At 54.4% G+C, this 230,686-nt stretch carries 193 protein-coding genes, 9 tRNA genes, 3 rRNA genes and 1 pseudogene (2 of these 206 running past the window's edge); 81 read left to right on the top strand and 125 right to left on the bottom strand.

The window, feature by feature from the left end:
* Positions 1-2, bottom strand: a 2-nt sliver of a protein-coding gene (gene fabB, locus P0H77_RS15115; RefSeq protein WP_276157656.1) for a beta-ketoacyl-ACP synthase I. 1,219 nt of this gene lie to the left of the window's left edge; only 2 of the gene's 1,221 nt are visible here; its start codon straddles the left edge of the window (only 2 of its three bases are visible, at positions 1-2); the stop codon falls past the left edge of the window.
* A 157-nt stretch (positions 3-159) separates the two neighbouring features.
* Here fabB and mnmC point away from each other — a divergent pair, with 157 nt between their 5' ends.
* Positions 160-2,172, top strand: a complete 2,013-nt coding sequence (gene mnmC, locus P0H77_RS15120; protein ID WP_276157657.1) for a bifunctional tRNA (5-methylaminomethyl-2-thiouridine)(34)-methyltransferase MnmD/FAD-dependent 5-carboxymethylaminomethyl-2-thiouridine(34) oxidoreductase MnmC — start codon at positions 160-162, stop codon at positions 2,170-2,172.
* Positions 2,173-2,311: 139 nt separating this feature from the next.
* On the opposite strand, the gene P0H77_RS15125 is transcribed toward mnmC, so the two are convergent.
* Genes P0H77_RS15125 through prmB form a run of 6 tightly spaced genes read right to left on the bottom strand, consistent with a single transcriptional unit; the run spans position 2,312 to position 6,855 of the window.
* Positions 2,312-2,590 carry a YfcL family protein gene (locus P0H77_RS15125; RefSeq protein ID WP_276157658.1) on the bottom strand — a complete coding sequence of 93 codons (279 nt, stop codon included), beginning with the start codon at positions 2,588-2,590 and terminating at the stop codon, positions 2,312-2,314.
* Positions 2,591-2,615: 25 nt separating this feature from the next.
* Positions 2,616-3,161 carry an elongation factor P hydroxylase gene (locus P0H77_RS15130; protein WP_276157659.1) on the bottom strand — a complete coding sequence of 182 codons (546 nt, stop codon included), beginning with the start codon at positions 3,159-3,161 and terminating at the stop codon, positions 2,616-2,618.
* On the bottom strand, positions 3,161-3,970 hold the full coding sequence (locus tag P0H77_RS15135) for a sulfite exporter TauE/SafE family protein (protein WP_176920298.1): 810 nt from the start codon (positions 3,968-3,970) through the stop codon (positions 3,161-3,163). Before P0H77_RS15135 ends, P0H77_RS15130 begins: the two co-directional genes overlap by 1 nt.
* Complete coding sequence (mepA, locus tag P0H77_RS15140; protein WP_276157660.1) at positions 3,971-4,795, bottom strand: penicillin-insensitive murein endopeptidase; 825 nt, start codon at positions 4,793-4,795, stop codon at positions 3,971-3,973. It abuts the gene before it with no gap.
* Between the two features lie 2 nt (positions 4,796-4,797).
* Positions 4,798-5,883 carry a chorismate synthase gene (aroC, locus tag P0H77_RS15145; RefSeq protein ID WP_276157661.1) on the bottom strand — a complete coding sequence of 362 codons (1,086 nt, stop codon included), beginning with the start codon at positions 5,881-5,883 and terminating at the stop codon, positions 4,798-4,800.
* A gap of 39 nt (positions 5,884-5,922) precedes the next feature.
* Positions 5,923-6,855, bottom strand: a complete 933-nt coding sequence (prmB, locus tag P0H77_RS15150; protein ID WP_276157662.1) for a 50S ribosomal protein L3 N(5)-glutamine methyltransferase — start codon at positions 6,853-6,855, stop codon at positions 5,923-5,925.
* A gap of 166 nt (positions 6,856-7,021) precedes the next feature.
* On the opposite strand from prmB, the gene smrB reads away from it, so the two are divergent.
* Positions 7,022-7,573 carry an endonuclease SmrB gene (smrB, locus tag P0H77_RS15155; protein WP_276157663.1) on the top strand — a complete coding sequence of 184 codons (552 nt, stop codon included), beginning with the start codon at positions 7,022-7,024 and terminating at the stop codon, positions 7,571-7,573.
* A 37-nt stretch (positions 7,574-7,610) separates the two neighbouring features.
* Here the strand turns inward: smrB and sixA are convergent, their stop codons facing one another.
* From sixA to P0H77_RS15175, 4 genes are all read right to left on the bottom strand, one after another.
* Entirely contained in the window at positions 7,611-8,096 is a 486-nt protein-coding gene (gene sixA / locus P0H77_RS15160) for a phosphohistidine phosphatase SixA (protein ID WP_276157664.1), read from the bottom strand.
* A gap of 189 nt (positions 8,097-8,285) precedes the next feature.
* On the bottom strand, positions 8,286-10,451 hold the full coding sequence (fadJ, locus tag P0H77_RS15165; RefSeq protein WP_276157665.1) for a fatty acid oxidation complex subunit alpha FadJ: 2,166 nt from the start codon (positions 10,449-10,451) through the stop codon (positions 8,286-8,288).
* Complete coding sequence (fadI, locus tag P0H77_RS15170) at positions 10,451-11,761, bottom strand: acetyl-CoA C-acyltransferase FadI (protein WP_276157666.1); 1,311 nt, start codon at positions 11,759-11,761, stop codon at positions 10,451-10,453. The genes fadJ and fadI overlap by 1 nt, the downstream gene beginning before the upstream one ends.
* 160 nt (positions 11,762-11,921) lie before the next feature.
* A complete protein-coding gene (locus P0H77_RS15175) occupies positions 11,922-12,206 on the bottom strand; it encodes a YfcZ/YiiS family protein (RefSeq protein WP_276157667.1) in 285 nt (94 codons plus the stop codon).
* A gap of 361 nt (positions 12,207-12,567) precedes the next feature.
* Between P0H77_RS15175 and fadL the strand changes: the two genes are divergently transcribed.
* Positions 12,568-13,929: a long-chain fatty acid transporter FadL gene (gene fadL / locus P0H77_RS15180; RefSeq protein WP_276157668.1), complete on the top strand. Its 1,362-nt coding sequence runs from the start codon at positions 12,568-12,570 to the stop codon at positions 13,927-13,929.
* Between the two features lie 31 nt (positions 13,930-13,960).
* Here fadL and P0H77_RS15185 read toward each other — a convergent pair whose 3' ends face one another.
* Positions 13,961-14,365: a MarR family transcriptional regulator gene (locus P0H77_RS15185; RefSeq protein WP_276157669.1), complete on the bottom strand. Its 405-nt coding sequence runs from the start codon at positions 14,363-14,365 to the stop codon at positions 13,961-13,963.
* A gap of 206 nt (positions 14,366-14,571) precedes the next feature.
* Between P0H77_RS15185 and P0H77_RS15190 the strand changes: the two genes are divergently transcribed.
* Both P0H77_RS15190 and P0H77_RS15195 read left to right on the top strand, forming a co-directional pair.
* Positions 14,572-15,999, top strand: coding sequence for a non-oxidative hydroxyarylic acid decarboxylases subunit C (locus tag P0H77_RS15190; RefSeq protein WP_276157670.1), 1,428 nt, complete (start codon positions 14,572-14,574; stop codon positions 15,997-15,999).
* 10 nt (positions 16,000-16,009) lie between these two features.
* Positions 16,010-16,246: a non-oxidative hydroxyarylic acid decarboxylases subunit D gene (locus P0H77_RS15195; protein WP_276165149.1), complete on the top strand. Its 237-nt coding sequence runs from the start codon at positions 16,010-16,012 to the stop codon at positions 16,244-16,246.
* A 38-nt stretch (positions 16,247-16,284) separates the two neighbouring features.
* On the opposite strand, the gene mlaA is transcribed toward P0H77_RS15195, so the two are convergent.
* On the bottom strand, positions 16,285-17,037 hold the full coding sequence (gene mlaA / locus P0H77_RS15200) for a phospholipid-binding lipoprotein MlaA (RefSeq protein ID WP_276157671.1): 753 nt from the start codon (positions 17,035-17,037) through the stop codon (positions 16,285-16,287).
* 311 nt (positions 17,038-17,348) lie between these two features.
* On the opposite strand from mlaA, the gene P0H77_RS15205 reads away from it, so the two are divergent.
* The 6 genes from P0H77_RS15205 to ypdK all read left to right on the top strand — a co-directional run bounded on the left by P0H77_RS15205 (position 17,349) and on the right by ypdK (position 21,366).
* Positions 17,349-18,278 (top strand): formate/nitrite transporter family protein, encoded by a 930-nt coding sequence (locus tag P0H77_RS15205; RefSeq protein ID WP_276157672.1) that lies wholly within the window; start codon positions 17,349-17,351, stop codon positions 18,276-18,278.
* A 75-nt stretch (positions 18,279-18,353) separates the two neighbouring features.
* A tRNA-Arg gene (locus P0H77_RS15210) sits at positions 18,354-18,428 on the top strand.
* 186 nt (positions 18,429-18,614) lie between these two features.
* Entirely contained in the window at positions 18,615-19,271 is a 657-nt protein-coding gene (locus tag P0H77_RS15215) for a nucleoside recognition domain-containing protein (protein ID WP_276157673.1), read from the top strand.
* Position 19,272: 1 nt separating this feature from the next.
* Positions 19,273-19,734, top strand: coding sequence for a YjiG family protein (locus P0H77_RS15220; protein ID WP_276157674.1), 462 nt, complete (start codon positions 19,273-19,275; stop codon positions 19,732-19,734).
* 12 nt (positions 19,735-19,746) lie between these two features.
* Positions 19,747-20,910 (top strand): beta-aspartyl-peptidase, encoded by a 1,164-nt coding sequence (iadA, locus tag P0H77_RS15225; RefSeq protein WP_276157675.1) that lies wholly within the window; start codon positions 19,747-19,749, stop codon positions 20,908-20,910.
* Between the two features lie 384 nt (positions 20,911-21,294).
* Complete coding sequence (ypdK, locus tag P0H77_RS15230) at positions 21,295-21,366, top strand: membrane protein YpdK (RefSeq protein ID WP_268109413.1); 72 nt, start codon at positions 21,295-21,297, stop codon at positions 21,364-21,366.
* Between the two features lie 41 nt (positions 21,367-21,407).
* Here ypdK and alaC read toward each other — a convergent pair whose 3' ends face one another.
* Complete coding sequence (alaC, locus tag P0H77_RS15235) at positions 21,408-22,652, bottom strand: alanine transaminase (protein WP_176920280.1); 1,245 nt, start codon at positions 22,650-22,652, stop codon at positions 21,408-21,410.
* 387 nt (positions 22,653-23,039) lie between these two features.
* On the opposite strand from alaC, the gene P0H77_RS15240 reads away from it, so the two are divergent.
* Together P0H77_RS15240 and P0H77_RS15245 are read left to right on the top strand one after the other, a co-directional pair.
* The gene (locus tag P0H77_RS15240; protein ID WP_276157676.1) at positions 23,040-24,737 is read left to right on the top strand and encodes a sensor histidine kinase; all 1,698 of its coding nucleotides are present in this window, start codon (positions 23,040-23,042) and stop codon (positions 24,735-24,737) included.
* A gap of 12 nt (positions 24,738-24,749) precedes the next feature.
* Complete coding sequence (locus P0H77_RS15245) at positions 24,750-25,481, top strand: LytTR family DNA-binding domain-containing protein (RefSeq protein WP_276157677.1); 732 nt, start codon at positions 24,750-24,752, stop codon at positions 25,479-25,481.
* A 42-nt stretch (positions 25,482-25,523) separates the two neighbouring features.
* On the opposite strand, the gene glk is transcribed toward P0H77_RS15245, so the two are convergent.
* The gene (gene glk / locus P0H77_RS15250; protein WP_276157678.1) at positions 25,524-26,489 is read right to left on the bottom strand and encodes a glucokinase; all 966 of its coding nucleotides are present in this window, start codon (positions 26,487-26,489) and stop codon (positions 25,524-25,526) included.
* A 205-nt stretch (positions 26,490-26,694) separates the two neighbouring features.
* Between glk and P0H77_RS15255 the strand changes: the two genes are divergently transcribed.
* From P0H77_RS15255 to P0H77_RS15265, 3 genes are all read left to right on the top strand, one after another.
* The gene (locus P0H77_RS15255) at positions 26,695-27,930 is read left to right on the top strand and encodes an ion channel protein (RefSeq protein ID WP_276157679.1); all 1,236 of its coding nucleotides are present in this window, start codon (positions 26,695-26,697) and stop codon (positions 27,928-27,930) included.
* Between the two features lie 140 nt (positions 27,931-28,070).
* The gene (mgrA, locus tag P0H77_RS15260) at positions 28,071-29,069 is read left to right on the top strand and encodes an L-glyceraldehyde 3-phosphate reductase (protein ID WP_276157680.1); all 999 of its coding nucleotides are present in this window, start codon (positions 28,071-28,073) and stop codon (positions 29,067-29,069) included.
* Between the two features lie 124 nt (positions 29,070-29,193).
* Positions 29,194-29,529, top strand: a complete 336-nt coding sequence (locus P0H77_RS15265; protein WP_276157681.1) for a DUF2502 domain-containing protein — start codon at positions 29,194-29,196, stop codon at positions 29,527-29,529.
* A 349-nt stretch (positions 29,530-29,878) separates the two neighbouring features.
* On the opposite strand, the gene P0H77_RS15270 is transcribed toward P0H77_RS15265, so the two are convergent.
* Positions 29,879-31,120, bottom strand: a complete 1,242-nt coding sequence (locus tag P0H77_RS15270) for an Nramp family divalent metal transporter (protein ID WP_276157682.1) — start codon at positions 31,118-31,120, stop codon at positions 29,879-29,881.
* A gap of 349 nt (positions 31,121-31,469) precedes the next feature.
* On the opposite strand from P0H77_RS15270, the gene nupC reads away from it, so the two are divergent.
* Positions 31,470-32,672, top strand: a complete 1,203-nt coding sequence (gene nupC, locus P0H77_RS15275; RefSeq protein WP_176920273.1) for a nucleoside permease NupC — start codon at positions 31,470-31,472, stop codon at positions 32,670-32,672.
* 184 nt (positions 32,673-32,856) lie between these two features.
* Here the strand turns inward: nupC and P0H77_RS15280 are convergent.
* Both P0H77_RS15280 and P0H77_RS15285 read right to left on the bottom strand, forming a co-directional pair.
* Positions 32,857-32,932, bottom strand: a tRNA-Ala gene (locus P0H77_RS15280).
* Between the two features lie 39 nt (positions 32,933-32,971).
* A tRNA-Ala gene (locus tag P0H77_RS15285) sits at positions 32,972-33,047 on the bottom strand.
* Between the two features lie 220 nt (positions 33,048-33,267).
* Here P0H77_RS15285 and P0H77_RS15290 point away from each other — a divergent pair.
* Both P0H77_RS15290 and P0H77_RS15295 read left to right on the top strand, forming a co-directional pair.
* The gene (locus P0H77_RS15290) at positions 33,268-33,633 is read left to right on the top strand and encodes a YfeC-like transcriptional regulator (RefSeq protein ID WP_276157683.1); all 366 of its coding nucleotides are present in this window, start codon (positions 33,268-33,270) and stop codon (positions 33,631-33,633) included.
* Entirely contained in the window at positions 33,630-34,022 is a 393-nt protein-coding gene (locus P0H77_RS15295) for a YfeC-like transcriptional regulator (RefSeq protein WP_276157684.1), read from the top strand. Before P0H77_RS15290 ends, P0H77_RS15295 begins: the two co-directional genes overlap by 4 nt.
* 49 nt (positions 34,023-34,071) lie before the next feature.
* Here P0H77_RS15295 and gltX read toward each other — a convergent pair whose 3' ends face one another.
* The gene (gene gltX, locus P0H77_RS15300) at positions 34,072-35,487 is read right to left on the bottom strand and encodes a glutamate--tRNA ligase (RefSeq protein ID WP_276157685.1); all 1,416 of its coding nucleotides are present in this window, start codon (positions 35,485-35,487) and stop codon (positions 34,072-34,074) included.
* Between the two features lie 256 nt (positions 35,488-35,743).
* On the opposite strand from gltX, the gene P0H77_RS15305 reads away from it, so the two are divergent.
* The 5 genes from P0H77_RS15305 to P0H77_RS15325 all read left to right on the top strand — a co-directional run bounded on the left by P0H77_RS15305 (position 35,744) and on the right by P0H77_RS15325 (position 36,662).
* Positions 35,744-35,819, top strand: a tRNA-Val gene (locus P0H77_RS15305).
* A gap of 44 nt (positions 35,820-35,863) precedes the next feature.
* Positions 35,864-35,939 (top strand) — tRNA-Val (locus P0H77_RS15310).
* A 46-nt stretch (positions 35,940-35,985) separates the two neighbouring features.
* Positions 35,986-36,061, top strand: a tRNA-Val gene (locus tag P0H77_RS15315).
* A 4-nt stretch (positions 36,062-36,065) separates the two neighbouring features.
* Positions 36,066-36,141: transfer RNA gene (locus P0H77_RS15320), tRNA-Lys, on the top strand.
* A 218-nt stretch (positions 36,142-36,359) separates the two neighbouring features.
* The gene (locus tag P0H77_RS15325) at positions 36,360-36,662 is read left to right on the top strand and encodes a FlxA-like family protein (protein WP_276157686.1); all 303 of its coding nucleotides are present in this window, start codon (positions 36,360-36,362) and stop codon (positions 36,660-36,662) included.
* Here the strand turns inward: P0H77_RS15325 and P0H77_RS15330 are convergent.
* Entirely contained in the window at positions 36,653-37,579 is a 927-nt protein-coding gene (locus P0H77_RS15330) for a LysR family transcriptional regulator (protein ID WP_276157687.1), read from the bottom strand. The genes P0H77_RS15325 and P0H77_RS15330 overlap by 10 nt on opposite strands.
* 89 nt (positions 37,580-37,668) lie before the next feature.
* On the opposite strand from P0H77_RS15330, the gene P0H77_RS15335 reads away from it, so the two are divergent.
* Entirely contained in the window at positions 37,669-38,667 is a 999-nt protein-coding gene (locus tag P0H77_RS15335) for a bile acid:sodium symporter family protein (protein WP_276157688.1), read from the top strand.
* Here the strand turns inward: P0H77_RS15335 and P0H77_RS15340 are convergent.
* From P0H77_RS15340 to zipA, 3 genes are all read right to left on the bottom strand, one after another.
* Positions 38,664-38,882, bottom strand: coding sequence for a DUF3820 family protein (locus P0H77_RS15340; protein WP_176920264.1), 219 nt, complete (start codon positions 38,880-38,882; stop codon positions 38,664-38,666). The genes P0H77_RS15335 and P0H77_RS15340 overlap by 4 nt on opposite strands.
* Positions 38,883-40,901 (bottom strand): NAD-dependent DNA ligase LigA, encoded by a 2,019-nt coding sequence (gene ligA / locus P0H77_RS15345; RefSeq protein ID WP_276157689.1) that lies wholly within the window; start codon positions 40,899-40,901, stop codon positions 38,883-38,885.
* Positions 40,902-40,969: 68 nt separating this feature from the next.
* The gene (gene zipA, locus P0H77_RS15350) at positions 40,970-41,977 is read right to left on the bottom strand and encodes a cell division protein ZipA (protein ID WP_276157690.1); all 1,008 of its coding nucleotides are present in this window, start codon (positions 41,975-41,977) and stop codon (positions 40,970-40,972) included.
* Positions 41,978-42,207: 230 nt separating this feature from the next.
* Here zipA and cysZ point away from each other — a divergent pair, with 230 nt between their 5' ends.
* From cysZ to crr, 5 genes are all read left to right on the top strand, one after another.
* On the top strand, positions 42,208-42,969 hold the full coding sequence (gene cysZ, locus P0H77_RS15355) for a sulfate transporter CysZ (RefSeq protein WP_276157691.1): 762 nt from the start codon (positions 42,208-42,210) through the stop codon (positions 42,967-42,969).
* 152 nt (positions 42,970-43,121) lie between these two features.
* Positions 43,122-44,093 (top strand): cysteine synthase A, encoded by a 972-nt coding sequence (gene cysK, locus P0H77_RS15360; protein WP_276157692.1) that lies wholly within the window; start codon positions 43,122-43,124, stop codon positions 44,091-44,093.
* Between the two features lie 384 nt (positions 44,094-44,477).
* On the top strand, positions 44,478-44,735 hold the full coding sequence (gene ptsH / locus P0H77_RS15365) for a phosphocarrier protein Hpr (protein ID WP_002913505.1): 258 nt from the start codon (positions 44,478-44,480) through the stop codon (positions 44,733-44,735).
* A gap of 44 nt (positions 44,736-44,779) precedes the next feature.
* A complete protein-coding gene (gene ptsI, locus P0H77_RS15370; RefSeq protein ID WP_276157877.1) occupies positions 44,780-46,507 on the top strand; it encodes a phosphoenolpyruvate-protein phosphotransferase PtsI in 1,728 nt (575 codons plus the stop codon).
* Between the two features lie 40 nt (positions 46,508-46,547).
* Positions 46,548-47,057: a PTS glucose transporter subunit IIA gene (gene crr, locus P0H77_RS15375; RefSeq protein WP_049841435.1), complete on the top strand. Its 510-nt coding sequence runs from the start codon at positions 46,548-46,550 to the stop codon at positions 47,055-47,057.
* 41 nt (positions 47,058-47,098) lie between these two features.
* Here the strand turns inward: crr and pdxK are convergent, their stop codons facing one another.
* The 12 genes from pdxK to P0H77_RS15435 form a co-directional block, all read right to left on the bottom strand.
* Positions 47,099-47,965, bottom strand: a complete 867-nt coding sequence (pdxK, locus tag P0H77_RS15380) for a pyridoxine/pyridoxal/pyridoxamine kinase (RefSeq protein ID WP_276157881.1) — start codon at positions 47,963-47,965, stop codon at positions 47,099-47,101.
* A 196-nt stretch (positions 47,966-48,161) separates the two neighbouring features.
* The gene (cysM, locus tag P0H77_RS15385) at positions 48,162-49,073 is read right to left on the bottom strand and encodes a cysteine synthase CysM (protein WP_276157883.1); all 912 of its coding nucleotides are present in this window, start codon (positions 49,071-49,073) and stop codon (positions 48,162-48,164) included.
* Between the two features lie 120 nt (positions 49,074-49,193).
* Positions 49,194-50,288, bottom strand: coding sequence for a sulfate/thiosulfate ABC transporter ATP-binding protein CysA (gene cysA / locus P0H77_RS15390; RefSeq protein ID WP_276157884.1), 1,095 nt, complete (start codon positions 50,286-50,288; stop codon positions 49,194-49,196).
* The gene (cysW, locus tag P0H77_RS15395) at positions 50,278-51,153 is read right to left on the bottom strand and encodes a sulfate/thiosulfate ABC transporter permease CysW (RefSeq protein ID WP_276157886.1); all 876 of its coding nucleotides are present in this window, start codon (positions 51,151-51,153) and stop codon (positions 50,278-50,280) included. Before cysW ends, cysA begins: the two co-directional genes overlap by 11 nt.
* Positions 51,153-51,986: a sulfate/thiosulfate ABC transporter permease CysT gene (cysT, locus tag P0H77_RS15400; RefSeq protein ID WP_276157888.1), complete on the bottom strand. Its 834-nt coding sequence runs from the start codon at positions 51,984-51,986 to the stop codon at positions 51,153-51,155. The genes cysW and cysT overlap by 1 nt, the downstream gene beginning before the upstream one ends.
* Entirely contained in the window at positions 51,986-53,002 is a 1,017-nt protein-coding gene (locus tag P0H77_RS15405) for a sulfate ABC transporter substrate-binding protein (RefSeq protein WP_276157890.1), read from the bottom strand. The genes cysT and P0H77_RS15405 overlap by 1 nt, the downstream gene beginning before the upstream one ends.
* 151 nt (positions 53,003-53,153) lie before the next feature.
* Positions 53,154-54,455 carry a penicillin binding protein PBP4B gene (gene pbp4b, locus P0H77_RS15410; protein ID WP_276157892.1) on the bottom strand — a complete coding sequence of 434 codons (1,302 nt, stop codon included), beginning with the start codon at positions 54,453-54,455 and terminating at the stop codon, positions 53,154-53,156.
* Positions 54,456-54,465: 10 nt separating this feature from the next.
* Positions 54,466-55,887: a PTS N-acetylmuramic acid transporter subunit IIBC gene (gene murP, locus P0H77_RS15415; protein ID WP_276157894.1), complete on the bottom strand. Its 1,422-nt coding sequence runs from the start codon at positions 55,885-55,887 to the stop codon at positions 54,466-54,468.
* Positions 55,888-56,146: 259 nt separating this feature from the next.
* Positions 56,147-57,046 carry a Dyp-type peroxidase gene (locus P0H77_RS15420; protein ID WP_276157896.1) on the bottom strand — a complete coding sequence of 300 codons (900 nt, stop codon included), beginning with the start codon at positions 57,044-57,046 and terminating at the stop codon, positions 56,147-56,149.
* Positions 57,047-57,134: 88 nt separating this feature from the next.
* Positions 57,135-57,710, bottom strand: coding sequence for an RpoE-regulated lipoprotein (locus tag P0H77_RS15425; RefSeq protein ID WP_276157898.1), 576 nt, complete (start codon positions 57,708-57,710; stop codon positions 57,135-57,137).
* Positions 57,711-57,772: 62 nt separating this feature from the next.
* Positions 57,773-58,228, bottom strand: a complete 456-nt coding sequence (locus P0H77_RS15430; RefSeq protein ID WP_276157900.1) for a DUF2919 domain-containing protein — start codon at positions 58,226-58,228, stop codon at positions 57,773-57,775.
* Positions 58,215-58,640, bottom strand: coding sequence for a GNAT family acetyltransferase (locus P0H77_RS15435; RefSeq protein WP_194206228.1), 426 nt, complete (start codon positions 58,638-58,640; stop codon positions 58,215-58,217). The genes P0H77_RS15430 and P0H77_RS15435 overlap by 14 nt, the downstream gene beginning before the upstream one ends.
* Positions 58,641-58,852: 212 nt before the next feature.
* On the opposite strand from P0H77_RS15435, the gene amiA reads away from it, so the two are divergent.
* Together amiA and hemF are read left to right on the top strand one after the other, a co-directional pair.
* Complete coding sequence (gene amiA, locus P0H77_RS15440; protein ID WP_276157902.1) at positions 58,853-59,722, top strand: N-acetylmuramoyl-L-alanine amidase AmiA; 870 nt, start codon at positions 58,853-58,855, stop codon at positions 59,720-59,722.
* Positions 59,722-60,621 carry an oxygen-dependent coproporphyrinogen oxidase gene (hemF, locus tag P0H77_RS15445; RefSeq protein WP_276157904.1) on the top strand — a complete coding sequence of 300 codons (900 nt, stop codon included), beginning with the start codon at positions 59,722-59,724 and terminating at the stop codon, positions 60,619-60,621. Before amiA ends, hemF begins: the two co-directional genes overlap by 1 nt.
* Positions 60,622-60,769: 148 nt before the next feature.
* Here the strand turns inward: hemF and maeB are convergent, their stop codons facing one another.
* Positions 60,770-63,049: an NADP-dependent oxaloacetate-decarboxylating malate dehydrogenase gene (gene maeB / locus P0H77_RS15450; protein WP_276157906.1), complete on the bottom strand. Its 2,280-nt coding sequence runs from the start codon at positions 63,047-63,049 to the stop codon at positions 60,770-60,772.
* A gap of 315 nt (positions 63,050-63,364) precedes the next feature.
* Here maeB and tal point away from each other — a divergent pair, with 315 nt between their 5' ends.
* Both tal and tkt read left to right on the top strand, forming a co-directional pair.
* The gene (gene tal / locus P0H77_RS15455; RefSeq protein WP_276157907.1) at positions 63,365-64,315 is read left to right on the top strand and encodes a transaldolase; all 951 of its coding nucleotides are present in this window, start codon (positions 63,365-63,367) and stop codon (positions 64,313-64,315) included.
* A 21-nt stretch (positions 64,316-64,336) separates the two neighbouring features.
* The gene (gene tkt / locus P0H77_RS15460; RefSeq protein ID WP_276157909.1) at positions 64,337-66,331 is read left to right on the top strand and encodes a transketolase; all 1,995 of its coding nucleotides are present in this window, start codon (positions 64,337-64,339) and stop codon (positions 66,329-66,331) included.
* On the opposite strand, the gene P0H77_RS15465 is transcribed toward tkt, so the two are convergent.
* The 3 genes from P0H77_RS15465 to aegA all read right to left on the bottom strand — a co-directional run bounded on the left by P0H77_RS15465 (position 66,321) and on the right by aegA (position 70,090).
* Entirely contained in the window at positions 66,321-67,364 is a 1,044-nt protein-coding gene (locus P0H77_RS15465; RefSeq protein ID WP_276157911.1) for a DUF1176 domain-containing protein, read from the bottom strand. The two genes, tkt and P0H77_RS15465, sit on opposite strands and share 11 nt — an antisense overlap.
* A 118-nt stretch (positions 67,365-67,482) precedes the next feature.
* A complete protein-coding gene (gene nudK / locus P0H77_RS15470; protein ID WP_276157913.1) occupies positions 67,483-68,061 on the bottom strand; it encodes a GDP-mannose pyrophosphatase NudK in 579 nt (192 codons plus the stop codon).
* 58 nt (positions 68,062-68,119) lie between these two features.
* The gene (gene aegA, locus P0H77_RS15475) at positions 68,120-70,090 is read right to left on the bottom strand and encodes a formate-dependent uric acid utilization protein AegA (RefSeq protein ID WP_276157915.1); all 1,971 of its coding nucleotides are present in this window, start codon (positions 70,088-70,090) and stop codon (positions 68,120-68,122) included.
* Between the two features lie 338 nt (positions 70,091-70,428).
* On the opposite strand from aegA, the gene acrD reads away from it, so the two are divergent.
* Entirely contained in the window at positions 70,429-73,542 is a 3,114-nt protein-coding gene (gene acrD, locus P0H77_RS15480; RefSeq protein ID WP_276157917.1) for a multidrug efflux RND transporter permease AcrD, read from the top strand.
* A gap of 85 nt (positions 73,543-73,627) precedes the next feature.
* Here acrD and ypfM read toward each other — a convergent pair whose 3' ends face one another.
* The gene (gene ypfM / locus P0H77_RS15485; protein ID WP_015572204.1) at positions 73,628-73,687 is read right to left on the bottom strand and encodes a protein YpfM; all 60 of its coding nucleotides are present in this window, start codon (positions 73,685-73,687) and stop codon (positions 73,628-73,630) included.
* A 627-nt stretch (positions 73,688-74,314) separates the two neighbouring features.
* Here ypfM and P0H77_RS15490 point away from each other — a divergent pair.
* Genes P0H77_RS15490 through P0H77_RS15500 form a run of 3 tightly spaced genes read left to right on the top strand, consistent with a single transcriptional unit; the run spans position 74,315 to position 76,019 of the window.
* Positions 74,315-74,671, top strand: coding sequence for an ArsC family reductase (locus P0H77_RS15490; RefSeq protein ID WP_276157919.1), 357 nt, complete (start codon positions 74,315-74,317; stop codon positions 74,669-74,671).
* Between the two features lie 3 nt (positions 74,672-74,674).
* On the top strand, positions 74,675-75,802 hold the full coding sequence (dapE, locus tag P0H77_RS15495) for a succinyl-diaminopimelate desuccinylase (RefSeq protein WP_176917093.1): 1,128 nt from the start codon (positions 74,675-74,677) through the stop codon (positions 75,800-75,802).
* A gap of 28 nt (positions 75,803-75,830) precedes the next feature.
* Positions 75,831-76,019, top strand: coding sequence for a YpfN family protein (locus tag P0H77_RS15500; protein ID WP_276157923.1), 189 nt, complete (start codon positions 75,831-75,833; stop codon positions 76,017-76,019).
* Positions 76,020-76,061: 42 nt separating this feature from the next.
* Here the strand turns inward: P0H77_RS15500 and ypfH are convergent, their stop codons facing one another.
* From ypfH to dapA, 6 genes are all read right to left on the bottom strand, one after another.
* A complete protein-coding gene (gene ypfH / locus P0H77_RS15505) occupies positions 76,062-76,760 on the bottom strand; it encodes an esterase (RefSeq protein WP_276157925.1) in 699 nt (232 codons plus the stop codon).
* A gap of 76 nt (positions 76,761-76,836) precedes the next feature.
* Positions 76,837-78,837 (bottom strand): GNAT family N-acetyltransferase, encoded by a 2,001-nt coding sequence (locus tag P0H77_RS15510; protein ID WP_276157927.1) that lies wholly within the window; start codon positions 78,835-78,837, stop codon positions 76,837-76,839.
* Positions 78,838-78,854: 17 nt separating this feature from the next.
* On the bottom strand, positions 78,855-79,721 hold the full coding sequence (locus P0H77_RS15515) for a neutral zinc metallopeptidase (protein ID WP_276157929.1): 867 nt from the start codon (positions 79,719-79,721) through the stop codon (positions 78,855-78,857).
* A gap of 130 nt (positions 79,722-79,851) precedes the next feature.
* Positions 79,852-80,565, bottom strand: coding sequence for a phosphoribosylaminoimidazolesuccinocarboxamide synthase (gene purC / locus P0H77_RS15520; protein WP_276157931.1), 714 nt, complete (start codon positions 80,563-80,565; stop codon positions 79,852-79,854).
* A 107-nt stretch (positions 80,566-80,672) separates the two neighbouring features.
* Positions 80,673-81,707, bottom strand: coding sequence for an outer membrane protein assembly factor BamC (bamC, locus tag P0H77_RS15525; protein ID WP_276157933.1), 1,035 nt, complete (start codon positions 81,705-81,707; stop codon positions 80,673-80,675).
* A gap of 16 nt (positions 81,708-81,723) precedes the next feature.
* On the bottom strand, positions 81,724-82,602 hold the full coding sequence (gene dapA, locus P0H77_RS15530; protein ID WP_276157935.1) for a 4-hydroxy-tetrahydrodipicolinate synthase: 879 nt from the start codon (positions 82,600-82,602) through the stop codon (positions 81,724-81,726).
* A 145-nt stretch (positions 82,603-82,747) separates the two neighbouring features.
* Here dapA and P0H77_RS15535 point away from each other — a divergent pair, with 145 nt between their 5' ends.
* Positions 82,748-83,317, top strand: a complete 570-nt coding sequence (locus P0H77_RS15535; RefSeq protein WP_276157937.1) for a glycine cleavage system transcriptional repressor — start codon at positions 82,748-82,750, stop codon at positions 83,315-83,317.
* Positions 83,318-83,319: 2 nt separating this feature from the next.
* Complete coding sequence (bcp, locus tag P0H77_RS15540; RefSeq protein ID WP_176917101.1) at positions 83,320-83,790, top strand: thioredoxin-dependent thiol peroxidase; 471 nt, start codon at positions 83,320-83,322, stop codon at positions 83,788-83,790.
* 40 nt (positions 83,791-83,830) lie between these two features.
* Here the strand turns inward: bcp and P0H77_RS15545 are convergent, their stop codons facing one another.
* Complete coding sequence (locus P0H77_RS15545) at positions 83,831-84,892, bottom strand: AI-2E family transporter (RefSeq protein ID WP_276157940.1); 1,062 nt, start codon at positions 84,890-84,892, stop codon at positions 83,831-83,833.
* A 221-nt stretch (positions 84,893-85,113) separates the two neighbouring features.
* Between P0H77_RS15545 and bepA the strand changes: the two genes are divergently transcribed.
* The 3 genes from bepA (at position 85,114) to P0H77_RS15560 (ending at position 87,972) form a co-directional block, all read left to right on the top strand.
* A complete protein-coding gene (gene bepA / locus P0H77_RS15550; RefSeq protein WP_276157942.1) occupies positions 85,114-86,577 on the top strand; it encodes a beta-barrel assembly-enhancing protease in 1,464 nt (487 codons plus the stop codon).
* Positions 86,578-86,586: 9 nt separating this feature from the next.
* The gene (gene arsC / locus P0H77_RS15555) at positions 86,587-86,946 is read left to right on the top strand and encodes an arsenate reductase (glutaredoxin) (protein WP_276157944.1); all 360 of its coding nucleotides are present in this window, start codon (positions 86,587-86,589) and stop codon (positions 86,944-86,946) included.
* A 99-nt stretch (positions 86,947-87,045) separates the two neighbouring features.
* Positions 87,046-87,972: an Rpn family recombination-promoting nuclease/putative transposase gene (locus tag P0H77_RS15560; protein ID WP_276157946.1), complete on the top strand. Its 927-nt coding sequence runs from the start codon at positions 87,046-87,048 to the stop codon at positions 87,970-87,972.
* A 15-nt stretch (positions 87,973-87,987) separates the two neighbouring features.
* Here the strand turns inward: P0H77_RS15560 and P0H77_RS15565 are convergent, their stop codons facing one another.
* The 5 genes from P0H77_RS15565 to bglK all read right to left on the bottom strand — a co-directional run bounded on the left by P0H77_RS15565 (position 87,988) and on the right by bglK (position 93,363).
* A complete protein-coding gene (locus P0H77_RS15565; RefSeq protein WP_276165150.1) occupies positions 87,988-88,689 on the bottom strand; it encodes a DnaA inactivator Hda in 702 nt (233 codons plus the stop codon).
* Between the two features lie 100 nt (positions 88,690-88,789).
* Positions 88,790-90,070, bottom strand: coding sequence for a uracil permease (gene uraA / locus P0H77_RS15570; protein ID WP_276157948.1), 1,281 nt, complete (start codon positions 90,068-90,070; stop codon positions 88,790-88,792).
* Positions 90,071-90,153: 83 nt separating this feature from the next.
* Entirely contained in the window at positions 90,154-90,780 is a 627-nt protein-coding gene (upp, locus tag P0H77_RS15575; RefSeq protein ID WP_176917111.1) for a uracil phosphoribosyltransferase, read from the bottom strand.
* A 248-nt stretch (positions 90,781-91,028) separates the two neighbouring features.
* Positions 91,029-92,459: a 6-phospho-beta-glucosidase gene (locus P0H77_RS15580; RefSeq protein WP_276157950.1), complete on the bottom strand. Its 1,431-nt coding sequence runs from the start codon at positions 92,457-92,459 to the stop codon at positions 91,029-91,031.
* Between the two features lie 10 nt (positions 92,460-92,469).
* Entirely contained in the window at positions 92,470-93,363 is an 894-nt protein-coding gene (gene bglK / locus P0H77_RS15585; RefSeq protein WP_276157952.1) for a beta-glucoside kinase BglK, read from the bottom strand.
* 264 nt (positions 93,364-93,627) lie between these two features.
* Between bglK and purM the strand changes: the two genes are divergently transcribed.
* The 5 genes from purM (at position 93,628) to ppx (ending at position 100,677) form a co-directional block, all read left to right on the top strand.
* The gene (gene purM, locus P0H77_RS15590; protein ID WP_276157953.1) at positions 93,628-94,665 is read left to right on the top strand and encodes a phosphoribosylformylglycinamidine cyclo-ligase; all 1,038 of its coding nucleotides are present in this window, start codon (positions 93,628-93,630) and stop codon (positions 94,663-94,665) included.
* Positions 94,665-95,303, top strand: coding sequence for a phosphoribosylglycinamide formyltransferase (gene purN / locus P0H77_RS15595; RefSeq protein WP_276157955.1), 639 nt, complete (start codon positions 94,665-94,667; stop codon positions 95,301-95,303). The genes purM and purN overlap by 1 nt, the downstream gene beginning before the upstream one ends.
* Positions 95,304-95,583: 280 nt before the next feature.
* On the top strand, positions 95,584-96,813 hold the full coding sequence (locus P0H77_RS15600) for a hypothetical protein (protein WP_276157957.1): 1,230 nt from the start codon (positions 95,584-95,586) through the stop codon (positions 96,811-96,813).
* Positions 96,814-97,064: 251 nt separating this feature from the next.
* Positions 97,065-99,131: a polyphosphate kinase 1 gene (ppk1, locus tag P0H77_RS15605; RefSeq protein ID WP_276157959.1), complete on the top strand. Its 2,067-nt coding sequence runs from the start codon at positions 97,065-97,067 to the stop codon at positions 99,129-99,131.
* A 4-nt stretch (positions 99,132-99,135) separates the two neighbouring features.
* Positions 99,136-100,677, top strand: a complete 1,542-nt coding sequence (ppx, locus tag P0H77_RS15610; protein ID WP_276157961.1) for an exopolyphosphatase — start codon at positions 99,136-99,138, stop codon at positions 100,675-100,677.
* A 52-nt stretch (positions 100,678-100,729) separates the two neighbouring features.
* On the opposite strand, the gene P0H77_RS15615 is transcribed toward ppx, so the two are convergent.
* Entirely contained in the window at positions 100,730-102,982 is a 2,253-nt protein-coding gene (locus P0H77_RS15615; protein ID WP_276157963.1) for a sensor domain-containing phosphodiesterase, read from the bottom strand.
* A 352-nt stretch (positions 102,983-103,334) separates the two neighbouring features.
* Between P0H77_RS15615 and P0H77_RS15620 the strand changes: the two genes are divergently transcribed.
* Positions 103,335-103,526 (top strand): YfgG family protein, encoded by a 192-nt coding sequence (locus P0H77_RS15620; protein ID WP_276157965.1) that lies wholly within the window; start codon positions 103,335-103,337, stop codon positions 103,524-103,526.
* Between the two features lie 161 nt (positions 103,527-103,687).
* Here P0H77_RS15620 and P0H77_RS15625 read toward each other — a convergent pair whose 3' ends face one another.
* Both P0H77_RS15625 and P0H77_RS15630 read right to left on the bottom strand, forming a co-directional pair.
* Positions 103,688-105,544 carry an ATP-dependent helicase gene (locus P0H77_RS15625; protein ID WP_276157967.1) on the bottom strand — a complete coding sequence of 619 codons (1,857 nt, stop codon included), beginning with the start codon at positions 105,542-105,544 and terminating at the stop codon, positions 103,688-103,690.
* A complete protein-coding gene (locus P0H77_RS15630; RefSeq protein WP_276157969.1) occupies positions 105,541-107,418 on the bottom strand; it encodes an AAA family ATPase in 1,878 nt (625 codons plus the stop codon). The genes P0H77_RS15625 and P0H77_RS15630 overlap by 4 nt, the downstream gene beginning before the upstream one ends.
* Before the next feature lie 606 nt (positions 107,419-108,024).
* Between P0H77_RS15630 and P0H77_RS15635 the strand changes: the two genes are divergently transcribed.
* The 7 genes from P0H77_RS15635 to P0H77_RS15665 all read left to right on the top strand — a co-directional run bounded on the left by P0H77_RS15635 (position 108,025) and on the right by P0H77_RS15665 (position 112,880).
* Positions 108,025-108,273, top strand: a complete 249-nt coding sequence (locus tag P0H77_RS15635; RefSeq protein ID WP_276157971.1) for a hypothetical protein — start codon at positions 108,025-108,027, stop codon at positions 108,271-108,273.
* A 683-nt stretch (positions 108,274-108,956) separates the two neighbouring features.
* The gene (locus tag P0H77_RS15640) at positions 108,957-109,199 is read left to right on the top strand and encodes a TraK family protein (protein WP_224394582.1); all 243 of its coding nucleotides are present in this window, start codon (positions 108,957-108,959) and stop codon (positions 109,197-109,199) included.
* 231 nt (positions 109,200-109,430) lie between these two features.
* Positions 109,431-109,496: a hypothetical protein gene (locus P0H77_RS15645; protein WP_276165151.1), complete on the top strand. Its 66-nt coding sequence runs from the start codon at positions 109,431-109,433 to the stop codon at positions 109,494-109,496.
* A 403-nt stretch (positions 109,497-109,899) separates the two neighbouring features.
* Positions 109,900-110,691 carry a P-type conjugative transfer protein TrbJ gene (gene trbJ, locus P0H77_RS15650; protein ID WP_276157974.1) on the top strand — a complete coding sequence of 264 codons (792 nt, stop codon included), beginning with the start codon at positions 109,900-109,902 and terminating at the stop codon, positions 110,689-110,691.
* Between the two features lie 2 nt (positions 110,692-110,693).
* Positions 110,694-110,882 carry a hypothetical protein gene (locus P0H77_RS15655; protein ID WP_276157976.1) on the top strand — a complete coding sequence of 63 codons (189 nt, stop codon included), beginning with the start codon at positions 110,694-110,696 and terminating at the stop codon, positions 110,880-110,882.
* A gap of 2 nt (positions 110,883-110,884) precedes the next feature.
* The gene (gene trbL / locus P0H77_RS15660; RefSeq protein WP_276157978.1) at positions 110,885-112,423 is read left to right on the top strand and encodes a P-type conjugative transfer protein TrbL; all 1,539 of its coding nucleotides are present in this window, start codon (positions 110,885-110,887) and stop codon (positions 112,421-112,423) included.
* A gap of 148 nt (positions 112,424-112,571) precedes the next feature.
* Positions 112,572-112,880, top strand: coding sequence for a hypothetical protein (locus P0H77_RS15665; protein ID WP_224394585.1), 309 nt, complete (start codon positions 112,572-112,574; stop codon positions 112,878-112,880).
* Positions 112,881-113,551: 671 nt separating this feature from the next.
* On the opposite strand, the gene repC is transcribed toward P0H77_RS15665, so the two are convergent.
* The 6 genes from repC to guaB form a co-directional block, all read right to left on the bottom strand.
* Entirely contained in the window at positions 113,552-114,445 is an 894-nt protein-coding gene (repC, locus tag P0H77_RS15670; RefSeq protein WP_276157980.1) for a replication protein C, IncQ-type, read from the bottom strand.
* Positions 114,432-115,316: a helicase RepA family protein gene (locus tag P0H77_RS15675; protein WP_276157982.1), complete on the bottom strand. Its 885-nt coding sequence runs from the start codon at positions 115,314-115,316 to the stop codon at positions 114,432-114,434. The genes repC and P0H77_RS15675 overlap by 14 nt, the downstream gene beginning before the upstream one ends.
* A gap of 3 nt (positions 115,317-115,319) precedes the next feature.
* Positions 115,320-115,550, bottom strand: coding sequence for an AlpA family phage regulatory protein (locus P0H77_RS15680; protein WP_224394588.1), 231 nt, complete (start codon positions 115,548-115,550; stop codon positions 115,320-115,322).
* A 306-nt stretch (positions 115,551-115,856) separates the two neighbouring features.
* The gene (locus tag P0H77_RS15685; RefSeq protein WP_276157984.1) at positions 115,857-117,065 is read right to left on the bottom strand and encodes a site-specific integrase; all 1,209 of its coding nucleotides are present in this window, start codon (positions 117,063-117,065) and stop codon (positions 115,857-115,859) included.
* Between the two features lie 307 nt (positions 117,066-117,372).
* Positions 117,373-118,950, bottom strand: coding sequence for a glutamine-hydrolyzing GMP synthase (gene guaA / locus P0H77_RS15690; protein WP_276157986.1), 1,578 nt, complete (start codon positions 118,948-118,950; stop codon positions 117,373-117,375).
* 67 nt (positions 118,951-119,017) lie between these two features.
* A complete protein-coding gene (gene guaB / locus P0H77_RS15695) occupies positions 119,018-120,484 on the bottom strand; it encodes an IMP dehydrogenase (RefSeq protein ID WP_276157988.1) in 1,467 nt (488 codons plus the stop codon).
* 158 nt (positions 120,485-120,642) lie between these two features.
* Between guaB and xseA the strand changes: the two genes are divergently transcribed.
* Positions 120,643-122,013 carry an exodeoxyribonuclease VII large subunit gene (xseA, locus tag P0H77_RS15700; protein WP_276157990.1) on the top strand — a complete coding sequence of 457 codons (1,371 nt, stop codon included), beginning with the start codon at positions 120,643-120,645 and terminating at the stop codon, positions 122,011-122,013.
* Positions 122,014-122,337: 324 nt separating this feature from the next.
* On the opposite strand, the gene P0H77_RS15705 is transcribed toward xseA, so the two are convergent.
* The 5 genes from P0H77_RS15705 to melR all read right to left on the bottom strand — a co-directional run bounded on the left by P0H77_RS15705 (position 122,338) and on the right by melR (position 133,598).
* A complete protein-coding gene (locus tag P0H77_RS15705) occupies positions 122,338-128,757 on the bottom strand; it encodes a DUF823 domain-containing adhesin (RefSeq protein WP_276157992.1) in 6,420 nt (2,139 codons plus the stop codon).
* Between the two features lie 213 nt (positions 128,758-128,970).
* Complete coding sequence (locus P0H77_RS15710; RefSeq protein WP_276157994.1) at positions 128,971-129,942, bottom strand: SinI family autotransporter-associated protein; 972 nt, start codon at positions 129,940-129,942, stop codon at positions 128,971-128,973.
* 57 nt (positions 129,943-129,999) lie between these two features.
* On the bottom strand, positions 130,000-132,189 hold the full coding sequence (gene sinH, locus P0H77_RS15715; protein ID WP_276157996.1) for an intimin-like inverse autotransporter SinH: 2,190 nt from the start codon (positions 132,187-132,189) through the stop codon (positions 130,000-130,002).
* 192 nt (positions 132,190-132,381) lie between these two features.
* Complete coding sequence (locus P0H77_RS15720) at positions 132,382-132,594, bottom strand: zinc ribbon domain-containing protein (RefSeq protein WP_276157998.1); 213 nt, start codon at positions 132,592-132,594, stop codon at positions 132,382-132,384.
* Positions 132,595-132,674: 80 nt separating this feature from the next.
* Positions 132,675-133,598, bottom strand: coding sequence for a transcriptional regulator MelR (gene melR, locus P0H77_RS15725; RefSeq protein ID WP_276158000.1), 924 nt, complete (start codon positions 133,596-133,598; stop codon positions 132,675-132,677).
* Between the two features lie 383 nt (positions 133,599-133,981).
* Here melR and P0H77_RS15730 point away from each other — a divergent pair, with 383 nt between their 5' ends.
* The gene (locus P0H77_RS15730) at positions 133,982-136,105 is read left to right on the top strand and encodes an alpha-galactosidase (protein WP_276158002.1); all 2,124 of its coding nucleotides are present in this window, start codon (positions 133,982-133,984) and stop codon (positions 136,103-136,105) included.
* 42 nt (positions 136,106-136,147) lie between these two features.
* A complete protein-coding gene (locus P0H77_RS15735) occupies positions 136,148-137,407 on the top strand; it encodes an MFS transporter (RefSeq protein ID WP_276158004.1) in 1,260 nt (419 codons plus the stop codon).
* 56 nt (positions 137,408-137,463) lie between these two features.
* Here the strand turns inward: P0H77_RS15735 and der are convergent, their stop codons facing one another.
* The 14 genes from der to P0H77_RS15805 all read right to left on the bottom strand — a co-directional run bounded on the left by der (position 137,464) and on the right by P0H77_RS15805 (position 158,855).
* Positions 137,464-138,942 (bottom strand): ribosome biogenesis GTPase Der, encoded by a 1,479-nt coding sequence (der, locus tag P0H77_RS15740; RefSeq protein ID WP_276158006.1) that lies wholly within the window; start codon positions 138,940-138,942, stop codon positions 137,464-137,466.
* A 118-nt stretch (positions 138,943-139,060) separates the two neighbouring features.
* A complete protein-coding gene (bamB, locus tag P0H77_RS15745; RefSeq protein ID WP_276158008.1) occupies positions 139,061-140,239 on the bottom strand; it encodes an outer membrane protein assembly factor BamB in 1,179 nt (392 codons plus the stop codon).
* Positions 140,240-140,249: 10 nt separating this feature from the next.
* Positions 140,250-140,870: a YfgM family protein gene (locus P0H77_RS15750; protein WP_276158010.1), complete on the bottom strand. Its 621-nt coding sequence runs from the start codon at positions 140,868-140,870 to the stop codon at positions 140,250-140,252.
* Positions 140,871-140,883: 13 nt separating this feature from the next.
* Positions 140,884-142,173, bottom strand: a complete 1,290-nt coding sequence (hisS, locus tag P0H77_RS15755) for a histidine--tRNA ligase (RefSeq protein WP_276158012.1) — start codon at positions 142,171-142,173, stop codon at positions 140,884-140,886.
* A 111-nt stretch (positions 142,174-142,284) separates the two neighbouring features.
* A complete protein-coding gene (ispG, locus tag P0H77_RS15760; protein ID WP_276158014.1) occupies positions 142,285-143,403 on the bottom strand; it encodes a flavodoxin-dependent (E)-4-hydroxy-3-methylbut-2-enyl-diphosphate synthase in 1,119 nt (372 codons plus the stop codon).
* 26 nt (positions 143,404-143,429) lie between these two features.
* Positions 143,430-144,419, bottom strand: coding sequence for a cytoskeleton protein RodZ (gene rodZ, locus P0H77_RS15765; protein ID WP_276158016.1), 990 nt, complete (start codon positions 144,417-144,419; stop codon positions 143,430-143,432).
* Positions 144,420-144,697: 278 nt separating this feature from the next.
* Positions 144,698-145,864 (bottom strand): bifunctional tRNA (adenosine(37)-C2)-methyltransferase TrmG/ribosomal RNA large subunit methyltransferase RlmN, encoded by a 1,167-nt coding sequence (locus P0H77_RS15770; RefSeq protein ID WP_276158018.1) that lies wholly within the window; start codon positions 145,862-145,864, stop codon positions 144,698-144,700.
* Positions 145,865-146,016: 152 nt separating this feature from the next.
* Positions 146,017-146,448 carry a nucleoside-diphosphate kinase gene (ndk, locus tag P0H77_RS15775; protein ID WP_276158020.1) on the bottom strand — a complete coding sequence of 144 codons (432 nt, stop codon included), beginning with the start codon at positions 146,446-146,448 and terminating at the stop codon, positions 146,017-146,019.
* Positions 146,449-146,570: 122 nt separating this feature from the next.
* Complete coding sequence (locus tag P0H77_RS15780) at positions 146,571-147,449, bottom strand: 4Fe-4S binding protein (RefSeq protein ID WP_276158021.1); 879 nt, start codon at positions 147,447-147,449, stop codon at positions 146,571-146,573.
* A 2-nt stretch (positions 147,450-147,451) separates the two neighbouring features.
* A complete protein-coding gene (locus P0H77_RS15785) occupies positions 147,452-148,252 on the bottom strand; it encodes a DmsC/YnfH family molybdoenzyme membrane anchor subunit (protein WP_276158023.1) in 801 nt (266 codons plus the stop codon).
* Complete coding sequence (locus P0H77_RS15790) at positions 148,245-148,874, bottom strand: DMSO/selenate family reductase complex B subunit (protein ID WP_276158025.1); 630 nt, start codon at positions 148,872-148,874, stop codon at positions 148,245-148,247. The genes P0H77_RS15785 and P0H77_RS15790 overlap by 8 nt, the downstream gene beginning before the upstream one ends.
* Positions 148,871-151,252: a DMSO/selenate family reductase complex A subunit gene (locus P0H77_RS15795; protein ID WP_276158027.1), complete on the bottom strand. Its 2,382-nt coding sequence runs from the start codon at positions 151,250-151,252 to the stop codon at positions 148,871-148,873. The genes P0H77_RS15790 and P0H77_RS15795 overlap by 4 nt, the downstream gene beginning before the upstream one ends.
* A 315-nt stretch (positions 151,253-151,567) precedes the next feature.
* The gene (pbpC, locus tag P0H77_RS15800) at positions 151,568-153,892 is read right to left on the bottom strand and encodes a peptidoglycan glycosyltransferase PbpC (protein ID WP_276158029.1); all 2,325 of its coding nucleotides are present in this window, start codon (positions 153,890-153,892) and stop codon (positions 151,568-151,570) included.
* A 1-nt stretch (position 153,893) separates the two neighbouring features.
* Positions 153,894-158,855 (bottom strand): alpha-2-macroglobulin, encoded by a 4,962-nt coding sequence (locus P0H77_RS15805; protein ID WP_276158031.1) that lies wholly within the window; start codon positions 158,853-158,855, stop codon positions 153,894-153,896.
* A gap of 265 nt (positions 158,856-159,120) precedes the next feature.
* On the opposite strand from P0H77_RS15805, the gene P0H77_RS15810 reads away from it, so the two are divergent.
* From P0H77_RS15810 to P0H77_RS15825, 4 genes are all read left to right on the top strand, one after another.
* Positions 159,121-160,665 carry a PTS transporter subunit EIIC gene (locus P0H77_RS15810; protein WP_276158033.1) on the top strand — a complete coding sequence of 515 codons (1,545 nt, stop codon included), beginning with the start codon at positions 159,121-159,123 and terminating at the stop codon, positions 160,663-160,665.
* An 11-nt stretch (positions 160,666-160,676) separates the two neighbouring features.
* Positions 160,677-162,041, top strand: a complete 1,365-nt coding sequence (locus P0H77_RS15815; protein WP_276158034.1) for a 6-phospho-alpha-glucosidase — start codon at positions 160,677-160,679, stop codon at positions 162,039-162,041.
* A 76-nt stretch (positions 162,042-162,117) separates the two neighbouring features.
* Positions 162,118-162,963, top strand: a complete 846-nt coding sequence (sseA, locus tag P0H77_RS15820) for a 3-mercaptopyruvate sulfurtransferase (protein ID WP_276158036.1) — start codon at positions 162,118-162,120, stop codon at positions 162,961-162,963.
* Positions 162,963-163,736 carry a MurR/RpiR family transcriptional regulator gene (locus P0H77_RS15825; RefSeq protein WP_276158038.1) on the top strand — a complete coding sequence of 258 codons (774 nt, stop codon included), beginning with the start codon at positions 162,963-162,965 and terminating at the stop codon, positions 163,734-163,736. Before sseA ends, P0H77_RS15825 begins: the two co-directional genes overlap by 1 nt.
* 494 nt (positions 163,737-164,230) lie before the next feature.
* Here the strand turns inward: P0H77_RS15825 and sseB are convergent, their stop codons facing one another.
* From sseB to trmJ, 11 genes are all read right to left on the bottom strand, one after another.
* Positions 164,231-165,007 (bottom strand): enhanced serine sensitivity protein SseB, encoded by a 777-nt coding sequence (gene sseB / locus P0H77_RS15830; protein ID WP_276158039.1) that lies wholly within the window; start codon positions 165,005-165,007, stop codon positions 164,231-164,233.
* Between the two features lie 92 nt (positions 165,008-165,099).
* Positions 165,100-166,389, bottom strand: coding sequence for an aminopeptidase PepB (gene pepB / locus P0H77_RS15835; protein WP_276158041.1), 1,290 nt, complete (start codon positions 166,387-166,389; stop codon positions 165,100-165,102).
* A 62-nt stretch (positions 166,390-166,451) separates the two neighbouring features.
* On the bottom strand, positions 166,452-166,652 hold the full coding sequence (gene iscX, locus P0H77_RS15840; RefSeq protein WP_194206169.1) for a Fe-S cluster assembly protein IscX: 201 nt from the start codon (positions 166,650-166,652) through the stop codon (positions 166,452-166,454).
* Position 166,653: 1 nt separating this feature from the next.
* On the bottom strand, positions 166,654-166,989 hold the full coding sequence (gene fdx / locus P0H77_RS15845) for an ISC system 2Fe-2S type ferredoxin (RefSeq protein ID WP_276158045.1): 336 nt from the start codon (positions 166,987-166,989) through the stop codon (positions 166,654-166,656).
* Between the two features lies 1 nt (position 166,990).
* Positions 166,991-168,841, bottom strand: coding sequence for a Fe-S protein assembly chaperone HscA (hscA, locus tag P0H77_RS15850; RefSeq protein WP_276158047.1), 1,851 nt, complete (start codon positions 168,839-168,841; stop codon positions 166,991-166,993).
* A 14-nt stretch (positions 168,842-168,855) separates the two neighbouring features.
* Entirely contained in the window at positions 168,856-169,371 is a 516-nt protein-coding gene (gene hscB, locus P0H77_RS15855) for a co-chaperone HscB (protein WP_276158049.1), read from the bottom strand.
* A 77-nt stretch (positions 169,372-169,448) separates the two neighbouring features.
* The gene (gene iscA / locus P0H77_RS15860; protein ID WP_064181936.1) at positions 169,449-169,772 is read right to left on the bottom strand and encodes an iron-sulfur cluster assembly protein IscA; all 324 of its coding nucleotides are present in this window, start codon (positions 169,770-169,772) and stop codon (positions 169,449-169,451) included.
* 11 nt (positions 169,773-169,783) lie between these two features.
* Entirely contained in the window at positions 169,784-170,170 is a 387-nt protein-coding gene (gene iscU, locus P0H77_RS15865) for a Fe-S cluster assembly scaffold IscU (RefSeq protein ID WP_103677685.1), read from the bottom strand.
* 24 nt (positions 170,171-170,194) lie between these two features.
* Positions 170,195-171,409, bottom strand: coding sequence for a cysteine desulfurase (iscS, locus tag P0H77_RS15870; RefSeq protein ID WP_276158053.1), 1,215 nt, complete (start codon positions 171,407-171,409; stop codon positions 170,195-170,197).
* A 152-nt stretch (positions 171,410-171,561) separates the two neighbouring features.
* Entirely contained in the window at positions 171,562-172,053 is a 492-nt protein-coding gene (iscR, locus tag P0H77_RS15875; RefSeq protein WP_276158055.1) for a Fe-S cluster assembly transcriptional regulator IscR, read from the bottom strand.
* Positions 172,054-172,320: 267 nt separating this feature from the next.
* Entirely contained in the window at positions 172,321-173,058 is a 738-nt protein-coding gene (gene trmJ, locus P0H77_RS15880) for a tRNA (cytosine(32)/uridine(32)-2'-O)-methyltransferase TrmJ (RefSeq protein WP_276158057.1), read from the bottom strand.
* Positions 173,059-173,178: 120 nt separating this feature from the next.
* On the opposite strand from trmJ, the gene suhB reads away from it, so the two are divergent.
* Entirely contained in the window at positions 173,179-173,982 is an 804-nt protein-coding gene (suhB, locus tag P0H77_RS15885; protein ID WP_276158059.1) for an inositol-1-monophosphatase, read from the top strand.
* Positions 173,983-174,083: 101 nt separating this feature from the next.
* On the opposite strand, the gene P0H77_RS15890 is transcribed toward suhB, so the two are convergent.
* Complete coding sequence (locus P0H77_RS15890; protein WP_276158061.1) at positions 174,084-175,064, bottom strand: nickel/cobalt transporter; 981 nt, start codon at positions 175,062-175,064, stop codon at positions 174,084-174,086.
* Positions 175,049-175,693 (bottom strand): DUF1007 family protein, encoded by a 645-nt coding sequence (locus P0H77_RS15895; RefSeq protein ID WP_276165152.1) that lies wholly within the window; start codon positions 175,691-175,693, stop codon positions 175,049-175,051. Before P0H77_RS15895 ends, P0H77_RS15890 begins: the two co-directional genes overlap by 16 nt.
* Positions 175,694-175,929: 236 nt before the next feature.
* On the opposite strand from P0H77_RS15895, the gene csiE reads away from it, so the two are divergent.
* Positions 175,930-177,207, top strand: coding sequence for a stationary phase inducible protein CsiE (gene csiE, locus P0H77_RS15900; RefSeq protein ID WP_276158062.1), 1,278 nt, complete (start codon positions 175,930-175,932; stop codon positions 177,205-177,207).
* Here csiE and P0H77_RS15905 read toward each other — a convergent pair.
* Both P0H77_RS15905 and glyA read right to left on the bottom strand, forming a co-directional pair.
* Positions 177,204-178,343, bottom strand: a complete 1,140-nt coding sequence (locus P0H77_RS15905; protein ID WP_276158064.1) for a 3-phenylpropionate MFS transporter — start codon at positions 178,341-178,343, stop codon at positions 177,204-177,206. The two genes, csiE and P0H77_RS15905, sit on opposite strands and share 4 nt — an antisense overlap.
* A 135-nt stretch (positions 178,344-178,478) precedes the next feature.
* Positions 178,479-179,732: a serine hydroxymethyltransferase gene (gene glyA, locus P0H77_RS15910; protein ID WP_276158066.1), complete on the bottom strand. Its 1,254-nt coding sequence runs from the start codon at positions 179,730-179,732 to the stop codon at positions 178,479-178,481.
* A gap of 272 nt (positions 179,733-180,004) precedes the next feature.
* On the opposite strand from glyA, the gene hmpA reads away from it, so the two are divergent.
* From hmpA to P0H77_RS15935, 5 genes are all read left to right on the top strand, one after another.
* Complete coding sequence (gene hmpA, locus P0H77_RS15915) at positions 180,005-181,195, top strand: NO-inducible flavohemoprotein (RefSeq protein WP_276158067.1); 1,191 nt, start codon at positions 180,005-180,007, stop codon at positions 181,193-181,195.
* A gap of 164 nt (positions 181,196-181,359) precedes the next feature.
* Positions 181,360-182,868 carry a lysine decarboxylation/transport transcriptional activator CadC gene (gene cadC, locus P0H77_RS15920; protein WP_276158069.1) on the top strand — a complete coding sequence of 503 codons (1,509 nt, stop codon included), beginning with the start codon at positions 181,360-181,362 and terminating at the stop codon, positions 182,866-182,868.
* A gap of 351 nt (positions 182,869-183,219) precedes the next feature.
* Positions 183,220-184,545, top strand: a complete 1,326-nt coding sequence (gene cadB, locus P0H77_RS15925) for a cadaverine/lysine antiporter (protein WP_276158071.1) — start codon at positions 183,220-183,222, stop codon at positions 184,543-184,545.
* A gap of 87 nt (positions 184,546-184,632) precedes the next feature.
* Positions 184,633-186,777, top strand: a complete 2,145-nt coding sequence (gene cadA, locus P0H77_RS15930) for a lysine decarboxylase CadA (RefSeq protein ID WP_276165153.1) — start codon at positions 184,633-184,635, stop codon at positions 186,775-186,777.
* 176 nt (positions 186,778-186,953) lie between these two features.
* A complete protein-coding gene (locus P0H77_RS15935) occupies positions 186,954-188,399 on the top strand; it encodes an oligopeptide:H+ symporter (RefSeq protein WP_276158073.1) in 1,446 nt (481 codons plus the stop codon).
* 163 nt (positions 188,400-188,562) lie between these two features.
* Here P0H77_RS15935 and glnB read toward each other — a convergent pair whose 3' ends face one another.
* From glnB to purL, 5 genes are all read right to left on the bottom strand, one after another.
* Positions 188,563-188,901: a nitrogen regulatory protein P-II gene (glnB, locus tag P0H77_RS15940; RefSeq protein ID WP_024549981.1), complete on the bottom strand. Its 339-nt coding sequence runs from the start codon at positions 188,899-188,901 to the stop codon at positions 188,563-188,565.
* Positions 188,902-188,985: 84 nt separating this feature from the next.
* On the bottom strand, positions 188,986-190,320 hold the full coding sequence (gene glrR / locus P0H77_RS15945) for a two-component system response regulator GlrR (protein WP_346429452.1): 1,335 nt from the start codon (positions 190,318-190,320) through the stop codon (positions 188,986-188,988).
* Positions 190,310-191,068 (bottom strand): two-component system QseEF-associated lipoprotein QseG, encoded by a 759-nt coding sequence (gene qseG, locus P0H77_RS15950; RefSeq protein WP_276158086.1) that lies wholly within the window; start codon positions 191,066-191,068, stop codon positions 190,310-190,312. Before qseG ends, glrR begins: the two co-directional genes overlap by 11 nt.
* Positions 191,065-192,498, bottom strand: coding sequence for a two component system sensor histidine kinase QseE/GlrK (gene qseE, locus P0H77_RS15955; protein ID WP_276158087.1), 1,434 nt, complete (start codon positions 192,496-192,498; stop codon positions 191,065-191,067). Before qseE ends, qseG begins: the two co-directional genes overlap by 4 nt.
* Before the next feature lie 684 nt (positions 192,499-193,182).
* On the bottom strand, positions 193,183-197,070 hold the full coding sequence (gene purL / locus P0H77_RS15960) for a phosphoribosylformylglycinamidine synthase (protein ID WP_276158089.1): 3,888 nt from the start codon (positions 197,068-197,070) through the stop codon (positions 193,183-193,185).
* A 256-nt stretch (positions 197,071-197,326) separates the two neighbouring features.
* Here purL and mltF point away from each other — a divergent pair, with 256 nt between their 5' ends.
* On the top strand, positions 197,327-198,868 hold the full coding sequence (gene mltF / locus P0H77_RS15965) for a membrane-bound lytic murein transglycosylase MltF (protein ID WP_276158091.1): 1,542 nt from the start codon (positions 197,327-197,329) through the stop codon (positions 198,866-198,868).
* Here mltF and tadA read toward each other — a convergent pair.
* The 3 genes from tadA to murQ all read right to left on the bottom strand — a co-directional run bounded on the left by tadA (position 198,865) and on the right by murQ (position 201,097).
* Complete coding sequence (tadA, locus tag P0H77_RS15970; RefSeq protein WP_276158093.1) at positions 198,865-199,401, bottom strand: tRNA adenosine(34) deaminase TadA; 537 nt, start codon at positions 199,399-199,401, stop codon at positions 198,865-198,867. The genes mltF and tadA overlap by 4 nt on opposite strands.
* 32 nt (positions 199,402-199,433) lie before the next feature.
* A complete protein-coding gene (yfhb, locus tag P0H77_RS15975; RefSeq protein ID WP_276158095.1) occupies positions 199,434-200,069 on the bottom strand; it encodes a phosphatidylglycerophosphatase C in 636 nt (211 codons plus the stop codon).
* 131 nt (positions 200,070-200,200) lie between these two features.
* Positions 200,201-201,097, bottom strand: coding sequence for an N-acetylmuramic acid 6-phosphate etherase (gene murQ, locus P0H77_RS15980; protein ID WP_276158097.1), 897 nt, complete (start codon positions 201,095-201,097; stop codon positions 200,201-200,203).
* A gap of 108 nt (positions 201,098-201,205) precedes the next feature.
* Here murQ and P0H77_RS15985 point away from each other — a divergent pair, with 108 nt between their 5' ends.
* Together P0H77_RS15985 and P0H77_RS15990 are read left to right on the top strand one after the other, a co-directional pair.
* On the top strand, positions 201,206-202,054 hold the full coding sequence (locus tag P0H77_RS15985; protein WP_276158099.1) for a MurR/RpiR family transcriptional regulator: 849 nt from the start codon (positions 201,206-201,208) through the stop codon (positions 202,052-202,054).
* 56 nt (positions 202,055-202,110) lie between these two features.
* Positions 202,111-202,371, top strand: a complete 261-nt coding sequence (locus tag P0H77_RS15990; RefSeq protein WP_276158101.1) for a YfhL family 4Fe-4S dicluster ferredoxin — start codon at positions 202,111-202,113, stop codon at positions 202,369-202,371.
* Here the strand turns inward: P0H77_RS15990 and acpS are convergent.
* The 12 genes and pseudogenes from acpS to P0H77_RS16050 all read right to left on the bottom strand — a co-directional run.
* Complete coding sequence (acpS, locus tag P0H77_RS15995; RefSeq protein WP_276158103.1) at positions 202,368-202,748, bottom strand: holo-ACP synthase; 381 nt, start codon at positions 202,746-202,748, stop codon at positions 202,368-202,370. The genes P0H77_RS15990 and acpS overlap by 4 nt on opposite strands.
* Entirely contained in the window at positions 202,748-203,479 is a 732-nt protein-coding gene (pdxJ, locus tag P0H77_RS16000) for a pyridoxine 5'-phosphate synthase (RefSeq protein ID WP_276158105.1), read from the bottom strand. Before pdxJ ends, acpS begins: the two co-directional genes overlap by 1 nt.
* Positions 203,480-203,520: 41 nt before the next feature.
* Positions 203,521-204,228, bottom strand: a complete 708-nt coding sequence (gene recO / locus P0H77_RS16005) for a DNA repair protein RecO (RefSeq protein WP_276158106.1) — start codon at positions 204,226-204,228, stop codon at positions 203,521-203,523.
* 12 nt (positions 204,229-204,240) lie between these two features.
* Complete coding sequence (gene era / locus P0H77_RS16010) at positions 204,241-205,146, bottom strand: GTPase Era (protein ID WP_103677656.1); 906 nt, start codon at positions 205,144-205,146, stop codon at positions 204,241-204,243.
* Entirely contained in the window at positions 205,143-205,823 is a 681-nt protein-coding gene (gene rnc / locus P0H77_RS16015) for a ribonuclease III (RefSeq protein WP_103677655.1), read from the bottom strand. Before rnc ends, era begins: the two co-directional genes overlap by 4 nt.
* Positions 205,824-206,048: 225 nt before the next feature.
* Positions 206,049-207,023 (bottom strand): signal peptidase I, encoded by a 975-nt coding sequence (gene lepB, locus P0H77_RS16020; RefSeq protein WP_276158109.1) that lies wholly within the window; start codon positions 207,021-207,023, stop codon positions 206,049-206,051.
* Between the two features lie 16 nt (positions 207,024-207,039).
* Positions 207,040-208,839 (bottom strand): translation elongation factor 4, encoded by a 1,800-nt coding sequence (gene lepA / locus P0H77_RS16025; protein ID WP_276158111.1) that lies wholly within the window; start codon positions 208,837-208,839, stop codon positions 207,040-207,042.
* A gap of 139 nt (positions 208,840-208,978) precedes the next feature.
* Entirely contained in the window at positions 208,979-209,437 is a 459-nt protein-coding gene (rseC, locus tag P0H77_RS16030) for a SoxR-reducing system protein RseC (protein WP_276158113.1), read from the bottom strand.
* Positions 209,434-210,387 (bottom strand): sigma-E factor regulatory protein RseB, encoded by a 954-nt coding sequence (gene rseB, locus P0H77_RS16035; RefSeq protein WP_276158115.1) that lies wholly within the window; start codon positions 210,385-210,387, stop codon positions 209,434-209,436. The genes rseC and rseB overlap by 4 nt, the downstream gene beginning before the upstream one ends.
* A complete protein-coding gene (gene rseA, locus P0H77_RS16040; protein WP_276158116.1) occupies positions 210,387-211,031 on the bottom strand; it encodes an anti-sigma-E factor RseA in 645 nt (214 codons plus the stop codon). The genes rseB and rseA overlap by 1 nt, the downstream gene beginning before the upstream one ends.
* 30 nt (positions 211,032-211,061) lie before the next feature.
* Positions 211,062-211,637, bottom strand: a complete 576-nt coding sequence (rpoE, locus tag P0H77_RS16045) for an RNA polymerase sigma factor RpoE (RefSeq protein WP_276158118.1) — start codon at positions 211,635-211,637, stop codon at positions 211,062-211,064.
* A 23-nt stretch (positions 211,638-211,660) separates the two neighbouring features.
* A pseudogene (locus P0H77_RS16050) lies at positions 211,661-211,717 on the bottom strand (hypothetical protein); the annotation flags it as partial.
* Between the two features lie 340 nt (positions 211,718-212,057).
* On the opposite strand from P0H77_RS16050, the gene nadB reads away from it, so the two are divergent.
* Complete coding sequence (nadB, locus tag P0H77_RS16055; protein WP_276158120.1) at positions 212,058-213,677, top strand: L-aspartate oxidase; 1,620 nt, start codon at positions 212,058-212,060, stop codon at positions 213,675-213,677.
* Here the strand turns inward: nadB and P0H77_RS16060 are convergent.
* A complete protein-coding gene (locus tag P0H77_RS16060; RefSeq protein ID WP_276158122.1) occupies positions 213,662-214,399 on the bottom strand; it encodes a tRNA1(Val) (adenine(37)-N6)-methyltransferase in 738 nt (245 codons plus the stop codon). The two genes, nadB and P0H77_RS16060, sit on opposite strands and share 16 nt — an antisense overlap.
* 131 nt (positions 214,400-214,530) lie before the next feature.
* Here P0H77_RS16060 and srmB point away from each other — a divergent pair, with 131 nt between their 5' ends.
* On the top strand, positions 214,531-215,868 hold the full coding sequence (gene srmB / locus P0H77_RS16065) for an ATP-dependent RNA helicase SrmB (RefSeq protein WP_276158124.1): 1,338 nt from the start codon (positions 214,531-214,533) through the stop codon (positions 215,866-215,868).
* Between the two features lie 46 nt (positions 215,869-215,914).
* Here the strand turns inward: srmB and grcA are convergent, their stop codons facing one another.
* Positions 215,915-216,298: an autonomous glycyl radical cofactor GrcA gene (gene grcA, locus P0H77_RS16070; protein WP_276158126.1), complete on the bottom strand. Its 384-nt coding sequence runs from the start codon at positions 216,296-216,298 to the stop codon at positions 215,915-215,917.
* Between the two features lie 314 nt (positions 216,299-216,612).
* On the opposite strand from grcA, the gene ung reads away from it, so the two are divergent.
* Entirely contained in the window at positions 216,613-217,302 is a 690-nt protein-coding gene (ung, locus tag P0H77_RS16075) for a uracil-DNA glycosylase (RefSeq protein ID WP_276158127.1), read from the top strand.
* A gap of 52 nt (positions 217,303-217,354) precedes the next feature.
* On the opposite strand, the gene P0H77_RS16080 is transcribed toward ung, so the two are convergent.
* Positions 217,355-218,407: a tRNA/rRNA methyltransferase gene (locus P0H77_RS16080; RefSeq protein WP_176917703.1), complete on the bottom strand. Its 1,053-nt coding sequence runs from the start codon at positions 218,405-218,407 to the stop codon at positions 217,355-217,357.
* Positions 218,408-218,612: 205 nt separating this feature from the next.
* On the opposite strand from P0H77_RS16080, the gene trxC reads away from it, so the two are divergent.
* From trxC to P0H77_RS16105, 5 genes are all read left to right on the top strand, one after another.
* Entirely contained in the window at positions 218,613-219,032 is a 420-nt protein-coding gene (gene trxC / locus P0H77_RS16085; protein WP_276158130.1) for a thioredoxin TrxC, read from the top strand.
* A 69-nt stretch (positions 219,033-219,101) separates the two neighbouring features.
* Positions 219,102-219,800, top strand: a complete 699-nt coding sequence (locus P0H77_RS16090) for a tRNA-uridine aminocarboxypropyltransferase (RefSeq protein ID WP_276158132.1) — start codon at positions 219,102-219,104, stop codon at positions 219,798-219,800.
* A gap of 35 nt (positions 219,801-219,835) precedes the next feature.
* Positions 219,836-222,496, top strand: a complete 2,661-nt coding sequence (gene pat, locus P0H77_RS16095; RefSeq protein ID WP_276158134.1) for a protein lysine acetyltransferase — start codon at positions 219,836-219,838, stop codon at positions 222,494-222,496.
* Positions 222,497-222,610: 114 nt separating this feature from the next.
* Complete coding sequence (gene pssA, locus P0H77_RS16100) at positions 222,611-223,966, top strand: CDP-diacylglycerol--serine O-phosphatidyltransferase (RefSeq protein WP_276165154.1); 1,356 nt, start codon at positions 222,611-222,613, stop codon at positions 223,964-223,966.
* Positions 223,967-224,008: 42 nt separating this feature from the next.
* A complete protein-coding gene (locus tag P0H77_RS16105; protein WP_276158135.1) occupies positions 224,009-224,332 on the top strand; it encodes a YfiM family lipoprotein in 324 nt (107 codons plus the stop codon).
* On the opposite strand, the gene P0H77_RS16110 is transcribed toward P0H77_RS16105, so the two are convergent.
* The 7 genes from P0H77_RS16110 to P0H77_RS16140 form a co-directional block, all read right to left on the bottom strand.
* Positions 224,329-225,630: an MFS transporter gene (locus P0H77_RS16110; protein ID WP_276158137.1), complete on the bottom strand. Its 1,302-nt coding sequence runs from the start codon at positions 225,628-225,630 to the stop codon at positions 224,329-224,331. The genes P0H77_RS16105 and P0H77_RS16110 overlap by 4 nt on opposite strands.
* Positions 225,631-225,734: 104 nt before the next feature.
* A complete protein-coding gene (locus tag P0H77_RS16115) occupies positions 225,735-226,190 on the bottom strand; it encodes a DUF4385 domain-containing protein (protein ID WP_276158139.1) in 456 nt (151 codons plus the stop codon).
* Positions 226,191-226,354: 164 nt separating this feature from the next.
* Positions 226,355-226,470 (bottom strand): 5S ribosomal RNA (gene rrf / locus P0H77_RS16120).
* Positions 226,471-226,564: 94 nt separating this feature from the next.
* Positions 226,565-229,470, bottom strand: a 23S ribosomal RNA gene (locus P0H77_RS16125).
* Positions 229,471-229,645: 175 nt separating this feature from the next.
* Positions 229,646-229,721 (bottom strand) — tRNA-Ala (locus P0H77_RS16130).
* 103 nt (positions 229,722-229,824) lie between these two features.
* Positions 229,825-229,901: transfer RNA gene (locus P0H77_RS16135), tRNA-Ile, on the bottom strand.
* Between the two features lie 70 nt (positions 229,902-229,971).
* A 16S ribosomal RNA gene (locus tag P0H77_RS16140) occupies positions 229,972-230,686 on the bottom strand (it continues 827 nt past the right edge of the window).
* The 16S, 23S and 5S rRNA genes sit together here with 2 tRNA genes alongside, the layout of an rRNA operon.

Raw genomic sequence — 230,686 nt, forward strand, 5'->3', positions numbered from 1 at the left:
ATTCAATACCTCTGTAAGTCCACTATTTAAAGATTCGAGTCGCACAATAGCGTACACTTGTACGCCGAACAAGTCCGATCAGCCAAATTATGTTGAAATTTGCTCCGGCCCGCACACATCGCTAAGATCGTGCTACTACCTGTCAGACGAGTAACTTACGTGAAACATAACGCCATACAACCCGCCAACCTTGAATTCAACAGTGAGGGTACACCTGTTTCTCGAGATTTTGATGATGTCTATTTCTCAAACGATAACGGGCTGGAGGAGACGCGTTACGTTTTTCTTGAGGGCAATCAGTTACAGGAACGTTTTATCACCCATCCCCGGCCCTGTTTTGTGGTCGCAGAAAGTGGATTTGGAACCGGGCTGAATTTTTTAACGTTGTGGCAGGCGTTTACCGCCTTTCGCAACGCACACCCTGAGGCATCCCTGCAACGGCTGCATTTTATTAGTTTCGAGAAATTCCCTTTGCGGGCAGAAGATCTGCGGCTTGCGCACCAGCACTGGCCGGAACTGGCTGACTGGGCGCAGCAGCTTCAGGCGCAGTGGCCGTTGCCGTTTGCCGGATGCCACCGTTTGCTTCTGGCGGAAGGTCAGGTCACGCTTGATCTGTGGTTTGGCGATATTAATGCACTCACCGATCGGCTGGATGACTCCCTTCAGCAGAGCGTTGATGCCTGGTTTCTCGATGGCTTTGCCCCGGCGAAGAACCCGGATATGTGGACGCCACAACTGTTTGCCGCTATGGCGCGGCTTGCCCGTCCGGGGGGGACGCTGGCCACCTTCACCTCTGCGGGTTTTGTCCGTCGGGGATTGCAGGAAGCCGGTTTTACCATGCGCAAACGTAAAGGGTTTGGTCGCAAGCGTGAGATGCTGACGGGCGTGATGGAGCAGATGCCTGCGCCTCTCGCTCACGCGCCGTGGTTCGCCCGCACGGCAGCGACCGCGCGTGAGGCGGCCATCATCGGCGGAGGCATCGCCAGTGCGTTACTGGCGCTGGCGCTTTTGCGTCGCGGCTGGCAGGTGACGCTTTATTGTGAGGATGCTCTGCCCGCACAGGGCGCCTCCGGAAACCGTCAGGGAGCGCTTTATCCGTTGCTCAGCGCTCACGATCCGGCGCTGGCACGTTTCTTTCCGGCTGCCTTCACTTTCGCCCGTCGTCTTTACGATGCCCTGCCCGTCGAGTTCGCTCATGACTGGTGCGGCGTGACCCAGACAGGCTGGGACGCCAGAAGCCAGCAGAAGATAGAACGGCTGCTGGAAATGGCCCTGCCACCCGAAATTGCCGTCGCCGTTGACGCCCGGCAAATAGCACAGACAACGGGCGTTGCCACTGGCTGCGACGGTGTGCAGTACCCGCTCGGCGGCTGGCTGTGCCCGGCACAGCTTACGACGGCCGCGCTGGCGCTGGCAACCCGTCAGGGTTTACGTACCGTCTGGCAAAAGCAGCTGGTTACTCTGGAAAAGGCGGACAGCTGCTGGCAGTTAACCTTTGCCGATGGCGAGGTGCTGCAGCATAAGGTCGTAGTGCTGGCAAACGGGCATAAAATCACCCGTTTCCCCCAGACGACGATGCTTCCGCTGTATGCCGTCGGGGGACAGGTGAGCCATATTCCGACCACGCCCTTGCTCTCCCGGCTGCGTCAGGTGCTGTGCTACGACGGCTATCTGACGCCGCAGGATCCTGATAATCAACAGCACTGTATCGGGGCCAGCTACCATCGCGGGCAGGATGCTATTCAGTATACGCACGCCGATCAGCAGCATAACCGTCAGCGGCTGATTGACTGCTTCCCTGATGCACCTTGGGCGCAGGACGTGGATGTGAGCGCAGGCCAGGCCCGTTGCGGCGTGCGTAGCGCCACCCGCGATCATCTGCCGATGCTCGGTAACGTGCCGGACTACGAGGCCACGCTTAGCGCCTATGCCGGGCTGGCGGAGAGCAAAGAAAACGCGGCCAGCGCGCCGGTTTACGCGGATCTGTTTATGCTGGGCGCGCTCGGCTCACGCGGTCTGTGCAGCGCCCCGCTGGCGGCGGAGGTGCTGGCATCACAGATGAGCGATGAACCCTTGCCGCTGGATGCGGAAACGCTGGCAGCGCTGAACCCTAACCGGTTGTGGGTGAGGAAACTGTTAAAGGGGAAAAAGGTGAAAACGGCGGTGGATTGACGGCCGCTCCCTCCGTGGATGCCCGGCGGCGCTGCGCTTGCACGGGCCAACAAGTAATGCTATAGCGTTGATATTGTAGGGTTTCGTAGGCCGGGCAAGGCGAAGCCGCCACCCGGCATCATGTGCACAGCGCCAGCCGTTATTTAAACTTCGCCTGCTGGTATAACGTATCCCACATCCCCAGCACCAGCGACTGATCGCGCGGAGAAAGCTCACCGGCATGAATCGCGGTTTGCAAACTATTGGTCACCTGCGCGTAGACGGCTTCCGGTGAATGGTCATCGCCATTTTCCAGATCCGCCACCGCCAGCGTCAGGTGCCCTCGCAGATAACCGCTGGCAAATAACTCGTCATCACTGGCGTGCTCAACCATATCATCAATTAATGCCAGGATACGTGATTCAAACTCCGCGATCATCTTCTTTCCTCTTGTCTTAACGTGGCTACAGGTCTTCCGGCCACGGGAACTGTTCTGCCGTCAGCGACGGCGTATGATAATACTGTTGTAATGCCTGAATAAAACGGGCCGGACGTTCCGGGATCCCCTGTTCAAGGTAAGCCATTACCTGTGCATGTACGCGACGCTGGAAAACAATGCGGTCTGGTTCGAATTCGCCTTCCAGGTTGTCGCAACTGACATTAAAGGGATAGCCTGCCGCCACGCAGAACAGCCAGTCAAAGGCCTGCGGTTTGACTTCCACATCCTCAAACTTACTCTGCGTGGCCGCATCGCGACCGTCCGGGCAGTACCAGTAACCGAAATCGACCCACTCACGGCGCGCTTTGCCGGCGATGCACCAGTGAGAAATCTCATGCAGCGCGCTGGCGTAGTAGCCGTGAGCGAAGACGATGCGGTGATACGGCACGCTGTCGTCAGCAGGAAGATAGATCGGTTCGTCGTCGCCTTTAATCAGACGGGTATTAAAATCATCGGCAAAGCAGCCGTTAAATATCTCAATCAACTGTTCGTAGTTATGCGTACTGTTCATTAGTTCATCCCCAACCAGTGGAGGATCTCCTGTCCGTGGCTGTCATACAGTAATTTGGCGCTCATCACCGCAGAAACAATGACAATCATCGGGCGAATCAATGTCTGTCCTTTACTGAGCACCAGTCTTGAGCCCATGCGGGCACCGATAAATTGTCCAATCAGCATCACAAAGCCCGTTGCCCAGATGACTTTGCCGCCGAGAATAAACAGGAGCAGGCCACCCACATTGGACGTGGCATTAAGCACTTTGGCGTGAGCGGTGGATTTGGCGAGGTTATATCCGCACAGCGTGACAAACGCCAGCGCATAGAACGATCCTGCTCCGGGGCCAAAAAAACCATCGTAGAAGCCCACGCAGCCGCCCGCGACCAGTGCAAACGGTAAACCGTACAGTCGACGCTGGCGATCGTCTTCTCCTAATTTCGGCATCAGTAAAAAATAAAGACCGATGCAGATCACCAGAATCGGCAGGATTTGACGCAGTAAATCGGCTTTAACAAATTGCACCAGCAGCGCGCCGCTGGTCGACCCGATAAAGGTCATCAGAATATTTAATTTCTGCTCGCCCAGATTTACCACCTTACGGCGAATAAAGTAGAGCGAAGCAGAGAGCGAACCGCCGCAGGCCTGGAGCTTATTGGTCGCCAGCGCCTGTGCAGGGGACATACCTGCCGCCAGCAGCGCGGGCACCGTCAGTAGCCCCCCGCCACCGGCCAGCGAGTCGATAAATCCGGCCAGCAGGGCGACAAAAAACATAACCGCCAGCATCAGCGGCGACATCATAAACAGTTGGCTAAACGTATCCATTTACAGTACATGCTCATCCAGTAGCGCCTGACAGGAAGGATGCAGCGGAGGCGGCGTCTTCTTCGCAGGTGGGGTTGTTCCAGGTTTTGCTGGCTCAAACCAGCTTTGCAGTTCGGCTCCGCAGCCATCGCCCGGCGGCGGCGGTGCCTGATCCTGACATTCCAGACTGTCGGCCGGGCAGCGCAGCCGCACGTGCATATGCGCGCGATGCTGGAACCACGGACGAACCTTATTCAGCCAGTCGCGGTCGGTGCCGGCATCCAGGCAAAGCTGCTGTTTGATGGCCGGATTGACAAAAATGCGTGTCACTTCGGTATCCTGCGCCGCCAGCTTGATCAGGTTGCTGATGTCCGGCTGCCACAGCGATGAGACCACATGTTTACCGTCGCGGGAAACCAGATCCAGCGCCTGCGGCTTGAGAAGCTGCGCCGAAGTCCAGCGCGTTTTCGGCAGCTGCAGAAAGATATCAACATCCAGACCCGACTGATGGCTGGCGTGGCCGCCGTTAAAGCGCCCGCCTGCCGGCATCCCCATATCGCCAATCAGCACCGTTCCCATGCCCAGATTATGCACCCGGCTGGTCAGACGCTGAATAAACAGCAGCAGGTCCGGATGGCCGAAGTAGCGACGCTGATCGGTGCGCATTACTTGATAATCGTCAGATTCAAGCGGTAGCGCCCGGGCACCGACGATGCAGCCGTTAGCAAACGCGCCAATCGACTGCGGACTACCGGGGATCGGTTGGGTAATTTTCTGCCACGGTGTTGCCGCCGGGGCTGCGGCGCTGGCGACCAGCGCCAGCAGTGCAAGAAGCGCTTTTTTCATGGTTACCAGCGTGGAAGCGTTGTCGTGACGTCAGCGTTTTGCGCGCGCTGGCGCATCAGATGATCCATCAGCACAATCGCCAGCATCGCTTCGGCAATCGGCACGGCACGAATGCCGACGCACGGATCGTGACGGCCTTTGGTGATCATTTCCACTTCTTCGCCGCTGCGGTTAAGGGTGCGTCCCGGCACGGTAATACTGGAGGTAGGCTTGAGCGCGATGTTGGCAATAATCTGCTGACCGCTGCTAATGCCGCCGAGAATACCGCCTGCATGATTGCTCTCAAAGCCCGCTTTGCCGATCTCGTCGCGATTCTGGCTACCACGCAGGGCCACCACCGCAAAACCATCGCCGATTTCGACCCCTTTGACCGCATTGATACTCATCAGCGCATGAGCAATGTCAGCATCCAGGCGATCGAATACCGGCTCGCCCAGGCCCGGCGGCACGCCATCCGCGATAACAGTGACTTTTGCACCGATGGAGTCGCCCTCTTTCTTCAGGCCGCGCATCAGTTCGTCCAGCGCCTCGATTTTATCCGCATCTGCACAGAAGAACGGATTCTGCTCAACCTGATCCCAGTCTTTGATCGCCAGCGGAATATCGCCCATCTGGGTCAGACAGCCGCGAATAACGATGCCAAACTTCTGCGCCAGGTATTTTTTGGCGATCGCGCCTGCCGCCACGCGCATGGCGGTTTCACGGGCGGAAGAGCGTCCACCGCCGCGATAGTCGCGCAGGCCGTACTTTTGCTCATAGGTATAGTCGGCATGACCCGGACGGAACAAATCTTTGATGGCACCGTAATCCTGCGAGCGCTGATCGGTATTTTCGATCAGCAGACCGATACTGGTCCCTGTCGTGACCCCCTCAAAAACGCCGGACAGAATTTTGACCTGATCCGGTTCGCGGCGCTGGGTGGTGTAGCGCGAGGTACCCGGACGTCGGCGGTCGAGGTCATGTTGCAGATCGGCTTCGGTCAGCGGAATGCCCGGGGGCACGCCGTCCACGATGCAGCCAAGCGCCAGACCGTGAGATTCACCGAAAGTGGTTACGCGAAAAAGTTGTCCAATACTGTTTCCTGCCATCACGGCTCCGTTATCGTTGTTGTGTTGTTGAGCGCCAGATTAGTCTTTGTAGATGCTGAAATATTCGCGTGCCGCCACCAGCTGCGCTTTGGTCAACATAAAGACGCCGTCACCGCCGTTATCAAACTCCAGCCAGGTGAACGGCACATCCGGGTATTGTTCCATCAGATGTACCATGCTGTTACCCACTTCACAAATCAGAATGCCGTCATCCGTGAGATAGTCCGGCGCGCAGGCGAGGATGCGGCGCGTCAACTTCAGACCATCGCTGCCGGAGGCAAGGCCCAGTTCCGGTTCGTGGCGATACTCATTCGGCAGGTCGGACATATCTTCCGCATCTACGTACGGCGGATTGGTGACGATCAGATCGTACTGCAACGTCGGCAGGTCGCGGAACAGATCGGAACGGATCGGCGTGACCTGATTGATCAGACCATGTTCTTCAATATTGTGCTCGGCCACCGCCAGCGCTTCCGGCGAAATATCAACCGCATCCACTTCGGCCTCCGGGAAGGCGTAAGCACAAGCGACAGCGATGCAGCTGCTGCCGGTACACATATCCAGAATGTGCTGTGGCGCATGGCCGAGCAGCCCGGCAAAGCGGTTGTTAATCAGTTCACCGATGGGCGAACGCGGCACCAGCACGCGCTCGTCGACGTAGAATTCGTGGCCGCAGAACCACGCTTTATTGGTGAGATAGGCGACCGGAATGCGCTCGTTGACGCGGCGGATCACCCGCTCCACGATGCGGTGTTTTTCGCTGGAGGTCAGGCGCGCGCTGCGCATATCTTCCGGAATATCCAGCGGTAGCCAGAGCGTCGGCAGGACCAGCTGCACCGCTTCGTCCCACGGATTATCGGTGCCGTGACCGTACCAGATATTTGCCGCGCTGAAGCGGCTAACCGACCAGCGCAGCATGTCCTGAATGGTTTGCAGCTCGTTTACCGCTTCATCAACAAAAATTTTATCCATCGTGCTCTCCAGGGCATGCTCGCATTAAATTCGGCGGCTAGTTTGCCACGAAGACGGTGATAAATCAGCATTCACGCGTTGTCGAAACGGGGAAAAAATGCGTTTTCGCTGAACAGGCCGCCCCGGAGTCGGGTAAACTACCCGAAAGTATTGACGAGACTGTGAAATGAAAAAGAAAGAACCATTGACCGGGGAGGATAAGGCGCTGTTCCGTCAGCTGATGACCGGCACGCGTCAGATTAAGCAGGACACCATTGTTCATCGCCCCATCCGTAAAAAAATCACCGAAGTGCCGGTAAAGCGGCTGATTCAGGAGCAGGCCGACGCCAGCCATTTCTTTTCCGATGAGTTTCAGCCGCTGCTGAATACCAACGGGCCGGTGAAATACGTGCGCGAGGATGTCAGCCATTTTGAGCTGAAAAAACTGCGGCGCGGAGATTATTCGCCGGAACTGTTTTTGGATCTGCACGGATTAACTCAGCTTCAGGCCAAGCAGGAGCTGGGCGCGCTGATTGCCGCCTGCCGCCGCGAGCATGTTTTTTGCGCCTGCGTTATGCACGGCCACGGCAAACATATTCTTAAACAGCAAACACCGCTGTGGCTGGCCCAGCATCCACATGTAATGGCCTTTCATCAGGCGTCAAAAGAGTACGGCGGAGATGCCGCATTGCTGGTTCTGATTGAAGTGGAAGAGTGGCAGCCACCGGAGCTGCCATAGAGATCTGGCGGGTTGCATCAATGCTCCCCGCCGCGAATCAAATCGCTTTTTGCATCTTCAGATTGCAGGGATTCATCTGCCAGTTGAAGGTGCCTTTCCCGCCTGCATCCAAAGTGACGCTGGCTATTGCCGAGGTGGAGAACATCGGCGGCGTTTCACCAGGGCAGAGTTCAGCCACCAGATAGCCGACCAGCGGCAGGTGAGAGACCACCAGTACCGACGTTACGCCTTCATCGGCCAGCATCTGAAGATATGCATGTACCTGAGCGACATCGCCGCCGGGCGTAAGCTCGGGCAGCACGTCAACTTTTGCAGGCAGGTGCATACACTCCCCTACCACATCCAGCGTTTGTTCAGCGCGTAAATACGGGCTGACCAGAACGCGTTCAATATCCACTTTTTGACCTTTCAGCCAGGTTGCCATCAGACGGGATTCATCACAACCACAGTGGGTTAATGGACGAGCCGAGTCGCTGGCAGCCTCGAGAGCTGCGTCGCCGTGACGCATGATAAAAACTTGCATATTGCACCGCTTTTGTTAACCAGAAGCACCCTGGTTTCCCGCAGAGGACATCATATTCATACAGAAAACCGGATGGCCGGGCATTGTGCCTTATCCGTTTGCTCAATGAAACGCTGTGTTTTACCTTAATGGTGTAAGTATAGTCAATCAGTGTTTACAAAATAACCCGATGACCTCTTTACAGCGCTATCACTCTCTTATTTGACCCTCAAATTGCGGGTCAGTTTCTTTTCGCGACCAAAAGGCCTGTCGTTGCTCCGCCATGCGTAATAAGGCATCGCAAGGGGTAAACCGTGGACCATACTGGGCAGCAAGACGTTGCAGAACCGCAACAACTTCATTTGCGCCCAGCGTATCCATATAGCGCAACGGCCCTCCCAAAAATGGGGGGAAACCAATGCCAAAAACGGCACCGATATCACCATCGCGCGCACTGCGGATAATACCCTCCGCATAGCACCGTGCCGCCTCATTTAGCATCATCATGACGCATCTTTCACTCATTTGTTGGGGTGAGAGTGCGCTGCTCTGCCCGGTGGCCCCAATCAGCGGGTAAATCGCCGGATCGGGCTGCTTTTTGCTTTTACGCCCTTTTAGCGAGTAAAGATAGAAACCACGACCATTTTTTCTGCCTTTGCGATCGTCGTTCAAAATTGCGCTAATAATGTTTGCCGGCGGGCTAAAACGTTCTCCGTATGCTGCCTCCAGCACCGGAATAATCTTCGTTCCGGTATCAATACCGACCTCATCAAGTAGCTGGACAGGGCCGACCGGGAAGCCAAATTTGACCAGCGCGCGATCAACCTGGTCGATTTTCGCGCCTTCCGTCAGCATGCGCATCGCTTCGTTGATATAGGGCGCGAGAATGCGGTTAACATAAAATCCGGCTTTATCGGCCACTACGATCGGCGTTTTACCCTGTTTTTTCGCCAGCTTCACGGTGGTGGCAATAGTTTGTGGCGAGGTGGTCGCATGGGGGATCACCTCCACCAGCGGCATTTTTTCTACCGGGCTGAAAAAGTGCAGGCCGATGACCTGCTCCGGACGCGCAGCCTGTGCGGCAATATCGCTGATAGGCAACGAGGACGTATTAGAAGCAAAAATGGTCGTCGGCGCGCAGTGGGCTTCAACCTCCGCCACCATCTGCTGTTTCAGCGCCAGATCTTCAAATACCGCTTCAATCACCACATCGCGATGGCGAAAGCCGTGATACGTCGTCGAGCCAGAAATTAACGCCATCTGGCTATTACGCTCAGCGGGTTTGAGATGGCGACGACGGACTTTAGTATCCAGCAATTCCCAGCTGTATTTCAGCGCATGGTTAATACCCTGCGGCTTGATGTCTTTGATCCGCACCGGCAGTTTGCCTTTGCTGGCGGTGACATAAGCAATACCCCCGCCCATTAACCCTCCTCCAAGCACGCCAACTGAGCGCAGCGGCCCTGCTGACGCCTGCGCGCCCGGATCTTTTTTGACCTCGGTGCTGGCAAAGAAAATCGCCCGCAGCGCGCTTGATTGCGGCGTCATCGCCAGTTCACCAAAGGCGCGCGCTTCGGCGTCATAGCCGCTGCTGCTGCCCTGACTTAATCCGGTTTCAATGACCTGTAAAATACGGTCAGTTGCCGGATAGTTGCCCTGCGTTTTATGCGCGGTTTTTTTGCCCACCACACGGAACAGCACGTTACGGCCTAAAGGCCCGGCCAGAATACGCTCGCGCACCGGCAGGCGGCGGGACGGACGCCCTTTTTTGGCCAATTCTATGGCGGCATCCAGCAATATGGAGGCAGGCACCACTTCATCGACAAGGCCCACTTTTAACGCCTGCCGCGCTCTGAGTTGTTTCCCCGTCAGGATCATCTCCAGCGCGGTACTGACGCCAATCAGCCTCGGCAGACGCTGAGTTCCGCCGGAGCCGGGCAGCAGCCCAAGCTGCATTTCCGGCAGGCCAAGCACGGTTTTAGGATCGTCAGTGCAAACCCGCGCATGGCAGGCCAGCGCCAGTTCCAGACCGCCGCCCAGGCAGGCTCCGTTAATGGCGGCCACGACCGGGATGGGCAACGCGTGGATGTCCGCCATGATTTGCTGCCCCTGACGCGCCAGCGTTTCCGCCTCCTGCGCCGTCTTGCAGTTGCCGATCATATTGATATCGGCACCGGCAATGAAGTTATCCTCTTTCGCGGAGATGAAGACCACGCCGTTCAGGGCTTTGTTCTCGCGGATTTGCCTGAGAATAGCGCGCACCTGATGACCAAATTCCGCCTTCAGGGTATTCATTTTTTCACCGGGCACGTCGATGGTAATCACCGCAATATTGTCCGCGCGCACGCTGAGAGTAAACGCTGATGTCGTCTCCATTATTCGGCCTCCAGAACCATTGCCGCGCCAAGACCACCTGCCGCGCAGGCGGTCACTAAACCAAAACCGCCACCGCGACGACGAAGTTCGTGCAGCGTCTGGGTGATCATCCGCGCCCCGGTAGCCGCGAAAGGATGACCGTAGGCGATCGATCCCCCAAGCACGTTAAACTTACTGTCATCGACTTCCCCCGCGGCCTGAGTTCGTCCCAGCACCTCGCGGGCAAAGCGGTCGCTGGCAAGCATCTTCAGGTTGGTTAAGGTCTGTGAAGCAAACGCTTCATGCATATCGAACAGGGTTAAATCGGCGAGCGTTAAGCCTGCGCGATCCAGCGCCAGCGGCGTGGCCCATGCCGGGCCGAGCAGCATATCCTGCCAGACATCGATGGCGGTAAAGGCGTAACTGCGCAGGTAGCCAAGCGGCACCAGCCCCAGCTCCCTGGCGCGTGATTCGGTCATCAGGATCACTGCTGCGGCACCGTCGGTCAGCGGCGTACTGTTCGCCGCCGTTACCGTCCCTTGCTTACGGTCGAACGCCGGGCGCAGTTTGGCATAGTCAGCCAGCGAGGAGTTGGTGCGCACGTTATTATCGCGCTCAACCGGGTCGCGGTAAGGCGGTGCATAAGCCGTCATCACTTCCTCTGCCAGCTTCCCCTCCTCCCACGCGCGGGCGGCAAGCTGGTGGGAACGATGGGCCAGCGCATCCTGTTCTTCACGCGTGATCCCCCAGCTTTTCGCCATTTGTTCCGCTGTATCGCCCATCCGCAAACCGGTCGAATACTCGGCGACCGCAGGCGGCACCGGCAATAAATCACGTAAGCGCAGGCGGGAAAAGAGTTGCAGGCGCTGGCTCAGGGTGCGGGCTTTGTTCGCATCCACCAGCGTACGGGCCAGTTTTTTACTGACGCCAATGGGTAAAACAGAAGAAGAGTCCGCGCCACCGGCGATCCCGGCGCGAATAGTCCCGGCCATCAGGCTTTCCGCCACGTTTGCCACCGCCTGAAAGCTGGTGGCACAGGCGCGGCTGACGCTGTACGCGTCAGTATGCACGCTCATGCCGGTGCCGAGCACGATTTCACGGGCGATATTGGGTGCTTCCGGCATCTGCACTACCTGACCAAAGACCAGTTGTTCGATGATTTCCGCTGGGATCTCGCTGCGGGCCAGCATCTCACCGACCACCATTTTTCCCAGATCGATAGCCGGAACGCCATGAAAGGCGGTTGCCTGGCGGACAAAAGGCGTCCGTAACCCGGAAACAATGGCAATGCGATCGCCCTGACGGGTGACAAGCGGTAATGCCTGACTCATAACGCTCCCCTGTTAACAAAAATAAATTAAGTGGTCTGACCTGAACATAGTCTTAACCATTTTTTTACATTTCGCCAAGAGGAGGTACTGAAAAGTGCGAGCTAAAACACACGGATAGAAAAAGAAAACGCCTCCACAGAGGGAGGCGCTGGAAGGTGGCTTAACGCAGGCCGAGCTGGAAAATGAGCGTTTCGGCTTCACAGGCAAACTGGAAGTCGATATCCAGTTTTACGCCTTCAGTTACATCGGTAAAGTTGGAGGTAATCTGGCATGGCTCAGATTCAACGCCGCGTGCTTTTTCAGTCAGCGCCGCCAGCGTCTCTTCCGCGTCAGCGCGGTTAGCGAATACACGGCTGTAAGATGCGGTACAGTCGGTGTTGTCCATAATGGTACCAACATCCATACAGCAGCAAACCGGGGTTTCATCAGCACTACATTTACTCATTGTAGATTTCCTCTTTCTAAACACCTGAACACTATTGCGTCTATTTTACGCTCTACGACCGGGGGGCTCCAGTCGTTAATTTCCTGTGAGCCGATTAGTGATGAAAATCACATTTAAAAATGATCTAAAACAAAATTCTCCCTTATTAGTGGCGCGCAAAAGGGGCAAATTTGCCAGCGGGATCGCGTTTCTTAGATCATATTCGAAAAAAATTAGAAACATACTTGCAACATACTATCTGGTCAGACCTATACTCTCGTCACTGGTCTGCTTTCTCTGCCGTACAACAGACCCTACACTTCGCAATTCGTTACGCCATGTAACTTTTTTAAATAAAAAATAACTCAATGAGGTTATGGTCATGAGCCAGAAAACCCGGTTCACCAAGTCTGCTCTCGCAGTGGCAGTGGCAATCGTTTCAACCCAGGCCTGGTCAGCAGGCTTCCAGCTAAATGAATTTTCTTCCTCTGGTCTTGGCCGGGCTTATTCAGGCGAAGGTGCTATTGCCGATGACGCCGGTAACGTCAGCCGTAACCCAGCTCTTATTACCATGTTTGATCGCCCCACCTTTTCAGGCGGTGCGGTTTTTGTTGACCCGGATGTGAACGTATCGGGCCGCTCTGTTATTGGCAATGATGCCAGTCAGGATAATATTGCGCCGACTGCATGGGTGCCTAACCTGCACTTTGTAGCCCCGATTAACGATCAATTTGGCTGGGGCGCTTCCGTCACTTCCAACTATGGTCTGGCAACCGAATTTAATGACAGTTTCGCTGCAGGATCGATGGGCGGGACAACCGATCTTGAAACCCTGAACCTTAATTTAAGCGGCGCTTATCGCCTGAGTAATAGCTGGAGCTTCGGCCTCGGTTTTGATGCCGTCTACGCGCGAGCGAAAGTTGAGCGCTACGCGGGCGATCTGCCGCAAATCATCGGTGCAAATATTCCTGCGCTGGTGCGCTCTGGCCAGCTTACGCCGCAGCAGGCAGCCGCTGTTGGCGCACAGGCGGGCGGGATTAGCCGCGATACGCAAATTGCGCATCTGAAAGGCGACGAGTGGGGTTTCGGCTGGAACGCCGGTATTCTGTATGAAGTTGATAAGAATAACCGCTATGCCCTGACCTACCGCTCGGAAATTAAAGTCGACTTTGACGGCGACTATAAAAGCAGCCTCCCGGCAACGCTGAATCCGATTAATGCCGCGCTGGGCCTCGGCCTGCCATACGGTACCGGCGGTTCAACCATTGACGGTTCACTCAGCCTGCATCTGCCTGAAATGTGGGAAGTCTCCGGCTATAACCGCGTTGCACCGAAATGGGCGGTTCACTACAGCCTGGCCTATACCAGCTGGAGCCAGTTCCAGGAGCTGAAAGCGAAAGGTGACGGCGGTAATACCCTGTTCTACAAAGATGAAGGCTTTAAAGACGCCTACCGTATTGCGCTGGGAACGACCTATTATATGGATGATAACTGGACCTTCCGCAGCGGTATCGCCTTTGATGACAGCCCGGTTCCGGCGGATCAGCGCTCGATCTCGATTCCTGACCAGGACCGCCTGTGGCTGAGCGCCGGTACAACTTATGCCTTTAATAAAGATGCGTCGGTGGATGCGGGTGTTTCTTACATGCACGGCCAGCACGTCAAATTTGAAGAAGGTCCATACCAGTTCAAATCTGAAGGTAAGGCCTGGCTGTACGGCGTTAACTTTAACTACGCGTTCTAATTCCCTGCCCGGCGGCATCCGCCGCCGGGTTTTACTCCATCATTTTGCCAATCAAGGCGCTAAATTGCTCGCGCTCCCCGGCACTCAGTTTCGTCAGAAACGCCTCATCGACACCGTCGCCAACGGGCCTGCTTTTCTCCAGCACGCTTTTCCCCTCTTCGGTCAGAAACACAAACCGGCGACGTTTATCTGCAGGATCGGGCTCCCGCCGCACCAGACCACGGCTTTCCATGCGGCTCAGCATTTCCGCCAGCGTGGCTTTGGTACTTACCGCCGCTTCCGTCAGCGCAACCTGTTCAATGCCCTGATGTTCTTCAATAGCACGCATCACGGCATATTGTGGTTTGGTCAGTTCAGGCAAGTCGTGCTGCCAGCGGGCGGTATGTTGCTGAAAGAGCTGGCGTAACAGATGAAATGCTTCATCCCGTAATTTCATGGTTGCTCCCTCGCAAGCGCTTTCTTTTATCATAGCGTTTTAGGTCATCAATAATCACCTTTCTCGGGTTGATTAAACGTGCGCGTCGGGGATCTACATGTTGTCAGCCAGCGAATTCAGGAGTAATTTCCATCAATAAAGTTCGCATACGAACAATATGGATACTCACAGACAGCTCTGCTGAATCTTTCACAGGAGAATAAACAATGGCTTTCGATGACTTACGCAGCTTTTTGCAGGCGCTGGATGACCAGGGGCAACTGCTGAAAATCAGTGAAGAGGTCAATGCCGAGCCGGATCTGGCCGCCGCCGCGAATGCGACGGGCCGTATCGGCGACGGCGCACCTGCACTGTGGTTTGATAATATTCGCGGTTTCACCAGCGCCCGTGTGGCCATGAATACTATCGGCTCCTGGCAGAACCATGCGATTTCGCTGGGATTAGCGATGAACACGCCGGTGAGAAAACAAATCGACGAGTTTATCCGCCGCTGGGACAATTTCCCCGTTGCGCCGGAACGCCGCACAAATCCGCCGTGGGCGGAAAACACCGTTGACGGTGACGCTATCAACCTGTTCGACATTCTGCCGCTGTTCCGCCTCAATGACGGCGACGGCGGTTTCTATCTCGACAAAGCCTGCGTCGTTTCCCGCGATCCGCTCGATCCGGATAATTTTGGCAAGCAGAACGTCGGCATCTACCGTATGGAAGTCAAAGGCAAACGCAAACTTGGCCTGCAACCGATCCCGATGCACGACATTGCGCTGCATCTCCATAAAGCGGAGGAGCGCGGCGAAGATTTGCCGATTGCCATCACCCTTGGTAACGATCCGATCATCACGCTGATGGGCGCGACGCCGCTGAAATACGATCAGTCTGAGTATGAAATGGCCGGAGCGTTACGCGAAAGCCCCTACCCGATTGCGACCGCGCCGCTGACCGGCTTTGACGTGCCGTGGGGTTCGGAGGTGATCCTCGAAGGGGTGATTGAAAGCCGCAAGCGTGAAATTGAAGGGCCGTTCGGCGAATTTACCGGTCACTATTCGGGTGGTCGTAACATGACCGTCGTACGTATTGATAAAGTCTCTTATCGCAACAGGCCGATTTTTGAATCGCTGTATCTGGGGATGCCGTGGACGGAAATCGACTACCTGATGGGGCCAGCTACCTGCGTGCCGTTGTATCAGCAACTGAAAGCCGAGTTCCCGGAAGTGCAGGCGGTTAACGCCATGTACACCCACGGTCTGCTGGCCATTATCTCTACCAAAAAACGCTACGGCGGCTTTGCTCGCGCGGTTGGCCTGCGCGCCATGACCACGCCGCACGGTCTGGGTTACGTGAAAATGGTCATTATGGTCGATGAAGACGTTGACCCGTTCAACTTGCCGCAGGTGATGTGGGCGCTCTCCTCGAAGGTCAACCCGGCGGGGGATTTGGTGCAGCTACCGAACATGTCGGTGCTGGAACTTGACCCCGGTTCCAGTCCGGCGGGGATCACCGACAAATTGATTATCGACGCCACTACTCCGGTTGCGCCGGACAACCGTGGTCACTACAGCCAGCCGGTGCAGGATCTACCTGAAACTAAAGCCTGGGCTGAAAAACTGACCGCTATGCTGGCCAACCGTAAGTAAGGAGGAAATGATGATTTGTCCACGTTGCGCCGATGAACATATTGAAGTAATGGCGATATCGCCGGTAAAAGATATCTGGACGGTATACCAGTGCCAGCACTGCCTGTACACCTGGCGCGATACCGAACCGCTGCGCCGTACCAGCCGCGAGCATTATCCAGAAGCGTTTCGCATGACGCAGAAAGATATTGATGAATCACCGATGGTACCGGGCATTCCGCCCTTGCTGACGGCGGATAAACGCTAACAAAAAGGCCGCAACCAGTCAGGATTGCGGCCTTTCGTTTATTCTGAGTCGATATCCTTCAAATCGCCCTCAATCGCCTTAGCGTTCGGGTTTTCCTGCGGCTTCAGCTCGCCGCCGTTAGCGATAAAGTCATGTCGCTGGAAGTAGGCTTCACGGACCATAATATACGGGTCGGAAGACTGACGCAGCAGACCGTCGGAATCCAGCAGTTGCGCACGGGTTTCGACACCTTCCACCGCCCATTTACCCAATGACAACGGCCATGTCAGCCAGGAGAGTACCGGATAGGTCGTATCCGCCATGTCGCCGACATCTTCACGCAGGGTAAAGCTACCGTAGAAAGGAAGCTGCAAATAAGGGCCATAACCTACGTCATAATGACCGAGCGTACTGCCAAAACGGTGCGGCTCAACACGCTGCAGTTTCGGATTCGCCATACCGGCCACGTCGATAAAGCCCCCCATTCCTAATATCGTGTTCAGGAAGAAGCGGGTGAAATGCACCATCCCCTGATACGGATCGCCTTGCAGGAAATAGTTAACCATCGTCGCCGGCTCCTCAAGGTTGCCGGTGAAATTGCCCAGGCCGGTACGTGCAGGCTGCGGCACATAATCGCGCCACGCCACCGCAACAGGACGCAGAACATACGGGTCCACCACGTTAAAGTTGAAATCGTACATGGTGCGGTTAAATCCTTCGAAAGGATCTGAACGCCCCTGTTGGTCCCCGGAGCTTGCGCAGCCCACCAGTAAAGTAGCGCCCACTGCAAGCGCCGACAGCCGAAAATTCATAGATGTCTCCCTGTAAAATATGGCTATCGCTGTTTGCCATCTGACGGAACGGGTGAAAATCCGCCTCATCGCGTGCAAGTGATTGTATCAGCACGTTTCACGATGTCTACGCACACGGGCAATATGGCTGCGACCTGCATTCAGCATAGCCTGTATTTCGCGGTCTGGTTTCATCAAAGAGTGTAAACATCCGCAGAAACATTCTTAACACTATTTATGCTTTCAGCTCAAAAAAAATCGTCTTATTTCACACCTTCGTTTCTGCGTAAAGCCGCTACGCTTAGAAGATATTTTCGAAGCAGGTGAAACGTATGGACAAATTAGAAGAAGAAAAAGTGGGTAAAGAGGAAGACGAGCACGCGGTAGAGAGCGACGAAAACTCGCAGGGTAAAGACATCGAAGTTGATGAGGACCGCCTTCCCTCCCGTGCGATGGCAATCCACGAACATATTCGCCAGGATGGGGAAAAAGAGCTGGAGCGCGATGCGATGGCCCTGCTGTGGTCAGCCATTGCCGCCGGCCTGTCGATGGGAGCATCTCTGCTTGCCAAAGGCATTTTTCACGTTCAGCTCGAAGGCGTGCCGGGCGGTTTTCTGCTGGAAAACCTGGGCTACACCTTTGGCTTTGTGATTGTCATCATGGCGCGCCAGCAGCTTTTTACGGAAAATACCGTCACGGCGGTGCTGCCGATTATGCAAAGCCCGACGTTGCGTAATATTGGCCTGCTGCTCAGGCTGTGGGGCGTGGTGCTGCTGGGTAACCTGATCGGCACCGGCGTCGCCGCCTGGGCATTTGAATATATGCCGGTGTTTGATGAGCCAACCCGCGATGCGTTTGTAAAAATCGGTATGGACATCATGAAGAACACGCCGTTTGAGATGTTTGCCAACGCCATTATTTCCGGCTGGATTATTGCCACTATGGTATGGATGTTCCCTTCCGCAGGCTCGGCAAAAATCGTGGTGATCATTCTGATGACCTGGCTTATCGCCCTGGCAGATACCACGCACATCGTGGTGGGCACGGTCGAGGTGCTGTATCTGGTGTTTAACGGCACCCTGCACTGGCAGGAGTTTTTCTGGCCTTTCGCCCTGCCGACCCTTGCCGGTAATATCTGCGGCGGCACCTTTATTTTCGCCCTGCTCAGTCACGCGCAAATCCGCAATGACATGAGTAACGCACGTAAAGCGGAAGCAAAGGCACAGGCTAAAGATCGGAAAAAAGAGGCTAAACAAGGCTGACTGGCGACTCTTTGAGCAGTCAGGCGGCAAGATGCTTAACGCAGTAACGAATTACCGTTATACTCTTGCCGCCTTGTCCCCTTAGTTAAATGGATATAACGAGCCCCTCCTAAGGGCTAGTTGCAGGTTCGATTCCTGCAGGGGACACCATCATGTCTTCCTGTTTTTACTTTTTTGAAACAACCACCTGCAAACCCTTACCACCGCTGCCATTACATGTCATCCTTTGCTCAGACCGATCTAAATTTATTCCTATAATGCTCTGTGGCCTCTCGTCTTCCTCGTAAATTTCGTTTTATGTTCATCTGACTATTCACTTTTTGTCAGGAGGACACCATGAAAAATACCTCTCCGGGACAGGAGAAGGTCAGTTGGGTAGGCTATCTGGCTTTTTTTATCACCGTTATCTTCTTTTCAGGTATGTTCGCGAAGAGCACCGAATGGTGGCGAGTATTTGATTTTACGGTCTTAAACGGTTCATTCGGGCAGATTAATGCGGCAGGTGAAAAAGCCCTCTCCTTTCGGGGTACCGGCGGCACCGGCGCAAAAGATGGTTTTCTTTTTGCACTGGAGCTGGCTCCCTCAGTCATTCTCTCGCTTGGCATTATTTCCGTTACTGAAGGGCTGGGCGGATTGCGTGCCGCCCAGCAGCTGATGACCCCCATCCTGCGTCCGCTGCTCGGCATTCCTGGCATCTGTTCTCTGGCGCTGATCGCCAACCTGCAAAATACCGATGCGGCAGCAGGGATGACCAAAGAGATGGCGGAAGAAGGCGTCATCAGCGAGGAGGAAAGAGCCATTTTTGCCATGTATCAGACCAGCGGCAGTGCCATTATTACCAACTATTTTTCTTCCGCCGCTGCGCTGTTTACCACCATTACCGTTCCGGTTATAACGCCACTGGCCGTGATCCTCGTGTTCAAATTTATCGGCGCAAACCTGCTCAGGCTGTGGATTGCCCAGATAGAAAGCCGTCAGGCAAGGAGAGCGTAACGTGACCGTACAAACACGTAAAAATATCATGGATCTCTTTACTGACGGGGCGCGACGCGGTTTTACCATCGCCACGACCAGTCTACTGCCCAACGTGGTGATGGCGTTCGTTATCATTCAGGCGCTGACCGTCACCGGACTGCTTGAGATCGTCGGTAAAATTTGCGAGCCCGTCATGGCGCTGTGGGGTCTGCCGGGAGAAGCGGCAACGGTACTGCTGGCCGCGGTCATGAGCATGGGTGGCGGCGTGGGGGTATGCGCCAGTCTGGTGATATCCGGTGTACTAAACGGTCACGATGCCACGGTGCTGCTGCCCGCCATTTATTTGATGGGGAATCCGGTACAAAACGTGGGTCGCTGCCTGGGTACAGCAGGCGTGAAGCCAAAATATTACCCGCACATTATTACTATTTGTGTCATCAACGCCCTGCTCTCCTTGTGGGTGATGCAGGCACTGGTTTAAAAGGAGTCTTACATGAATTTGTCAGTGCTGGGGCTGAAACTTTTCCGTCAGGCGGCTGTGTATTCACCCAATCATCTGGGCCTGCGGGATGTGCTGGTGGCCGGCGGCAAGATTGTCGCTATTGAGTTGACTATCGACCCACAGGCATTACCCGACTGCGAAGTGATCGAGCTGAACGGCGCGATTCTGTGCCCGGGATTTATCGATCAGCATGTTCATTTGATCGGCGGCGGCGGCGAGGCGGGTCCGCATACCCGTACACCTGAAGTGCGCTTATCAGATCTGATTAAAGCGGGCATCACCTCGGTTGTTGGACTGCTGGGCACGGATGGTATTACGCGTCATCCGGAATCATTACTCGCCAAAACGCGCGCGCTGGAATACGAAGGTATCAGCGCGTGGATGCTGACCGGCTCCTACTCTCTTCCTTCCACCACGCTTACTGGCAGTATCGACCGTGATGTGGCGCTGTTCGATAAAGTGATCGGCGTAAAATGCGCTATCTCCGATCATCGTTCTTCCGCGCCGCAAACCAGCGAGCTGGCGACGATGGCCGCGCAGGCAAGAACCGGTGGGCTTCTGGGCGGCAAAGCAGGCATTAGCGTTTTTCATATGGGAGACAGCCCACGATTGCTTGAACCGATCTATGAGGTGTTGCAGAATTCCGATGTTCCCATCACTAAGCTCCTGCCAACGCACGTTAATCGTTCAGAAGCGCTTTTTTTAGCGGCGCAGCATTTTGCCCGTGAAGGCGGCTATATCGATATCACCAGCAGCATTGATGCACCCGTCGATCCGGCGACAGCGATTGCCACCGCGCTGACGGACAAAGTCCATCTGTCACGCCTGACGTTAAGTTCAGACGGTAACGGTAGCCAGCCGGAATTTGATGAAGAAGGCAACTTAATCGGCTTCGGCGTGGCGGGTTTTGACTCAATGCCGGAAACGGTCCGCCAGTTGGTACAGCAGCATAACCTCCCGCTGGACGTGGCGCTGCATCCGTTGACCCGCAATGTCGCCGAGTTCCTGGGCCTGGCGCATAAAGGCCAAATCGCAGTGGGCTGCGATGCGGACCTGGTGGTGTTAAATGACGATCTGCGCGTGCAGGACGTCTGGGCAAAAGGAAAGGCCATGATGCGTGATGGCAGTGTCTGCGTTAAGGGCACGTTTGAATAAAAATCATCGCGGCGAAGGTTATCCGGCCTTCGCCCCCTCCCCCGCCAGTATCGTCTGAATGGATTACCATTACGCCTTATTTATCTTCGCCTGAGTGAAATAATCAGGTTCGCTGGATGTTGATTTATTACCTGATGAAATCAAAGTGTCGCCGATATGAGACACTCATAAGTAACTAAATTTAAATAGAAAAACGACGCTTGTCACCACACTTTTTTAGGCGTACATTAGCCCCCGTATTGCGTTACCAGACGCATAATTCCAGGGTGGTGCTGGTGTCAGAAAAGAGATAAATCTCAATTCGGGACGGGTACAGCGTCAGCTCTCTATACTCAGTGAGCCTTGTTCTTTTGGCGTATCAATGGATACGCGGAGCGATGAAACGTGAAATATTTTTTTATGGGCCTTTCGGTGATGGTAATTGTCTGGGCCGGAACATTTGCCTTAATGATCTGAGCAAAAAATGAGTGTAAAAAAAGCGCCTGACGGCGCTTTTTTCATTCCTGCCCGGCGCTTTCCGCCACAACCTTCGGCGCAGCAGGAAGCAGGCCATCCGCCCGGAACATGGCTTTAATGCCACGAATAGCCTGACGGATGCGATCGCGGTTCTCGATCAGCGCAAAGCGAACGTGAGTATCGCCATAATCGCCAAAGCCGATGCCCGGCGAAACGCAGACTTTTGCATCCTGCAGCAGCTTTTTAGCGAATTCCAGCGAGCCCATGGCCGCATATTGATCCGGAATTTTGGCCCATACGTACATAGACGCTTTAGGCATCTCAACCATCCATCCGGCTTCATGCAGCCCTTTTACCAGCACATCGCGGCGGCGCTTATACTGTTCGGCAATGTCCTTCACGCATTGCTGATCGCCTTCCAGAGCGGCAATGGCCGCCACCTGAAGCGGCGTGAACGTACCGTAGTCGTGATAGCTCTTAATCCGTGCCAGCGCGTTGACCAGCGTTTTATTCCCCACCATAAAACCGATACGCCAGCCCGCCATATTGTAACTTTTCGACAGGGTGAAAAATTCAACCGCCACATCACGCGCGCCGGGAACCTGCATAATGGACGGGGCTTTCCAGCCGTCGTAGACAATATCCGCATAGGCCAGATCGTGCACCACCAGCACATCGTAACGCTTTGCCAGCGCGACGACTTTTTCAAAAAATTCCAGCTCCACGCATTGCGCGGTAGGATTCGACGGGAAACCGAGGATCATCATCTTCGGCTTGGGGTAGCTTTCCCGGATAGCCCGCTCAAGCTCATTAAAGAAATCGACGCCTTCCACCAGCGGGACGGAGCGCACTTGCGCGCCCGCTATTACCGCACCATAAATATGGATCGGATAACTGGGATTCGGCACCAGCACCGTATCGCCATGATCGAGCGTCGCCAGCATCAAATGCGCCAGCCCTTCTTTCGATCCGATGGTGACAATGGCTTCGCTTTCCGGATCGATATCGACCGCATAGCGATCCTGATACCAGCGCGAGATAGCACGCCGCAGGCGCGGAATGCCGCGTGAGGTAGAGTAGCCGTGCGTATCGGGACGCTGCGCCACGGTACACAGTTTTTCAACAATGTGCGGCGGCGTCGCCCCATCGGGGTTGCCCATACTGAAATCGATAATATCTTCGCCGCGCCGACGCGCAGCCATTTTCAGCTCAGCCGTAATATTAAACACATAAGGGGGAAGACGATCGATACGCGTGAAACGGCGTTCAGGAGTGAACTCAGCCATAAATACCTCAGATTACGTTAGCGCCCGGACCGTCCGAGCGACGCGGCCACTGATGTGGCACATTTAGAAAATAACCTGAAAAAATTCCTGCTGTCGAGAGGGGAAGATAAAAATAATGGCGGCCTGTTAAAACAGGAAGTTTAAAAACGACAACCGTTTAAATCAGGATGTATTTAGCGATAAATGAAATATTTATTTAACACAATGATATAAAATAATTCACCTCAAAGCGCCCGTCTGCTCGCACGCTCCCAGCGTGTATGCACACATTATCCAATCCCCTTTTAATTTTGTGGTATTTCCCCATTCATCAGCAAGACGTGCTGCTGGTCATCTGTCCCCAGGTTTTTTATCATAGCGTTTTCACACGCTTTACATGGGCACCCCATGCACGAAATATTTACTATGCTGCTGGCGGTTTTCGATCGCGCGGCATTAATGCTTATCTGCCTGTTTTTCCTGATTAGGATCCGCCTGTTTCGCGAACTTTTACACAAATCAGCGCATACTCCCCAGGAACTGCTGGCGGTGACCGCGCTCTTTTCGCTCTTTGCCCTGTTCAGCACCTGGTCAGGCGTGCCGGTGGAAGGTTCGCTGGTCAATGTGCGGGTCATTGCGGTGATGTCCGGCGGCATTCTGTTCGGGCCATGGGTGGGGATCATTACCGGTATTATTGCCGGGATCCATCGCTATCTGATCGATATTGGCGGGGTAACGGCGGTTCCCTGTTTTATTACCAGCATTATTGCCGGGATCCTCTCTGGCATCATTCACCAGAAGGTTCCTAAGGCGCAGCACTGGCGCATCGGCATCCTCGGCGGAATGCTCTGTGAAACTCTGACGATGATCCTTGTCGTCGTCTGGGCGCCTACTCTGGCCCTGGGCCTGGATATTGTCTCTAAAATTGGCGTGCCCATGATCCTCGGCAGCGTCTGTATCGGCTTTATCGTTCTGCTGGTGCGCAGCGTGGAGGGTGAAAAAGAGGCCAGCGCTGCCCGCCAGGCTAAGCTGGCGCTGGATATTGCCAATAAAACACTGCCGCTATTTCGCAATGTCAATGTCGAATCACTGCGCCAGGTTTGCAATATCATCCGCCGCGATATCAATGCGGATGCGGTCGCGATCACCAATAACGATCGCGTGCTGGCCTATGTCGGCGTCGGCGAAGATAACTATCATAATAACGATGATTCCATTAGCCCCACCACCCGGCAGGCGATCGACTCAGGCAAGATCATCATTAAAAACAATGATGAAGCCCACCGTACGCCGGAAATTCACTCCATGCTGGTGATCCCGCTCTGGGAAAAAGGCATCGTCACCGGCACGCTCAAGATCTACTATTGCCACGCCCACCAGATCACCTCTTCCTTACAGGAAATGGCGATCGGTCTGTCGCAGATAATCTCAACGCAGCTGGAGGTTTCCCGCGCCGAGCAGCTGCGGGAGATGGCAAATAAGGCCGAGCTGCGCGCGTTGCAGAGTAAAATTAATCCGCATTTCCTGTTTAACGCCCTGAATGCGATTTCCTCCTCCATTCGCCTCAATCCGGATACCGCGCGCCAGCTGATTTACAATCTTTCCCGCTATCTGCGCTATAACATTGAGTTAAACGATGACGAGCAGATCGACATCAAAAAAGAGCTGTATCAGATTAAAGACTATATTGCGATTGAGCAGGCGCGATTCGGCGACAAACTGACGGTCATTTATGACATTGATGATGAAGTGAGCTGTGTCATTCCCAGCCTGTTAATTCAGCCGCTGGTAGAAAATGCCATTATCCATGGCATTCAACCCTGTAAAGGCAAAGGCGTGGTGACCATCAGTATTGCCGAATGCGGTAATCGGGTGCGGATTAGCGTCCGGGATACTGGCAACGGAATCGATCCTCAGGTCATCGAACGGGTTGAAGCCAATGAAATACCGGGCAATAAAATCGGCCTGCTTAACGTTCATCATCGGGTTAAATTGCTGTATGGCGAGGGTCTGCATATCCGCCGTCTGGAACCGGGTACCGAAATTGCGTTTTATGTACCGAACCAGCGCGCGCCGCGTGCCGCGCCGGCAACGCTGCTGACCTGACCGGAGAAAACGATGAAAGTCATTATTGTCGAAGACGAAGTTCTGGCACAGCAGGAGCTAAGCTGGCTTATTAAAGAACACAGCCAGATGGAGATTGTCGGTACGTTTGATGATGGTCTCGACGTCCTGAAATTTCTCCAGCACAACAAAGTCGATGCGCTGTTTCTTGATATCAACATTCCTTCGCTGGACGGCGTACTGCTGGCGCAAAATATCAGCCAGTTCGCGCAGAAACCGTTTATTGTATTTATTACCGCCTGGAAAGAGCACGCGGTAGAAGCATTTGAACTGGAAGCGTTTGACTATATTCTCAAGCCTTACCAGGAGTCGCGGATTATTACCATGCTGCAAAAGCTGGAAACCGCGTGGCAACAGCAAACGGGCACCGGCGTCGTTCCTGCCGTCATCCGTGAAAATGACACCATCAATTTGATTAAAGACGAGCGTATTTACGTCACCAGCATCAACGATATTTATTACGCTGAAGCCCATGAGAAAATGACCTTCGTCTATACCAAACGCGAATCCTGGGTAATGCCCATGAATATCACCGAATTTTGCAGCAAATTACCCGCGTCGCATTTTTTCCGCTGTCATCGCTCGTACTGCGTGAATCTGAATAAAATTCGCGAGATTGAGCCGTGGTTTAATAACACCTATATCCTGCGCCTGCGCGATCTGGAATTTGAGGTACCGGTCAGCCGCAGCAAAGTGAAAGAGTTTCGCCAGTTAATGCATCTGTAGACAGTCGCCGGGCGGGAAGACCCGGCACATTGTTAGCTCAGGTTACAGCGTTTGTCCCAGGGTCTGACGCAAATGCGCGCCGGAGCCGAGCAGGCCAGGGTTATCGTGAACAATCAGATACACCGGGATATCCTGAACGTAGGCTTTGAAACGACCTTTATCTTCAAAGCCGCCACGAAAACCTGACGCTTTGAAAAACTCGAGGAAACGCGGCACGATGCCACCGGCAATATACACCCCGCCGAAGGTGCCGAGCGTAAGCGCCAGATTACCGCCAAAACGGCCCATAATGACGCAGAACAGGGACAACGCACGACGGCAGTCGGTGCAGCTATCTTCCAGCGCGCGGGTGGTAATATCTTTTGGTTGCAGGTTTTCCGGCAGCCGTCCGTCGGATTTCACAATCGCCCGGTACAGATTCACCAGCCCCGGTCCGGAAAGCACGCGCTCGGCGGAAACGTGTCCCAGTTCGGCACGCAGTTCTTCAAGAATGATCGCTTCTTCTTCACTGTTTGGCGCAAAGTCAACGTGACCGCCCTCGCCCGGCAGACTAACCCAGCGCTTATCAACATGAACCAGATGCGCTACCCCCAGGCCAGTCCCGGCACCATAAACGGCAATCGGTTTGCCCGAAACGGGCTGCGCGCCACCAAACTGGATCAGATGCTCGTCTTTCAGCATCGGAATGGCCATGGATACGGCGGTGAAATCGTTGATGATTTCCAGGTGCGCAAAGCCGAGATTTTTCTTCATTTCGGCAATCGAGAACGCCCAGGTATGGTTGGTCATCGCCACCCAGTCATCGGTAATCGGGCAGGCAATAGCGATACAGCCGTCTGTGACCTCAACGTTATGTTCCTGCAGATAAACGCGCACTACCGCTTCCAGGCTGGGATAATCCAGTCCTGAATAGGTTTTGGCCTGGGAAATCTCACCGCTGGTGACATCGCACAACGCCAGGCGCGCGTTCGTCCCCCCCACGTCCCCCACTAAAGCATACTTTGTCATTCTTTTACTGCTCCGCTAAAGTCAGAATAAATCTTTTGGCACACTGTAAGTTCATGGCGAGCTAACAACAATGTCCATATCATAAGTGCCCCCGGATTATAGATCTATGTCACATAATAACTTTACCGTTTCAGCACCATTTGCACTAACGCTCCGTAAAAGTATGGGCACAGTGATGCCCGAGTTCAGTTAAAAGGAAATCATCATGCTCCATCCGCGAGCCAGAACCATGTTGATATTGTCTGTCCCCGCCCTGTGCATCGGAATTGCATCCAGTCTGATTCTGATAGTGGTGATGAAAATTGCTGCCGTGCTGCAGTTTGCCCTGTGGACGAGCGTACCTGCACGGCTGGGGATCGCGCTGGACTCCACAGTATGGATGGTGCTGATACTGACCCTGACCGGGGTAGCGGTAGGTTTAGTGATCCAGTATAGCGCAGGCCACGGCGGGCCCGATCCGGCAATCGAACCGCTGATTGGTGCACCGGTCAATCCCGCGGCGCTTCCGGGGCTGGTGATAGCGTTGATTCTCGGGCTGGCAGGCGGCGTTAGCCTCGGGCCGGAACATCCGGTGATGGCGGTGAATATCGCGCTGGCCGTGACGCTGGGCGCGCGGTTTTTCCCACGGGTTAACGCTCTGGACTGGACGATCCTGGCCTCTGCCGGCACGATTGGTGCTCTGTTTGGCACCCCCGTCGCGGCGGCGCTGATTTTCTCCCAAACCTTAGGCGGCAACAGCGATGTCCCGATGTGGGACCGACTGTTTGCCCCGCTACTGGCTGCTGCTGCGGGTGCGCTGACGACCGGGCTCTTTTTTCATCCACAGTTTTCGCTGGCGATCCCACATTACACCCAGCTCAGGCTAGTCGATATCGTCAGCGGCACGGTAGTGGTTGCCATCGCTATCGCCGTGGGGATGGTCGGAGTCTGGTGCCTGCCCCGTCTGCATATGCTGATGCATCGGCTAAAAAATCCGGTGCTGATCCTGGGCATCGGTGGATTTGTCCTCGGCCTGCTGGGGATCATTGGTGGTCACATTACGCTGTTTAAAGGGCTGGATGAAATGCAGCAGCTGGGCTTCAGCCAGACGCTGAGCGCCTCTGACTTTTTACTGATCGCGGTGGTGAAACTGGCGGCGCTGATCGTTGCCGCCGCCTGCGGATTTCGCGGTGGACGGATCTTCCCGGCGGTCTTTGTCGCGGTAGCGCTGGGACTGGGTCTGCACGCGCACGTTGAGGCGGTGCCCGCCGCCATTACCGTTTCCTGTGCCATTCTCGGGCTGGTGCTGGTAGTGACGCGCGACGGCTGGCTAAGCCTGTTTATGGCGGCGGTGGTTGTTCCGGACACGACGCTACTGCCGCTACTGTGCATCGTGATGCTTCCGGCATGGCTTTTACTGGCGGGTAAGCCGATGCTCATGGCATATCGTAAGAAAGAGTAACAAGATTATCGGGTTACGCCTGAATCCAAAGGAAAAATAGTCTGAGAAACACGCTTTTTTGTGAACGCCGTCAGGTAATGAGTGCTGAAAGCGTGTACTGTGTAAACGCATACATTTGTCTTTGATAAGGATAAAAAAGCATGGTTTACCAGGCAAATCCCGCACGTTATGAGACCATGGAATATCGCCGCTGTGGGCAAAGCGGGCTTAAACTTCCGGCGGTATCGCTGGGGTTATGGCACAACTTCGGCGATGCAACGCTGGTAGAAAAAAGCCGTCAGCTTTTACAGCACGCATTCGATCTGGGCATTACGCATTTTGATTTAGCCAACAACTACGGCCCGCCCCCGGGATCGGCTGAAAGCAATTTTGGCCGCATCCTGCGTGAAGATTTCCTGCCCTATCGCGATGAGCTGATTATCTCCTCTAAAGCGGGCTACACCATGTGGGACGGCCCTTACGGCGACTGGGGCTCGCGCAAATACCTGATCTCAAGTCTCGATCAAAGCCTGAAGCGGATGGGGCTGGAATATGTGGACATCTTCTATCACCATCGCCCGGATCCGGATACGCCGCTAAGTGAAACCATGCGCGCGCTGGATCATCTTGTGCGTCAGGGAAAAGCGCTTTATGTGGGCATTTCCAATTACCCGGCGGAACTGGCGCGTCAGGCGATAGATATCCTGAACGATCTCGGCACGCCGTGCCTTATTCACCAGCCTAAATATTCGATGTTTGAGCGCTGGGTGGAAGATGGATTGCTGGACGTGCTACAGGAAAAAGGCGTGGGCAGCATCGCGTTTTCACCGCTGGCGGGCGGCCTGTTAACGGATCGCTATCTTAACGGTATTCCTGCGGACTCTCGTGCCGCCAGCGGCAGCCGTTTCTTAAATCCCGAGCAGATTACCGAAGGCAAAGTTGAAAAGATCCGCCAGCTTAACGCGCTGGCAGAAAAACGTGGGCAGAAGCTATCGCAGATGGCGCTTGCCTGGGCACTGCGCGGTGACCGCGTGACGTCAGTGCTGATTGGTGCCAGCAAAACTGCGCAGCTTGATGATGCCGCAGGGATGCTAAAAAACCGTCAGTTCAGCGAGCAGGAATGTGCCGCCATTGACGCGATTCTGAACCGCGCGGACTGACACGTTTTTTAACAAAAAATGCGCCTGAATGTAATTTAAGAGTTAAACCGATGCTTCAGGGCTTTACCGCCCCGTAATATTTGTTTAACAGACCGATATCGATCCGGTCGTGAAGGAGAAAATTATGTTCAGGTCGCTGATTCTGGCTGTGGTACTGGCCGCCTCAACCGCCCCGCTTATTGCCAGCGCGGAAGAAATTACCCTGTTGCCATCAATTAAGTTACAGATTGGCGATCGCGATCGTTCAGGTCACTATTGGGACGGCGATCACTGGCGCGATCGTGATTACTGGCACCGGAATTACGAATGGCGGCAAAATCGCTGGTGGCGTCATGAACCTCCACGTCACCGGGGATGGGACAACCGCCGCGCTTATGAACGCGGCTATCGCGAAGGCTGGCACGACCGCAATGACCGTCGTGGCCCTCCAGGACGCGGCCATCACGGACATCATCATTAAGAAAACGCCGTGACCTGAATCAGGTCGCGGCGTCAGACTGCTGACAAATGTTTTACCGTGGAATGATGCCTGGCGGCGCTGCGCTTGCTCAGGCCTACGAATGGCAACTAACTTATTGATAGTGAAGATTTGTAGGCTGGGTAAGGCGTAGGCGCCACCCAGCAAATGGCAACTAACTCATTGATAGTGAAGTTTTTGTAGGCCGGGTAAGGCGTAGCCACCACCCGGCAAATGGCAACTAACTCATTGATAGTGATGATTTTGTAGGCCGGGTAAGGCGTAGCCGCCACCCGGCAAAACGGTGTACAGAATAGCAAATCAGGTTGGTCATCAACTTCACGGCGTTTTATCAGGCTAAATCCAGTAATGTTCCCACCAGCAGCCAGCCGTTAAGCACCACCACCAGTACCACAATGGTCCAGCCGGTCCGCTTAACCAGCGTGCTGTTGACCAGTTCCCCCATCAATTGACGGTTACTGGTGAACACCAGCAGCGGCACCAGCGCCAGCGCAATACCAAAGCTGAGCAGCACCTGACTCATCACCAGAATACGGGTTGGATCTAACCCCATCAGAATGACGATAAACGACGGCAGCATCGTCACCGTGCGGCGCACCCACAGCGGAATGTGGAACCGAATAAAGCCCTGCATCACCACCTGCCCGGCCAGGGTTCCCACCACCGTTGACGACAGCCCGGCAGCCACCAGACTCAGCCCGAATACGGTTGCCGCCGCATGGCTGAGCAGCGGCTCCAGCGTCAGATAGGCCTCTTCCAGATCCGCAATTCCGGTGTGGCCGTTGAAGTGAAACGCTGCCGCCGCGGTTGCCATCATCGCCAGGTTAACGAATCCGGCAATGGTCATCGCAAACGCCACGTCCCAGCGGGTCGCGGAGTAGCGCTCTTTACGCGTACCGGCGTGTTGGTTCTGGGTCAGAGAAGAGTGCAGATAAATAACGTGAGGCATGATAGTCGCCCCCAATACACCTGCCGCCAGGAATACCGCATCTGTTCCCGGCAGCGAAGGAATAATCATGCCGCGCGTCAGGGCCGCCATTTCCGGGCGCGAAAATATCAGTTCAACAATATAGGCTGCCGCAACAAACAGCAGCAGTCCACCGATCACCACTTCCAGCGGTTTTTGCCCGCGGCGCTGGAGCATCAGGATCAAAAAAGTCGCGATCCCGGTCAGCACCGCACCCTGTAACAGCGAAACGCCTAACAGCATTTTGAAACCAATCGCGGCGCCAATAAATTCCGCCAGATCGGTCGCCATGGCGATGATTTCCGCCTGCACCCAGTAAAACCAGACCAGCGGACGCGGATAGTGATCGCGGATTTGTTCCGCCAGGTTTTTGCCGGTAGCGATACCCAGTTTGGCAGAAAGCACCTGGATCAGCATCGCCATCAGGTTCGCCCACACCACCACCCACAGCAGCTGATAGCCGAAACTCGCCCCTGCCTGAATGTTGGTAGCAAAGTTGCCCGGATCGATATAGCCAATAGCGGCAATGAATGCTGGCCCCATTAGCGCCAGTCTTAGCCTGCGCGCGGCCCTACCAGTAGTACTCTCAACGCGACTGTTGCTCATTCTTTGCCTCTAAATATAGCCTTTGCTATGTTTCATGCTATCAAAATGAGAATGATTATCAAGATCATTTATAAAGTTGAAATTGATTTCTCTGATAGGCGGAAACAATAGCCGGGCTGGATGTCTGGTGGAATGGTATTTGTTTTAGTTATCGGTGCTAATGTTAACAGAGTAGTACATCAGCGCAACATTTCACCCTTTCCGGTGACATAATTAAAATGTCTGGTAGATCACCTTTTTTGAGATTGCTCACAGGAACTTACTATATTGCGGGTTTGATCTCGTTTTCTTTGGTGTTGTTACATAGAATGTGCACGAAAACTAAACCTGCCTCATATTCGGAGCAAATATGTCCGCCGTTCTGCACTTTATCCTGGCGTTAGTCGTTGTTGCGCTGCTCGCTCTGCTGGTCAGCAGCGACCGTAAAAAAATTCGCATTCGCTATGTCGTTCAACTTCTGGTGATTGAAGTTTTACTGGCCTGGTTCTTCCTTAACTCGGATATTGGCCTGGGTTTTGTGAAAGGCTTCTCCGAAATGTTCGAAAAGCTTCTTGGCTTTGCGAACGAAGGGACTAACTTTGTCTTCGGCAAAATGAATGATGAAGGTCTGGCATTCTTCTTCCTGAAAGTGCTGTGCCCTATCGTCTTTATCTCCGCGCTGATCGGTATTTTGCAGCATATCCGTGTGCTGCCGGTGGTGATTCGTGCGATTGGTTTCCTGCTTTCCAAAGTCAACGGCATGGGCAAGCTGGAATCCTTTAACGCCGTCAGCTCATTGATTCTGGGACAGTCCGAGAACTTTATCGCCTATAAAGATATCCTCGGCAAGATGTCGCGTAACCGCATGTACACCATGGCGGCAACGGCAATGTCTACGGTATCCATGTCTATCGTCGGTGCGTATATGACCATGCTTGAACCTAAGTATGTCGTCGCCGCGCTGGTGCTCAACATGTTCAGTACCTTTATTGTTCTGTCGCTGATCAACCCTTACCGTGTTGACGCGCATGAAGAAAATATCCAGATGTCCAACCTGCACGAAGGCCAGAGCTTCTTCGAAATGCTGGGTGAATACATTCTGGCAGGGTTTAAAGTGGCCATTATCGTTGCGGCGATGCTGATTGGCTTTATCGCCCTCATTGCTGCGCTGAATGCCCTGTTCGCCACCGTCACCGGCTGGTTCGGCCATAGCGTTTCCTTCCAGGAAATCCTCGGCTATATCTTCTACCCGGTTGCCTGGGTGATGGGTGTTCCGGCACACGAAGCGTTGCAGGTCGGTAGCATCATGGCGACTAAACTGGTCTCGAACGAATTCGTGGCAATGCTGGATCTGCAGAAAGTGGCCGCTACGTTGTCGCCGCGTTCGCAGGGCATTATCTCCGTCTTCCTGGTATCCTTCGCTAACTTCTCGTCTATCGGTATTATCGCAGGTGCTATCAAAGGTCTGAACGAAGAACAGGGCAACGTGGTGTCCCGCTTCGGCCTGAAGCTGGTCTACGGTTCAACGCTGGTGAGCGTGCTGTCCGCATCTATCGCCGCGCTGGTACTGTAATCCCCTTCTGAATAAGCCGGGACGCGTTCCCGGCTTTTTTACGCCTGTCGTTTATCCCACGCTATACAAAGCGTATGCCTTGTCATTATGACAATCAGCGCGATAAAGAAATGATGCCGAAAGGCGTTAACTGTTTTTTCTGACGGAATAAAAAAACCCCCGCCAAAGGCGAGGGTCTGAATGGTGGTGGAGCTAAGCGGGATCGAACCGCTGACCTCTTGCATGCCATGCAAGCGCTCTCCCAGCTGAGCTATAGCCCCACATCATCTTTACGCACCAAACCTGATGGGAGCAGGATTTGGTGGAGCTAAGCGGGATCGAACCGCTGACCTCTTGCATGCCATGCAAGCGCTCTCCCAGCTGAGCTATAGCCCCGTTGCGTAAAGCTTGTCGAGTAGACGGGCGGCATAATATGAATTCCCTTCCCCAGTGTCAACGGCAAAATGGATTTCAGCCTTTCGTTTGCTGAAAAAGCAGGCAACCCCAAATCAGGTTGCGAGCCGCCTCGCAGCATGCCGTTATTCTTATCACGCTTTCCTGTAAAATAATGCTATAACATGAACTACTAATTCCATACACATGGTCAGGGAATAGTATGATCAAGGAACGAATGACGCCGGATGAAATCGCGCGTCTCACCGGTTACAGCCGGCAGACTATTAATAAATGGGTACGCAAAGAGGGATGGGAAACCTCACCAAAACCTGGTGTGCAGGGTGGTAAAGCACGGCTGGTTCACGTTAATGAACAGGTCCGCGAATTTATCCGCAGCGCCCGCCGGGTTTCAGACAATACGGCAAGCTACCATACAGCGGTCAATGACACCTCGTTTGACATGCTGCTCCTCACGCTAGCCAATGAAATGACCGATACCGAACAAAAACAACTTACCTCACTTTTACTACGTGAAGGCATCACCGGTTTGCTGGAACGTCTTGGAATTCGTAGCCAGCCATCATGATCACATTACAAAGTAAGATGACAACCGATGAGTTAGCGGAATGCCTCGGCATGACGAAACAAACCATCAACCGCTGGGTCCGCGAGCAAAAGTGGCGTACCGAGAAAATTCCAGGCGTAAAAGGTGGGCGTGCAAGGCTAATTCATATTAACCAGCAGGTATGCGAATATTTGACCAATGTTCCGGCGCTGCGCCATCACACGATGCCGCTTCTGGCTCACGACGTTGGTCAGGACTATGGCGTGGTCGACGTAAACACGCCGCTTTATCAGATTTACCAGATCCTGCAGAAATTAACGCCGACGGAGCAGCAACAGCTCAATGTCTTCTTGGCGCGGGAAGGTATTCGCGTTTTTCTGACTCGTCTGGGGATTGGCGACGACAGGTAAAAGAGATGCCTGAGGCAGGGTATCCTCACCTCAGGCATGTTTGACGTGGTTACTGCTGTTTTTCGCGCTCAGCAATAAAGGCGAGCGCTTTATTGATGCGCTCAATGCTACGAGTCTTACCAATAGCATGCACCGTCACGTCCAGCGCCGGAGACTGCCCTGCCCCGGTCACCGCTACGCGCAGTGGCATACCGACTTTACCCATCCCGACGTCCAGCTCGTCCGCCGTCGCCTGAATAGCGTGATGCACGTTTTCCGCTGTCCAGTCAGAGAGTGCGGACAGTTTGTCGCACACCACTTCCAGCGGCTGACGCGCGACCGGACGCAGGTGTTTTTTCGCAGCATCCGCATCAAACTCAGCAAAGTCTTCGTAGAAATAGCGGCAGCTCTGCGCCATCTCTTTCAGTGTCTTGCAGCGCTCGCCAAGCAGTTGCACCAGCTCACTCAGCTGCGGTCCGGTACGGGTATCAATATTTTCCTGCTCAATATGCCACTGTAAATGGGTAGCGACATATTCCGGTGCCAGCGTGTTGATATAGTGATGGTTCAGCCACTGCAGTTTTTCGGTATTAAACGCACTCGCCGATTTGCTCACCGCGTTCAGGGAGAACAGGTTAATCATCTCTTCACGGGTGAAGATCTCCTGATCGCCGCTCGACCAGCCCAGGCGCACCAGATAGTTCAGCAGCGCTTCCGGCAGGTAGCCATCATCACGATACTGCATTACGCTGACGGCACCGTGACGCTTGGAGAGTTTTTTGCCATCGTCGCCATTAATCATGGAAACGTGAGCGTAGACCGGCACCGGCGCGTTCAGCGCTTTCAGGATGTTGATCTGGCGAGGCGTGTTGTTGATATGGTCTTCACCACGGATCACGTGGGTGATCTCCATATCCCAGTCATCAACTACCACACAGAAGTTGTAGGTCGGCGAACCATCGGTGCGGCGGATAATCAGATCGTCCAGTTCAAGGTTGCTGAACTCAATCGGACCACGGATCTGATCGTCAAAAATCACCGAGCCGTCCTGCGGGTTAGCAAAACGCACCACGCACGGTTCGTCATCCGCATGATGTTCATGACCGTGGCGGCAACGGCCATCGTAGCGCGGCTTCTCACCTTTCGCCATTTGCTCTTCACGCAGCGCGTCGAGACGCTCTTTAGAGCAGTAGCACTTATAGGCGGTGCCCGCTTCCAGCATCTCGTCAATCACCGCGTTATAACGGTCGAAGCGTTTGGTTTGATAATACGGGCCTTCATCCCACTCCAGGCTCAGCCAGTTCATACCGTCCATAATGGCTTCAATAGCTTCCGGGGTGGAGCGCTCAAGGTCGGTATCCTCAATACGCAGCACAAACTCACCGCCGTGATTACGGGCAAAAAGCCAGGAATAAAGAGCTGTACGTGCACCGCCGACGTGCAGATAGCCGGTCGGGCTGGGCGCGAAGCGAGTTTTGATTTTCATGAAAAGGCCTTACGTTTATAAAGATGCCGACAACCGGCAAATCCTGAAAAATGCGAGGCGGATATTCTATCACTCCCGCCTGATTCCTCAATGTTGTTACCATGGGAACGTCATGCTTTCCTGTTTTTGTTTAGAAATCATGCCGAATTGCGCCTTCAATCATGGTTTTGTTTAATTTTACGACGAACGAACAAAAACTTAAGAAAAGGCGTTGACTCATTTTCAACTCTCCCTATAATGCGACTCCACACAGCGGGGGTGATTAGCTCAGCTGGGAGAGCATCTCCCTTACAAGGAGAGGGTCGGCGGTTCGATCCCGTCATCACCCACCACTACTTCGGTAGTCTCCGCCGTGTAAAGCAAGAAATTGAGAAGTGGGTGATTAGCTCAGCTGGGAGAGCACCTCCCTTACAAGGAGGGGGTCGGCGGTTCGATCCCGTCATCACCCACCACTTTCTCGCCAGCTGGATTTCTTGCAGTAAATTGAAGTACCGAAGTGGGTGATTAGCTCAGCTGGGAGAGCATCTCCCTTACAAGGAGAGGGTCGGCGGTTCGATCCCGTCATCACCCACCACTTCGGGTCGTTAGCTCAGTTGGTAGAGCAGTTGACTTTTAATCAATTGGTCGCAGGTTCGAATCCTGCACGACCCACCAAATTCAAACAAAAGCGCCTTCTGGCGCTTTTGTTGTTTTCATGCGCTGCGCATGAAATTTATCGGCGCTTTACATACCAATTCCAATCTTTACCTTGCCCGGCAACCCTCTCCTGCCGGACACTAATCACCTTTCCTCCACCAGCGAATGTCAATTAACAATGGTGTTTCATCGTTTTCTGCCGATAACCCTTGTTTACAGACAAAAGGGTAAAAATCATGACCACCATTTCCTCCGCTTTACCCGCGCAAAGCAGCGGCAGCGCCTCTTCTGAGATCGCCGGAATTTACCGGCAGATAACCAAACTCACCCAGCAGCTTAAAGAGTTAGCGGATTCCAGCCTCGGCGCGGATGAGAAGCAAAAGCAGCAGGAGCTGATCCAGTCGCAAATTGAAATGCTTCAGGCGCAGCTGGCGATGCTGCAAAGCAAGCAGCTGGAAAAGTCGCAGCAGGAACAGGCAGAAAAAGTCGAAGGCATTAATCGCCCTTCCGCCGACAATCAGATCGATATCTATATTTGATAGAGCGGATCCTGCGCCCGCCCTGCGGCCAGCTCGCCTGCCTGCGCACGAACGATTTCCCACAGTGCCTGCGCAGCGGTGGAGAGTGAGCGGTTTTTCCTGCGAGCCAGCATCAGTTGCCTCTCAACGCCTGGCGTCAGGCGCTTGACCATCAAATGACTGTCCTGCGGTAATGGCAGCGCCAGCGCGGGAAGCACGCTGATGCCGATGCCCGCCTCCACCATCGGAAACAGCGTGGCTGGATGGCCAATCTCCTGCACGATCCGGGCGCTCACAGAAAAGTGAGCCAGCGCGGCATCAATCAGCGGTCGGCTGCCGGAGGCGTAGTCCTGAAGAACCAGCCGCTCACACTGGAGATCGTGCCAATCGATGCTTTCGCGGCAGGCAAAGCGGTGATCCTGACGGCACAGCAATAAAAAAGGTTCGGAAAGGATCGTTTCACACTGCAAATCGTTGACCGCGCCGGGGTCGATAACAATACCGAAATCCACTTCGCCCTGACGAATGCTTTCCAGCACCCACTGCTGCGGACGATCGTGCAGCACAAAATCAATTTCCGGATAGCAACGGTTACTTTCAGCGATGCACCGGGGAATAAGATGCGCGGAGATAGTCTGGCTGGCGGCGATCCTGACCTTGCCGGTTAGCTGCGTGCCTACCCGCCCCGCTTCCCGCAGCGTGCTGTGGAGTTCATCCAGTACTCGCTCAAGCCGCGAGGCCAGCTGTTGCCCGGCTTCGGTTAGCGCGACTTCACGCGTGGTGCGGTCCAGCAGGCGCACGCCGGTTTGTTGTTCCAACTCCTTAACGCTGTGGCTGACAGCCGACTGACTTAATCCGACAATCTCCCCTGCCCGGCTAAAACTACGGGCCTGAGCGACGGTGACAAAAACGCGAAGCTGACGAAGTGAGTAATTCATCTTTTTTATTCATGAATAGATGCAATAAATCAATTTTATTTCTCAAACCGGAAGAAGCACAATAGGAATATCGATTTTCAGGAGCCTCTATGAAACTTTTTCGTATCCTCGATCCCTTTACGCTTACCCTGGTCTGTGTGGTGCTGCTGGCGTCCTTCTTCCCTGCACGCGGTAATTTTGTACAGTACTTTGAGTGGCTGACCACAGCGGCCATCGCGCTGCTGTTTTTTATGCACGGTGCCAAGCTATCGCGTGAAGCAATCATCGCGGGCGGCAGCCACTGGCGGCTACATTTGTGGGTCATGTGCAGCACGTTCATCCTGTTCCCGGTTCTGGGGGTACTATTTGCCTGGTGGGCACCGGTAAATGTCGATCCGCAGATCTACACAGGTTTCCTCTACCTGTGCATTCTGCCTGCAACGGTGCAGTCGGCGATTGCCTTTACGTCGCTGGCGGGCGGTAACGTTGCCGCGGCCGTTTGCTCTGCTTCGGCCTCAAGCCTGCTGGGGATCTTCCTTTCACCGCTGCTGGTGGGGCTGGTGATGAATATGCACGGCGCAGAAGGAAGCTTACAGCAGGTCGGCAAAATTATGCTGCAACTGCTGCTGCCGTTTATCCTCGGCCACCTTTCACGCCCGCTGATTGGTGACTGGGTGGCGCGGCATAAAAAATGGATTGGCAAAACCGATCAGACCTCGATCCTGCTGGTCGTTTACTCGGCCTTCAGCGAGGCGGTGGTTAACGGCATCTGGCATAAAGTCGGGCCGGGCTCACTCCTCTTTATCGTTATCGTGAGCCTGGTACTGCTGGCGATCGTCATTGCGGTGAACGTTTTTGTTGCCCGTAAAGGCGGCTTTAATAAAGCGGATGAAATCACGATTGTGTTCTGCGGATCGAAGAAAAGCCTGGCGAACGGTATTCCGATGGCCAATATCCTTTTTCCGGTGTCGGTGATTGGGATGATGGTTTTACCGCTGATGATTTTCCATCAAATTCAGCTGATGGTATGTGCGGTGCTGGCGCGTCGCTACAAGCGCCAGACCGAGAAATTGCAGGCGCAGGAAACCACCCACGCCGCAAAAGTTTAAAGCGGCCGTTTCAGGGGCTGCACCAGCTGTGTCAGCCCCTCAGTTTTGATCAGCAGCGTTATCGCCATCAGTTCGCCCAGCCGCCCGGCAGGGAACTCATCTTTGCGGGCGAACCACAGCAGATACTCCTCCGGCAGGTCGATCAGCCTGCGCCCCTGATATTTACCGAACGGCATCACCGTATTGGCAATCTCGATAAGCTGCTCTTTCTCCACTTAATCCCCCAGCAGGCGGATCATTTCCGCTTCATCGATAACCTCGATCCCCAGCTCCTGAGCTTTTACCAGTTTTGAGCCTGCCGCTTCTCCGGCAATCACCAGATCGGTTTTCTTCGACACGCTACCGGACACTTTGGCCCCCAGCGCCGCCAGACGATCTTTGGCCTCATCGCGCGACAGCAGCGTCAGGCTACCGGTCAGCACCACCGTTTTTCCGGCAAACGGGCTGTCGATCTCTTCTGCTTTGACCACCACCGGCGCGGGCCAGTGGATACCCACCTCGTCGACCAGCTGGCGGATAACATCCCGGTTGCTGTCTTCCTCAAAGAAGTTGAAGACATGTTTTGCGACAACCACGCCAACATCCGGCACTTTTTGCAGCTCCTCTACCGAGGCCGCCGCTAACGCTTCCAGGCTACCAAAGTAGCCTGCCAGCCCTGCTGCGGTAGATTCACCTACTTCACGAATGCCCAGCGCATACAGGAACCGGGCGAAGGTGGTTTCTTTGGCGGCATCCAGCGCGTTAACCACGTTCTGCGCGGATTTAGGCCCCATCCGATCCAGCCCGGTCAGTTTTCCTGCCGTCAGACGGAACAGGTCAGCCGGAGTATGGACATACTCTTTTTCCACCAGCTGATCGATAATTTTGTCCCCCATGCCGTCCACGTCCATAGCACGACGTGAGACGAAATGCTTGAGTGCCTCTTTACGCTGGGCACCGCAGATCAGCCCACCGGTACAGCGGGTTACCGCCTCGCCCTCAACGCGCTCAACGTCAGAGCCGCATATCGGGCAGTGGGACGGGAATTCAATTGGACGCGTTTCATCAGGGCGCTCGGAGATGACCACGTTAACCACCTGCGGGATCACATCTCCGGCGCGGCGAATAACCACTCTGTCACCAATGCGCAGCCCCAGGCGCTCAATTTCATCGGCATTGTGTAAGGTTGCGTTGCTGACCAGCACGCCTGCCACCTGTACCGGCTCCAGACGGGCGACCGGGGTAATGGCTCCGGTACGTCCCACCTGAAACTCGACGTCGCGCACCGTGGTCATCTGCTCCTGAGCGGGGAATTTAAACGCCACCGCCCAGCGCGGCGCGCGGGAGACGTAGCCAAGCTGTTCCTGAAGCGCCAGAGAATCCACCTTGATCACGACGCCGTCAATATCAAACCCCAGCGTGGGACGATCTTCACCCACCTGATGATAGAAAGCCAGCACCGCGTCCGGGGAATCACACAAACGTACGCGATCGCTTACCGGCAGTCCCCAGGCTTTAAACTGCTGCAAACGCCCCATATGGCTGGCGGGCAGTTCGCCGCCTTCGAGAATGCCGATCCCGTAGCAGAAGAAGGTTAGCGGCCGTTTTGCTGTAATGCGCGGATCGAGCTGGCGCAGCGATCCTGCCGCCGCGTTGCGCGGGTTGGCGAAGACTTTACCGCCCTTTTTGCGCGCCTCTTCGTTGATTTTTTCGAACCCGCTCTGCGGCAGAAAGACTTCCCCACGCACTTCCAGACGCGCCGGAATACCCTCGCCGTGCAGCTTCAGCGGGATCGCGCGGATCGTGCGTACGTTAGCGGTGATATCTTCACCGGTGGTCCCGTCACCACGCGTCGCTGCCCGCACAAGCACGCCATTTTCATACAGAATGCTGACCGCCAGACCATCGAGTTTCAACTCGCAACAGTATGTCAGGGCGTCAGTGTTCTTGAGTCGGTCCTGCACGCGCTTGTTAAAGGCCAGAAAGCTTTCTTCATCAAAAACGTTGTCCAGCGACAGCATGGGCACTTCATGGCGGACCTGACTAAATGAGGTCAGCGGCGCGGCACCAACGCGCTGAGTGGGTGAGTCCGGGGTGATCAAATCCGGATGCTGTTCCTCAAGCGCCCGCAATTCGCGCATCAGCCTGTCGTATTCGGCATCCGGCACTTCCGGCGTATCCATCACGTGATAAAGGTATTCATGATGGCGAAGCGTGGTTCGCAGCTCGGTCAGTTGTTGTTCAATAGATTCCATATCACACCATCAATATAAAAAACCCCCGACATGCGGGGGTTCAGAAGAAAGAGTGAAGCAGCCAGCCGCTATGCGTTGGCGTCTTTCACTTCGCGAATACGATCCTGATACTCACGCAGTTTTTGCGGGGTCATCATCCGACGCTGATCGTCAAGTACGACGCCGCCCACTTCATCGGCAATATATTGTGCAGATTGCAGCATCAGTTTGAAGTTCTGCAATTCGTCGCCGTAGGAAGGGACCTGCATAAACATAGTGATACCAGGCGTAACAAAGTCCGTCATTGATTCAGACTCGAAGAACCCCGGTTTAACCATGTTCGCCAGGCTGAAGAGCACCGGGCCACCGCCATCGGTACTCAGATGCCGATGGAAAATATTCATTTCGCCAAATTTAAAGCCCGCCTGCTGGATACTGTTGATCAACAGCTCACCGCTGATCTGCGCGCCCTGATGTGCAGAGACGTTCATCACAATGACCGTTTCAGCACGCTTCGGCTTTTCAGGCGCAGGAGCCACTTCAGCCGGTTGCGGCTGATGCTGCGGTTCAGGCGCAGGCTGAGGTTCGTGTACCGGCTGAGGCTGCGGCGCGTGTTGCGGTGCCGACGGCTGTGGCGGTTGACGCACGGACTGCTGCATCGGTTGCTGAGGCTGTGTCGGCTGCGCATGCTGAACGGGCTGCGGCTGCTGAACAGGCTGCTGCGGCTGCACCGATGGCTGTTGCTGGACGGGCGGCTGACGTACCGGCGCGTCCTGCGGAACCGCAGGCGGAGCCTGACGTGGCTGCGCCGACTCATAAGGCGGCTGATAACGGTGCTGCGGCTGTTGAGGCACGTCATGTTCCCCAGGCGCGGCGTTAACCCGGTGGACGCGCACTTCGCCCACGCTTTCGACATCATCGTCGAAATCGCGGTTATCAGACTCGTCATCATCACGCTGCGACTTCATGCGCTTAAGTGGGCGATCGCGAAACATAGAAGAGCGCTCTTTACGGCTGGTCCAGAAACCGTGAACCAGTAAAGCGATTATGGCGATCGCGCCAACAATGATTAATATCAGACGCAAATCCTGCATCATTATATTCTCTGTTGTTCTAACACCTTGCCACCACGGCAAACATTTACACCTTAAGAGTATTTGCCGATGACGTTGAGTGCAAGTGCGCTCGCGGATTTCACCGCATAAAGATGAACTAAATCGTGCCTTTTGCTGTTTTTTCGAACATTTCTCATCTGGTCATTGTCACTCAACCGGATAATATAGGCGCGTAACTCATCTGGCAGCAGTAAAAGGAGCTTTGCCCGAACATGACGTCATCCACTTCAGCCTCCTCTCGAAGCGGCATTTTTTATTTTTCACAGGGATGGAAACTGATCGCGCTTCCGGGTATCCGGCGTTTCGTTTTTATGCCGCTGCTCATTAACGTTCTGCTGATGGGCGGGGCGTTCTGGTGGTTATTTACCCGTCTCGATCGCTGGATCCCTGCCCTGCTGAGCTACGTACCCGACTGGCTGCAGTGGCTCAGCTATATTCTGTGGCCGCTGGCGGTGATTTCTATCCTGCTGGTCTTCGGGTATCTTTTTTCAACGATCGCTAACTGGATTGCCGCGCCGTTTAACGGCCTGCTGGCAGAACAGCTTGAAGCCCGCTTAACTGGCGCAACGCCGCCTGATAGCGGCATCCTCGGGATTATGAAAGATCTGCCGCGGGTCATGAAACGGGAGTGGCAGAAACTGGCCTGGTATCTGCCCAGGGCGGCAATCTTACTGATTCTCTATTTTATTCCCGGCATCGGGCAGACCGTGGCACCCGTGCTCTGGTTCTTGTTCAGCGCCTGGATGATGGCAATTCAGTATTGTGATTATCCTTTCGATAACCATAAAGTGTCGTTTCGCACCATGCGTGAGGCGCTGCAAAAGCGCAAAATGACCAATATGCAGTTTGGAATGGTGGTTAACCTCTTTACCATGATCCCGTTCGTCAATCTGATCATCATGCCCGTGGCGATATGCGGGGCAACATCAATGTGGGTAGACCAGTACCGTCAGGATCATGCGTTATGGCGTTAAGCACAGCGGCTGGATAATTCCGCGTCTTATTCCATACTGGTCATCATTATTTCCCGGTAGCATATAGATATGCGAAATCCTTACTTCCGCATATTGTCTGAGCAGGTATGCTGGTGCCGTCATCCCAAATTTCAAACAGTTAAGGACAGGCCATGAGTAAGATTTTTGAAGATAACTCGCTGACTATCGGTCATACGCCACTGGTTCGACTGAACCGTATCGGTAACGGACGCATTCTGGCGAAGGTGGAATCACGCAACCCGAGCTTTAGCGTAAAATGCCGCATCGGTGCCAATATGATTTGGGATGCCGAAAAACGTGGTGTATTAAAAGCGGGTATCGAACTGGTCGAGCCGACCAGCGGTAATACCGGCATCGCGCTGGCCTATGTCGCCGCTGCGAGAGGTTATAAACTGACGCTGACCATGCCGGAAACCATGAGCGTTGAGCGCCGCAAACTGCTTAAAGCACTGGGCGCGAATCTGGTGCTGACCGAAGGCGCGAAAGGCATGAAAGGTGCCATCCAGAAAGCGGAAGAGATTGTCGCCAGCGATCCGGCTAAATATCTGCTGCTTCAGCAGTTCAGCAATCCTGCTAACCCGGAAATTCACGAAAAAACCACCGGCCCTGAAATCTGGGAAGACACCGATGGTCAGGTTGATGTGTTTATCTCGGGCGTTGGTACCGGCGGTACGCTGACAGGCGTGAGCCGTTACATTAAAAAGACCAAAGGTAAAAGCGATTTGATCACCGTGGCGGTTGAGCCGACCGATTCCCCGGTCATCGCGCAGGCGCTGGCAGGAGAAGAACTGAAACCCGGTCCGCATAAAATTCAGGGGATAGGCGCAGGTTTTATCCCCGGCAACCTGGATCTTAAACTGGTCGATAAAGTGGTCGCCATCACTAACGAAGAAGCGATTTCCACGGCGCGTAAGCTGATGGAAGAAGAAGGTATTCTTGCCGGTATCTCTTCTGGTGCAGCCGTGGCCGCCGCGCTGAAATTGCAGGAAGATGAAACCTTTACCAATAAGAATATTGTGGTTATCCTACCCTCTTCGGGTGAGCGTTACCTGAGCACCGCATTGTTTGCCGATCTGTTCACAGAGAAAGAGTTGCAACAGTAGTGCCAGGTTGTAAAGATTGCGTAAAAAAGCACCCTGCCGGGTGCTTTTTTTGTGGCGCACTTCAAATTTTTGCCCTCACAAGCATTGCTTCACCCCGTCAGGTCTGGTATTTAACCAGCAGAATTATTTTGATCCGCGAAATTATTCAAAAGTGGCTTTTCCACTGGCTGAATCGATTTTATGATTTGGTTCAAATCTTGCTTTCGCGGCATAATGTTTAATGACGCGCTAAACGTCTACGGCCAGTAGTTCCTGTTCCGGATTACGTTTACAGACAACTGTGTCGTAACCGTTAACGCAGGCGCTTATTGATCCAGGCTAAAATTTGGCCGACAGGCTAAACTTTAGATCCACAACACTAAACCTATAAGTTGGGGAAATATAATGTTCCAGCAAGAAGTTACTATTACCGCTCCGAACGGTCTTCACACCCGCCCTGCTGCTCAGTTTGTGAAAGAAGCGAAAGGTTTTACTTCCGAAATTACTGTGACATCTAACGGCAAAAGCGCCAGCGCAAAAAGCCTGTTCAAACTGCAAACTCTGGGTCTGACTCAGGGTACCGTGGTCACCCTGTCTGCAGAAGGTGAAGACGAGCAAAAAGCAGTTGAGCATCTGGTTAAACTGATGGCTGAACTCGAGTAAGTCCACGGGTTCTTTTCAATATCAGTCACAAGTAAGGTAGGGTTATGATTTCAGGCATTTTAGCATCCCCGGGTATCGCTTTTGGCAACGCGCTGTTGCTCAAAGAAGATGAAATTGTCATCGACCGGAAAAAGGTTTCTGCCGACAAAGTCGATCAGGAAGTTGAACGTTTTCTGAGCGGTCGCGCCAAAGCGTCTGCCCAGCTGGAAGCCATTAAAACCAAAGCTGGCGAAACTTTCGGCGAAGAAAAAGAAGTCATCTTTGAAGGGCATATTATGCTGCTCGAAGATGAGGAGCTGGAGCAGGAAATCATAGCCCTGATTAAAGATAAACACATGACTGCGGACGCCGCAGCGCATGAAGTTATCGAAGGGCAGGCAACTGCTTTAGAAGAGCTGGATGATGAATACCTGAAAGAACGTGCGGCTGACGTACGTGATATCGGTAAGCGTTTAATGCGCAACATTCTGGGCATGCCAATTATCGACCTGGGTTCCATTCAGGACGAAGTCATTCTTGTTGCTGCCGACCTCACCCCGTCAGAAACTGCACAGCTGAACCTGCAAAAGGTGCTGGGCTTTATTACTGATGTTGGTGGCCGTACCTCCCACACGTCTATCATGGCGCGTTCCCTTGAACTGCCAGCTATCGTGGGCACCGGTAGCGTAACGGCTCAGGTGAAAAACGGCGATTATCTGATTCTGGATGCCGTAAACAATAAAGTTTACGTCAACCCAACTAACGAAGAAATTGAGCAACTGCGTGCCGTTCAGGAGCAGGTTGCCAGCGAAAAAGCTGAACTGGCTAAGCTGAAAGATCTGCCGGCTATCACCCTTGACGGCCATCAGGTTGAAGTGTGTGCCAACATCGGTACCGTGCGTGACGTAGACGGTGCTGAGCGTAACGGCGCTGAAGGCGTGGGCCTGTATCGTACCGAATTCCTGTTTATGGATCGCGACGCCCTGCCGACTGAAGAAGAGCAGTTCTCTGCCTATAAAGCCGTGGCTGAAGCCTGTGGTTCTCAGGCGGTAATCGTGCGTACCATGGATATCGGCGGCGATAAAGAACTGCCGTACATGAATTTCCCGAAAGAAGAGAACCCGTTCCTCGGCTGGCGTGCCGTGCGTATCGCGATGGATCGTAAAGAGATCCTGCGCGATCAGGTGCGTGCGATCCTGCGTGCCTCCGCGTTCGGTAAACTGCGCATTATGTTCCCGATGATCATCTCTGTAGAAGAAGTCCGCGCGCTGCGCAAAGAGATCGAAATCTACAAACAGGAACTGCGTGACGAAGGTAAAGCCTTTGACGAATCAATTGAGATTGGCGTGATGGTGGAAACACCGGCTGCGGCAACTATCGCTCGTCATCTGGCAAAAGAAGTCGATTTCTTCAGTATTGGTACCAATGATTTAACCCAGTACACCCTGGCGGTTGACCGTGGTAATGATATGATTTCACATCTTTACCAGCCAATGTCACCGTCCGTACTGACGCTTATTAAGCAGGTTATTGATGCTTCTCATGCAGAAGGTAAATGGACAGGCATGTGTGGTGAGCTTGCAGGCGACGAACGTGCTACACTTCTGTTGTTAGGGATGGGTCTGGATGAGTTCTCAATGAGCTCCATTTCTATCCCGCGCATTAAGAAAATTATTCGTAACACGAATTTCGAAGATGCGAAGGTATTAGCAGAGCAGGCTCTTGCTCAACCGACAACGGACGAGTTAATGACGCTGGTTAACAAGTTCATTGAAGAAAAAACAATCTGCTAATCCACGAGATGCGGCCCAATTTACTGCTTAGGAGAAGATCATGGGTTTGTTTGATAAATTGAAATCTCTGGTTTCTGATGATAAGAAAGACACCGGAACTATTGAGATTATTGCTCCGCTGTCTGGCGAAATCGTGAATATTGAAGACGTGCCGGACGTTGTTTTTGCTGAAAAAATCGTTGGTGATGGCATCGCTATCAAACCAACCGGTAACAAAATGGTTGCACCGGTTGATGGTACTATTGGCAAAATCTTTGAAACCAACCATGCGTTCTCTATCGAATCTGACAGCGGCATTGAGCTGTTCGTGCACTTCGGTATCGACACCGTTGAACTGAAAGGCGAAGGCTTTAAGCGTATCGCGGAAGAAGGTCAGCGCGTTAAAGTTGGCGATCCGGTTATTGAATTCGATCTGGCACTGCTGGAAGAGAAAGCCAAGTCTACCCTGACGCCGGTTGTTATCTCCAACATGGACGAAATCAAAGAGCTGATCAAACTGTCCGGCAGCGTGACCGTAGGTGAAACGCCGGTTATCCGCATTAAGAAGTAATTCTTGCCGCAGTGAAAAATGGCACCCTCGGGTGCCATTTTTTATGCCTTGCGCTCTGTCGGAGGGAGGATTAATTCGTCGCAGCCGCAGTGTTGCGTCCAGGTCATGACCTTGAGCACGCGCTCAGCGGCATGCCGTGTTGCAAGGGTTAAGGGAACACCCTTAACGATACCGCTGATCAGTTCGGCACAGAACAGATCGCCCGTCCCTTTAAGATCGGTTTTCACCCGGGGATGCTCAATCACATCCACTCCGGTCGCCGTCACCACCGCCACGTTAATGGTATCGCCGGTTTCACCAGGCGCACTGGTGATCACAATCCACTTCAGCGTGTCTGAAAGCAGCGATGTCGCCGCTGCGACCGCCTCAGTCAGCGTGCCGCACGGTTTTCCACTCAGCATTTCCAGTTCAAACACATTTGGCGTCAGTCCTTCTGCCAGCGGCAGCAGGTGGTGACGATAAGCTTCCGGGATTTCCGCTTTTACGTACATTCCGCTATCGGTATCGCCGATCACCGGATCGACCAGAATCGCGACATCAGGATGGCTTAACCGCACCGTTTTCAACCACTCCGCCAGCAGTGCGATTTGCCCTGCGCTGCCCATATAACCGGTGGTTACGGCTTTCAGCTCGCGTAGCGCATCGCGCTCGCTCAGCGCCTGCAGATAGCCACGGAACCAGTCGTCGGGAATAATCCCCCCATAATACGTTTCGTAATGCGGCGTGTTGCTGAACAGCACCGTTGGCACCGCCGTCACCCGTAAACCGTTCGCTTTGATAGCAGGCACTGCGATGCTGTTACCGACGCTGCCGTACACTACCTGTGACTGAACGGCGACAATATCGGTCTGTAACGCGCGATGTTTGTCGTCGAAAAGCACTGACTGTATATCACTATCCTGACCCACACACTTCTCCTGTCGCTGGCTCGCTCCTGACGGGTAAGAATTTTGCGCGTTTATGAAAAAGTTAGCAAATGTCTTGTCCGCCGCTGGACGCCAGATGTGAAACTTCTTGTGTCCTCAGCGGCCTGACAGAGGTTAACCGAAAGGATTATTCAATGAAGAAAATGACTTGTGCCGTTGTTGCCATGGCGCGGACCGATTAAATCCCCGCCCCCTGGCTGAAGTGCTCTTCGCCGAACACGCCGGTAGACAGATAGCGATCGCCTCGGTCACAGATAATCGCCACCACCACCGCGCCTGGCGTTGCCCGCGCCACGCGCAGCGCCCCTGCTACCGCGCCGCCGGAACTGACGCCGCAGAAAATGCCTTCGCGCACCGCCAGTTCACGCATGGTGTTTTCCGCGTCCTGCTGATGAATATCCAGCACCTCGTCCACCAGCGACGCATTGTAAATGCCCGGCATATACTCCGCAGGCCAGCGGCGAATGCCAGGAATGCTACTGCCCTCCTCCGGTTGCAGGCCAACAATGGTCACCGGTTTTGCCTGCTCGCGCAGAAAACGCGACACGCCGGTAATGGTGCCGGTAGTGCCCATGCTGGAGACAAAATGGGTGAGGCGGCCTGACGTTTGCCGCCAGATTTCCGGGCCGGTGGTGGTGTAATGCGCGTAGGGATTGTCCGGGTTGTTGAACTGATCCAACAGCTTGCCTTCGCCGTTTTCAGACATTGCCAGCGCTAAGTCCCGCGCGCCTTCCATGCCCTGCTTCTTACTGACAAGAACCAGCTCCGCGCCGTAGGCACGCATCGCGGCGCGGCGCTCCTGGCTCATGTTATCCGGCATCAGCAGCTTCATACGGTAGCCCTTCAGCGCGGCGATCATCGCCAGCGCGATGCCGGTATTGCCGCTGGTGGCCTCGATAAGCACGTCGCCCGGCCTGATATCGCCGCGTTTTTCCGCCTCGACGATCATCGACAGCGCCGCCCGGTCTTTCACCGATCCCGCCGGGTTATTGCCTTCCAGCTTGACCCAAATTTCACTGCCGTTGTCCGGCACCAGACGTTGTAATTTGACCAGCGGCGTATTGCCGATAGTTTGTTCTAATGTATTCACGTTTTCTGCCCATGAAAAAGCCGGGTGGCGCTACGCTTACCCGGCCTACAAAACCATGACATAGGCTCCAGGCCCGGTAAACGCAGCGCCACCGGGCGATGAAACCTGCAAATTAACCTATCAGGCGGATTCCGCCAGCGCAAGCGTCTGATGTGACGCTATACGTTCGTCACCGTTATAAAGACGCGCATGCTGTAGCCCGACAAACAGCCTGTCGCCACGCTGCGGGGCGTCATCGTCTCGCATGACCACCGTCAGCGGCTCGCTATACCAGCCCAGCGGCTGCACAACCAGTTGGGTGTAGTGGCCTTTTGGGCTGGCTTCCAGTACCTGAACCGGCAGCGGCGCATCGAGGCTGGTGCGACGGCTGATATCCACTTCCCACGGGCGCAGGAACAGTTCTACCGGCCCCTGAAAGGCAGGCGTATAGCCCAGCGGCCAGCGATGTGCGCCGACGTGGAACTGTCCGCCGCGGATCGTCCCCTTCAGCCGGTTGACCTCACCCATAAACTCCAGTACGAAGCGGGTAGCGGGTTCACGCCAGACCTGATCCGGGACGTCCACCTGCTCGATATTTCCCTGGCTCATGACCACCACGCGGTCGGCGACTTCCATCGCCTCTTCCTGATCGTGGGTCACAAACACGCTGGTAAATTTCAGCTCTTCATGCAACTGACGCAGCCAGCGTCGCAATTCTTTACGCACCTGCGCGTCCAGCGCGCCAAACGGTTCATCCAGCAGCAAGATTTGCGGCTCCACGGCCAGCGCACGCGCCAGCGCCACCCGCTGCTTCTGCCCACCGGATAGCTGCGCCGGATAGCGTTCGGCAAGATGCGCAAGCTGCACCATCTCCAGCAGACGGGTCACTTTCGCTTTGATGGTCGCGGCGTCAGGACGCTCACGACGCGGCAGCACGCTCAGGCCGAAAGCGATGTTGTCGAACACCGTCATATGGCGAAAAAGCGCGTAGTGCTGAAAGACAAAGCCTACTTTGCGATCGCGCGCGTGCAAACGGCTGACGTCGGTGCCGTGAAATCGAATATTGCCGCTGGTTTGATGCTCAAGCCCGGCAATAATGCGCAGTAGCGTCGTTTTACCCGAGCCAGACGGCCCCAACAGTGCCACCATTTGCCCGGAAGGGATATCCAGCGAGATATCATTCAGCACCTGGGTGCGACCAAAAGACTTCTTAATTCTGGCAATCTCAATGCTCATGATTTCCCTCCTGTTGCAGGCGGCGCTCCTGATTGCTCAACCGCCACTGCAACGCACTCTTTAAAAACAGGGTCAGAATCGCCATCAACGCCAGCAGCGCGGCGGCAGTAAACGAGCCGACGGTGTTATAGTCCTGCTCCAGCAGTTCAATCTGCAGCGGCAGCGATAAGGTCTCACCGCGAATAGAGCCGGATACCACCGATACCGCACCGAACTCGCCAATGGCGCGGGCGTTAGTCAGCACCACGCCGTACAATAACGCCCAACGAATATTCGGCAGCGTGACGCGGCGGAACATTTTCCAGCCGGACGCGCCAAGTAGGATCGCCGCCTCGTCTTCATGGCTGCCCTGGCTGAGCATCACCGGCACCAGCTCGCGCACCACAAATGGACAGGTCACGAAGATAGTCACCAGCACCATCCCCGGCCAGGCGAACATCACCTGCAGGTTATGCTCATCCAGCCAGCCGCCGAGCGGCCCGTTCGAACCATAAAACAGCAGATAAATCAGCCCCGCCACCACCGGCGAGACGGCAAACGGCACATCCAGCAATGTGAGTAACAACTGGCGGCCAGGAAAGTTAAAGCGCGTCACCAGCCAGGCCAGCAGCGTACCGAACAGCAGGTTGACCGGTACGGTAATAAGCGCGATCAGCACCGTCAGCCAGATGGCGTGCAGCATGTCCGGATCGCTTAAGTTTTGCAGTACCAGCGCCAGTCCTTTGCTGAAGGCCTGCACAAAGATATAGATCATCGGCACGACCAGAATGAACACCGACAGCAGTACGCCCGCGCCGATCAGGAACCATTTCCCCCAGTTCACCCGGGGAGCGTCATATCGTTTCAATTGAGTCAATTCCGCCATTAATGACCTACCACGCGCCGACCAAAGCGACTTTGCAGCGTATTGATTGAGAAGAGCAGCAGCAGCGAGACCGCGAGGATCACCGAGGCGATGGCGCTGGCCGCCGGATAATCAAATTCCTGCAGGCGCACAAAAATCATCAGCGAAGTCACTTCCGTTTTCCAGGCGATATTACCGGCGATGAAGATCACCGCGCCGAATTCGCCGAGGCTACGGGTAAAGGAGAGCGCTACGCCCGCCAGCAGCGCCGGGGAAAGCTCGGGCAGCACCACTTTGCGGAAGCTTTGCAGCCGGGTCGCGCCGAGTGTTTCCGCCGCCTCTTCATACTCCGGCCCAAGTTCTTCCAGCACCGGCTGGACGGTACGCACCACAAACGGGATGCTTGTAAAAGCCATCGCTACGGCAATCCCCAGCCAGGTATAGGTCACTTTGATACCTAACGTTGCCAGCCACTCGCCGTAAAAACCGTTTACCGAAAACAGCGACGCCAGCGTCAGACCGGCCACCGCGGTCGGCAGCGCAAACGGCAGATCGATAAGCGCGTCCAGCAGCGTGCGTCCGGGGAAGCGATAGCGGGTTAAGATCCACGCCATCAGCAGGCCAAACACGCCGTTGAATATCGAGGCCACAAACGCCGACAGCAATGTCACTTTATAGGCGGCCACCACCTGCGGGTTGGTGATCACCTCCCAGTATTGCGCCCAGCTCATCTGGGAAAGCTGCATGACCAGCGCGCTTAACGGCAGCAGCATGATCAGGCAGACAAACAGCAGGCTGGTGCCGAGACTTAAGGTAAAGCCCGGCAGTACGCGCCGGGAAGAGACAGCAAACATCACTTACGCCCCGCCGCCAGCAGCTTGTCCAGTTCGCCGCCGCTGGCAAAGTGCGTTTTCATCACCTCAGGCCAGGAGCCGAAACGGTCTTCCACGCGGAACAGCTCGGTCTGCGGGAATTTGTCTTTCAGTTTGTCCATCACCTGCGCGTCATTTACCCGATAGTAATAGTCGGTAATGATGGTCTGCGCCTGTGGGCTATAGAGCCAGTTCAGGTAGGCTTTCGCCGCTTTTTCGGTACCGTTAGCTTTGACGTTTTTATCCACCCACGCCACCGGGAACTCCGCCAGAATGTTGACCTTCGGCACCACAACCTCGAAGCCCTGCGCTTCGTACTGTTTGCGGATGTTATTCACTTCCGACTCAAAGGTGATTAGCACGTCGCCCAATCCGCGCTCCACGAAGGTGGTGGTGGCCCCGCGGCCGCCGGTATCAAACACTTCGACGTTCTTCAGGAACCGGGTCATAAACTGCCCGGTTTTCGCTTTATCGCCACCGTCGGCTTTATCCGCCGCACCCCACGCCGCCAGGTACGTATAGCGCGCGTTGCCGGAAGTTTTCGGGTTCGGGAAAATCAGTTTTACGTCAGAACGCACCAGGTCATTCCAGTCGTGAATATTTTTCGGGTTGCCTTTGCGCACCAGGAAGGCCATCGTCGAGTAGAACGGCGAGCTGTTATTTGGCAGGCGGCTCTGCCAGTCCGCCGGGATCAGCTTGCCTTTGTCATGCAGGATCTGCACGTCGGTGACCTGATTGTACGTCACCACGTCGGCCTTCAGCCCCTGAAGGATCGCCAGCGCCTGTTTTGATGACCCGGCATGCGATTGTTTAATGGTCAGCTTATCGCCGCCGTTGTCCTTCGCCCATTGCTGTTCAAAAGGAGGATTCAGGGCGGCAAATAACTCGCGGGAAACATCGTAGGAACTGTTCAGCAGTTCGGTCGCCTGCGCCTGCGCGGCCAGCAGCATTGACGCCGCCAGAACCAGATACCCTTTTTTCAGTGATTTAGCGGCCATTGCGCACCCTTATAAATTTGATGACTTTCTAATAGCCATAATATTTATAACGGACACTAAAGGAGTAACGGTTTTATATACCGTTTGGTGATTTGCCAGTCGAAAAGGGAATAAGAAATAGCGGGGCAGCATCGCGCGCTGCCCCGTTTTACTAGCGCTTCAGCGCGCCGTAAACGCCGTCGACAATCCAGCCGTAGGTGGCCGCCGGAAGCTGGCCGCTGACAAACACGTTGGGATTGGCCTGCGGGTCCGCCACCGGCGAGTGGGGCTTGTTGCCGAGGATCACGATTGCCATATGGTTGACCGGATCGATGGCCGTCAGCGTCCCCGTCCAGCCGGTATGACCATAGGTTTGCGGGGGAGCCAGCATGCCGAAAGTCGCGGTCATGGAGGCGTTAGCATTGACGCGCCAGCCCAGACCAAACGTGGGATCGTCTTTCGAACGTCGGATAAACGCCCCGACGGTATTCCGATCGAACAACGTAACGTTTTTATAGCTGCCGCCATTAAGCATCACCTGCATCAGGACGGCCATATCACCGGTGTTCGAAAACAGCCCGGCATGACCGGAGACGCCGCCCATCGCGTACCAGGCTTTTTCATCGTGCACTTCGCCCTGCAGGGTAGCGGTGCGAATGTGGGGAAAGTCGATGACGCCGTCGCGGGTATTGCCGTGCAGTTCCGTCGCGGCAATTTGCTGGCGCTGAAAGCCTTTTTGCAGCGGATTAAATACCGTATGCGTCAGCCCCAGCGGGCGATAAATCGTTTGTTCGACGTATTTATCCAGCGGCATGCCGGTGACCGATTCGATGATAAAGCCGAGGATCATATAATCGACATCGCTATAAACGTGCCGGGTACCGGGGGAATAATCCAGCGGCGTGCGCTTGATCATTTCAAGCGTGGTGGCTTTATCCTGCGAATATAACTCACCCGCCACCTTTTTATTCGGGTATTGCGGATCGGCGGGGAAACCGGCGGTGTGATGTAAAATATCGACGATACGCAGCTGATCCTTGCCCTTGATCTTATCCGTGGGCCGGTCGGCAAAACCGGGGAGGTATTTAGAGACGAGATCATCGACGCTGATTTTCCCCTCGTACACCAGCTTTTGCAGCGCGAAGTTGGTGGCATACATTTTCGTATTGGAGGCGAGATCGTACAGGGTCTCCGGCGTGGCCTTAACGGGCGCGGCCATTAACGTTGAGCCGTCGTATTTTTTCGCATATCCCCAGGCCTTCTGATAAACAATGTGATTATCTTTCAGAATAAGCAGGTTCATCCCCGGATAGCCTGCGTCAACCTGCTGCTGGATCCAGACATCCAGTTGATGCAGTTTCTGGCTGTCAAAACCTGCTGACTCCGGGCTGGCATGGGTTAACGGCGGAAAATCCGTCGCCTGGGCGGGAGCCCAGACGGCGAGCAGCGCCGCCAGTAAAAGCGTTGTTTTCATTGCTATTCCTTTAACTCAGATCGACATTTTTACAGCCAAACAGCGCGGTGATGATAAACCCCGCGACGTAAGCCACCAGGATCCCCCCGCCGTAAACCGCAATCGCGGCCAGGATCCCGTCATGGGAGGTCATCAGCGGCAAGGCCACCAGACCGGAAGGGCCAAAGGCGCTATTCAGCCCGACCGGCAGCCCCAGCCAGGCGATAGTCCCGATAAACAAGCCGCCGACCGCGCCGCCCAGACAGGCGGTAACGAAAGGTTTCATGCGCGGCAGCGTGACGCCGTAAATCAACGGTTCGCCGACCCCAAGCAGGCCGGGGATGATCGCGCCACGAATTTGCGAGCGAAGCAGCGAGGTGTTGTCAGAGCGCCAGTACAGCGCCAGCGCCGCGCCTACCTGCCCTGCGCCTGCCATGGAAAGGATGGGAAACAGGGAGTTAAACCCTTGAGAATCCATTAGCGCCAGATAGACAGGAATAAAGCCCTGATGAACGCCGAAAACTACCGCAATCAGGAACACCCCGGCCAGCACCGCGCATCCCAGCGGATTGCTGTTAAGATGCATAAACAGCCAGGACATTCCCTGGAACAGCCAGACCCCGACAGGCATGATGACGATAAACGTCAGCGCGGCGGTGATGATTAACGTCAGCATTGAGGTCAGGATCATATCCAGTTCGTCAGGCACGTAGCGCCGGATCACACGCTCAATTTTGGCTCCGGCCCACGCCGCCAGCAGTACGCCGATAATATTGCCGCGCGGATCGATAGCTATGCCGAAGAAATCCTGCAGTCCGGAATAGTAGCCAACCGTTGCCTCCGGGTTATAACCGAGGATAAAGAGCGAGGCGATGATCGCGCCGTTAACGCCAGTGCCGCCAAAGGCTTTCTGCGCGTTATAGCCAACCAGCAGCACCAGGAACGTAAACAGGCCCTTGCTGAACACCTTCAGGAAATTCAGCGCATCCGGTAGCGTCCCTTTAGCGTCCGGCGCGATATGCATTAGCGTACCGATCAAGGTCGCGATGCCCAGCATCAATCCTGCCGCAATAAAGCCGGGAATAAGCGGGGTAAAAATGGTGGCGAAATTCGCCAGAAACTGTTGAACGGAGGATTGCTGTTTACTTTTCAGCTGGCTTTTATTTTCTGCTGCGATGGATTTGAGATCCTGATTACCAAGAAGCGCGTTCATCGCTTCCGCCGCGCGCTGGGCTTTCCCGACGCCAAAGACCACCTGGACTTCATTACCGTTTATCACTACCCCACTCACCTGCCCGGCGAGTTTTTCGCTGATGTGGTTATCGACCAGCGTCGTGTCTGCGACGCGCAGCCGCAGACGGGTCATACAGTTACCGCAGGAGGTAATATTTTCTTGCCCGCCGACAAGGGCAATAATGTGCTCCAGTAAATCCTTACCGATTGTTTTAGCCATGTTTATCCTCATCTGTTCCCCAGAAGATTGAATAGAAACATTATGCGCTCAGGGAGCGTGGCGCCCAGCTCTGGACGAAAGATTTTCCAGAAAGGTCACAGTATGGGCGGGAAAACGGAATAACGCATTTTAAAACAATGACAAGGGAGAACGTTGCGGTTTGGGGGCTGTGGGGCACACAGGCTGAGGCATTGTGCGCGATAATGCCGGATGGCGGCTGCGCCTTATCCGGCCTGAGCGCTCCGGGGGATTACATTGGTTACAGCGCCAGCAGCCTGTTAAGAGAGGGCGCGAAGTAATAACCACCCGTGACCGGCCTGGTGAAGCGCAGCATGGCATCACGCTTGCCGTCGGTATCGCCAAACATGCTCAGCAGCTGTTGTTCGATGTTGTACAGGCGCGCGCAGTAGGCGCAGAAGTAGAGACCGTGGGTACTGCTGGCCGTGCCGTAGGGCAGGCTCTGGCGAACAATTTTCAGTCCTTTGCCCTCTTCTTTCAGATCCACGCGGCTGAGGTGCGAGGTCACGGGACGTTCGTCGCCGTCAATTTCTTCATTGGCGCTTTTGGTACGGCCAATCATCATTTCCTGATCGTGAACACTCATCCGGTTAAGCTGTTTGAGATTATGTTCCCAGCGCTGGACGAACACGTAGCTGCCACCTGCATCAATACCGTCTTTGATCACCGCCACGTCACGACGCGTTTCTTCACCCGCCGGGTTTTCGGTACCGTCGACAAAACCGCTTAAATCGCGATCTTCCACCCAGCGGAAGCCGTGGATCTCTTCCTGCACGTCCAGCGCGTCACCGAACGCTTCCAGCGCTGCCTGGGCAACAGAAAAATTGACATCGTGACGCAGGGAGAGAATATGGATCAGCACGTCATACTGGGTTGCCGGAGCCAGACCTTTGCCGTAAGGAATAAAGTCCTTCAGCTCTTCAGCCCCTTCTCCGCCGCTCAGTTCACGCCACGTGTTATGTCCGAAAGCCACCACCGCACCGATCTGCGCATCAGGAAACTGCGCCTGAAAGGTTGCCAGCTTATCGGCAAAAATTTTACTGCCCGCGCGCAGGGAGTCGATCTTCCCTTTAACATTGGCTTCGATCCAAATCGCTGCGCGACAGTGTTCTGGCAAAATGCCACTCTGAACCTGGGACATTGCTTCTCCTGAAAAAAAGCCACGCAACGGTGGCGTTAATGCGGCTATTGTACCGCGATTTCAGCAGGGCAATTTGTTCAGGCGCAAATTAACGACGCCAGATAATTTTGCTCACTTTCCAGTTTTTCAGCGCATCGTCGGACGGCATCAGATCTGCCGGCCCGCTCCATTCGCCAGTAAACAGGTAGCTGATATGCTGGCTACCTTCTGCCTTACACTCAACGTCGCCAGCGTGATCGCCCGAGGCTTTCTGACAGTTGCCGTACGCTTTTTTATACAAGTCGCTGAAGACGCTGCCGATTTCACCGCCGTCGGCGGTTTTGATCTCAGGATCCTGAATATCAATCTGGCTGACCGTGCCGCTGTCGCCGTTAATCACCAGGGCGACTTTGTTATCTTTTAACGCTTCAAAAAAACGTACGATATTGCCGTTATCGGTTTTCATACCGCTACGCAGATGGTAGTCATCGCCCAGCGCCTCGCTAATGGCCTCTTCTTTTAACGGTGTCGCAGCGGTGATCCCGGCGACGCCCTGTTCAGTTACTTTGCCGGATGAGCCAAACCAGTTCCACGGATTTGCTGCCGACCAGTTAACCGAGGAGAGTGTTGAACACCCTGCCAGTGCCAAAGGCATAACGCACATCAATAAGCGAAGCGATTTCATTCACACATCCTCTCTTTTAAATTCAACGCCTGTTGGAGTACAGCGACGGCAAAAAGTGCCGTTTAATCTGCCTGCAGAGTAAAACAAGCGCGTAAACGTCGGCTCGCCAGCAGCCACCACAGGGCATAAACGTCCAGCACCACCAGCGCCACTCCTGCCCCGCTGACCGTTTCGCCGAAGTACCACAACAAAGGTTGCCAGATCAGCAGACTCAGTTGGGCGAGAATTAACGCCCAGCGTAATGCAGACCACAAACGCGGAAAAACCTGGCGCCGGCCAGCCAGTAAGAAGGCCGTCACGGCGGGCATTCCCGGTAGCAACCCCAACCAGAAGTTATCGTGATCGGGGTAGAACAGGTTCAGCAATGTGTCGCCCTGTCCGCGCGACGCGCCCGCCATCACAAACAGTACCCAGGTGCGGGCCTGAAGCACCAGCACGCACCAGAACAGAAAGGGGAGTTTCAACAGTCCATGACGGTCATAATCAGAAGGAAACAGTAAAGGCTTAGTACTCTTCATCTTCAATCAATCGCTTGCCCAGAATCAGTACGTCGGCGGTTTCATAACCCAGCCGTTCATACATTCCCAGCACCACATCATTGTCTTCCCGCACCATAATTTGCACTTTCGGACAGCCGCGGGCGATGAGCTTTTTCTCCAGCCGGTTTAATAAGGCATTGGCAATACCGCGTCCGCGATACTCCGGATGTACACCCAGGTAATACGCTGACCCGCGATGCCCGTCATAGCCGCCCATTACCGTGCCCACCACTTCACCGTTGACTTCAGCGACCAGGAACAAACTGACGTCATGATTTACCTTACGCTCAATGTCCATTTCCGGATCGTTCCATGGACGCAGCAGATCGCAGCGCTCCCACAGAGTGATGACCTCTTCGAAATCTTGCTGGCGAAATACGCGTATCTCCATGGTATTGAGAGCCTTTTCGGGTTAAAAAAACTGATTATGGCGCGAACGTGTCGATTAGCCAATATCTTGCGAAACCAGAGTAAAAAAATGGCATAATGTTGTCCGTTCATCTATTGAAATGAAAAGTAAAACAATTCTCATCACGATTGTTCGTAACGACCATCGCGATACGATATAACATCTGTCACCTTTTTCTTTACAACCCAGGCCGAATGAGCACTTTTAAACCACTGAAGACACTCGCATCGCGCCGCCAGGTACTTAAAGCCGGGCTGGCTGTCCTGACGCTGTCAGGTATGTCCCACGCAAATGCCAAAGACGATGCCCTTAAAACCAGCAATAGCCACAGTAAACCCGTCGCGAAAAAAGCCGGTTCCAGACGCATGGTCGTCCTCGACCCCGGTCATGGCGGCATTGATACCGGTGCGATCGGCAGCAGCGGCTCGAAAGAAAAACACGTCGTGCTGGCGATTGCCAAAAACGTGCGCGCCATTTTGCAAAGTCACGGTATCGACGCTCACCTGACCCGCACTGGCGATACCTTTATCCCGCTTTACGATCGCGTGGAAATTGCGCATAAACACGGTGCCGATTTGTTTATGTCAATTCACGCGGACGGCTTTACCAACCCTTCCGCAGCGGGCGCATCGGTTTTTGCCCTCTCCAACCGCGGGGCGAGTAGCGCCATGGCAAAATACCTTTCCGATCGCGAAAACCGCGCGGATGAAGTCGCCGGTAAAAAAGCCACCGACAAAGATCATCTCCTGCAACAGGTGCTGTTTGATTTGGTGCAGACCGATACCATTAAAAACAGCCTGACGCTCGGCTCGCATATTCTTAAAAAGATTAAGCCGGTGCACCGCCTGCATAGCCGCAGTACGGAACAGGCGGCGTTTGTGGTGCTGAAATCGCCGTCCATTCCGTCCGTGCTGGTGGAAACGTCATTTATCACCAACCCGGCAGAGGAAAAGCTGCTTGGGACGACGGCGTTTCGCCAGAAGATCGCCAGCGCCATTGCCTCCGGCATCATCAGCTATTTTAACTGGTTCGATAACCAAAAAGCTCACGCGAAGAGACGTTAATGAAACCCGACGCCCAACAGGTAAAAGCCTTTTTACTCCAGTTGCAGGATGACATCTGTCAGCAGCTTGCTGCGGAAGGTTGTAATACCTTCACGGAAGATAACTGGCAACGCGAAGCGGGCGGCGGCGGACGCAGCCGGGTGCTACGCAACGGCGGCATTTTTGAGCAGGCGGGCGTCAATTTTTCCCACGTCTTTGGTGCCGGGATGCCCGCGTCCGCCACTGCACACCGTCCGGAACTGGCCGGGCGCAGCTTCGAAGCGATGGGCGTTTCGCTGGTGGTTCACCCGCGTAATCCGTATGTGCCTACCAGCCATGCCAACGTGCGCTTTTTTATCGCCGAAAAACCAGGCGCCGATCCGGTGTGGTGGTTTGGCGGCGGTTTTGATTTAACGCCTTATTATGGTTTTGAAGAAGACGCGGTGCACTGGCACCGCACGGCACGGGATATCTGTCAGCCGTTTGGCGATGATGTTTATCCACGCTATAAAAAGTGGTGTGACGACTACTTTTTTCTCAAACATCGCAACGAACAGCGCGGCATCGGCGGCCTGTTTTTTGACGATCTGAATACGCCGGATTTCGCTACCTGCTTCGCTTTTATGCAGGCGGTCGGGAAAGGCTATACCGAGGCGTATATGCCGATTGTCGCCCGTCGCCGGGAAATACAATTCACCGAACGCGAACGCCATTTCCAGCTTTACCGTCGCGGGCGCTATGTGGAATTCAACCTGGTATGGGATCGCGGCACCTTGTTTGGCTTACAAACCGGCGGGCGCACGGAGTCTATTCTGATGTCAATGCCGCCGCTGGTGCGCTGGGAGTATGATTATCAACCGGAGGAAGGTAGCCCGGAAGCGGCGCTGAGCGAGTTTATTCAGGTGCGGGACTGGATATAAAAAGCAGGTGATGAAAACTCAACTGACAATAGATCCTTTCTGCTTCAGGGATGACGGACTATCGTGACGATCTTCCTGCAAACCTAAGGATCGCATCGGGTAAAAAAAAGCGCGGGATGAACCCGCGCCTGCATTATCAGATAAATAATTACAGCGGCTGCGTCTGCGCCTCCACCACTGCCAGCGCCACCATATTCACAATCCGGCGTACCGAGGCAATCGGCGTTAATACATGCACCGGTTTCGCCACGCCCATCAGCACCGGCCCGACGGTCACGCCTTCTGAACTGGAAACGCGCAGCAGGTTGTAGCTAATACGCGCGGCTTCCATATTCGGCATCACAAGAATGTTGGCCGAACCTTTCAGCGGGCTGTCCGGCATCCGCTCGTTACGAATGCTTTCCACCAGCGCGGCGTCGCCGTGCATTTCGCCGTCAATCATCAGCTCAGGCGCGCGTTCGCGCACCAGCGCCAGGGTATCGCGCATTTTGGTCGCCGCCGCGCAGTTGGATGAACCAAAGTTGGAATGCGACAGCAGCGCCACGCGCGGTTCGATACCGAAGCGACGCACGGTTTCCGCCGCCATAACGGTGATCTCCGCCAGCTGTTCCGGCGTAGGATCGTCGTTGACGTAGGTATCGGCAATAAAGGTGTTGCCGCTCGGCAGCAGCAGCGCATTCATGGCTCCCGCGGCATGCACCCCATCGCGGTAGCCAAACAGCTGCTGGATAACGTTGAAATGCTCATGATAGTCACCAATTGTGCCGCAAATCATGCCGTCGGCTTCACCACGCTGCACCATGATCGCGCCGATCACCGTGGTGTTGCTGATCACCGCGCGCTGCGCCTGCTCCTGCGTCACGCCGCGGCGTTTCATGATGTTGTAGTACTCCATCCAGTACTCTTTGAAGCGCGGATCGGATTCATTGTTGACGATCTCAAAGTCAACGCCGGGTTTGATTTGCAGACCCAGTTTCTGAATACGCATTTCAATTACGCCCGGACGGCCTACCAGAATCGGTTTTGCCAGACCCAGCGTCACCAGTTCCTGCGTCGCGTGCAGCACGCGGTTATCTTCCCCTTCAGCCAGCACAATGCGCTTCGGCTCACTGCGCGCCTGAGAGAAGATCGGCTTCATAAACAGGTTGGTTTTATAGACAAACTCGCTGAGCTTATCGACGTACGCATCAAAGTCTTCGATAGGACGCGTCGCCACGCCGGAATCCATCGCCGCTTTCGCCACTGCCGGAGCGATTTTAACAATCAGACGCGGATCGAACGGTTTAGGGATGATGTATTCCGGGCCGAAGCTCAGATCCTGATCGCCATAGGCGGACGCCACCACTTCGCTCTGCTCAGCATGCGCCAGCTCGGCAATTGCATGTACGGCGGCCAGTTTCATCTCTTCATTAATGGCGGTTGCGCCAACGTCCAGCGCGCCGCGGAAGATGAACGGGAAGCACAGCACGTTGTTGACCTGATTCGGGTAGTCCGAGCGTCCGGTGCAGAGAATCGCATCGGGACGCACTTCCTTCGCCAGCGGCGGCAGGATTTCCGGCTCCGGGTTAGCCAGCGCCAGAATCATCGGCGCGCGGGCCATTTTTTTCACCATCTCCGGGGTCAGAACTTTCGGGCCCGAGCAGCCGAGGAAAATGTCTGCCCCTTCCACGACGTCAGCCAGCGTGCGTTTGCCGTCATCCTCTACCGCATACGCGGCTTTCGTCTCGGCCATGTTCGGTTCGCGGTCTTTATAGATAACGCCTTTCGAGTCGCATACCACGATATTGTGTTTTTGCATCCCCAGCGCCACCAGCAGGTTCATACAGGCAATCGCTGCCGCGCCTGCGCCGGAAACCACCATCCGCACATCGGAGAGATTTTTTTCCACCACCCGCAGGCCGTTGAGAATAGCGGCGGTGCTGATGATAGCCGTGCCGTGCTGGTCGTCATGAAACACCGGAATGTTCATGCGCTCGCGCAGTTTTTTCTCAATGTAGAAGCATTCAGGCGCTTTGATATCTTCGAGGTTGATGCCGCCAAACGTCGGTTCCAGCGCGGCAACCACGTCGATCAGTTTGTCCGGATCGTGTTCATCAATTTCAATGTCAAAGACATCAATCCCGGCGAATTTTTTAAACAGCACGCCTTTCCCTTCCATGACGGGCTTACCTGCCAGTGCGCCGATATTGCCCAGTCCCAGTACGGCAGTACCGTTTGAGACCACCGCCACCAGGTTGCCGCGCGCGGTGTATTTATACGCCGCCAGCGGATCCTTCTCGATTTCGAGGCACGGTGCCGCCACGCCCGGCGAGTAGGCCAGCGCCAGATCGCGCTGGGTCGCGAGCGGTTTGGTTGGTGATACCTGGATTTTCCCCGGAACAGGGTACTGGTGGAAATCAAGTGCGCTTTGTTTCAACTGGTCATCCATCTTCTTGTTCCTTTCATTTCGGACTAAAGGTGATTCTGATGCTCACCTGGAGGTCTACAGAGATCCCGATGTAAGAGAGGCTCACCGGTGGGATAGCCCCTAGTATCGCCCCAGTCAGCTTCGTAAACTTTGAAGGCCGCCAAACTCTTACCATCTAAAAATACAGTTTTTTAACAAAACACACACGAACTCGTTGCACCCATCGCCAGCAAGACCCTCTCCGTCTGCTATGCTTTTTGGTTATGTACGTTGTTTTTCATCCAGAAGTGCGAGCCTAAGCACTCGTATATCTTTTTGCTTTTTAAGGAGTCTTTAATGAACCAGCTAGACGGTATTAAACAATTCACCACCGTCGTGGCTGACAGCGGTGATATTGAATCCATTCGCCACTACCAGCCAGAAGACGCCACCACTAACCCTTCCCTGCTGCTGAAAGCGGCGGCGCTCGACCATTTCGCCCATCTTATTAAGGATGCGATTGAGTACGGTAAGCAGCGCGGTAAGACGCAGGAACAGCAGGTGGCGGAAGCCAGCGATAAACTGGCGGTCAATTTTGGTGTGGAAATTCTGAAAAGCGTGCCGGGCCGCGTCTCCACCGAAGTGGACGCCCGTCTCTCGTATGACAAACAAAAAAGCATCGATAAAGCGCGAAAATTTGTTCAGCTTTATCAGGATCAGGGGATTGATAAATCGCGCATCCTGATCAAGCTGGCGTCAACGTGGGAAGGTATTCGCGCCGCAGAGGAACTGGAAAAAGAAGGCATCAACTGTAACCTGACGCTGCTGTTCTCCTTCGCCCAGGCGCGCGCCTGCGCGGAAGCTGGCGTATTCCTGATTTCACCTTTCGTCGGACGTATTTACGACTGGTATAACACACGTAAACCGATGGACCCCTATCGCGTTGATGAAGATCCGGGTGTTAAATCGGTACGTAACATCTATGACTATTACAAACAGCATCGCTACCCTACCATCGTGATGGGCGCGAGCTTCCGCAAAACCGAACAGATCCTGGCGCTGGCAGGCTGTGACCGCCTGACTATTTCTCCGGATCTGCTGCAAAAATTGCAGGACAGTACCGATCCGGTTGAGCGCAAGCTGGTGCCGCCGTCCACGACGTTCCATCGTCCGGCTCCGATGACCGAAGCCGAGTTCCGTTGGGAGCATAACCAGGATCCTATGGCGGTAGAAAAGCTGTCGGACGGCATTCGCCAGTTCGCCGTCGATCAGCGCAAACTCGAAGATTTGCTGGCCGCTAAACTGTAACTTATTGTCACGGAGAACATTATGTCCCGAAGAGAGCTTGCCAACGCCATCCGCGCCCTGAGTATGGATGCGGTGCAGAAAGCCAATTCCGGCCACCCCGGCGCACCAATGGGGATGGCGGATATCGCTGAGGTGCTGTGGAACGACTTCCTTAAGCATAACCCCACCGATCCCACCTGGTATGACCGCGACCGTTTTATTCTCTCCAACGGCCACGCCTCGATGCTGCTGTACAGTCTGCTGCATCTTTCCGGTTACGATCTGCCGATAGAAGAACTGAAGAACTTCCGTCAGCTGCATTCTAAAACGCCGGGACACCCGGAGATTGGCTATACGCCGGGTATTGAGACGACCACCGGGCCGCTCGGTCAGGGTCTGGCTAATGCCGTCGGCCTGGCGATCGCCGAGCGCACGCTGGCCGCTCAGTTCAACCAGCCGGATCACGAGATTGTCGATCACTATACCTATGTGTTTATGGGTGACGGCTGTCTGATGGAAGGTATTTCGCACGAAGTCTCTTCCCTGGCGGGCACTCTGGGCCTTGGCAAACTGATTGGTTTCTACGATCACAACGGCATTTCCATCGACGGGGAAACCGAAGGCTGGTTTACCGATGATACGGCGAAACGCTTCGAGGCGTATCACTGGCACGTGGTGCATGAAATTGACGGCCACGATCCGGAGGCGATCAAAAAAGCCATTCTGGAAGCGCAAAGCGTCAAAGATAAACCGTCATTAATTATCTGCCGGACGGTGATTGGTTTTGGCTCGCCGAACAAAGCCGGGAAAGAGGAATCGCACGGTTCCGCGCTCGGTGAGGAAGAAGTGGCGCTGGCCCGCAAGCAGCTGGGCTGGAATCACCCGGCTTTTGAGATCCCCAAAGAGATCTACCGCGCCTGGGACGCCCGTGAACGGGGTGAAAAAGGCCAGCAGTCGTGGAAAGAGAAAATGGCTGCCTATGAGAAGGCGCATCCGGCGCTGGCCGCAGAATTTAAGCGCCGGATGAGCGGCGGGATGCCGGAAGACTGGCAGCAGACGGTACAGGATTACATCAACAAGCTGCAGGCGGAGCCGGCGAAAATCGCCAGCCGTAAAGCCTCGCAGAACGCGCTTAACGCCTACGGTCCGAGCCTGCCTGAACTGCTTGGCGGCTCGGCAGACCTGGCGCCCAGCAACCTGACGATCTGGAAAGAGTCGGTGTCGCTGAAAGAAGATCCGGCCGGTAACTATATTCACTACGGCGTACGTGAATTCGGCATGACGGCGATCGCCAATGGTATTGCCCATCACGGTGGATTCATCCCCTACACCGCCACCTTCCTGATGTTTGTCGAGTATGCGCGTAATGCGGCGCGTATGGCGGCACTGATGAAGGCGCGGCAGATCATGGTCTATACCCATGACTCCATCGGACTGGGGGAAGATGGTCCGACGCACCAGGCAGTCGAGCAGCTTGCCAGCCTTCGCCTGACGCCAAACTTCAGTACCTGGCGTCCGTGCGATCAGGTAGAGACTGCGGTAGCGTGGAAAGCGGCGATTGAACGTCATCACGGGCCGACGGCGCTGATCCTTTCTCGTCAGAATCTGGCGCAGATGGAGCGTACCCCGGAACAGGTGGCGGATATCGCGCGCGGCGGCTACGTGCTGAAAGATGCGGGCGGCAAGCCGGATCTGATCCTGATTGCCACCGGTTCGGAACTGGAAATCACCGTGCTGGCGGCAGAAAAACTGCGGGCGGAAGGCGTCGCAGTACGGGTCGTTTCCCTGCCGTCTACCGACACGTTTGACAGTCAGGATGAAGAATACCGTGAATCGGTACTGCCGTCTGACGTCGCGAAACGGGTCGCGGTAGAAGCCGGGATCGCCGACTACTGGTATAAGTACGTTGGCCTGAAAGGCGCGATAGTCGGGATGACCGGCTATGGTGAATCAGCCCCGGCTGAAAAGCTGTTCCCGTACTTCGGCTTTACCGTGGAAAATATCGTCGGGAAGGCGAAAAAAGTGCTTAACGGGTGATCCACAACGTGGGCCAGGCATCTGGCCCCTGCCAGTTATCGCAGTTAGGTTCCTCCGCATAACGCACCAGACTAAAGCGCTGGCCGTCAAAACGCCAGCGCGTCTGAATGCCGCAGTCCGCCAGTCCCCGCCCTTTTGCCAGCGTCGTCAGTTCGCGGGTTTTCTCGTCAAATCCGGCGTTCATCAACTCCATATCCGTTTCACCGCTGCCCGGCGTAAACGGCAGGCGTAAACGTACCTGATACGAGGTAAAAGGCTTACGTCGCGACACCAGCCAGGCGAGGTCGACCGTATTGTAAGCCCCCGCCTCACAGCTTATCGCCATTAGCGCTTTATGATCGGTCAGCGCCCAGATGCGCACTTCGCGGCGGCTGGGATCCAATGAACACTGAATATTACTCATCTTCCAGTTGCCGTAGTCCAGCAGCGCGCTGCGTTCTTCATGCGTTAACGGCGTGGGCGTCGGGTTCACTGCCACCACCGTTTTGAGCGCGGGCGCAGGCGGGACGCGCAGCGGCGGATTATTGCCTTTGCCTATCCAGGCCGTCTGGCTACCCACGCGTTTTTGCCGATCGTCGATAAACAACAGCGCGGCCTTCAGGCCTTTCAGGGAAATAGTCTGTTGTCCACCGGCCAGAGTAATGGCCTGCCCGTCCTGAATCTGGGCTAAAAACGCGGCGACCGTCGCACCGTCGCTGGTCATGATGCGTAACGGATCGATGCGCCAGCGCGGGGAGGTGAATTTCAGGGGTTGTCCATCAAAGAGAAGGCGTGGTGCAATGGCGGAAGGTTTCGGTAATGACGTTTCTATTCCGCCACGTTCAATACGCAGGCTGGCATCGTTATGCGCGCCTGCGCTGCGACCGATGGTCATCACCAGACCAAAATGCTGACCGGTATTCCGCGCCACGCAAAAATTTTGGTTATTACAGGTGACCTGCCAGTCGGTAAACGCCTGTTGCACAGGCGCAGCCCACGCAGCGGAGGCCCAGCACCCTCCGATAAACCAAAACAGAAAAACGCGAAAATACATGAACGGCACAGCCCCGGCAGAATAGAGTCATTTCACACAGGGCGTAACTCTACTGGCAAAAATGTACCGCTCAATCAGAATTATCGGATTGCGCTCATTAAAAGGGGTTGAGCCGATGTTAGCGTTGCATAAGCCCGGATGCCTGCAGATATTGCAGCAGGATCACCGTCTTACCGTCGCGGATTTCGCCTGTAGCGACCATTTCCAGTGCGCAGCTAAACGGAATTTCCAGCACCTCAATATCTTCGTCTTCCACACCGCCACCTGCGTTTGCGCGCAGCGCATCGTCGTATTCAGCAATAAAGAAGTGGACGATTTCGGTCACGCCGCCGGGAGACATATAGAGTTCAAAGACCTTACGCACCTCGCCGACACGATAACCCGTTTCTTCAATCGCTTCTTTGCGAATACAGGCTTCCGGCTCGTCGTCGTCCAGCAGGCCCGCACAGGTTTCGATAAGACGTCCATCTTCATTACCATTAACCCACGTCGCCACGCGGAACTGGCGGATCAGGACCACGGTATGTTTATCGCGGTTGTAAAGCAGGATCGTCGCACCATTTCCCCGATCGTACACTTCGCGCTTATGACGGATGATTTCGCCATTTTTTCGCGTTAAATCGTAGGTAATGTTGCGCAGAACGAAGTAGTTTTCGGAGAGGATTTTATCTTTTATAACGTCAATCTTGAACGACATACAGGCTCCGCGATGAAAGAAGGAAGGGGTATCTTACGCCGCGAAGCCGCATTTGTCGTTAATGCGCTTTAAGCTGGCTGACGCCCAGCCATTGCAAAATGCCCTGCGCCGCGTGGCGTCCTTCCGCCATCGCGGTCACTACCAGATCGGCTCCGCGCACCGCGTCTCCCCCCGCGAAGATTTTCGGGTTGCTGGTCTGATAGCGATAGCGGCTGTTCACGCTGGCGGCAATCCGTCCCCAGCTATCCATCTGGACACCCTGCGCTTCCAGCCACGGCATACGGTGGGGATGGAAACCAAAGGCCATGATCACCGCGTCCGCTGGCATCACAAACTCGCTGCCGGGCACCGGCTTCGGAGCCCGGCGGCCTTTCGCATCCGGCTCCCCCAGTTGCGTACGCAGGAAACGCACGCCGCTGACGCGCCCCTCGCCGTCCACTTCAATCGTCACCGGCTGAACGTTAAATTCGAATTCCGCGCCCTCCTCCCGGGCATTTTTCACCTCTTTCTTCGACCCTGGCATGTTGGCTTCGTCGCGTCGATAGGCGCAGGTGACGTTACTGGCCCCGTGACGCAGCGCGGTACGCACGCAGTCCATTGCCGTATCGCCGCCGCCCAGCACCACAACATTCTGCCCGCAGGTGTTAATCCAGGGCGACTGCGGCGACTCGCTTAATCCCATCACGTTTTTGGTGTTGGCAATCAAAAACGGTAGCGCATCATAGACGCCCGGCGCATCGTCATTCGGCAGATCGGCCTTCATGGAGCGGTAGGTGCCAACGCCGACAAATACCGCGTCATACTCTTCCAGCAGGGTGGCGAGCGGAATGTCTTTATCGATTTCGCAGTTAAGCTCAAAACGAACGCCCATAGCGGTGAAGATTTCCCGACGTCGCGCCAGCAGCGACTTATCCAGCTTGAAGGAGGGAATACCAAAGGTCAGCAGCCCGCCGATTTCCGGATGCCGATCGAACACCACCGGCTGCACGCCCTGGCGCACCAGCACATCGGCGCAGGCCAGACCCGCCGGGCCTGCGCCGATAATGGCGACGCGTCTGGTGGTGGCAGTGATGTGCCCCAAATCAGGCCGCCATCCCTGCGCCAGCGCCCGATCGGAAATATAGCGTTCAATATTGCCTATCGTCACTGCCCCGTGAGGATCGCGCACCGTACAGACCCCTTCGCACAGCCGATCCTGCGGGCATACGCGGCCCGTGATTTCCGGCAGACAGTTGGTCTGATGCGACAATTCAACCGCCGCCATGATGTCGCCCTGCTTCACATGGTCAATCCACTGCGGAATATGATTGTGCAACGGGCAGTTCCATTCACAAATGCTGTGCTCGCCGCAGGTCAGGCAGCGTACGGCTTCTTGCTGTGCCTGAGCATCGCTGAACGGCAGATAGATCTCCGCAAACCCGTTTTTACGGGCGGTGATATCCAGCTTATCCGGCTCGCCGCGCGGCGGCGTAGTGTTCATTTGATCGCGTTTGCTGAGTACCGGCACGCTTTGCGATTCAGGCCAGTGCTGTGTTTCACGCCGGGCAGCGTTCAGCCGACGCGCTTTTGCCAGCCCGCTCAGTCGCTCTGAGGTCATCATATGCAGCGCATCTGCCGGGCAGTTCTGCACGCAGGCTGGCCCGTTCTCCCGGCTCGCGCACAAATCACATTTATGCGCAGTGGCTTTCACTCGCCCCGAGGCAACCGGCGCAATGACCATCTGCAGGGTGCCAAATGGACAGGCCACCACGCAGGATTTACACCCGATGCACTTTTCGTTGTTGACCTGTACGGCGAGGTCTACCAACTGGATGGCGCCGTTGGGACAGCTACGCGCACACGGCGCGTCTTCACAGTGGTGACAGGTCACGGCATTGCGTTGCTCCCCATTTTTCACCACCGTAATGCGCGGCCTGAAATGCGATTTGGCGACGACGTGTTGCTCATCATTATGCGCCATCACGCAGGCCACTTCACACGAGTGGCAGGCAATACATTTTTCACTATCAGCCATAATAAAACGATTCATGGCAGGGTTCTCTTGTTGCGGAATAAGCCTCAATTTCTATAGGTGTATTTTCTTAACCGAACTCCGCAGACCCGGCAATGGACATTTGCCCGGAAAACCGCAATATGTTGTGGGAACCTGTAATAGATCAATTTATTTAGCGTCGTTTGAAATTACGTTTCATTCGCCGCTAATGGCAGGAGTTATCCTGCACGGTAAGCGAATGTAGAGAAAGGCAGGAAAGCGGTATGATAATTTACATTATCTCCTTAATTTCTCCACGATTACGCCCGGCCTTGCCGCTACAGTGTTGCGAGCAATGCAATAACAAAAAATGAGCAAACGAGGTTCTGATTCCGATGGCGAATTTCTTTATTGATCGCCCCATTTTTGCCTGGGTGCTGGCGATTCTGCTGTGCCTGATGGGGACCCTGGCAATTTTTTCACTCCCCGTTGAGCAATATCCCGATCTTGCGCCGCCCAACGTGCGTATTACGGCCAACTATCCCGGTGCTTCAGCACAAACGCTGGAGAATACGGTTACCCAGGTTATCGAACAGAATATGACCGGCCTCGACAACCTGATGTATATGTCGTCGCAAAGCAGTGCCACCGGACAGGCCACCGTTACCCTGAGTTTTATCGCCGGAACCAATCCTGACGAAGCGGTGCAGCAGGTGCAAAACCAGCTTCAATCGGCGATGCGCAAACTGCCCCAGGCGGTGCAGGATCAGGGGGTGACGGTGCGTAAAACCGGTGACACCAACATTCTGACCATTGCCTTTGTGTCCACCGATGGCAGTATGGATAAGCAGGATATCGCCGACTATGTTGCCAGTAATATCCAGGAGCCGCTGAGCCGCATCAACGGTGTGGGCGATATCGACGCCTACGGTTCGCAATATTCCATGCGCATCTGGCTGGACCCGGCCAAACTGAACAGCTTCCAAATGACGGCGAAAGACGTCACCGACGCTATCGAGTCGCAGAACGCGCAAATCGCCGTCGGCCAGCTCGGCGGTACGCCATCGGTCGACAGGCAGGCGCTGAACGCGACCATTAACTCACAGTCGCTGTTGCAAACGCCGCAGCAGTTCCGCGACATCACTCTGCGGGTGAATCAGGATGGCTCTGAGGTGACGCTGGGTGATGTGGCAAGCGTCGAAATGGGGGCGGAGAAATATGACTATCTCAGCCGCTACAACCGCCAGCCTGCGTCCGGTCTGGGCGTCAAACTGGCGTCCGGAGCCAATGAAATGGCGACGGCGGAACTGGTGCTGCACCGTCTGGATGAGCTTTCGGCGTATTTCCCCCACGGTCTGGAATACAAAGTGGCTTACGAGACCACCTCTTTCGTCAAAGCCTCCATTACCGATGTGGTCAAAACGTTGCTGGAAGCCATTGTGCTGGTGTTCCTGGTGATGTACCTGTTTTTGCAAAATTTCCGCGCCACGTTAATCCCCACTATCGCGGTCCCGGTGGTATTAATGGGCACCTTCGCCGTACTCTACGCTTTCGGTTACAGCATTAACACCCTCACCATGTTTGCGATGGTGCTGGCCATCGGTCTGCTGGTGGATGACGCCATCGTGGTGGTGGAAAACGTCGAACGTATCATGAGCGAGGAAGGGCTTTCGCCGCGCCAGGCGACGCGCAAGTCAATGGGCCAAATCCAGGGCGCACTGGTGGGGATTGCGATGGTGCTTTCCGCCGTGTTTGTACCCATGGCGTTCTTTGGCGGCACCACTGGCGCAATTTATCGCCAGTTCTCAATTACTATCGTCTCTGCCATGGTGTTGTCCGTGCTGGTGGCGATGATCCTGACGCCTGCTCTCTGCTGTACCCTGCTCAAACCGCTGCATAAAGGTGAACAGCACGGGCAGCGCGGATTTTTCGGCTGGTTCAACCGCACGTTCAATCGCAATGCCCGGCGTTATGAATCTGGCGTGGCGAAGATCCTTCATCGCAGCCTGCGCTGGATACTGATTTACGTGCTTCTGCTTGGCGGCGTGGTGTTTATCTTTCTGCGCCTGCCCTCTTCCTTTTTACCGCAGGAAGACCGCGGTATGTTTACCACCTCGGTTCAGCTTCCCAGCGGCTCTACCCAGCAGCAGACGCTGAAAGTCGTGCAAAAAGTTGAGGACTATTTCTTCAGCCACGAGAAAGACAATGTGACGTCTATCTTTGCCACCATTGGCTCCGGGCCGGGCGGCAACGGGCAGAACGTGGCGCGTATGTTTATACGCCTGAAGGACTGGGATGACCGCGATATGAGCACCGGCTCCTCTTCTGCCATTATTGAACGCGCGACGAAGGAGTTTGCTCATATCAATGAAGCGCGCGTTATTGCCAGCAGTCCGCCAGCGATCAGCGGTCTCGGCAGCTCTGCCGGGTTTGATATGGAATTGCAGGATCACGCCGGCAAAGGTCACGATGCGCTGATGGCCGCCCGTGACCAGCTGCTTGAACTGGCGGGGAAAGACACATCGCTCACCCGCGTACGCCACAACGGCCTCGACGACAGCGCACAATTGCAGATCGATATCGATCAGCGTAAAGCGCAGGCGCTGGGTGTGAACATCGACGATATTAACGATACGCTGCAAACCGCGTGGGGTTCCAGCTACGTTAACGACTTTATGGATCGCGGACGGGTGAAAAAAGTGTACGTCCAGGCGGCGGCCAAATACCGCATGCTGCCGGGCGACATTAATTTGTGGTACGTGCGTAATAAAGACGGCAACATGGTGCCGTTCTCCGCCTTTGCGACGTCGCGCTGGGAAACCGGTTCGCCGCGTCTGGAACGCTATAACGGTTATTCCGCAGTGGAGATAGTCGGTGAAGCGGCACCGGGCGTCAGCACCGGTAGCGCGATGGATACGATGGAAAAACTGGTGCGTCAGTTGCCCGGCGGTTTTGGTCTGGAATGGACCGCGATGTCTTATCAGGAAAGACTGTCTGGCGCGCAGGCTCCAGCGCTCTACGCCCTTACCGTGCTGGTCATTTTTCTCTGTCTCGCCGCGCTCTATGAGAGCTGGTCGGTGCCTTTCTCGGTGATTCTGGTGGTGCCGCTTGGTATTTTGGGGGCGCTGCTCGCCACCTGGATGCGCGGTCTGGAAAACGATGTTTATTTCCAGGTCGGACTGCTGACGGTCATTGGCCTGTCGGCGAAAAACGCCATTCTGATTGTGGAGTTCGCCAATGAGATGAACCAGAAAGGTGAGGATTTGGTGAAAGCGACGCTTGACGCCTGCCGTCAGCGTCTGAGGCCCATCCTGATGACCTCGCTGGCCTTTATTTTTGGCGTGCTGCCGATGGCGACCAGTACGGGCGCGGGTTCGGGCAGCCAGCACGCGGTAGGTACCGGGGTAATAGGTGGCATGGTCTCAGCAACCATTCTGGCGATTTTCTTCGTCCCGCTGTTCTTTGTGCTGGTACGCCGCCGCTTCCCGCTTAAGCCTCGACGCGAATAAGATGTTCAACCGTTATGAACAAAAAAGCGACCTTAACGGTCGCTTTTTTCTTGTACTGTATTGACTGCCAGTACGGCTGAAGATTTTATTTGCGCAACATGCCTTCAATAAAATCTTTCCAGTTCCCCAGTTCACGTTCAATCATATACAACCTCTCTTTCTTATTATTGCTATTCTACAAAACTCTTTTATATATGTGAAGAAAATGATGCCACTGCAATGATTATCGCCTCCTGGGGTATGCTTATCGGGTTAAACATAATATGAGCGCAATACGTTGCTTTTTATGTGACACATAGCAATATTTTGAAACAATGTTGCTAAGAGAAAAGAAATGATAATCCACATCAATTGCAGGGGCTGTTTTCGCTGCCATGAGCGCGACAGCCCCAGGAATGCTAAACACAGCGCTTATAGCGGGTAAGTTAATAGTGTTAACCCTCAACGCGAGGATTGTTAGCGTACGCAATTTATCTTGTTACAAATCAGATCCTGTATGACAATAATATGACGATCCGGAGGATAAAAATGCGGTGAGCGCAATAATAAGCGGAATTGCGGGAAAAAGGACTATTGATGCGTTTCTGTTATGACCCTTTTTTATATTCAGCCCAATCTGAAATTTAGCTGACAAGCAAATCAATACAGGCATTTTTTATGCACTTTATATAAAGTTCGTTGCCATGCGATTACTTATGCGACAATACTGAATAATTAAATTTCATTCAAACTATCTGAACAAAAATAACAATTCAATGCAAGAGGATTAAACATGATCGTTCTGTACGGGATTAAAAATTGTGACACCGTCAAAAAAGCGCGTCGCTGGCTGGATGAACATGACCAGACATATCGATTTCATGACTATCGTAGCGATGGCCTGGACGATAAACTATTGAGCACATTTATCAATGAGCTTGGCTGGGAAGCGTTACTGAATACCCGCGGCACCACGTGGCGTAAGCTGGATGACGCGCAAAAAGCGGCGGTAAAAGAGGCGAATTCGGCCGCCGCATTAATGCTCGAAATGCCAGCAATCATCAAACGCCCATTGCTCTGCGCGCACGGGAAGCCTATGCTGCTTGGTTTTAATGATTCAGGTTACCAGACCTATTTTGACGAGGTGTAGTGTATGTCTTGCCCGGTCATTGAGCTGGCACAGCAGCTTATCCGCCGCCCTTCCCTGAGTCCCGACGACGCGGGATGCCAGGCATTAATGATTGAACGTCTGCGCGCCATTGGCTTTACCATTGAGCATATGGATGTGGGCGATACCCGCAATTTCTGGGCCTGGCGTGGACAGGGTGAAACGCTGGCCTTTGCCGGACATACCGACGTGGTGCCCGCCGGCGATGCCGATCGCTGGATCAATCCGCCTTTTGAACCGACGATCCGCGACGGTATGCTGTTTGGTCGCGGCGCTGCGGACATGAAAGGTTCGCTGGCGGCGATGGTGGTCGCTGCAGAACGTTTCGTGGCGCAATATCCGCATCACCGGGGCCGGCTGGCGTTTCTTATCACCTCAGATGAAGAAGCCAGTGCAAAGAACGGCACGGTTAAGGTCGTTGAAGCGCTAATGGCGCGCCGTGAAAGACTGGACTATTGCCTGGTGGGTGAACCTTCCAGCACCGAAGTTGTGGGGGATGTCGTCAAGAATGGTCGACGCGGTTCGCTTACCTGCAACCTGACCATTCATGGCGTGCAGGGCCACGTAGCCTATCCGCATCTGGCCGATAACCCGGTTCACCGCGCAGCGCCGATGCTGAACGAACTGGTCGCTATTGAGTGGGATCGGGGCAACGATTACTTCCCACCGACCAGCATGCAAATCGCCAATATTCAGGCGGGTACCGGCAGCAATAACGTTATTCCGGGCGATCTGTTCGTCCAGTTTAATTTCCGTTTCAGCACCGAACTGACGGATGAGCAGATTAAAGCTCACGTGGTTGCCCTGCTGGAAAAACACCAGCTGCGCTATACGCTGGACTGGTGGCTTTCCGGGCAGCCGTTCCTGACTGGCCGTGGCAAACTGATTGAGGCGGTGGTCAATGCCATTGAGCACTATAATGAAATTAAACCGCAACTGTTAACCACAGGCGGCACGTCAGACGGACGTTTTATCGCCCGCATGGGGGCACAGGTGGTTGAACTCGGTCCGGTCAACGCGACCATTCATAAAATAAATGAATGCGTCAACGCTGCGGATTTGCAACTGCTGGCCCGGATGTATCAGCGTATTATGGAACAACTCGTCGCCTGACGCGCCGCACAACATAGAGGATTCGCACATGGAATGGCTGACAAAATACTGGTGGGTTCTGGTACTGATTTTTCTGGTAGGCGTACTGCTGAACGTAATAAAAGATTTGAAACGCGTCGATCACAAAAAATTTCTTGCCAACAAGCCGGAGCTGCCCCCGCATCGTGACTTTAATGATAAGTGGGACGATGAAGACGACTGGCCGAAGAAAAAGTAGTGCTGGCGGCGGAAAAGCGTACCTTTTCCGCCGTTTTTATTTTCAGAACAGTTCAACAATCCCGTCATCGTTCGGCTTGCCACCGCTTAACGCTTCATCAAAATAGCGTTTTGGTACGGTGTAACGAAGATGATCGAGCGCAAGCTGCATACTGCGATCGTCGATGGCATGGCCAAGTTCTTCCACGATGTCCAGCGTGACATCGCCCCCCGCACTCACCAGCGCGTCCTGGGCGGCAACCGCCCAGGCAAGGTCAATCACCGGATCGTCGCCACCGTGAATCAAATGAATGGTAGCGGCGGTTGAGGCCGTTTCTGGCAACGTGGCGTAGCGCCCGTTAAAGACAATCACCCGCGAGGCAAGATGCGGTTCTGCCTTAATGCTTTCCAGCGACATAATCGCCCCCTGAGAAAAGCCGATGAGCGCCGTTGCCAGCGGTCCAACGCCGCTTTGCTGTTGCCAGTAGCGCACCGTGGCAATAAAGGCCGGCATAATGGCGTCAATACGTGACTGGCGGTTGGACTCAGTGATGTCCTGAACCGAAAACCACTGACGACCCGGTGCCGGGCCGGAGGGCTCCGGTCCGCCGATGCTGACGATCAGCGCATCCGGGAAAAGCGGCGCGAACCAGCTACCTAACTGGCCCATTGAGACAGGGTTATCGCCCACGCCATGAAACAGCAGCAGCAATTGCTGCGCCGGTGTGGTCGGACTCTGGACGATAAAATGATCGTGTTTCATGGCTGTCTCCTTTGTTGTGACAGGCAGTTTACGCCGTCCGGGGGTAATGACCATGCCATTTAACTGAATGAGTTAGTTAAAAATATTGCAGTTGAACCACCTGGTCGCGCAGCGATTCCGTCCGCGTAGCGTCGAGTGTTTTCATCGCACTGGCGGCCTCCTGACGCATCTGATTAAGCAGCGCTTTCCGCCCGTTGAGCGCCAGTTCAACGCAGAGCGCAGCCTCACTCTGCTGCGCCATCCTGCCACGCAGGGCGGGAAGCGGCAAAGTGACCTGCTGTTGCAGACGATTGAGACTGCCGACACAGGAAAGCAGCGGCCGATGGGCAAAGGCAAACCCCGCCAGTTCCCACCAGTCATCTTCATTAAGCATAGCGTCATCGCAGGGAGTTAGCGGCAATGTCTCGTCAAGCCACAAGCTTAGCCAGGGCAGATCGCGCTTCAGTCGCTGATGCTCGTGCGCTGCCAGCGCCTGTCCGCTGGCGGTGAAGGGGCGGATCGCCATCGCAGTGTAGCATCCGCTACTCGCTTCGCGATGGCTGCCAATACGCACCAGCATAAAGCCGCAGCGCTGCCAGAAACGCCATAGTTCGGGCGTATAGCCGAAGCTGACCGACAGATAGTCGCAATCTTCTGCGGCGCGACAGGCCCGCTCCACCAGCCGCTGACCGATGCCTTCGCGCTGGCGCAGTGGATGCACCGCAATACGCGTGATCCGTCTTGCGCTGAGCGTAGCGGCAAACGGACTGCCGCCATGTGCTGCCAGCGACTGAGCAACCAGATTGCCGCGCGGGCGGCGAAACCCTGCCCACACAGCCTGACTTAACCCGGCGCTTAGACCTCCCTCTTCCACCAGCCACAGCGCGCCAGCAGGAACGGTGTCACTTTGAGCGGCGATAAAATGCTGCCCCGGCGCGTCCATCATCCGGCGTAAATCCAGCGGCGACGTGCGGTAATGCGCCCCCGACAGCAGTTGATACAGGGCGGCGGGCAGTGGCGGCTGCACCTGCCACGCCCGTTGTTCTACGCGGCTAAATCGCAGCTCCCCTTCGGGCCGGATAAAAAATGTACCATCGTTAAATAACAGCGCCGCGTTAATGACTGCCTCCAGCGGACAATTCGGCGCCCAGCGCAGCGGCTGTTCGAGCGTGAAGGTCTTAAGCTGCGGGAAACGGGCACAAAATTTGAGCAGAAATCCGCGTCCGGTGCCTTCGTAGCCCTGAACGGTGGTGGTTAGCAGTACGTGCGAAAAACGTGCCGCCAGCCGCTGCAATAGCGGACCGGGGATCGCCGCCGCTTCATCAACAATCAGCCAGTCAGCAACCGCCTGCGATGCCAGCAACGCATCGGGGGCCATAAAGTGATAGCCATCGCCCGCAAAGGCGGCCAGCACGTCGGTCGCCGCTTTCGCGGGGGCGGTAACGATCGCGGTTCCGCGTAATTGCCGAATAAACATGCCCGCCAGCGCCGATTTTCCACGGCCGCGTTCTGCGGTCAGCACCACGACACCTTCAGGTAATTGACTCAACTGGCTGAGCACCCGTCCCTGTTCAGCGTCCGGTTCGCCGGAGGCCGGACGCCACGAGGGTCTGGCGGGATAAGCCGGAACCCGCAGCGGCTCTCTCTGCTGCCAGACCAGAGTGTGAGGGTGTAAATGAAGAACACGGCAGAAGTGATGGACGAAATTTGGCGTCGGGATGGGCGCGGAGGTGTCACTCCAGCGGACAGCGTCGTCGTCGGGTTGCGCAGGCCAGTCCGCCAGCGGCGGCACCAGCAGCACCAGCCAGCTTCCGGCCCGCAGCGTTCCGCCCAGCGCGGCAAAGGCTGCCACGTCAAAGCCACTGCGCGCATCAAAAATGGCGTGATGAAACTCGCGGCCCAGCAGGGTAACCAGCGCGCGAGGCAGACAATGCGGCTCGGGCATAGCCTGCGGACTCACGGTCAGCCAGTCACCGGGCAGGCACTGGCGCAGAGAAATAGCCTGCGCCAGACTCCATGACGGATCGCCGCTCACCACCAGCAGGCGGCGAATGCCTTCCTGCGCCATCGCCGCCGTCAGCGCGCGTAGTTCGTCCATGACTGCCCTTTGTCGAATTAGAGTGATTTACCGAAAGTATTACACTGCGCCGGATCGCCGCTGTCAAAACCGCGTTTAAACCAGGTATAACGCTGCTCGGAGGTACCGTGGGTAAAACTGTCCGGCACCACGCGACCCTGACTCTGCTTTTGCAGGCGATCGTCGCCTATAGCTTCAGCGGCATTCAGCGCTTCCTGCACGTCCCCCGCTTCCAGCACATCCTGTTTCTGCATATCGTTGCCCCAGACGCCGGCAAAGCAGTCAGCCTGCAATTCCATACGCACGGAGAGACGGTTCACGTCGGTCTGCGAGGCATTTTGCTGCTGCTGGCGTACTTTTGCTTCGATACCCAACAGCTTCTGCACGTGATGCCCGACTTCGTGAGCGATGACGTAGCCCTGGGCAAAATCACCGTCCGCGCCAAGCTTGTTTTTCATGTCGTCATAAAACGAGAGGTCGATATAAACGGTGCTGTCCGCCGGACAGTAAAATGGTCCCATAACCGACTGCCCGGTACCACAGCCGGTGCGGGTCGCGCCACGATACATCACCAGCCGCGGCTGCTGATACTCACGCCCCATTGCGGAAAATTGTTTGGCCCAGGTATCCTCTGTGGTCGCAAGGATAACTTTGGTGAATTTTGCGGCTTCCTCATCCTGCGGACTGACTGAGCGCTGCGTCTGCTGCTGAGATACCGGCTCTCCCGTGAGCAGACCGGTCAGATCCACCCCGTAATATCCCGCCACCACGACGACCAGCAGGATCACGATCCCGCCTTTACCCGTGGGAATACGAAATCCCCGACCGCCGCCCATCATTGGCGATCCCGGGTCGTTCCGCCTGTCCTCTACGTTGTCACTTTCCCGACGCCCTTGCCAGCGCATAACGACCTCTGTCTTTTAGTTATTGATGTTGATTATGATCGTAGGCGGTATAACGCAGGATTACCACTGAAAAGCGGGGACAAAAGCCAGAGGATGGGGCCATCCTCTGGTGAAGGATAACGAAACCAGATTAATCCAGCTTCACGCCCAGGCGCTTCGCTACGGCTTCATAGGCTTCGATAACGCCGCCCAGGCTCTGACGAAAGCGATCTTTGTCCATTTTATCGAGCGTTTCTTTATCCCACAGACGGCTGCCGTCCGGAGAAAATTCATCGCCCAGCACGATGTCGCCTTTGTACAAACCAAACTCCAGTTTGAAATCGACCAGGATCAGCCCGGCATCGTCAAACAGCTTTTTCAGCACGTCGTTGGCTTTGTAAGTCAGCTCTTTCATCCGCGCGAGATTTTCTTTGCTCACCCAGCCGAAGGTTTCGCAATATGAGTCATTGATCATCGGATCGTGCATGGCATCGTTTTTCAGGAACAGGTCAAACAGCGGCGGGTTTAGCTCGATACCTTCTTCAACGCCCAGACGTTTCACCAGCGAACCGGCAGCGCGGTTACGGACCACGCATTCTACCGGCACCATATCCAGTTTTTTCACCAGACATTCGGTGTCTGAAAGCAGCGCTTCCATCTGCGTGGGGATACCCGCTTCTGCCAGTTTGCTCATAATGAAATAGTTGAACTTATTATTCACCATGCCTTTACGATCAAACTGCTCAATGCGCGCGCCGTCCCCTGCTGACGTATCATTGCGGAATTCGAGCACCAACAGATCCGGGTTTTCCGTGCTGTGTACGGTTTTCGCTTTACCACGATACAACTCAGCTTGCTTTTGCATCTTTATTACCCCAGCTATGATTTAACGTTAAAAATTGTACTTTTTTGCCGACGCACACGTTTGCGTGGCCGTCAGAAAAAAGGGCCGGATTGCTCCAGCCCCTGATATTACTTACTGAATGCGGCCTGGAATACGGCAACCAGCGCGTCATTCTGCGACTGCGTCAGCGTATGGCCTTTCGGGTCGATGAACTGCAGGCTGCTGCGGTTATCGAGATCGCCGACCTGCAATTTATAGTCGCCGGAGACCAGACCCGGATCGCGCGCGCCCAGCTCCTGCCAGTCGCTGTCAGACAGCGGCTTGTAGGTTACCGCCAGGTTACCCTGCGAACGGGTGCTGTCCGTTACTTTCATACCCACTTTTTCCAGCGCGGCTGGCAGACGCTGCCAGACAACGTTGAACGGACCGCGCACCACCAGCATCGGTAAACCGGTGTCATCGGCAGCACTTTGTACGTCAAGCGTGGCGCTGGTACGGCTCTGCGCCGCATTCTGGGCATCGGTGGCATTCTTGTCCAGACCAGCGGAAATGACGTTCATCATCTGTGCGCTGTAGCGCTGTAATGAAGAGACGTCGGCAACCGGCTTACCGGCCTGCTCAAGGTTAACCAGCTTGACGGTCACCGCCTGCTGATAGCCCTGGGTTTTCACGCTGATTTGATAACGGCCACGATACTGTTCGTCTTCGTCCAGACGGTTCCAGTTTACCCAATCTGTCGTCAGGGTCTGGCTGGCATCGTCGCGTTTATCAATGGTGTAGTTCTGCGCCTGAAGCACGCTGACCACCTGCGGCCACAGCGAACTGTTGCGATTACCTTCGACTAACAGCGTAGAGGTATCACCGTTAAACTGAGTACGCGCCCCGGAAACCAGCGCCAGCGGCTGTGCCGGCGGACGGATGTCCAGTGCTTTACCCACCGCCCCGCTGCCGTTGGCGACAGGAACGTTATAATCACCATTCTGAACCGGCAAAATCATGCCTGCTGGCGCATGTAATTCGGCAAGCGGTGCCGCATCCAGGTATGACTCGTCGCCGCTGACCTGACGCTTGTAGCGCGAGTCAGAATTACAGGCGGCGAGAAGCATCACAAGCGAAACACCCGCTACCTTTGCCAGGCGCGACTTCTGTACTGAGTAAGCCATCAAATCTCCCTAAACTTTACAGCAATCCGGCATGCTTCAGCGCTGCGTTGACGATTTCACGACCGTGGTCGGTAATCGGCGTCATCGGCAGGCGCATCGTATCGGTCGCTACAAGTCCCAATTCCTTACAGGCCCATTTCACCGGGATCGGATTGGGTTCGACAAATAATTTAGTGTGTAACGGCATCAGGCGCTGATTAATGACGCGAGCCTCAGCAAACTGCCCTTGTGCCGCCAGTTTACACATTTCAGCCATATCACGGGCTGCAACGTTAGTAGTAACCGAAATGACGCCGTGACCGCCAAGCTGCATAAAGTCCAGCGCGGTCGCGTCGTCGCCGCTCAGCAGAACAAAGTCATCTGAAACCAGCTCTTTGATCTGATGAACACGACTTAAGTTCCCAGTCGCTTCCTTAATACCGACAATATTTTTTATTTTTGACAGTCGGCCTACGGTTTCCGGCAGCATATCGCATCCGGTACGGGAAGGCACATTATACAGGATTTGCGGCAGGTCAGTATGCTCGGCAATCGCTTTGAAGTGCTGGAACAGACCTTCCTGAGTCGGACGGTTGTAGTACGGCGTAACGGTTAAGCAACCCACAATACCGCTATCGTTAAAACGTTGGGTCAGGCTGATCGCCTCTGCGGTTGCATTCGCTCCCGTTCCGGCAATAACAGGGATGCGGCCATCAGCAAGCTCAAGCGTCATCATGACCACATCGCCATGCTCATCGTGACTCAGCGTTGCAGACTCGCCCGTAGTGCCGACCGAAACGATAGCTGACGTTCCGTTATCCACATGATAATCAATCAGTTTTTTCAGGCTTGACCGACAGACTTTACCTTTTTCATCCATCGGCGTGACAAGCGCTACAATACTTCCCGTGAACATGGGTCATCCTCTGTGCTGACAAGAACCTTAATGGTACGTTTGGAACTGTAATAAAAGCAAGAGACTCAGACCTTTGAGCCTGTTGTATGACGGTTTTTTTTGTGCTTTCCTTATGATTACCCTCCCTCTGACAGGAAGAACAGGTTTGACAGCCTCATCACAACACTATCTGGTTATCACTGCGCTGGGGGCTGACCGTCCGGGAATCGTCAATGCGATCACCCGTCACGTCAGTAGTTGCGGTTGTAATATCGAGGACAGCCGCCTGGCGATGCTGGGCGATGAATTTACGTTTATTATGCTGCTTTCCGGGAGCTGGAACGCCATTACGCTTATCGAATCGACGCTACCGTTGAAAGGCGCAGAGCTGGATTTACTGATCGTTATGAAGCGCACCACCGCCCACCTGCGTCCGGCTATGCCGTCTATGGTCTGGGTTCAGGTAGAGGTGGATGATTCTCCGCATCTTATTGAGCGCTTTACCACCCTGTTTTATACTCATGAGATGAATATTGCCGAACTGGTATCGCGTACTCAGCCCGGTAGCGACAACGTCGTTCCACAGTTATTTATTCAGATCACCGCTCATAGCCCGGCCTCGCAGGATGCATCACTTTTTGAACAAGCGTTCAAAGCCCTATGTACAGAATTGAATGCACAAGGCAGTATAAACATCGTCAATTATTCACAGCATGATGAACTGAATGGAGTGTAGTAATGAATCCACTGAAAGCCGGTGATATCGCACCGAAATTTAGCTTGCCCGATCAAGACGGTGAACAAGTAAATTTGGCCGACTTCCAGGGGCAGCGAGTACTGGTTTACTTTTACCCGAAAGCCATGACGCCAGGCTGCACCGTACAAGCATGTGGTCTACGCGATAACATGGATGACCTGAAAAAAGCGGGCGTCGACGTGCTGGGCATCAGCACGGATAAACCAGAAAAGCTGTCACGTTTTGCCGAAAAGGAACTGCTGAATTTTACGCTGCTTTCCGATGAAGACCACCAGGTATGCGAGCAATTTGGCGTCTGGGGCGAGAAATCCTTTATGGGTAAAACCTATGACGGCATTCACCGCATCAGCTTCCTGATTGACGCTGACGGTAAAATTGAACACGTCTTTGATGATTTCAAAACCAGCAATCACCACGATATCGTGCTGAACTGGGTAAAAACCAACGCCTGATATACCTTTTGCGGCCTCGCTTTCGCGCAGGCCGCGTCGTCTACTCTTCTAGCGTTAATCCATCCGGCCAGGCGTGAACGACGGCTTTGATCAGCGTCGCCAGCGGAATAGCAAAGAACACACCCCAGAATCCCCACAGCCCGCCGAAAATCACCACCGACAGAATGATCACCAGCGGATGCAGGTTGACCGCTTCAGAAAACAGTACCGGCACCAGCAGATTGCCGTCGAGTCCCTGAATAATGAGATAGACCGCAAAACAGCTCCAGAACTCAGTGCCGAGTCCGAACTGGAAAAGCGCCACGCAGATCACCGGAATGGTAACGACAAATGCGCCGATGTAGGGGATCAATACCGAGAATCCGACCAGCACCGCCAGCAGCAGCGAATAATTGAGGCCAAATAAAATAAACCCAATCCAGGTTGCCACGCCAACGACGATCATCTCCAGCACTTTACCGCGAATATAATTGGTAATTTGCTGGTTCATCTCCTTCCAGACCTGCCCTGCCAGCCCACGATTGCGCGGCAAAATGCGCCGCACCGCGTTCAGCATCTGCTCTTTGTCTTTGACGAGGAAAAAGACCATCAGCGGCACCAGCACCAGATAGACAGCGATGGTCAGTAACCCGACCAGTGAGGCAAGCGAGTATTTCACCACCGAATCGCCGAGGGTCAGCATCCGTGAACGCATGTTTTCTGCCATCGCATCAATAATGCCCGCGTCCATTAACGCTGGATAGCGGCGCGGAAGGTTTGCAGCATAGTCAGACAACTTATTGAGCATTCCCGGCATATCGCGGATCAGGTAAATTCCCTGCTGCCAGGCGACGGGGAAAACCACCAGCGCCATCAGCAACAGGATGCCGACAAAGAGCACCAGCACGATGGACGCGGCCCAGCGCCGGGAACAGCCGATGCGCTGCAGCCTTGCCGTCGGCCACTCCAGCAGATAGGCCAGCACGATGGCGACCAGCAGCGGTGCCAGTAAGCCGCTGAAGAAAAACAGGATACAAAAACCCGCGACCAGGATGACCAGCAGCGCAATCGCCTCCGGATCGCTAAAGCGACGGCGATACCACTGCATTAACATTTCTAGCATAAAACCTTCCCTGCGGGCGTGACTGAAGCAATAGATGAGAATTGTATCGAACTGTCACAAAAAAACCTTCGCTTTTTACGTGGTATCGGGGAAACATTATCCGTTGCACAATTATTATTTTCTTTGTCCCGGCAGGCGGCTACACTCGCAGCTCACCAACGGTGGAACATTACGTGACATTGCCGGTCAAACTGGCAAATTCAGATAACAGGATTGAGGTTATGTTCAGGCAGTTGAAAAAAACGCTGATAGCCACTCTTATCGCCACGCTAACGCTGGGACAGACGCTGCCCGTCTTCGCCGATCCCGCAGATACGCTGCCGGATATGGGCACCTCCGCAGGAAGCACGCTCTCCATTGCTCAGGAACTGCAAATGGGAGATTATTACGTTCGCCAGCTTCGCGGCAGCGCACCGTTAATCAACGACCCTTTACTGGTTCAGTATATTAACTCGCTGGGTATGCGGCTGGTCGCGCACGCCAACTCCGTACGTACGCCGTTCCACTTCTATCTGATTAACAATGACGAAATTAACGCCTTTGCCTTTTTTGGCGGTAATGTGGTCCTGCACTCTGCCCTTTTTCGCTATGCCGACAACGAGAGCCAGCTGGCCTCGGTGATGGCGCACGAAATTTCCCACGTGACTCAGCGCCACCTGGCGCGTGCGATGGAAGATCAAAAAAACAGCGCGCCGCTGACCTGGGCGGGCACGCTGGGGTCGATCCTGCTGGCGATGGCCAGTCCACAGGCCGGGATGGCGGCGTTGACCGGAACGCTGGCCGGTTCTCGCCAGGGAGTAATCACCTTTACCCAGCAAAACGAACAGGAAGCGGATCGCATCGGCATTCAGGTGCTGCAACGTTCCGGATTCGATCCGCAGGCGATGCCTGGTTTTCTGGAGAAGCTGCTGGATCAGGCGCGCTACTCGTCCCGCCCGCCGGAAATTTTGCTCACTCACCCGCTGCCGGAAAGCCGTTTATCCGATGCCCGTAACCGCGCAAATCAGATGCCAACCGTGGTTGTTCAGTCGTCAGCCGATTTTTACCTGGCGAAAGTCCGCGCGCTGGGGATGTACAATTCCGGACGTAACCAGCTCACCAGTGATATGCTGGATAGCTGGATGAAAGGCAATATTCGCGAGCAGCATGCCGCGCAGTATGGCCGGGCGCTGCAGGCCATGGAAGCTGGCCGCTTTGACGAAGCCAGCCAGACGTTACAACCGCTGCTGAAAGCTGAACCGAATAATGCCTGGTACCTTGACCTGGCGACGGATATCGATCTGGGGCAGAAGAAAGCCGCTGACGCCATAAACCGGCTGAAGAATGCACGCGAGATCCGCACCAATCCGGTCCTGCAGCTTAACCTTGCCAACGCCTATGTGCAGGCCGGTCAGACCCGCGAAGCCGCAACCATCCTCAATCGTTATACCTTCACTTATAAAGACGATCCTAACGGCTGGGATCTGCTGGCAGAAGCCGAGGCGGCAAACGGTCATCGCGATCGTGAACTGGCTGCCCGTGCGGAAGGCCAGGCGCTACTGGGACGTCTTGACCAGGCCATTACGCTACTGAGCAGCGCCAGCGCGCAGGTTAAGCTCGGCAGTCAGGAACAGTCGCGCTACGATGCGCGTATCGATCAGTTACGCGCCCTGCAGCAGCGCTTCCGCCCGTATGAAAAAATGTGAGGAATGTTCATGTCCGACACGGTAACGATTTATCATAACCCTCGCTGCTCTAAAAGCCGCGACACCCTGAGCCTGCTGAAATCGAACGGCATCGACCCGCACGTAGTGCTCTATCTGGAAACCCCGCCGGATGCGGCCACCCTGCGCGAGCTGTTAACGATGCTCGGTATGACCGACGCGCGGGAACTGATGCGCCAGAAAGAAGACCTGTATCGCTCACTCAACCTGGCTGATGAACATCTGAGCCAGCAGGAACTGATTCAGGCGATGGTGGACAATCCAAAGCTGATCGAACGCCCTATTGTCGTTAGCAACGGCCAGGCACGGATCGGTCGTCCGCCTGAGCAGGTGCTGGAGATCGTTAACTGATATTTTCTCCGAGGCGTCTCGCAAAACGTTTTACTCAGTGCAGCAGGCGTTTTTTTCCATGGTAGAGTCGCCCTGAAATCATTCAGGGGTATGGATGCCATGAGCAAAAGAGCAACCTCATCACCGCATGACGCGGTTTTTAAAACCTTTTTGACACATCAACAAACGGCTCGCGATTTTCTTGAAATTCATCTTCCGCCCGTTTTACGCGCTATCTGCGATCTCAGTACGCTACAACTGGAGTCCGGTAGCTTTATTGAAGAAGATTTGCGAGCCTACTTTTCCGATGTCCTTTATTCACTCAAAACAGAAGACGGCGACAGCTATATCTACGCGCTGATTGAGCATCAAAGTTCACCGGATCGCCATATGACGTTTCGTCTTATGCGTTATGCCATTGCCGCTATGCAACGGCATCTGGACGCCGGACATGAAACCTTGCCTCTGGTCATCCCGGTACTGTTTTACCACGGCAACGAAAGCCCTTACCCCTATTCAATGCGCTGGCTTGATGAGTTTACCCGTCCCGATATCGCGCAAAAACTTTATAGTGGGGCTTTTCCGCTGGCCGATATTACCGTCATTCCTGATGATAAAATCATGCAACATAAACGAATGGCGATTCTTGAACTGCTGCAAAAACACATCCGCCTGCGCGATTTGGCGGAACTGACAGAGCAACTGGTCACGCTTCTGCCTCTGGGATACACTACCCACAATCAGTTAAAAACGCTGCTGAATTACATGGTACAAGCCGGGAGCACCCGCGATCCAGAAGCGTTTATTCGCCAACTGGCTCACCGCTCGGCAGAACATAAGGAGACGCTAATGACGATTGCAGACTATCTGGAACAGAAAGGACGCGAACACGGACGTCATGAAGGGAAGTTGCAGGGCATTCAGGAGGGAAAACAGGAAGAAGCACTTCGGATCGCACAATTAATGCTACAAAAAGGGCTCAGTCCCGCGCTGGTGATGGACATGACCGGCCTCTCTGAAGCACAGCTTCCAGAATACCAGCATTAATGCTCCGGGCCTGGCTTACAGGCCCAGAATATCTTTCACGAAGGGAATGGTCAGCTTACGCTGGGCGGTAATCGACGCCCGATCCAGCTGATCGAGGGTCATAAACAGCGTGCGCATTTCCCGATCCAGCCGTTTTAACAGAAAACGGCAGACATCTTCCGGCATCTCAAACCCACGCTGGCGCGCGCGTAATTGCAAAGCCTGGAGCTTATCTTCATCCGACAGCGGCTGGAGTTTATAAATCTGCCCCCAGTCGAGGCGTGAAGCCAGATCGGGAAGCCCCAGCTTAAGCTGACGCGGCGGTCTGTCGCCGGTGATCAGCAGGCGCGTTTTACCGGATTCCAGGATGCGATTATAAAGATTGAACATCGCCATTTCCCACGGTTCATCCCCGGCAATGCACTCGATATTATCAATACACACCAGCGAAAGTTGTTCCATGCCTTCCAGTACTTCGGGCACAAACCAGGTGCGTTTATCCAGCGGGACGTAACCCACCGCATCGCCGCGCTGGGAGAGTTCAGCGCAGGCCGCATGTAACAAATGGCTGCGCCCTGCTCCTTCGCGTGACCAGAAATAGATATAGCCGCTGTGATCCTGGCGCAGCACGTTTTGCAATGCGGCCAGCAAAGAGGGGTTATCGCCCGGCCAGAAACTCGCAAAGGTTTCGTCGTCGGGAAGATAGAGTGGCAGTGAAAGCTGCGCCGGTGTGTTCAGATGGACCTCAATCTGGGCTTCTAAAAATCGCGTTGAGTTTATCACAAAACGGTTGTCTGAGAACCGGGTGGATCGCCACCCGGTTCTACACTCGCCTTCACTATGCGTCGCTGTCGGTGGCGTCCAGTACGACTTCTTCCGGGCGCAACACGCTGATCAGCTTGAAGATCAGGCTCAGCGCCACGCCAACCACGGTCGCCAGCGCCATCCCTTTTAGCTCTGCCGCACCGATGTGTACTTTCGCGCCGCTAACGCCGATGATCAAAATGACCGAGGTCAGGATCAGGTTTTGCGCTTTGCTGTAGTCAACTTTTGACTCGATCAATACGCGGATACCGGATGCGCCAATCACGCCGTACAACAGTAGCGAGACGCCGCCCATTACCGGCAGCGGAATGATCTGAATGGCCGCGGCCAGTTTTCCCACGCAGGAGAGCAGGATGGCGATAATCGCTGCCCCGCCGATCACCCAGGTGCTGTAAACGCGGGTGATCGCCATCACGCCGATATTTTCACCGTAGGTGGTGTTTGGCGTGGAGCCAAAGAAACCAGAAACGATGGTCGACAGCCCGTTAGCAAACATTGAACGGTGGAGGCCCGGATCGCGAATCAGGTCCTTTTTGACAATATTGGCGGTAACCACCAGGTGCCCGACGTGTTCGGCAATCACCACCAGCGCGGCAGGCAGAATGGTGAAAATCGCAAACCACTCAAAGCGCGGGGTGTAGAACGTCGGCAGCGCAAACCAGTGCGCTTGTGCAATGGGCGTGGTATCCACAACACCCATCACGAAGGAGAGTGCATAGCCCACCAGGACGCCAATCAGGATCGGGATAATCGCCAGGAAGCCGCGGAACAGCACCGAACCAAAGACGGTCACGCCCAGCGTCACCAGCGAAATGATAATGGTTTTGGTATCCGCAGATTGCCCATCCGGCGGCAGCAGGCCCGCCATATTGGCCGCTACGCCTGCCAGCTCAAGCCCGATGACCGCAACAATGGCCCCCATCGCCGCAGGCGGGAACATCACATCCAGCCAGCCGGAACCTGCTTTTTTGACGATGAAGGAGACCAGGCAAAACAGCACGCCGCACATAATGAAGCCGCCGAGCGCCACTTCATAACCCAGCGGCAGAAGCAGCAACACCGGGGAAATAAAAGCAAAGCTCGACCCTAAATAGGCCGGAATTTTGCCTTTACAGATAAAGAGATAAAGCAGCGTACCGACGCCGTTGAATAACAGCACGGTTGCGGGGTTAATATGAAACAGAACAGGCACCAGCACGGTTGCGCCAAACATGGCGAACAGATGCTGCAAACTAAGCGGGATCGTCTGTAAAAGCGGCGGTCTTTCACTTACCCCGATAGCACGGCGCGTCATAGTATTACCTCTGAGTGTTGTATGTGGGTTGTTTTACTCAAAAAAAAGCCGACTCTCAAAGTCGGCTTTTTTTATTTATTCATTTACTTGGTACCAAAGAGCTTGTCACCGGCATCGCCGAGGCCCGGAATAATGTATCCGTGCTCGTTAAGCCCCTGATCAATGGATGCGGTATAGAGCTCGACGTCCGGATGCGCTTTCTCCAGCGCGGCAATACCTTCCGGTGCGGCGACCAGTACCAGCACCTTAATGCTGGAGCAGCCAGCGTTTTTCAGCAGGTCGATAGTGGCGATAACGGAACCGCCGGTCGCCAGCATAGGGTCAACGATCAGCGCCATACGCTCATCAATATTAGAAACCAGTTTCTGAAAGTACGGTACGGGTTCAAGCGTTTCTTCGTTACGGTACATACCTACTACGCTGATGCGCGCGCTCGGTACGTTCTCCAGTACACCTTCCATCATCCCCAGACCCGCACGCAGGATTGGCACCACGGTGATTTTTTTACCTTTGATCTGGTCAATCTCTACCGGGCCGTTCCAGCCTTCGATAGTCACTTTTTCCGTTTCCAGATCGGCAGTCGCTTCATAGGTCAGCAGACTACCCACTTCAGAGGCGAGTTCGCGAAAGCGTTTAGTGCTGACATCCTGCTCACGCATCAGACCCAGCTTGTGTTTGACGAGTGGGTGTTTCACTTCAACGATCTTCATTCTCTTTCTCCTTTGAGGGGCAGCCACAAAAAAATCGACGGATTATACCGCCTTTCTTTTAGTCAACAATGTTTTTTTGTTTGATGTCGATCAAGCATATGCGTGCAAAAGAAAATTTTGATTATTAATTAAAGAGTTACATGAAGGAAGATCAGCGAAACACATATGGGGCACGCTTTCGCAAGTTGAAAGACGGCGATAGCGTAAGAAAAAAGCGGTCAGCCAGCGACTGACCGCTAAACCGCGGATTACAGTTTTTCGCCGTTAGTGGCAATCACCTGCTGATACCAGTCGAAGGATTTTTTGCGGCTACGCGCCAGCGTGCCGTTGCCATCGTTGTCTTTGTCGACGTAGATAAAACCGTAGCGTTTTTTCATCTCGCCGGTGCCGGCGGAAACCAGATCGATACAGCCCCACGGCGTATAGCCCATCAGCTCCACGCCATCTTCCACGACCGCTTTTTTCATTTCGGCAATGTGCGCAGAGAGATAGTCGATACGATACTGGTCGTCGACCGAACCGTCTTTTTCCAGCACATCGATCGCGCCAAAACCATTTTCAACGATAAACAGCGGCAGTTGATAGTGATCCCAGAACCAGTTCAGGGAGTAGCGCAGGCCCACCGGGTCAATCTGCCAGCCCCAGTCGGATTTCTGCACGTGCGGGTTGGAGACCAGGCTCTTCGTTTCGTCGTAATCCAGCTGCGGGTTATCGGCGGTCGCTTTAGTGGCAAACGACATATAGTAGCTAAAACCAATGTAGTCGACGCAGCCCTGCTTCAGCGCGGCGAGATCGTCTTCGGTGATATCCAGTTTAAAACCGCGACGATCAAAGTATTTCAGCAGATGCTGCGGGTAGCTGCCGCGGACGTGAACATCGGTGAACCAGTAACGACGATGCATCGCATTCATCGCCATCATCATGTCGTTTGGCGCACAGCTCAGCGGGTAGATCGGGCACATGGCAATCATGCAGCCCACCAGCAGCGACGGATTGATCTCTTTTGCCGCTTTCACCGCCAGCGCGCTGGCGACCAGTTCATAGTGCGCCGCCTGATACATTACCGGCTCACGATCTTCGTCAGGCGCATATTTCAGCCCGGAGTTGGTGAACGGGGCAAAATCTTCGTGATAGTTAGCCTGGTTGTTGATCTCGTTAAAGGTCATCCAGTACTTCACTTTATGCTGATAGCGGGTAAAGACCACCTTTGCGAAACGCACGAAGAAGTCGATCAGCTTGCGGTTACGCCAGCCGCCGTATTCTTTGACCAGGTGATATGGCATCTCGAAGTGAGAAAGCGTAATCACCGGCTCGATACCGTGCTTCAGGCATTCGTCGAACAGATCGTCATAGAACTGCAGGCCCGCTTCATTCGGCTCCAGCTCATCACCCTTCGGGAAAATACGCGTCCAGGCGATTGAGGTACGGAAGCATTTGAAGCCCATTTCGGCAAACAGCGCGATATCGTCTTTATAGCGATGGTAAAAATCGATGGCTTCGTGGTTAGGGTAGTTTTTCCCCGGCAGCACGCCGTCGGTAATTTCACGCGCTACGCCATGCGCGCCGGCAGTCATGACATCAGCCACGCTCGCGCCTTTACCGCCCTCCTGCCAGCCGCCTTCCAGCTGATGCGCTGCGACCGCGCCGCCCCACAGAAAACCTTCTTTAAATCCAGTCATGTTCTCTCCCTCATGAACGATCGTCGTTTAACGATCGGTGTTGCTGATTGAAATAGTAAACTGCGCCGATCAATCCGGCGTCATTGCCGTGACTGACGGTATCGATGTATTCCGCAATGCCGAACCAGGCCAGATGTTGGCGCAGCAGCGCCAGGAAACCCGGGCGTTCGACGATGCCGCCGCCGATCAAAATCGTCTGCGGATCGAATAAATTAACGAGGTTATACAGGCCGGTGCCGAGGCCGTTAAAGAAATCCGTCACCAGCCGATGACAGACGACATCGCCCGCATCATAGCGGTCGAAAATCTCCTCGCCGGTAACCTCCTCCAGCGCTTTGCCGACATGTTCGGCGTAGCGATAGCGTAAAACGCGTAGCGTGCAGTTTTCATTCATGGAATAGCGACGCACGTCGCGGGAACCGGGGCGTTCGGTTTGCATATAGCCAAACTCGCCTGCGCGAAAACGCGCGCCGTGCACCAGCTGGTTATTACAGAAAATCGCCCCGCCGATGCCGGTACCGATGGTTAATACGAGGAAGTTGGCCATCTCCGCGCCTTTGCCCTGCCAGCGTTCGGCCAGCAGCACGCAATTAGCGTCATTCTCAATGGCAACGGGAAGTCGGACCTTTTCCTCCAGCCACTGTTTGATAGCGAAATTATCAAATTTGCGGATTGCACCGCCCATTGAAATAAAGCCAGTGTGCGGGTTGACGTAGCCTGGCGCGCTGATGGCTATCCCTTCACACTCGGGATGGGCGGTTATCCAGGCCAGCATGGCCTGTAAAATCTGGTCGCCATCGCTGTCGTTAATTATCTGCTTTCCCTTTTCCAGCAGCTCACCGTTGTCAGCGATCACGCCCATTTTTAACGCGGTGCCACCAATATCAAATGCGGCAATTTTCATCCTGTTACGTCCCCCTGCATCCCGTCAGCACCGGTTTTGCGCTTTTTGCCACGAAAAAAGAAACCGGTTTCATTGGCATCATGATGACTCATGAGCGCGGAGGCAAGCACAAGAATGTACCCGGTTTCATTTTCGTGAACGGTATCAAATTTGTCCCTGCCGGCACGGTAAACTGCCTGACGCAATGCAGGCTCGCAAACGTTTGCTTTCCCTGTTAGAATTGCGCCGATTTTATTTCTATCGCAAACGCGTGGGGACTCAGCAGTGACCGATAAAACCTCTCTCAGCTATAAAGATGCCGGTGTTGATATTGATGCAGGCAACGCTCTGGTCGACCGAATCAAAGGCGTGGTAAAGAAAACCCGTCGCCCGGAAGTGATGGGCGGTCTGGGCGGCTTTGGCGCGCTGTGTGCCCTGCCGCAGAAATATCGTGAGCCGATTCTGGTCTCCGGCACCGACGGCGTGGGAACGAAGCTGCGTCTGGCGATGGATCTTAAACGTCACGATACTATCGGTATCGATCTGGTGGCGATGTGCGTCAACGATCTGGTGGTTCAGGGCGCTGAGCCGCTGTTTTTCCTCGATTATTACGCGACCGGCAAGCTGGATGTCGAGACGGCGGCCAGCGTTATCAACGGCATCGCTGAGGGTTGCCTGCAATCCGGCTGCGCGCTGGTGGGCGGTGAAACCGCGGAAATGCCGGGGATGTATCACGGCGACGATTACGACGTGGCCGGGTTCTGCGTAGGCGTGGTGGAAAAATCGGAAATTATTGACGGCAGTAAAGTCGCTGATGGCGACGTGCTGATCGCGCTGGCCTCCAGCGGCCCACACTCCAACGGCTATTCGCTGGTGCGCAAGATTGTGGAAGTGAGCGGCTGCGATCCGCTGACCACCGATCTTGACGGTAAACCGCTGGCGGATCACCTGCTGGCCCCAACCCGCATCTATGTAAAATCCATTCTGTCGCTGATTGAAAACGTCGAGGTACACGCGATTGCCCACCTCACCGGCGGCGGCTTCTGGGAAAACATTCCGCGCGTGCTGCCGGACAATACCCAGGCAGTGATTGACGAATCCTCATGGCAGTGGCCCGCCATTTTTGACTGGATGCAGCGTGCAGGTAACGTCAGCCGTCATGAAATGTATCGCACCTTTAACTGCGGCGTCGGCATGATCGTCGCGCTGCCAGCGGCTAATGCAGATAAAGCCATTGCCTTGCTCAATGAGAAGGGTGAAAAGGCGTGGAAAATCGGTATCATTAAATCTTCTGATTCCGATGAGCGCGTGGTCATTGAGTAATGAAAAACATCGTGGTGCTGATCTCCGGCAACGGCAGTAATTTACAGGCGATTATTGACGCCTGCGAGCAGAAAAAGATCGGCGGCACGCTGCGTGCGGTATTCAGCAATAAGGCCGACGCGTTCGGCCTTGAGCGCGCGCGTCAGGCAGGCATTCCTGCGCATGCATTAACCGCCAGCCAGTTTGCCAGCCGCGACGCGTTCGATCGCGAGCTGATGCTGGAAATTGATGCTTATGCGCCGGATATGGTGGTGCTGGCGGGCTATATGCGTATTTTGAGCCAGGAATTTGTGGCGCATTATCAGGGACGGCTGTTAAACATCCATCCTTCTCTGCTGCCCAAATATCCTGGCCTGAATACCCATAAGCAGGTGCTGGAAAACGGCGATGAGGTCCACGGTACATCGGTGCATTTCGTGACTGACGAGCTGGACGGCGGTCCGGTTATTTTGCAGGCTAAGGTGCCGGTGTTTAGCGGCGACAACGAGGACGATATCACCGCGCGGGTGCAGGCGCAGGAGCACGACATCTATCCGCTGGTGGTGAGCTGGTTTGTTGATGGCCGGCTTGAAATGCGCGACAACGCGGCGTGGCTGGACGGCCTTCCCCTGCCGCCACAAGGGTATGCCACAGAATAAAATATCCGCCTCGTAATAACGCCTCGTCAGGAGGTGTTATTACGTTGTGAATTGAACTCTTAATAATCGCGTTTAATTTCGGCACGTTTAGATATATTTTCCCTATTCCCTGACAGACATTATCATTGAGTCTATTTACATTCACAAAATATATATTTCCAACTAATATAAGAAGCTGCAGAACCTATTTTTATCGAAAAGAAACTTGTCTCCTTGATTTTCGGCAATAATCGCAATAGCATGCTCATCGGCTTTTGTTACTCTTGTCCGGACAGTTAACATGTTTAAAAATAAAGTATTACTTTTTGGTATCTGGATTATTCCAATTATTCTTCTGTTTTATTCTTTTAACGCCTGGTTCCACATTAACCGTATTCATACTATCGCCAGCACAGCCACCGCGCAGTACCATGCCGCGCTGGAAGCCCACAAAAATGGCAATGATGACACTTTCCTCTGGAACGAAAAAAAACACTCAGTCTCTGATATTGTTAACCTCTATGAAGCAGTAAAAGAAACTCATCCCTATTATTTCTCCGTCGTAAATACAGAATATGCGCTGGCGATCTTCAGCTGCCTTTTTTCGGTTATTGCTTTTTTTTCTGGCGTACTGTCGCAAAGATTGTGCATACGTGTAAGAAAGCTTAACGAAGAAGATTTAACTCTGGAAGAAAACGCGTCTTTATTCCATTGGTTTCGTAACATCATTGCCCTTAGTGCAACCGCCCACTGTTTTTTTTCCCTTCTGACAGCTATCGCGCTACTGGTATTTAAGATGATATGGTTTGGCTGGCATGTTAAAGCCGTCAGCAATCATTATGCACTATTCCTGACAGGTGAAATCATCACCGCCCTGGTTATTGTTGGGCTGGGTGTTTTGCTGTGGCATGTGAAAGATTGCATTAAGCTGTTTACGATTTGCGAACCGCTACGTTATGGCATCAACCTGGCCAAAAATCACGAGCAGAAGTTCTGGAGTTGGCTGGAGAAAACGACGCAGGAACAGAACCTTCCCCTGCCCGACAATGTTGCCCTCAGTCTGCAAAAGACCTGCTATGCCACGCGTGAGCCCTTACAACTGGCGCAGGGCGATAAGCTTGAAGGGTTAACGCTTTGCGTTCCGGTTCGCCAGATCGCGTCACTGAATAAACACCGTATGCAAGCGCTGCTGGTAAAGGCGCTGGAAAACATCGACGCGCCTCAACCGGCGGAAGACCATGATTTACTCGAAATGCATGCCCGGATAGCGTATTGGCTGCGTAATCCGCCCTGCCATGGCATCAGAGAAAAGATCTATCGTGTCGTTACCTGCGTCGCGGCACCGCTCGCCGATCATTTTTTGCATAGCTATACTCCGCTCATCCACAAAGAGGCCAGCGGACAGATTTGGGCAGTCTCGCACCTGCTGATTAAAGCGGATAATAGTCACGCCGCAGCGCTAATCAACGGCCTGCATCTGCATATTTCTACTATTACCAGTCAGCTTCCACACGCTTCGCTTCCTGCCTGATCGCTGTTTTTTTAAGGCGTTATCGCTGTCTGACCATGCGATGACGCCTGCTCCGAACGAGACAAATTTCTTCAATAATATCGAATTACTGTCATACTGAGACGGCATTCTGAACCTCGCGATCGGCCCGGTAACCGGTTTGCTTATGGCGTATGCGGGACGTGCGGACATCGCGGTTCCAGGGCATATTCTTTATGTGGATCCTCCGGCAACAGGCAGTGTCTCGTGGATTAAATGGAGTACAGGTGGTAATGGGTCAGGAAAAGTTATACATCGAAAAAGAGTTGAGCTGGTTATCCTTTAACGAACGCGTGCTTCAGGAAGCGGCAGATAAAAGCAACCCGCTGATTGAACGTATGCGGTTTCTGGGGATCTATTCGAACAACCTTGATGAGTTCTACAAGGTGCGATTCGCCGAGTTAAAACGGCGCATCATCATCAGCGAAGAACAGGGAATACAGACCAGTTCGCGGCATCTGCTGGGAAAAATCCAGTCGCGGGTGCTGAAGGCCGATCAGGAGTTCGACAGCCTGTATAACGAGCTGCTGCTGGAGATGGCGCGCAACCAGATCTTTCTCATCAACGAACGTCAGCTTTCTGTTAATCAACAAAACTGGCTTCGTCTCTACTTCAAACAGCATTTGCGCCAGCACATTATCCCGACGCTTATCAACCGTGAAACGAACCTGGTTAACTTCCTGAAGGACGATTACACCTATCTGGCGGTGGAAATTATTCGTGGCGACGATACTCGCTATGCGCTGCTGGAGATCCCGTCAGACAAAGTGCCGCGCTTTGTGAACCTGCCGCCGGAAGCGCCACGTCGGCGCAAGCCGATGATCCTGCTGGATAACATTCTGCGCTACTGTCTGGATGACATTTTTCACGGTTTCTTCGATTACGACGCCCTTAACGCCTATTCGATGAAGATGACGCGCGACGCCGAATATGACCTGGTGCACGAGATGGAATCCAGCCTGATGGAGCTGATGTCCTCCAGCCTGAAGCAGCGCCTGACCGCCGAGCCGGTGCGCTTTGTCTACCAGCGCGATATGCCTAATGCGCTGGTGGAGGTGCTGCGGGAAAAACTCAGCATCTCCCGCTACGACTCCATCGTACCGGGCGGTCGCTACCATAACTTCAAAGATTTCATTAGCTTTCCCAACGTGGGCAAAGCGAATCTGGTTAACAAGCCGCTGCCGCGCCTGCGTCATATCTGGTTCGACAATCAGAAGTTCCGTAACGGTTTCGACGCGATTCGCGAGCGCGACGTGCTGCTTTATTACCCGTACCATACCTTTGAGCACGTGCTTGAGCTGCTGCGTCAGGCGTCCTTTGATCCGAGCGTGCTGGCAATCAAAATCAATATTTACCGCGTGGCAAAAGACTCGCGCATTATCGACGCTATGATCCACGCCGCGCATAACAGCAAAAAAGTCACCGTGGTTGTGGAACTGCAGGCGCGCTTCGACGAAGAGGCGAATATTCACTGGGCGAAACGTCTGACGGAAGCGGGCGTCCACGTAATCTTCTCCGCGCCGGGGCTGAAAATTCACGCCAAACTGTTTCTTATCTCGCGTAAAGAAGGCGATGAGGTGGTGCGTTACGCCCACATTGGCACCGGCAACTTCAATGAAAAAACCGCGCGCCTGTATACCGACTATTCGCTGTTAACCGCCGATGCGCGCATCACTAATGAAGTGCGCCGGGTCTTTAACTTTATTGAAAACCCGTATCGTCCGGTCAACTTCGATTATCTGCTGGTATCGCCGCAAAACTCGCGGCGTCTGCTGTATGAAATGATCGACCGGGAAATTGCCAATGCTCAGCAGGGGCAGCCGTCCGGTATCACCTTAAAATTAAACAACCTCGTCGATAAAGGCCTGGTTGACCGTCTGTATGCCGCTTCAGGCTCCGGCGTGCCGGTGAATCTGCTGATTCGCGGGATGTGCTCGCTTATTCCTAATCTGGAAGGCATCAGTGACAATATCCGCGTTATCAGTATTGTCGACCGCTACCTTGAGCATGACCGGGTTTATATCTTTGAGAACGGCGGCGATAAGCAGGTCTATCTCTCTTCCGCGGACTGGATGACGCGCAATATCGACTATCGCATTGAAGTGGCTACCCCGCTACTCGACCCGCGCCTCAAACAGCGGGTGCTGGATATTATTGACATCCTGTTCAGCGATACGGTAAAAGCCCGTTATATCGATAAAGAACTGAGCAATCGCTACGTACCGCGCGGCAATCGCCGCAAGGTACAATCGCAACTGGCGATTTACGACTACATCAAATCACTCGAGCAACCTGACTAACGCTATGCCAATACATGATTCGTCACCACGACCGCAGGAGTTCGCGGCGGTCGACCTCGGTTCAAACAGTTTTCATATGGTCATTGCCCGCGTGGTGGATGGCGCGATGCAAATCATCGGTCGTCTGAAACAGCGCGTCCATCTGGCGGACGGTCTCGGCGACGATAATATGCTGAGTGAAGAAGCGATGGAGCGCGGCCTGAGCTGCCTGTCATTATTTGCCGAGCGCCTGCAAGGTTTCGCGCCGTCAAGCGTCTGTATCGTCGGAACGCATACGCTTCGTCAGGCGCTGAACGCCACTGACTTTCTTAAGCGTGCGGAAAAGGTCATCCCCTACCCGATTGAAATTATTTCCGGCAACGAAGAAGCGCGCCTGATCTTTATGGGTGTCGAGCATACGCAGCCGGAAAAAGGACGCAAGCTGGTTATCGATATCGGCGGCGGTTCAACGGAGCTGGTCATCGGTGAGAATTTTGAGCCAAAGCTGGTGGAAAGCCGCCGCATGGGCTGCGTCAGTTTTGCTCAGCTGTATTTCCCGGGCGGCGTCATCAGTAAGGAAAACTTCCAGCGCGCCCGAATGGCGGCGGCGCAAAAGCTGGAATCCCTGACCTGGCAGTACCGGATCCAGGGCTGGAACGTGGCGCTGGGCGCTTCCGGCACCATTAAAGCCGCGCATGAGGTGCTGCTGGAAATGGGCGAAAAAGATGGCTTTATCACCCCGGAGCGGCTGGACAAACTGGTGGCGGAGCTGCTTCAGCACCGCAGCTTCGACGCGCTGAGCCTGCCAGGGTTGTCCGAGGAGCGCAAAGCCGTTTTTGTGCCGGGTCTGGCGATCCTGTGCGGCGTGTTTGACGCGCTGGCCATTCGCGAACTCCGGCTGTCCGACGGCGCGCTACGCGAAGGTGTACTCTATGAGATGGAAGGTCGCTTCCGTCATCAGGACGTGCGCAGCCGCACCGCGAAAAGCCTGGCGAATCAGTACAACATCGACAGCGATCAGGCGCGACGCGTGCTGGATACCACCATGCAGATGTACGAACAGTGGCAGATGCAGCAGCCGAAGCTGGCGCATCCACAGCTGGAAGCGCTGCTGAAATGGGCGGCGATGCTGCATGAAGTGGGCCTGAACATCAACCACAGCGGCCTGCATCGTCACTCCGCGTATATTCTGCAAAACAGCGACCTGCCCGGGTTTAATCAGGAACAGCAAACCCTGATGGCGACGCTGGTCCGTTATCATCGCAAAGCGGTGAAACTGGACGATCTGCCGCGGTTTACGCTGTTTAAGAAGAAGCAGTTCCTGCCATTAATCCAGCTTTTACGCCTGGGCGTACTGCTGAATAATCAGCGTCAGGCCACCACTACCCCACCTTCCCTGGTGCTGGAGACGGACGACAACCACTGGACGCTACGTTTCCCGCACGGCTGGTTTAGCCAGAACGCGCTGGTGCTGCTCGATCTGGAAAAAGAGCAGCAGTACTGGGAGGCGGTCACCGGCTGGCAGCTCAATATAGAAGAGGAAAACTCGCCCGACATCGCGGCGTGAAACGTCCAGAAATAAACGTTCGTGGCCTGTCATTATCGACAGGCCACCTGTTTTAACGCTCAACCGAAATGCGGGCAGAGGCTTCCGCTGACTTCAACGTCTCTTCCAGCAATCGCGGCTCACCGAGTAAATAGCCCTGTAAGTAATCGATCCCCAGTGAAATCACCGCCCTGCGAATTTCTTCGCTTTCAACATACTCCGCCACCACCTGCATTTTTTTCATCCGTGCCAGATGGCAAATAGAGGCCACGATTTGATAATCAAGACTGTTTGAGACGATGCTACGAATAAAGCTGCCGTCGATTTTAAGAATATCCGCGTTCACGCTTTTTAAGCGCGCATAGCTCGCATAGCCGGTACCAAAATCGTCTATGGCTATCTGACAGCCCATCTTCTGTAGCTTTGCCAGCGTCTTATTAGCCTGCTCTATATTTGCCAGACTATCGCTTTCCGTCACTTCAAAGATAAGCTGCCATGCCTCTACCCCAAATTCATTCAACAGCACCTGTACTTCACGGTGAAATTGCGCACGGCAAACGGAAGACGGCGTGAGATTGATTGAAAAACGGCAGGCTGGCATTGCTTCACGGTGCTGCGCCATAAATCGCAGCGTATTTCGGATCACCCACAAATCGATGCGTGACGACAAACCGAACTCATGCGCCACCGGCAAAAATTCAGTGGGGCTAATCATCTCGTTGTTAGCCCCGATCAGCCGAAGCAGGATTTCATGATAGGTATCGCCACGAACACCGACAATAGGCTGCGCCATCAAACAAAACTGATCCTGCTCCAGCGCCAGTTGTAGCCGGTTCATTAACGCAATTTTATCTTTGAGATCCCGCTGAAGATGCATCGCCATCCGCTTTTGCAGGTTTTCAGGATGGTTCGTCGCCAGCGACAGGTCGGCAATGGTGCTTAGCTCCCCCAGCAGGAGATAAATATGCGTAACCGGCGAGCGCACATAGCAATAGCTCATGCCGACCTGGGGCTGTAAAGGCATACCATCCCAGATAAAACGGAATTGCTTAATATGACGATCGATCTCTTCAATACGGCTTTGATATGCTTCGGTATTGAGACGAAACACCAGATCGTTGCCGGACATCTGATACACCCCTTCGTCAGGCGTCAGTTGCATGGTGATCCAGTTTGCCAGCTGCTGTTTATACTGAATACGCAGCATGACGCCATAATTTCGTCCCAGCAGTTCCAGCTCAGGAATACGGATAAAACAGAGCGCCGACCACGGGAAACGATGCAACGCCCGGTTAAGCGCGCGTAGATTCGGCAAATGCACCACCGGATCAAGAAAAGCCAGCATACGCGCCCGCCGATTGATGGTTCTCTGATGCATCGCGAGGATGGAGATAAAAACAATCACGAACGAATAGACCAGGTAGCTTGATGAGGTAATGGCCAGTTGCGTCTCGTACCCGATAAATAAAGGGATGTAACCGTGATAAAAATGGACGGAAATAATCAGCACTGGCGTCCAGATAAGCGACATAAAGCGATAGCCATAGCGGATGGCTCCCCATAGCATCACAGGCAGCAGCAGAGAAAAGGTGTAGTTCGTACTGAAAATTGAACTGTTCTGCTCAAGGGGCATACAAAGCATTACCATCAGCCCCATGAATATAAACATCCAGATGACAATTTCTCTTTTGGTCACTTTTGGATCGAATTGCAAACGCAATTGCGAAAAATAAGCGCGTATATACAGAGGATGACGAATGATTCGGATAATATAATAACAAAGCGGCACCCCGATTAAGTTTCCAACTAATAACGCCTGGTAATTAATCAGGATATTAATCATAAAGGGGGTGCCAATATTCGACTCCTGGTGCAGATTATAAATATCAAAAAGTCCGACAAGTTGATAAAGAGCAATGAATAACGTTGCGGGACAAAACGCCTGCCAGAAAATGCGCTGAAAAACCAGACTCACGTTGCCATGCGAGACATTGCGCCGGTTAGGCGTAAAAGCGCGATAGCCTGCCCAGCTGAGAATGACGGGGAGAAGAAAATGAACAATGATTAGGGCATTATTCGCCAGCCCCATATGCTGATAGTCATACAAAAAGAAGGCGAGCACGATACCGGGTATTGCCGCCCAGCTAAAAAAAAGCATCAGGCTGATCGTTAATGCCAGCGGCAGGAAAAAAAGCACTACGGTTCCTGTGCTGATATGGGCGAACGTATTCGCTTTACTGATTAGCGGAAGCACAAAGCAAGGCAGAAAAAGCGGCAAGCTCCACCATCTATCTCTGTACTTAACGTAGAGTTTACTTAGTTTCATAAATGCTCAGCAGAATACCCGGCGTCCTGCGGGGCATATTCAAACAGGTATCCCACCTGGCAGCAAAGCTGCAAAGACTATCTCGCGCAATATAACGCTTAGATTTTAATTATTACCGCTGGGTGACATTTGATGCAAGTCAAATATTAAAGCCTCATTAATCAATTATTACCTTTACTACAGTCTGGTAGTACTTATTAATTATTAGCGTAAATGTATTAATTATATTTCATAACAAGATGTGATGAATCGACTGACAGAATTTTACATCACATTCAATTGACCCTTGCGCTACACTGTGTCTTAATGTGCTCATCGCCCCGTTCTGTGGGTATACCTCAAAGGACCATTTGTGAGTCAGGTTACCAGTATGCGAAACCGACATCGATTTAACAGTCGTATGACCCGTATCGTATTGCTTATCAGTTTCTTCTTCTTTTTCGGACGCTTAGTCTACTCTTCCATCGGTGCCTGGCATCATCATCAAGACAAAAAACAGACGCAGCAGTCCAGCCTGACCATAGACGCTTCCTCACAACGCTGATTTTCTGTCGTTGTGTAAAAAAGGCGGCCCGTGGCCGCCCTGATGTATTACCTGATGAGTATTATTCCCACTCGATTATCAATAGGTCTACAAATCCCAGCAATGGCGCTTTAGTTAGACCATCTTAGCGATTGGTACCATGAATAATACCATACTCAATATTATTTCAGCCCAGCTTCGTTAATAAACCGTGAAGGAACTTGCCTTCTCCGATCTCCCCAAGGCATTAGCCTCGTCGATGGGTATGACAGATACAGCAACCTCTTTGATCGTGTGACGGCTACAAATGCATTTCGACGCTCTTCAAGTAATTTACTCCCAGTGGAAGAACGGTAATCGGGAAATGAGCCTTCAGCCATTCCAACAATAAAAACTACGTCAAACTCTAACCCCTTCGACGAATGCACTGTGAGTAAAGCCACTCCATCCTTGTCAACCTTCTGTGTAGCACCAAGCGCTTTACTACTCATGAAGTTGGCGATAGTATGAGTTGCTGAATTCGAGCGAAGATATTGATCCCATTCCTGTCTGAAAACCTCCACATCTTCATAGATAGATAACTTCTCATCTTCGTTCAGTGAATCGGCGTAGCTTGTCAGACTGTTAAAAGCTGGCATCAAGTCCAGACGCGCACTATTGCGCAAAACACTATTTATAGCCGTAATAACAGCTGCGGCTTGGCAGCTTAAGGTCGTTGCTTCGGATGCCATAGAAGAAAGAGCTTTTCCTACATCGTGTGTCACACTGGGTTCAGAAACTTTCCATTTTTTTGCTAACGCTGCGAAATGCAAGCGATCCTTTGGGTTTGCGACTAAACGCAACGCAAGCTGAAAATCATCCACCACCTCGGACTCATTCTCATGATTGACAGTTAGTCGCTTGTAGAAGGGAATTGAGTGCTCACGCATCTCTTTCTCAATGCTCAGTAAGGCAAAGCGTGTACGTCCAAGTATTGCACATTTCGAAGGCTTGATCCCACCTTCAACATCGGGGTGACCTTTGTTAAAGAGAACTTGCATCTGGTCAACAATACATCTCGCCTCACCATCCTCATCTTCGCCTACAATCAACTCGGCTAAGCCTTTAATGGGCAATTGGGCAGCAACAAGATAGTTGGGGTCTAAGGATCGAGCCACATCAACAACAGCTTTTGAAGATCGGAAATTTTCCGTCAAACTAACAAGCTGAGCTTCGAAATCTGTTTTAAAAAGATCCATATATTTCGGGCTGGAAGTATTAAACCCGTAAATAGATTGCTTTGGGTCGCCAACCATCATTACGTTTTTAAAAGAATCTCCGCACAATGCACAAATAACAGCATATTGAGCCTCGTTAAGATCCTGCGCTTCATCGATGCAGATAAATTTATAGAGGCGTTGGTAAAACTCGGCAAGCTTCGGGTTATTAGTTAGCAAACGGTAAGTCAGTAAGAGTAAATCATCGAAGTCGTAGGCATTACTTGCTCTCAGTCCGTTATCATAGGCTTCAAGTACACGGCGCTCAAGGTTGTCTTCGATCACAGCACAGGTGATGGGGTGAGCCTTGTTCCACCCAATACCTTGTAGCCATGCATCTACTCGCCTGCCTCGAGCCTTGGCATCACCTTCCTGCTCCAGCTCTGCTTCGAGGGCAGGGTCTTCCTTAATTGCGTTAAGCAGTATTTCCTTGCGATCCTTGTATTGTTCGAAAATATGAGGCATATCTTCAACCCCTACAAGCTTTCCTCGTTCTGAGAGCACCTCTAGACAAAAGCTATGGAGCGTACCTACAAAAGCGCGTTGACGAGCATCGCCCAAATCAGATAATCGCTCACGCATTTCATCAGCCGCCTTGTTAGTGTAAGTCAACGCTAGTACGCGAAAATGACCTTTCACATTAGAAAGAAGCGAGCGAATACGTTCTGTGAGAACTCTAGTTTTTCCTGAGCCGGGGCCAGCAACGACTAGTAATGGCCCATCAATATGATTGACCACGGCAGACTGTTGGCTTGATAGGCGGATTTCGCGTTGCGTTATCATAATTTCACATCCTCTGCTGTAGGCAAACCGTGAGCCGCTCCAATTATCTTGAATAAGTTGCCGATTGTAGAAGGAAACCTCCTCGATGGATCAGTAAGCCCCACAATTTGATGCGCTAACGGCTTAGCAAGCTTAGTCTTTTGAGTTTTCATAGCATCGGAAGCTGCACGTTCTCGACCACCTTCACTCTTGTAATCTCGCAACCCTTTATCAGTACCGTCTTTGAGTTTCCCATAGCTAAGCCCATGATTTTTCTCGATGAATCCATCTAAAAATGCATCGTTCCCCGATGCAGCATTGAGCGCAGCCTCAATTTCAGCTAAATAACCTTCTTCAATGAGCTGGGTTTCAAAATTGTTGCCGTTAGGAAGGACTATAATGTTAGGTGATGTGGTCGAGTCTGGAAGATTAGCTCTCCTCAACTCATCTTCAAGGTTCTTAAGCGGTTGAGCTTCGCCATCAGCAATAAGATACCAAGGAATATGTAAGCTGTTCGCAAGCCATATAAAAGGATAGTAATTAGTACCATTTACCCTAGCGAAGCTAAATCCTAATTCATGAATGGATGCCCCCCAATACGCTTGAGCCCATATCGGCAAAGCCTGCTCTTCAGTCTGTCCCTCAAAGAGCACTAAAGCTCGAGCAAATAAAATATCACCCCGCGACTCAATGACCGATTCCTGAACTTTACGTTTGTCATCTAATTTAAACAGCTTTGACACATCTAGCTTCGATACCTTCGTATCACCGCCATGCTTGATGAACAGCCGAAGATCCTCTAACTGTGCCTGCCCCGCAAAGTAGGGAGAATGCGTGCTAACGACTCGCTGCCCAGATATAGCTTTAATATGCCCGAACAAGGAACGTTGAGCTTGAGGGTGTAGGTGTGATTCTGGCTCTTCTAAGGCGAGGACTGAATGCACCTTATCACCACCACTGGTAGCGCGAGCGTGTCGCCAAGACACAAATGCGCGAAAGACCAGAAGCGAGGCAAGGCTGCGAGTTCCCATCCCGTGGCGAGCGAGTGGGAAAGACTGAGCTCCAGAAGTAGAGAATGAAACGTCAACGCCCCTAGATAGATCGCGCAGCTTCCGAGCGACTGGGGCGATATCAATTCCTGCACTGTCAGCTGATACAACTTTCTGAAGATCGACTAAGTTTATTTTCAAATGCTGAAGAATTTCACTTTTTTCAACTATTGTTTGATTAATGCCAGATAATGCCGTTTCAAGCTCCGCCACGTCGCTCTCCGATAAACCAAGATCATCCGTTAATCTCCGCCAGAATGACCCCTGCTTGCGAAAATCGTCGTCTAGATCACGCTTTGCGTCAATAAAATGCAGGGCAATCGGTTCAATCTGAGATGCGCGTACTTGTGTGGACTGTACCGGCGTGTCAATCCAGCTTTGAAAATCTCGCCATTCTTTAAGGAATTTACGTTCAATAACATACTCTCCTTTTGAGCCGCTCCAAGATAGCGTGGTTCTGATGGGAGTAAATTCATAGAACTCAATAGGATCAAGTGCTATTCCAGTCCCCCCCCATAAAGAAGTCCAAAAACTCCCCTCCGAAAACCTTTCCGTCACTGCTCCATCGGCACCTATTGGTCTAATGCAAATATCAATAGTGACCTTACGCTCTTTTGGCACAAATGCTTCGCCTTGGGCAAGACGAACGTCATCTTGACTTAGAAGCTTTCGCCCAGAGCCGATGGCAGCGAATATGGCATCTAGAAAGCTAGTTTTGCCAGCATTGTTGGCTCCAATAAGTACCGTAAGATCTCCGAGCTCAACCTCGATATTGGCTAGAGAACGAAAATTACTTACGCGAACATTAGTGATTGCAATCTCACTTTGGCTCGAATAGTTAGTCATATTCCCTCTTTTTATTCATAAATATACGTTATATTGATCTGACTATCACCTACTAGTCGAGCAAGAGGCTTACTATCAATTAAGACTTGCAGTTTCCACAAGCTGCTGATGCATTAATTTGGATAAGGGTATCTTCCAAAACCTCATTTACTTCGGTATTGAACAAGCATAATGAGCCTTCGGATCCACATTCAAACTCACGTTAAGGCAACCTTTCTTAACGACGCATCTAAGCAAACATTCACTGCATTCGAAAAGGACATCCCGAATAGTACCAGCTTTTCTGCTGCTTCAACTTCAACTTTTCAGGTATACAGATGTGCAGCATGTGTGTTTGGGAAGCCATTGTCATTTCTCCTACTGATTTCCTCAGATTTATAATGTATGGCAATCGAGAAATATTCAATAATGAGTTGTTAAGCCTATGCTCCCGTTGCCAATCATCACACATAGTTTAAAGTCCAGCCTTTAGGGACACTATGCCTACCCCTGAAACCAAAGACCGTTGCTTATTGGAAACCCTGTCACACGGATCAGGATATTAAAGTACCTTAACCTAGGCAAATGGTAACGTTAACGCGACTTAACCAAAGTGGGAGACACCAAATGAAGAACGAGAGCACCTTCTCCGATGTATCTGCACAAAACCTGCGTGCTCTTTTAGATCTAATGATTTGGGACATGAGCCACGGTGGTAGGCAGATGATTGAAAGTTGGAGGGAAGAACTGTTGTCCCGATCTGATGCAATGAGCGAAGACGTACAACGCGCTATCGCCGTTTGCGACGAATACCTCGCGCAAGAGGGATCACCTGAGGCTGTAGATGCTGCTGCACGTGCGTGGCCAGAAGAATAGTCGGTTGAATCGGCAAAAAACCAGAGTGCCCATGATTATACAAGCCACTGTTGACGATGGAAGAACAATATCATAGCGATAATTTATTTCCTGTGGGTCGACCTGTTAGGACCAGCCGAATACTTGTTGCCAGCTAGCGATAGTTCTTAGTTCGCCATTCCTCTCAATTATACAGGACAGCATTTGCCTCATTTTACTGCGCATAATATGCGCGTCAGCCAGTTGGTCTATAGAAGTCTCAATGTCTACTTGAATACCTCAGCGCTCTGTTGTCCTTCTCTGCTAGTCCCTAACCATACCCAAATTAGACAATGGTTTAAATTTCGCGGAGCGACTCTCAGCCTCGCAGAGCAAGATAACGTCGAGCCACAGGCGAGTAAGGTACGGTATTGGGCAGCGCCAGGCTCAGCCTGTACCGGTACAATACACATCTTGCCGTACTGTTCGGTGCGATTTTAGGCAATTTAATGCTGTTGGTCAGCTCTGCTGAATGTTAGTTGCGTTCATTTTCATTAAATTGCGCTAGTTCTCCTTAAGTCGCATATAGTCGCATACAGTTGCATATAGTCGCATATAGCCGCTTATAGTCGCATTATAATCAGCGTGGAATTGCGCAAACTCTGCTAATTTTCTGTGCTTTAATATGCTGAATTATCCTGAACAATGATTATGGAGAGAGGCACATGACTGACTCACTAAATGCAGCTACAAAAAGTCGCCCTCAACGTCGTGGCCGCGCATCGTTCGTAGCGGTTCTTGATGAGGTAAGGAAAGAGCATGAACGCGGTGTACCGCTGTTGTGGATATATGAGAAATTTGAGGACCGGCTCGACATGGGGTATACCCAGTTCACTAAATACGTCACACGATACATTAAGCGAGGGCAGCCAATTCTCGCTTCTTACAATCACGACGGGAACTTATAATCCTATGGTTTAAACTATTATTGGTCGCTAGAAAGAAAATAAATTTAACGAATTAAAACCAGAATGGTATTAAATAGGAGTGAAATAATTAGCTAGAAGGACACTTTATGAACAGCAAATTAATGCAGTTTCTGAAATTGAAATGGCTAAAGAAAAACTGGCGAAACTTAATAATTAGCAGCAGAGAGAGTCGGAAAAATTGCAATAAAATCTGGACTGGTTAATCTCGCTTTGACGGACGATCAAATCCGTCAGGAATTCGATAAAATAGTGGAAAGAATTAGCAAACAAAATTGATCACAAAAATTGCTCAGCGCATTCTGCTAAGCTGACTTCTTCATTTGAATGAGTAGTTGCTTGAAACGATGCACATCTTCGAAAAAGATAGTGGCATCTGTCGCGTACCGAAACCCCATAAAGTGCTCATCTGGTACCGTGTACTGCCTAATAATAAGCTCAGTTCGGTGAGTTTTTCTGTCCGGAAACAGACGTTTTATGGACACTTTTTTTCTCTAAAACCCCCTTAAAAAAATTCTCGAAAAAACAAGAACCTGAGCGATTACTTTTGTCCGGAAACAGACGTTTTACGGACACTTAAGTTATTGATTTAAATTGAAAATAAAGAATAAATTTCTGGAAATCACCGGTATTATGGGGCAATAATTAAATCTCAGATGTAGTCACAAAGAGGGGGTCCAGCATGAAAATGGAATCGCAAAAAACCTCAGCTTACGTCGCTCGAAAACTCAGACTGGGCGCGGCGCTAGCTCTGACAGTGGCAAACGCAAGTCTTGGCGTTAGTCTCTATATATCGCCGGCACCGGCCTATGCTATCTACTGCTCGAACTGCTCAACGTTCTCTCAGCAAATGTACGAGTACGCCGAAGCGGTCAACACACAACTGAACACCGCGCAACAGTTGCAGACGCAGATCCAACAATACGACAACATGCTTAAGCAGGGAATGTCACTACCCAGTCGAATGTTCAACACCATCACCGGCGACCTTCAGCGTGTTGCCAGCGTCTACAGCTCTGCACAATCGCTCGGCCGCAACATCACTAATCTGAATGAACAGTTCCACCAACAGTTTAAGGGCTATGACAGCTATCTAAACTCGATTGGCCAGGGACAACATAATATGCCGCAGCGTTATCGGAATTGGGCACAATCCGGTTTCGATAACGCCCGCACAGCCATGCAGGCCGCTGGCTTAAATACCAGCACTTTCGAGGAGGAAAACGCAATGCTTGATCAGTTGGTGAGCCGATCTCAGTCGGCCATCGGACGCCAGCAGGCCATTCAAGCCGGGAATGAGATTGCTGCGCAGAACGTGCAGCAGCTCCAGAAGCTGCGCGATCTCGTGGCTACGCAAATCACTTTGCAAGGCAACTACATGGCTAAGCAAACCGAACAGAAAGCCGTTAAGAACGCTGCTAGTGAAAAGTTCTGGGAGGGTACAGATGCACCCGGCCCATCCAAAGGGTTCTGACCATGATGATTTCTAAGATTCCTCTTGTGGTGCTGTGCCTCTGCTCTGCTCTTGGCGGAGCAGTAGTGACAGGATTCGTTCTCTTTTCAGGAGAAGGATGCGAGGCCAAGGCCCTACAGAATCATAAGGATATGGCTACTAAAAAATTCTGGGAAGGGAAAGACGAACCCGGCCCATCCAAGGGATTTTGATTATGCGAAATTTTCTCTTTTTAAGTTGCGCCGGGGTAGCTTTGTTGCTGATGGCTAAGGGTGCTATGGCCACTGGTTTACAAAGTAATGTCGAGATGAACGGCCTGCTAACGGACATTCAAATAGCATCTACTCATTGGGGGCCAAAATTACAGGGGTACGCACAAAATTTACTGTTCCTGCTCGGCGGGATTCAGCTCGTTTGGACATTTGGTAACTTGCTTTGGCAAAGTGCGGATTTGGGAGAAATGTTCCGCGAACTGATCAAGTTCGTCATGACGATAGGCTTTTTCCTCGCCTTGCTAACTTACTCAACGGAGTGGAGCACCGCAATCGTGAACAGTTTCCGTCAGGCAGGTGCAGAAGCTTCTGGTTTTGCTCAAGAGCTGATGCCTGGAGATGTGTTTACGCTGGCAGTTAAGTTGTCGCAGAACGTCCTATCGAACATATCCTTTTTTGACCTCGAAACCTCAATTGTGATTGCGCTGGCAGGCATCATTATTTTGCTGTGCTTTGCGTTCATCGCTGCGTTTATGTTTGTGACGCTCGTGGAGTCTTATGTACTGATCAATGCGGCCGTGCTGTTCATTGGTTTTGGTGGCTCATCATGGACGCGCGAATTTGCGACCGCCCCGCTTCGCTATGCCGTTGCGGTAGGTGCTAAGTTGTTCATCCTGACGCTGATCGTTGGCCTGATTATGTCAGTCTCGGATGGCTGGTTTACTAAATATGATGGCACCATCGGGCCAACTTTGACCCTGTTAGGACTGTCGCTGGTATGCGCATGGCTGTCCAGATCTATCCCGGAACTGATTGCAGGTATGATTACTGGTTCATCAATGGGCGGGGGGACAACAATCGGTGGGATGGCGATGGCTGCTACGACCGCGATCGGAAGTTTGGCAGCAAGTTCCATGATGTCAGGCGGCGCGAACGCTACCGATGGAGCTGCTGGAGCGTTGGGCAGCGGTTCAAATAATGGAGTTGGCAGTGGGCTGGCCGACAGCATTAATGCCAGTATGGCCGGTAGTCAGCAGGACGCCGCTCCATCCACCATACCGCCCGTGAACAGGACAGCAACCATAGGAAGGGCTACGGGAGGCAGCGCAGCAGCTCAGTCGGCTGGCTCCCGTACCGGTGGCTCGCAGGCGGGCAAATCGCTGTTAGGTAGCGGAATCAACAGCCGGAACGATACACCATGCAGCAAGGGTCACAGTGGGCCGCAGCAGGCGGCGCAAACACTTAAAGAAGCGGCATCCGATGCTAAAAACTTGACTAGCATAGCCGCCCGTAGCCTCGGAACGCTCGCGGCTATATCTGTGCCGGGCATGGAAGGCGCGGCAAGCATGGGCGGCGGCATCCCTCCACAAATACCTGAAGGCGATGAAAGTGACGAAAAACGTCTAGCTAACAGCGGCGTATCCGCAGAAGTTGTGGAAGAAACCAACGTTATTCGCCCAGCAGAAGAACCATCTAAAGCTCCGGCACAGCCGACCGTCGCGGAGAAATCAAATAACCCGAAACAGAGAGGTAAGGCATGATCTTTTATAGCCAACTAATCCCTAGAGCCCTTGATCGTATGGAGGTGTCCTGCATATCAGAAGGAGCGCTGGTAGCGGCTAGACACCGTCAAAGCGATAAAGCCCAATCAACTGCCGCAAAGGCAGTCAATACACCGGAGACTGAGCAATGATTGAATATCTGATTTTCTGCGTGGTGGCCTTTGCTGTCACCTTCGGCATGTACTTCCTGCGCGAAAACCTGCGCTCACAGGGCTATGGGCCACAACTCGATGCGTTTGCGCGGTGGCTAGAACCAAGAGAACAACGTATGAACCGATATCGCCTCAAGGCTGCTAATAGTCTTTTTGGAGCGGCGCAGTCCATCAATCGATTGCCGCTGTTCGGAAGCAAACATCAGGTGGTTATGATAGAGCAATTGCGCATGGCCATCATATCGGAACAAGCACTGAGGACGTGCCAGCAGCGCCGCAAATGATCGCATAGCCCTGTCAAATTCAGGGCTGTTTGTATAGCACCAAAAGAAAGGCACTAAGCGAACCGGCTCGAATTCTGACATACCGGCCTTATAATGGCGCACTAATCGCCTTTAAGGCCTGTCCTTCCATAAGTAAATCGTCTCAGGGACTCTTACGAAGCCTAACGCCCATTACATAGTTGAGGTGGTTACTTATAATATACCTAATAAGCGCGCATAAGCTCAGTGAGGGCAGCTCCGTCTATTACACACTGTAAAAACTGCCTGTATCGTCATGTGGGATGTTTCACTCATGACAATAAAATCACAGTAACATCCTGAAAAATGCCACCATAAGAGCAACTTGTACCATTTCCAAATAGTTAGTGACCATAAATCCTTTTCGGCTTGTTTTTCCATTTTTGGTGCCTGATCGTCTTTTTGTCGGTTTTACCAGGTTTGGCCAGCGCGAGGACGCGGTGGGTAATAGACGGCAAACCTGCCTCGCTTTTTTGGTGTCCAACAGCCATAGGCCGACCAAAAGCGGCAAGCGATGGGCTGCGTCATTAAGGCGCAGCCCATCGCGCATTATGGAGATTCTTAGAAAATCTTAGATGGAATTTCCAAAGAGCCTGCTAGGGCCCTCCACTATTAGGTTTACAGAAACGAGACGGATGCTATTAACGTGGGCTTTAGGTACCGAAAACGTGGGGGATAGGTGCTATTAACGTGGTGCAGGTACCGTTATAATGGGCGTACGGACGCCAGATTTCCCATCTACCTTTGGCATATTCGTCCAGCTTCCAACCCACAGAGGCCAGCTCGGCTAACGCTTTGCGTGCTGTCTGGCCGCGCTTTTTGATGGTATTTGGGTTCGTAGCTACCTCAGGCCAGACATAGCTGCATAGTGTGCCTAGCTCGACACGTCTCGATTTTCCAGGGTCAATCCAGCCGCAAAGCCGCTGATGGATCAGGCGGGCGGGATCGGTCTTTAGCTTCCTCACTTCGGTCATGTCTATTCGAATGTGCTGCACGTGTGGCCCGCCCATGATTGCCCGAGCAATCAGGGGATTCAACGCCACGTATAGCTTGCCGTTCTGTTCATCGCTGGCATACTCGGATAACAGACGAAAGCCCTGTCGCTTCTTCCCGTTTTGAGCAATGATGGAGACTTTCCAAAGCCTCTCGATGCATTCACGCACACGTTTGGTATCCTTTTTATTGGCATAGCCTACTTCTCTGGCTAATGCCCCATAGCTGCCCCTGACCACCATTGCATCCTGCTGGATAGCTTCCCACTTAGGCTCAAGAAAAAGACGTAGCTGACGACCAGCTTTTGTTTGCGGGTCGGATGAAAGGACTATTCCATAAGGCCCTGCCATTGCCACAAGTCCTTGCAAAATGCGGAGATCGTCGGCACCCAATGGTTCCGGTCCACTGAACTCAATACGCTTTCCATTGCCGTAGTCATATACCACGTCGAGCTTGCTGTAGTTGCGCGATCCTTTCTTGAGGCTACGGAACAGGCCGGGTGCAAGGCAATGCACCGGGTCGTGCCGAGCGTGAGTCAGCTCATGCTTGCTCACGTTGACGCCTCTTTCCGCCGTCCAGCTTAACGTCCAACAGCTTCACTGGTAGCAATACGCCGCCCTCATGACGCTGATACCAAAGATCATCGTCAATTTCGGCGTAGTTCTGTTTACTAACGCCGAAACGAACAAAGAATTTTCGGCGGTCTTCTCCAATAGGCTGTCGGTCATAGACCCGGTCAGTATGGTTCTGTGCTTCTTTGTCGGTCATTTTGACGACGAAACCGCACCATCGCGGATTATCGACAAGAGCCGAAGCACCACGTACTGCTTGTTGCCGATCAGACTGCCCGTCTCGGGTGCTGCCTTTGCTGACATGGTGCAGATAAAGCACTGATGCTTTGGTAATAGCCGCAATTTCCTCAAGCCTAGCGACAAGTCGAGCCATATCACCATTACTGTTCTCATCAAGGGTATGAATACGGCTCAATGTGTCCATAACGATCAGCCGAGCGCCTTCACATTGCTCGATTATCTCAGCCTTCTTACTATCATTCATCACATCCATAAGTTTTCCCATGATAGGCATGACCATGAGGTTTTCTATGATGGTTTCGCGAGCTCCTTGACCAAGGTGTTTGCCAATAGAGTGAATACGCCCAATCAGCGCTGGCTCTGGATCTTCTCCAGCATAATAGACGACACGACCAGCCTTTGCAGGTGCAAGTCCTACCAAGTCACCCTCGGCCATTCTGCTTTCAACGGTTGCGGCACAGGCAACGGACATTGCGGCTTCCAGCGCCCAGAAACTCTTACCCGTTGCTCCAGGAGCCACCAACGCTCCTACTGTCCCAGCGAGGAAGCCAGGCCAAATAAAGTCCAGTACGGGCGGTTCTTGCTCGAACGCTGCACGTAAGTCAATAGCCAATCTTCAGCCCCCCATTCCAGGACGAGGTGCTGAGCCCGAGTTCTTACACTTATCAATCCATGCCTCAACCTCAGCCAAATCCCATACAACTTTACGACTACTGAGCGCAATGCGACGGGGGAATTTCCCTTGTTTTTCGAAATTGTAGATTGTGCGCTCGCTCACCGGGATCATTGCCAGCAATTGTTTCTTGCTAATAAGAATTTTGCTCACTTTTCTCAATTCATGTTCCACAAAGAATTCCTCGCATTGTCACTTACCAAGGTTTAATTATTGCCCCATAATACCGGTGTCTTCCAGACGTTTATTAATTTTTTTTCAATTAAAATCAATGGCTTAAGTGTCCGTAAAACGTCTATTTACGGACAAAAGTAATCGCTCAGGTTCTTGTTTTTTCGAGAGTTTTTTCAAGGGGTTTTAGAGAAAAAAAAGTGTCCATAAAACGTCTGTTTCCGGACAAAAATAAAGCCCACAAATGTGGGCATTTCACTGCAAAAAAGGGTAGAGAGCCGCTAACTCTTCGCCCCACGAAGCATGAAATTAGTCTTTGGGACGAGGTTTTCTGAGCGTCCACTCGTCAATCATGTCCGCCCAATCCTGTAACATAGCCCTGCGCTGATCGCGATACTCGGCCTTGTTGTAAACGGCTCGCACGCCCTTCTGCTCGTGCGCAAGGCATTTCTCGATCCAATCGGTGTTATAGCCCGCCTCATGCAACAAAGTACTGGATGTACGCCGCAAGTCGTGTGGCCCGAACTTTCCAAGCGACTGCCCTTCTTTCTGGGCGAGCCGATAGGTCAACGTGAGCACCTGATTGAGCGTGGCGCTGCTCATCGGCAAGTCCGAGTCATAGCGCGATGGCAGCACGTAATCCGAACCGCCAGCGAAGGTTTTCAGAGCTATGAAAATGTCGAGCGCCTGCCTAGACAAGAACACCAAATGGGAGTTGCGGCGCTTCATTCGCTCCTTAGGGATTGTCCAGAGTGCTTCGGTGAAATTGATCTCGCTCCACGTCGTGTTAGTTAGTTCACTTTTGCGTACCATCGTCAGCAACAGCAGCTTAGCAGCCGCCCGAATGGAAGGTGTCGTGCCGATGCGCTCCATGTACTGGTACATCAAGCCGATTTCGTCGGGCGTCAATGCTCGATCTCGCGGCTCGAATTTGGCGATGGTCGTAGGGCGAACCAAATCGGCCGGATTCTCAACCCTCTGACCGCGTTCGATGGCCCAGCGGTAGACCTGCAAGACAATCTCTCTTGTATGTACTGCCGTTGCCGGTGCACCCCGCTCCACGATGGCATCGGTTAGCGCCCGCAGGTCTTCATGGGTAATTTCCGCCAGCTTTTGGCTTCCAAATTTCGACTTTAGCTCGCGTGCGTAGACTGATCGGCGCATATCCCGGGTGGACTCGGCCATTTGATAGCCGCGCAACCACTTTTCAGCCCACGCGCCGAATGTTTCCGCATCCTTTACGCGGGCCTTGTCCCGTGCCTTCTCCTTGGCCGGTGACTTCCCGGCAGCGATCATCTTCTTGGCTTCGCCCAGCCGTTCGCGGGCTTCCGCTAGCGTGATCCCTCCGACACCGTAACGGCCGAAGGTGATAGTCTCCTGCCTGCCGTGGATCGAGTAGTTGTAGCGGAATGAAATCGAACCCGCAGGCGTGATAGCCACATAGAGGCCGTCACGGTCATTCACTTTGTAGAGTTTGTCTTTTGGCTTGAGGTTGCGCAGTTTGGTATCAGTCAACATGATCGGGTTGGGTTTCCTCTCAAAAATACCATGTTCAAAAAGCTCCACATCAAATTTATAAAATAATTAAATAACAATGCGTTACCTATAATTAATACCATGAGACTCCCATCAGAGTCAGCATGGTATCGAGTACCGAACATGGCATCAGGTTCAAATCGTACCATCTACCATGCCATAGAAACAGGGTGCTTGGCGATGCGAAAATTTGCCAGACAGTGCCAAGTAAAGAATGAAAAAAGCCCGTAGTTATACGGGCTTAGGGGAGATTAATGCTCTTTACTGCCGGTCTATGCCAGACGCGGGATCATTCCCACTCAATCGTCGCTGGCGGTTTCCCGCTGATGTCATACACCACACGTGATATCCCGTTGACTTCATTAATAATGCGGTTGGACACGCGGCCCAGGAAGTCATACGGCAGGTGCGCCCAGTGGGCGGTCATAAAGTCGATGGTTTCAACTGCGCGCAGGGAAACAACCCAGTCATACTTACGGCCATCTCCCATCACGCCAACGGAACGGACCGGCAGAAAGACGGTAAACGCCTGGCTGACGTTGTTATAGAGATCCGCTTTACGCAACTCTTCAATGAAGATAGCGTCGGCGCGACGCAACAAATCGCAGTACTCTTTTTTCACTTCGCCCAGCACCCGCACACCGAGGCCAGGTCCAGGGAACGGATGGCGGTAGAGCATATCGTACGGCAGGCCCAGTTCCAGACCAATTTTACGCACTTCGTCCTTGAACAGCTCGCGCAGCGGTTCAACCAGCCCCATCTTCATCTCTTTTGGCAGACCGCCGACATTGTGGTGAGATTTAATGACGTGCGCTTTACCGGTTGCAGAAGCCGCAGACTCAATGACGTCCGGATAAATGGTCCCCTGCGCCAGCCATTTCACATTTTCCAGCTTCAGCGCTTCTTCATCGAAGACCTCAACAAACACGCGGCCGATGATCTTACGCTTGGCTTCCGGGTCATTTTCACCCGCCAGCGCATCGAGGAAGCGCTTTTCACCTTCTACGTGAACAATGTTCAGCCCGAAATGGTCACCGAACATGTCCATCACCTGTTCTGCTTCATTGAGACGCAGCAGACCGTTGTCGACAAACACGCAGGTCAGGTTTTTACCGATAGCACGGTGCAACAGCATAGCGGTAACGGAAGAGTCCACCCCGCCGGAGAGGCCGAGGATCACTTTGTCGTCGCCCACCTGCTCGCGAAGACGGGTAACGGCGTCGTCGATGATTTTAGCCGGGGTCCACAGTGCCTCACACTGGCAGATATCGCGCACGAAGCGCTCCAGCATACGCATCCCCTGGCGGGTATGAGTCACTTCCGGGTGGAACTGTACGCCGTAGAAGCGTTTTTCTTCATTCGCCATAATCGCGAACGGACAGGTTTCAGTGCTGGCAACGGTGACGAAGTCAGCCGGGATAGCCGTCACTTTATCGCCGTGGCTCATCCATACGTCAAGCAGCGGTTTGCCGTCCGCGGTGAGGGAATCTTCAATGCCGCGGATCAGGGCGCTGTCGGTTTTTACTTCAACCTGCGCGTAGCCGAATTCACGCTCGTTCGAGCCCTGAACATGGCCGCCGAGCTGCATCGCCATGGTTTGCATACCGTAGCAAACGCCAAACACCGGCACGCCAGCCTCAAAAACATACTGCGGCGCGCGCGGGCTGTTGTTTTCCGTGGTGCTTTCCGGACCACCGGAAAGAATGATACCGCTGGGATTGAAGTCGCGAATTTGTGCTTCCGTAACATCCCACGCCCACAGTTCACAGTAAACGCCAAGTTCACGCACGCGACGCGCCACCAGCTGAGTGTACTGAGAACCAAAATCCAGAATGAGAATGCGATGTTTATGAATATTTTCCGTCATTGACGCTAATTCCGAGGCAAGTGAAACAAAATCAAAGCGCCTGGCTTAAGCCAGGCGCGGAAAGTAATCAGGAGCCCATACGGTAGTTTGGGGATTCCTTGGTGATGGTCACGTCGTGAACGTGACTTTCCTGGATACCCGCACCGCTGATGCGAACGAATTCCGCTTTGGTTCGCAGCGCGTCGATGGTACCACAGCCGGTCAGCCCCATACAGGAACGAAGACCGCCCATCTGCTGATGAATAATCTCTTTCAGGCGGCCTTTATAAGCAACGCGACCTTCGATACCTTCCGGCACCAGTTTGTCGGCGGCGTTATCGCTCTGGAAATAACGGTCGGAGGAACCTTTAGACATCGCACCGAGCGAGCCCATACCACGGTAGGATTTGTATGAACGACCCTGGTAAAGTTCGATTTCACCCGGCGATTCTTCCGTACCCGCCAGCATCGAACCGACCATTACCGCACTTGCGCCGGCGGCGATGGCTTTGGCGATGTCGCCGGAAAAGCGGATGCCGCCATCGGCGATAACCGGAATGCCCAGGCCTTCAAGCGCTTCCACCGCGTCGGATACAGCAGTGATCTGCGGTACGCCAACGCCGGTCACAATACGCGTGGTACAGATAGAGCCAGGACCTATACCCACTTTCACCGCGCTGACGCCCGCTTCTGCCAGCGCACGTGCACCAGCGCCAGTCGCCACGTTGCCGCCAATGATTTGCAGGTCAGGGTATTTTTCACGGGTTTCACGAATACGTTGCAGCACGCCTTCGGAGTGGCCATGCGAAGAGTCAATCAGCAGCACGTCAACACCCGCCGCTACCAGCGCATCTACACGCTCTTCGTTGCCCGCGCCCGCGCCCACTGCGGCACCAACGCGCAGACGGCCCTGCTCGTCTTTACAGGCGTTCGGCTTACGTTCCGCTTTCTGGAAGTCTTTAACGGTGATCATGCCCAGCAGATGAAAATTCGCATCAACCACCAGCGCTTTTTCGACGCGTTTTTCATGCATTTTCGCGAAAACCACGTCACGCGATTCGCCCTCACGCACGGTCACCAGACGCTCTTTCGGCGTCATATAGACGCTCACCGGCTGGCTCAGATCGGTGACAAAACGCACGTCACGACCGGTAATGATACCCACCAGTTCGTTGTCTTCGGTCACAACCGGATAGCCCGCGAAGCCATTACGCTCGGTCAGCGCTTTAACTTCTTGCAGGGTGGTGGTTGGCAGCACGGTCTGCGGGTCGGAAACCACGCCAGATTCGTGTTTCTTCACGCGACGCACCTCTTCCGCCTGACGCTCAATGGACATGTTTTTATGGATGAAGCCGATACCGCCTTCCTGCGCCAGCGCGATCGCCAGCCGGGCCTCGGTAACGGTATCCATTGCCGCAGAGAGCATGGGAATGTTCAGGCGAATGGTTTTCGTCAGCTGCGTGCTGAGATCGGCAGTGTTCGGCAAAACGGTGGAATGAGCGGGAACGAGGAGGACGTCGTCAAACGTCAGGGCTTCTTTAGCGATACGTAACATGGGCAATATCTCTGACCTGGATGGTTAAATATTGCCGTGGCATTATACAGAGCGTAACCGATTGCTTCTACATTTTTTTGTCAAAAAGCTTGCGATCCTGTCCTGGCGGGTTACTATCGATCGAATAACCTGCTGATTTAAAATTTGATCTCGCTCACATGTCACTAACTCAATCCCCTGCAATTTATACCGTCAGCCGCCTCAATCAGACCGCACGTTTGTTGCTGGAGCGGGAAATGGGCCAGGTCTGGATTAGCGGTGAGATATCCAATTTCACGCAGCCCGCTTCTGGTCACTGGTATTTTACGCTTAAAGACGACACCGCTCAGGTGCGTTGCGCCATGTTTCGCAACAGCAACCGTCGGGTAACCTTTCGTCCGCAGCACGGGCAACAGGTGCTGGTGCGCGCGAATATCACGCTCTACGAGCCGCGCGGTGACTATCAGATTATCGTCGAGAGCATGCAGCCTGCAGGCGAAGGGTTGCTTCAGCAGAAGTATGAACAGTTAAAAGCGAAGCTTCAGGCGGAAGGGCTGTTCGGCCAGGAATTTAAACAGCCGCTGCCCTCACCTGCCCACTGCGTCGGGGTGATCACCTCAAAAACTGGCGCAGCGCTGCACGACATCCTCCATATATTGAAACGTCGCGATCCTTCGCTTCCCGTCATCATTTATCCGACCGCCGTTCAGGGCGACGATGCGCCGGGGCAGATCGTGCGCGCCATTGAACTCGCTAACGCGCGCCAGGAGTGCGACGTGTTAATCGTCGGGCGCGGCGGCGGTTCGCTGGAAGATTTGTGGAGCTTTAACGATGAGCGCGTGGCGCGGGCGATTTTTGCCAGCCGCATTCCGGTGGTCAGCGCCGTTGGTCATGAAACCGATGTGACGATTGCCGATTTTGTCGCCGATCTGCGCGCGCCAACGCCTTCGGCAGCAGCGGAGATGGTCAGCCGCAACCAGCAGGAGCTGTTGCGCCAGATGCAGACAGGGCAGCAGCGTCTCGAAATGGCGATGGATTATTATCTGGCGAATCGCCAGCGCCGTTTTACCCAGTGGCATCATCGCCTGCAACAGCAGCATCCGCAACTGCGGCTCGCTCGCCAGCAAACCACGCTGGAGCGGCTGCGCCAGCGCATGGGCGTCGCCCTTGAAGCGCAGTTAAAACGCGCCACGCAGCGCCAGCAACGTGCCGCCCAACGGCTGAATCAGCAGAACCCGCAGCCGCGTATTCACCGCGCGCAGTCGCGCGTCCAGCAGCTGGAATATCGTCTGGTGGAAAATATCCGCGCGCGGTTAAGCGAACAGCGCGAGCGTTTCGGCAATGCTGCTACCCATCTGGACGCGGTGAGCCCGCTGGCGACGCTGGCGCGCGGCTACAGCGTTTCGGCGGCAGCGGACGGCAAGGTTCTGAAGAAAGTGAAGCAGGTCCATACCGGCGACGTGATGACCACGCGGCTGGAAGACGGCTGGCTGGAGAGCCAGATCACCCGCATCACGCCGGTGAAAACGCCGCGCCAGCGTAAAAGCTGACGCGCAAGGTTAATATCAGGTTGTTTGCTATGGTCTGCGCCGTTTTGCCGGGCATCGGGTGGTACGGCGTTAACCTGTGTTCGCCGTTCTGCCGGGTGGCGGCTTCGCCTTACCCGGCCTACAATTCATTTTATATCAAAGCGTTACGAATAATGCGTTGCACATATCCGTAGGCCCGGTAAGCGCAGCGCCACCGGGCAGTGGTGGTACGGCGTTAACCTGTGCGCGCCGCTTTGCCGGGTGGCGGCTTCGCCTTACCCGGCCTACAACCGATGGAATATCAACTGGTTGCAATTCACGCGTAGGCCCGTGCAAGCGCATTCCCTATCTGATGAGACAGGAGCGGAACAAACCGCCTTCGTCAGTATCAAAATCGCAGTTCTCTTCGCCGGTCGCCTCGTTGAACGCACAATACGCGCCGTCCCCGTCCTCGTCCTGCGCCAGATAACCGTAGCCAGAACTCCCTGGCGCTGAAGCTGGCCAGTGCAGTTCACCTATTGTCGCGCGTAGCGCTTTCAAATCTGCCATCGTAGCGATATTGTCGTTGCCGCCGCAGGTCGTAACGATTGACGCCCCGGATTTGCCGTCCTGGTTCACAAACATGCCTGCCCACACTTCTTTATCGATAGTCCATGTATCTGACGGCGTGATCGAAATCTCCGCTTTCAGCGGCGGGCGCTGCAGCGTATGGCCGTTAACCTCAACGGTATCAGGCATATGTCCCCAATAAGCAGCCACGCTGCTGTCCGGGCTGGTCGGCACGGTAAAGATACCCGCTCTCTCATCTTTCGTCACCGGAATGGAACCGTATGCCAGGGTTGCGGTTATCCCGGTTCGTAATCCCAGCGCCGTCTGCTGGTCCAGAGTCAACCGCGCCGTACCGTCTGCAGCGGTAAGGCCGTACCAATCTTTACTTCCCGATCCCCAGCTAACCGAATCGGTGTCTGGCGACACAGACGTCAGCGTCATCGCTACGTTTTCCTGAAGCACCGCAGGTCCTGGCTTTTTACCGCCGGCGCCCGGATCGCCTGGCTTGTTTCGGGTATAAGAGTCAGCACGCGTAAGCTTAAACGTGACGCCAGGGATCGACCTTCCGGCATCGTCAGTGATCTTCACGGTGAGCGGAAGCGTCTCGCCCTGTTTCGCGACATAACCTGATTTTTCACTATCCCATGCTTTATCGGAAACCAGCGCTATCTGCACATTGCGCGGTTGTGCAAGGCAGAGCTGCGCCGCATAAGACGAACTGGCGACATCCGATGCCGTGGCCCCCGTATTGAGAACAATTGTCTGCCAGTAGCTCGGCGCCGCAGTATGACTTTTGAACGCTTTATCAATCCCTGCCCAGGCCCAGCCAGCAGAAACCGGCAGGCCGAACTCGGTGCTCAGTTGCCCCTGGGGATAATCGTTGTACAGCGTTTTTAAATCGTTCAGTAGCGGCATCCGTGCGGGCGGGCAATCGGAACTGTTGTTGATACTCGTCAATTTGATGGTATACCACTCTTCGTTACTGGCAGTCGTCGCACTGGTGTTGGCATTATTACTCAATTCTGCCCGCAACAGGGGGCGCTGGAAGACAAGGCCATTCGATGCGGTAATCGTGTCCGGCATATGGCCCCACATTTTGGCTTTCTCACTATCCGGGCTGGTAATCACGGTAAAGCGAACATTTTTACTGTCCTGAATCGTACTATTGGATCCCAGCTCCGCCGTCAGCAGCGTTTGTAGCCCTTCCGTATTTTCCTGAGCCACGTCGAACGTCACCAGCCCCTGCGCATTCGTCTGCACATACAGCATACCAGTGGTATCCGCCAGCTTCGTTGTTGACGACGTCCCGTCCGACCCCGTCACATTAAGGAAGGTGATATCATCGGAGTTGTTTCTCGACCAGTTCGAGCCAGAGCGGGTTTTCGCGTTTGAGCGGGTGATTTTCACTGCCTCATTCGCTACCGGCTGGCCTGACGCATCCGTCACGGCAACCACCATTGGAATGGTTTCCCCTTTTTTAGCAATGGCCGCCCCCTGCGCTTCATTCCAGTTCACCGAGGTCAGCGTCAACTGGCTGGCGACACGATGTTTCACCGGTGAGACCAGGCAATACTGCTGCATGTAGTAGCCGCTACTGTTGTCAGCCAGTACTCTGAAAACACGATTGTCGTAAAGGCTGACCGCAGCATAATCAAGCTCATTGTTAGTAACGGAATAATCGCTCGCCCACCCATCGCTATAAGGCCTCGGGCTGCTCTCGTTGCGCGCAGGCCAGCCCTGTACGTTATGAATATCACCGTTCGGGTATGTGGCATAGAGCGTATGCAAATCACTTACCGTAGGGAGATAATCTCGCCCGCAGCCGCCGTTCGTTCCGTTCCAGGCCTCTTCCACGGTAAACACAGGCCAGACCTCGCCTTTTGGATCTGCGCCAATGCTGCGTGTAATCGTATAGGTAGTACGATCTGGCGCTGAAGGTAGCTCTGCCGCCAGCTTCGGGCGGCGATACACTTTGCCGTCACTGGAGGTCAGTTGGTCTGGCATATGCCCCCAGTAATTCGCCTTTTCAACGTCCGGGCTGCTCGGGACGGTAAAGATGAACCGCAGGCTTTGTTTCGACGCGTCGTTATCGTCAATATTCAGGTCGACCAGGTTGAGATACCCCACGCCGTCATCCTGTTTTATCTGCAGCGTCAGGGTACCCTCCGCGTTGGTACTAAAAAAGGACGGATTGGATCCTGTGATTGGCCCTATGACGTAGCCGTTCAATGTCAGTTCAGAAGAGTCTCCTGACATGTACAGATCCGTATCCGCGCGGCCCGTCGCGCTAATAGAGCGAAAGACAAAGGGAGCGTTAGGCACCGGTTCGCCTGCCGCACTGAGCGTGGTGATCGTGAGGGTTATGGCTTCGCCTACCTTCGCTTTGCCGGCTTTATGCTGCTCATTATACGGATCGACGGCGAGCAGCAGTTTCGTCGCCACCGGTACGGCGTTTTTCTGGCAGACAAAATAGGACTGTTCGGTTTTGGAGTACTGAGTGGAGGCCAGCAACAGCACGCTGGCGTCTTTTAAGTTCATCGATTTCAGCCAGCGCCGCTCCAGACTCTGTTGTTTTATGGGGGTAATAAAGCCGGGGGTCCGCGTCTGATACGTTTTACCGTTCACCGGCCAGCCCTGCTGACTGTTGATCGCGCCGGAGGGCCAGGCATCGTACAACGACGTCAGGCTGGTGAAGGTCGGGACGTACTCCGCGCCGCACACCTGCGCCACCTGGAGATAGTCCGCTATGCTCCAGGTTTCGTTGTTTTCCACGTTGCCCTTAACGCTGACGTCGGTTATTTCACTGGCAAGGCGCGGGCGTTCAAACACGGTACCGTCCTTCGCCGTGACCTGTTCAGGCATGTGGCCCCACATAGTGGCCTTTACCGTATCCGGGCTGGTGACAACGGTAAAAATGGTGTCAACGCTGGCGCTGACGCCCGGGTTATTATACAGCGCGGCGGTAATGGCGACTTTCGTTCCGTGCGTGTCGGGGCGGGTAACGGTGATAATTCTGCTGCCGTCGCTGCCGGTCTGCAGCCCCATTTTGGTGGTGGCGTCGTTAAGGGATTCGCCGTCGATCACGACCGGCGAAACGATGCCATCGCCGCTGCCGGCGATATGTTTTTCATTCTGCCGGTTATAGCCGTCGCCGCGACTGAGCACGAACGGCGCGCCCGGCAGCGGGTTGCCGCTGGCGTCTTTAACGGTCACTTTTAATTTCAGCTCGTCGCCTTTTTTCACTTTGAGCGCGTGCTCGTCGTTGGCGTCGAACCACAGCGAGTCGTCGACCGGCTCAATGGTAATGGTCGCGGCCTGCGGGTTTTCGTCGCGCAGGCAACTGACATAGAAAGTGTCAGTGTTACCCACGCCGGACACGGCGCCAGTGGAAAGCGAGAGGGTGTTCCATGTGCTGGCGCTGGCGAAGGAGGAGGACCAGTAATCACGCAGTACCGGCCAGCCGTGAACGGTGTGGATGTCATTGCCGCTGTTGTCGTTATACAGCGCGTTTAACTGATCGATTCGCGGCAGATGGTTGGCCGCACAGCCGCCGCTTTCTACGTTACCATCGGCATCAGTATGATAGACGCGGGTCCAGGTTTCATTGTTCTCGACCTGGTTTCGCGTGGAGGAAGGCGCTTCCGCCTGTAATTTTGGCCGCTCAAACGTCATACCATTGACGGTGAGGGTGTCGTCCATATGGCCCCACATTTGCGCCGTCGGCGTATCCGGGCTGGTGGGTACGGTAAAGGTAACGCTGCGTGTCGCCGGGGTTCTGATTAATGAATCCATCGCCTCAAGCGACAGCATCGTCTTCAGGCCCACGCCCTTCGGCTGGGTTATGACAATCTCTGCGTTACCCTGCGCATCCGTCTGGCCGTGGTACACCATCGATCCTTGCGCCGGGCCGTAGACGTGGCTGCCGCTCCCATCGGTGAAGGTTAACGCGCCCTGGGTAGGATCGGTAAAGCCGGTCATCAGCCCAGCACGATTGCGCCCCGTCGCCATGGTAATGGAAAAATCAGCGAACGGTACGGCCATATTATTCAGCGCGTTTACGGAATGAACATGCAGAGTGATCGATTCGCTGATCTTTGCCGTTTCGTCCTGCCGCGTCTGGTCGTTGTTAAACCAGGCGTCAATGATCGTCACCATTTCGTTGCCGGAACAGGACAGATAATTCTCTTCGTTGCCGCTGAACATATCATCCGCACCGGTTTCCAGGTTGACGCGCGCGGTCTGCGAACCGTCAGTATCGGCGGCGATGTAATAATCGGCGGTTGGCCAGCCGTAAAGCGTTTCCATGGTATTGTCAGAGTGCGTGGCATAGAGGCTGTCCAGCGAGAGCTGCCCCGGCACCTGGCCTTTTCCGCACTGATTTTCGGCGGCGGTGACGGTGTTAAACGTGGCCCAGGTTTCGTTATTTTCATCTTTCGTGCCGGTCTTGTGGTCTGCCTCGACCGCCAGCATTGGGCGTTTATACAGGTTGCCGGCCTCGATCATCCCCTGCATATGGCCCCACATATTAGCGCCGTCAACGTCCGGGCTGGTAATCACCGTGAAAATGACGCTAAAAGGCTCCGTCACCTGCGCGCCTTCGTCGTCTGGCATGACGAGGCGAATGGGCGTTTCCACCCCGACGCCCCGATCGTGGGTCAGCGTCAGGTGTATCTGGCCGTTGGCATCGGTCGTGCCGACATAGTGATCCGGCGACGAAGCGTGTATCCCTTCGCTGGCCGCGGTGACGGGCAAATTATCCCATTCGGCTTTGCTAACGCCCTTGCGGTTGGTCGCCGAATCGATAAACAGCTCCACATAGCGGTACGGCAGCGGTTTTTGGGTAACGCTATCCACCACGCTTACGAGGATATCGATGGATTCGCCCACTTTCGCGATATACGGCCCCGGCCCTTCTGGAGAAAGCGTGATTTTCGGATGCGCCGGCGGCTGAGCTTTGTCCACGCAGCTCACCAGAAAGAGGGAGGCGTTATCCTCCAGTTTGACGATGCCGTTGTTTAAATCGACGCCATAGTGGTAGGTATTGAGCTGATCTCTGGTGGAGGACCAGTATTCCCCCAGCGGCCAGCCGGGGTAGGTCGCGGAAGTGCTGTGCGCGTTCCTTGCCGCCATGAGCTGTTCGGCGTCTGGCAGAATGTCGCAGTGGTTGTCCGCGCCGCTCCAGTTAAACTGCGCCCAGGTTTCGTTATCTTTGACGATCGTCCCGCCGGCGCCGCTGGTCTCTGCCGCCAGTTTAGGCCGGGTGAAGGTATAGGTAACGCCATTAAGCTCGGCGGTTTCGCTGTCCTGCATATGCCCGTACATCTTCGCCTCCGGGCTGTCCGGGCTGGTCAGGGTGGTGAAGATAACGTCGACGCTATCGCTAAGCGCCGCCCTGTTCCCCGCGCGGACGGTAAGCGGGGTTCTTACCCCAGGGCCGGTGGCCTGCGTAACCGTCACCGTTGCGGTGCCGTCCGCGCCCGTTCTGCCGCGATATTCCGTCGCGGTGGTGGTCAGTTCGGTATCGCCAATATGGACGGGACTGGTGTTATTCACCACGTCTTTACGGTCGATCGCATCCTTACGGGTGATAATAAACGTGGCGTTCGGGAAGACCTCGCCTGAACAGTTTTTAGTGGTAATGGTCAGCGTAATGCTTTCCCCCACTTTCACCTTCGCCGCTTTAAAGCTTTCATCGTAATGGCTGGCGCTGACGGCGACCGGGCTGCTTACCGACGGGGCGATATCAATGGCATATTTTTTCACGGCGATCGGGATCGGCGCGCTGTTGGGCAGGCCGGTGAGGGTAAACAGTTGCAGGGCAGGCGGCGTTTCCGACTCCGGCACCTGCGCCCAGGCCACGAGGTGCCGATCCGTCAGGTTCTGCTCGCAAAACGTGAGGTTGCTGACGGGCTGCGGGTCGAGCGGCGTATCCGGCGTGGCGGCATCAGCCCATACCACCGTCGCGGCGGGCGCCTCCTCATGGTTTTGCCAGTCCAGCGGCGACGTGGCGAACGTGTCGCCTTCGGTATCGCGCGGGTTCAGCACCTCCATCTGCGTGGGTAGCGTCGCCGCGCTGAATTCGCTCGGTTTGGCAGAATAGGGAACCGGGTTTGCGGCATCGCTTAAAAGATGCGTACTGCCCTGATAGACCGGTATCCAGGCGCTGTCGGCCACCGGCTCGGTGCCGTTGACCTGCCCGGTAGTGGCTCCCGGCAATTGCCAGGCCCCCCCCCTGCAAGGCAGCAGACGCCGATATGCTGATAAATATCAGCAGCAGTAAAAAGCCGAATACGGTTTTCAGTTTACCGACGATAGATAGCATCTTGCCCATGACTCCTGTTGTACAGCCTTAACACGCTTTGCTTAACCGCTCGTTAAGCAAAGAATGCGAAAGCGCCATTCCCCGCAGGGAATGGCGTAAGGTAAAAATTATTTGCGTTTGTATTTGACGGACAGACCGTAGCCCTGAACGCCATCCGCACCCGCGCCGGGGAGGACAGAGCTTGCCTCGGCGTTGGTTTCCGGTATCTGCAGATCCTGGTTTTGTACGCTGGAGTCGACCGGGCCGGCTGGCGCAGTGGTGTCGGTTGCGCTGTGGCCGGTGAAGACCCACTGGTAGTCGTAATTGTTGGTAACGTTGGTATCCACGCCGGTGTCGTAGGTGTCGTTATCGTTAGTATCTTTCCACAGCACCACTTTGTAGCTGTGACCGGTGTGCAGTTTGGCGTCCGGTTTTTTGAGCAGGTTAACCGACTGATCGGCCATATCGACGATGATCACATTAACGTTATCGTCAACAACCGGACCTTCCGGAATATCATCGCTGTCGGAGCCGCCGCCCGCATCGGTCGAGAGGTCTTTGAGGATAATTTCCTCGGCCACGCGCGGATCGCCGGTGGTCGTAGTCGCCGTGATTTTCAGACCGATATATTTGTCCGCATCGGCGGCCTTAATGGTGTAGGTCTCGCTGCCTTTAGTACCAATTTCGGTTTCGCCGTTGCCGTCCTGATCGGTATAGCTCATCCATTGAATGGTTTTTTTCGTCTCGTTAGTCGCATCGACGTCGCCCTGCTCATCGCCCACTCCCCAGGTTACGGTCAGCTTATCGCCGATATGCAACTGTTTGTCGCCATCGGTTGTCACGGTGGAACCGCCTGGACGCCCGGAACGGTCGATTGTCACCGTCACATGGTTTTTATCCGCTTCCGTTGTGGAGGCAGGCAGGCGGTTAATCCACGGTACAGTACCCTGAATGGTGCCGGTAGTACCGCTTACCTGCCACTGACCCTCTTTCAGGTTGCCGCGCGTTTCGTCGGCCATCGCCGCCGGTACGGTACAATACCCGGCGAGGACCAGCGCCAGCGCGACCTTCGTCAGCCGTCGTGTCAATGTTGATTGCATAAAAATTCTCCTTTTCTTCCCATTCAGCGGCTGGCTCAGGTCAGCCTTACGCCGACACTATTTTTTACGGTAATTCACACGTAACCCATAACCCTGCACGCCATCCTCTTCGCTGGCGGCAAACTTCTGCGCCGCATCGCGGTTGGTGGCAGGAAGAACTAAATTCTCATTGGTGGTATTGGCCTGCGCCCCGGTGTGGCCGTTGCTGCTCTGGCCGGTAAATTCCCACGCATATTCGTACTGCGCCATTTCGTCTTCGCTAAGCTGTTCCGACATCTGGAATACGCCGTCCTGGTTTTTGTCACGCCATAAAACGAAGCGATAGGTGTTATCAAGCGGCACGTGCTTATCTTCTTTATCAATCAGGTTCAGCGGATTGCTGGCGCTGGTTTGATAAATCAGCGCGTTGAGATTCTCGATGTTTTCGCCCAGGAAGGTGACATCGACGAAGTTACTGTCGCCATACGCATCTTCCTTCGCCTTCCAGCGGAAGGTCCCCGGCAGCGTACTGGAGAGCGTGACCGTACCCGCTTCTTTGTCGCGTTTGGCGATAAACACGCAGGGGGTTTCCGTTGAGCAGGGCTTATCGGTCAGGGTGACTTTTTTATCGTTGTTGTCGTACAGCTCCGGCGTCATGGCGTCGTCCACCAGTTCGTTGCCGTTGCGGTCGGTGCTGTCGCCAAAGGCGTCGGTGAGCAGGACATCCATCACCACGCCGTCTACGCCGTCAGCCTGCGCGCTGGCTTCATGGCTATGATCGGTGCGGTCGGGGTCGGCGATATTGTCGACAACCAGTTCAATTTTGCGCCCCTGGCGAACGGTAATCGCGACCACGCCGGAGGTCTCTTTATGGCCTTCTTCATCTTCCAGCGTGATGCGGACTTTCCAGCTATTCAGCGCCTCGCGCTCCGCTTCGGTGCTGGCGTTGACCCACGCGGGCAGCACCAGGTTCCAGCGGTTGTTGTTGCCTTCGGTTAACGTATTGGCCTTCACCACCGGCATCACCAGCGTGCGGTTGGCGTTATTTTTCGCCTGCCAGGAGGCGGTGACGATTTTGTAGTGGTGGTTGATAAGGGCGTTAATCGTCCACTGACACTTCTCAAGGCCGATGCCCTCTTCCGGCGTGTCCTTCACCACGCACTCTGGATGCACGTTGGCTTCCGAGGCTTTCAGCCACAGCGTGACGTCGAGCGGATCTTTTTCGCGGTATTCGAGGATGATGAAGTTATTGCGATCGACAAAATCGGTACGCGCGCCCATCAGCGAGCGCTGGATTTTGACGTTTTCCGGGTCGAGTTGCGCCGCCAGCGGGGTTCCCATCTGGTAATTAACGGTCGCGTTTACGCTGAAATCATTGCTGTCGCCGGTGCCGGCTTTGTAATCCGTGCCGACGGTCAGGAGCGGCACCGGCGTATAGTTCAGCCCCAGCGTCACCGCATGAGGGTCTTTTTGCAGGTTGTCCTTGCCGAACAGCGCCACCTCGTCGCCGTAATACTGCTCAAACACCAGCTTCGCGCCAAGCTGCGGATAAAACGGCAGCCACGTCTCGGCGCGCACGTCCCAGCCGCGCGCCGGACGTTCTTCATAGAAGTCGAAATCGTCGGAGTCTTTCCAGTCGGAAAGCGGATGATAGTAGTTGCCGGAGAAACGGAGAAAATCGATCCAGGCTTCGGCGCCAATACCCAGGCGGCGATGGCCGCGGGTGAAATCGTAATCGTAGAAGACGTTGCCGCCGAGCAGCCAGTCGCTGACGTTTTGCCGCACGCCAATGCCCACGTTACCAATGGTGCGATCTTCCTTGCGCTGAACGGAAAACTGGCTAAACAGCAGCGTGCTTTGGTTGTCATACCAGGGAACGAAATAGTCCAGCGAACTGCCTTCGAGATCGCCGCCCTCTCCTACCGATAAATTGCTGCGCACTTTCCCGTAGGGCGACATTAGCCCCTCAATATAGGACTGCGTGGAGGAGGTCACTTGATTTTGCAGATAGCTGCGCGCCTGGGATTCCAGCGCTTCCGGGGTCAGATTTTCAAATCCCTGCGTCGCGGAATTGGCGAGGTAGTCGCGGGTTTGTTCTTTAAAGGATTTACCTTTGTTTTCCTGCTCTTCTTTTTGCGCCGCAGCGCTGCCGAGATCGGGTAATGCGTTATTTTCAGGATTTTTTTCTTCGGCTACGGCAACACCGGAGGCAACCATAGCCCCTCCAGCAATTAATATTGTAATTAAGCGCCGCAACAACCGCATCAAAAATCCTTTTTAATATATTCTTAATAACAATAGTTATTAGTTTACAGCGCCAGTACGGAAAAAGACCTAAATAAACTCCTAAAAAGCTGCCTGAATAAATAATATGGCAACGATTATTAACGGACCTTTTAATAAGAATTTAAAAATATATAATTTACATACAATTTAATAATTCATTCATCAAATAAATTATTAAATAACAAATTCAACGCGTTTTTTTGATATTAATCCATGACCGTTCTGGCAGAAATAATCCACCGCGCCACAGGCTTTAAGCACTTCCAGCGGCTGACGGCATTCCGGGCATAGCGGCGTCAGCGTGAAATCCTGATGGCAGGACGCGCAGTGCGCCTGAGCGCCGTTTTGTTCAAGCGGGTGATGGCAGGCTGGGCAGTTGAGTGGCATAGTCTCTCCGGTTAACCGTTTCTTTACAGGAAAGCATAACACAATTTGCCGACCGCCCTGGCAACAAACGGCGTGTTAAGTCAGGCGCCGACGTTTTGCCGCCGCTGTTGGCTTAGCTTACGATATTGTTGCGGCGACATGCCGGTATACTTATTGAAAATGCTGTAAAAGCGGCTGCTGGAACAAAACCCCGCGGTAAATGCCACGTCCAGGATTGTTTTATCGGTATCGCACAACAGCGCCCGAACGTGATTAATGCGCATGATGGTAATGTACTGCTTTATGGTAAGCTGCATAACGCGCTGGAAGAGTCCCATTGCGTAGTGGGAATTCAGCTTAACGTGCTCGGCGACATCGTTAGTGGTGAGCGCCCGGTCATAATTATTGGCAATAAAAGCCAGCATCTGGCTTACATAAAATTGGGCGTGGCGAGAAATACTATTTTTGTGGGTCGGCGAGGTTTTGTTGATCAAAACCGGCTGCCAGCCTGAAAGACTAAAGCGTTTTAACATCAGGCCAATTTCATCGATGGCGACTTGCTGGATCTGTTCATCCTGACAATTAACTTCTTGCCGCCAGCGCTGGATCTCAAAAGTGCTAAGCTGCTGCGGGATCTTCGATGTGATCATCATCCCGTGCGTGACGTGGTTAATTAATTCCCTGTCAAGCGGCCAGGAAAGAAACAGGTGCATCGGCAGATTAAAAATCGCCATATTCCGGCAGTTGCCGGGACGAATGAGCTGATGCGGCGTACACGCCCAGAATAAGGTGATATGCCCTTGCTTTATTGAAACGACTTCATTGTTAATCAGGTATTCCACATCGTCATCAAAAGGAACATTGATCTCAATTTGTCCGTGCCAGTGGCTAACAGGCATCGCGGTCGGCGGGCGTAGCTCAATATCCATAAGTTGATGCTCAGCATAGAGCGCCAACGGGCTACGATTTTTTTTATCGTCTTTATCACACATATACGGGTCGAAGAGAACGGGCTGCATATCCATTGTGGTTCCTTATCCTGAAATATCAGAGCGCCTGGCAACCTTGCTGTAGATCGAAACGAACCTCTGTTGTGCAGCATAACGCCATTTTTAGGCTAATTACTGCGCTTTTATCGCTATTTATTCCCATAAATTCAGATCATTTGCGTCCTGCTGCGCAATCTGAGTTTTCGGGAAGGCTTGCCGGCGAAGCCGGAAGCTTTTCCCGCCCGCCGGTGACACCCTTGCCCTGCCGGTTCTGACACTCTGCACGCCGGACCATGCATCCTGCGTTCACGTTATTTCAGTACCGAAGACGAACCAGATCCCCTTTTTAAGCATTGCGTCGCAGCAAAACGGAGGATGCTCAGGGGAAATGTTCAGGCGTTATACACCGGAGGAGTCTTATGCCTGTTTCAATATTACGTTTAGAAAGCGCGACGACAGATGTCATTGTCAGAACGCATCCATTCGCTGAAATTATCTACTGGGGTCCGCACATTCACCATTTCTGCCCTGAGGATGCAGGAATGTTTGATCGTCCGCTACCGAATAGCGGTCTTGATGTGGATGCTCCCCTCACCTTAATGGCTGAAGTCAGCAATGGGCTTTTTGGCTCTCCGGGGATTGAAGGGCATCGTCAGGGGCTGGATGGTTCGCCCTTATTCACGACCACAGAGGTGATACAGCGCGAACAAAAATTAACCATTACCAGTGAGGACCGCCAGGCGGGGTTACGCCTGTACAGCGAAATGGAACTGGACGCCAGTGGCGTACTTAGTGTTCGTCACGGATTAATTAACCTGCGCCCGGAACCCTGGCAGGTGGATCGGCTGGCCGTAACCTTGCCGGTTGCCGAGCGCGCCAAAGAGGTGATGGCATTTCATGGCCGCTGGATCCATGAATTCCAGCCGCATCGACTCATGCTTGAACATGACAGTTTTGTCCTGGAAAACCGGCGCGGCCGCACCTCTCACGAACATTTCCCCGCCCTCATTACCGGCAGCCCGGCGTTTAGCGAAATGCACGGTGAAGTCTGGGGCGTCCATCTGGCCTGGAGCAGTAATCATCGCCTGCGCGCCGGCGTAAAAACCGACGGTCGGCGTTATTTACAGGCCGAAGCACTCTATTTGCCGGGTGAAATGGCACTTTCCGAAGGCGATATTCTGTGGACGCCCCAGCTTTTTGCCAGTTATTCAGCGCAGGGGCTGAATGGAATGAGTCAGCAATTTCACCGCTACCTGCGTGAAAAGATCGTTCCTTTCCCGGGGAATAAACCACGGCCTTTACACCTCAACACCTGGGAAGGGATCTATTTTGACCACAATCCGCACTACATTATGCGGATGGCAGAGGAAGCCGCCGCGCTCGGCGTGGAGCGCTTTGTGGTCGATGACGGCTGGTTTAAAGGACGTAACGACGACCGGGCGGCGCTGGGCGACTGGTATGTCGATAAGAAAAAATATCCTGACGGCCTGATGCCGCTTATCCGGCATGTTAAATCGTTAGGTATGGAGTTTGGTATTTGGGTGGAACCGGAAATGGTTAACCCGGATTCAGATTTATACCGCGCTCACCCTGACTGGGTTTTATCGCTACCGGGCTATACGACGCTCACCGGACGCCATCAGTATGCCCTGAATCTGAGTATTCCACAGGTCTTTGATTATTTACTGGAGCGAATGAGCTGGTTACTCGGCGAGCATCCTGTCGATTATGTGAAGTGGGATATGAATCGCGTGCTGGTGCAACCGGGGCATAAAGGTAAAGCGGCCGCGAATGCCCAAACCCACCTGTTCTACCGGCTGGTGGATACGCTTATCGAACGTTTCCCGCATGTCGAATTTGAAGCCTGCGCGTCGGGCGGCGGGCGCATAGATTATGAAGTGCTGAAACGCAGCCACCGCTTCTGGGCGTCAGATAACAACGATGCGCTTGAACGCAACACCATCCAGCGCGGGATGAGTTATTTTTTCCCGCCGGAAATCACGGGAGCGCACATCGGCAGCCATTGCTGTCATGCGACGGGCCGCCAGCATACGATCGCCTTCCGCGGGTTAACTGCACTATTCGGTCATATGGGACTGGAGTTAGATCCCGTCGCCGTCAGCGAGCAGGAGCGTGAAGGCTACCGCAAATATGCCCTTTTATATAAACAGTGGCGCGCGTTAATTCATCACGGTGTCTACTGGCGTGTGGATATGCCGGATGCCACCACGATGGTACAGGGTGTGGTAAGCGACGACAGGCAAAAGGGATTGTTCCTGGTGAGTCAACTGGCGATGCCGGACTACGCGCTCACGTCGCCGCTGCGTTTCTCCGGTCTGGATATCAATGCGCGTTATCAAATCACCATGCTGGACCCCTCCAGCCTGCCGTTGATCGGTAAAGGCGGCCATACCATGCACACGCTGCCGGAGTGGACGCACACGCCGCAGACGGCCAGCGGAGAATGGTTACAAAAAGCCGGGATCGTCCTCCCCATACTTGATCCCGAAAGCGCCATTTTGATTGGTTTACAGCGTTTGTAATTACTATTGGCCGCATTGCGCGGCCCTGCAGGGAGAATCACAATGAGCATTGCGAACAGTCATTATATGCGGAATCCCAATTTTTGGATTTTTGGTTTCTTCTTCTTTATTTACTTTTTTATTATGGCGACCTGTTTTCCGTTTCTTCCGATCTGGCTATCCGATGAGATTGGATTAAGTAAGACAGATACCGGCATCGTTTTTTCCAGCCTGTCGCTGGCCGGTATTTGCTTCCAGCCAGCATTGGGTTTTATTTCCGACAAACTGGGGCTGAAAAAAAATCTGATGTGGATCGTCGCCATCGCCCTGGTCTTTATTGCGCCTTTTTTTCTCTACGTCTTTGCCCCGTTATTAAAGGTCAATATCTGGTTAGGCGCATTAAGCGCTGGCCTCTATATTGGTTTTGTTTTTTCGGCGGGCGCCGGCGCGATGGAAGCTTATATTGAGCGAGTCAGTCGCCATACCGGGTTCGAATATGGCAGAGCACGGACTTTCGGCTGTCTGGGCTGGGGGTTATGCGCAACCACCGCAGGCTTTTTGTTCGGCATTAACCCTGATTATGTGTTCTGGATGGGATCAGCGGCGGCGGTCGTATTATTAGTACTGGTCTGGATAGCGAAGCCACAAGCACAGCAGATGGCGTCAGTGGATGTTACTATAACCCGTCCAGCCGTTGATTTGAAAACGGTAGGACGTCTGTTCTGCGACCGTAAGTTGTGGATGCTCATGCTGTATGTGATTGGCGTATCCTGCATCTATGATACCTACGACCAGCAGTTTGCCACCTTCTTTAAATCTTTTTTTGCCACGCCAGCACAAGGTAATCGGGCTTTTGGTTTTGTCACCACTGCCGGGGAAGTGTGCAACGCCATTGTGATGTTCTGTTCACCGTGGATTATTAACCGTATTGGGGCAAAAAATACATTGCTACTGGCCGGACTGGTCATGACAACGCGTATGATTGGTTCGTCTCTGGCAACCAACGAAATAGAAGTTATTATTTTAAAAATGCTTCACGCATTAGAAGTGCCGTTTATTCTTATTGGCATATTTAAGTATATTACCGGCGTATTCAATCCGTTATTGTCAGCGACCATTTATCTGGTCGGTAATCAGGTTGCCTCGAAAGTGGCGTCAATATTTATGTCCTCTTTTGCAGGCAGTATGTATGACAAGATTGGCTTCCAGCATACCTATATGATATTCGGCTGCATTGCGCTCACGTTTACGGTCATTTCAGCATTTACGCTCACAAAATGTAAAACTGAAAAGGCAGAAGCTAAGGCAGAAATACGCGTATAATCCAGGCTCTGCGGTTGCCGCAAGCGGGCTGGTTTCCCGGCCCGCTGCTGAAGTGATTACTTACCTTTCCTGATATGCTTAATCAGACGCTTACGCTTGCGTAGCTGATTCGGCGTCAGCGTATTCCGTTTGTTGGCAAACGGGTTCTCGCCTTCCTTAAACTGAATACGGATTGGCGTACCCATCACATCCAGCGATTTGCGGAAGTAATTCATCAAATAACGCTTGTAAGAATCCGGCAGATCTTTCACCTGGTTACCGTGGATCACCACTATCGGCGGGTTGTACCCCCCGGCGTGCGCATATTTTAGCTTCACGCGACGCCCGCGTACCAGCGGTGGCTGATGATCTTCAGACGCCATTGTCATAATGCGCGTTAACATTGCCGTACCAACACGACGCGTTGAGCTGTCATAGGCTTCACGAATGGACTCAAACAGGTTACCCACGCCGCTACCGTGTAGGGCAGAAATAAAATGCACCCGTGCGAAGTCGATAAAGCCCAGACGGTAGTCCAGCGTCTCTTTCACCTGCTCTCTGATTTCCTGGCTCAGGCCGTCCCACTTGTTGACCACAATGACCAGCGAGCGCCCGCTATTAAGAATAAAGCCTAACAGCGACAGATCCTGATCGGAGATGCCTTCGCGGGCATCAATCACCAGCAGACAAACGTTGGCATCTTCAATGGCCTGCAGGGTTTTAATCACCGAGAATTTTTCAACCGTATCGGTAATTTTCCCGCGCTTACGCACCCCCGCTGTGTCGATGAGCACATATTCACGTTCATCGCGCTCCATCGGGATATAAATACTGTCGCGGGTGGTACCCGGCATATCATAGACCACCACGCGCTCCTCACCGAGGATACGGTTAGTAAGCGTAGACTTACCCACGTTCGGACGGCCGACAATGGCAATTTTAATCGGCAGATCCTGCGGATTAAAGTCGTCCTCTTCTTCTTCAACCTCGGTACCGTTCTGTTCAGCTTCAAACTGCTTCCAGTATTCGGCTTCTTCATCCACCTCTTCTGGCGGATTTACATCGTCAACAAATGGCAGCAGGACGTGCTCAAGCAGGCTGACTACACCGCGACCGTGCGAGGCGGCGATAGGATGAATGTCGCCTAACCCCAGCGACCAGAAGTCTGCAACGGCCTGATCCGGGTCGATGCCATCGGTTTTGTTAGCGACGAGGAACGTCGGTTTTTGGCGCGAGCGCAAATGCTTCGCAATGCCTTCGTCCGCAGGCATCAGCCCGGCGCGGGCATCGACCATAAACAGCACGACATCTGCTTCTTCAATTGCCAGCAGCGACTGCTCGGCCATACGGGTTTCAACACCCTCTTCCGTGCCGTCAATACCGCCGGTATCGATGCAGATAAATTCCCGACCTTCCACCTCGGCACGACCGTACTTACGGTCGCGCGTCAGGCCGGGAAAATCCGCCACCAGCGCATCACGAGTGCGCGTCAGACGGTTAAATAGCGTGGATTTTCCGACGTTAGGGCGTCCGACAAGCGCGACCACAGGTATCATGTTTAAAGCCTCTTTTACTCAAATTCATTTAAAAATAGCGCTAAATTCGCTATTTCTATAAACAACAAACGGCTCCTGTACTTCAGGAGCCGTTAATTTCGTTAGATTACGCGCGGCGTTAACGCGTAATGGCGTACAGCGTACCGTCTTTCGCCTGGATCAGCAGTTTGCCATCTGCAACGACAGGCTCGGTCAGGAAGCCTGAACCGTCCAGCTTTTGCTGAGCAACAAAATGACCATCATCAGGATTAATCCAGTGCAGATAGCCTTCGCTATCGCCAACCACGATGGAGCCGTTATAAAGTGCCGGAGCGGTCAGGTTACGATGCAGCAGATCGCTCTGCGTCCACTGGGTCACTCCGCCATCCGTCGTCAGCGCCAGCAGTCGATCGTTCTGATCAACGATGTAGATATGGCCACCGTCAACGATGAAATCATTGACCGAGCCCAGCTCACGTTTCCACATAATCTGGCCGCTACGTAGATCCAGTGCGGTCAGGTTACCGTTATAAGCCAGCGCGTAAATGACGCCATCCACAACCACTGGCGTGGTATCAACGTCGCTCAGACGGTCGATTTCGGTCGGACCGGTTGCCTGGGAAATACGCTGCTGCCAAATCATCTGGCCTTGCTGCATCAGCACTGCGCTAACGCGACCGTTATCGCCACCCACAATTGCCGCACCAAAAGCGGTCACCGGCGCGGATTCACCACGCAGAGACAACGCTGGCATATCAAGGTTAACGGTCCATTTAATGGCACCGCTGGCCTGATCTAACGCCTGAAGCTGACCGTTGCTGGTATGGATTAATACCATGCCATCGCTAACCACCGGACGGGAGAGCGCTTCGCCTGCAACCTGCGTTTGCCATGCCACACCGCCATCGCTGGTATTCAGCGCATAAACCTGCGCTTTTTCACTACCAACGTAGACATGCCCACCGTCAACCGTTACACCACCAGAGAGTAATGCCGGAGATGAAGACATCCAGCCCTTTTTCTCTGCCAGATTAACGGTCCAGACTTCTTTACCGTCCTCAACATTAACCGCTTTAACGGTTCCGCGACGATCGGCTGCGTACACCACACCATCAGCAAATGCCGGATGAAGATTCGAATAAAACTCACCGATTCCGCTACCGACGGAGGTATCCCATGCCGTATTCGGCGTGAACTGGTTTTCAACCTGCGGCAGTGGAGACATTTTGACCACGTCTTCTTCGCCGTTAAACAGTGAACAACCACTTAATAACGCGACAGAAAGCACGCCAGGCAGAAGTAATTTACGCAATTGCATCGGGTCCCTCTCAGATGGACAAATTATTCATTTTCATGCGCATCATTTCACTCAGCGCAGGTGAAGAGTCGCTTTTAACACCCGCTTCCCATGCAGCGTGTGCGCCCTTTTTATCACCTTTGCTCAGCAATATTTCACCACGCAAATCAGCGACGATAGCCGTCCAGCCTTCACCTTTGATATTTTCCAGCGTTTTCAGCGCCGCATCAGCCTGCTTTTGCTGAAGCTGCACGCGGGCAAGGCGCATGTTAATTACGGACTTCAGGTTTTCATCCGATGCGTCAGCCAGCCCCTGCTGTAGCTGTTTACCGGCTTTATCCAGTTCGTTCTTGTCAACGTACTGCTGGGCCAGTTCAAGGGAGGCAAAGGCCCCGTAGACGTTCTTATTTTCCGCCGCGAATTTCTCAGCAGCAGCCAATGTTTCTGGTTTATCAGCCCGCAGCGCGGAAACGGTATTGTCATAGTTGAGTGACGAGGTTCTTGACGCCTCAACCTGATGACCCGTCCAGTAACGCCAGCCTACCAGCGCGCCGATACCTAAAATCACCCCAACGGCCAGCGCTTTGCCGTTTTCAGCGAAGAAGCGTTTAAGCGCCTCAACCTGATCGTTTTCGTTCTCGTACATTTCCACGCCGTCTTACTCCTTAGCCCAGTAAAGTGCGCAAATGCGCGGCAACACTATCCTGCACGACTGCCGTTTGCTCACCAGAGCGCAAATCCTTCACTACAACGGTATGGTTTGCAACTTCAGATTCACCCAATACCAGTGCAACGCGGGCACCCCATTTATCAGCACGGGCAAACTGTTTCTTAAAGTTGCCGCCACCGTGGTTTGTCATCAGCTTCACGCCAGCAAGCTCGTTACGCAGACGTTCAGCGAGGTTCAATGCTGCAGGCTGCGTTTCTGCGCCTGAAGCCACCAGGTATATATCGACAACAGGATCGGCAGTAAATTCCGGATTAACCGCCTGAACGAGTAAAACGAGGCGTTCCAGACCCATTGCAAAACCTACCGCCGGCGTTGCGCGACCACCTAACTGTTCAACCAGACCGTCGTAACGCCCGCCTGCACACACCGTGCCCTGTGCGCCAAGGCTGTTGGTGACCCATTCAAAAACGGTACGGTTGTAGTAGTCAAGACCACGCACCAAACGCTGATTGATAGTATAAGGAATGCCGACAACTTCAAGCAGTTTACACAAGCCTGAAAAATGCTCGCGAGACGCATCATCAAGGTAATCAGCCAGTTCAGGGGCATCGTTCAGCAACGCCTGCACCTGCTGATTTTTGGAATCCAGCACGCGCAGCGGATTGGTGTACATGCGACGTTTACAGTCTTCGTCAAGCTTATCTTTGTGCTGTTCAAGGAACGCGACCAATGCTTCACGATAATTTGCGCGGGCTTCAAGGGAGCCAATCGAATTCAGTTCAAGCGTTACGTGTTCAGCGATACCCAGTTCACGCCACCAGCGGGCGGTGAGCATGATCAGCTCAGCGTCAATATCCGGTCCCTGCAGGCCAAAGACCTCCAGCCCCATCTGATGAAACTGGCGGTAGCGACCTTTTTGCGGGCGCTCATGACGGAACATCGGACCGATATACCACAGACGCTGTTCCTGATTGTGCAGCAGTCCATGTTCAATACCGGCGCGAACGCAACCCGCTGTGCCTTCAGGTCGCATGGTTAACGAGGTGACTTCTTCTGCATCGCGCTCACGATCGTTGAAAGTGTACATCTCTTTTTCAACGACATCGGTGACTTCACCAATAGCGCGTTTAAACAGATGCGTTTGCTCAAGGACAGGCGTACGAATTTCACGATATCCATAGGATTCAACGACGCCCTTGATGATCTTTTCAACACGTTGCCATACTGCGGTATCTTCCGGCAAATAATCATTCATACCGCGTACAGACTGAATTTTCTTTGACACGTTTATTCTCTATTCTGAATATAAATATGAACCCAAAGCGCTTCTCCGAACGATGCGGGAGCAGCAATATGGGTCCAATCATACACGGGAAGCTACGCGCTTCCCATCACGTTATTTTTCAAGTTGCTGCACGTCAATCCTGCGGGCCTGGTCAAGGACGTTGGCCTTTGCCCGGATGCGCGCTTCAAGCTGGCCGATCATATCGTCGTTATCAAGACGGTCTTTACGCACACCATCTTCATACAGCCCGCTTTTTTTATTGCCGCCGGTGACGCCAAGCGTGGAAACCAGCGCTTCGCCAGGACCATTCACAACGCAGCCGATGATCGAAACATCCATCGGCGTAATGATATCTTCCAGCCGCTGCTCCAGCGCATTGACCGTGCCGATTACATCGAATTCCTGACGTGAACAGGTCGGGCAGGCAATGAAGTTGATCCCCCGAGCACGAATGCGCAGTGATTTCAGGATATCAAAGCCCACTTTGATCTCTTCCACCGGATCGGCTGCCAGCGAAACGCGCAGGGTGTCGCCAATTCCTTCAGAAAGCAGCAGGCCGAGCCCTATGGCCGATTTCACCGCCCCGCTACGTGCGCCGCCCGCTTCGGTGATCCCCAAATGCAGCGGCTGATCGATTTGCTTCGCCAGCAGGCGATAGGATTCCACGGCAAGGAAAACGTCGGAGGCTTTTACGCTGACTTTGAATTGATCGAAGTTGAGGCGATCAAGATGATCCACATGGCGCATCGCGGATTCGAGCAGCGCCTGCGGCGTCGGCTCACCGTACTTTTCCTGCAGATCTTTTTCCAGCGAACCGGCGTTAACGCCGATGCGGATCGGGATGTTTTTATCGCGGGCGCAATCGACAACGGTACGAATACGCTCCTCGTTACCGATATTGCCTGGGTTGATACGCAGACAATCGACGCCGTATTCCGCCACTTTCAGCGCAATACGGTAGTCAAAGTGAATATCCGCTACCAGCGGGACGTTGACCTGTTGTTTAATCTGTTTGAAGGCTTCGGCGGCATCCATGGTCGGCACGGAGACGCGAACGATGTCGGCCCCCACGCGCTCCAGCGCTCTGATTTGGTTAACCGTGGCCTCAACATCCGTCGTGCGGGTGTTGGTCATTGATTGTACAGCGATGGGTGCACCATCGCCGATTGGCACATTGCCCACATAAATCCGTTTCGATTTCCTGCGTTGAATAGGGGCCTGGTTATGCATGAAAACTCTCCTGCGGTGCCCGTCTGTTACTGTGCTGCTGCCTGGTCGGCATTGAGAGTCAGACGCGCAACCTGATTAGATCGTACAAAGCGGCTCAAATCGACCGGTTTTCCCTGGAACTGGATCTGAACCGCAGCCGGCGCACCGATTTTAAGCTTATAGGGCAGTTGACCGTTAAGGTTTAAATGGCCGCCGCTACGCTGGGTGCCGCTGTAAATTTTCTTGCCGGTCGCATCGGCCACTTCCAGCCAGCATTCGGCGTTGAAATCCATGATCAGCGCGTTGGCGTCCGCCGGAGCCGTTACGCCAGCCTGATCGGTGGGCAGCGGCGCGGCGGCGGGAGCCGTATCTACATTCGTCCGGGAGGGCGCAACGACCGCATTAGCCTGCGCATTGGTTGCAGGCGTTGTGGAGTCTGTCGGCGCAGGCGTCGTTTGCGGCGCAGACGCTGTGTCAGGAGTAGTAGTTAACGGAACGGCGTTGCTTTGTTCGGAATCTGGCGGCGTGCCGGTATCCAGCGGGACGCTTTGATCGTGTGTGTCGCTGGCATTCAGTTCAGCGGAAGACTGCGCTTCCATCGTATTGATTTCTTCCTGCTGCGCTTTATGGTTTTGCCACCACCACAGCCCCGTGAAACTCAGGACGACAAAGAAGATAATCCAGGTAATAAAGCCCATCATCCAGCCGCTGCGCTTTTTACGCTGCTTGCCGAGCGCGAACGTCTGCATCGGGGCCACTTTCGCCGCCCTCACCGGTGCCTGCTTCTCCATCATAGGAAGCAGCTCTTCTTCCGGAATATGCACCAGACGTGCATAGGAGCGGATGTAGCCACGCAGGAATGTTGAAGCCAGATCGGCAGGCGCCTTATCTTCTTCAATATCGCGAACCGTGGAAACCTTCAGGCATAAGCGTTCTGCAACCGCTTGTTGGCTGAGTCCGAGTTGCTCACGGGCGTTGCGTAGTCGTACGCCGGTGGTTTGTGCTTCATGTTGGTCTTGGGTGGCTTCAGTATTCATTCGCTACAACTGCTGGTACGTGAAATTAAAATTCTGGTGCCGACCTGTGCCCGCACCGCGAAAAATTTGCCTGGTTAACGACAGACAGTATATGACTGTCAGGCTAACTATCACAGAACAGCTTGAGCACGTGTTGCTAAGCTGTTGTTGTATCGCTACATACTGCCTTAAAGCTGGAAAAAACGCACCGTAATTATTTCCCTCACGAGTGGGTTTCTCCCAATCATTCAACATATTTATGCACTGCGCGTCATACCTTGCGCGCAGTGCTCAGCTGTTCAGACCGCCTTAACGGCAATCGGTTCACCCTGCATACGCTTACGCATTGTACGCTTAGTACGGTCAATAACATCCCCTGCCAGCTGTCCGCAGGCGGCGTCGATATCATCACCGCGTGTTTTACGCACAATAGTCGTAAAACCATAGCTCATCAGCACTTTACAGAAGCGGTCAATGCGACTGTTTGAGCTGCGGCCATACGGTGCACCGGGGAACGGGTTCCATGGGATCAGGTTGATCTTACACGGCGTGTCTTTTAGCAGCTCGGCTAATTCATGCGCGTGCTCGGTACCATCATTGACGTGATCCAGCATGACATACTCAATGGTCACTCGTCCCTGATTGGCATTGGACTTATCCAGGTAACGACGAACGGAAGAGAGGAAGGTCTCGATATTGTACTTTTTGTTAATCGGTACAATTTCGTCACGGATTTGGTCGTTAGGCGCGTGCAGAGAGATGGCCAGCGCAACGTCAATCATATCACCCAGTTTATCCAGCGCAGGCACCACGCCTGAGGTAGAAAGGGTAACGCGACGTTTAGAAAGACCAAAACCAAAGTCGTCCAGCATAATTTCCATTGCCGGTACTACGTTAGTCAGGTTAAGCAGCGGCTCGCCCATCCCCATCATTACCACGTTGGTGATAGGACGCGTCCCGGTGACTTTCATCGCGCCGACAATTTTCGCCGCTCGCCATACCTGACCGATAATTTCCGACACGCGCAGATTGCGGTTAAAACCCTGCTGCGCGGTGGAGCAGAATTTACACTCTAACGCGCAGCCAACCTGTGAGGAGACGCACAGTGTCGCGCGATCGTCTTCCGGAATATAAACCGTCTCAACGCGCTGATCGCCAACGGCGATCGCCCATTTAATGGTGCCGTCGGAAGAACGCTGTTCTTCAACCACTTCCGGGGCGCGGATTTCCGCGACGTCTTTAAGTTTGTTGCGCAGAACCTTGTTGATATCCGTCATATCATCAAAGTTGTCGCTGCAATAGTGGTACATCCACTTCATCACCTGATCGGCGCGGAAGGGTTTCTCGCCTAAGTCTTTAAAAAACTCGCGCATCTGCTGACGGTTAAGATCCAGCAGGTTAATTTTTCCATCTTTATTGGCAACCGCCGGGATGGCGATCTCAGGCGTGACATTAAGTTCTGACATAATTTAATCCGGCCTCGTTATTACACGTTATGGCCCCTGGAGGGTTGAAAAAGAAACGCCCCGTTAAACGGGGGCGCTGCATTGTACAAATTATGCTGCACAGATGCCACGCCTGCGCGCGACATTCGTGAAATAAAGTGTAAAGAGGGAGATTAGCGGGTGCGCGGGCACACTTCGCCTTCGCCGAAGAAGTAAGCGATTTCACGTTCAGCGGACTCGACGGAGTCGGAACCGTGAGTGCCGTTCTCGGTCAGGCTGTCAGCGTAATCAGCGCGCAGGGTACCCGCCAGCGCGTTCGCCGGGTTGGTAGCACCAAGAATTTCACGATGACGACGCACGGCGTCTTCACCTTCCAGCACGGTTACCACGATCGGGCCGGACGTCATAAACGAAACCAGGCCGTCAAAGAAAGGTTTGCCCTGATGCTCAGCGTAAAAACCGCCCGCTTTCTCAGCGCTGAGATGCAGCATTTTGGTACCGACAATTTTCAGACCTGCTGTTTCAAAACGAGCAAAAATGCTGCCAATAACGTTTTTTGCCACCGCGTTTGGTTTGATGATGGAAAAAGTACGTTCAATAGCCATGATAACCTCTGTTTGTTGTTCTGCCGTTGCACATCGCGCGGGATCCAGGAGCGCGAATTATAATGAGCAACGGTAACGTTGCCTATGGATGAAGATAACATTTTTTTAAAATAAAGTGAGTTTTAGCAACAAGTACGGCGCATACCGTGCTGATGCTGCCGGCAAAGCGGGCACACGCCGTTTTCACTCTCCCGGGATGCAAAGGCACGCTGGCAGGTCGGGCATTGCACGGTAAACAGTACGTGCTGGCTCAGCGGTTCGCTGCGCGGCCCGGCCTCAAGCGTAATAGCCTGAGACGGACAAACCGCCTGACAATTTTTGCAGTCGGTGCAACGAACTGATTCTATCTCAAAAAAATTCTCTGTCAGACGTAACGCGCTTTCCGGGCAAACACGTGCACAGGCTCCGCAAAGGTGGCAACGTTGAGGATCAACGACCGGGATCGTCTCACTAAGCTGCGGATAAAGCTGGCGCAAAAGACGCTTTCCCGCCGGGACGCTGGCACAATGCACTGACGCTGCACGCGCCTGAAACAGTGCCCGCCTTGCCACGTTAACCCCGGTCGCCGCCGGAGGGAGAAGACGCCAGAGAGGCTCCTGCCAGCGCTGTAATACCAGATTCAGACGCGCCACCGCCAGCACCCAGCCGGGGTGCGCATCGCTGTCACAGGCGACGGCGCGCAGGTGATAAAGACGATGCCATATCAACAGTTCTGCCGTGCTCGCTGGCTGAAAAGACAGCGGTGCAACCAGTGCATCCCCGCAATAATGGCGAGAAGGCGCGGCAATACCGTGGATGGCTTCGCGGGGGCAGGCAAAGAGACAATCCCCACAGTGCAGGCAGTGTTCGTGAACAAGCGTGACCTTCCCTTCGACAAACGTCAACGCCTGAACGGGGCAGACATCCACGCAGGCACGGCAGGAAGAACGGTGCAGAAGATGATGCGTGCAGGAGGCACCGATCGCCGGTACCTCCTGAGGTTGTGCCAGTAAGATACGCACGGTCAGCCGATGCTAAAAAAGACAAAGCGCAGGATCAGTTCGGCAATCACCAGCAGCAGGCTTCCGAGAATGAGCGCGCCCTTGGCTTTTCTCAGGCCGCCGACCGCGAAGCAGAAAAGGCCCACCACCGATACCACCCAGGCTGCGATATACACATCGTGCAGCTGTTGCAGGCGCACTAATGGCGCATGGGGAAGCGTGACGATCTGCTGGCTGGCGTTCATGATGGCGTCAAACCACAGCGGCTGAACCAGCAGGCGGGCCAACACCATGATAGCGACCACCACCACAGCGTATTTCGCCAGCGCGGGTAAGCAGGTCCAGCGCCCTTTCAGCGCCATCAACGCGATGAGCACCGAGCCCACGATCCCGGCGGTGCCGTAGAACAGAAACAACGTATTAACGTGTTGCCAGGTGATCACCGAGGTATGCATGTAAATCTGCCCCATGCAATACACGTCAATAACGCCAAACAACGCCGCCAGTGGCAACAGCAGATTCCCGCCCGGCTTGCGGACGATCATCAACAGCCCGCTCAACCCGAGTACGGCGAGGTAGAGAGAAGCAAAAACGACCTCGCGACTGAGCCACGAGCTGGCAACATGCCGCAAGGCGTTAAGCGCGTTTAGCGGATAACCCATGTGCAGCATTGAGGCCAGCAGGCCAATGCAGGCCATCACAAACGCCAGCACGACGCCGGGCAGCACGGACCCGGCGCGCGAACGCAGCAGCGCCAGCCATAACGTCACGCCTACCGAGCCCTGCAATAGCAGCGTAAAGAGCAGTAATGGTAACTCATGCATGATGCTGCTCCTCTTTTTCTGCACCCTGGTGTGGCTTAATCACCAGACTCGGATGCGTAATGCTGGCTTCCGGTAATCCTTTCACGCTGTCTACGCTGCCGTATTTCGCACGCAGCTCATCGATGGGACCGAACTTAATTGCTCCCAGTGGACAGGTTGCCACGCAGACCGGCTGCTTACCTTTGGTTTGTAAATCGACGCAGAAATCGCATTTGGACATCTGCCCGGTTTGCGTATTCAACTGCGGCGCGCCGTAAGGACAAGACCATGCGCAGTAGCCGCAGCCCACGCATTTATCGGTGTTGACGCGCACGATGCCGTCGCCCGGACGCTTGTGCATCGCAGTGGTCGGGCAGTTTTTGGTGCAGATCGGATCGGCACAATGGTTACAGGAGATGGAAAGCGTGTAGGCAAACACGTTGTTTTGCACCCCGCCCTGCCCGGTTGGAATAAACCCGCCGCCGGTCACTTCATAAACGCGACGGAAACGGCGTCCGACTTCCAGATTGTTTTTATCTTTGCAGGCTACCTGACAGGCTTTGCAGCCCGAGCAGCGTGAAGAGTCGATAAAAAAGCCCAGCTGTTTATCGCTCACGGGCGGATAGTCTTTAAACTGACTCATGCTTTGGCTACCTCCACGAGCATGGTTTGATGGGAGTTGCCTTTTGCCAGCGCCGTAATACGGGCCGAGCTCAGCACGTTGGCGCAGCCGCCACGGTCGATACCCTGCGCATCGGGTTGCCACCAGGCCCCCGCCTGCATTGCTACCACGCCGGGAATAATGCGCGGCGTCACTTCTGCCGGCACAATACTCACGCCGCGATCGTTATGGATACGCACCTCGTCACCCTGTTTAATGCCGCGCTTTTGCGCATCCTGTGGATTAATCCACAATTTTTGGATCTGCACTTCCTGCAGCCAGGGGTTGGCGTACTGCGTGGAGTTGGCGCGGTTTTTACCCTTCCAGGTGATCATCTGTAGCGGGTATTTTGCGCTCAGCGCGTCTTCCGGCCCTTCATGGGCAGGGACATAGTGCGACAGCGCCGGGATTTCCGGATGGTGCATGTCGTACAGCCGCTGAGAAAAGATCTCGATTTTGCCCGAGGGCGTCGGGAAAGGATGATTTTCCGGATCGCGGATGTTGTTTTCAAAAGCGATAAACGGCTCGCTTTTGAACAGGTGCTGCCGCGTTTTTTGCAGGGTGGCAAAATCCGGCAGCGCCTCATCCGGCATTGCCAGACGGGTTTGCTCCCAGATATGCTCGATCCACGCTTTCTCGTCGCGTCCCTGACTGAACGCTTTTTCGATGCCCAATTTCGCCGCGACGTCGCGCAGCCATTCATAGTCTGAGCGGCGTTCAAATTCAGGCTCGATCAGTTTTTCTGACAGCACCAGATAGCTGCCGGTGCCCCAGGTTTCACCGATATTCCACCGCTCCATAAAACTGGTTTCCGGCAGCAGCAGATCGGCGTATCTGGCCCTCGGCGTCATGAACAAATCACTCGCCACGATGAATTCAATTTTGGACTCATCTTCCAGCAGGCGGGCCGCCTGATGCAGATCCGGGTTCTGGTTGGTGAGGTAGTTACCGGCCAGCGAGAACAGCAGACGAATATTGCTGTCGAGTTTTTCTGCCCCTTTCAGTCCGTCCTGCGGAGTGACTTTAGAGGCGTCATCTGCCGCCTGCATCCAGTTCATTACCGAAATCTGGGCGCTGACCGGGTTATCCGGCATTTCTGGCCCAACGCAGAATTTACGGTTAGCACAACCGCCATAGCCCGCCGCCCAGCCGCCTTTCACGCCAACGTTACCGGTGATGGTCGCCAGCAGCGTCGAACCACGCGCGGTGCGCTCCCCGCAGTTGTGGCGCTGCGGACCCCAGCCCTGAATCAACGCTGCCGGTTTGGTACTGGCATAATCACGCGCCAGCTGGCGAATGGTTTGTGCCGGAACGTGGGTGATCGCTTCTGCCCACTCAGGCGTTTTATGCACGCCGTCTTTCGCGCCGGTGAGGTATGCCACCAGCGATTCGTTTGCCGGCACGCCTTCCGGCATGGAGTCTTCGTCAAAACCCAGCGTATAACGACGAATAAAAGCCTCGTCATGCAGCTTCTCGGTGATGATGACGTACATCATCGCATCCATCAGCGCGTTATCAGTGGTAGGCAGCAGTGGGATCCACTGATCGGCCAGCGACGAGACGGTATCTGAATAGCGCGGATCGACCACGATAAAGCGGGTTCCGTTCTGTTTCATCTGCTGGAAGAAGTGGTTGGTGTGACCAAAAATGGTCTCCGTTGGGTTATGTCCCCAGAGGATCACCAGTTTGGTGTCAAGCAGCGTGTCCAGCGAGCTACCGCTGGCGGCAATGCCGTAGGTATATGGCGTGGCGGCGGCAGTATTGCCCATACTGACGGAGTGATAGCTCGCCAGGTAGCCCCCCGTCAGATTCAGCAGGCGCTGCGCCATAAGATTGCCGGAGAAGGTACCGCCGGAGGTAGCGGTGCCAACATGCATATAGCGCGATGCCGGTCCATATTTGGCCGTAATGCTTTTCAGCTTATCGGCAATTATCGTAGTGGCTTCGTCCCAGGAAATCCGCTCGAACTTCCCTTCTCCGCGTTTGCCCACACGCTTCATCGGATATTTCAGACGATCCGGATGGTAGACAAACTTACGGTAGCCGCGACCGCGCACGCAGGCGCGCATGATCGGCATTTGCGGGTCAAGCGCGTCGTCCGGACGCGTGGAAATGCGGGTAACGACGCCGTCCTGCACATGCGCACGGATGTCACATTTGCCGCCGCAGTCGAAGGTACTACAGGTGTGAACGACACGCTCAGCGGCACCGCTTTCTGCCGCTGGCTGAACAGATTCGCTGGCCGCGTGGCCTGGCGCGGTAAAGAATGGCAGGGCAATCAGAGCGGAACTGGCCTGCAGGAAATGCCGCCGTGATAAATGAGGTAGCAACTTCTCGGGTGGGCTATTTTTCGCACTCATTACGTTTCATCCGTAAATGAACGCGATTTTGCCGCTTTCCGGATGAGCGGCGTTTGACCATTGTCAAAAAAGACTAATCTATTAATTTTAAAGTAACTTAACCGAAATGGTTCTTATTTGTATGGAGATTGATGACAAACCTGTTTTGCTATTATGTTCGCCTTTTTGCCGGGTGGCGGCTTCGCCTTACCCGGCCTACAAAACCAGCATTATCAATCGGTTATTCACAATCTGTAGGCCTGTGCAAGCGAAGCTCCGCCAGGCATCACTCCACAGCATAACGTTTATCAGCAGCCTGATTCATTCCGCCTGTTTTCAGCGTAATTCAAACGTCACCGTCGCAACCTGCCCTGCGTCATCCATCGCCACAAGCTGATAGCTCTGCGCTTTTTCAAGTTGCAGGGTGATGATATTTCCTGCGTCGCTCAGCGCTTCACCGTTTAAAAACCACCATCTGCGGCCTTCACCACCTGTCGTCTGAACGGGCAGCGAGACGGTCATCTGGCCTGGCAAACGGCGAATAACCGCCCCGTCACGGACACCGGAGAGCACCAGCGGCAGGATGTTTTGCTGCTGTCGCGGCGGACAGGTGCGGGAAGCTGGCGGAAGACGCGCGGCGCGGCGCTCCGCTGCCGGTAGCCAGGGTTCCAGCGGCAACGGCCAGACCTGAAGCTCTTTTTCCACCGCGTCCGGGCAATCCGCCGCAACCCGCTGTCCGGCAGTATTCAGCCAGACAGGGAAATGAATTCCCCGAATGCCTTCCTGTCCTGGTAGCAGTAGCGTCGGCGGCTGGCTTTGGTCCAGAAGCCAGGTGGCCAGGCGGCGGCGGCAGTTAGTATCACCGGCGGGCAATGCCTGGCCTCCCGGCCAGCAAATCGTGGCAGCGCTGACCGATGACGGGCGCGGATCGACCGGCACACGTTCTCCCGAGGTGACGGGGCGCGATTGCAGAATATTATTAAGCTGATTAAGCAGCGGCACCGCGCTGGCGAAACCAAACTGGCCGGCCACCGGCGTGCCGTCCGGGCGTCCGGTCCAGATGCCGATGGTATAACGGGCATTTAAGCCAACCGCCCAGGCATCACGGTAGCCGTAGCTGGTGCCGGTTTTCCACGCCAGCGGCGCGACGCGCGGCAACGAGCCGTCTGGCAGAGGCTGATCTTCCCCGCCAAGAATACGACGGATGATCCACGCGGCCCCCGGCGACAGCAGCGGTCGTTCGATCAGCGGATCGTCCGGCAGCAGACGCAGGCGGCCCGCTTTGCCGTGACGGGCAAAGGCGCTGTACGCGGCAGTGATATCTTCCAGCCTGGCGCCCGCGCCGCCGAGGATCAGCGCCAGGTTAGGCTGGGCGTTTGCTGGCAGGATCAGCGGTAGTCCGGCATTGCGCAGCCGGGCGGCAAACTGTTTAGGCCCGTACGCTTCCAGCACCTGAACGGCAGGCAGGTTCAGCGAGCGGACCAGCGCGTCACTCATGCTGACCGGACCGTGAAATCCGCTGTCGAAGTTACCGGGACGGTAGTCTCCAACCCGACGCGGCACGTCCTGAAGCAGCGACGCCGCATGGATCAGCCCTTCATCCATCGCCATTCCGTAGACGAAGGGTTTAAGCACCGATCCCGGCGATCGGATCGCCGCGACCATGTCCACATGCCCAAAGCGACTGTCATCATTGATATCTGCCGAGCCCACCCAGCCACGCACTTTCATGTTGGTATGATCGACGACGATCATCGCCAGCGAGCTGCGCGGCGGCAGGCGCGATTTCCAGTTCATCGCCAGCTCTTCCATCTGGCGCTGCAACGTGGCGTCGAGGGTAGTGACAATTTTGTCCTGTCTGCTTTTTGCCAGCACCCGGCGAGAAAACAGCGGCGCCAGCTGTGGCATCTGGCGGGGGAACAGCCAGACCGGCTCCTGCTGCGCCTCTTTTATTCGCGCAGCGGGCCAGACGCCCTGGGTGAGCATCCGTTCAAGCACTTTGTCCCGCGCCGCCTGAGCGCGTTCCGGCCAGCGATCCGGGCGCAGGCGGCTGGGGGCCTGCGGCAACACGGCTAATAGCGCGGCTTCCGAATAGCTGAGCTGCGCCGGGGCTTTTCCGAGATAGGCCCAGCTGGCCGCGCCGACTCCCTGTAGCGTACCGCCAAACGGCGCACGGTTAAGATAGAGGGTCAGGATATCGCGTTTTGACAGGTGCCATTCCAGTTGCAGGGCGCGCCAGACCTGGCGGATCTTGCCGCCAAAGGTACGCGGATGCGGGTCGAGTAAGCGCGCCACCTGCATGGTGAGGGTACTGCCGCCAGAGACGATTTGACCGGAGGTAAGATCCTGCCAGGCGGCGCGGGCGATCGCCAGCGGGTTGATGCCGGGATGCTTCCAGAACCAGCGGTCTTCATAGTGCAGCAGCGCCTCAATATAGCGCGGGGATACCTCTTCCGGCGTAACCGGATAACGCCAGATCCCGTCTGCATCGGCAAAGCGCCACAACGGCGTGCCGTCTTCCGCCACCACCACGCGTGCAGGGGTAACGTCTTTTAACGGCAGCGGCCACAGGCGATCGGCAGTGAAAACGGCCAGCCACAGTACCAATGGAAAACCCGCCAGCCAGAGCCAGCGGGTTTTTATTTTACGCAGTACAGGCATATTACGGCGTAACGATCAGCGGTCCATTTGTCGTTCCGGTGGCGCGCCACTGAGGAACATACATGGATTCCACCTGCGGCGCAGGCAGCTGATAGGTCCCCGGCGTTACCGCACGCGCCAGATAAACCAGCGTCACCGGCTGCCCTTCATTCACCGCCACTGCCGCCACAAAGCGATCGTCGCGGAATTCAACGTGCTGAATATCCGCCTGCTGCATTTGGGTGACCAGCGCCTGCACTTCCGTCGCGTTATCTTCGAGGCTGGCGCTGCTGTTAGCGAGGTTCTGGTTTTCCAGCTCCAGGCCCGCAGGCAGCAAATCAACCACCAGCGCGTCCGGCACATTCTGGCTGGCCGTTACTTCGAGCTGGACGAGCACCAGATCGCCGCTACGCAGCGCGCTCAGTGATTTCGTCTGCCCTTTGGTGTCATAGATATGGCGCTCAATATGCAGCACCTTGCCTGACGGCGCAGGCGCATATTCAGGATAACCCGTGCTGTCCAGGCGCAGCCACAGCGGCTGGCTACCGGTGTTGGTCACCTGGAGGGCCGATAGCTGATCGGCGGTGACATTGTGCACCTGCGCTTTATCGGCGCTCAGCGGCTGCACATCAAGCGAGGTTTGCGCCTGCCAGTTACCCGGCAGATCCTGCAATCCTCTCGCGGCAAGGAACAGGGCGTTGGTTTCCTGCGTTGAAAGCCAGCGCTGACCAAATGCCTCTTCAGAAAGCGCGGTCAGCAGACGATTTTGCTCTTCCGGCAGCAGGTTATTTTCTTTCAACAGCGTCAGCATCATGGCGTCATCGCGCAGCACGCTGCCGTAGTCCGCCACCCAGACGTGGTTGTTGGTGCGCGGCGTTTTCATTGCCAGCTGAAGCGCCTGCTCACTGCGCGGCGCATCGCCCATCGCTTTCAGCGCGATGCTGAGCTGCAACAGCGGTAAACCAGAGGCCGCCTGTTCATGACGATCCCAGATTTCACGCAGTGCCCCCAGCGGCGCTTTCTGCTGACGCGCCAGCACCAGCGCGGCGTAAGCCTGCGCCGCAAAGCGGCTTGCCTGGGCGTTATCGCTGTAGCGAATGGTCATCAGCCCCGGCTCCTGGAGATAGCGCAGCAAACGGTTATTGCCTTTGCTCATCGCTTCTGCCGGAACGCTATACCCCTGCTCGCTGGCGCGAACGAGGAAATCCATCACATAAGCGGTAAGCCAGTATTCTTCCTGACCGTCTTTATCCCACAGGGCAAAACCGCCGTCTGCGCGCTGCATTTGCAGCAGGCGGGAAATGCCAAGGTCAATCGCGGCACGGCGTTGTTCATCGCTGTCGCCTTTAATACCCAGCGTTTTCAACTGCGCGGCGCTGGTATAAAGCGACGGGAAAAGGCCGCTGGTGGTCTGCTCAAGGCAACCGTAAGGGTAGGCTTTCAGCTCACGGATATAGCGCGCCAGATTGAGCGGCGGTTTACCGCTCAGCAGCAGTTGTCCCTGTAAAGTAGCCGGTGAAAAGTTCTGTAGCGCACCCGCCGGTATCTGCCAGCTTTCACCGGCCTGAAGCACGGTACCCAGATTCACGGTTTGTGCCGGGAACGCCGGACGCACGCCGAGCTTCCACTGTTTTTGCATCGGCGGCAGATTTTCACCCGGCAGGTTAAGGCCGCTGATGGTGGCATCAATTTCCCCCTCGCCATAACCATCGCGCGCACTTACCGGCACGAACAGCGTAACGCGCACGCCTGGATCGATTTTCAGCGGCTTCGGCTGCGATCCTTCCAGGGTTAACAGGCCGCCGGTTTTAAGGGCGACGTTGAGCGTTTGCGGTTTATCGGTGAGATTCGTAACGTCCAGGGTCAGACGAGAAGCATCGCCGCTGGCAATAAAGCGCGGCATATTGAGTTCGGCAATCACCGGTGCGGCAACGACCACTTTATCTTCGCTGCTGCCAAAGTCTTCCGTTGTCCAGGCCTGCGCCATAACGCGCAGTTCACCGTTAAAATCGCCAACAGGCAACGTAACCGTACCTTCGCCGTTATCATCCAGCACTACCGGCTGCGCCTGCTGGGCGATGATATTGACGTGATTCACCGGCGGTTTACCACCACGGTTAAGTTCATCGCCGTCACCCCCAAAGCGCAGGCTGGCAAGACGTCCCTGACCTTCAATGACCTGACCGTAGATATCGTAAATATCCGCGCCGTAGCGTTTTTGGCCGAAGAAAGCTTTCCACGGATCCGGCGTCACATAGTCGGTAATGTTCAGCACGCCGCTATCTACCGCCGAGAGCAGGACGTTAACCTGTTTCGGCAGCGCCCCCTCTTTCACGCTGGCTTTCACTTTTACCGTCAGCGGCTGGTTAGGACGCATTTTGTCCGGGCTGTCCAGCGCGATATTCAGACGACGGTTTTCATCGCCCATCGGCAGATGCAGAATGCCAACGGCGCGTTTCGGCGTGGCCGAGCGGGATTTATCACCGGGACGAACCACCAGCGTACTCAGATAGAGATCGTGACGATTCCAGCTTTTGTCGATGGGAATGGTGAGGTCCATACCGTCGGCGGGAACGTCAATTTCCTGCCACCACAGCGGCCCTTCACTGGACTCCACCATCGCATAGCCTTTTCCGGCAGCAGGCGCGGCGATATGCAGCTTAATGCTGTCACCCGGTTTGTAAAAAGCTTTGTCCAGCTTCATGGTCACGCGATCGGGACGCGCTGCGCCGGTGCCGTCGCTGTTATCCTGCCAGCTGTAGCCAGCCCAAAAGCGCACGCTGCTGATGGTGTCGTTCGGCGCTTTGACTTCCAGACGATAAGAGCCCCATTCGACCGGGAAGCTGACTTTACCGGTAGCGTCCGCCGCCAGATCCAGCGATTGCTCACCTTCCACCAGGTCTTTCTGATCGAACTGCGACTCCCAGCCTTCACTTTCCGACCAGTTCCAGAAATAGTCGCGACGCTCGCGGATCAGGCGAACCTGCAATCCTGAAACCGCTTTTTTCTGCCCCTGAGCGTTGGCATAGACAATATCAAACGCGGCGTTACTGTTCTCTTCGACCACCGGCTGATTGACGGTAGCATCGGTGCGATAGTCATATACCGCTTTGCTGGCGAACTGGGGACGGATACCAGGCAGCGTATCCGCAGGCCAGATCGCCTGTTCGGCACGACGGGTCACTGGGCGACCGCCGGATTCCAGCAGGCTGGCCTGTAACAATACCTGCAACGGTGAATGCGCTTCCTGCCACTGGCTGTCGGTTGAGACCTGACCATGGCCTTTCGCATCCAGCTTCAGGTTGACTTCATCCAGGGTGCGAGAGAGGTTATCTTCGCTGACGTCGCCAAACTGGAAGCCAGGCAGTGCATTAACCGCTTCACGCAGCGGACGCAGGAACAGTTTTCCCTGTAGCGTGTTGCTCGCCGCCGGAGCGCCATACAGGTAATAGCCAACTACGTCAAAATTAACGCTGTCGGCCGGAGCCAGCGGCGTTTTTTGCGCGGTCAGATTGAGTGCCATCCGCTCCGGCATAAAATCTTCAACGTTGAAATCCCACAGGCGCGGCTGGTTATCGCCAGTGTTCGCACGAATGTGCCACATCCCGGTTGCCGCCGTGCTTTCCAGCGGATAGGTAAAGCGATAAAGCCCATTTTCTGCTTTGCTCACTACCGTGCGGACCACCTGGCCGTCTGGCTTGACGACTTCCAGCTTAACCGGCTGGTCGGCCAGCGCTTTACCATCGCTGTCGCGCAGCAAGCCGTTAAGGATCACCGTTTCGCCTGGGCGATAGAGATCGCGCGGGCCAAACATGAAAAATTGTTTACTAAAACCAGGGTCGCCGGCGATTTTAAACTCGGCCAGATCCAGCGCTGGCAGATTGAGGTCCAGCAAGGTGGTCTGCCCGTCTTTACGGGCCAGCAGCAGCGCCCCGGCTTTTTCACTTTGCAGCGTGGTACGACCGTGACTGTCGCTGGTGGCCTGCGCCAGCGTCTGCCCTTTTTCATTCAGCAGCATGACATCTACGCCAGACTGCAATGCGCCGTTTTCCAGGCTCTGGGTAAAGACTTCCAGCCGGTTATGATAGCGGTGGGTCGAGAGGCCGATATCACTCAGCGTAAACAGCGTGGCGGCATTGCTGTAACTGTAATGCCCGGCCTGATTCATGACCGCAATATAAACGCCCGCCTGCTGTAACGGTTTTATGTCGCCAAGCGGCAGCATCAGTTTTTCCTGGGTATTTTTGGCCGGATTGAGATCGAAACGCCCGGTATAGACCAGGTCAGCCATCTTCAGCAGCTCATCCGATTCCCAGTTTGACAGTGAACTGCGGTATTCCCACTGGCTGACGAAAGCCGCCAGCGATTCAGGCTTCACGCGGAAAAAATTGACATCGATGTTATCAACGTTCAGCGCCATTACCGGCAGACCTTCAACCACTTTGCCCGGCAGCAGCGAGCCACGGCTGGCAAATCCGACGGACGGCTGAATATTGCGCGTGGTGATAGCCTTCTCAAAAGATTTGCCGAAGGTGGCTTTGTTAAGTGCGGTAACGCCCGCATCAACAGTGAGGACCAGGTTGCGGTTTGGCTCCAGATGGCGCAAACGCAGTTCTTTCAGATTCGGGGCCAGTTCCCATGCGCCATCAACCTTGCCCTCTTTTTTATCGACCAGATGGACGGTGCGGGAAAAGTCCTGCTCAGGATCGAGAGGAATAGAGAATGTCAGCACCAGCGTTGCGGCACCTTCAAGCTGGACTTCAGAAGCATCCAGCAAATTGAGCGCTTTGCCCTGACTTTGCGCCGCCAGTTTTTTAAGCTGTTCAGCATCCGGTTTTGCCGGTGGCGTTTTCGCCTGCGCTGTCGTTGAGGTCGACGCCGCTGCCGGCGTCGCCGCCTGAGTTTTATTATTATCATCGCATCCAGCAAGGCTGAAGGCGGCCACCAGCGTAAGCGTTAATGCCGTCAGGCGGAACTGTTTCATTTATTAATCCCTGGCCGAAAAGCCGTCAATCACGGTTGACAATATTATGCGCGACTTTCAGGAATACAAAAGTCCAAATACAGGTTGTTGAATCTTTATCGCAAGATATTTTTCGTTATTGCAGGTTGTTACATCACTCACACTCCCGAAAGTAACATGTTACATCGGGCGTCATTTGTTTTTAAAACAATCAGATAGATAGATTAACCATGAGACTGCCTGCTACGGTAGTGCTATCGAGCGGTTCAATAACAGAGGGAAGCGTATGAAACGAGCCGTTAACGCCCTACAAAATTTTGGCAAGTCACTTTACGGCCCGGTACTCATCTTACCTATCGTCGGGTTGTTTATCGCCTTTGGTAACGTGCTGGGTAACGGCAATCTGGCCGAATACCTGCCTTTCCTCGGCTATCCACTGGTGCAGAGCGTCGGGCAACTTATTGCTAAATCCGCCGTGTCGGTGCTGGTCAATCTGGCACTGGTGTTTGCGGTGGGCATTCCTGTTGGCCTTGCCTTGAGGGATAAAGGCTATGCGGCGCTGATCGGGCTGGTGACGTTCGTGGTGTTTATTAACGCCATGAACGTGACGTTGCAGCTTCAGGGCGCACTGGCTCCTGCTGAACAGATGCGCGCCGCCGGGCAAAGCATGGTGCTGGGCGTGCAGGTGCTGGAGATGGGCGTGTTTGCCGGCATCCTGACCGGCGCGCTTTCCGGTTATCTCTACAATCGCTATTCCGGGGTGCAGTTTTCCGGGGCGATGGCGATTTACTCCGGCCACTGTTTTGTCGCCATTATTATGCTGCCGGTGTCGATTGTTCTCGGCGTGGTGATGAGCGAGATCTGGCCGTTTGCCCAGCACGGGATCAGCACGCTGGCCCTGTTGATTAAAAGCTCGGGGGCCTTTGGCGTCGCCATTTACGGTTTCCTTGAACGTATTCTGGTGCCTACTGGTCTGCATCATCTGGTGTATACCCCTTTTCTGTATACCGAACTGGGCGGCACCTCGGATGTCTGCGGGGCGATGTATCAGGGTGCGCGTAATATTTACTTCGCTGAAATGGTCTGTCCTGACGTTAAGCAATTAAGCAGCACCGTGGTCTGGGATGCACGCGGCATCAGTAAGATGTTTGGCCTGCCCGCCGCCGCACTGGCAATGTACGTCACCGCTAAGCCTGAGCGTAAAGCGGCGGCAAAAGCGATTCTGATCCCCGCCGCCCTGACCTCAATGCTGGTGGGCGTCACGGAACCCATCGAGTTTTCCTTCCTGTTTGTCGCGCCGATGCTGTTTATGGTCCACGCCGTGCTGACCGGTATTGGCATGATGCTGTTTTACCTGCTGGGCGTTCATGCCATCGGCGCAAACGGCATTATCGATTTCGTGCTTTACAACCTGCCGCTCGGCACGGAGAAATCCAACTGGCCGATGTATATCGTGGTGGGGCTGATTATGTCGGTGCTCTATTTCGTGGTCTTCCGCTTTCTGATCCGCCATTTCGATATGAAAACGCCGGGGCGTGAGGAAGAGGAACAGGAGACGCGCCTGTACAGCAAGCAGGATTACCAGGCGAAAGGCCAGAATGACGGACTTGGCGAAGCGATTATCGCCGGGCTGGGCGGACGCGAGAATATCGACGTCGTCGATAACTGCTACACCCGCCTGCGCGTCACGGTCAAAGACGTCGCCACCATCGACGAGCCGCGTCTGAAGGCCACCGGGGCGAAAGGCGTCATCAAACAAGGCAATAACGTTCAGGTAGTCTACGGGCTGCATGTAAAAAAAATGCGCGAGGCCGTTGAGTCGGTACTCTGAAGGAGGCAAAAATGTTGAAACCCCCATTTATTTTATCCATCGCGGGCGGCGGTAGCACCTACACCCCTGGCATCGTCAAAAGTCTGATGATGCGGCTGGAGGATTTCCCGCTGGCCGAAATTCGCCTCTACGACATTGATGAAGCCCGGCAGAACACCATCGCGCCGGTGGTGGAAAAAGTCATCCGCGATCACAGTCAGTCGATTAAATTCACCGTCACCGGCGATCCACAAACCGCCTTCAGCGGCGCGCATTTTGTCTTTGCCCAGATGCGCGTCGGCCAGTACAAGATGCGCGAACAGGATGAAAAAATTCCGCTGAAGCATGGGGTTGTAGGTCAGGAAACCTGTGGACCGGGGGGGCTGGCCTATGGGCTGCGCACTATCCTGCCGATGGTCGAACTCATCGACATGGCTGAGCGTTATGCCGATAAAAAAGCGTGGATAGTGAATTACTCCAACCCGGCGGCAATCGTTGCCGAAGGCGTGCGCCGCCTGCGGCCCAACGCCCGGGTGCTGAACATTTGCGATATGCCGGTGGCGGCAATGCGTAATATGGGCGCGCTTCTCGGCGTGGACAGGCATAAGTTGCAGGTGGATTATTTTGGTCTCAACCACTTCGGCTGGTTCACCCGCGTGCTGGTGGATGGCGAAGATCGCCTGCCTGAACTGCGTCGCCACATCGCCCGTTTCGGGCTGTTGACCGAGGATGCAGCGCAAACCGATCCGCAGCATGCCGATCCATCGTGGGTAAAAACCTGGCGCAACATTAAGCCGATTATGGATCATTTCCCCGAGTATCTGCCGAATCCGTATCTGCAATATTATTTGATGCCCAACGACATCGTGGAGCATCAGGATCCGAATTACACCCGCGCTAATGAAGTGATGAACGGGCGCGAGAAAAAACTGTTTGCCGCCGCCGAAGAGTACAAGCGCAGCGGGATCCTGCCGGATGCGTTTCACGTCGGCGTGCACGGGGCGTTTATCGTCGATGTCGCCTGTTCGCTGGCCTTCGATCTGCGCCAGCGCCATTTGGTGATCGTCGAGAATAAAGGCGCGATTGCCAATCTGCCCTATGATGCGATGGTTGAAGTGCCTGCCTATATTACCAGCGAAGGGCCGGAACCGGTCAGAATGGGCGCGGTGCCGCTGTTCTATCAGACGCTGCTGATGCAGCAACTTGCTTCAGAACAGCTGCTGGTGGAGGCGACGATTGAGGGAAGCTATGAGAAAGCGCTTCAGGCTTTTACGCTCAACCGTACCGTTCCGACCATGCAGCATGCAAAGGCGATCCTCGACGATATGATCGAGGCCAACCGCGATTACTGGCCACAACTGCAACAAGCCTGGCAAAATGGGGAGGCGATCAAATAATTTCGCCGTGGGCTTGCTTGTCGGCATGAGAAAAAACACCGACAATTCAGGGATGATGAATAAAACGGAGGCAAGCATGTCCACTTCATTTTTTGTCGCGGCCGACTGGCTGACTGAACACGCTGCGGATCCTGAAATCCAGATTATCGACGCCCGCATGGCACCTCCCGGGGTGACGGATCGTGACGTAGTGGAAGAGTATCGCGCCGGGCATATCCCCGGCGCGATTTCATTTGATATTGAAGCCCTTTCCGATCATACCAGCCCCCTGCCCCATATGATGCCCCGCCCTGAAGCCTTTGCAGTTGCCATGCGCGAGCTTGGCGTAAATAAAGATAAGCATCTGGTGGTTTACGATGACGGCAACCTGTTCTCCGCGCCGCGCGCGTGGTGGATGCTGCGCACGTTTGGCGCGCAGCACGTCTCGATTCTGGCGGGCGGACTGATCGGCTGGCTGCGTGATGGTCTTCCGCTGGAGCCTGGCGTTGCCGGGTCAGGCGAAGGGGAATTCGACGTGGAATTCGACAGCGAGGCGGTAAAACGACTGACCGACGTCATGCTGGTCAGCCATGAAAAGACCGCGCAACTGGTTGACGCCCGTCCTGCCGCCCGGTTTAACGCTGAAGCGGATGAACCCCGCCCCGGCCTGCGCCGCGGTCATATTCCCGGCGCGCTTAACGTTCCGTGGAACGATCTGGTGTTCAACGGCGAGCTAAAAACCACCGATGAACTGAGTGAGATCTTTGCTCGCCAGGGCGTTGACCTGAAAAAGCCCATCATCGCCAGCTGCGGCTCCGGCGTTACGGCGGCGGTGGTCGTACTGGCCCTGGCTACGCTTGGCGTTAATGATGTGAAGCTCTACGACGGCTCCTGGAGCGAATGGGGCGCGCGTGCCGATCTGCCAATTGAACCGACGCAGTAATGGATAACCGGCTGGCTTCCCTGCTTTCGCGCGGGGAATTATTAACCCGCGCGGAATACCGGGCTCTGGCACACCTGACGGAGCATCCTTTGCTGGTCGGTCATATCACGGTGCGGGAACTGGCAAAAAGAACCTATGTTTCTACCGCAACGATTGTACGACTGTGTCAGAAGCTGGGCTTTAGCGGCTACAGCGAATTTATCTGGCATTGTAAGCAACTCTTGTCTGACACTCCGCATATCCGCGAGGCTTCCCCTGAAACGGTCGATCATCTGCCGGATCTGTTTGCGCGCTTTGTCGCCAATTATCAGCAGACCTTTCGCTGGGTCAGCATAGAGAAACGCCAGCGGTTCTCTGCCCTTTTGCGTGATAAAGAGAGTTTTTTTCTTTATGGCGCCGGATTTTCTTATCTCTTTGCGGAATACCTGACCAAGAAATTACAGGTGCTGGGCAAAGCAGCGTTTATTTCCGGCCCTGGCGACAGCCGCAATATTTTTCTCAGCAACGCCGCACGCTATCAGGTGTTTATCGCCGTTTCGCGTAGCGGCGAAACCGAGCAGGTGCTGGATAAAGCGCGGATCGCCAAAAATGTCGGCATGACGGTGGTGGCGTTCACCCGCGCCTCGGCGAATAGCCTTGCTGCGCTGGCGGATCTGCATTTCGCGCTGTACGACGAAGCAGTGCATTTCGCGGCGGAAGCGGCCGGGATCACGTCGTTTGAATCGAATTTAGTATTGCTGATTGATTTATTGCTGCTGGAGGCAACGGAGTAAAGATGGGATCGCGCCCATAAAAAAAACCGCCTGTGCAGGCGGTTTTTTTAATGCTGGTCCGGTTCGCGGCCTTTCCAGCGGGCTGTGTTGCTAAAGCAACGCAGGCACTCCCCAGTACAAGAATAGTGCTTTTTCAAAACGCTTAAGTCAAGCATTTCTATGGGGTAACCCTACTAAAATTAAGGTATCATTTACACGGCCCTCTCCGCCGCCTCGCAAGCGGGCACTGGCTTCAGGAGAGGATGTTCCATGGCCGTAAGCGCAGGTACTCCCTGGTACTTGCTGTCACGCCATTATCGCCAGTGGTGCTGACGTGATGCGGTCTTTGCATGGACCGCACAATGAAACGATACCTGTGTATCGTGCTTATTGTTTCCGGCACGCTGTTTGCGCACCTTAGCGAAGACGGAAATCTTTCCGGCGACGCGAATCGTGTAGCTCTCAACGTAACGGGCAGGTAAGCGTGGATGCCGCCCTTTGGGGCGGCTTTCCATTCAAATAATCCGGTTCTGCTTAAAATCACGCAGGAAGCTGCCCCAGCGCTTTTCGTAGAACGGCGTGATGTGCGCCAGCATAAAGTGGCTGATACCCTTTTCACCTTCCGTGACCTGGCAAAGATCGACAGGCTCATCGCCGGGCAGCGTATCGCTCGCCACGCTACCGGCAGCGTGGATAATCTCTTCGATATCCCCTTCCGCTTCGATACCAATCAGCAGGTTTGGCTGCTGATCCGCGCTTTCTTTGATTGAGCAAATAAAGGCGCGCTTCACCGTTTTCAGGGTTTTAAACAGAGTGATCAGCGAGTCGATCATCTGGGCAGGAGGTTCCGCGACGTCAGATAACAGAAGCGACGTTCCCCCTTCCAGCACCTGCTGGGTGCTGAGCGGGCTACCTTCGTCCGCGATCAGATGACTGATCTCGCGCGGGGTGAACTCCTTCCCGGTGGGCAGTTTGGCGTTGAGGAACAGCGTTTCGCCGAGGGTCATCTCAAACAAGGTACGCACCGGCATGACCACAAATGCCTGTTCCGCGGTAACCGCCTGCTGTAGCGCCTGCAATGAGGAAAAGAAAGGTACCACGGAGGTGCCATCGTCTTTTTCCCAGTGCTGGAGATCCAGCGCGCTATCTGCGACCACCGCTTCACCTTCGGCAGCCGTTCCTGGCACCCAGACGGTCGATTCCAGCAGGGTGCGGAAAAATGCCGGACGATGCGCCGGTTCGGTCGCCGCCTGCTCCAGCAGGGTTTCTAATTCGTTTTTTGTGTCGGACATAAGTTCGCTACTTCAAAAATGCCGGGTGGCGCTTCGCTTACCCGGCCTGGGGTTTGCGGAGGAGAATGCCTGATACGCCCCCGCCACACGATTTACTCTGCGGTCAGCAAATTCGCAAGAGTGCGTACGCCAAGGCCGGTTGCGCCTGCGGCCCACTGTTCAACCGCACCTTTACGGTAGGTTGCGGAGCAGTCGATATGCAGCCAGCCCTGCTGGTAGTTTTCCACAAAGTGCGACAGGAACCCGGCGGCGGTACTTGCGCCTGCCGGATAGGCAGCGCTGCCGGTATTATTCAGCTCGGCAAAGTTGGACGGCAGCTGGCTGCGGTGAAACTCGGCCAGCGGCAGACGCCAGAACGGTTCATTCTCCGCCTGCGCGCTCGTCAGCAGACGGTTTGCCAGCGCGTCGTCAAAGCTGAACAGCGCGTGGTAGTCGTTACCCAGCGCGGTTTTCGCTGCCCCGGTCAGGGTTGCAGCATCAATCAACAGCTCCGGCTTCTGCGCCGCGGCGTCAATCAGGCCGTCCGCCAGCACCAGGCGGCCTTCGGCGTCGGTATTCATCACTTCAACGGTTTTGCCGTTACGATAATGAATAATATCGCCCAGCTTGAACGCGTTACCGCTGACCATGTTGTCAGCGCAGCACAGGTACAGTTTCACGCGCTTGTTGAGCCCACGCTGAATAGCAAATGCCAGCGCCCCGGTCACCAGCGCCGCGCCGCCCATGTCGGACTTCATGGAATCCATAAACGCGCTTTGTTTGAGGCTGTAGCCACCGGTATCGAAAGTGATCCCTTTACCCACCAGGCAGGCGTACACCGGGGCATTTTTATCGCCGGTCGGATTATAATCAAGGGCTAACAGGACCGGCTGACGATCGGAGCCGCGGCCCACGGTATGCAGGCCGAGGTAGTTCTGCTCGCGCAGATCTTCGCCCTTGGTAATACGATAAGAAACCTGCTCACCCGCCACGCCGGACAGGAGGTCCACCGCACGCTGCGCCAGTTGCTCAGGGCCTACCTCTTCGGCTGAGGCATTGATGATATCGCGCACCCAGTCGATGATCTTCAGGCGGCTATCGAGTTCTTTTTGTTCTGCGGCTTCCAGCGTCGCCCACTCCACTTTACGGCTGCCCTTCGGCCCTTTATAGCCCTGCCAGAAGGCCCAGCTGCGATCTGCATCCCAGCCTTCGCCAGCCAGCTGAACGTGTTTAATGCCCAGCCCGTCGATTTTACGCGCCGCGCGCTGGATCAGGGCCAAATCATCTTTACCGTTCAGGTGCAGGGAAATGCCGTCATTGTTGATGCTGTATGCGGCTTTCTCACCCCAGCGCGCGTCGGCGGGCTGCGTGGAAAGCGTAATTTTCATGGCGTCGGTTGTCATCGTTTTATCCTTTTTTATTAGCCCATGTATGCAAAAGGGCCGCCCGAAGGCAGCCCGACAACTTATTCTGCTTCATCTAACCAGACTAGCAGAATCGCCTCCAGAATTTTTTCATTGGATGCGTTTGGATCGTCATCGAAATCGTCGAGTTCGCAGATCCACTGATGCAAATCGGTAAAACGCACGCTTTTCGGATCGAGATCCGGACGGCTGTCGTACAGCGCCTCGCCGATTTCGCGGCTGTCGGTCCATTTCAGTCCCATCTTAATGCTCCCGCGCGTGGTTAATGGTGTAGCGAGGGATCTCAACCACCAGATCGTCGTCGGTGACCCGCGCCTGGCAGCCTAAGCGGCTTTCCGGCTCCAGACCCCAGGCTTTATCCAGCATATCGTCCTCATCTTCCGTGCTTTCCGCCAGGGAATCAAACCCTTCACGTACAACGCAGTGGCAGGTCGTGCAGGCGCATGATTTTTCGCAGGCGTGTTCGATTTCAATGCCGTTGCGCAGGGCAACGTCTAGAATCGTTTCGCCGGTCTCAGCTTCCAGAACTGCGCCATCCGGACAGAGATCCTGATGAGGCAGAAAAACAATCTTTGGCATATTAAACCTCGTCCACGGAGTGACCTTTCAGCGCGCTACGGACGGACTGGTCCATGCGGCGAGCGGCGAACTCCTGGGTTTGCTTATCAACATTTTTAATGGCTTGTTCTATGGCGTCAGTATCATCGCCTTCGGCTGCAACGCGTAAATCAGCTGCGGCCTCGTCAATAACCTGACGCTCTGCGGCGCTTAGCAGCGCGGCATCGGCAGCGAGCGCGCCGGTCAGACTCTCCAGCACGCGCGCGGCTTCGACTTTTTGTTCCGCCAGCATCCGCGCCTGAACATCCTGCGCGGCGTAGCTCATGGAGTCCTGGATCATGCCGGCAATTTCGCTATCGGTCAGTCCATAGGACGGTTTGACCTGAATGGACGATTCCACGCCGGTAGATTTTTCCATCGCCGTCACACTCAGCAGACCATCGGCATCAACCTGGAAGGTGACGCGAATATGCGCCCCGCCCGCTGGCAGCGCCGGAATGCCGCGCAATGCAAAGCGCGCCAGAGAGCGGCAATCCTGCACCAGCTCGCGCTCACCCTGCATGACGTGGATGGACATCGCGGTCTGACCATCTTTAAAGGTGGTGAATTCCTGCGCGCGGGCCACCGGGATGGTGGTATTGCGCGGAATGACTTTTTCGACCAGGCCACCCATGGTTTCCAGCCCCAGCGACAGCGGGATCACGTCCAGCAGCAGCATTTCGCTGTCCGGCTTGTTGCCGACCAGAATATCTGCCTGGATTGCCGCGCCGAGGGCGACGACTTTATCCGGGTCAATGGTCGTCAGCGGCGTGCGGCCAAAGAATTCGCCGACGCGCTCACGCACCAGCGGTACGCGGGTTGAACCGCCGACCATCACCACTTCCAGCGCCTCTTCGGCGTCCACGCCCGCATCTTTCAGCGCGCGGCGGCAGGCCATCAGGGTGCGCTTGACCAGCGCGGAGATGAGGTCGTTGAACTGTTCGCGGGTCACTTCGCCTTTCCAGCCCGCCACCTCAACGGCGACGCGGTCGGCATCGCTCAGCGCAATTTTAGCGGCAATAGCGGCATCGAGAAGCTGACGCTGTACACGGTCGTCGCTGCGGTCGGTGAGATTCGCCTGCTCGCGGAAATGATCCGCCAGCAGATGATCGAAATCATCGCCGCCCAGCGCCGAATCCCCACCGGTGGCCAGCACTTCAAATACGCCACGGCTTAAGCGCAGGATGGAAATATCAAAGGTGCCGCCGCCGAGATCGTAAACGGCAATCACGCCCTCTTTGCCGGAGTCCAGACCGTAGGCAATCGCCGCAGCGGTCGGTTCATTCAGCAAACGCAGAACGTGCAGACCTGCAAGCCGCGCGGCATCTTTGGTGCCCTGACGCTGGGCGTCATCGAAATAGGCTGGAACGGTGATCACCACGCCGTCCAGTTCTCCCGCCAGCGCTTCACTGGCGCGGGCGCTCAGGGCGCTCAGGATATCGGCAGAGATACGAACGGGATTCAGTACGCCCGCAGGCGTCGCGATCATCGGCAGGCCGTTCTCACTGGCCTGAAGCTGATAGGGTAAATGCGGATAACGCGCGGTGATATCGGCCAGCGAACGCCCCATCATGCGTTTAACAGAGCTGACGGTATTCGCGGGGTCCTGCGCGGCGCGGTCGCGCGCGTCATAGCCCACCACGTGCCCCTGCGTCTGGTAATGCACCACGGACGGCAGTAAATGGCGGCCCTGATGGTCAGGCAGCGTTTCAGCCTGGCCGCTGCGCACGGTAGCGACCAGCGAGTTGGTGGTGCCTAAGTCAATACCCGCCGCCAGACGACGCTGGTGCGGCGCGGCACTCAGACCCGGCTCACTAATTTGTAATAAGGCCATAATTGCTTCCGAAATTAAAAATCGAGCAGCTTTTCTTCGAGTTGTTCTGCTGAGCTTTGCAGTTTATCGAGAAAACGCAGTTTACGCACGGTATCCGCCGCCGCCTCCCACGTCTCGCGATCGAGTTGTTCCACCATGTGCTGATGGCGGGCGGTATACATGCCCTTCACCCGTTTGATAAAGCCTTCCAGCCGCGCTTCATCTTTTGCCTGCGCAATCTCATCCAGCGCTTCGCGCAGCTCCAGCTGTTCCATCAAAAAGGCGGTATCGCGCACGGTATGCTGCTCGCTGGCGAGATCGAAGCCGTGCAGCGAAAGCAGATATTCAGCGCGCATCAGCGGATGGCGCAGCGTTTGCCAGGCCTGGTTAATCGTCGCCGATTTCTGCACCGCAGCCAGCTGTTCCGCCGCCGTGCCGCTGGCAAATTTATCAGGATGAAACTGACGTTGCAGATCCTGAAACCGCGTGGTCAGCGCCTGAATATCGACAGGATAGCGAGCGGGTAAACCAAAAAGAGTGAAGTAATCCATAACAATCTTAGGGTTAGCCTGTTAAAACAAACCCCACGCGCAGGGTCGCTGCGGTGGGGTTTGTTGATGACACGGGGTTAAACGTTGAAGCTTTCGCCGCAGCCGCACTCGTCTTTTACGTTCGGGTTGGTAAATTTAAACCCTTCGTTGAGACCTTCTTTGACGAAGTCGAGCTGCGTGCCGTCCAGAAATTGCAGGCTCTTGCCATCGATCACGACTTTAACGCCTTTGTCTTCGAACACGGTGTCTTCTGCCGCCGGCTCGTCAACAAACTCCAGCACATAAGCCATCCCGGAACAGCCGGAGGTTCTCACCCCCAGACGCAGGCCGAACCCTTTACCACGGTTGGTCAGGAAGGCATTTACTCGCGCGGCAGCACTGTCGCTCAGGGTAATCGACATAGAAACCTCTGTTATTTCACTTCACGTTTGCTTTTGTAATCTGCGATAGCGGCTTTGATGGCGTCTTCTGCCAGAATGGAGCAGTGAATTTTCACCGGCGGCAGTTCGAGTTCATCAGCAATGTCGGTATTTTTGATTGCCTGCGCTTCGTCGAGGGATTTTCCTTTCACCCACTCGGTGACCAGCGAGCTGGAGGCGATAGCCGATCCGCAGCCGTAGGTCTTGAAGCGCGCATCTTCAATGATACCGTCATTATTAACTTTGATCTGCAACTTCATGACGTCGCCACAGGCCGGTGCGCCGACCATGCCGCTGCCAACATTCTCGTCGCTGTTGTCGAAAGAGCCAACGTTGCGTGGGTTCTCGTAATGATCAATAACTTTTTCGCTGTATGCCATGATTGAATTCCTCTTATCTACCGATTAATGATGTGACCATTCGATGCTGTTGATATCCACGCCCTGCTTGAACATTTCCCACAGCGGAGAAAGGTCGCGCAGACGGCCAATGGAGTTACGAACCAGCTTGATGGTGTAGTCAATTTCTTCTTCGGTAGTGAAACGACCTAAAGAGAAACGGATAGAGCTGTGTGCCAGCTCATCGGTCATACCGAGCGCGCGCAGCACGTAGGACGGCTCCAGGCTCGCAGACGTACAGGCGGAACCAGAAGAAACGGCCAGGTCTTTCAGCGCCATAATCAGCGACTCGCCTTCAACGTAGTTAAAGCTGACGTTGAGGATATTCGGTGCACCCTGCTCAAGGTCGCCGTTCAGGTACACTTCTTCCATGTCCTTCACGCCTTCCCACAGACGGTTACGCAGACCGCGCAGACGCGCCATCTCGCTTTCCATCTCTTCTTTGGCGATGCGATACGCTTCGCCCATGCCGACGATCTGGTGAACCGGCAGCGTACCGGAACGCATGCCGCGTTCGTGACCGCCGCCGTGCATCTGCGCTTCAATGCGGATACGCGGTTTACGACGCACGTACAACGCGCCGATGCCTTTCGGGCCGTAAATTTTGTGACCGGAGAAAGACATCAGATCCACTTTCAGCTGGCTCAGATCGACAGGCAGTTTGCCGACGCTTTGGGTCGCATCAACGTGGTAGATAATGCCACGCGCACGGCACAGTTCGCCGATGGTCGCGATATCCTGCACCACGCCAATTTCGTTGTTAACGTGCATGATGGAGACGAGAATGGTGTCATCACGCATCGCCGCTTCGAGTTCTTTCAGGTCGATAATGCCGTTGCGCTGCGGTGCCAGGTACGTTACTTCAAACCCTTCACGCTCCAGCTGACGACAGGTATCCAGCACGGCTTTATGTTCGGTTTTACTGGTGATGATGTGCTTGCCTTTTTTCTGATAAAAGTTGGCTGCACCTTTAATCGCCAGGTTGTCAGATTCAGTCGCACCAGAGGTAAAGACGATTTCACGCGGATCGGCACCGACCAGATCGGCAATCTGGTTACGGGCGATATCTACCGCTTCTTCAGCTTGCCAGCCGAAACGGTGTGAACGGGAGGCCGGATTACCAAAGGTCCCGTCTAAGGTCAGGCACTGCATCATTTTCTCGGCAACACGCGGGTCCACCGGCGTGGTTGCGGAGTAGTCGAGATAAATCGGTAATTTCATTGCTCTTAAGCTCCGTACATCACTCATCAATGCAAGGAATCAGGCAGCCGGCGAGATAGTTAACCGGGTTAACGGAGTTAATGCACCCCGGCCTGATTCATAATACTTTTTTTGCTCCGTCGGGCAGCAATCTGCCCGACGGGCACTTTTTATTAGGCGCGTAACTTAACGTTGATCTGATCCTGCGAACGGGCGGTGCGCGGCGTCTCAAGGGTATGCTGACGGTCGGACACGTCGAGAATTTCCTGGTTATTCACCAGTTCACCCAGGGTAATGTTGTTCAGGAAACCGGTCAGACGGTCGCTCAGATCGCGCCACAGCGCATGGGTCAGGCACTTATCGCCGCCCTGGCAGCCGCCTTTACCCTGACAGCGGGTGGCGTCAACGGATTCATCAACGGCGCTAATGACTTCGCCGACGGCGATGCTGCTTGCATCTTTACCCAGCAGGTAGCCACCGCCTGGTCCACGCACGCTGGAAACCAGACCGTTTTTGCGTAGACGGGAGAACAGTTGTTCCAGATAAGAAAGGGAAATCCCCTGACGTTCAGAAATATCAGCCAACGGTACCGGGCCGGATTCGGAGTTGAGCGCAACGTCCAGCATTGCGGTCACGGCATAACGCCCTTTAGATGTCAGTCTCATGTCTTACTTAACCTCAAACCTGGCCCTGCCTGGGCATTTTTATTAAAATTGGGGTGTGCTGCATAGCAAGGCCAAGTCTGACATTCCCGACTAAAATGGTCAACTATTTACTTGACTGTTTTAGTCAGGTATTTAACGTTCCGTGCGTTTGGAGCCGAATGGCGCGTCTACCGTGGCTGTGATGCCGGGTGGCGCTGCGCTTACCCGGCCTACATGACCTACCCTCCGTAGGCCCGTGCAAGCGCAGCGCCGCCGGGCAGGCAAACGTCACTCTTCTTTATGCTTCTGTTCAATCGACGCCAGCACCCCGCGCAGGATGTTTAATTCCTGGCTTTCCGGACGCGCGCGGGTGAACAGACGGCGCAGCTTATTCATTACCTGGCCCGGATGACTTTCGCGAATAAAGCCGGTCGCCAGCAGCGTTTGCTCCAGATGCCCATAAAAACGTTCGAGGTCATCCACCAGCGGGTACGGCGTTTCTTCTGCCGCAGCACTATCACCCTTCTCCTGCTCCTGAGTAGCCAGCCACGCCATGCGTACTTCATAGGCGATCACCTGTACCGCCATCGCCAGGTTCAGCGAGCTGTATTCCGGGTTGGCGGCAATCGCCACGTGATAATGACATTTCTGTAGCTCGTCATTAGTCAGCCCTACGCGCTCACGGCCAAACACCAGCGCCACCGGGGCATGCTCAGCCTCCGCCACGCTTTTCAGCCCGCACTCACGCGGATCGAGCATCGGCCACGGCAGGGTACGCGAACGGGCGCTGGTGCCGACGACCAGGCTACAGCCGGTCAGGGCTTCATCCAGGGTATCGACGATATTAGCGTTGCCAATAACATCACTTGCACCAGCCGCCAGCGCAATGGCCTGCGAGTCCGGTTTGACCAGAGGATTGACCAGCCAGAGATTAGTTAATCCCATGGTTTTCATGGCGCGGGCCACAGAGCCCATATTGCCGGTATGAGAGGTTTCCACCAGCACAATTCGAATATTTTGCAGCATTGTCTTTCTTCGGCTAAAGATTATTCGGGCATATTATCATAAACCGAAGACATAATCCGAATTCGCTGTTATGATGTGCGCCGATTTTCCCCGTTCTTTAACATCCAGTGAGAGTAACCGATGCATCCGATGCTGAACATCGCCGTGCGCGCAGCGCGCAAGGCGGGTAACCTGATTGCCAAACATTACGAAACGCCTGATTCCGTCGAAGCCAGCCAGAAAGGCAGCAATGATTTCGTAACGAACGTCGATAAAGCCGCCGAAGCGCTAATTATCGAAACCATTCGCAAATCTTACCCGCACCACACCATTATCACCGAAGAAAGCGGTGAACACGCAGGCGAAGATCAGGATGTACAATGGGTTATCGATCCACTGGATGGCACCACCAACTTCATCAAACGTCTGCCGCACTTCGCGGTATCCATCGCCGTGCGCATTAAAGGCCGCACTGAAGTCGCGGTGGTCTACGATCCAATGCGTAACGAACTGTTCACTTCCACCCGCGGTCAGGGTGCACAGTTGAACGGCTATCGTCTGCGCGGCAGCAGCGCACGCGATCTGGACGGCACCATCATCGCCACCGGCTTCCCGTTCAAAGCGAAACAGCACGCGCCTGCGTACATGAAGATCCTCGGTAAAATGTTCACTGAATGTGCTGATTTCCGCCGCACCGGTTCTGCCGCACTGGATCTGGCCTACGTTGCCGCAGGTCGCGTGGACGGTTTCTTTGAAATCGGCCTCAAGCCGTGGGATTTTGCCGCCGGTGAACTGCTGGCTCGTGAAGCTGGCGCGCTGGTATGTGATTTCACTGGCGGTCATAACTACATGATGACGGGCAATATCGTTGCCGGTAATCCGCGTGTCGTCAAAGCGATGCTGGCGAACATGCGTGATGAACTGAGCGAAGCGCTGAAGCGTTAATCGCCTGACCTGGCCCCCGTGTAGTCGGGGGCTGGTGTATTCCCTCGCCCCCCTCCTCACCGCAATAATCTGGTTGAGTTTTATCGCTCCGCGCTGGCGTATTAGAAAGGACGCAGGCCACGCGCGACGGGTTGTGCGCTGAGCCACATCACCAGCGCCGCGGCGACAAGCACACCGCCACCCGCCAGTGCCAGCGTCGCCCAGCCGACCTGACGCCATAATACCGGTGCGTTATTGCCGCTGAGTTTTACCGCCAGTGAGCGGAAACTGTGCACCAGCAGCGCCAGCGATGAGATGGTAATTGAGGTGCCCGCCGCCATCGCCAGCGCGGAGAGTACGCCCCAGCTAAAAACACCGATCACCTTGCTGAACAGCAGTACCATAATTGCCCCGGAGCAGGGACGCATTCCCATCGACAGCACAATCATCAGTCTGGCCCGCCAGTCGTCGCCCGCCTGCCGCTGTTCGGGGGTGGGCAGATGCTGATGCCCGCAGCCGCAATGCGCATGGTGCTGATGATGGGGCGTAAACGCGGTAAAGGTTGGCCTACGCAGGAGTACACGCAGTTTTTTCAGCGCCCGCCAGCACAGCAATACGCCCAGTACGCCGACCAGCGCGTAACTGCCCTTTTCCAGCCAGAAGCTGCTGAGGTGTAATTCCCGCGCCGGCAATTGCAGCACGCTGAGGACAATCACCACCAGCGCAATCGCCACCAGTCCCTGAAGCAGGGATGCCGCCAGCGTCAGCCCGATGCTCGATTTAAGCTGTGAAGGATGGGTGGCAAGCCAGGTGGTTATGACAATTTTGCCGTGCCCCGGCCCCAGCGCGTGCAGTATCCCGTAGGTGAAACTAAACAGCAGCAGCGAAGCCCCGGCCCGCAGCGGGCTGGCGGCAACCGCCTGGAGCAGTGCGCTCATCTGCTGGTTTACGTCGCGCTGCCAGATAACGCTTTTGATCATCACCTGCGGCCAGTCATGCCACAGCCACATTGCCCCGGCCAGCGCCAGTAGCAAAAAAAGCGCCAGCGGCCAAAGGTGAAGCCAGCGTCGTCCGCGGCGAACCGGATTTAAAACGAGGGACATTGTAATACCACCTGTTGTGCGAACTGCTTACCCAAATCCATATCCTCCGGCGGCGCATCGGCTTTATCCAGCGACAACGCGTAAGCGGTCATTTTTTCATCCGGTTTTGGCGTCTGGAGCGTCAGGGTGCAGCGTGATGTATTCTGGCCTGCAAACGTAATATCGTTCTTCCCGGCATAGCTCATATCAACGAAGTATGTGGGATCGAAGGTCGAGAAGGTGTACGTTTGCCCGGACAACGGCTGCGGCTCGGCCAGCGGGAGCACAAAGGTCAGCACCGCTTTGTGCCCTTCCCTGGCGAGCTGATATTCCGACGGGCGGTTCATAAATTTTACCTTCTGTCCGTTGTGCCACACCTCGGTAAAATAGTGCTGTCCCAGCACATTGGCCATTACTTCTGCCGCCAGCTTTTTCCAGATTTCATCACCCGGCTTCGCCTCGCCCGCATCATAAAGCAGGTCCGCAGAGGTAATTTCATCCATCGTCCAGCGCATTTTAAGCGCGGTAAATTGCCCGTTTGCGGTTATAGCCTCACTGCGCATACTGATAAAACTGTGCGGATGCGCCGCGACAGATAACGATAAAAACCCGAAAATGAGCGCCAGGGCGCACGCTTTAACTTTGTTCATGACCTTGTTACGTGAAAAATTCTGTGACATTCCCCAGCATTCCTTATGGAAAGACGTCCGGCTGCGCTTTCGCACTGCGATCCTTTAGCTATTCTTATACACAAATCCTTCAGGTTGCATCAGGGCAGTCAATAAAAACCTTTCTGAAACGTACATGAATACGTTGCAGGGGTAAATGTGCACGACGCCATTTGCAGGATACCGTGAACAATAACCTGTTAACTGGAACCTTACAGATGATGACACTTACCGCTCCACCGTCTGTGCTTTCCAGTCCACAGCGCCGATGCCAGGTGCTGTTGATGCTGTATCTGCCGGGGCACACCATTACCCCTGATTTTATTGGCAGAGTGAATAACGTCGAGAGTGCCGTGACCCGGCAGGATATCGCTGAGGCGAATCAGGAAATCCAGCGTTATCATCGTCTCACCATCAACTCGCAGCCGGACGGTAGCTATCGGATTGAAGGCACTGCTCTCGACCAGCGCCTGTGCCTGCTGCACTGGCTGCGTCGGGCGCTGCGTCTGTGTCCGCATTTTATCGATCGGCACTTCACGCCTGCACTGAAATCACAAATGAAAGTGCAGGGTATCGCGCGCACGCTTTATGATGAAACCAATCTGCAAGCGCTGGTCAATCTCTGTGCCCGGCGGCTTGAGCGGCAATTTGAATGTCACGACCGGCATTTTCTGCGGCTCTACTTACAATACTGTTTGCTGCAGCACCAACTGGGGCTGTCGCCGGAGTTTAATCCGGCTCAGCAGCTCTGGACGCAGGCGCGGGCCGAGTACGTCGCGACGACGGATGTTATTCGTCACTGGCAGCGTCGGGTGACGCAAAAACTCCATGCCAATGAGCATCTTTTTCTGAGCCTGCTGTTTATGGTGCTGAGAACGCCGGATCCGCTGCGTGACGCGCATCAGCAGGACAGCCGCCTGCGTCTGATGATTCGTCAGCTTATCACCCGCTTTCAGCAGCTGGCAGGCCGACATTTTAGTAATGAAGAGGGACTGAGCCGCCAGCTTTATATCCATCTGGTTCAGGCGCTGGATCGTAGCGTTTTCGGTATCGGGATCGATAACAGTCTGCCGGAAGAGATCAACCAACTGTATCCACGCCTGATGCGCACCACCCGCGAGGCGCTGTGCTGTCTGGAAGAGGGTTACGATCTTCAGTTTACCGATAATGAAGCCGGGCTGATTGCAGTGATCTTCGGGGCCTGGCTGATGCATGAAGACGATCTGCATGAGAAACAGGTGCTGCTGCTGGTCGGCGACGATCCGGTGCTGGAGCAGGCGCTTGAGCAGCAGCTGCGCGAGTTAACGCTGCTACCGCTTAATATTAAATACCTTACGCTGCACGCCTTTCAGACGCAGGGCGCCCCGAAGGAAGTGACGCTGGTGGTCACGCCCTATGTGACTCTCCTGCCGCTATTTTCTCCGCCGCTAATCCACGCCGAGCAGCCGCTCAGCGTAAATCAACGCGAGCATATTCAGCAGATGCTGGAATCTTAACGCTGCGCCGCCACGCGGGGGCGCAGCAGCATTGCCGGGAGCGCCAGGAGCGCCATCACCCAGAAAACCCCCTGCTGAAGATGCTGATAGAGGAAACCGGCAAAAACGGTCATCACGGCAATACTGCCGCCCATTGCCACCGCCGAATACATCGCCTGCAGGCGGATAACCTCACTGCCCTGCCGTGCAGAAATATAGCGCATCGCCGCCAGATGACAGACGGTGAACGTGCCACAGTGCAGAATTTGCGCCACGATAAGCCACGGTAGCGCCGTGGACCAGCCGAGGATCCCCCAGCGCAGCAGGCCGCATACCGCGGATAGCAGCAGCAGATCGCGGGCGCTAAACCGACGAAACACCTTTTTACTCAACGCAAACGTCACCACTTCTGCAACCACGCCCAGCGACCATAAGTAGCCCACGGCGGAAGCTGAATAGCCCGCGCCCTGCCAGTAAATCGCGCTGAAACCATAGTAGGCAGCGTGTGCGCCCTGCAAAAAGGAGACGCAGGCCAGAAAGCGCCAGTGTTGTACCACCAGGTTACGCCAGGCCTGCCAACCTGCCGTCTCCTGCTGACGCTTCTCCCCCTGCGGCATAACCGAAGGACGCAACAGCATACCGATTAACATGGATGCCACGCCGACGGTAAGCAGCGCCAGAATGGCCTGCGAGTCATACAGGCTGACCAGCTTACCGGTCAGGGCGGAGCCAATCACAAACGCGATGGAGCCCCACAGCCGCACGCGGCCATAGTCCATCGTAATTTGCTTTTGCCAGGTGTTTGCCAGCGCATCGGTCAGCGGTACCAGCGGCGAGAAAAAGAGGTTGAATCCCACCATGACAACCATCAGCCATGCCACCTGCGTGCCAAACCAGAAGGCCAGAGCGAATACCAGCGTCAGTAACGCCAGTACGCGTAAGGCCATAATCAGACGAGAAGGATCGCTCACCCGCGGTGCGATCAGCAGGCTGCCGAGAAAACGCGCCACCAGCCCTAAGCCAAGCAGTAAACCGATGGTTTCCGGCGTCAGCCCGGTGCCTTTGAGCCAGACACTCCAGAAAGGCAGAAAAATACCGTAGCAAAAAAAGTAGGTGAAATAACTGAGCGCCAGCCAGCGCGTCGAGTGCAAAACCATGATCCCCTCCCGTGTGGAGGCGATAGTCTGGCGATAAACGGTGCGGCTTGCAATATGAAGCAACACATTATCAACATTGTTGAAAAACAGGCAAAAAAAAGGCCGCGCGAGGCGGCCTTTGCAAACAATAAGGAATCAGGCGTAAACCGGGAAGCGCGCGCAGATATCCAGCACTTTACCTTTGATGCGCTCGATAACCGCGTCATCATGGATATTGTCCAGAACGTCACACATCCAGCCCGCCAGCTCTTTCACTTCTGCTTCTTTAAAGCCGCGACGGGTCACCGCCGGAGAACCGATACGGATACCGGACGTGACAAACGGGCTCTTCGGATCGTTCGGCACGCTGTTTTTATTCACGGTGATGTTGGCGCGGCCCAGAGCGGCGTCCGCTTCTTTACCGGTCAGATTTTTATCCACCAGGTCCAGCAGGAACAGGTGGTTTTCAGTGCCGCCAGACACCACTTTGTAACCGCGGTTCAGGAACACTTCGACCATCGCTTTGGCGTTTTTCGCTACCTGCTGCTGGTAAACTTTGAATGCTGGCTCCATCGCTTCTTTCAGCGCCACGGCTTTCGCCGCGATAACGTGCATCAGCGGGCCGCCCTGCGCGCTTGGGAATACGGCAGAGTTCAGTTTTTTGTACAGATCTTCGTCACCGCCCTTCGCCAGGATCAGGCCGCCGCGCGGACCGGCCAGCGTTTTGTGGGTAGTGGTGGTCACAACGTGGGCATGCGGAACCGGGTTCGGGTAAACGCCTGCGGCAATCAGACCCGCAACGTGCGCCATATCGACGAACAGCCAGGCACCGATGCTGTCGGCGATTTCACGCATTTTCGCCCAGTCAACCACACCGGAGTAAGCGGAGAAGCCGCCGATAATCATCTTCGGTTTGTGTTCCTGGGCCTGCTTCGCCATATCTTCGTAGTCAATCTTACCGGACTCATCAATACCGTAAGGAATGATGTTGTACAGCTTGCCGGAGAAGTTCACCGGAGAGCCGTGAGTCAGGTGACCGCCCTGCGCCAGGTTCATACCCAGAACGGTATCGCCCGGTTGCAGCAGCGCGGTGTAGACCGCGAAGTTAGCCTGAGAGCCGGAGTGCGGCTGGACATTAGCGTAGTCTGCGCCGAACAGTTCTTTTGCGCGATCAATGGCCAACTGCTCAACAATATCAACGTATTCGCAACCGCCGTAATAGCGCTTGCCCGGATAACCTTCAGCATATTTATTGGTCAGCTGAGAGCCCTGCGCCTGCATTACGCGCGGACTGGTGTAGTTCTCGGAGGCGATCAGTTCAATGTGCTCTTCCTGACGTACTTTTTCTTGCTCCATCGCCTGCCACAGCTCGGCATCATAATCGGCAATGTTCATTTCACGCTTTAACATCCGCATCTCCTGACTCAGCTAACAATTAAAATTGGGCAACGGCCCACAGTATAACTGATTGCCATCGTGATAACAGGTCTTGACAAACGATTTTACGCAAACGATTGGCATGGCGTCACATAAGGGTTTGTGCAACAAAAAGCTTACGCCCGGTAATGGAATTCTTTTCAGGGTCAAGGTGCAGATTTTTCACGTCGCAAAGAACCATTTACAACATAAGGTTATTTTTATAAGATGCATTTGAAATACATATTATAAAGAAGGATGCTGCCATGCTTGATTCACAAACCATCGCTACGGTGAAAGCCACCATTCCCCTGCTACTGGAAACCGGCCCCAAACTGACCGCGCATTTTTACGATCGCATGTTTGACCACAATCCAGAACTTAAAGATATTTTCAATATGAGCAACCAGCGTAACGGCGATCAGCGCGAAGCGTTGTTCAACGCTATTGCCGCCTACGCCAGTAATATTGATAACCTCCCGGCGCTACTGCCAGCGGTAGAGAAAATCGCCCAGAAGCACACCAGCTTTCAGATCAAGCCGGAGCAGTACAATATCGTGGGCGAGCATTTGCTGGCCACCCTTGATGAAATGCTCAGCCCCGGCCAGGAAGTGCTGGACGCGTGGGGCAAAGCCTACGGCGTGCTGGCGGGCGTTTTTATCAATCGCGAAGCCGAGCTGTATCAGGAGCACGCCAGTAAAACCGGCGGCTGGGAAGGCACGCGGGCGTTTCGCATCGTCGATAAAACGCCGCGCAGCAGTCTGGTCACCAGCTTCGAATTTGAGCCGGTCGACGGCGGTCCGGTCGCCGATTATCAGCCAGGCCAGTACCTTGGCGTCTGGCTGAAGCCAAAAGACTTTCCGTATCAGGAGATTCGCCAGTATTCGCTGACGCGCAAAGGTGACGGCAAGCGCTATCGTATTGCGGTCAAACGCGAGGCGGGCGGTCAGGTTTCCACCTGGCTGCATAACGAAGCGAACGTGGGTGATGTCGTCTATCTCGCCGCGCCTGCGGGTGATTTCTTTATGCACGTTGCCCCAGAAACACCGGTTACGCTTATCTCCGCAGGCGTGGGGCAAACGCCAATGCTGGCGATGCTGGATACGCTCGCCCAAAGCAAGCATCCCGCACCGGTTAACTGGTATCACGCCGCGGAAAACGGAGACGTTCACGCGTTTACTGATGAGGTAATGGCGCTGGGCAATGCTCTGCCGCAGTTTAACGCCCACATCTGGTATCGCCTGCCGACCGAGGCGGATCGCCAGGCGGCGCGTTTTCATAGCGAAGGTCTGATGAATCTGCGCCAGTTGAAAGGAACGCTGAGCGATCCTGGGAGTCAGTATTATCTCTGTGGCCCGGTGGTGTTTATGCAGTTCGCCGCGCAACAGCTGATCGAACTGGGCGTGGAAAAAGACCTCATTCACTACGAATGTTTCGGCCCGCATAAGGTGCTGTAAGCGTTTCTCCCTTGCCAGACCTGCGGATATCGCTCTTGTGGTGATATCCGCCTCTCTATGACTCTGCGACGATCATTTTGCGCTTAAGGTTGCCGTCTGGCAGAAATATGGGGCGGCAAAGCGTGTTATTATTAACGTTTCTATTGATTCTTTAGAGCGACTTTATGCAGCAATCTGTTGTCCGCGTCGGGGAATGGCTGGTCACGCCTTCGGTTAATCAAATCAGTCGTCAGGGACGTCAAATTACCCTTGAACCACGCTTGATCGACCTTCTCATGTACTTCGCACAGCACCCGGATGAAGTCCTCAGCCGCGATAATATTATTGATAACGTATGGATGCGGACGATTGTCACCAACCACGTTGTCACTCAGAGCATTTCCGAGCTGCGTAAATCGCTGCGAGACGGCGATGAACACAGTCCCGAATATATCGTTACCGTTCCCAAACGGGGTTATAAACTCACCGCATCGGTGGTCTGGCCGGACGAGACGGACATCGCGAGCGCACTTCCGCCGGTCCCGGCCTCCGCCGCACCTGCCGAAATGCCTGCCGCGCCTGCGCCCTCACCAACCGCGCCCCTTCCCGCGGTGAAAACGGGAAAATCCCGCATTGGCACCTGGCTTTTGTTCCTGCTCTCGTTGATTGCGCTGATAGCGCTGATTTTGATGTCGGTCATTCACCACTCTCCGGCAGTGACAAAATCGCGGCTGCTGCTGAATCCCCGCGATATCGATGTGCGCTTTGACGGCGGCAACTCCTGTAATAACTGGGTTTCGCAGAAGTCTTATGCTATTGGACTCGGTGGGCTTATCACCACGTCGCTGAATACGTTCTCTACCTATATGGTGCATGACAAAACCAATTACAGCGTCAATGAACCCAGCAGTTCCGGGAAAACGCTGACGATCCGCTTTGTTAATCAGCGCCATTATCGCGCCCAGCAGTGTTTTATGTCGGTACTTCTGCTGGATAATGCTGACGGCTCGACCATGCTGGATAAGCGTTATTTTATTACCGACACTAATCAGATCGCCATCCAGGACGATCTGTTTAACAGTCTGTCAGTCGTGCTGACGCAGCCCTGGCCCGAAAGCATGCAGGCACAGCTTGCCCAGTTCCGCGTTCCACAGCCCACCTCATTATCGCGCTTATACGAAGCGCGTCAGCTGGCCTTTAGCGGCGATGTGCAATCGCTGAATAAAGCCAGCGCGCTGCTGGATACACTCACTAAACAATCGCCTGAATTTACCTATGCCTGGGAAGGAAAAGTGCTGGTGGATGTCCTGCGTCAATCTCAACAGACATTCGATGCTCAGCAAGCAGCAGCATTAGAGGCAGAACTGAAAAAGTTAGAGCAAATTCCCGGTATTCAGCAAACATCCTTATTCTATAAAGTGCAGACGATTTATTTATTGGGCAAAGGCAATGTCGATGATGCCTACAATGCCATCAATAAAAGCATTGCTCTGGAGATGTCATGGCTGAACTATGTGCTGCTGGGGAAAGTATACGAGATGAAAGGTGAAAACCGGCTGGCGGCAGATGCCTATCTCACCGCATTTAATTTGCGTCCCGGCGAAAACACCTTGTACTGGATTGAAAATGGCATATTTCAGACATCCATAGACAAAGTTGTACCTTACCTTAAGGTTTTTCTTGCTAAAGAATAATGCGAAGGCTGGCATCAGTGAAAGAAATAGTTTAATTGATGCCAGCAAAACGTAATAAAAATGTTATTAAAAATATTAAATGTTAAGTTTAATAACACAAAACCCGCCGGTAAAATCTCTTACAACTCCATGTAAATAAAGCATGTTTATCTTTTCCTGACAGATTTGTTTATCTTTTTTATGTTACCTGTAAAAGCTCAAGTTATCACTTTTACGATGTTTGTGTTTATTTCACTTTTACTTTAGGACTTTACTTAGCCTGCTCAGTAATCTTATCGGCAGTTGGACGGGTCAATGATTATTTATGATTCACCGATCCGGTTCTCAAAATACCGCTGAGGAGATATAAACATGAGTTCTGCCAAAAAAATCGGGCTATTTGCCTGTACCGGTGTGGTTGCCGGTAATATGATGGGGAGTGGGATTGCCTTATTACCCGCGAACCTCGCCAGCATCGGAGGCATTGCTATTTGGGGTTGGGTAATATCTATTATCGGCGCTATGTCTCTGGCTTATGTCTATGCCCGACTGGCAACCAAAAACCCGCAGCAGGGTGGTCCGATTGCGTACGCTGGTGAATTATCTCCGGCATTCGGTTTTCAGACTGGCGTCCTTTATTACCACGCGAACTGGATTGGTAACCTGGCCATCGGCATTACCGCCGTTTCCTACCTTTCCACCTACTTCCCGATTTTAAATAATCCGATTCCAGCCGGGATCGCCTGTATTGCTATCGTCTGGTTCTTTACCTTTATCAATATGCTGGGCGGAACCTGGGTAAGTCGGTTGACCACCATTGGCCTGTTCCTCGTGCTGATCCCGGTCGTGCTGACCGCGGTGGTAGGCTGGCACTGGTTCGATATCGCTACCTATCACGCAAACTGGAACACCTCTACCACTACCGATCCGCATGCCGTGATTAAAAGTATCCTGCTGTGCCTGTGGGCGTTTGTCGGGGTCGAATCCGCCGCCGTCAGTACCGGGATGGTGAAAAACCCGAAACGCACTGTACCGCTGGCGACCATTCTGGGAACCGCACTGGCTGGTATTGTGTATGTGGCTGCGACTCAGGTCATGACCGGTATGTATCCGGCATCGCAGATGGCTGCTTCAGGTGCGCCGTTCGCGCTTAGCGCCTCTACTATTCTGGGTAGCTGGGCTGCGCCGCTGGTTTCTGCGTTCACCGCCTTTGCATGCCTGACCTCGCTGGGTTCCTGGATGATGCTGGTCGGTCAGGCAGGTGTACGCGCCGCTAACGATGGTAACTTCCCGAAAGTGTACGGCGAACTGGATAAAAACGGTATTCCGAAGAAAGGCCTGCTGCTGGCCGCTCTGAAAATGACCGGTCTGATGATCATCATCACCATCATGAACTCCAGCGGTGGTAAAGCCTCCGACCTGTTCGGTGAACTGACCGGTATTGCAGTGCTGTTGACCATGCTGCCTTACTTTTACTCCTGCGTTGATCTGATCCGCTTTGAAGGCATCAACGTTCGCAATGCGGTAAGCCTGGTCTGTTCGGTTCTCGGCTGCGCGTTCTGCTTCATCGCGCTGATGGGTGCCAGCTCCTTCGAACTGTCCGGCACCTTTATCGTCAGCCTGATCATTCTGATGTTCTACGGTCGCAAAATGCACCAGCGCCAGAACACGGAAGACGGTACTGTCGAAGCACTTTAATCACTACTCCCTAATTTCAAGGCTCTTCTCTTCACCTGCCACATCGTCGCGGGAAGGGCCTCCTTTATCTGGAATAAGACTATGTCTATGAACGTTATTGCCATCATGAATCACATGGGTGTCTATTTCAAAGAAGAGCCTATTCGTGAACTGCACCGCGCGCTGGAAGGGTTGAACTTCCGCATCGTTTATCCGAACGACCGCGAAGATTTACTGAAACTGATTGAAAATAATGCCCGCCTTTGCGGTGTGATTTTCGACTGGGATAAATACAATCTCGAACTGTGCGAGGAAATCAGCGCGCTGAACGAGTACATGCCGGTTTATGCTTTCGCTAACAGCTATTCAACGCTGGATGTTAGCCTGAACGATCTGCGCATGCAGGTTCGTTTCTTCGAATATGCCCTCGGCGCCGCTGCCGATATCGCGGCCAAAATTCGTCAGAATACCGATGAATACATTGACACCATTCTGCCGCCGCTGACCAAAGCGCTGTTCAAATATGTTCGCGAAGGCAAATACACCTTCTGTACGCCGGGCCACATGGGCGGTACCGCGTTCCAGAAAAGCCCGGTCGGCAGCATCTTTTACGATTTCTTTGGTCCAAACACCATGAAATCAGACGTGTCGATTTCTGTCTCCGAGCTGGGCTCTCTGCTGGATCATACCGGTCCGCATAAAGAAGCCGAAGAGTATATCGCCCGCGTGTTTAACGCCGAGCGTAGCTACATGGTAACTAACGGTACATCGACCGCCAACAAAATCGTCGGCATGTACTCGGCACCTGCGGGCAGCACCGTGCTGATTGACCGTAACTGCCACAAATCGCTGACGCACCTGATGATGATGAGCGACATTACGCCGATTTACTTCCGTCCGACGCGTAACGCCTACGGCATTCTCGGCGGTATTCCGCAGAGTGAATTCCAGCGCGCCACCATTGAAAAACGCGTAAAAGAGACGCCAAACGCCACCTGGCCGGTGCATGCGGTGATCACCAACTCGACCTATGACGGCCTGCTGTATAACACCGACTACATCAAGAAAACGCTGGATGTGAAATCCATCCATTTTGATTCCGCCTGGGTACCGTATACCAACTTCTCCCCGATCTATGCCGGTAAGTGCGGGATGAGCGGCGGTCGCGTTGAAGGCAAGGTTATCTATGAAACCCAGTCCACGCACAAACTGCTGGCGGCGTTCTCTCAGGCATCCATGATCCACGTGAAAGGTGACGTTAACGAAGAGACCTTCAACGAAGCCTTTATGATGCATACCACCACCTCTCCGCATTACGGCATCGTGGCCTCTACCGAGACCGCAGCGGCAATGATGAAGGGGAATGCCGGTAAGCGTCTGATCAATGGTTCTATTGAGCGTGCGATTAAGTTCCGTAAAGAGATCAAACGCCTGAAAGGTGAATCCGACGGCTGGTTCTTTGATGTCTGGCAGCCAGAACATATCGATGGCCCGGAATGCTGGCCGCTGCGCTCCGACAGCGCATGGCACGGCTTCAAAAATATCGATAACGAACATATGTACCTTGACCCGATCAAAGTCACCATTCTGATGCCAGGTATGAAGAAAGACGGCACCATGGATGATTTTGGTATTCCGGCAAGTCTGGTCGCCAAATACCTCGACGAACGCGGCATCATCGTGGAAAAAACCGGGCCGTACAACCTGCTGTTCCTGTTCAGCATCGGTATCGATAAAACCAAAGCGCTGAGCCTGCTGCGCGCGCTGACCGAATTTAAACGCGCGTTCGACCTGAACCTGCGGGTGAAAAATATCCTGCCTTCGCTGTATCAGGAAGCGCCGGAGTTTTATGAAAATATGCGTATTCAGGACCTGGCGCAGAATATTCATAAACTGATTGCGCACCATGATCTGCCGGACCTGATGTTCCGCGCGTTTGAAGTGCTGCCGTCGATGGAAATGACGCCGTATACCGCGTTCCAGAAAGAGCTGCACGGTGAAACCGAAGAGGTGTATCTCGAAGAGATGGTGGGTCGCGTTAACGCCAACATGATCCTCCCCTACCCTCCGGGTGTGCCGCTGGTGATGCCGGGTGAGATGATCACCGACGCCAGCCGTCCGGTACTGGAGTTCCTGCAAATGCTCTGCGAAATCGGCGCGCATTATCCGGGCTTCGAAACCGATATTCACGGTGCCTATCGTCAGGCGGACGGTCGTTATACCGTTAAGGTGCTGAAAGAGAATAACAAGTAAGTTAAACCCTGAAGAGAAGCGGCCTGCCGCTTCCCTTCAGACCGCTGACAAAGTGGGTTGTCAGGGGAAACGCCGGGATTAGGTTTCCGGAGGGAGGCCCAGCCCGCTGGTCGCTCCGTGTTCCACGGACGGTTTGTCATTAACCGCCTCGTTTTTTCAAAGTACAAGGACTCGACATGAAAACACCCTCACAACCGCGCGCGATTTATTACATCGTGGCGATTCAAATTTGGGAATATTTCAGCTTTTACGGCATGCGTGCCCTGCTTATCCTTTATCTCACTCATCAGCTTGGCTTTAATGATAGCCACGCCATCAATCTCTTCAGCGCTTACGCTTCTCTGGTTTATGTCACTCCTGTTCTCGGCGGCTGGCTTGCCGACCGCCTGCTCGGTAATCGCACGGCGGTCATCGCTGGCGCATTGCTGATGACGCTCGGCCATATCGTGCTGGGGCTGGGATCCAATTCCGCGCAGAGTTTGTACCTCGCACTGGCGATTATTATCTGCGGCTACGGCCTGTTTAAATCCAATATCAGCTGCCTGCTGGGCGAGCTTTATGCTTCGGACGATCCCCGACGCGACGGCGGATTTTCCCTGCTTTACGCGGCCGGGAATGTCGGCTCCATCGCGGCACCCATCGCCTGCGGGCTGGCAGCGCAGTGGTACGGCTGGCACACCGGCTTTGCGCTGGCAGGCATTGGCATGTTCATTGGCCTGATGGTCTTTATTAGCGGTCATCGCCATTTTCATCATACGCAAAGTGTTAATCGACCAGCGCTGCGAACGGTTAAATTCTCCCTGCCGGTCTGGAGCTGGCTGCTGCTGGCGCTGTGCATCGCGCCGTTATTCTTTACCCTGCTGCTGAAATACGATGCGGCTGGCTATTTGCTGATGCTGGTCTGCGTCATCGCCGCCGGTATTGTAGCGCGCATTATGTTCAGGTTTCCTCAGCACCGCCGTGCGCTATGGCAAATCGTTCTGCTGATGTTGACCGGAACCCTGTTCTGGGTGCTCGCCCAGCAGGGCGGCAGCTCGATTAGTTTGTTTATCGATCGCTTTGTGAATCGTCACTGGCTGAACGTTGAGGTGCCAACGGCGCTGTTTCAGTCGGTGAATGCGGTGGCGGTGATGGTCGCAGGCGTGGTCCTGGCATGGCTGGTCAGCCCTCAGACCCCGGCGCTGCGCGTATGGCTGAAATTTGCGGTCGGGTTGTTGTTGATGAGTGCGGGTTTCCTGTTGCTGGCCCTGAATGCCCATAGCGCTCAACTGCACGGACAGGCATCAATGGGGTTGATGATTGCCGGGCTGGCGCTGATGGGATTTGCCGAGCTGTTTATCGATCCGGTGGCGATGGCGCAGATCACCCGGCTTAATCTGCCCGGCGTGACAGGGGTGCTGACCGGGGTTTATATGCTGGCCACCGGCGCAGTCGCCAACTGGCTGGCCGGGATCGTCGCCCAACAAACCACCGAATCGCAGATCAGCGATGTCGCAGTGGCGGCATACGGACGCTTTTTCAGCCAGATGGGAGAATGGACGCTGGTTTGCGTGGGGTTGATGATTACGATCGTTGGCATCCGCTGGCTGGGGGGCCGTGCGGTGCGGGTCCGTTGCCAGTAGCTATGGCGTGATTCTGCCCGGTGGCGCTGCGCTTACCGGGCCTACGGGTTACGTGCAACCCATTGATATAGCAAATTTTGTAGGCCGGGTAAGGCGCAGCCGCCACCCGGCATAGTGTTCCGATGCGAGAGTGAGTTGATTAACGCTTACTCTCGCCGGCCTGTCAGATCGCTGCGTCGTCTTCTTCGCCGGTACGGATACGCACCACGCGCGCCACGTCAAAGACAAAGATTTTACCGTCGCCGATTTTTCCGGTCTGCGCGGTGCGGATAATGGTGTCCACACAGGTCTCGACGATATCGTCGGTCACCACAATTTCAATTTTCACTTTCGGCAGAAAATCCACCATATATTCCGCGCCACGATACAGTTCGGTGTGGCCTTTTTGCCGGCCAAAACCTTTGACTTCCGTTACTGTCATTCCGGTGATGCCGACTTCGGCCAGCGCTTCACGCACATCATCCAGTTTGAAAGGTTTGATTATCGCATCGATCTTTTTCATGGTGTTCCCTGGAAACGTTGTCTGGTTTATTCGCGTAAACGGTTGCTCACCGTATCATATCTCAGTCCTGAAAGGCGCGACAAATTACTCTTTAAAGTCGTTGGCATCCAGTTCATGACGCGAGAGCAGTTTATAAAACTCGGTGCGGTTACGCCCCGCCATCCGCGCCGCATGCGTCACGTTACCTTTGGTGATTTGCAGCAGCTTGCGCAGGTAGTTGAGTTCGAACTGGTTACGCGCATCGGCAAAGGTAGGCAGCGCCGTGTTTTCGCCCTCCAGCGCCTGCTCCACCAGCGCATCGCTAATTACCGGCGATGACGTGAGCGCCACGCACTGCTCAATCACATTGACCAACTGGCGTACGTTGCCCGGCCAGCTGGCGGTCATAAGCCGCTTCATGGCATCGGTAGAAAACGCGCGCACGAAAGGTTTATGCCGATCGGCTGAAAGCCGCAGCAGATGATTCGCCAGCAGCGGGATGTCTTCGGTGCGGTCGGCAAGCGTTGGGATCTTAAGATTCACCACGTTCAGGCGATAAAAGAGATCTTCGCGAAATTCACCGCGCGCCATCGCTTTTGGCAGGTCGCGATGGGTGGCAGAGATAATGCGTACGTCAATGTCGAGATCGCGATTGCTGCCCAGCGGACGAACCTTGCGCTCCTGAAGCACGCGCAGCAGTTTGACCTGTAATGGGATCGGCATATCGCCAATTTCATCAAGGAACAGTGTGCCGCCTTCTGCCGCCTGAAACAGCCCCTCACGGTTACTGACCGCTCCGGTAAACGCCCCGCGCGCATGGCCGAAAAGCTCGGATTCCAGCAATTGTTCCGGTAGCGCACCGCAGTTAATGGCGATAAAAGGCTGCCCACTGCGCGGGCTGGCGTTATGAATCGCCTGGGCAAACACCTCTTTCCCGGTGCCGCTCTGGCCGTTAATTAATACGCTGACGTCCGACTGGGCAACCATTCGCGCCTGCTCAAGCAAGCGCAGCATCACCGGACTACGGGTGACAATGGATTCCCGCCACCGCTCATCGTTGGCGGGTGCCGAGTGTTCCAGCGCGTCGTTAATCGCTTTATAGAGGGCGTCTTTATCTACCGGCTTGGTCAGGAAACTAAAAACGCCCTGTCGGGTCGCGGCGACCGCATCCGGAATCGATCCGTGGGCGGTGAGAATAATCACCGGCATGCCTGGCTGGAGCTTCTGAATGCCGGCGAAGAGCTGCATGCCGTCCATCTCATCCATCCGCAGGTCGCTGATCACTAAATCGACTTTTTCCCTGGTGAGTACGCGTAAGCCTTCCTGGCCGCTTTCCGCCGTCACCACGCTGAATCCTTCGCTGGTGAGTCGCATGCCCAGCAGCTTGAGGAGTCCGGGATCGTCGTCCACCAGTAAAAGGTGTGCAGGCTTACGGCTTATCATGGCTATCCTCGTCGGCAGGCTGATTCTCTTTAGGCACGGCGGGTTTATCGCCTGCATGGCTGGCGTCTGAATTGAAATTGCCCGCAGGTTTACGGGAGGAAAGCTGACGTTCGATATCGGTCAGGCTCTCCAGTTTACGGGTCGTGGCATCGAGCTGGCTTTGTAAGAACTGCTGCTGCTGGCGCAGGGTATCCAGCTCCCCGTCGGTGGACTGTTGCAGTTTACTATAGCGATATCGCTCCTCCGAAAGCTGCAATTGTAACGCCTGGCCGTCGCGCCAGAGCTGATACATCGGGCGCACCTGCGCCGGAATTTGCGGGCTTAAGGCGTCGAGCCGGGTCACGCTGTCCCGCCGCTCAACCGGGGTAATTTTGGCATTGGCCAGCATGATCCCGCGCCGGAATGCATCCTGCCAGGTGTCATCTGAATAGGTTCGTGCCCCGGATCTCGCCTGCTGGGGAGAAAGGCGTTCCGCGCAGTCAATGCCGCGCAGCCAGTAAAGCGGGTTTTTATCACTTTCGGCATTGCCCGCCGTCCAGATATTTGCGCAGTCGGTGGAGAGAAAATCAGCAACCTGGCTCTGGGGAATTTTGGTCCCGGCTTTATCCAGCGCGCGATGCGGTAAATGCGAGGAGCAACCGGCCAGCAGCAGGCAGGAAAAGGGGAGCGTCAAAAAACGGCGAGAGATGGCTGCATGATAAAGACGTGCCAGAATGTGTGACATATTCACCAGATTTATATTCATTGTAGGTTGTCCGGCCCCGACACGGGAAGTTCGATACGAAAACAGACGTTGCCCGTACTTTCATCAACCAGATGCAGCTCGCCATGCATTCTGCGAATACAGTCGCGGGCGATACTCAGGCCCAGACCGCTGCCTTTGACCGCACCTTTACGCTGATGGCTGCCCTGATAAAACGGCTCGAAAATCATCGGTTTTTCAGCATCCGGGATCGGCGTGCCGGTATTGCTCACTTCAATGCGCACCCGGTTATCATAGCGCTGACTGCGAATGTAAATGTTACCGGATTCATTGCCATAGTGCACCGCATTCGAATAAAGATTATCCAGAACGCTCATCAATAGCATCGGCTCTGCCAGGCAGGCGGGTTCATCAAGCGTGACGCTGGTTTGCATCATTTTTGCCCGCGCCGGCAGACTGTGCGCCGACATTACCATGTCGACCAGCGGAGCGAGATCGACATGCTCAAGTTCGATGGCGCTGTCCGCCAGTTTACGATTGTAATCAAGCAATTGCTCAATTAACTTTTGCAGATTACGGCTACTATCATCCAGGATATTCACCACCTCAGCCTGCTCCGCGGTAAGCGGCCCAACCACCTGATCGGCTAACAGTTCGGTGCCTTCACGCATGCTGGCCAGCGGCGTTTTTAATTCATGGGAGAGATGACGTAAAAACTGGTGACGCTGTGCTTCAAGCCATGACAGGCGCTCGCTTAGCCAGATGATCCGTTGTCCGACAGAGCGCAATTCGCGCGGCCCGCGAAACACCACGGTATTACCCAGCGAGCGCCCTTCTCCCAGACGGTTGATCATACGCTCAATGCCTTTTACCGGTCCAATAATCATCCGGGTAAATAACAGCACCATCAGCAAGCTAACCAGAAAGAGGAGCAGCGCCTGCCAGCCAAAAAACTGCCCGCGTTCGGCGATTTCCTGCTGGAGCTGCTGACCACGGGAAAAAACGACGGCACGCGTGGCCTGCACCATATCGGTATTGGCGCTGGCGAAAGCTTCTAACTGGCGGGCGGATTGGGTGGTGGGACCATTATTAAGACACTGTAACTGGGCCAGCGCATTGAGATCCTGACGCAGAACCTGATAGAGCTTGTCATCCGGCAGCACACCCGCGTGCGCATCCAGCATGTCGATGTAGCGCTTACGCTGCCCCTGATACACCCGTGCCAGGGTAGGATCGTCAAGCACGCAGTACTGACGATAGCTGCGCTCCATTTCCAGCGCCGCATTGGTCATCGCTTCGCTGCGACGCGCGTCAATCAGGGTCGTGCGGTTGGTCTGCGCAGCCTGTGCGCTGAGCGCGTTCAGGCTTTGCCATGCCTGCCACGCCAGCACCAGGAGTGGCAGCAGGATCAGCAAAAACGCCAGCATAACCAGTTGTCGTAGCGAACGGGGGAAAATGGACCAGCGCTTCAAGGTGTTACTCTCATCAGACCCGAATAGGGCGATGCTAACTGAGGCGGAAGACAGATACAATAAAGCCGGGTATTAACCCGGCTTTATTATTAAATTAGGCGGTGCCTAACTCGACGTTTCGCCCGATGGTTGATAAAGCGCAAGGCTGTTATCAGAAGCTGGACGGCAGGCACCTTGTTGTGCGTCATTCGAGGTTTATGTAGCGCGTCCCGAAGGGGCTGACATAAGAAGGTGAATGAGCCACTGCTTAGTATTATGCAGCATGCGTGCCAGGTTTGAAAATGATTTGTTATTACTATGTTTTATAAAGAGTTTATCGCTTAATAATCTGTCATCACCGCAGGTGCTTTTTCAGCCAAAGTGTCGCCAAAAAACAACACCTAAAGTTAGCATTTTGTTATCATTGTAAAATCAATAGCTTACGTGTCGCAATTAAGCGACACGCCTTAAGCACAATGTCGGGTTTTGCAGACACCTTTTGCCGATCAAACTCACATCAGGCCGCATATTGATGAAAAACGTTATACCGTGGAATGATGCCCGGTGGCGCTGCGCTTACCGGGCCTACAGGTCGCTGGGGTTACAAATAACGTATTGCTATTCAGGAATTTGTAGGCCGGGTAAGGCGAAGCCGCCACCCGACAAAAAAACGCTGAAGCATCCGCTGCGAAGCCGCCTGCTGTTTTAACCCAGCTGCTTACGCGCGTTGCGGAAAATACGCATCCACGGGCTGTCTTCACCCCAGTTTTCCGGATGCCAGGAGTTGCTGACGGTGCGGAAAACGCGCTCCGGGTGCGGCATCATGACGGTGACGCGGCCGCTTTCGCTGGTCACGGCGGTGATGCCGTTTGGTGAGCCGTTCGGGTTCGCCGGATAGGTTTCAGTCACCTTACCGAAGTTATCCACGTAGCGCAGCGCCACCAGCCCTTTACTTTCAAGCGTCGCCAGATGCGCCGCATCGCGCACTTCCACACGCCCTTCCCCGTGCGACACGGCAATCGGCATCTGCGATCCCACCATGCCCTGCAACAGCAGCGACGGGCTTTGCGTCACTTCCACCAGACTAAACCGGGCCTCGAAGCGATCGGAGTGGTTACGCACAAAGCGCGGCCACTGTTCGCTGCCGGGGATCAGCTCACGCAGGTTCGACATCATCTGACAACCGTTGCAGACCCCAAGTGCCAGCGTTTGCGGACGGTGGAAGAACGTCTCGAACTCATCGCGCACGCGGTTATTAAAGAGAATGGATTTGGCCCATCCCTCACCCGCGCCCAGCACATCACCATAAGAAAAGCCGCCGCAGGCCACCAGCGCCTGGAAACTCTCCAGCCCGGTACGCCCTGCCAGCAGATCGCTCATATGTACGTCAATCGCATCAAAACCGGCGCGGTGGAATGCCGCGGCCATTTCAACATGCGAGTTGACGCCCTGCTCGCGCAGGACGGCAACTTTCGGACGAGCTCCGGTGGCGATGTAAGGCGCGGCAATATCCTCATTGAGATCAAATGAGAGCGTAACATTGAGACCCGGATCGTTGTCGTGGCGTTTAGCCTCGTGTTCCTGATCTGCACACTCCGGGTTGTCGCGCAGGCGCTGCATTTGCCAGGTGGTTTCTGCCCACCACAGACGCAGGGTGGTACGACTTTCGCTAAATACCACCTGCTCACCCGCGGTGATGACAAAGCGATCGCCCGCCACCGCCTGCCCCAGGTAGTGAACGCAATCGCCAAGACCGTGCGCGTTAAGCACGCCTTCCACCGCCTCGCGCTCTGCCGCACGTACCTGAATGACCGCGCCCAGTTCTTCATTGAACAGCGCCGCCAGACGATCGTCACCGAGGCTGGCAATATCAGCCTCAACGCCACAGTGACCGGCAAAAGCCATTTCTGCCAGCGTGACCAGCAGTCCGCCGTCGGAACGGTCGTGGTAAGCCAGTAACTGACGCGCCGCCACCAGCGCCTGAATCGCATCGTAGAACCCTTTAAGCTGTTCAACGCTGCGCACGTCTGCTGGCGTATTGCCTAACTGGCGGTAAACCTGCGCCAGCGCCGTGGCACCCAGCGCATTTTTGCCCTGCCCCAGGTCGATCAGCAGCAGCGCGTTATCTTCCACCGAAAGCTGCGGCGTAATGGTCTGGCGCACATCTTCCACGCGGGCAAACGCGGTGATTACCAGCGACAGCGGCGAGGTCATTTCGCGCTGCTCGCTGCCTTCCTGCCAGCGGGTTTTCATCGACATGGAGTCTTTACCCACCGGGATGGTCAGTCCTAACGCCGGACACAGTTCTTCGCCCACCGCTTTCACTGCTTCATACAGGCCGGCATCTTCACCCGGATGTCCGGCAGCGGCCATCCAGTTGGCGGAGAGCTTAATGCGTTTAATATCACCGATTTGGGTGGCGGCAATGTTGGTCAGCGCTTCGCCGACCGCCAGACGCGCAGAGGCGGCGAAGTCCAGCAGCGCTACCGGCGCACGTTCGCCCAGCGACATGGCTTCCCCATAATAGCTGTCGAGGCTGGCGGTGGTGACCGCGCAGTTAGCGACCGGTATCTGCCAGGGGCCGACCATCTGATCGCGCGCCACCATCCCGGTTACGGTACGGTCGCCGATCGTCACCAGGAAGGTTTTCTCCGCCACCGTCGGCAGGTGCAGGACACGATTCACCGCCTCCGCGACGGTAATGTTCTGGCGATCAAAAGTATCGCCCGCCGCTTTACGCGTCTGAACGTCGCGGGTCATTTTCGGCGTTTTACCCAGCAGTACATCCAGCGGCAGATCGACAGGCTGATTGTCGAAGTGACGGTCATTCATCGTCAGATGCAGCTCTTCTGTTGCTTCACCGATCACCGCATACGGCGCACGTTCGCGCTGGCACAGTTCGTCAAACAGTGAAAGCTGGTCAGCCGCCACTGCCAGTACATAGCGTTCCTGCGATTCGTTACACCAGATTTCCAGCGGGCTCATGCCCGGTTCATCGCTGAGCACATCGCGCAGCTCAAATTTTCCGCCGCGTCCGCCGTCGCTGACCAGTTCAGGCATGGCGTTAGACAAGCCGCCCGCGCCCACGTCGTGAATGAAGAGGATTGGGTTGGCGTCGCCCAGCTGCCAGCAGCGGTCGATCACTTCCTGACAGCGACGCTCCATTTCCGGGTTATCACGCTGTACGGAGGCAAAATCAAGATCCGCATCAGACTGACCGGAGGCCATGGATGATGCAGCCCCGCCGCCCAGGCCGATATTCATCGCCGGACCGCCAAGGACGATCAGCTTCGCCCCGACCACGATCTCACCTTTTTGCACGTGATCGGCACGGATGTTGCCGATCCCACCGGCCAGCATGATCGGCTTATGGTAACCGCGCAGTTCTTCCCCGTTGTGGCTGTTGACCTTCTCTTCGTAAGTACGGAAGTAGCCGTTCAGCGCCGGACGGCCAAATTCGTTGTTAAATGCCGCGCCGCCCAGCGGGCCGTCGGTCATGATATCCAGCGCGGTGACAATACGTTCCGGCTTGCCAAAATCCTCTTCCCACGGCTGTTCGAAACCGGGAATACGCAGGTTAGAAACCGAGAAGCCCACCAGCCCGGCTTTCGGCTTCGCCCCGCGCCCGGTGGCTCCCTCGTCACGGATTTCACCGCCTGAGCCGGTTGCCGCGCCAGGCCACGGAGAGATCGCCGTAGGGTGGTTATGGGTTTCGACCTTCATCAGAATATGCGCATCTTCCTGGTGGAAGTCATAGCGCCCGGTGTCATGGTCCGCAAAATAGCGGCCCACCGCCGAACCTTCCATGACCGCGGCATTGTCTTTATAAGCCGACAGCACGAAGTCCGGGGTTTTCTCAAAGGTATTTTTAATCATCTTAAACAGCGATTTCGGCTGCTGTTCGCCGTCGATAACCCAGTCGGCGTTAAAAATCTTGTGGCGGCAGTGCTCAGAGTTGGCCTGCGCAAACATATACAGTTCGATATCGTTGGGATTGCGGCCCAGTTTAGTGAAGGCAGAGTGCAGATAATCAATTTCATCATCCGCCAGCGCCAGCCCGAGGCGCAGGTTAGCATCGGCCAGTGCCTGACGCCCTTCCCCCAGCACATCGACGCTGGTCACCGGTGCCGGCTGGTGATGAGCAAACAGCTGTTCCGCTTGTTCCTGCGAGGTAAACACGGTCTCCATCATGCGGTCGTGAAGTTCTGCGGCAACCGTCTGCCACTGTTCAGCCGTCAGCGTTGACGCTTCGACATAATATGCCACGCCGCGTTCAAGACGATTAATCTGCTGTAAACCACAGTTGTGAGCGATGTCGGTGGCTTTAGAAGACCAGGGAGAGATGGTGCCCGGACGTGGCGTTACCAGCAGCAGTTTTCCTGAAGGGGTATGGCTGTTGAGGTGCGGACCGTAGGTTAACAAACGCTCAAGTTGGGCGTGCTCTTCCGCCGTTAGCGGCGCGTCAAGATCGGCAAAATGGACGTACTCAGCGTAAAGGGTGCTTACCGGCAGGTTGAACGCCTGAAAGCGTGCCAGCAGTTTATTCATTCGGAATGCCGACAGTGCAGGCGAACCACGCAGAATTTCCATCATAATCTCTCGTCTTCTCAGTTTTCAGTGTGCGCAAGGGGGGAAAACGGGCGTCATTATAAAGAATAGTGAGCCGTGACGAAACCGTTTGCGTCGAAATAAAATGCCGCCCCATTTTTACCATTCAGTGTGGCACAGGGTCTGAAAAAGTTGCCAGACGGCGTAATGTTAAGCAAAATGCCGCTCTTTCTGAAACATCCGCTCACATTATGCGGGCCGCAAAATTGCACGACCAGACAGGGCGAAGAGAATTAACTATTTGAAAAAATTAAAGATTAATTACCCGCTGGTGGGCATTGTTGCACTGCTGCTGTTCGTTGCTCTGTCAGCCGCCTTTATCTGGCATCACCGACCGGAAAACCGTATTGCGGCAATCAAGGCGCGCGGCGAACTGCGTATCAGTACCCTGACCTCGCCGATGACCTACATCAACATTAACGGTAAAGTCGAAGGGTTTGATTACGAACTGGCGCAGCAGTTTGCCGACGAGCTTGGCGTGCGTCTTAAGGTGACGATCAGACCGACGATCGGTCAACTGTTTGACGATCTCGATAACGGTAAAGCCGATATCCTGGCGGCCGGTCTGGTATGGAATAGCGAGCGGGCAAAACATTATCAGCCGGGCCCACCCTATTCTTCTGTTTCACAGCAGCTGGTTTACCGCGTCGGAAATACCCGTCCACGTTCGCTGGCGGCCATTGATGCCAGCCAGCTTACCATCGCCCCGGGTCATGCGGTCATCAACGATCTGCGTGAGCTGAAGGCCAGCAAGTTCCCGGATCTTAACTGGACGGTCGACGATAAACGCAGCAGCCAGATCCTGATGGAAGATGTGGTTGCGGGGCGGATTGACTATACCATTGCCGATTCCGGGGCCATCAGCCTCTTTCAGCGGGTTCATCCGGAGCTGGCGGTGGCGCTGGACGTGACCGATGAACAACCCGTCACCTGGTTTAGCGTGCAGGATAACGATAAAACCCTGTTTGATGCGATGCGCGTTTTCTTCAGTAAGACCAGCACCGAGGGAGCCATCGCGCGTCTGGAAGAGAAGTATCTCGGGCACGGCCAGGATTTTGACTATGTCGATACCCGCTCATTCCTGCGGGCGATTGACAGCATCCTGCCGGATTTCCAGCCGCTGTTTGAGAAGTATGCTGACAGTATTGACTGGCGTTTACTGGCCGCCATTTCTTATCAGGAATCGCACTGGGACCCGCTGGCGACGTCGCCGACCGGAGTACGCGGCATGATGATGCTGACCCGCAATACGGCGCAAAGCCTGGGCTTAAGCGATCGCACCGACGCCGAGCAAAGCATCAGCGGCGGGATGCGCTATCTGCGGGAGCTGATCGGTAAGGTACCGGAGACGGTACCGGAAAGCGAACGGATCTGGTTTGCACTGGCGGCGTATAATATGGGCTACGCGCATATGCTGGACGTCAGGGCATTAACCGCAAGACAAAATGGCAATCCCGATAGCTGGGCAGAGGTCAAACAGCGTTTACCGCTGCTCGCTCAGAAGCCCATTTACAGCAGCCTGACCTATGGGTATGCGCGGGGACATGAAGCCTACGCGTTTGTGGAAAACATCCGCAAGTATCAAATCAGTCTGGTGGGCTATTTACTGGAGAAAGACCGGTTAACGGAAAAAGCGCTCCAGCTTTCGCAGGCTTATCCGGTGGTACCTGCCGATACGCTGGCGCAGGAAGCATCGCCCGCTGTTCCGTTCTTATCAATGCTCAACAAACGTAACGATCCCCCCTGGAAAGCACCGATTCTGAGCGAAGGGGCGCGGCGCTAGCCCTGCCCCTTTTCTGCCTGTTTGAGGGCTTTCTTGACCTGGCGGCGATAACGGAAAAAATCGCTGAGCAGCGCGGCGCATTCTTCCCGCAGCACGCCCTCGGTAAATTCAACCCGGTGATTCATGCCGGGATGATGCAGCACATCCATTAACGATCCGGCGGCCCCGGTTTTGGCGTCACGTGCGCCAAACACCAGCTGCCCGATGCGGCTATGGACCATCGCCCCGGCGCACATTACGCAGGGTTCCAGGGTGACATACAGCGTGGTATCGATCAGGCGATAGTTTTGTAGCACCAGTCCGCCCTGGCGCAGGGCCATAATTTCCGCATGCGCCGTCGGATCGTGACGGCCTATTGGCCGGTTCCAGCCCTCGCCTATGACCTGATTATTATGAACCAGCACCGCCCCGACCGGCACCTCGCCTTCGTCCCAGGCCCGTTGAGCCAGCGTCAGCGCATGGCGCATCCAGTGTTCATGATTCAGTTCGTGGTCGGACAAAGCGGACACTCCAGAGAGAAAAGCGGGGCGCATTATACACAGCCGTTATCTTTTAAACACCTTTCTCATTCGAGTTGCTGGAGCGTACCGAGCGGCGTGACGCGCCAGCGATGCTGGCAGAAATAGAGCAAAGGGTTATCCTGTTTACTGTCGCTGTAACCGCTGTAAAGACGCAGCGGCGTGCCGATGCGGCGCTCAAGTTGCGCGACCTTTTCATGGCCCAGGCAGCGCATGGTCAGCACCCAGCCGCCGTTACGCCGGGCGATCTGACTGGCGATAAGATTGACTCTCGGCAGCCAGGGCGTATCACTATAAACCTGCTCCACCAGCGGCTGCGGCGATCCGGTGATTAACCAGACGTCGGCATCAGTACTGGTCAGGTATTCGGTTAACCGGTTATGTACCACGGGAAAGGCCGTTACATGCTGGCGAAACCAGGCGACAAACTGATTTTCCAGCCGTTTTAAGCGCGCTTCGCTGTGACCGAAAGTACAGCCCCACAATAATAAGCTCATCGGCCAGCGCGCGGCACGGCCTTTAACCAGCAGCGCGACGCCGATGACCGGAAGTAAAGGCAGGACAAGCAGCGCATTTAAAGGTAGATGGCGCAGAAGGTAACGCAAGAAACTGCCGAACATATCCTGCTGATGCAGCGTTCCATCAAGATCAAAAAAGACGACACGACGCTCGTTAGTTGCCAAACCTTACTCCTCAGGATATTAAGCTCCGATCGCCTGGCCACACTATGCCAGGCGGTAAATACTTTAATTAGCCTAACAGATAGATCCTGATTTTTCCGGTTCTGAGCGTCACAAGTTCCTGCTATCAGCCGTTAACGGGCTTCCAGTGCAGCACGTAAAAAGCCGCGATGTTCCTCAAGCCGGGCGCGGGCACTCGCGGCATCCAGGCCGGTCAGCACCATCAGGATGGCGGGTTTTACCTCGTGATCTGTCTGTTGTAACACCTGTTCCGCCTGGGCGCGTTCAACGCCGGTCGCTTCCATAAGCATTCGGCAGGCGCGATCAACCAGCTTGATGTTAGAAGCTTTCATATCCACCATCAGGTTCTGATACACCTTGCCAAACTTCACCATCGCACCGGTCGAGATCATATTCAGCACCATTTTCTGTGCTGTTCCGGATTTCAGTCGCGTGGAGCCGGTCAGCGCCTCCGGGCCAACAACCGGAGAAATCGCGATGGCAGCTTCACCGGCAATCGGCGAGGCAGGATTGCAGGAGATAGCAACGGTCGTGCAGCCAGTGGCGTTGGCATAGCGCAGACCGCCAATCACGTATGGCGTACGCCCGGAAGCGGCAATGCCAACGACCAAATCCTCAGCGCGCAAATTAAGCGCTTTCAGATCGTCTTCGCCGAGTTGCAGGCTATCTTCCGCGCCTTCTACCGCTTTTAACAGCGCACCGGGTCCACCCGCGATCAGCCCGACCACCAGACCGTGCGGCACGCCAAACGTCGGAGGACACTCGGAGGCATCCAGAACGCCCAGCCGACCGCTGGTACCCGCGCCCATATAGATAATGCGTCCCCCCGCCTGTAGTGCCGTTGCTGCCGCATCGACGGCTTTCGCCACCTCATCCAGCACGGCCGCCACCGCTGGCGCGACCTGCGCATCTTCCTGATTCAGTAAACTAACCATTTCACGCGTTGATACTCCGTCCAGCGCCATGGTCCGCGCGTTACGGGTTTCAGAAATCAGCGAGCCAAGATTCATTTTGTCCCTCCAGAATATTTAATTCATAATAACCTGACTATATTGGAATATAATATTCAGTCAGGCGAGCTTTTTTTCGTCAGAAATCTGTTTATCGCTGGAGAAATTATGAACTGCTTAAACCGTATTCGTCAGCGTTATCCGTCGCTGGCGCAGAGCGATAAAAAGCTGGCGGATTTTTTACTTTCGCATCCGGATGAAGCCCGGCATTTCAGCTCGCAGCAGCTTGCCCGGGAAGCGGGCGTCAGCCAGTCCAGCGTGGTGAAATTCGCCCAGAAACTGGGCTTTAAAGGTTTTCCGGCGCTCAAACTGGCGATTAGCGAAGCGCTGGTCAGTCAGCCCCTTCCCGCTTCAGTGCCGGTGCATAATCATATTCGTGCAGACGATCCCCTGCGCCTGGTGGGTGAAAAATTGATTGCCGAGAAACTTGCGGCGATGCACGCCTCGCTGGATATCAACAGCGAAGATAAACTTCTGGAGAGCGTGCAGATGCTGCGCGGCGCGCGACGGATAATCCTGACCGGCATCGGTGCCTCCGGTCTGGTGGCGCGAAATTTTGGCTGGAAGCTGATGAAAATTGGCCTGAATGCGCTTATTGAACTGGATATGCACGCCCTGCTGGCGGTGGTACAGGCGATGTCCTCCGACGATGTGCTGCTGGCGATTTCCTATACCGGTGAACGACGGGAAATTTGTCTGGCCGCTGAGGAAGCGCACCGGTTAGGCGCGAAAGTGTTTGCTATCACCGGCTTTACGCTCAATACGCTCCAGCAACGCGCGTCACACAGTCTTTATACCATTGCGGAAGAACAGGCCACCCGCAGCGCGGCCATCTCATCCACCAGCGCGCAGATGCTGCTCACCGATCTGCTGTTTATGGCGCTGGTACAGCAGGATCTGGAGCACGCACCGAATCGCATCCGTCAGAGCGAGGCGCTGGTGAAAAAACTGGTCTGAACAAAAGATCGGCGTATAATGCCCGCCCTGTTTGTGTTGCTTCTGAGAATTTCCTGATGGCGCTGTTAATTACCAAAAAATGCATTAATTGCGATATGTGCGAACCTGAATGTCCTAACGAGGCCATTTCAATGGGTGACAGCATTTACGTGATTAACAGCGAGCGCTGTACCGAATGCGTGGGACATTATGAGACGCCGACCTGCCAGAAAGTGTGCCCGATCCCTAATACCATCCTGAAAGATCCGGCACACGTCGAAAATGAAGAACAGCTGTGGGACAAGTTTGTGCTGATGCACCATGCGGATAAAATCTAGCGTTCGATGATCACCGTGGCGCAGGCGTAATGACGCTCATCCGCCAGCGTGACATGCGTTGACGTGACGCCCATCGTTTCTGCCAGACGCAGCGCCTCTCCCCACAATCGCAGGCGCGGTTTTCCCAGCTCGTCGTTGTACACTTCAAACTGATTAAACGCCAGACCGTTACGAATGCCGGTGCCGAAGGCTTTCGCCGCCGCCTCTTTGACGGCGAAACGCTTAGCGAGAAAGCGCACCGGCTGCTGGTGCGCTTCCCAGATGGCCCACTCGTTATCGCTGAGCACCCGTCGCGCCAGGCGATCGCCGCTGCGGGAGATCACCGCCTCAATGCGGGCAATCTCCACGATATCGGTGCCTAAGCCGAGGATCGCCATTAACGACGCGCGTCCTGCATCAGGCGTTTCATTTCCGCCACCGCCTCTTTCAGCCCGCTCATTACTGCCCGGCCTATAATCGCGTGCCCGATGTTCAGTTCATGCATTTCCGGCAGTGCGGCGATGGCCTGCACGTTATGATAGGTCAGCCCGTGACCGGCATTGACCTTCAGGCCCAGACTGGCGGCATAGGTCGCCGCGCGGGCGATACGCTCCAGTTCACGGGCCTGGTCAGCAGCATTTTCCGCATCGGCATAGCAGCCGGTATGAATTTCAATGTAAGGCGCACCAACGTCCGCCGCGGCTTTAATCTGCTCGTTGTCGGCATCAATAAACAGGGAGACCTGAATACCCGCGGCGGCAAGGCGCTGGCAGGCATCGCGCATTTTGTCGCGTTGCCCGGCAACGTCCAGCCCGCCTTCGGTGGTCACTTCCTGACGCTTCTCCGGCACCAGGCAGCAGAAATGGGGTCTGGTTTCGCAGGCAATGGTCAGCATCTCTTCGGTGACGGCCATTTCCAGATTCATGCGGGTGTCGAGCGTCTGACGCAGGATCTTAACGTCGCGATCGGTGATGTGGCGGCGATCTTCACGCAGATGAACGGTAATGCCGTCCGCCCCCGCCTGTTCGGCAATAAACGCCGCCTGTACCGGATCCGGATACGCCGTACCGCGCGCATTACGTAGCGTGGCAATATGATCAATGTTGACGCCTAACAGTAAATCAGCCATGACAATCCTCAATAGTCTTCCAGTCAGAAATTTTTAAGCCGCTAGCGCTTCGGCATAAACTGGCGAAACAGCTCCCGGCTCTTTAATGGTTTACCACCAAGATACGGCTTGAGCGCTATGCGGGTAAAGCGTTTCGCGGCGCGCAGGGTGTCAGCATCAGGAAATTCCCGGCTGGCCAGCGCCCTGAGATGGTGGCCGGTAAAGGTATTGTTATCAATGACCACGCTGGCAATAAAGCCTTTTTCTTCACGGTAGCGATAGGTCATGGTCTCTTCCACCGGCTCACCGCTCCCGGCGCATTGCAGGAAGTCAAGGCCGTAGCCAAGATGACCGAGCAGCGCCAGCTCAAATCGCCGTAGCGCAGGCTCAGGGGAATCGGTGGCCCCCGCCAGCGCCTGAAGGCAGTGCAGGTAATCAAAGAAGAGTTCAGAGAAGCGCGTCTCATGTTCCAGCACGCGTGCAAGCAGTTCGTTAACGTACAGGCCGCTGTAAAGGGTGATTCCGCTTAAGGGGAGCGCCAGAGAGACGGCTTCGGCGCTACGCAGGGTTTTGACTTCACCGCGTCCACCAAAGCGTACCAGCAACGGCGTAAAAGGCTGGAGAGCGCCTTTGAGGTTAGAACGTTTAGCCCGCGCGCCTTTGGCTACAAGGCGCACGCGTCCCGACTCTTCCGTGAAGACGTCCAGCATCAGGCTGGTTTCGCTCCACGGCCGACTATGCAGGACGAATGCGCGCTGCCAGCCTTCCATCAGGTTGAGCTCTTACAGGTCGTCAACGTAGCCGAGACTGCGCAGCGCGCGCTCGTCGTCAGCCCAGCCGGATTTCACTTTCACCCACAGTTCAAGATGGACTTTAGCCTCGAACATCTCTTCCATGTCTTTACGCGCTTCGATTCCAATGGTTTTGATTTTGGCCCCTTTGTTGCCAATGACCATTTTCTTCTGTCCTTCGCGCTCAACAAGGATCAGACCGTTGATGTCGTAGCCGCCACGCTCGTTGGTGATAAAACGCTCTATCTCTACCGTCACCGAATAAGGCAGCTCGGCGCCGAGGAAACGCATCAGTTTTTCACGGATGATTTCGGAGGCCATAAAACGCTGCGAGCGGTCGGTGATGTAATCTTCCGGGAAGTGGTGAATGGCTTCCGGCAGGTGCTTGCGCACGATCCCGGCAACGGTATCGACGTTCATTCCGGTTTCTGCGGACATCGGGACGATATCAAGGAAGTTCATCTGGCTTGCCAGGAACTGCAGGTGGGGCAACAGATCGGCCTTTTCCTGCACGTTATCGACTTTGTTCACCGCGAGGATCACCGGCGCTTTACCGTCACGCAGCTTGTTGAGGACCATTTCGTCGTCCGGCGTCCAGCGCGTGCCTTCAACCACGAAAATGACCAGCTCAACGTCACCGATCGAACTGCTGGCCGCTTTGTTCATCAGGCGGTTGATGGCGCGTTTTTCTTCCATATGCAGGCCTGGGGTATCGACGTAAATTGCCTGATACGGGCCTTCAGTATGGATACCGACAATGCGGTGACGGGTGGTTTGCGCCTTGCGGGAGGTGATCGAAATCTTCTGCCCCAGCAGGTTGTTCAACAGGGTCGATTTACCAACGTTAGGACGTCCTACGATGGCAACAAACCCACAATAACTTTTTTCTTCGCTCATTCCAGCTCCAGTTTTTTCAGCGCCTGTTCGGCGGCAGCCTGCTCCGCCTTACGACGGCTGGAACCTGTGCCTACCACCGGTTCACTCAGGCCGCTGACCTGGCAGTGGATAGTAAATTCCTGATCGTGGGCTTCGCCCCGTACCTGCACTACCAGATATGACGGCAGCGGCAGGTGGCGGCCCTGTAAATATTCCTGTAAACGCGTTTTCGGATCTTTTTGCTTATCGCCAGGACTGATTTCGTCCAGACGCGTCTGATACCAGCTCAGGATCAATTTCTCGACGTTCTGAATATCGCTGTCGAGGAAAACCCCGCCGATTAATGCTTCGACCGTGTCGGCGAGAATAGATTCCCGACGAAAACCGCCGCTTTTCAGTTCACCCGGCCCCAGACGCAAACATTCGCCCAGTTCAAATTCGCGGGCGATTTCCGCCAGCGTATTACCGCGCACCAGCGTCGCGCGCATACGGCTCATATCGCCTTCATCCACGCGCGGAAAACGGTGATAAAGCGCATTAGCAATAACGTAACTTAAAATAGAGTCGCCAAGAAATTCGAGACGCTCGTTATGTTTACTACTGGCGCTACGATGCGTTAACGCCTGCTGCAACAATTCCTGATGATGGAAAGTGTAGCCCAGCTTCCGTTGAAGCCGATTAATTACGATGGGGTTCATGCGATACCAATAAATGAATGCGTCAACAATTCAGCACACGAAATCGACCTGAGGAGGGAATCAACGCGTTTTCGTGTGCTGTCGCCCCCTTGCGGGAGACAACCTGAAACTTCGGGGGAATATTCTATACACAACGACAAGGGATGTCGTTAGTTTGAAGGATTTATATATTAAATAATTCACCTTGCCACAAAAAATAATGGCAAGGTGAACCTGAAGAACGTTTTAATGGATCCCGCCAATGCGACTTAAGCGCACGCCGGTCGGCCATTCGCCTTCCTGTTTCTCAAAACTCATCCAGATAGCCGTTGCCCGACCGACCAGATTCGCTTCCGGTACAAAACCCCAGTAACGGCTGTCCGCGCTGTTATCGCGGTTGTCGCCCATCATGAAATAATGTCCTGGCGGTACGATCCAGGTTGCGAGCTGCTGGCCCTGCTGCTTGTAATAGACGCCAAGCTGGTCCTGAGCAATAGGCACGGTCAATATGTTATGCGTCACGTCGCCCAGCGTTTCTTTACGCTGCGCCAGGCGAATGCCGTTTTCCTTCGACTCGTTTTGCGGCACCTGGAAGAAGCCGCTGGTCGCTTCGCCACCGTTACGGCGAGCAAAGGTCTGCACAAAATCACTCGGCTCCACGTCAGAGTAAGTCACCGGCAGCGCGCTACCGCAGGCCTGACCGGAACTGCAACCAGGCTGGATGGTGACCTGCTTGGCTACCGGATCGTAAGTCACTTTGTCTCCCGGCAGGCCCACGGCACGCTTGATGTAGTCAAGGCTGGGATCTTCCGGATATTTAAACACTACCACGTCACCGCGCTTCGGATGGCCGGTTTCAATAAGCGTTTTCTGGTAGATCGGATCTTTAATGCCGTAAGCAAACTTTTCCACCAGAATAAAATCACCGATCAGCAGCGTCGGCATCATTGAACCCGATGGGATCTGGAACGGTTCATAGATAAATGAACGGACGATCAGCACAATCGCCAGGACCGGAAATATGGATGCCCCGGTTTCCAGCCAGCCCGGTTTCGGACCGACTTTTTTCAGCGTTTTTTTATCCAGTGAATCGCCCGCAGCCACCTGTGCCGCGGCCTGACGTTCCCGACGTTTAGGGGCAAAGATAAATTTATCGATGCACCACAAAATGCCCGTCACCAGTGTGGCAATCACCAGAATCAGGGCAAATTTATTCGCCATGCCAACTCCTTAAGAATTATTTACCGTCTTTACCGACATGCAGAATGGCGAGGAAGGCTTCCTGCGGCAGCTCAACGTTACCGACCTGCTTCATTCGCTTCTTACCTTCTTTCTGCTTCTGAAGCAGTTTTTTCTTACGGCTGATATCGCCACCATAACATTTTGCCAGCACGTTTTTACGTAGCTGTTTTACCGTCGAGCGGGCAATGATATGGGTGCCAATCGCCGCCTGAATCGCGATATCAAACTGCTGGCGCGGGATCAGCTCTTTCATTTTCTCGACCAGCTCGCGACCACGGTACGGGGCGTTGTCGCTGTGGGTGATCAGCGCCAGGGCGTCAACACGTTCGCCGTTAATCAGCACGTCCACGCGCACCATCCGCGAAGCCTGGAAGCGTTTGAAATTGTAATCCAGCGAGGCGTAACCACGGGAGGTCGATTTCAGACGGTCGAAGAAGTCGAGCACCACTTCCGCCATTGGAATTTCATAGGTCAGCGCCACCTGATTACCGTGGTAGACCATGTTGGTCTGCACGCCGCGTTTCTCCACGCACAGGGTCATGACGTTGCCCAGATATTCCTGCGGCATCAGCATATGGCATTCGGCAATCGGCTCGCGCAGTTCAAAGATGTTATTGACCGGCGGCAGCTTGGAAGGGCTATCGACGTAAATGACGTCTTTTGACGTGGTTTCAACTTCGTAAACCACGGTCGGCGCGGTGGTGATCAAATCGAGGTCGTATTCACGCTCCAGACGCTCCTGAATGATCTCCATGTGCAGCAGGCCAAGGAAGCCGCAGCGGAAGCCGAAGCCCAGCGCCGAGGAACTTTCCGGCTCGTAGAACAGGGAGGCATCGTTAAGGCTCAGCTTGCCCAGCGCGTCGCGGAAGTTTTCATAGTCGTCAGAGCTGACCGGGAACAGACCCGCGTAAACCTGCGGCTTCACTTTTTTGAAGCCCGGCAGCGCTTTTTCCGCTGGATTACGTGCCAGCGTCAGGGTATCGCCCACCGGCGCGCCCAGGATGTCTTTAATTGCGCAGACCAGCCAGCCCACTTCACCGCACTGCAGTTCGGTGCGATCGACCTGCTTCGGGGTGAAGATCCCGAGACGGTCGGCGTTATACGTCTGGCCGGTGCTCATGACTTTAATTTTGTCGCCTTTACGCAGGGTGCCGTTTTTCACGCGCACCAGGGAGACAACACCAAGGTAGTTATCAAACCAGGAGTCGATGATCAGCGCCTGCAGCGGACCGTCGGGATCGCCCTGAGGCGCGGGGATGTCGCGCACCAGACGCTCAAGAACGTCCTGCACGCCGATGCCGGTTTTCGCCGAGCAGCGTACCGCGTCGGTGGCATCGATGCCGACGATGTCTTCAATTTCTTCCGCCACGCGATCCGGATCGGCAGCAGGAAGGTCAATTTTGTTGAGGACCGGCACCACTTCCAGATCCATTTCCAGTGCGGTGTAGCAGTTTGCCAGCGTTTGCGCTTCAACGCCCTGCCCGGCGTCCACAACCAGCAGCGCCCCTTCGCAGGCGGCCAGCGAACGGGAAACTTCATACGAGAAGTCAACGTGTCCGGGAGTGTCGATAAAGTTCAGCTGATAAGTTTCGCCATCAGCCGCTTTAAAATCGAGCGTGACGCTTTGCGCTTTGATTGTAATGCCGCGCTCGCGCTCCAGATCCATGGAATCCAGTACCTGAGCTGCCATTTCACGGTCGGACAGGCCGCCGCAAATCTGGATAATACGGTCAGACAGCGTCGACTTACCGTGGTCAATGTGAGCAATGATCGAAAAGTTACGTATATTCTTCATATATGGAGATTATTTTGCCTTACGGATACCAGGAGGCCACGATGCTGAGCCTGACGTTTTTTAGTCTGAAACGCCGCATTCTACACTACAACATGAACGCGAGGAAATGCTCATCCTGTACCAGGAGAGAGGAAGGGTGTTACTCGGCGATACGCAGTTCGTCCGGGGGAAGGCCGACGCTCAGGATCACCGGCTGCCACGCTTCGCGCGTTGCCAGATTTGCCGAGAAGCCACGGGCGATTAAGAAACCACCGACGCCACCCAGAATGGCCCCACACAGCGCCGCCGCGTCACTGGAAAACAGGACCTGAAAAACGGAGGCGACAATAAACAATCCCACCAGCGGCGACATGTAGACCAGCAGCGCCGAACTCAACAGGCTGGCTTCGGCAATACCAAGTTCGACCTTTTGACCGGCGATCAGCGGCTGCGCGCTGGGCACGGTAATCGTGTGGCTAGTCTGCGGGCCGAGTTTGTTCAGCACGCGACTGCCGCAGCCTGCGCGAGAGGCGCAGCTACTACAGGAGGATTTAACATCGCAGTTGACCTGCGCCAGACCGTTTTGCCAGGAGACAACGGTCGCCCACTCTTTAATCATTGGACGGCCCTGAACTTAACGCTGTCAGCGATGCGCTTCGCGGTTTGCGGAGGCAGCTCACCGACAATGGTGATTTCGGTGTTATCCCGCAGCGTGGTGCTGACGGTACGTCGCCCGGTACGCAGTATTTGATCGCTGCTGGAAGGCGTGGCGCGGCTCACATTGACGGAGAAACTGAACAGGCCGTCCGAATAGAGGCGCGATTCGATGGGCACATCGACCGTCGGCAGCGAACGGCGGCTGCTGGAAACCTCACTAAACCCTTGCGGCAGCCAGGACGGATTCCAGTTAAACGTGACTTTATCGCCCGCCGGTACCGAGAGCAGCGGCGGAAGATTGGCCTTCGCCAGATTCTGCATATTGCTGGCAACGGTATCGTTCATGTTGAATGCGATAACGCGGAACTGCTCCAGCGTCTCGCCATCACGATCCAGCAGGTCGACCCGCATCGGCAGTTTGGTTTCTGAATCGAGCCAGACAATATAGCTATACCGGGTGCCATCACGCGCCACGACGCGGATCACTTCGCACAGACGATCCGCGATGCGCGTCCTGCCGACGGAGATGAAATCATACCAGGGCGAGAGACGTTTAAAATTGGTGTAGACCAGCGACGGCAGTGAATCAACGATATAGTCGCCATTGAGCGTGAAGGGATCGAGACCCGGCTCAAAATAGCTGATCTCGTTACCGCGCTGCACCACTTCGCGGCGCGGGCCGTCCATCTGCAAAAGCTGGGCCAGCGTCTGATTGTCCAGCCGCGCGTGGCGATAACGCAGGGATTCGACGCCTTGTTTATTGATGCTGATGAAAGACAGCTCGTAATTGAGTGACTGGCTGGCCAGGTTCATCTGCTGCAACAACGCCCCGGACGAAACATCAGCCGAGGCGTTTACAGAGAAAAACAGGCTACCAGCCACAAGTGACATGGCACACCAAAGTTGCTTCATTACTGCGATTGCGTTCCTAAAGTCTGGTTACCCGGCACCTGGACTGCGGCCTGCTGCGTTTGTGCCTGTTCAAACTGAAGCTGTTCAGAATGCAGACGACGCTGAAGTTCATAATCCTGCAACATCGCGTTAATGCGACGACGCTGCTCCTGAACCTGCTGCTGCTGACCACCGCTGGCGGCAACGGATGAATCTGCCGGCACGCCCAGGCTTACCGGACTCGCTTTACCCATCATAGGCAAGGTATTAAAGACCGGCGTTTCAGGCTGCTGGGTTGATTCACCCTGCTCATTATAGTGCTGGACACCAACGATAACTGCAAGCGATACGCATGCGGCCACGCCCATTTGCGTCAGCTGGCTGGCCCACGGGCGGACTTTGTGCCAGAACGGCATTTTCTGCCACTGGTGCGGCGCAGGCTGCGCTTCCGGGATGAGGGACGCAGGTTCATTCTCAATGGCGGCCATCACGCGGGAAGAGATATCGAAATGGAGGACATCACTCGTCTCGCCTCGCAGCGAATCACGAATGAGATGGTAACTCTCCCAGGTTTTTTGCATTTCTGGAGAGCGAGAGAGCTCGTTGAGCAGCTCGTTATCCAGCATTTCACCATCCATTAAAGCGGAAAGTTTTTCTTTCTGCATGCCTAATACCCTTTCAGTATCCCGCTATCGTCAACGCCTGATAAGCGGTTGAACTTTATTATCAATAGCTTCCCGAGCACGGAAGATGCGCGAACGCACTGTACCTACCGGACAATCCATGATGACGGCTATCTCTTCATAGCTCAGGCCATCCAGCTCACGCAGGGTGATAGCCATGCGTAAATCTTCCGGAAGCATCTCTATGGTTCGAAAAACGATCTGTCTCAGTTCTTCTGACAACATTAAGTTCTCAGGGTTCGAAATTTCTTTCAGCGCGCCGCCACTTTCGAAGTTTTCCGCTTCGCTGGCGTCCACATCGCTGGACGGCGGACGACGCCCCTGAGCAACCAGGTAATTTTTGGCCGTATTGACCGCAATGCGGTACAGCCAGGTATAAAAAGCACTATCTCCCCGGAATGAATCCAGCGCGCGATAGGCCTTGATAAACGATTCCTGCACAACATCAGGCACGTCGCCTGAAGGTACATAGCGGGAGACAAGACTTGCTACCTTATGCTGATAGCGCACCACCAGCAGGTTAAAAGCTTTTTGATCTCCCTTCTGGACCCGTTCAACCAGCATTTGGTCCGTTAACTGCTCGCTCATCCGAGGTAATGTCTCCTCAAACCCTATATCCACGCGTAATCGAAACGCCACTCTATACACTGCAATATGAGCAAGCAGAAGGTTAGAGTGTCAGTTGTATGTAAAGTTCCGTTACGCCATTGTTTTAGTGAATGTCCACCGACCGTTCGTTATCACTCATTATAAGTCTGTTAGACGCGTACTACGCCCTTTCCGTGAGCAAATGCGGTAGCACGCCTGCAGAGTAGCGTAACACAGTCACGATTTCATCATAAAATCCGTAACCAACGATCTGCTTCGCAAAATATTTTCCTGAGTTAATCTTACTGCCTTTGTAGTCTTCCTGTTTAGCCATTACAACAAAACGTAAAAAAATAGTGCTAATGCTGTGAACACGGTGCTATGCTCGGGCAACACTGTTTAGTAAATTAAACAAAAACCATGAACACGACGCCAGATTATTGCTGTGATGTATTGATTATTGGCAGCGGAGCCGCGGGGTTATCGCTGGCATTGCGCCTCGCAGAGGACCGCTCAGTAGTGGTCTTAAGTAAAGGTCCAGTGAACGAAGGCTCGACGCTGTATGCCCAGGGAGGCATCGCCGCCGTTTTTGACGAGATGGATAGCATTGAGTCACACGTTGAAGATACCCTGATTGCAGGCGCGGGACTGTGCGAGCGAGACGCGGTTTCCTTTGTCGCCAGTAATGCGAAGCACTGCGTACAGTGGCTTATCGATCAGGGTGTGCTTTTCGATACTCAGGTTCAGCCCAACGGTGAAGCGAGCTATCATTTGACCCGTGAGGGCGGTCACAGCCACCGTCGGATCCTCCACGCCGCCGATGCGACCGGTAAAGCCGTTGAAACAACGCTGGTGGGAAAAGCGCTGGCGCATCCCAATATTCGACTCCTTGAACGCAGCAATGCGGTCGATCTTATCGTTTCCGATAAGATTGGCCTTCCCGGCCCTCGTCGCGTGATGGGGGCGTGGATCTGGAATCGTAATCAGGAGCAGGTGGAGAACTGCCGGGCCGCAGCGGTGGTGCTGGCCACGGGCGGCGCATCGAAAGTGTATCAATATACCACTAATCCGGATATTGCCTCCGGCGACGGCATTGCGATGGCGTGGCGCGCCGGTTGCCGGGTTGCCAATCTCGAATTTAATCAGTTTCACCCCACCGCGCTGTTTCACCCACAGGCGCGTAACTTCCTGCTGACGGAAGCGTTGCGCGGTGAGGGCGCATTTTTAAAACGCCCGGACGGTTCGCGCTTTATGCCTGATGTTGACGAGCGCGGCGAACTGGCCCCGCGAGATATCGTTGCGCGGGCTATCGACCATGAGATGAAGCGCCTGGGCGTGGAGTGTCTTTATCTTGATATTAGCCATAAGCCAGAAGCCTTTATTCGTCAGCACTTTCCGATGATTTATGAAAAGCTGCTGGGACTCGGCATTGATCTGACAAAGGAACCCGTACCGATTGTGCCCGCCGCACACTATACCTGCGGCGGCGTGATGGTCGACGAAGCGGGCCGCACTGACGTAGACGGGCTGTATGCCATTGGCGAAGTGAGCTACACCGGCCTGCATGGCGCTAACCGAATGGCGTCTAATTCTCTTCTGGAGTGTCTGGTTTATGGCTGGTCCGCCGCTGAGGATATTAAAGCACGGCTATCGACCATCGGGCAGAATGATCTCCTTCCCGCGTGGGACGAAAGCCGGGTCGATAATGCCGATGAACGTGTGGTGATCCAGCATAACTGGCACGAGCTGCGGCTGCTGATGTGGGATTATGTTGGGATTGTACGCACCACCCGTCGGCTGGAGCGTGCGCTGCGGCGGATCACGATGTTGCAACAGGAAATTGACGAGTATTACGCTCATTTCCGCGTCTCCAACAACTTACTGGAGCTGCGTAACCTCGTGCAGGTTGCTGAGCTGATTGTGCGCTGCGCGATGATGCGTAAAGAGAGCCGGGGTCTGCATTATACTCTGGATTACCCTGAGCAGTTGCCGGACGCCGGTCCCTCTATTTTAATCCCGCCACATTACATAAACAGATAAAACATCCGGGTCAGGGCAGTATAGCTTTCTGAATACTGCTGCTCTGGCCCACGGATCGCCAGCCGGTCGCTGTAGCACTCTCCGGCCTGCGGTGAAAATGCCAGCAGGACACGGTGCGGTAGCCGGGTCTCAGTTTCAGCGATGTCGGTCCGCAAGCGTAAATGCCAGCCGCCAGACTCCGCCAGTTGCGTAAACGCCATTCCGACATCGACCGGGAGCACAACGCAGAAAAAGCCCTCTTCAGTGATACATTCCGCAGCGCAGGCCAGTAATCCCGCATGGTCGAGTGATGTGGTATAGCGAGCCTGCTCACGCTGCTCGCTGCGGCACTCAACCCCTTTTTCGAAATAAGGCGGGTTGCTGATGATTAACTGATAACGTTTGTGTTGCCGGGACGTCCACTGCTGAATGTCAGCCGTATGCACGGTAATGCGCGCGGCCCAGGGGGTCTGACGAATATTTTCCTGCGCCTGCAACGCCGCCTGCTCATCAAGCTCGACGGCATCGATAATCACATCATCCGCAGTACGCTGAGCCAGCATTAACGCCAGCAGCCCGCTTCCTGTGCCAATATCCAGAATACGCTGTACCTGAGCAACGGGTGCCCACGCACCGAGTAAAATACCGTCGGTGCCGACTTTCATGGCGCAGCGATCGTGGGCGACAAAAAATTGTTTAAATGTGAATCCATTCCGGCGCAATACGGATTTAGACTGAGACATCGTAAGCACTCTTCCTGATATCATCTTAATAGCTTAAGGTTATGCACAATACCGGAGAACAGATAGCCGCACAAACAGATGAACATTGCGGCCTTAACGTCTATAATCAGCGCCCCACACTGAGGTAGAACATGACTGTAACGACTTTTTCCGAACTCGAACTTGACGATAGCCTGCTGGATGCACTCCAGGAGAAAGGCTTCACGCGCCCGACCGCCATTCAGGCTGCCGCAATTCCGCCTGCGCTGGAGGGCCGTGATGTCCTCGGTTGTGCACCGACAGGCACCGGTAAAACGGCGGCATTTTTGCTGCCGGCGTTGCAGCACCTGATCGACTTCCCGCGTAAAAAATCTGGCCCGCCGCGTATCCTGATCCTTACGCCAACGCGTGAACTGGCGATGCAGGTTGCGGACCATGCCCGTGAACTGGCAAAAAATACGCATCTGGATATCGCCACGATTACCGGCGGCGTGGCGTATATGAATCACGCGGAAGTTTTCAGTGAGAATCAGGATATCGTGGTTGCCACCACCGGTCGCCTGATGCAGTACATTAAAGAAGAGAATTTTGACTGCCGTGCGGTCGAGACGCTGATCCTTGATGAAGCCGACCGCATGCTGGATATGGGCTTTGCCCAGGATATTGAGCATATTGCTGGTGAAACCCGCTGGCGTAAACAAACGCTGCTGTTCTCCGCTACGCTCGAAGGCGATGAGGCAATCAAAGATTTTGCCGAGCGTTTGCTGGAAGATCCGGTAGAAGTTTCAGCCACCCCGTCCACCCGCGAGCGTAAAAAGATCCATCAGTGGTATTACCGCGCTGATGATGTTGAGCATAAAACTGCCCTGCTGGTTCACCTGCTGAAGCAGCCTGAGGCCACGCGCTCTATCGTCTTCGTGCGTAAACGCGAGCGAGTGCATGAACTGGCAAACTGGCTGCGTTCCGCGGGCATCAATAACTGTTATCTCGAAGGCGAGATGGTGCAGATTAAACGTAACGAAGCCATCAAGCGTCTGACCGATGGCCGGGTCAACGTGCTGGTTGCTACCGATGTCGCCGCTCGCGGGATCGACATTCCTGACGTCAGCCACGTCTTTAACTTTGATATGCCGCGCAGCGGCGATGCCTACCTGCACCGTATTGGCCGTACCGGCCGCGCCGGGCGTAAAGGGACGGCCATTTCGCTGGTCGAAGCGCACGATCATTTGCTACTCGGTAAAGCGAGTCGCTATATCGATGAGCCACTGAAAGCCCGTGTGATTGATGAGCTGCGTCCGACGACCCGTGCGCCGAGTGAAAAATCGACCGGTAAACCGTCGAAAAAAGTGCTGGCTAAACGTGCAGAGAAGAAAGAGAAAGAAAAAGAGAAGCCGCGCGTGAAAAAACGTCACCGCGATACCAAAAACATCGGTAAGCGACGCAAGCCGAGTGCTGAGGCCGCGCCGCAGACAGAATCTTCAGAGAAATAAAAAAACGCCGGGCTAAGCCCGGCGTTTTTTTATCTGCCGCTAAAAATCAGAGGCTTTCGGTAAAGGTACGCGCGATAACGTCGCGTTGCTGTTCCGGCGTTAGCGAGTTAAAACGCACCGCATAGCCAGACACACGGATGGTCAGCTGCGGATATTTTTCCGGATGCTCAACGGCATCGAGCAGCGTTTCACGGCGCAGCACGTTAACGTTCAGGTGCTGACCTCCCTCAACGCGAACTTCCGGCTGCACATCCAGCGGCACTTCGCGGTATTCAATTTCACCCAGTTTTGTTACCGGAACGATATCATCTTCAGCAAATCCCGCTTTTGCACATACGCAGCGCGCTTCGCCTTTTTCGTTATCCAGCAACCAGAATGAGTTCAGCAGGTCGTCGTTAGCAGCTTTTGTAATCTGGATACCTGTAATCATGTGATGCCTCCTTGGGCTACATTTCATTTTCTGGTTGGCCAGTTCTGGCCAATTGGTAAAACCATTGTTGCTTGAGTGTATATATAACAGTCAAGCCACCCGCATTCTTTGATTTAAATCAACAAAAACCACACATCAAAAATGGTCATAATGGATATTATTGTTTTATATCAATTTTTACCGTGCGTGCATTCAAAAAAATTTCGTAATTTTTAAACTTTTTTTGTGCCTACTAACCGTGAGAGCGGCAGCGGATTTTGTGATGGACACAGAAGCAGTTAAGCTATCTCTATCACCCTTTGCAGGAGAGCAAAATGACCACGTCCTTAACCTGGCATGACGTACTGGCGGAAGAGAAAGAGCAGCCTTACTTTGTTAACACACTCAAGACGGTTGCCGCTGAACGTCAGGCGGGGACCACGATTTATCCGCCGCAAAAAGATGTCTTTAACGCCTTCCGTTTTACGGAGCTTAGTGAGGTTAAAGTGGTAATTTTAGGCCAGGATCCGTATCACGGCCCGGGTCAGGCGCACGGATTGTCTTTTTCGGTCCGGCCAGGCATCGCCATCCCGCCCTCGTTATTGAATATGTATAAAGAACTTGAGGCGACGATTCCGGGATTTACGCGACCTGCGCATGGCTATCTGGAAAGCTGGGCCCGGCAGGGTGTTTTGTTGCTCAATACGGTGCTGACGGTGCGGGCGGGTCAGGCCCATTCTCATGCCAGCCTTGGCTGGGAGACCTTCACCGATAAGGTAATCAGTATTATTAACGAGCACCGTAAAGGGGTCGTATTTTTACTCTGGGGATCGCATGCGCAGAAGAAAAGCGCGCTGATTGACGGCAAGCGTCATCATATTTTGAGGGCGCCGCACCCTTCTCCCCTTTCAGCACACCGCGGCTTTTTTGGCAGTAATCATTTCGTACTGGCAAATCAGTGGCTGGAGCAGCATGGCGAGAAGCCGATTGACTGGATGCCGGTGCTCCCTGCCGAATCAGAATAAAAAAAGTCCGGCCTGTATGCACAGTGCCGGACTTTTTAGTTCAGTGGCGCGATCAGATTTTATTCTGTCGCCACCATTCCGCGAGCATCACGCCCGCTGCCACCGAAACGTTCAGGCTTTCAACGTTGCCTGTGCCGTCAATGGCGATGTTCATATCCGCCACCTCATGCGCGGCATCAGAGACGCCGTCGCGCTCCTGACCGACCACCAGCACCATTTTCCGCGGCAGTTCAGCGTCAAACAGCGGCGTCCCGGTATTGCCACAGGTGGCAACAATGGTGTAACCCGCCTGACGAAACGCTTCAAGCGCCGCGATCACGCTGTCGCCAGTAATAGGCTGGACGTGTTCCGCACCGCCTTCCGCCGTACGGATCGCAGCCCCAGACTCCAGCACGGCAGCATCATGTACTACCACGCCTTTGATACCAAAGTGGGCACAGCTACGCACGATAGCGCCGAGGTTATGCGGATTAGCGATATCTTCCATCGCCAGTACGCAATCGGTCTCACCGGCCTGCGCAACCCACTGCTTCACTGACGTACCGTTACGTTTTTTGATCAGGAAGCAAACGCCGCCGTGGTGATCGGTACCGGACGCTTTAGCCAGTTCTTCATCATCCACCACGTGATATGCCTTGCGGTTCGCCGCCATCCAACGCAACGCCTCTTTAAAACGCGGCGTAACGCTCTGGATAAACCACGCACGTACGATGGAATCCGGACGGCTCTGGAACAGGGCCTGACAGGCATTTTCCCCGTAAACGCGGGTCTCTTCGGCACGCTGACGGCGCAGCACTTCCGGATCGATAAAGCTCTTACCGCTGATGCCGCCGTGATCGGGTTTTACCGGGGTATCATCAGTCGGTGCACGGGAAACCGTACGCCACGGTGAGGAGGAATCACGATCGCGATCGCGGTTGCGATCCTGTGAGCCTCGATCCTCGCGGGAAGGACGACGACCACCTTCGGCACGGGACGATCCCGGACGGCCACCGCCTTTTCCGGTTCGTGGATTGTAAGTACGCTTATCCGAGTCGTCGTCGCTACGGACGTACATTACTTTTACCTTGCCGCTTTTATTCTTAATTTCGTCGTTGTCGTTCATGCTTTCCTCCACCAGCGCTGCGCGAAGCGCGCAGATTACCTGATGTACACTCGCTTCGCCATGTTTTCGTTCAAAAGCCTGTGTCTATTGTACTCATCGAATAAAACACGTTGTTGTTTAAAACAGACTCAATAATAATATGTAACATTAAAGAAACATTCTGGCGATTTCGCCATTCTGTCACCTTCTTACCCTGAGGTTAGTTATGAATACCGTTTGTGCCAGCTGCCAGGCGCTTAACCGCATTCCGGAAGATCGAATGGACGATGTAGCGAAATGTGGCCGCTGCGGTCACGATTTGTTCGATGGCGATGTGATCAACGCGAACAGTGAGACACTCGATAAACTGCTAAAGGATGATTTACCCGTGGTCGTCGATTTCTGGGCACCGTGGTGCGGCCCTTGCCGTAATTTCGCGCCAGTTTTTGAAGACGTGGCGGAAGAGCGTAACGGTAAAGTCCGTTTCGTTAAGGTCAATACCGAAGCCGAGCGTGAATTGAGCGCCCGCTTTCGCATCCGCAGTATCCCGACGATCATGATTTTCAAAAAAGGCGAAGTTGTCGATATGCTCAATGGCGCAGTGCCCAAAGCCCCGTTCGATAGCTGGCTGAATGAATCTCTCTGATGTCAGCGGGGCACGGCTTGTGCCCCGTTCTTACCTCTGCGACAATGGCGTTTTTTCTGCGCACCTTTCATGACTGATAACGCCGTACTTCGCCTTCGCGCCGAGCGACTCGCTCGCGCAACCCGTCCTTTTCTTGCCCGTGGTAATCGCGTTCGCCGCTGTCAGCGCTGTCTTCTGCCGCTGAAAACCTGCCTTTGCGCCACTATCGCACCGTCTCAGGCACAAAGCCGATTTTGTCTGGTGATGTTTGATACCGAACCGATGAAGCCCAGCAACACGGGGCGTTTAATTGCCGATATATTGCCGCAGACTACCGCCTTTCAATGGTCGCGGACCGAGCCGCCTCAGGCATTGCTTGAACTGGTCGCTAACCCGGATTATCAGCCGCTGGTGGTTTTCCCTGCCTCTTATGCGGGTGCAGAACGTCAGGTACTGGCCGCCCCGCCGTCGGGCAAACCGCCGCTGTTTATCATGCTGGATGGCACCTGGGCGGAAGCGCGAAAAATGTTTCGTAAAAGTCCGTGGCTGGATGGCCTGCCGGTGATTTCTGTCGATCTGGCGCGGGCGTCGTCCTATCGCCTTCGCGACGTTCACGCCGAAGGCCAGTACTGTACCGCCGAAGTGGCGATTGCACTGCTGGATCTGGCAGGCGACATTGAGGCAGCCGCAACGCTTGGCAACCATTTTTCGCTTTTTCGTGAGCGTTATCTGGCAGGAAAATCAGCACATCAGGGCAACATCACAGCAGCATTAGCAGAAAGCGTTTAAAATCATTCGGTCACTTCTGCATAAGGAAGACAGGAATGAGTCAGCGAGGGCTTGAAGCGCTACTGCGGCCTAAATCGATAGCGGTTATCGGTGCGTCAATGAAACCGCAGCGGGCCGGTTATCTGATGATGCGTAATTTACTGGCCGGTGGCTTTAGCGGGCCGGTTTTGCCGGTTACCCCGGCATGGAAAGCCGTCCTTGGGGTGCTGGCCTGGCCGGATGTCGCCAGCTTACCTTTTACGCCCGATCTGGCCGTGCTTTGTACTCACGCGCGTCGCAACCTCACGCTGCTTGAGGCGCTCGGTGAAAAAGGATGCAAAACCTGCATCATCCTTTCTTCCCCTCCCGAACAATTTGCCGAGCTACAGTCCTGCGCACGACGCTATCAGATGCGCCTTCTTGGCCCGAATAGTCTTGGCCTGCTGGCCCCGTGGCAAGGACTTAACGCCAGCTTTTCTCCGGTGCCGATTACCCGTGGTAAGCTGGCATTTATCTCCCAGTCTGCGGCGGTGTCCAACACCATTCTGGACTGGGCGCAGCAGCGGGAGATGGGATTTTCTTATTTCATTGCGCTGGGCGATAGCCTGGATATTGACGTCGATGAGCTGCTGGATTTTCTCGCCCGCGACACTAAAACCAGCGCCATCCTTCTCTATCTTGAACATTTAAGCGATGCCCGCCGCTTCGTTTCCGCCGCCCGGAGTGCCTCGCGTAATAAACCGATTCTGGTGATTAAAAGCGGACGCAGCCCGGAGGCGCAACGTTTGCTGCAGGTGAATTCCGGGATGGATCCGGCCTGGGATGCCGCGATTCAGCGTGCTGGCCTGCTTCGCGTTCAGGATACCCATGAGCTTTTTTCCGCCGTTGAAACGCTGAGTCACATGCGGCCCCTGCGCGGTGAACGCCTGATGATTATCAGTAACGGCGCTGCCCCGGCTGCTCTGGCGCTGGATACACTGTGGCTACGCAATGGCAAACTCGCTTCGCTTAGCGAGGAGACATGCCAGCAGCTACGCCAGGCGCTGCCGGACACGGTCAATGCCGCGAATCCCCTCGACTTGCGTGATGATGCCAGCAGCGAGCATTATCTTGCCGCGCTGAACATTCTGTTAAGCAGCCAGGACTTCGATGCGCTGATGGTGATCCACGCCCCCAGCGCCGCCGCGCCAGGCACCGCTTGCGCGCTGGCGCTGATTGATGCGCTCAAACGCCATCCACGCGGAAAATACGTGACGGTGCTGACCAACTGGTGCGGGGAATTTTCTTCGCAGGAGGCGCGACGCCTGTTCAGCGAAGCCGGCCTGCCCACCTACCGCACGCCGGAAGGTACCATCACCGCGTTTATGCATATGGTGGAATACCGGCGTAACCAGAAGCAGTTGCGGGAAACGCCCGCCCTGCCGGATAACCTTGCCGCGAATACGGCTGAAGCGCACAGCCTGCTCCAGCAGGCGCTGGCGGAAGGCGCTTCCTCACTGGACACCCATGAGGTTCAGCCGATTTTACAGGCCTATGGCCTGCATACCCTGCCAACCTGGATTGCCAGTGACAGCGCCGAGGCGGTGCACATCGCCGAACAAATTGGCTATCCGGTGGCGCTGAAGTTACGTTCACCCGATATCCCGCATAAGTCAGAAGTTCAGGGCGTCATGCTGTATTTGCGTACCGCCAGTGAAGTACAGCAGGCCGCGGATGCCATCCTCGATCGGGTGAAAATGGCGTGGCCCGGCGCGCGCGTTCACGGTTTGTTAGTGCAAAGTATGGCGAATCGTGCCGGGGCGCAGGAATTGCGCGTGGTCGTCGAGCACGATCCCGTTTTTGGTCCGCTGATCATGCTGGGCGAAGGTAACGTCGAATGGCATGCGGACAATCAGGCCGCCGTCGCCCTGCCGCCGCTGAATATGAATCTGGCTCGCTATCTGGTGATCCAGGCGATCAAGAGTAAGAAGATCCGCGGACGTAGCGCGTTGCGATCGCTGGATATTCCCGGTTTAAGTCAGCTACTGGTAAGGGTGTCAAACCTGATCGTCGACTGCCCGGAAATTCAGCGGCTGGATATTCACCCGCTGCTGGCGTCGGCAGAAGAGTTTACCGTCCTGGACGTCACCCTGGAAATTGCGCCTTTTGAAGGCGACCGGGAGAGTCGACTGGCGGTGCGATCGTATCCGCATCAGCTGGAGGAATGGGTCGTTTTGAAGAACGGTGAACGCTGCCTGTTCCGGCCAATCCTGCCGGAAGATGAACCTTCTCTCCAGCGCTTTATCGCCCAGGTTACGAAAGAAGATTTGTACTATCGCTACTTTAGTGAGATCAACGAATTTACCCATGAAGATTTAGCGAATATGACCCAGATAGACTACGATCGGGAAATGGCGTTTGTTGCCATTCGCCCGCTGGATGACGGGGAAGAGATCCTCGGTGTTACCCGTGCTATCTCAGATCCCGATAATATTGATGCGGAATTTGCCGTGCTGGTGCGCTCCGATCTTAAGGGATTAGGCCTGGGTCGACGTCTGCTGGAAAAACTCATCAGTTATACTCGCGATCACGGACTGGAGCGGCTGAACGGTATTACTATGCCAAACAACCGCGGTATGGTCGCCCTGGCGCGTAAACTGGGATTTGCTGTCGATATCCAGCTTGAAGATGGCATTGTTGGCCTGACGCTAATGCTGACCGGGTCCGGTAATACATAAGTAAGCTGCTGGAAATGTTGATCACTTTGGCAGGCAACGGTGATATGATTGCTCGCTTAAGTCGTCTGCCTGGTACAGAGGACCCTTCAATAAACAGAGAAGAACCGCACTGTGATGTTGTCAAAATTTAAGCGTAATAAACATCAACAACACCTTGCCCAACTACCTAAGCTTTCTCAGTCAGTTGATGATGTTAAGTTCTTTTATAATCCCGCTGATTTTCGGGAAGCGTTGTTGGCTAACATTGCCAGCGCAACGCGCCGGATTTGCGTTATCGCTCTCTATCTGGAGCAGGATGACGGTGGTCAGGGTATTTTATCGGCACTTTATGAGGCCAAACGCCAGCGTCCTGAACTGGATGTCCGCGTTCTGGTCGACTGGCACCGCGCCCAGCGCGGCCGCATTGGTGCCGCCGCAGCAAATACCAATGCTGACTGGTATTGCCGTACTGCGCAGGAAAATCCTGGCGTGGACGTTCCCGTATATGGCGTGCCGGTGAATACCCGGGAAGCGCTGGGCGTTCTGCACTATAAAGGTTTCATTATTGATGATGCCGTTATCTATAGCGGTGCCAGCCTTAATGACGTCTATCTGCATCAGCATGATAAATATCGCTACGATCGTTACCAGTGGATCCGTAACGATCGGATGGCCGACATTATGTTCGACTGGGTCGATCAAAACCTGATCCAGGGGCGCGGCGTCAATCGTCTCGACACTGACTCCCGTCCTAAAAGCCCGGAAATCAAAAACGATGTTCGCCTCTATCGCCAGGAGCTGCGCGATACCAGCTATCACTTCCAGGGTGATGCGGATAACGAACAGCTGGCGGTGACGCCGCTGGTCGGCCTGGGTAAATCCAGCCTGCTGAACAAAACGATTTTCCATCTGATGCCGTGCGCAGAGCAAAAGCTGACGATTTGCACACCTTATTTTAATCTTCCCGCCGTGCTGGTACGCAATATCATTCATTTGCTGCGCGAAGGTAAGAAAGTGGAAATTATCGTGGGCGATAAAACGGCCAACGACTTCTACATTCCTGAAGATCAGCCGTTTAAAATCATCGGCGCACTGCCCTATCTTTACGAGATCAACCTGCGTCGTTTCCTCAGCCGTCTGCAATATTATGTGAATACCGATCAGCTGACTGTTCGTCTGTGGAAAGACGACGACAATACCTATCATCTGAAAGGCATGTGGGTGGATGATGAATGGATGCTGCTGACCGGGAATAACCTGAATCCGCGCGCGTGGCGTCTGGATCTCGAAAATGCGATCCTAATCCACGATCCGCGTCAGGAGCTGGCTGCGCAGCGCGATAAAGAGCTGGAGCTGATCCGTACTCACACAACGGTGGTTAAGCACTACAGCGATCTGCAAAGTATTGCTGAGTATCCGGTGAAGGTACGTAAGCTGATCCGCCGTCTGCGACGGATCCGCATCGACAGGCTAATAAGCCGTATCCTGTAATGTTAAGCCCCGCAGCGTCGGGGCTTTTTTATGAGGCTCGCTATGCGTTATTTACTGCTTTGCAGTATTTTGCTCCTCTCTGGCTGTAGCCATATGGCTAACGATAGCTGGAGCGGTCAGGATAAAGCCCAACACTTTATCACTTCTGCCCTGCTTTCCGCTGCGGGTAATGAATATGCACAGCATCAGGGAATTGGGCGCGACCGTAGCGCGGCTATTGGCGTGATGTTCTCTCTGGGACTGGGAGCATCAAAAGAACTCTGGGACAGCCGCCCCGAAGGAAGCGGCTGGAGCTGGAAAGATTTCGCCTGGGATGTTGCCGGTGCAACCACCGGTTATACGGTATGGCAATTAGCGCAACACTAAAGGCGCAGACCCTTACCTTTTTTGTGCAGCATTAGTGAGACGACGAAGGCCACGGCACCCAGCGCGGTGACATACCAAAAGAAAGCATTCTCTGAGCCTATTGATTTCAATGACAGCGCAACATACTCTGCCGATCCACCAAACAGGGCGTTAGCCACCGCGTAGGAGAGTCCCACTCCCAGAGCGCGAACCTGCGCCGGAAACATCTCGGCTTTCAGGATGCCGCTAATCGAGGTATAGAAACTGACGATGATAAGGGCGCACATTACCAGCGCAAATGCGGCGTAAGGGGAAGTGACATTTTGCAGCGCCGTCAGGATCGGCACGGTGAATAACGTGGTGAGTCCGCCAAAGCAGAGCATTGAAGCCCGACGCCCTATTTTGTCAGATAATGCGCCAATCAGTGGCTGCAGGAGCATAAATACAAACAGCGCGGCGGTCATAATGCCACTGGCTACATTGGCGTGCATCCCGGCAGTGTTCACCAGATATTTCTGCATGTAGGTCGTAAAAGTATAGAACGCCAGTGAGCCGCCCGCCGTAAAGCCGAGCACCATAATAAAGGCTTTGCGGTTGCGCCACAGGCCTTTAAACGATCCTGCCTCTTTCAGGGCACGTGTTTCATGCTTCGAGGTCTCATCAAGCTGACGGCGCAACCAGAGCGCAACGATAGCCAGTACAGCGCCTAAGGCAAACGGAATTCGCCAGCCCCAGGCGCGGAGTTCAGCATCATCCAGCACCTGCTGCAAAATCACCACGACCAGCAGCGCCAGTAACTGTCCGCCGATAAGCGTAACGTACTGGAAGGAAGCAAAAAATCCTTTGCGTCCTTCAAGGGCGACTTCACTCATATAAGTGGCGCTGGTCCCGTATTCACCTCCAACGGAAAGCCCCTGAAATAACCTCGCAATCAATAACAGCGCCGGTGCCCATGTGCCGATAGCGTCATAGCCTGGCAGGCAGGCAATCACCAGAGAGCCGAGGCACATCATGCATACTGAAATCAGCATAGAGGCCTTGCGTCCGCGTCGGTCGGCAATACGTCCAAATAGCCAGCCCCCGATGGGGCGCATTAAAAAACCAGCCGCAAAAACGCCTGCCGTTTGCAGCAGCTGGGTAGTGGTATTACCGGAAGGGAAGAAGATATGCGCAAAATAGAGTGAGCAGAAAGAGTAGACATAGAAATCAAACCATTCCACCAGGTTGCCTGAGGACGCACCAACGATTGCCCATACGCGCCGCCGCACCTCTGGGGCATCAGCTTTATTTTTATCGGTGCGCTGAATAATTTCTGCCATGCTGTTCTCCGTGATATCAGGCCTGTTCAGCCTTTTGTTTTGGAGATCCAGCTTACGCGGGCTGAAAAAGTAAATAAAGTGTTAATTATTTGTTGGCTAATTTTTTATCCCCATTGCGCCTGATGCTGGCGTTTACGTTTCAGGTAATCGTCATCCGCGCGGATTTTGTCCCACCATCCTTTGAACACCGTCGCTGCGGCTGCTTTAGTAGGATCGTTACCCCGGGTATTCAGGCTGCCATCTTCTGCATACTTTTTGCCACCTTTGTAGTTGGCGTAACGTCTGGCGCGGGTATATCCCATCTGAATAAATTTACGCGCCATGTCCATGCCGACAAAATCATCCTGCTGGCGGTAATCCTCAAATAGTTGGTAGATCTTTTCGGCTGATTTGATCGCTGATGCTTCGTCCTTGTAGCGCCAGAAAGGCAAAATTTCACCTTTATAGGGTTCGACCAGTAATACACCTTGTTCGCCCCGGCCTACCTGATATAGCTCAGGATGCTGGCGAAAGTTAATGGTGGAGAAGTCTTGTTGGTAGTTGAAGGGTTTGATAGCCAATGGAGATCCTCTTTGCCTGAATAAGCAACTTAAGGATAGTTCATTGGATTGGTTTCCGGGGGCACGGCGCTTACCGGGCCAGAAGACGGGGATACCGTATTGCTGGCAGGATCAGGCAGAACGCAAAAAGCCCATCCGTGAGGATGGGCTTTTGCTGATTTGATGCCTGGCAGTTCCCTACTCTCGCATGGGGAGACCCCACACTACCATCGGCGCTACGGCGTTTCACTTCTGAGTTCGGCATGGGGTCAGGTGGGACCACCGCGCTGTTGCCGCCAGGCAAATTCTGTTTATCAGGGTGCATTCCGCACACTGATTAATCTGGTTCAGGCTGAAAATCTCTCTCAAATCCGCCAAAACAGCTTCGGCGTTGTAAGGTTAAGCCCCACGGTTCATTAGTACCGGTTAGCTCAACGCATCGCTGCGCTTACACACCCGGCCTATCAACGTCGTCGTCTTCAACGTTCCTTCAGGAGACTTAAAGTCTCAGGGAGAACTCATCTCGGGGCAAGTTTCGTGCTTAGATGCTTTCAGCACTTATCTCTTCCGCATTTAGCTACCGGGCAGTGCCATTGGCATGACAACCCGAACACCAGTGATGCGTCCACTCCGGTCCTCTCGTACTAGGAGCAGCCCCCCTCAGTTCTCCAGCGCCCACGGCAGATAGGGACCGAACTGTCTCACGACGTTCTAAACCCAGCTCGCGTACCACTTTAAATGGCGAACAGCCATACCCTTGGGACCTACTTCAGCCCCAGGATGTGATGAGCCGACATCGAGGTGCCAAACACCGCCGTCGATATGAACTCTTGGGCGGTATCAGCCTGTTATCCCCGGAGTACCTTTTATCCGTTGAGCGATGGCCCTTCCATTCAGAACCACCGGATCACTATGACCTGCTTTCGCACCTGCTCGCGCCGTCACGCTCGCAGTCAAGCCAGCTTATGCCATTGCACTAACCTCCTGATGTCCGACCAGGATTAGCTGACCTTCGTGCTCCTCCGTTACGCTTTAGGAGGAGACCGCCCCAGTCAAACTACCCACCAGACACTGTCCGCAACCCGGATTACGGGCCCACGTTAGAACACCAGCCATTAAAGGGTGGTATTTCAAGGATGGCTCCATGCAGACTGGCGTCCACACTTCAAAGCCTCCCACCTATCCTACACATCAAGGACCAGTGTTCAGTGTCAAGCTATAGTAAAGGTTCACGGGGTCTTTCCGTCTTGCCGCGGGTACACTGCATCTTCACAGCGAGTTCAATTTCACTGAGTCCCGGGTGGAGACAGCCTGGCCATCATTACGCCATTCGTGCAGGTCGGAACTTACCCGACAAGGAATTTCGCTACCTTAGGACCGTTATAGTTACGGCCGCCGTTTACCGGGGCTTCGATCAGGAGCTTCTCTTGCGATAACCCCATCAATTAACCTTCCGGCACCGGGCAGGCGTCACACCGTATACGTCCACTTTCGTGTTTGCACAGTGCTGTGTTTTTAATAAACAGTTGCAGCCAGCTGGTATCTTCGACTGGTTTCAGCTCCGTGAGCAAGTCACTTCACCTACGCACCAGCGTGCCTTCTCCCGAAGTTACGGCACCATTTTGCCTAGTTCCTTCACCCGGGTTCTCTCAAGCGCCTTGGTATTCTCTACCTGACCACCTGTGTCGGTTTGGGGTACGATTTCGTGTTACCTGATGCTTAGAGGCTTTTCCTGGAAGCAGGGCATTTGTCACTTCAGCACCGTAGTGCCTCGTCATCACGCCTCAGTGTTAATGCGCAACCGGATTTACCTGGTCGCACCACCTTCACGCTTAAACCGGGACAACCGTCGCCCGGCCGACATAGCCTTCTCCGTCCCCCCTTCGCAGTAACACCAAGTACGGGAATATTAACCCGTTTCCCATCGACTACGCCTTTCGGCCTCGCCTTAGGGGTCGACTCACCCTGCCCCGATTAACGTTGGACAGGAACCCTTGGTCTTCCGGCGTGCGGGTTTTTCACCCGCATTATCGTTACTTATGTCAGCATTCGCACTTCTGATACCTCCAGCAGCCCTCACAGGCCACCTTCAACGGCTTACAGAACGCTCCCCTACCCAACAACGCATAAGCGTCGCTGCCGCAGCTTCGGTGCATGGTTTAGCCCCGTTACATCTTCCGCGCAGGCCGACTCGACCAGTGAGCTATTACGCTTTCTTTAAATGATGGCTGCTTCTAAGCCAACATCCTGGCTGTCTGGGCCTTCCCACATCGTTTCCCACTTAACCATGACTTTGGGACCTTAGCTGGCGGTCTGGGTTGTTTCCCTCTTCACGACGGACGTTAGCACCCGCCGTGTGTCTCCCGTGATAACATTCTTCGGTATTCGCAGTTTGCATCGGATCGGTAAGTCGGGATGACCCCCTGGCCGAAACAGTGCTCTACCCCCGAAGATGAGTTCACGAGGCGCTACCTAAATAGCTTTCGGGGAGAACCAGCTATCTCCCGGTTTGATTGGCCTTTCACCCCCAGCCACAGGTCATCCGCTAATTTTTCAACATTAGTCGGTTCGGTCCTCCAGTTAGTGTTACCCAACCTTCAACCTGCCCATGGCTAGATCACCGGGTTTCGGGTCTATACCCTGCAACTTAACGCCCAATTAAGACTCGGTTTCCCTCCGGCTCCCCTATACGGTTAACCTTGCTACAGAATATAAGTCGCTGACCCATTATACAAAAGGTACGCAGTCACCCCACAAGGAGGCTCCCACTGCTTGTACGTACACGGTTTCAGGTTCTTTTTCACTCCCCTCGCCGGGGTTCTTTTCGCCTTTCCCTCACGGTACTGGTTCACTATCGGTCAGTCAGGAGTATTTAGCCTTGGAGGATGGTCCCCCCATATTCAGACAGGATACCACGTGTCCCGCCCTACTCTTCGAGTTCACAGCATGTGTGATTTTGTGTACGGGACTATCACCCTGTACCGCCGGACTTTCCAGACCGTTCCACTACCACACACGCTGATTCAGACTCCGGGCTCCTCCCCGTTCGCTCGCCGCTACTGGGGGAATCTCGGTTGATTTCTTTTCCTCGGGGTACTTAGATGTTTCAGTTCCCCCGGTTCGCCTCGTTAAGCTATGTATTCACTTAACGATAGTGCAACGGATTGCACTGGGTTTCCCCATTCGGGTATCGCCGGGTATAACGGTTCATATCACCTTACCGGCGCTTATCGCAGATTAGCACGCCCTTCATCGCCTCTGACTGCCAGGGCATCCACCGTGTACGCTTAGTCGCTTAACCTCACAACCCGAAGCTGTTTCACTTCAGTGTTGCGAAAATTTGAGAGACCCACGAACAACTCGCGTTGTTCAGTGTTTTTCAATTTTCAGCTTGATCCAGATTTTTAAAGAGCAAAACTTCGCAGCATACCTTCTCAGGTACACTCTGAAGTTTTCATGTTCCGGACAGTAAAGGATGGTGGAGCTATGCGGGATCGAACCGCAGACCTCCTGCGTGCAAAGCAGGCGCTCTCCCAGCTGAGCTATAGCCCCATCGTAAATCTCGCTCACCGCAATTTTTCCTGAGGCAAGGCGTGGAACGGCGAAGCATACTCAGGTATGCGAGTCGTTTCACAACGCAGTATCAGGACGAATTTGGTAGGCCTGAGTGGACTTGAACCACCGACCTCACCCTTATCAGGGGTGCGCTCTAACCACCTGAGCTACAAGCCTGCAGAGATTTTTTACTGCCCGTTTTCATCAGACAATCTGTGTGAGCACTACAAAGAACGTTTCTTTAAGGTAAGGAGGTGATCCAACCGCAGGTTCCCCTACGGTTACCTTGTTACGACTTCACCCCAGTCATGAATCACAAAGTGGTAAGCGCCCTCCCGAAGGTTAAGCTACCTACTTCTTTTGCAACCCACTCCCATGGTGTGACGGGCGGTGTGTACAAGGCCCGGGAACGTATTCACCGTGGCATTCTGATCCACGATTACTAGCGATTCCGACTTCACGGAGTCGAGTTGCAGACTCCGATCCGGACTACGACATACTTTATGAGGTCCGCTTGCTCTCGCGAGGTCGCTTCTCTTTGTATATGCCATTGTAGCACGTGTGTAGCCCTGGTCGTAAGGGCCATGATGACTTGACGTCATCCCCACCTTCCTCCAGTTTATCACTGGCAGTCTCCTTTGAGTTCCCGGCCGGACCGCTGGCAACAAAGGATAAGGGTTGCGCTCGTTGCGGGACTTAACCCAACATTTCACAACACGAGCTGACGACAGCCATGCAGCACCTGTCTCACGGTTCCCGAAGGCACAAATCCATCTCTGGATTCTTCCGTGGATGTCAAGACCAGGTAAGGTTCTTCGCGTTGCATCGAATTAAACCACATGCTCCACCGCTTGTGCGGGCCCCCGTCAATTCATTTGAGTTTTAACCTTGCGGCCGTACTCCCCAGGCGGTCGACTTAACGCGTTAGCTCCGGAAGCCACGCCTCAAGGGCACAACCTCCA

Source organism: Superficieibacter sp. HKU1 (genome assembly GCF_029319185.1).
GTDB lineage: Bacteria > Pseudomonadota > Gammaproteobacteria > Enterobacterales > Enterobacteriaceae > Superficieibacter.

Excerpts from the sequence above, each read along its gene's own strand:
- P0H77_RS15125 (WP_276157658.1), bottom strand. The coding sequence starts at position 2,590 with ATGATCGCGGAGTTTGAATCACGTATCCTGGCATTAATTGATGATATG.
- P0H77_RS15130 (WP_276157659.1), bottom strand. The coding sequence starts at position 3,161 with ATGAACAGTACGCATAACTACGAACAGTTGATTGAGATATTTAACGGC.
- P0H77_RS15135 (WP_176920298.1), bottom strand. The coding sequence starts at position 3,970 with ATGGATACGTTTAGCCAACTGTTTATGATGTCGCCGCTGATGCTGGCG.
- mepA (WP_276157660.1), bottom strand. The coding sequence starts at position 4,795 with ATGAAAAAAGCGCTTCTTGCACTGCTGGCGCTGGTCGCCAGCGCCGCA.
- aroC (WP_276157661.1), bottom strand. The coding sequence starts at position 5,883 with ATGGCAGGAAACAGTATTGGACAACTTTTTCGCGTAACCACTTTCGGT.
- prmB (WP_276157662.1), bottom strand. The coding sequence starts at position 6,855 with ATGGATAAAATTTTTGTTGATGAAGCGGTAAACGAGCTGCAAACCATT.
- smrB (WP_276157663.1), top strand. The coding sequence starts at position 7,022 with ATGAAAAAGAAAGAACCATTGACCGGGGAGGATAAGGCGCTGTTCCGT.
- sixA (WP_276157664.1), bottom strand. The coding sequence starts at position 8,096 with ATGCAAGTTTTTATCATGCGTCACGGCGACGCAGCTCTCGAGGCTGCC.
- fadJ (WP_276157665.1), bottom strand. The coding sequence starts at position 10,451 with ATGGAGACGACATCAGCGTTTACTCTCAGCGTGCGCGCGGACAATATT.
- fadI (WP_276157666.1), bottom strand. The coding sequence starts at position 11,761 with ATGAGTCAGGCATTACCGCTTGTCACCCGTCAGGGCGATCGCATTGCC.
- P0H77_RS15175 (WP_276157667.1), bottom strand. The coding sequence starts at position 12,206 with ATGAGTAAATGTAGTGCTGATGAAACCCCGGTTTGCTGCTGTATGGAT.
- fadL (WP_276157668.1), top strand. The coding sequence starts at position 12,568 with ATGAGCCAGAAAACCCGGTTCACCAAGTCTGCTCTCGCAGTGGCAGTG.
- P0H77_RS15185 (WP_276157669.1), bottom strand. The coding sequence starts at position 14,365 with ATGAAATTACGGGATGAAGCATTTCATCTGTTACGCCAGCTCTTTCAG.
- P0H77_RS15190 (WP_276157670.1), top strand. The coding sequence starts at position 14,572 with ATGGCTTTCGATGACTTACGCAGCTTTTTGCAGGCGCTGGATGACCAG.
- P0H77_RS15195 (WP_276165149.1), top strand. The coding sequence starts at position 16,010 with ATGATTTGTCCACGTTGCGCCGATGAACATATTGAAGTAATGGCGATA.
- mlaA (WP_276157671.1), bottom strand. The coding sequence starts at position 17,037 with ATGAATTTTCGGCTGTCGGCGCTTGCAGTGGGCGCTACTTTACTGGTG.
- P0H77_RS15205 (WP_276157672.1), top strand. The coding sequence starts at position 17,349 with ATGGACAAATTAGAAGAAGAAAAAGTGGGTAAAGAGGAAGACGAGCAC.
- P0H77_RS15215 (WP_276157673.1), top strand. The coding sequence starts at position 18,615 with ATGAAAAATACCTCTCCGGGACAGGAGAAGGTCAGTTGGGTAGGCTAT.
- iadA (WP_276157675.1), top strand. The coding sequence starts at position 19,747 with ATGAATTTGTCAGTGCTGGGGCTGAAACTTTTCCGTCAGGCGGCTGTG.
- alaC (WP_176920280.1), bottom strand. The coding sequence starts at position 22,652 with ATGGCTGAGTTCACTCCTGAACGCCGTTTCACGCGTATCGATCGTCTT.
- P0H77_RS15240 (WP_276157676.1), top strand. The coding sequence starts at position 23,040 with ATGCACGAAATATTTACTATGCTGCTGGCGGTTTTCGATCGCGCGGCA.
- P0H77_RS15245 (WP_276157677.1), top strand. The coding sequence starts at position 24,750 with ATGAAAGTCATTATTGTCGAAGACGAAGTTCTGGCACAGCAGGAGCTA.
- glk (WP_276157678.1), bottom strand. The coding sequence starts at position 26,489 with ATGACAAAGTATGCTTTAGTGGGGGACGTGGGGGGGACGAACGCGCGC.
- P0H77_RS15255 (WP_276157679.1), top strand. The coding sequence starts at position 26,695 with ATGCTCCATCCGCGAGCCAGAACCATGTTGATATTGTCTGTCCCCGCC.
- mgrA (WP_276157680.1), top strand. The coding sequence starts at position 28,071 with ATGGTTTACCAGGCAAATCCCGCACGTTATGAGACCATGGAATATCGC.
- P0H77_RS15265 (WP_276157681.1), top strand. The coding sequence starts at position 29,194 with ATGTTCAGGTCGCTGATTCTGGCTGTGGTACTGGCCGCCTCAACCGCC.
- P0H77_RS15270 (WP_276157682.1), bottom strand. The coding sequence starts at position 31,120 with ATGAGCAACAGTCGCGTTGAGAGTACTACTGGTAGGGCCGCGCGCAGG.
- nupC (WP_176920273.1), top strand. The coding sequence starts at position 31,470 with ATGTCCGCCGTTCTGCACTTTATCCTGGCGTTAGTCGTTGTTGCGCTG.
- P0H77_RS15290 (WP_276157683.1), top strand. The coding sequence starts at position 33,268 with ATGATCAAGGAACGAATGACGCCGGATGAAATCGCGCGTCTCACCGGT.
- P0H77_RS15295 (WP_276157684.1), top strand. The coding sequence starts at position 33,630 with ATGATCACATTACAAAGTAAGATGACAACCGATGAGTTAGCGGAATGC.
- gltX (WP_276157685.1), bottom strand. The coding sequence starts at position 35,487 with ATGAAAATCAAAACTCGCTTCGCGCCCAGCCCGACCGGCTATCTGCAC.
- P0H77_RS15325 (WP_276157686.1), top strand. The coding sequence starts at position 36,360 with ATGACCACCATTTCCTCCGCTTTACCCGCGCAAAGCAGCGGCAGCGCC.
- P0H77_RS15330 (WP_276157687.1), bottom strand. The coding sequence starts at position 37,579 with ATGAATTACTCACTTCGTCAGCTTCGCGTTTTTGTCACCGTCGCTCAG.
- P0H77_RS15335 (WP_276157688.1), top strand. The coding sequence starts at position 37,669 with ATGAAACTTTTTCGTATCCTCGATCCCTTTACGCTTACCCTGGTCTGT.
- ligA (WP_276157689.1), bottom strand. The coding sequence starts at position 40,901 with ATGGAATCTATTGAACAACAACTGACCGAGCTGCGAACCACGCTTCGC.
- zipA (WP_276157690.1), bottom strand. The coding sequence starts at position 41,977 with ATGATGCAGGATTTGCGTCTGATATTAATCATTGTTGGCGCGATCGCC.
- cysZ (WP_276157691.1), top strand. The coding sequence starts at position 42,208 with ATGACGTCATCCACTTCAGCCTCCTCTCGAAGCGGCATTTTTTATTTT.
- cysK (WP_276157692.1), top strand. The coding sequence starts at position 43,122 with ATGAGTAAGATTTTTGAAGATAACTCGCTGACTATCGGTCATACGCCA.
- ptsH (WP_002913505.1), top strand. The coding sequence starts at position 44,478 with ATGTTCCAGCAAGAAGTTACTATTACCGCTCCGAACGGTCTTCACACC.
- ptsI (WP_276157877.1), top strand. The coding sequence starts at position 44,780 with ATGATTTCAGGCATTTTAGCATCCCCGGGTATCGCTTTTGGCAACGCG.
- crr (WP_049841435.1), top strand. The coding sequence starts at position 46,548 with ATGGGTTTGTTTGATAAATTGAAATCTCTGGTTTCTGATGATAAGAAA.
- cysA (WP_276157884.1), bottom strand. The coding sequence starts at position 50,288 with ATGAGCATTGAGATTGCCAGAATTAAGAAGTCTTTTGGTCGCACCCAG.
- cysW (WP_276157886.1), bottom strand. The coding sequence starts at position 51,153 with ATGGCGGAATTGACTCAATTGAAACGATATGACGCTCCCCGGGTGAAC.
- cysT (WP_276157888.1), bottom strand. The coding sequence starts at position 51,986 with ATGTTTGCTGTCTCTTCCCGGCGCGTACTGCCGGGCTTTACCTTAAGT.
- P0H77_RS15405 (WP_276157890.1), bottom strand. The coding sequence starts at position 53,002 with ATGGCCGCTAAATCACTGAAAAAAGGGTATCTGGTTCTGGCGGCGTCA.
- pbp4b (WP_276157892.1), bottom strand. The coding sequence starts at position 54,455 with ATGAAAACAACGCTTTTACTGGCGGCGCTGCTCGCCGTCTGGGCTCCC.
- murP (WP_276157894.1), bottom strand. The coding sequence starts at position 55,887 with ATGGCTAAAACAATCGGTAAGGATTTACTGGAGCACATTATTGCCCTT.
- P0H77_RS15420 (WP_276157896.1), bottom strand. The coding sequence starts at position 57,046 with ATGTCCCAGGTTCAGAGTGGCATTTTGCCAGAACACTGTCGCGCAGCG.
- P0H77_RS15425 (WP_276157898.1), bottom strand. The coding sequence starts at position 57,710 with ATGAAATCGCTTCGCTTATTGATGTGCGTTATGCCTTTGGCACTGGCA.
- P0H77_RS15430 (WP_276157900.1), bottom strand. The coding sequence starts at position 58,228 with ATGAAGAGTACTAAGCCTTTACTGTTTCCTTCTGATTATGACCGTCAT.
- P0H77_RS15435 (WP_194206228.1), bottom strand. The coding sequence starts at position 58,640 with ATGGAGATACGCGTATTTCGCCAGCAAGATTTCGAAGAGGTCATCACT.
- amiA (WP_276157902.1), top strand. The coding sequence starts at position 58,853 with ATGAGCACTTTTAAACCACTGAAGACACTCGCATCGCGCCGCCAGGTA.
- hemF (WP_276157904.1), top strand. The coding sequence starts at position 59,722 with ATGAAACCCGACGCCCAACAGGTAAAAGCCTTTTTACTCCAGTTGCAG.
- maeB (WP_276157906.1), bottom strand. The coding sequence starts at position 63,049 with ATGGATGACCAGTTGAAACAAAGCGCACTTGATTTCCACCAGTACCCT.
- tal (WP_276157907.1), top strand. The coding sequence starts at position 63,365 with ATGAACCAGCTAGACGGTATTAAACAATTCACCACCGTCGTGGCTGAC.
- tkt (WP_276157909.1), top strand. The coding sequence starts at position 64,337 with ATGTCCCGAAGAGAGCTTGCCAACGCCATCCGCGCCCTGAGTATGGAT.
- P0H77_RS15465 (WP_276157911.1), bottom strand. The coding sequence starts at position 67,364 with ATGTATTTTCGCGTTTTTCTGTTTTGGTTTATCGGAGGGTGCTGGGCC.
- nudK (WP_276157913.1), bottom strand. The coding sequence starts at position 68,061 with ATGTCGTTCAAGATTGACGTTATAAAAGATAAAATCCTCTCCGAAAAC.
- aegA (WP_276157915.1), bottom strand. The coding sequence starts at position 70,090 with ATGAATCGTTTTATTATGGCTGATAGTGAAAAATGTATTGCCTGCCAC.
- acrD (WP_276157917.1), top strand. The coding sequence starts at position 70,429 with ATGGCGAATTTCTTTATTGATCGCCCCATTTTTGCCTGGGTGCTGGCG.
- P0H77_RS15490 (WP_276157919.1), top strand. The coding sequence starts at position 74,315 with ATGATCGTTCTGTACGGGATTAAAAATTGTGACACCGTCAAAAAAGCG.
- dapE (WP_176917093.1), top strand. The coding sequence starts at position 74,675 with ATGTCTTGCCCGGTCATTGAGCTGGCACAGCAGCTTATCCGCCGCCCT.
- P0H77_RS15500 (WP_276157923.1), top strand. The coding sequence starts at position 75,831 with ATGGAATGGCTGACAAAATACTGGTGGGTTCTGGTACTGATTTTTCTG.
- ypfH (WP_276157925.1), bottom strand. The coding sequence starts at position 76,760 with ATGAAACACGATCATTTTATCGTCCAGAGTCCGACCACACCGGCGCAG.
- P0H77_RS15510 (WP_276157927.1), bottom strand. The coding sequence starts at position 78,837 with ATGGACGAACTACGCGCGCTGACGGCGGCGATGGCGCAGGAAGGCATT.
- P0H77_RS15515 (WP_276157929.1), bottom strand. The coding sequence starts at position 79,721 with ATGCGCTGGCAAGGGCGTCGGGAAAGTGACAACGTAGAGGACAGGCGG.
- purC (WP_276157931.1), bottom strand. The coding sequence starts at position 80,565 with ATGCAAAAGCAAGCTGAGTTGTATCGTGGTAAAGCGAAAACCGTACAC.
- bamC (WP_276157933.1), bottom strand. The coding sequence starts at position 81,707 with ATGGCTTACTCAGTACAGAAGTCGCGCCTGGCAAAGGTAGCGGGTGTT.
- dapA (WP_276157935.1), bottom strand. The coding sequence starts at position 82,602 with ATGTTCACGGGAAGTATTGTAGCGCTTGTCACGCCGATGGATGAAAAA.
- bcp (WP_176917101.1), top strand. The coding sequence starts at position 83,320 with ATGAATCCACTGAAAGCCGGTGATATCGCACCGAAATTTAGCTTGCCC.
- P0H77_RS15545 (WP_276157940.1), bottom strand. The coding sequence starts at position 84,892 with ATGCTAGAAATGTTAATGCAGTGGTATCGCCGTCGCTTTAGCGATCCG.
- bepA (WP_276157942.1), top strand. The coding sequence starts at position 85,114 with ATGTTCAGGCAGTTGAAAAAAACGCTGATAGCCACTCTTATCGCCACG.
- arsC (WP_276157944.1), top strand. The coding sequence starts at position 86,587 with ATGTCCGACACGGTAACGATTTATCATAACCCTCGCTGCTCTAAAAGC.
- P0H77_RS15560 (WP_276157946.1), top strand. The coding sequence starts at position 87,046 with ATGAGCAAAAGAGCAACCTCATCACCGCATGACGCGGTTTTTAAAACC.
- uraA (WP_276157948.1), bottom strand. The coding sequence starts at position 90,070 with ATGACGCGCCGTGCTATCGGGGTAAGTGAAAGACCGCCGCTTTTACAG.
- upp (WP_176917111.1), bottom strand. The coding sequence starts at position 90,780 with ATGAAGATCGTTGAAGTGAAACACCCACTCGTCAAACACAAGCTGGGT.
- P0H77_RS15580 (WP_276157950.1), bottom strand. The coding sequence starts at position 92,459 with ATGACTGGATTTAAAGAAGGTTTTCTGTGGGGCGGCGCGGTCGCAGCG.
- bglK (WP_276157952.1), bottom strand. The coding sequence starts at position 93,363 with ATGAAAATTGCCGCATTTGATATTGGTGGCACCGCGTTAAAAATGGGC.
- purN (WP_276157955.1), top strand. The coding sequence starts at position 94,665 with ATGAAAAACATCGTGGTGCTGATCTCCGGCAACGGCAGTAATTTACAG.
- P0H77_RS15600 (WP_276157957.1), top strand. The coding sequence starts at position 95,584 with ATGTTTAAAAATAAAGTATTACTTTTTGGTATCTGGATTATTCCAATT.
- ppk1 (WP_276157959.1), top strand. The coding sequence starts at position 97,065 with ATGGGTCAGGAAAAGTTATACATCGAAAAAGAGTTGAGCTGGTTATCC.
- ppx (WP_276157961.1), top strand. The coding sequence starts at position 99,136 with ATGCCAATACATGATTCGTCACCACGACCGCAGGAGTTCGCGGCGGTC.
- P0H77_RS15615 (WP_276157963.1), bottom strand. The coding sequence starts at position 102,982 with ATGAAACTAAGTAAACTCTACGTTAAGTACAGAGATAGATGGTGGAGC.
- P0H77_RS15625 (WP_276157967.1), bottom strand. The coding sequence starts at position 105,544 with ATGATAACGCAACGCGAAATCCGCCTATCAAGCCAACAGTCTGCCGTG.
- P0H77_RS15630 (WP_276157969.1), bottom strand. The coding sequence starts at position 107,418 with ATGACTAACTATTCGAGCCAAAGTGAGATTGCAATCACTAATGTTCGC.
- P0H77_RS15635 (WP_276157971.1), top strand. The coding sequence starts at position 108,025 with ATGAAGAACGAGAGCACCTTCTCCGATGTATCTGCACAAAACCTGCGT.
- P0H77_RS15640 (WP_224394582.1), top strand. The coding sequence starts at position 108,957 with ATGACTGACTCACTAAATGCAGCTACAAAAAGTCGCCCTCAACGTCGT.
- trbJ (WP_276157974.1), top strand. The coding sequence starts at position 109,900 with ATGAAAATGGAATCGCAAAAAACCTCAGCTTACGTCGCTCGAAAACTC.
- P0H77_RS15655 (WP_276157976.1), top strand. The coding sequence starts at position 110,694 with ATGATGATTTCTAAGATTCCTCTTGTGGTGCTGTGCCTCTGCTCTGCT.
- trbL (WP_276157978.1), top strand. The coding sequence starts at position 110,885 with ATGCGAAATTTTCTCTTTTTAAGTTGCGCCGGGGTAGCTTTGTTGCTG.
- P0H77_RS15665 (WP_224394585.1), top strand. The coding sequence starts at position 112,572 with ATGATTGAATATCTGATTTTCTGCGTGGTGGCCTTTGCTGTCACCTTC.
- P0H77_RS15685 (WP_276157984.1), bottom strand. The coding sequence starts at position 117,065 with ATGTTGACTGATACCAAACTGCGCAACCTCAAGCCAAAAGACAAACTC.
- guaA (WP_276157986.1), bottom strand. The coding sequence starts at position 118,950 with ATGACGGAAAATATTCATAAACATCGCATTCTCATTCTGGATTTTGGT.
- guaB (WP_276157988.1), bottom strand. The coding sequence starts at position 120,484 with ATGTTACGTATCGCTAAAGAAGCCCTGACGTTTGACGACGTCCTCCTC.
- xseA (WP_276157990.1), top strand. The coding sequence starts at position 120,643 with ATGTCACTAACTCAATCCCCTGCAATTTATACCGTCAGCCGCCTCAAT.
- P0H77_RS15710 (WP_276157994.1), bottom strand. The coding sequence starts at position 129,942 with ATGCAATCAACATTGACACGACGGCTGACGAAGGTCGCGCTGGCGCTG.
- P0H77_RS15720 (WP_276157998.1), bottom strand. The coding sequence starts at position 132,594 with ATGCCACTCAACTGCCCAGCCTGCCATCACCCGCTTGAACAAAACGGC.
- melR (WP_276158000.1), bottom strand. The coding sequence starts at position 133,598 with ATGGATATGCAGCCCGTTCTCTTCGACCCGTATATGTGTGATAAAGAC.
- P0H77_RS15730 (WP_276158002.1), top strand. The coding sequence starts at position 133,982 with ATGCCTGTTTCAATATTACGTTTAGAAAGCGCGACGACAGATGTCATT.
- P0H77_RS15735 (WP_276158004.1), top strand. The coding sequence starts at position 136,148 with ATGAGCATTGCGAACAGTCATTATATGCGGAATCCCAATTTTTGGATT.
- der (WP_276158006.1), bottom strand. The coding sequence starts at position 138,942 with ATGATACCTGTGGTCGCGCTTGTCGGACGCCCTAACGTCGGAAAATCC.
- bamB (WP_276158008.1), bottom strand. The coding sequence starts at position 140,239 with ATGCAATTGCGTAAATTACTTCTGCCTGGCGTGCTTTCTGTCGCGTTA.
- ispG (WP_276158014.1), bottom strand. The coding sequence starts at position 143,403 with ATGCATAACCAGGCCCCTATTCAACGCAGGAAATCGAAACGGATTTAT.
- rodZ (WP_276158016.1), bottom strand. The coding sequence starts at position 144,419 with ATGAATACTGAAGCCACCCAAGACCAACATGAAGCACAAACCACCGGC.
- P0H77_RS15770 (WP_276158018.1), bottom strand. The coding sequence starts at position 145,864 with ATGTCAGAACTTAATGTCACGCCTGAGATCGCCATCCCGGCGGTTGCC.
- ndk (WP_276158020.1), bottom strand. The coding sequence starts at position 146,448 with ATGGCTATTGAACGTACTTTTTCCATCATCAAACCAAACGCGGTGGCA.
- P0H77_RS15785 (WP_276158023.1), bottom strand. The coding sequence starts at position 148,252 with ATGCATGAGTTACCATTACTGCTCTTTACGCTGCTATTGCAGGGCTCG.
- P0H77_RS15790 (WP_276158025.1), bottom strand. The coding sequence starts at position 148,874 with ATGAGTCAGTTTAAAGACTATCCGCCCGTGAGCGATAAACAGCTGGGC.
- P0H77_RS15795 (WP_276158027.1), bottom strand. The coding sequence starts at position 151,252 with ATGAGTGCGAAAAATAGCCCACCCGAGAAGTTGCTACCTCATTTATCA.
- pbpC (WP_276158029.1), bottom strand. The coding sequence starts at position 153,892 with ATGCCTGTACTGCGTAAAATAAAAACCCGCTGGCTCTGGCTGGCGGGT.
- P0H77_RS15805 (WP_276158031.1), bottom strand. The coding sequence starts at position 158,855 with ATGAAACAGTTCCGCCTGACGGCATTAACGCTTACGCTGGTGGCCGCC.
- P0H77_RS15810 (WP_276158033.1), top strand. The coding sequence starts at position 159,121 with ATGAAACGAGCCGTTAACGCCCTACAAAATTTTGGCAAGTCACTTTAC.
- P0H77_RS15815 (WP_276158034.1), top strand. The coding sequence starts at position 160,677 with ATGTTGAAACCCCCATTTATTTTATCCATCGCGGGCGGCGGTAGCACC.
- sseA (WP_276158036.1), top strand. The coding sequence starts at position 162,118 with ATGTCCACTTCATTTTTTGTCGCGGCCGACTGGCTGACTGAACACGCT.
- P0H77_RS15825 (WP_276158038.1), top strand. The coding sequence starts at position 162,963 with ATGGATAACCGGCTGGCTTCCCTGCTTTCGCGCGGGGAATTATTAACC.
- sseB (WP_276158039.1), bottom strand. The coding sequence starts at position 165,007 with ATGTCCGACACAAAAAACGAATTAGAAACCCTGCTGGAGCAGGCGGCG.
- pepB (WP_276158041.1), bottom strand. The coding sequence starts at position 166,389 with ATGACAACCGACGCCATGAAAATTACGCTTTCCACGCAGCCCGCCGAC.
- iscX (WP_194206169.1), bottom strand. The coding sequence starts at position 166,652 with ATGGGACTGAAATGGACCGACAGCCGCGAAATCGGCGAGGCGCTGTAC.
- fdx (WP_276158045.1), bottom strand. The coding sequence starts at position 166,989 with ATGCCAAAGATTGTTTTTCTGCCTCATCAGGATCTCTGTCCGGATGGC.
- hscA (WP_276158047.1), bottom strand. The coding sequence starts at position 168,841 with ATGGCCTTATTACAAATTAGTGAGCCGGGTCTGAGTGCCGCGCCGCAC.
- hscB (WP_276158049.1), bottom strand. The coding sequence starts at position 169,371 with ATGGATTACTTCACTCTTTTTGGTTTACCCGCTCGCTATCCTGTCGAT.
- iscA (WP_064181936.1), bottom strand. The coding sequence starts at position 169,772 with ATGTCGATTACCCTGAGCGACAGTGCTGCCGCGCGAGTAAATGCCTTC.
- iscU (WP_103677685.1), bottom strand. The coding sequence starts at position 170,170 with ATGGCATACAGCGAAAAAGTTATTGATCATTACGAGAACCCACGCAAC.
- iscS (WP_276158053.1), bottom strand. The coding sequence starts at position 171,409 with ATGAAATTACCGATTTATCTCGACTACTCCGCAACCACGCCGGTGGAC.
- iscR (WP_276158055.1), bottom strand. The coding sequence starts at position 172,053 with ATGAGACTGACATCTAAAGGGCGTTATGCCGTGACCGCAATGCTGGAC.
- trmJ (WP_276158057.1), bottom strand. The coding sequence starts at position 173,058 with ATGCTGCAAAATATTCGAATTGTGCTGGTGGAAACCTCTCATACCGGC.
- suhB (WP_276158059.1), top strand. The coding sequence starts at position 173,179 with ATGCATCCGATGCTGAACATCGCCGTGCGCGCAGCGCGCAAGGCGGGT.
- P0H77_RS15890 (WP_276158061.1), bottom strand. The coding sequence starts at position 175,064 with ATGTCCCTCGTTTTAAATCCGGTTCGCCGCGGACGACGCTGGCTTCAC.
- P0H77_RS15895 (WP_276165152.1), bottom strand. The coding sequence starts at position 175,693 with ATGAACAAAGTTAAAGCGTGCGCCCTGGCGCTCATTTTCGGGTTTTTA.
- csiE (WP_276158062.1), top strand. The coding sequence starts at position 175,930 with ATGATGACACTTACCGCTCCACCGTCTGTGCTTTCCAGTCCACAGCGC.
- P0H77_RS15905 (WP_276158064.1), bottom strand. The coding sequence starts at position 178,343 with ATGGTTTTGCACTCGACGCGCTGGCTGGCGCTCAGTTATTTCACCTAC.
- glyA (WP_276158066.1), bottom strand. The coding sequence starts at position 179,732 with ATGTTAAAGCGTGAAATGAACATTGCCGATTATGATGCCGAGCTGTGG.
- hmpA (WP_276158067.1), top strand. The coding sequence starts at position 180,005 with ATGCTTGATTCACAAACCATCGCTACGGTGAAAGCCACCATTCCCCTG.
- cadC (WP_276158069.1), top strand. The coding sequence starts at position 181,360 with ATGCAGCAATCTGTTGTCCGCGTCGGGGAATGGCTGGTCACGCCTTCG.
- cadB (WP_276158071.1), top strand. The coding sequence starts at position 183,220 with ATGAGTTCTGCCAAAAAAATCGGGCTATTTGCCTGTACCGGTGTGGTT.
- cadA (WP_276165153.1), top strand. The coding sequence starts at position 184,633 with ATGAACGTTATTGCCATCATGAATCACATGGGTGTCTATTTCAAAGAA.
- P0H77_RS15935 (WP_276158073.1), top strand. The coding sequence starts at position 186,954 with ATGAAAACACCCTCACAACCGCGCGCGATTTATTACATCGTGGCGATT.
- glnB (WP_024549981.1), bottom strand. The coding sequence starts at position 188,901 with ATGAAAAAGATCGATGCGATAATCAAACCTTTCAAACTGGATGATGTG.
- qseG (WP_276158086.1), bottom strand. The coding sequence starts at position 191,068 with ATGAATATAAATCTGGTGAATATGTCACACATTCTGGCACGTCTTTAT.
- purL (WP_276158089.1), bottom strand. The coding sequence starts at position 197,070 with ATGATGGAAATTCTGCGTGGTTCGCCTGCACTGTCGGCATTCCGAATG.
- tadA (WP_276158093.1), bottom strand. The coding sequence starts at position 199,401 with ATGCGCCCCGCTTTTCTCTCTGGAGTGTCCGCTTTGTCCGACCACGAA.
- murQ (WP_276158097.1), bottom strand. The coding sequence starts at position 201,097 with ATGAATCTTGGCTCGCTGATTTCTGAAACCCGTAACGCGCGGACCATG.
- P0H77_RS15985 (WP_276158099.1), top strand. The coding sequence starts at position 201,206 with ATGAACTGCTTAAACCGTATTCGTCAGCGTTATCCGTCGCTGGCGCAG.
- P0H77_RS15990 (WP_276158101.1), top strand. The coding sequence starts at position 202,111 with ATGGCGCTGTTAATTACCAAAAAATGCATTAATTGCGATATGTGCGAA.
- acpS (WP_276158103.1), bottom strand. The coding sequence starts at position 202,748 with ATGGCGATCCTCGGCTTAGGCACCGATATCGTGGAGATTGCCCGCATT.
- pdxJ (WP_276158105.1), bottom strand. The coding sequence starts at position 203,479 with ATGGCTGATTTACTGTTAGGCGTCAACATTGATCATATTGCCACGCTA.
- recO (WP_276158106.1), bottom strand. The coding sequence starts at position 204,228 with ATGGAAGGCTGGCAGCGCGCATTCGTCCTGCATAGTCGGCCGTGGAGC.
- era (WP_103677656.1), bottom strand. The coding sequence starts at position 205,146 with ATGAGCGAAGAAAAAAGTTATTGTGGGTTTGTTGCCATCGTAGGACGT.
- rnc (WP_103677655.1), bottom strand. The coding sequence starts at position 205,823 with ATGAACCCCATCGTAATTAATCGGCTTCAACGGAAGCTGGGCTACACT.
- lepB (WP_276158109.1), bottom strand. The coding sequence starts at position 207,023 with ATGGCGAATAAATTTGCCCTGATTCTGGTGATTGCCACACTGGTGACG.
- lepA (WP_276158111.1), bottom strand. The coding sequence starts at position 208,839 with ATGAAGAATATACGTAACTTTTCGATCATTGCTCACATTGACCACGGT.
- rseC (WP_276158113.1), bottom strand. The coding sequence starts at position 209,437 with ATGATTAAAGAGTGGGCGACCGTTGTCTCCTGGCAAAACGGTCTGGCG.
- rseB (WP_276158115.1), bottom strand. The coding sequence starts at position 210,387 with ATGAAGCAACTTTGGTGTGCCATGTCACTTGTGGCTGGTAGCCTGTTT.
- rseA (WP_276158116.1), bottom strand. The coding sequence starts at position 211,031 with ATGCAGAAAGAAAAACTTTCCGCTTTAATGGATGGTGAAATGCTGGAT.
- rpoE (WP_276158118.1), bottom strand. The coding sequence starts at position 211,637 with ATGAGCGAGCAGTTAACGGACCAAATGCTGGTTGAACGGGTCCAGAAG.
- nadB (WP_276158120.1), top strand. The coding sequence starts at position 212,058 with ATGAACACGACGCCAGATTATTGCTGTGATGTATTGATTATTGGCAGC.
- P0H77_RS16060 (WP_276158122.1), bottom strand. The coding sequence starts at position 214,399 with ATGTCTCAGTCTAAATCCGTATTGCGCCGGAATGGATTCACATTTAAA.
- srmB (WP_276158124.1), top strand. The coding sequence starts at position 214,531 with ATGACTGTAACGACTTTTTCCGAACTCGAACTTGACGATAGCCTGCTG.
- grcA (WP_276158126.1), bottom strand. The coding sequence starts at position 216,298 with ATGATTACAGGTATCCAGATTACAAAAGCTGCTAACGACGACCTGCTG.
- ung (WP_276158127.1), top strand. The coding sequence starts at position 216,613 with ATGACCACGTCCTTAACCTGGCATGACGTACTGGCGGAAGAGAAAGAG.
- P0H77_RS16080 (WP_176917703.1), bottom strand. The coding sequence starts at position 218,407 with ATGAACGACAACGACGAAATTAAGAATAAAAGCGGCAAGGTAAAAGTA.
- trxC (WP_276158130.1), top strand. The coding sequence starts at position 218,613 with ATGAATACCGTTTGTGCCAGCTGCCAGGCGCTTAACCGCATTCCGGAA.
- P0H77_RS16090 (WP_276158132.1), top strand. The coding sequence starts at position 219,102 with ATGACTGATAACGCCGTACTTCGCCTTCGCGCCGAGCGACTCGCTCGC.
- pat (WP_276158134.1), top strand. The coding sequence starts at position 219,836 with ATGAGTCAGCGAGGGCTTGAAGCGCTACTGCGGCCTAAATCGATAGCG.
- pssA (WP_276165154.1), top strand. The coding sequence starts at position 222,611 with ATGTTGTCAAAATTTAAGCGTAATAAACATCAACAACACCTTGCCCAA.
- P0H77_RS16105 (WP_276158135.1), top strand. The coding sequence starts at position 224,009 with ATGCGTTATTTACTGCTTTGCAGTATTTTGCTCCTCTCTGGCTGTAGC.
- P0H77_RS16110 (WP_276158137.1), bottom strand. The coding sequence starts at position 225,630 with ATGGCAGAAATTATTCAGCGCACCGATAAAAATAAAGCTGATGCCCCA.